The sequence below is a fragment of the Paenibacillus sp. MDMC362 genome, assembly GCF_003269305.1.
In the GTDB taxonomy this organism is placed as follows: domain Bacteria; phylum Bacillota; class Bacilli; order Paenibacillales; family Paenibacillaceae; genus Paenibacillus_AQ.
In genome coordinates, this window is the sequence record NZ_QLYT01000024.1 from 1 (window position 1) to 230,686 (window position 230,686).

Here is a 230,686-nt window from a genome sequence, read left to right on the forward strand (position 1 = left end):
GGCAGCCTGCGGCGGCGCCCGGCAGCAGCACGGCCGCGGGCACGGCTCCCGGCGCCGCCGCGCCCGGAGCCAGTGCAGCCTTGCCAGCATCGGCAGCCGCTTCAACGGCAGCAGGCACGGCTGCCCCGCCTCCTGCTACAGCGCAGCCAACCGCTGCTGCGGCAGCCCAAGCTTCCCTGCCCGCCACTCCTGCCCCCGGCAGCAGTGGCACAGCAGCGAGTATGCCAGAAACCCTCGCTACGCCGGGGAATGCGGCGAACACGGCGAATGCGAACCAGCAAGCTGTTCCGAATGCTCAGGCCGGTGCCGTGAATCAGCAAGGCTTGACGCAGCCGGTAGTGCCATCCGGCCAGCAGAATTCTGTCCAAGGCGTACAACAGGCTGTCATGGCCTCAACGCAAACGGGTGAATCGGCGCTTGCCCTGCAAGACACACTGAAGGGAGTATTGCTACAGGTGCTATCCAGCCAAGAAACGCCGCCTGCGCTAAAGGAAGCGGCACAGCAACTCGTTCAGCATTTGACGGGCCAGCAGCTTTTGCTAAACACGGATCGCACGGCACCGTTTGCGCAGGTCACGATGTTCATACCTCTGCATGGGGTCGATGGGGAACAGACGGCATCCGTACATATTCAATCACGCAGAGGCCGCAAAGGCGAGCTGGATGCAACCAACTGCAGGCTTTTGTTCGACTTGGACATGAAATTTCTGGGCCCGACCTTGATCGATGTGCAGGTTGTTGATCGGATTGTCAGCCTCAGCTTTCGGAATGATCAAAGTTACGCCGCGGAGCTGTTTGAGGGAAAAAAAGAAGAGTTGGCTCAAGCTGTTTCGTCAATCGGCTACCAATTGCTCAGCTTAAAAACAGAACCGCTGCCCCTGGTTGTCCCGCCTGCTTCAGACACGCCCGTGCAGGGAACGGCAGCAGAATACACCCCGCAAACCTATAAAGGGGTGGACATGCGGATATGACCAAGCAGCAAGAGAAAGAGCAAGGGCAAATAACAGCCATGAAAAAGGCAGTCGCCCTGAAATATACGCCCGGTGAGAGCGAGGCGCCGGTTGTAGTTGCCAAAGGGCAAGGGAAATTGGCGGAATCTATATTAGACAAAGCTAAAGAGCATGGCGTCCCTGTCCAGGAAGATGCAGCTTTGGTGGAGATTCTCTCCAAGCTGGATCTGGATCAGCAGATACCCGAGGAGCTGTACCAGCTTGTAGCGGAAGTGCTGACATATGTTTATCGTGCGGATCTTCAAGCGAAAGATGGAGGGATGATGCCATAATGAACTCGCCTTCCGGCAAAAAGGACAGCCGCAAGCAAAAAGGCGCCGCTGCCGAAGAGCTGGCGGCTGCTGCCCTTATTGAAAAAGGATACCGGGTGCTGGACCGGAATTGGCGCTGTCGGTTTGGAGAACTGGACATCGTTGCCGAAAGAGGGGAGACCCTTGTGGTGATTGAGGTCAGAAGCCGAAGCGGTACGGCCAGCTTCGGCACGCCTTCCGAGTCCGTGAACGCCCGCAAAGTGATGCAGGTCCGAAACACAGCCGAGCAGTACGTTCATCAAAAGCGTTATTATGAACGGCCGATCCGGTTTGATGTTATCTCCATTATTCTTCGCCCAGATCTGACGCCCGTCTCGATGGATCATATCGAGAATGCATTTTAGATGGATACGATTCAAAGCATCTATAGGGATTACAATAAAAAAAAGAAGGTGATAGGAGCCGAGCTCCATCACCTTCTTTGCGTAAGACAGATTATTTATTCAATTGGAGCACAGACCGTTGTTATCAGCTCATATCACTCCCCAGCCCCATATCATAAATGAGTGGTTTCATCGGTGGTGATATATTGGCGGTCCAACTGACGGTATTGAATCGCCTCTGCGACATGCTGGCTCTGTATCCTATCGCATGCTTCCAAATCGGCGATGGTTCTGGCCAGCTTCAGGATTCGGTCATAAGCGCGCATGCTCAGGCCCAGCGCATCGATCGTCGCTTGCAGAAGTTCGGCCGAGTCCTTGTCCAGCACCGCATGTTTCCTCAGGAAGCTGCCGAAGAGTTCGCTGTTCCAGCTGAACGGTAGCTTGCTGTAGCGTTCCAATTGAATCCTTTGTGCCGCATAAACTTGATCCCGCATGTGCTTGGAGGATATAGGTGTTGTGCTTCCGGGCCATTCCTTCGGCCGAGGCACGTCTACCTGGAGGTCGATCCGATCCATCAAGGGTCCCGATATTCTAGCACGATATTGAGCAATTCGTGTAACACTGCACGTGCAGCGTTGATGAGGGTGATCACTGCCGTAATAACCGCACGGACAGGGATTCATCGAACAAGCGAGCATGAAGTGCGCAGGGAAGGTAAATACCGCTCGTGCCCGGCTGATGGTTACTTCGCGATCCTCCAGGGGCTGTCGCAGCACCTCCAGCACATGCCTAGAGAACTCAGGTAGCTCATCCAGGAAGAGAATGCCTTTATGGGCCAGACTGACTTCTCCCGGCTTCGGAATGGTACCGCCTCCGATGAGCCCGCCGGCCGATATGGTATGGTGAGGGGACCGAAAGGGACGTCTGGTCATTAACCCATCGGATGGCTTTAGCTTTCCGGCAGCACTGAAGATTTTCGTTGTGGTCAACGCTTCTTGGTCCGCGAGCGGCGGAAGTATGGTGGGGAGGCGCTTCATGAGCATCGTTTTACCCGTACCCGGGAGCCCAATGAGCAGAATATTGTGCATGCCTGCGGCAGCAATGGTCAGGGCGCGTTTGATATGCTGCTGACCGATCACGTCTCTATAGTCTTCCAGCTGCTTGTCCTGCAGGCCGTCCGCGTGTATTCTGCTTGGATGCGTGGCCCGATCATATCTGAGTTTTGCCAGCGAAACGGTAGCGTTGGTTGCTCCTCCAGTTTCACGGTTATCGATAACTCCATCTGATCCATCCTCGACGAGCTCATTCAAGTGCCTGAGCCCATAAACCTCGATCCCCCCGATCAATGCAGCTTCCGGGGCATTTTCGCTCGGAAGAAGGACTCCGGCATATCCTTCCTTTTTCGCTTGCTCCACCATCGGTAACACCCCTGTGATTGGTCTTAGCGTACCATCCAGTGCGAGTTCGCCAAGGATCAATATTTGCCCGGCATTCGAAAAGGTCCATTGTTCGCTTGTCAGCAATATGCCGACAGCGATCGCCAGATCGAAGGAAGAGCCCTCTTTGCGGAGATCTGCCGGTGCTAGATTGACGGTTACCCGTTTTAAGGGATAGGTAAAACCGCAGTTTTTAACCGCTGCCCGAACCCGCTCAATGGATTCGCGAATGGAGGAATCGGGCAGACCGATGATGGAGGTTTGGGGCAGTCCGTTCGCCAAGTCTACCTCGACCTGGATGACAACGCCGTCAATGCCGTGCAAGCAAGCGCTATGAAGTTTTCCGTACATAAATGAAAGCACCTCATTTCTGATATCTGTGGATTGAATCGTAAAAGAACATCCAAGATTCGAAATGGGTGCTTCCTCATTTTCGTTGGGTGACTCTAGTCCGTATTGTAAAAGTTTACCTCTCGGCTGTCAATTCGCACTCCGCTTCAAATTATTCCATCGAAAAGACAAGGACCCAACCGCGGGCGGGATCTGAGCGGTGAATGTACCATAATTCAGAAAGTTGTCACTTCTTCAGAATCGTAGCTTCAGGCAACTACGGGAAGGATTGTGAATAGCCAATGCACGGTTCCGGCAAGTAGAATCAAAATCATAAACGACATGCTGCTGTAAAAAGTAGCTGGCGTTACATCATCATACATAAGGGAGAGGGTTGCGTGAACATTTGGAACCGAAAGCTCGGGTTGGTGGCATTGGCCGCCGTTATAACCGGCACATTATTGAGCGGATGCTCAAAAGAAAACGTTGCAAAAGAGGGGAATCCCGAAAACGCCGCCTTAGGCAAAGAAGTCACACTAGAAATGATGACCTTCTCTCATACGAATTGGCCCTATAAGGAAAACTGGCCGATTTACAAGTATTTAAAAGAAGAGACCGGCATCTCCTTCAAGGTACAACCCGTGATGAGCGATTACACCACAACGATGAACCTGGCGATATCCTCGGGCGAAATACCGGATCTTATGATGGTCAACAGCTTGAACGCCGCCAATACGCACGGGGAGAGCGGAGCGTTTGTCGACTATTTCGAGCATTTGGAACAGATGCCGAACTATAAGAAGTTTCTCGAGGACCATCCGGAAGTGAAGGCGGCTATTCTGTCTCCAGAGGGAAAAAATTATTTTATGCCGTTGTATGGACTTGAGCAGCAATCCAGGCGGTCATGGCTTTACAGAGACGATATATTCAAAAAGCACAATCTGACGCCGCCGACGACATATGACGAACTGTACACCGTCGCGAAAAAATTAAAGGAATTGTACCCGGACAGCTTCCCGATCGCCGTATTTAACGGGTTGAGTCCGCTGGTCAATATGGCACCTGCGTTTAATACCAACAGCAGCTACTATTACGATTTCGAGAAGAATGAATGGCGCTATGGTCCTACAGAGGACAACTATAAGAAAATGGTTGAGTATATGAATAAATTTTACACGGAAGGCTTGGTTGCTCCTGACTTCATGGCACATAAACGCAAGCAATTTAACGATCTGCTGCTTCAGAACAAATCGTTTATCGCCAGCGATTATATCGGCATCATGGATGAACTTCCGTTAATGCTTGGGGATAAGGCAGCCGAGTTCAGTCTCGATTATATGGTTCCTCCTGTTGGAACCCCGGATGGCAAGTCCCACAATGTATTTGCCGGATTGCAGTCCGACGGCTTTGCGGTGGCGGCAAATTCCAAGGAGCGGGATCGGCTGCTGAAGTACCTTGATTTCTTGTTTTCTCCCGAAGGAATTGAGCTGGCAACATGGGGCAGGGAAGGCGAGACGTTCACAACCGAGAACGGGGCTCGCAAATTCAACCCGGATTACAAAGAGTTCGGCGACTTGAGAACCAAGACGGGCATCGCAACGATCGGAGCGCATACGGTATTGGATATGACGGCTTACGAGTCCATGTATTCCCCAAAAATGCGGGAAGCGATGAAAATCGCGCCAGACCATGAAACGAAGCCGCAGCCAAGGCTTGCTTATACGAATGAAGAAAATGAAGTGCTCAGCATGGTCGGCGAAACGGTGAAAAAGTTCCATGAGGAGCAGATCGCCAAGTTCATTCTAGGACAGAAACCGATGGATGATTGGGACGGTTACGTGAGTGAAGTGAACAAGCTTGGCGTGCAGCAGGTGCTGGATGTTCATAAAAGTGCTTATGAGCGGACGCAAAAGTTCTTAAACGAAGCCAAGTAATCGATATTTGCATGGCATTACGGCAAGATGAGCGCACTGCTTTCTTTTCCCGGACCGGCTTTCGGCTACATAATGGCTGTTCCCGGTCCTTATGGGGGAAGCGGCATGGAGTTTGAGTTTTGATATAGCGGCTAAAGGAGGATACGTTTTTGTGCAACCACAGAAGAATCCGAGTTTCTTGACAAAAGTGAAGCGGGACAAATACCTGCTGCTGCTGCTTCTGCCCTGTGCTCTGTATTACATCATCTTTAAGTACGTTCCCATATTCGGCATTTCGATCGCCTTTATGGACTACAACTTATTTAAAGGGATCACGGAGAGTGATTGGGTGGGCTTCAAGTATTTCAGCATGTTTTTTAATACGCCTGATTTCTGGCCTGTTCTCAGAAATACATTCCTGCTGGGGTTATACAAGCTGATCTTCGGCTTTCCGGCACCAATCATCCTTGCTTTGCTCATTAATGAAGTGAGCAAGTCGTTTTTGAAACGGTTTGTCCAGACCGTCAGTTATCTCCCGCACTTCATATCCAATGTGGTTGTAGCGGGGATCGCGGTTATGTTCCTTTCTCCGACAGGCGGGGTAGTCAACCAGCTGCTGAGCGCCGTCGGACTTGAACGAATCAACTTTTTGGTTGAGGCCTCTTGGTTCAGGTCGATCTATGTAACGACCGATGTATGGCAGCATATCGGATGGGGGACCATCATCTATTTGGCTGCTTTGACGGCCATCGATCCGCAGTTATATGAAGCGGCACGGATGGATGGGGCTAACCGGTGGAAGCAGATGCTGAACATTACATTGCCCGGCATTGCGCCTGCGATCGTAATTATCTTGATACTTGATATCGGAAAAATACTGGAGATTGGCTTTGAGAAAGTATACCTGCTTGCAACTCCCGCCACTTATGAGACAGCTGATATTATATCCACCTACGTGTACAGGGTCGGCTTAACGCAAGGCAACTACAGTTATGCCACGGCGATTGATCTGTTTACCGGCATCATCAGCTTTATCTTCATTATCGCGGCGAATTCGTTCAGCCGACGGGTTAGCGGAAGCAGCATTTGGTAAAGGAGGAACGGGATGAAACCGAAATGGAATTGGTTTGACGCGCTCAATGCCTTGATCCTATCCGGGATCGTGCTGGCGTGTCTATATCCGTTTGTTTATATGCTGGCCGTGTCCCTGAGCGATTCCGCAGCGATCGCCTCCGGGGAAGTATGGCTATGGCCGAAGGGCTTCAACCTGGATATGTATCAGTATGTGTTCGAGGACGGTCGGGTGCTGAAAGGATATAAGAACACGCTGATTTACGTAATTTCAGGGACCGCCATTTCTTTGATTGTAACGGCACTTGGGGCATATGCGCTGTCCAAGACCAAGATGGTCATGGGCAAACCGATCCTGATGCTGATCGTCTTTACGATGTTTTTTAACGGCGGGATGATTCCGACGTTTCTGGTCGTGAAGGAGCTGGGCTTTGTCAACACGATATGGGGCATGGTACTGCCCGGAGCGGTAGGTACCTGGAATCTGCTGATCATGCGGACTTTCTTTATGGGCATGCCTCAAGAGCTCGAGGAGTCCGGTAAAATAGATGGATTGTCCGAAATCGGGATATTCTTCCGGATTGTGCTCCCGCTATCCAAGCCGGTGCTGGCCACCATCGGATTGTATTATGCCGTCGGGATGTGGAACAACTTCATGGGGCCGCTGCTGTATCTGCGGGATGCCGATTTGCAGCCCCTCCAGGTCATTTTAAGAAACATCGTGCTGTCGGGGCAATTGACGGGAACGGATGGTCCGGTTGTGGGCGATATCGTGGTGGTGGAGGATGGCTTGAAATTCGCTACCATTATGGTGTCTACCCTGCCGATCCTGCTTGTCTATCCGTTTATCCAGAAGTATTTTGTAAAAGGGGCTTTGATAGGCTCGGTTAAAGGTTAATGTTAAAGGTAAAGCGGTCGGCCGCTCACCTGTGTGTTATCGGATCCAGTTGGTTTTCCGGTAGTCACCCGGAGTTTGGCCGGTTATTTTTTTGAACATGCGGATAAAGGAAGTGACATTACGGTAGCCGATCCGGTTGCCAACTTCCTGAATCGGCATATTTGTCGTCTGCAGCAGTTCTTTTGCTTTTGTTATACGAATCGCATTCAATTGGTCACTGAAGTTGCTCCCCGTCTTCTCTTTAATATACCCGGACAGATAAGTTGACGACATGTTGAGCTTAAAAGCAAGCTGCTCGAGTGATATATCTTCAGCGTAATGGGACTCCAGATAATGAATGACATATTGAATGATATCGTAATGTTCCTCCCGTTTCAGACGGATTGCATGGGCTGCATGGGCGAGCTCGTCGAGCAGGATTTCCCGGTATTGCTCGAGCGTTACGCTATATGCAAGCTTTTGTGCGTAATCCGGAAAGGCGTCGATATTGATTTTCAGCAGCTCAACTGTCCTTCTCATGCGGACCGAGACCGATTTGGCAAAGTGGCTTAGTTGATCGGCCGTGGCCTCCTGCCGCTGCAATCGATCCAGGGCGCGCTCAATGAGCGATTGGCAGCTGCTCTCGTTGCCGGCTTGTAAATTCACGTAAAATTCGTGTTCCTGCTCGGCAGTGAATCCTGTTACATCTTCACGGCTTTCCTTCTCCCAGATGATCTGGGTTTCCTCAATCGGCATGGCTTGCTGCAGGAGCGACATGGCTTCTGCATAAGCCCGGTCAAAATCAGAGGTTTGCTGGAATACGGACGAAACCGCAATATTCACGAGATAGGTACTTTGATCCTGATCAAAAATCTGTTTGAGCTGATTGAGACACTGCTGCAGCATGCCAGATTTTTCTTGTGTATACACAATGGATAAAATCTGCTTGCCCTCCATCTGAAGGGTGTGGGATAAGGGGAATGATTCTTGGATCTGCAGCGTGATCATATCTTTGATCTTGCCGGTTGCCCTTGTCATTAAAGCATCAAGCTGACGCGAAGGGACGTGCCGGTACCTCAACTGATAAACGATAACCATAAATGCACCCTCGCCGACCCAAAGCTCGTTGGAAGCGTTGGTATCAAGGGCAATGTTTTTGAACTGGGCCAAATAATGGTAGCTTGTCAGCAAGGGTTTGGTATGGTCCATCCATTCCTTGATGATCTTACGTTCATGCTGCAAACCTTTCAGATGGTTGGAAATGGCGCTGAATTCGGCAATACTCCCTTGATACAGCTCCATCTCCGCTTGGCCTAGTCCCGTTACCATTCGCTTGAGCGGCTGATTGATTTTGCGGGAAAATACCCAAGATGCCAGAATACCAATAAGCAGGGTAGCTGCAAATAAGAGTACAGCAATCCAGTTCATGCGGCTGATGCTTTGATTGAGTTCCTTATGCGGAATAATAGAAACGTAGGTAAGACCGGAGCGGGCGCCTTTTTCGAAAAAGTAATAGGTTCCCTTCTCCATAATCCATTCCGATTGGCCGTCCCATTCCGGCAGTGGCAGGGATTTAGCATCCGGTGCGGATTCATACAGGGTTGTTCCCTCCGAGTCCACCAGCAGAAAACGGGAATCGGCCATTCCTTTATATGATTCATACCAGCTTTTCATATTTACGAAAGCGATGATCCTCCAGGGACTGCCCTGTACATTGGTAATTAGCGGCATCAGCTGCATTTCACTTTTCTCGGTCCCGATGGTGAACGTGCGGCTGGGAAGCATGTGCAGAAAACCGTTTGCGTGATCTCTCCGTTTCCAGAATTCGTATGAATAGGCGTCGCTTTTGTAGTAATGCTTAAACATGCGGTCATCATCGACGATGCCGTCCCTTTCAAGCAGGAAGGAATGATTTTGGTAGTAAATCATGACATTATTTAAGTGGTAGTAAGGCTGGCTTACCAGGGTCCGAATCTGATCCATCACCGTATCCACCTGCAGATAATTGATGCCTTTCTTTCCCCCGGAATCGGCCTGCCTGCTGATATTGCCGACAAATTCATCATGCTGAAGGTTAAGCAGGAGATTTTTCCATGTGGAGTATTGTTTCTCAAAATGATCGACGGTGTTTCGAATCAGGGTCAGATTATATTTGACAATTTCATTGTTAACATTGCGGGAGTAGAATGTCATCGACCATAAATTATAGGAGGAGAGCAGGAAAATCACGATGAGAAAATACACGAGCATTTTGACAAATAATGAATGCAGCGGAAAAAATGACTTCAACCAACTCATGCTGAATCTCCTTATAATTGCGTTCACTAATCTTTCAATCATTCTACCGGATAGCAGAAAAAGGATAAAGAGTTTTATTTTACGTCATAGCTTAACGCGAATAAAAAGGGAATTAATGGTATAATATCAATCAATATACTAATCATTACGGAGATAGGAGCGGAATTCGGGATGACAATTATATGGGAAAATATCATCATGACATTAATTGCAGGATTGTTTGGCATTGCCGTTGTCATATTGGGGATTGTCGGCTTGATACGATTTGCGCGAAAAAATAAATGAATCGCACATATTTTTCCAATTTATATCTGGAAGGAATCATACCCATGCCAAATCGAGTGGATAAACGGTGAACTTTTTAAGGTAAGCGTTTTAAAAACATGTTACAATAGCTTGGGTTTAATATATAAAGGTTGACAGGGTAATCTTTCATAGATTAGTTCCGTGTCAGCCAGCCTTGTTCCAGTCATGTTGATAGGAGGATTCGAGAATGAATATCCATGAATATCAAGGAAAACAAGTACTGAAGCAATATGGAGTAGCTGTTCCGAACGGCAAGGTAGCGTTTACGGTAGAAGAAGCAGTTGAAGCTGCACAATCTTTGGGCAGTCCCGTAACCGTTGTCAAAGCACAGATCCACGCAGGCGGTCGGGGTAAAGCCGGCGGCGTTAAAGTGGCAAAGAACCTGGATGAGGTTCGTGCTTATGCTGAAGAAATTCTGGGCAAGGTGTTGGTGACTCACCAAACGGGTCCGGAAGGCAAGGAAGTCAAGCGTCTCCTCATTGAAGAGGGCTGCGATATTCGCAAAGAGTATTATATCGGTGTGGTCGTTGACCGTGCTACTGGCCGTGTCGTTTTGATGGCATCGGAAGAAGGCGGTACTGAGATCGAAGAGGTTGCGGCAGCAACTCCCGAGAAGATTTTCAAAGAGGTCGTAGATCCAGCGATCGGACTTCAAACATTCCAAGCACGGAAATTGGCGTATTCCATTAATATTCCGAATGAACTGGTAGGAAAAGCCGTTCAGTTCATGCTTGCTTTGTATAAGGCATTTGTAGAGAAGGATTGCTCTATCGCTGAAATCAATCCGCTTGTCGTAACCGGGGACGGAAACGTCATGGCTCTAGATGCCAAGCTCAACTTTGACTCCAATGCGTTGTTCCGTCATAAAGACATCCTTGAGCTGCGCGACCTGGACGAAGAAGACGAGAAGGAAATCGAAGCATCCAAATACGACTTGAGTTACATAGCTCTGGACGGCAACATCGGCTGTATGGTTAATGGCGCCGGTCTTGCTATGGCTACAATGGACATCATTAAGTACTATGGCGGGGACCCTGCTAACTTCCTTGATGTTGGGGGCGGCGCAACAACGGAGAAGGTAACGGAAGCCTTCAAGATCATTTTATCCGATCCTCAAGTAAAAGGAATCTTTGTCAACATTTTCGGTGGCATCATGCGCTGCGACGTTATCGCTACCGGCGTTGTCGAAGCTGCTAAACAGCTGGGCTTAACTCGTCCGCTTGTTGTACGCTTGGAAGGGACGAACGTAGACCTCGGCAAGCAAATTTTGGCGGAGTCCGGTCTTAATATCGTACCTGCTGATTCCATGGCCGACGGAGCACAGAAGATCGTCTCCCTCGTTCAGTAATATTTCATTCCTGAAGGGGCATGGCACGAAGGGCTTCGAAGCCCTGCCGTGCGGTTGCTTTCATTTTCAAATAACAATAGGGGATGTGAATCAATCGTGAGTATTTTGATCGATAAAAATACAAAAGTTATCACGCAAGGGATTACAGGTAAAACAGCCCTTTTCCATGCAAAAGGCGCCCTGGATTACGGTACACAGATGGTTGGGGGAACTTCACCCGGCAAAGGTGGAACCGAAGTCGAAATTACGCTTGAGAACGGCGAAACCGTCAAATTGCCGGTTTACAACACCGTCGAGGAAGCCAAAGCCAAAACAGGCGCAACCGCTAGCGTAATTTATGTGCCTCCGGCTTTTGCAGCCGATTCCATCCTGGAAGCTGTTGATGCCGAGATGGACCTGGTTATCTGTATTACGGAAGGCATTCCGGTGCTGGATATGGTCAAAGTATCCCGCTATATGGAAGGCAAGAAGACTCGTTTGATCGGACCTAACTGTCCGGGCGTTATTACGCCGGGTGAATGCAAAATCGGCATTATGCCTGGATACATCCACACGCCAGGACATGTCGGAGTTGTATCGCGCAGCGGTACCCTGACATATGAAGCCGTTCATCAGCTGACTGCTCGCGGCATTGGACAATCCTCAGCCGTAGGGATTGGCGGCGACCCGGTTAAAGGGACGGAGTTTATCGATGTATTGAGACTCTTTAACGAAGATCCTAACACCAAAGCGGTTATTATGATCGGTGAGATCGGCGGTACAGCGGAGGAAGAAGCGGCCGAATGGATCAAAGCGAACATGACTAAACCAGTGGTAGGCTTCATTGGCGGCGCAACGGCGCCTCCAGGAAAACGCATGGGCCACGCAGGCGCGATTATTTCTGGCGGTAAAGGAACAGCCAAGGAGAAAATCTCTGTACTTGAAGCGTGCGGTATCAAGGTAGCTCCTACACCTGCTGAAATGGGCTCAACCCTGGTTAGCGTGCTTGAGGAGAAGGGTCTTCTGGAGTCTTGCACGACTCACTAGCCTAGATTGTTATGCAATCCTAACTAAGGCTTAACTTAAGGTAAGCAACCTTTTATTTCCTAAACAGGAAATGAAGGGTTGCTTTTTTGTTTTCGATTTTATATTTTAAGGAGGTCCCGTTATGAAAGTGGACAGCTTACTGCTGATCGCATTGCATGAAAGCGAAGGTGTCGGATGGAAGACCATTAACCGAATCATATTGAATGGTGAGCTGCATGAGGGGCTGCTGTCATATGATGCGAATGATTGGAGGGCCTGTGGCCTGTCCGTCGAAAAAGCGAACAAATTGGCCAAGGACTTCCCTTCCGTTGTCGAAAGAAAGCAGATCGATCTGTCGAATGCGGATGATGTCGGGGATCGGCAACATGAAGCCGGGGTATGGAATTTGACAAACCGTTCAAAAATACGTATTATAACAGCCCTCGACGATATCTACCCGGACACGTTGCGATCTTCGCCACAGGCTCCTTGGGTGTTGTATTGCATCGGCGATCTACATCTGCTGTCGAGGCATGGGATTGCGATGGTAGGTACAAGAATGCCGACGGCATATGGGCGCAGAATTGCTACCATGCTATCGGAGGAGTTGGTACGATCCGGGTTCATGGTTGTCAGCGGCATGGCAAGAGGCATTGATAGCGTAGCCCACGATACGGCTTTGCGAAGCGGGGGGCCGACAGTGGCGGTTCTCGGTGCCGGCATTGACGTTATATATCCGCCGGAGAACCGATCGCTGTATGAAGAGATCGCGGCTAAGGGGCTTATCATGTCCGAATACCCGCAAGGCACCAAGGCGCTACCTGGATTCTTCCCGCAGCGTAACCGAATTATCGCGGGACTCACGTTAGGTACCGTGGTGGTGGAGGCGGATGCACGCAGCGGATCGTTGATTACGGCGGATTTAGCTCTGGAGGCGGGAAGGGACGTGTTCTCCGTTCCGGGACCTGTTACCTCACCCAAGAGCAGAGGGACTTTGGATTTGATCAAGCAAGGAGCCAAGATGGTCACGGAAGCAAGGGATATAATAGAAGAATATGATTCCTTGTTGCCAAAAGCGGCCTCCGGTACATACAATAAGGAGCGGCGGGCCCCTCGTCAGGAGCAGCCGGATGAACTAGCCGGGTTGACAAATGACGAACGACAAATATACCATATGCTCGAACAGGGTCCCGGGTCGCTGGATGATATGATCGAGCGAACCCGGTGGGATTTTGGACATTTGCATTCAGTTCTGTTATCTTTAATCATAAAAAAGCAGATTACCCAATTACCCGGTGCTATATATAAGATCATTTAATGGGAAAGTTTGAATGTTGGAGAGGAGGATGAACCTGTGGCGGATTCACTCGTCATCGTAGAGTCGCCTGCTAAGGCGAAAACGATTGGCAAATATCTCGGCAGCAAGTATATCGTGAAGGCTTCGATGGGTCATGTTCGCGATTTGCCGAAGAGCCAGATCGGGGTTGAAGTAGAAAACGACTTCAATCCGAAATACATTACGATCCGCGGAAAAGGTTCTGTCTTAAAGGAACTTAAGGATGCCAGCAAAAAGGTGAAAAAAGTGTACCTCGCAGCTGACCCCGATCGTGAAGGGGAGGCCATTGCATGGCATCTTGCGCATGCGTTGGAGCTGGATGATACTCAAAGCCTGCGGGTTGTATTTAATGAAATAACGAAAACGGCCGTGAAGGATGCCTTCAAGACGCCGCGCAAAATTAACATGGATCTGGTCAACGCGCAGCAGGCAAGACGTATCCTGGACCGCTTGGTTGGTTATAAGATCAGCCCTATTCTATGGAAGAAAGTGAAAAAGGGTCTCTCTGCCGGACGCGTTCAATCGGTAGCCGTCAAAATCATTCTCGACCGCGAGAATGAGATAAGCGCTTTCGTGCCGGAAGAATATTGGACCATTACGGCCAAGCTGGCTATTAAGGGATCCGCATTCGAAGCCAAATTCACGCAGCTTAACGGCGCGAAGAAGGAACTGACCAATGAACAGGAAGTAAATGAAATTCTCGAAGCGATTCGGGATGCTTCCTTCCAAGTCAGCGAAGTCAAAGAGCGAGAGCGTCAGCGCCATCCGTCTCCACCGTTTACAACGAGTTCCTTGCAGCAGGAAGCTGCACGTAAACTTGGTTTCCGCGCAGCTAAGACCATGTCCGTTGCCCAGCAGCTGTACGAGGGCGTCGAGCTTGGCAAGGAAGGCACCGTCGGTTTGATTACCTACATGCGTACGGACTCCACGCGCATCTCAGGGACGGCTCAAGAAGAAGCAAAGGAATACATCACCGAGAAGTATGGTGATCCGTTCGTTCCGGAGAGCCCGAGACAATACTCGAAAAAAGCCGCCAACGCTCAGGATGCGCATGAAGCGATTCGTCCTACATCGGTGCTGCGGGATCCTGAATCCATGAAGCCGTTTATTAGCCGGGATCAGCTCCGCTTGTACAAACTGGTCTGGGAGCGTTTTGTGGCTAGCCAGATGTCTTCTGCAGTGCTGGATACGCTTTCTGTGGATATTGCTGCGGGCAAGACCGTCTTCCGGGCAACAGGTTCGAAGGTTCGTTTTCCTGGATTCATGAAGGTCTACGTTGAAGGCAACGACGATGGGACGACAGAGGAAGATAAATACCTGCCGGAGCTGCATAGTGGCGACATTCTGGAGAAGCAGGATATTGAGCCGAAGCAGCACTTCACGCAGCCGCCTCCGCGTTATACGGAAGCACGACTTGTCCGGACGCTGGAAGAGCTCGGCATAGGGCGACCTAGTACGTATGCACCGACACTGGAGACGATTCAGAAGAGAGGCTACGTTGCCATCGAAGAGAAGAAATTCATGCCAACCGAGCTCGGTGAACTTGTCATCGAGCAGATGGAGCAGTTCTTCCCGGAAATTCTCAATGTGGAGTTTACGGCTAACATGGAAGAGGACCTCGACCATGTGGAGGAGGGCTCCGAAGATTGGGTCAAAGTATTGGCAGAGTTCTATGAGTCCTTTGAAAAGCGCCTTGAAGTAGCAGAGGAAGAAATGAAGGAAATCGAAATCGAGGATGAGGTTTCCGACGAGATCTGCGAAAAGTGCGGAAAGCCGTTGGTTTATAAGCTGGGCAGGTTTGGCAAGTTTCTTGCATGCTCAGGCTTCCCGGATTGCCGGAATACCAAGCCGATCGTGAAAGATATCGGTGTGGCGTGCCCGAAATGCAAGGAAGGCCATGTCGTGGAACGACGAAGCAAGAAGGGGCGCGTCTTCTTTGGATGTGATCGATATCCCGAATGTGATTTTGTATCATGGGATAAACCGTCAACGAAGCCGTGTCCGAATTGCAGCAGTTTAATGGTGGAGAAGAAAAGCAAGCAAGGCATTAAGCTTCAATGTACTTCTTGTGATTATTCCGAAATGGTCGAGGAACAAGACGACGCAGCAGATTTGTAAGGCATACAGGGGGTAATGACGTTGACAGATTCACAGAGGGTTACGGTTATCGGTGCAGGGCTTGCCGGCAGTGAAGCTGCCTGGCAGATCGCTAGCCGAGGCGTACCCGTTACATTATATGAGATGCGGCCGGTCGTGAAGACGCCGGCTCATCATACGGACAAGTTCGCTGAGCTTGTATGCAGTAATTCGCTTCGGGCGAACGGTTTAACCAACGCAGTAGGGGTATTGAAGGAAGAAATGCGGATGCTGAACTCGCTTGTCATCGGTTCGGCAGACCGCAATTCCGTCCCGGCTGGCGGCGCATTGGCCGTTGACCGTGACGGTTTTTCGGGAGAAATTACGGAGACTCTGCATCAGCATCCTTTAATTGAGGTTGTAAATGAAGAAATTCAGCATATACCTGAAGAAGGCATCGTTGTTATTGCTACAGGGCCGCTGACCTCGCCCGCATTGTCATCCCAGATTCGTGAGCTGATGGGTGAGGACTATTTCTATTTTTACGATGCGGCTGCTCCGATCGTGGAAAAAGATTCGATTGATATGAGCAAGGTCTATCTGGCATCCCGTTACGATAAAGGCGAAGCCGCTTATCTGAATTGTCCCATGACGGAAGAAGAGTTCGACGCTTTCTATGACGCTCTTATCAATGCCGAAGTCGCTCAATTGAAAGAGTTTGAGAAGGAGATTTATTTCGAGGGCTGCATGCCGATCGAGGTCATGATGAAGCGTGGTAAACAAACCGCTTTGTTTGGCCCGATGAAGCCTGTTGGATTGGTGAATCCGCATACAGGCAAGCTGCCGCACGCTGTGGTCCAGCTCCGTCAGGATAATGCGGCAGGTACCCTCTACAATCTTGTTGGTTTCCAGACGCATCTGAAGTGGGGCGAACAGAAGCGGATCATTTCCATGATTCCGGGACTTGAGAACGCCGAAATTGTGCGTTACGGTGTCATGCACCGCAATACGTTTGTCAATTCGCCTAGGCTGCTGGAACCAACCTATCAGGTGAAAACACGGCCTAATCTGTATCTGGCGGGACAAATGACGGGCGTAGAAGGATATGTTGAGTCGGCCGCATCCGGATTGATTGCTGGGATCAATGCAGCAAGAGCCGCTCAGGGGCAGGAGGGGATCGTATTCCCGCAGGAATCAACCATCGGGAGCATGGCCTATTACATAACCCATGCAGATCCAGATAACTTCCAGCCGATGAATGCGAACTTCGGTCTTCTTCCGAGTCTCGAGAAGCGCATCCGCAACAAAAAGGAAAAAAACGAAGCGCTTGCAAGCAGAGCTCTTGACGGAGTACGCGTATTTATTAATGCTAACGAACTAAATACAATCTAATCTTATTTTCTTAGGGAGGTCTTGCCATCATGGAAATGACTTTTCACGCCACTACAATTTGTGCAGTACGGCATAATGGCACAGCAGCTATTGCCGGCGATGGCCAAGTTACATTTGGTGAAAGTGTAGTCATGAAGCAGACCGCCAAGAAAGTGCGCCGTCTTTACCGGGGACAAGTTGTCGCCGGTTTTGCCGGTTCTGTGGCGGATGCAATCACGTTATTTGAGAAATTCGAAGGCAAGCTGGAAGAGCACCACGGAAATCTGCAGCGCGCTGCTGTTGAACTCGCGAAGGATTGGCGTCAAGACCGTGTGCTTCGCAAGCTTGAAGCTTTGATGATTGTTATGGATAAAACCGGGATGCTGCTGATTTCAGGTGGCGGCGAAATCATCGAGCCTGATGATGATGTGCTGGCCATTGGGTCAGGCGGCAATTTTGCCTTGTCGGCAGGACGGGCGCTTAAGCGACATGCCGGACATATGGAAGCGAAGGATATAGCCAGAGAAGCGCTTCAGATCGCTTCTGAGGTGTGTGTCTATACCAACAGCAATATTATTGTCGAAGAGCTGTAAGGATGCCATACAGCAACATATAGCCATATCAGGGGTGGAGGTATTCGCGATGAGTAAAGAATCGATGACGCCAAGACAGATTGTATCCGAGCTGGATAAATACATCGTAGGCCAGAAGGAAGCTAAAAAATCGGTCGCTGTAGCACTTCGGAACCGCTATCGCCGGAGCTTGCTGACGGATGACGAGCGGGATGAAATCGTACCGAAGAATATCCTGATGATCGGTCCCACCGGCGTCGGCAAAACGGAGATAGCAAGAAGGCTTGCCAAGCTGGTTCATGCACCGTTCGTTAAGGTCGAAGCGACAAAGTTTACCGAGGTTGGATATGTCGGCCGTGATGTGGAATCCATGGTACGGGATCTTGTGGAAACTGCGATCCGGATGGTGAAGCTGGAACGCACCGAGAAGGTTAAGGACAAAGCCGAGGAAATGGCGAACGCGCGGATCGTTCAGCTGTTGGCGCCTTCAGCCAAAGGGCAGAAGAGTCAGCGAAATCCCTTTGAGATGCTGTTTGGCGGTGCGAATAACGATGCCCAGACCGAAGATGAGGATGCGGACGATAAGGACGTTAGTCTCAAAGAGAAGCGGAGACAGGTGCGCTTTAACTTGCTGTCCGGTAAGCTTGAAGACGAGACGATTGAGATTGATGTCGAGGATGCTGCTCCGAACATGTTCGATATGTTTGCAGGACAGGGCAATGATCAGATGGGCATGAACATGCAGGAAATGTTCGGCAATCTGATGCCAAAGCGCACAAAGCGCCGCAAGCTGTCAGTGAAAGAAGCCAGGAAAGTGCTGACGCAAGAGGAAGCAGCCAAGCTCATTGATATGGATGATGTCATCCAGGAGTCCATTCGTCGTGCAGAGCAATCCGGCATTATCTTTATCGATGAGATCGACAAGGTTGCCAGCCAAGGCCGCCAATCGGGTCCGGATGTGTCCAGAGAAGGTGTTCAGCGCGATATTCTGCCGATCGTGGAAGGCTCAACGATTATGACAAAATATGGACCGGTAAAAACGGATTTTGTTCTCTTCATTGCGGCAGGTGCCTTTCATATTGCGAAGCCATCAGATTTGATTCCCGAGCTTCAGGGACGTTTTCCGATTCGGGTGGAGCTCAGCAGCTTGTCGCTCGACGATTTTGTATCCATTTTGACCGAGCCAAAAAATGCACTAACCAAGCAATACGTCAATCTGCTGCGCACTGAGGATCTTGAGGTTGAGTTTTCTCCGGAAGCGATACGGGAGATCGCCCAAATTGCGGCGTCGGTTAACCAGAACACGGAGAATATAGGCGCACGTAGACTTCATACGATATTGGAGAAGCTCCTCGAAGACCTGTCATTTGAAGCGCCTGAGTTGACGCTGGACCGCATGGTGATCACGCCGCAGTATGTCCGGGAGAAACTTGCCGGCATTGCCCAGGACCGGGACCTGAGCCAGTACATCCTATAAGTGCGCGCATATAGTTCTATCTGCCGGGTATTCGAAAGGAAATAATTGTCGATATTCATCCCGACCCCAGCAGCAAGTTGTCGAAGCACTTTCGCATGTTGGAAGGGATCGGGACGGATTTCGTAATTTTCTGTGAATTTTATGGTCCCTATCAGGTCCTACTCTTCGGGAAAAATCGCTTAAATTTTACAGATTTAGTGGTACGATTTGCAATAATATAGAAAAAAACCGGATAAAAATGAACACAAAGCCCTTCTTTTTGGTAAAAGATAGGGCTTTTTTCTTATTGTAAAAAGTCCCAATCTTTAAGAAACTTAATTTATGTGACATCATGTTGTCTTTTTCTACTTAAGACCTAGGTTAGTTCATACGGATTATATGTTTTGTCGAAAAAAGAGGATTTAGCTAGGAAGAGTGGAATACCTTTCTGCAAAGTCCAGTCAGGAGGAATGAGCTAGTGAATCTGTTGAATAATAGTTCTTTTCAACGGCTTCAAAGCGGTTTGGATGCAGCTAATCTCAGAAACAATGTGATTGCAAACAACATCGCCAACGTGGATACTCCTCATTTTAAGAGATCCGAGGTATCCTTTGAGAGTCTTCTGAAAAAAGAAATGGATGGGGCCCAGTTGTCATTACAAGGCAAAAGAACAGATCCCAGGCATTTTGTCATTGGTTCAACCGGGGGGATTCCTGAGGCTTCGGTCATGAAGGATGGCAGCAGCTCCATGAATAACAACCAGAATAATGTCGATGCAGACAGAGAAATGTCGCTGCTTGCGGAGAATCAGCTCCGTTATAATTCATACATACAAGCTGTAAATGAGCAGATTCGAATGATGCGTACAGCTATTGAAGGGAGATAGTGTTCATGAATATTAGCAATAGCTTCGGTATTAATGCATCAGCTCTAACAGCACAACGGCTTCGAATGGATGTCATCTCCTCCAACATAGCCAATGCGGAAACCACTCGCGCGCGAATCGAGAACGGCCAAGCCGTTCCGTATCGTCGAAAAACGGTTGTGTTACAACCGCAGCAGGAATCATTTGAAGGGCTTCTTAGAGCTCAAATGGATGGTCAGAATGCGGGACAAGGGGTAAAGGTTGCGCAGGTACGGGAAGATCAAACCCCGCTGAAACAGGTATATAACCCTACACATCCTGATGCGAATGCGGAAGGCTATGTCTTTATGCCTAACGTGGACATTACGAAGGAAATGGTGGATATGTTAGCAGCTACCCGTTCGTACGAAGCTAACGTCACGGCGATCAATGCTTCGAAAGCGATGATTATGAAGGCGTTGGAGATCGGTAGATAACAAGTGAAAAATACATAAGCCCATATTGTAGGAGGAGAGAGAGAAATGATTCAAAATGCAATGTTCAGTGTTCAGGGCGTGCAGCCGCTTCAACTGCAGGAGCAAGTGAAAAATGGTGCGACTCCATCCGAATCGATTCGCGATTTTGGCTCTTACCTGAATGAAGCCCTGAACTCTGTCGCAGCACAGGAACAAAATGCACATGTCATGAGCGATAAATTAATGATTGGACAAGTAAACGTAGATCAGGCGATGATATCCGCCCAACAGGCTCTGTTGAGCATTCAGCTCACAACACAGGTCCGAAACAAAGTGGTAGAAGCCTATCAAGAGATCATGCGCACGCAAATCTAAATGTTTCTAGCAAAGTTTCGGATGGGGTGACAATGTGAACGAGAGAATTACCCAGTATCGGGAGAGAATGACCCAGTATTGGAACCAATTCAGCAACAAACAAAAAATAATGTTAATCGCTACAATAGCATTTGTTTTGATTGCTCTAATCGTACTAACGATGCAGTTCTCCAAGACGAAGTACGAAGTAGCATTCCGGGATCTGAATTCCAGCGACGCCGCAGGAATCATCAGCCACCTGGAGACCCAAGGGATTTCCTACAAGCTGAGCGAGGATGGCAGAAGCATCCTGGTACCGAGTACGAGCGCAGCCAAAGTCCAGATTGACGTAGGGTCGCAAGGACTTGTACAGAATGGTACGATCGGATTCGAAACCTTCGAGAAGAACGCATCAGCCATCGGGATGACAGATAACGAATTCGAAGTGAAGTATGTAAATGCACTGAATGGCGAAGTAGAACGACTGCTTGAGAAGATGCAGGGCGTCCAGGATGCAACGGTATTGTTGAATTTGCCAAAAGAGAGTGTATTTGCAAAGAACGGAAACGAAGATCAAGCCAGCGCTTCCGTAGTTGTGCAATTCAAACCGGGCTATCGGCCTAACCAAGAAGTCATTGACGGGTATTATAACCTCGTGAAGACGGCCATTCCGAACTTACCGGTTGAGAACATTACAATCACCAATGACGAGGTCGAGCTGCTCGCAACAGCTAAAGGCGGCCAAGGCGGATTAATCGGCAAGGTGGAAGAAAACTTCGCGCTTCAGAAAAAATTCGAAAGCGACGTTAGGCAAAATGTTCAGCAGTTTCTCTCGCAATACATGGGATCGAATAAAGTCAATGTTCTGGTCGCTTCCAAACTGAACTTTGACCAGGTGCAGAGCAAGGAAAACATCGTAACCCCTGTTGATGAAGAAGAAATGAAGGGGATTGAGCTCAGTGTTCAGGAGATCCAGAAGAACTATTCGGGAACCAGTAGTCCAACCGGCGGAGTGGCCGGAGTAGGCGAAGAAGCTGTTCCGGGATATCCAAGCGATTCTGGAAGCGGGGAAACGAACTCGGAAGAGCTCTCCAAAACCGTTAACTATGAAGTTAACCGGATTACGAAGGATATCATAGCAAGTCCATATACTGTTAAAGATTTAACCATTAATGTCTCGGTTGAACCACCTGCCGGTCAGCAAACGTTGGATGACACGACAAGAACGGCAATACAAAACATTCTGGTTAATATCGTGCGAGCATCGCTCTCGGATACAGGCTCTACTTATACAGACGCTGATTTGTCCAAAAAAGTTTCGGTTATTTCACAGGTATTTAATGTAAATGCGGATGAAAATCCGAAAACCGTTCTTTCACAGCCTGTATTATGGGGGATTGGCATCGCTGCGCTGGCGTTAATTGCTGGAGGAACCTACTTCATAATCCACAGACGCAGAAAACAGCAGGAAGAATTTGAAGAAGACATTCAGCTTCCGCCAGTTACGGAATTCCCATCGATTAATCTCGAAAGTATAACCAATGAAAGCCAGGTTCGTAAGCAGCTCGAAACCTTGGCGAAGAAGAAGCCAGATGAATTCGTGAATTTACTTCGCACATGGCTAGCTGAGGAATAGAGGTGGAAGCATTGGCTAAGGGAAATAACCAAATGTTAAGCGGACGTCAAAAAGCGGCTATACTGCTCATTACACTTGGCCCGGAAGTGTCTGCTCAAATATTTAAGCATCTTCGAGATGAAGAAATTGAACAATTGACACTGGAGATTGCGAATGTTCGTAAAGTCGACAGTGATGAAAAAGATAGCATTATTCAGGAATTCCATCAAATTTGCCTGGCTCAGGAATACATCTCGCAAGGCGGTATTAATTACGCTAAAGAGATTTTGGAGAAGGCGCTTGGACAGCAAAAAGCGATGGAAGTGATCAACAGACTGACGGCAACGCTTCAAGTAAGACCGTTTGACTTTGCCCGCAAAGCGGACCCAAGCCAAATTCTGAACTTTATCCAGAACGAAAATGCACAGACCATTGCACTCGTCTTGTCGTATCTTCAATACGAGCAGGCATCCGCGATCCTATCTTCGCTTCCGCAAGAGAAGCAGGCCGAAGTAGCGCGTAGGGTTGCGGTCATGGACAGTACTTCACCAGAAGTCATCGCCCAGGTGGAACGCGTGCTGGAACAGAAGCTGTCGGCGACGGTTACCCAGGATTACACGAGTGCGGGCGGCATTGAATCCATCGTTCAAATTCTGAACGGTGTGGATCGCGGTACGGAACGAACGATCCTCGATTCCCTGGAAATTCAGGATCCCGAGCTCGCCGAAGAGATCAAGAAGCGGATGTTCGTATTCGAGGATATCGTCAACGTGGACAACCGTTCGATCCAGCGTATTATCCGCGATGTTGAGAACGCCGATCTTCAGCTTGCACTCAAGGTGGCAAGCGAAGAAGTGCGGGACGTCATTTTCCGCAACATGTCCAAGCGTATGGCCGAAACCTTCCGCGAAGAGATGGAATACATGGGACCGGTGCGGCTGCGTGATGTGGAGGAAGCTCAGACTCGGATTGTAAGCACGATCCGAAGACTCGAAGAAGCGGGCGAGGTCATTATTGCCCGTGGCGGAGGAGATGACATCATTGTCTAACTTGATCAAATCGTCCCACTATAAACCGATGGATGTGTTGAAAGAGTTGGATCTTGCTCGTCGTTACGCTTCGCCAACCGAGGAAACGGTAGCGGAATATACTCCGCCGACTGCCGAGCCGGCTGTCGTACAAACACTGGCTGAAGCCGAACGATTAAAGCATGAGATGCTGAAGGATGCTCAGGAGTTTGCCGAACGACAAATCCGCGAAGCTTCGGAAGAGGCGGAACGGCTGCTGGCCGAAGCGCAGCAGCAGATTGAAGCGTGGTGGACCGACAGAAGGCTTCAGGACGAGGATTTGTCCGAAACGCTGAAGATGGAAGGCTTTAATCAAGGATATGCCGAGGGCTCTGCCAAGGCAGAGCTTGAAATGAAGGAATTGATGGAGCAAGCGACATTACAGGCGAGCGAATTGCTTCAGCTTGCCCATCAAGCCAAGGATGATCTAATTCAGGAAGCGGAGCCTTTTTTGGTGGAGCTCAGCTGCAGCATAGCGGAGAAAGTACTGGATCGTCAGCTTACGATTGAACCTGATTTCACGCTGGAGCTGATTCGAAAGAATCTGGCACGCAAGCGGGAAAAAGGAGTCATTTCCCTCTGCGTAGCTCCTGAACAATTCGAATTTGTATACGCGGCACGGGAAGAGCTCGGATTATCGATCGATTCTCAGGCAGAACTTCAAATTTTGCCGGATTCGACGGTTAAGGATCGCGGCTGCGTGATCAGGTCTTCTTTCGGAAGCGTAGATGCCCGGATCGATACACAGCTATCCGAGATCAAAAAAGAGCTCGTGCGGTTCGCTCTTGATGACGAGGAACGGAGAAATCAAGATGAAGAAGCTGAATAGCGCGCGGTACATGGATCATCTGATACATCTGGACCCCGTACGCATCAACGGCAAGGTCACACAAGTTATCGGATTGATGGTGGAGTCCGAAGGACCGGATGCGAGCATCGGCGATGTTTGCTATATCTATCCCACGAAGCAAACCAAGCCGCTCAAGGCGGAGGTCGTGGGTTTCAGAGACAATAAGGTGCTGCTGATGCCTCTCGGCGAGCTTCACTCCATTGGTCCAGGCTGTGACGTAGTCGGTACAGGCAAACCGCTGAGCGTGCAGGTAGGATCGGAACTGCTTGGCAAAGTGCTTGACGGATTGGGACAACCGCTGGACGGATCTATCATTCCGGCTCGCATGCCGCACTATTCAACCCATAACGTCCCGCAGAACCCGCTTAATAGGCCGAGGGTTCAGGAGCCGATCAGCATCGGCGTCCGCGCGATTGACGGATTGCTCTCCATCGGCAAAGGCCAGCGGGTCGGTATATTCGCCGGATCCGGTGTCGGGAAGAGCACCCTGATGGGAATGATCGCCCGTAACACTTCTGCCGATGTCAATGTCATTGCCTTGATCGGGGAACGTGGACGCGAGGTGCTGGATTTCATAGAACGGGATTTGGGTCCCGAAGGGTTAAAACGGTCTGTCGTCATTGTTGCGACCTCGGATCAACCGGCACTCATTCGCATTAAAGGGGCCTTGATTGCAACAACGATCGCCGAATATTTCAGGGATCGCGGCTTGAATGTGATGCTGATGATGGATTCCGTTACCCGCTATGCGATGGCGCAGCGAGAAGTAGGACTAGCCGTAGGAGAGCCGCCGGCCATGCGCGGTTATACTCCGTCTGTATTTGCCAGTCTGCCGAAACTTCTGGAACGCGCAGGCACTGGACCAACAGGCTCGATTACAGCCTTTTACACGGTGTTGGTAGATGGTGATGATATGAACGAACCGATCGCGGATGCGGTTAGGGGCATACTCGATGGTCACATCGTTCTAAACCGGAATATCGCAAACAAGGGGCATTTTCCGGCAATCGATGTACTGGCCAGCATTAGCCGGGTGATGAAAGATATATCCCCAGAGGAACAAATCGAAGCTTCCGAGAACGTAAAGCGGCTGATGGCGATATATAAGGACTCGGAGGATTTGATCAATATCGGGGCGTATCAACAGGGCTCGAATGCCAATATCGATGAATCGATTGAATATATCGGGCGAATATGGGATTTCACGAAGCAAAAAGTGAATGAGAAGACAACATTGAATGAGGTTCAGGAACGTTTGATTTCCGAGTTTTCAAGGAGATGACTTTGAAGAATGAAATTTCATTATGCATTCCAGAAAATCGTAGACCTGAAAAGCAACGAGAAAACGCAAGCCGAATGGATGCTGTCAAGCGCCATCGGGAAGCTGCAGGCGGAAGAGAAAAGTCTGAATGAGCTGTATGAGATGCGGGATCAAATGTACCACGCTCAGCAGGAAGCGGCATCGCGGTGCGTGCCGGTTGCTGAGATCCGAAACATTCAGGTATATGCAGAGCATTTGGAAGAATGCATTGAACGTAAGAGGGATGACATACGGATCGCTCATGTCAATGTAACGAAGAAACAAAAGGTATTGTCCGACAAGATGCTAGACGAAAAAGTGTGGCTGAAAGCAAGAGATAAATCCCAAGAAAAGTTCCGGCATGAAAGTCTCCTTCGGGAACAAAACGAGCTGGACGAGATGGCGACGGTACGTTTTGCGATCAAAGCCCGATAAGGTTTGCAAACACCGAAGGGTTATGACCGCGAAGGAGGAATGAGAGTGGCACGAAAAGACATGCCGCTTGATAAGGAAGAATCAGGCGGAGGATTTGAACGGATACTGTTGATTTTGGTACCTGCTATATTCACGATTGTACTGCTCGGAGCGCTTGCCGTATTTTTTCGAGCCGATGTGCGAGATGGACTAATCGATGTAGCCAATAAAATTCCGGTCGTCAAGAACTGGGTCCCTGATCCGGTGCTGACCCCGGAAGAGCAGAAACTTAAAGAAGCGAAGCAGCAGGAAGAAAGCGCGGAAGCAACGATTGTTGAACTTAAGAAGCAGCTTGCCGAACGCGAGGAAACATTAAATGAAGTAACGGAGCAAAAAGCAGCGCAGGAAAACAAGGTGAAAGAGCTAGAAACCCAAATTGATTCCATGCAAAGTACATCCACAAGCGGTGAGACCGAAGAGGAAGATGCGTATACCAAGCAAATTCGCGAACTGTCCAAGCTCTACGCCGACATGAGTCCAAGCAAAGCGGCACCGATCATGCAAAACCTTACGCTGGAAGAAATGGTGCTTATGCTTAGTCAGATGAAAAGCAGCAACCGGGTTGCCATTCTACAAAAAATGGATCCGAAAACGGCTGCGGATGCAACTATGATGCTTAAAGATGCCGAGACTTCTGAAGATTTGGCTATCGCGGCTCTGCAATCCAGGCTGAAGAAGAATGAAACGGAGGCGGACCAGAAGAAGACATCCGACAATCTGGATAAAAACCAGTTGAATCAAACCTTTGCCGGAATGACACCCGCCAACGCTGCCGAACTACTGATGCAAACATATAAGATCAGCCCTGCTAAGACCATGACCATTCTAAATACGGTGGACGATGCTACTCGTTCACGGATTTTAAATGCGATGTCCTCGAAAGATGCAGAGCTGGCAGCAAAGATATTGAATCGCCTGATGGGCTCTAAATAAGCTCTGAAATGAATCTCCATCCCTAGGAAAGGAGGTGAAATAAGACGATGACAATAACGGTACAAAACATGTCTTCTTCCGTAAGCAGTCCCTCGGGAAGCGGAAAGGCAAACGCGGCGGGTCAAACGACAGCGGGTGTTTCCTTTGATGCGACACTGGCTAACCAGATGAATAGCAGCGGGAACAACGCCTCCACAACATCGACGGAAGTCGCTGCTAAGCTGGAGTCCTTGCTAACGCAGTATTCTTCGGAAACCGATGCATCGCTTGAAGGCTTGATGGAATTGCTTCAAGGTTTGCTGCAGGAGCTCGACACCATGGACCAGGCATTGATGGAGGATCCTTCCCTATTGCAAGAGCTGCAGAACTGGCTCACGCAAGCGAATGTTATGTTGAGCGGAGCTGCTCCTCAATCACAAGAAAACACGGATGGGTATGAGATGTCTCCATTGGCTTCCAGACCGGAAACCATTCGATTCGCGGTACAGGATACGATCAGCCAGCTGGCATCGATGCTTTCCAAATCAGGTCAGGCGGATTTAAATACTGAAGCTGCTGTAAAACAGCTTGTCCAATCTTTCCATGGTTTGCTTGGTCAAGGTGCTGGGACCGGCGAGAGTAAAGCAAGCGGCAGCTTTGATCATATCCTTGGCCAAAAGCATCCGGATGCCGCTCAGCCTACCGTATCCACGAATACTTCTGGACAGTCGGCTTCATCTCAAACAACGGGACAGGCGAATGCTAAGTGGTCATCGCTGACGACGAGCACCCAAGTAGAGGGTACAGCATCTGAGTTCGTGATGAACGAAGGAGATTCGCTGATGGAGCAAGGAACGGTCACTGCCGGTCAGCTAGCCCTGCGTTCAGGAACGCAAGTTGCAGTAAAACCTGCAGCTCCGCCGGTGCCTGTTGAGAATTTCTCAAATGAAATGACTTCTTTCATTATCAATAAGCTTGAAATCGTGAAACAAACCGGTTTTACGGAAGCGAGAATTTCCTTAAATCCGGAACATTTGGGTCAAGTAGATATCAAACTTACGATGCAGAATGGTCAATTAATCGCGCAGTTCATGACAAGGTCGACAGATGCTAAAGAGCTGATTGACCAGCAAATGGCACAGCTTCGCAGCGCATTGATTGCACAAGGACTGCAGGTCGAGAAAATTGAAGTAACACAGAGCAGCCAGCCTTCCAATGCGAATCTTTATCAAGACGGCCGTCAGCCCGGATCAGGCCAGCAGCAGTCACAGCATCGCTCGAAGGAGAAGGACAGACCATCTGATGATGCCGTGCTGGCAGCAAATCTGACAGAAGAACTAAACGATTGGATTGCTGAGCACCAAGCCGACGATGAACGGGTACAAGCAGGAACATTTACCGCTAAAGCCTAACAGTGAGGAGGTGAACTTGGATGGCAACAAATCCGGTATCTACGAATAATATGTGGCCCAATTACGCTAAAGGGAATGTCGGCAGTAAAAGCGGGAATGGCCAGGAGCTTGGAAAGGATCAGTTCTTGAGCATCCTGATTACGCAATTAAGGCATCAGGATCCGCTTCAGCCAATGCAGGACCGGGAGTTTATTGCCCAAATGGCCCAGTTTACTTCCCTGGAGCAGCTGATGAATATCAATACTCAATTAACGGCAATGAGTCAGTCTTTGGGTGCTGCTTCGAGTTTGATCGGTAAACAGATCAGCTGGATGTTCAAGCCGGAGGATGGTTCGGAGTCCGTCATGAAGGGCGGTATCGTAGATTCTATCATGGTTCGTGAAGGCGTACATTATGCCAAAGTTGGCGACAGTGAAGTATCGCTTGATCAGATCGTGAAAATCGAGAATGCCGTAACCGAGAATGATCCAGAAGCATTGATTTCTGGTCCTGCGGTACCTGACGCAAATAATCGAGGTCCGATTGACCCTGACACAACGAATCCGGGTCCTTCCGTGCCCGACACAAGCAGTTCAGGTCCGACGGATCCCGAAACAACAAATCCCGATCCGACTGCTCCTGAGACCGGAGATCCCGGGCAAGGGGGAGAAGAGCCTGGGGGAACAGGGCCATGAGTGACCGCATGATGATAGGGCATTTATACCCTGGGAAAATACATCCCGCGGCACTTCATAATGAGCGTAAAACGCAAGCTCACACTAATCCGCCCGCCGGGACGTTTCAGGAACTTTTAAATGAGAATCTGCTTAAAATCAGCAATCATGCGGCGAAGAGACTTCAGCAGCGCGGCATTGAATTAAAGGGTGATCAGCTTGCGCAGATCCAGAGCGCGGTGGATAAAGCTGCCGCGAAGGGGAGCAAGGAGTCACTCATTCTGATGAAGGATATGGCTCTCATTGTGAATATTCCCAATCGGACCGTAGTTACTGCAATGGATGGCAACGCGATGAAGGATAACGTATTTACGCAAATTGATAGTGCAGTAATTATTTCATAAATCTGGCTGGCCCGTGAGGAAGCCAGGCGACCGCTGATCGACCGAAGCGGTCCATAACAAAAGGAGGAAAATCGATGTTAAGATCCATGTATTCCGGTATTTCCGGAATGAGAGGTTTCCAAACCAAGCTTGATGTCATTGGTAATAACATTGCCAACGTAAACACGGTTGGGTTTAAAGCGGGACGTGTGATGTTTAAAGATATCCTCAGCCAAACGATGTCCGGTGTTACGCCGGGAACCGATGATCCTACAGGTGGTGTAAACGCGAAGCAGATCGGTCTTGGTGTATCGATCGGTTCGATTGATACATTGCATACACCAGGTAGCGCAATGACAACGAATAATCCGACGGACCTGAGAATTGACGGAGACGGATTTTTCATGGTAAAGCTTAGCGAGGATCAGGACATGGCTTTCTTGACCCGTGCAGGCGATTTTCATGTAGACGTGGCGCGTAACCTGGTTACCTCGGACGGTATGCTTGTTCTCGATTCGAATGGGGATCCTATCCAATTGGACGATGAAGTAACGGCATTCACGATAGCGCAGAATGGCGCTATCATTCAGAAGATGAGTGACGGGACGACGGAAGAGGGAGCCATTATCGGCGTTGCGAAAATTCCGAATCCGGAAGGTCTGGAAAAAATCGGCGGTAATTTGTATCGCGTAACTCTGAATGCAATCCCGGACGGCGACTTGGATGCCGTAAGGTTTGAAGGGAACAACGCTGAGGAAGGCACCGGGGCTATTATTTCTGGACAGCTCGAAATGTCCAACGTTGACTTGACAGGTGAATTTTCGGAAATGATCGTTGCTCAGCGTGGCTTCCAAGCCAACTCTCGGATTATCACAACTTCGGACGAAGTGCTTCAAGAAGTTGTCAATCTGAAACGATAAGGATGGATAGGGAGGGGCAATCCCCTCCCTGATTAAACAAGGAGGCTGTCCATGATATCGGTAACGAGGTTAAATGGTTCGCAGCTGTGGCTTAACGCGCTGTTGATAGAAATGGTTGAGGAGACTCCTGACACCTACATTACTTTGATTAATGGAAAACGCATGATTGTGCTTGAAAGTGCAAATGAAATCATCGCTTCCGTTAAGGCGTATCATCACGAGGTAGGCATTCATCAAGCTACCATTAAAGTGCAGCAATTGGAGGAACCTTCATGAAAAAGATGCTCCCCTGGTTAATTACGATCCTGTTATCCATTACGCTGATTGTTCTGGCGATCTTCCTATTGTCGGATAAATTACTTGGCGATAACGGTAAAAGTCAGGCTTCAGCCAATGCAGCGGCTTTACCCAAGTATTCTGCCGATGAGATCGTGGCGATGACATCGGAAATCGCCGGGATCAAGACGAATTTAGCCGATCCAAACTATATCGCGCAGATGTCCTTTGCATTCCAGCTGAATGACAAAAAAGCAAAGGAAGAATTCGAGAAAATCAAGAATATCAAGATTAAACCGATTATTATCAAGACGTTGGCCGATACGAAGCCCGAATTGCTTAATGATTCGAAGGGGCGCGAACAATTTAACGCTAAGCTGGTGAATCTGGTTAATAAGTCGTTAACGTCTGGACGTTTAATTCAAATTGAAATGACAGATGTTATCGTCACTGAAATCTAGACTGTTCGTTGGACGACCTGTAAGGGGGTGAGTAGATGGTTGATGTTTTATCGCAGAATGAGATCGACGCCTTATTGGCCGCTCTCTCTTCAGGGGAAATGGATGCTGAAGAACTGAAAAAAGAGGAAACGCAAAAGAAAATTCGTTCTTATGATTTTAAGAGGGCACTCCGGTTTTCCAAGGATCATATTCGGAGCTTGACCCGCATTCACGAGAACTTTGCACGATATTTGACCACGTATTTCTCGGCGCAATTACGTACTTTTGTGCAAATCAACGTGGTGCAGGTTGAACAGCTTCCATATGATGAATTCATTCGCTCCATACCCAAAATGACAGTTCTTAATATATTCGAGGCGGAACCGCTTGTCGGGCGCATGGTGCTCGAGGTCCATCCAAACATTGCTTACGCGATGCTGGACCGTTTGCTGGGAGGAACAGGCATTGCTCCTACTTCCATCAGCTCGATGACCGAAATCGAGACGATCATCATGGAACGCATTTTCAGCCGGGCATTCGACAGTCTGCAGGAAGCATGGAAAACGGTGCTGGACATCTCACCGCGGCTTGAAGCATTGGAAACGAATCCGCAATTTATGCAGATCGTTTCTCCAAACGAAACCATTGCGCTAATTTCCCTTAGCACCAAAATCGGAGATACCACGGGGATGATTAATCTGTGTATCCCGCACGTGGTGCTGGAACCGATCATGTCCAAGCTATCGGCGCATCAATGGTTTATCTCGGAGAAAAAAGCGAGTGTTCCAGAGGAAGTCGATGCTCTTAAGCAGCGTGTAAGTAAGGCCAAGCTTCCGATTGTTGCCGAGCTGGGCGTTTCGCAGCTTACGGTGTCCGAATTTTTAGGACTGAGCGTCGGCGACGTCATCTCATTAAACAAGCCGATGCATGATGGTCTTTCCATTAAGGTTGGGGACAGATTAAAGTTTATTGGCAGCCCTGGAACGATAAAAGACCGGGTTGCTGTACAAATCGATGAAATTGTCATCGAAGGAGCTGAAGAATTTGACGAGTAAAGACTATTTATCCCAGGAAGAAATCGACGCTTTGTTAAAACAGTCGGAAATGGCATCACCAGCATCAATTCCTTCGGCGGCGACTGTCGATGATGTATTAACACCTTTAGAGCAGGACGCGCTCGGCGAGATTGGTAACATTACCTTTGGCAGTGCTGCAACCGCTCTGTCTACCTTGCTGGGCAAGAAAGTGGATATCACAACACCCAAAGTGTCGATCATCAAGCGAAGCGAGTTTGAGGAAGAATTTCCGAAGCCGCATGTAGCGGTACATGTTACTTATGTGGATGGATTTGAAGGAATTAACTCTCTGGTCATTAAAACACGCGATGCTCAGGTCATTGCCGATCTGATGTTAGGCGGGGAAGGCAACCCCGTGGAAGAGGAACTAAACGAGATTCATATCAGTGCCGTTCAGGAAGCGATGAACCAGATGATGGGCTCTTCCGCAACGAGCATGTCGACGATTTTTAACCGGTTTGTCAATATATCGCCGCCAGGCATTGACATTCTGAACATGGAAAAAGGAGAAGGGGTTAACAACCTTCCGCCGGACGAAACACTGATTAAGATTTCATTCCGAATAATTATCGGTGACCTTATTGATTCAACCATTATGCAGCTGCTTCCCGTTCATTTTTCCAAGGATATGGTTCACATGCTTATCAACGGAACGGAAGAGCCTCAGCCTGCGGCGAAGCAGGAAGCCGCACCAGCGGTGGAAGCACCTGTCAGTACCCAGGAACCGGCTCAAGCACCTGCTAACCCTGTGAATGGCAATGATATGGGCCAAGGATACGACTACGGGCAAGGCTACAGCCAGCCAATGCAGGGACAGGGAGGGCCGATCCCGCAATCCATGCCATATGGACAGCCGCAGATGCCTTACCAAGCGCAGCCGCAACAGTACGGCGGTATGCCGAATCGCAATGTGAATGTACAGCCCGTACAGTTCGCTAATCTGCAATCTGCGCCGTACACCCAGGTGGATGAAAACAATCTGAACTTACTGATGGACATTCCCCTTAAAGTCACCGTAGAATTAGGGAGGACTCAAAAGCAAATTAAGGATATCCTGGAAATGTCGCAAGGTTCGATCATCGAGCTGGACAAGCTTGCCGGTGAGCCTGTAGACATCCTTGTCAATCACAAACTGATTGCCAAAGGCGAGGTCGTTGTCATCGATGAGAACTTTGGTGTACGCGTGACGGATATCGTGAGCCAATGGGACCGGATTCAAAAATTACAATAGCACAAACATTTTAGGGAGGATTTTTATCAATGGCTAACCGAATTCTGATTGTGGACGATGCTGCATTTATGAGAATGATGATCCGTGACATATTGGTCAAAAACGGATTCGAGGTTGTGGGAGAAGCACAGGACGGTGCGCAAGCAATCGAGAAATTTAAAGAACTTCGTCCAGATCTGATTACGATGGATATTACGATGCCGGAAATGGATGGTATCGCCGCGCTGAAAGAGATTAAAAAAGTCGATGCGAATGCAAAAGTGATTATGTGCTCTGCCATGGGCCAACAAGCGATGGTTATTGATGCGATCCAAGCTGGAGCCAAGGACTTTATCGTAAAACCGTTCCAATCGGACAGAGTCATTGAAGCCATCAATAAGACGCTTGGCGTATAAGGATTCTTCTTATGATGATGGCAGCTTCTGATGGATTAGGCTCAAGTAGTACTACCGGGTATTATTTACAGTTGTTTTATGTCTTTATCGTACTTGCCATCATCGTTGCGTTGATCGTGTTCCTGATTCGCTTTCTCAGCAGAAAGAATCAGAGCTGGATGCAGGGCCGCTCCATTCGTACTTTGGGTGCGGTTGGGATGGGCCCTAACAAATCCCTCCAGCTCGTCGAAATTGGGGGCAGCATCTATGTGATCGGAGTTGGCGAAGACGTCCGGTTGGTGGACAAAATTTCTGATCCAGCTGAAGTTGCGCTTATCCAGGCTGCATTTGAACAGGATTCTGGAATACATAATGGGGCACTGCCGCCTTTTATAACGAAACTGGCGGCAAAACTCCGTAAAGACAAACCACCGGAAGAAATGGAATTGGACGATGCATCTTCTTTCCATGAAGTGTTCGAGTCCAAGCTGCGCAGCGTACCGAACCGGAAAGAAAAGGTCGAAGAATTGCTGCGGGAGGATCATAAAGATTCATGAATAAAAAGATCTCGTACGCTATCGCGATTTTCATATTGTTTGGATTTCTGTTTTCCCATACGGCATTTGCGGATCCGATTCCAAACATCGATATTCAAATCGGCAATGAAGGAGACACACCGGGGACAAGCTCCTTGTCCTTGATACTCCTGATTACCATACTTAGCATTGCACCGGCGATACTGGTGCTGATGACTAGTTTTACAAGGATTGTTATCGTGCTTGGTTTTGTCCGTACTTCACTCGGCACACAGCAAACACCGCCAAACCAAGTGTTGATCGGCCTGGCTCTGTTTCTTACCTTATTCGTAATGGCTCCGACGTTGTCTTCGATGAATGATGTAGCGCTGCAGCCCTATCTGAAAGGTGAGATCACCCAAGCGGAAGCGCTGGATAAGGCTCAAGATCCTATGAAGAAGTTCATGTTCGCGCACACACGAGAAAAGGATCTATTGTTGTTCATGAATTACACAGGCGCAGAGAAACCCGAATCTTACGAGGATATCCCATTAACGGTTTTGGTACCGGCATTTGCCATAAGTGAGCTGAAGACGGGCTTTCAGATGGGCTTTATGATCTTCATTCCGTTTCTGGTCATCGATATCGTGGTTGCCAGCGTGCTGATGGCGATGGGTATGATGATGCTGCCGCCGGTTATGATTTCGCTGCCATTCAAGATTTTGCTCTTCGTTTTGGTAGACGGCTGGTATTTGGTAGTGAAATCCATGCTGATGAGCTTTAACACGTAGCAATAAGCGGCAAGTAATTCGAATACAGGGGGACTCGCCGTGAGCGCTGAATTTATTATCGGTCTGGCAGGACAAGCGGTTTATATTGTGCTCCAGGTGAGCGCACCGATGCTGGTTCTCGCACTGGTTGTCGGACTTATCATCAGTATTTTTCAAGCGACAACACAAATCCAGGAACAGACGCTGGCTTTCGTACCAAAAATTATTATCGTTCTTATATCATTACTGCTGTTTGGCCCTTGGATATTAACGACGTTAGTGGATTTTACCCACGGTATTTTGGACAATCTCTACAAATATATCGGATAGGCTGAGTGTCCATGGAATGGTTGCAGCAAAGTTTACCTGTTTTCATGCTTATTTTTTGTCGAATAACAGCTTTTTTTGTAATAACGCCAGTGTTTACTTCACGCGGCATACCTCCTTCTTACAAAATAGGCCTTTCGGCTATCATTACCCTGATCGTATATTTTTCGTTCGGGCTCGGAGAAGCGGTTCCGCAAGATCTGTCTTACGTCATATTGATTGTCCAGGAAGTATTGGTGGGACTGCTGCTTGGTTTCACTGCTTATCTTATTATGGCCGTCGTCCAAACGGCAGGCGCATTAATTGACATTCAGATCGGCTTTAGCATGGCTAATGTCATCGATCCTTTTACAGGGACGTCTACCCCATTAATCGGTAACTTCAAATATTATCTTGCATTACTGGTATTCCTGAGCATGAATGGCCACCATTATCTGCTGGACGCGATTATGTACAGCTATGATTGGATTCCGATTACGGGTGATGTGTTTGGGAAGATTCATGACGGCAATGTGACGGATTTTCTCGTACGGACATTCTCGCACTCTTTTGTATTGGCACTTCAAATGGCCGCTCCGCTGGTAGCAGCCCTGTTCCTGACCGATGTCGGGCTTGGCTTTCTGGCAAGGACGGCACCGCAGTTCAATGTGTTTGTTATCGGGATTATCATCAAAATCATCTTTGGACTCGTGCTGCTGATGCTGCTCATGCCCATGCTGGTGTCCCTATTTGATCATCTGTTTGCCAAAATGTTTGAAGCACTCCGGCAGCTACTCGGCGTTCTTGGCGACGGGCCGACTTAAGGAGGATGGAGGTGAAGCGGATGTCATACCGGTATCCGGTCGACTTACAGTTGTTCGCTGGCGAAAAGACGGAGAAAGCCACACCGAAGAAACGTCAGGATACACGTAAGAAAGGCCAAGTTGCCAAAAGTATGGAGGTATCGGGTGCATCGGTTTTGCTGGCCGCATTCTTTTGCTTGTTAATTTTCGGCGGGTATATGAGGGACCGCACCGTTCGACTGTTTACCGACATTTATATTAATCGGCTCTCCATGGATGTAACGAAAGACAATGTGATGCATTTATTCGGGGAGTATGGAGTTCAAATCTTGCTTCTGCTGGCTCCGTTGTTTATCTCGGTGTTCGTTGTTGCGCTGATCACCAATTACTTGCAGGTCGGGTTTATGCTGACGGGCGAGACTTTGAAAATGAAGTTCAGTAAAATCGATCCCATCAAGGGGTTCAAGAACATATTCTCGATGCGTTCCTTGGTCGAGTTTTTGAAATCGGTCATTAAACTGACCATCATCGGCTACCTCGTGTACACCACCTTGTGGGCTGCCAGGGAAGGATTATCGTCCTTGTCGACGATGGGCCCCGACACCATTTTTCATTTCGTGGCGGATATCACCATGTCGCTGGGTTTTAAGATTGCCATCGGACTGATCATTCTGGCCGTTTTGGATTACATGTATCAGAAATATGATTACGAAAAGAACATTCGAATGTCCAAACAGGACATCAAAGACGAGTACAAGAAGATGGAGGGCGATCCGCTGATTAAAGGAAAGATCAGGGAACGCCAGCGTCGGATGGCACTGCAGCGGATGATGCAGGAAGTCCCGAATGCCGACGTTATCATCACGAACCCAACCCACTTTGCAGTGGCGATCAAATATGACGGGTCCATGATGGAAGCTCCGCAGATCATTGCGAAGGGTCAGGATTTCATGGCCTTGCGGATTAAAGAAATAGCGAAGGAACACGGAATTATAACGATGGAAAACAAGCCGCTGGCACGCGCTTTGTACCAACGGTCGGAAATCGGGGATTCGATTCCGGGAGACCTGTTCCAGGCCGTAGCGGAAGTGCTGGCCTATGTATATAAACTAAAAGGTAAAGTGAAATAACTTGGGACCGGAGGCGTCATTGCAGTGAAAATAAAAGATCTATCTGTCCTTGCGGGTGTCATTGGCATCGTACTCATGATGATTCTTCCGATCCCGGTATGGCTGCTCGATGTACTCCTGATAATCAATATCTCGCTGGCTCTTATTATCCTGTTGGTGGCAATGAATACGAAGGAAGCCTTGGATTTCTCCATCTTTCCTTCCTTATTGCTCATCACGACACTGTTTCGTGTAGCGCTTAACATTTCGACAACGAAGCTGATCCTGTCGGAAGCTAATGCGGGCGAGGTTGTAGCCACGTTCGGTAAGTGGATAGCGAATGGCGAAATTGCGGTTGGATTCATCGTCTTTTTGATCCTCGTTGTCGTACAGTTCATCGTCATTACCAAAGGCTCGGAGCGGGTAGCAGAGGTTGCGGCAAGATTTACGCTCGATGCGATGCCTGGTAAACAGATGAGTATCGATGCGGATCTGAACGCAGGTTTGATCAATGAGCAGCAAGCCAGGGAGCGGAGAAGAAAAATCGAGCGGGAAGCCGACTTTTACGGGGCTATGGATGGTGCAAGTAAATTCGTAAAAGGTGACGCCATCGCTACGATTGTCATCATGCTGATCAACTTGATCGGCGGATTTATCATCGGGATCTCGATTCACGGAATGTCATTCGGAGACGCGATGAGCACATACTCCATCCTGACGATCGGGGACGGATTGGTCAGTCAGATTCCGGCGCTTTTGATTTCCACTGCAGCGGGGCTGATTGTTACAAGAGCTTCTTCCGAAGGGAATCTGGCGGAGGATCTGACAGGGCAGCTCTTCTCATACCCTCATCTATTGTACATTGTTTCAGGTACCGTTCTGTTGCTAGGTATATTCACACCCATTCACCTGATTACGACTGCGCCGATTGCGCTCATCTTATTTATTGCGGCACGGAGGATGCAGAACAATCTGGATCGCAAGCAGGTCGAGGTGGAGCAGATGGAGGAGGAACAACAAATCGAAGAGGTTCGAAGTCCGGAAAGCGTGATCAACCTGCTTCAGGTTGATCCGATCGAATTCGAATTCGGGTATGGGTTGATTCCGCTAGCGGATGCGCAGCAGGGTGGAGATTTATTGGACCGGATCATTATGATTCGGAGACAATGCGCACTTGAGCTGGGACTTGTCGTACCGGTTATCCGAATTCGCGACAATATTCAACTAAAACCGAATGAATATGTCATAAAAATAAAAGGGAATGCTGTCGGCGGCGGTGAATTATTATTAAATCACTACCTCGCCATGAGCCCTGGGTATGAGGATGAATCCGTAACGGGGATCGAAACGACCGAACCGGCCTTCGGGCTCCCTGCGCTTTGGATAGATGAAGCCATGAAAGAGCGGGCGGATCTTGCCGGATATACCGTAGTCGATCCACCGTCCGTTGTGGCTACCCATTTGACCGAGTTGATCAAGAGACATGCCCATGAGCTGATTGGACGACAGGAGACCAAGGCATTGGTTGATAACATCAGAGAAAGCTATCCGGTCCTTGTGGACGAGCTCATTCCTTCCGTGTTGACCATTGGAGAGGTGCAGAAGGTGTTGGCTAAGCTGCTCCGAGAAAAAATCTCGATCCGGGACATGGTCACGATTCTCGAGACCCTTGCGGATTACGGACATTACTCCAAGGATCCCGATGTCCTTACCGAATATGTAAGACAAGCTCTCTCCCGGCAGATCACCCAGCAATATGCTCAAGAGGGAGAGGCTATGCGGGTCATCACGGTTGGACCACAGCTTGAGAAGAAGATCGCCGAAAGCGTCCAGCAGAGCGACCAAGGAAGCTATCTTGCCATGGACCCGGCATCGACACAGAGCGTGTTTCAGAAGCTCAGTGAACAGGTTAACCGGATCATTCAGATGGGGCAGCAGCCTGTTCTGCTTACCTCGCCGGCCATAAGAATGTATTTAAGGCAGGTTATTGAACGAAGCATGCAGGATATTCCCGTGTTGTCTTATAGTGAGCTGGAGCCGAACGTCGAAATTCAAAGTGTCGGAGTGGTGAACTTATGAGAGTGAAGAGGTATATCGTCGACACGATGCCTGAGGCGATGCAGCACATTCGTACGGATTTGGGTGCGGACGCTGTCATATTGAGTACGAAGGAAACCAAGGTAGGCGGATTCCTGGGTATGTTTACCCGCAAGAAGATCGAGGTGATCGCGGCGGTAGAGCAAGCGGAGAAATCCAAGGGCTCTGCCCCGGTGAAGTCCAAAGTTACGCCTGCCGTACCTTCTGGTGCCGTACCCAAGGCCTATCAACGAACGGCTGAAATTTCGAAGCCTGGTTCACAAGCCTCAACGAGTTCCGTGAATAACACGGTTACAGCCTCCGGCATACAGCAGGAGGATGACTATAGTCGTTTTGCTGAGATTCTTAGCCAGGTTGCTGCTTCAGAGGAGGCCGTTAACAGGCATAAGGTTGAAGTGGGTCATGTGCAACAGCCTGCAGCAGCTGCACAAGCCTCGATGCGAAGCGATCAAGCGGAAACGGCTGCATCTGTTGAACCAGTGAAGTCTGTTACGTCATCTCGTGGAGGACAGCAGGAGCCATTAAGTTCCCGTTTGGGAATTAGCGAGTCCGAACAAAGAGTCCTTGAAGAGCTTAAGGAAATGAAGGAATGGATTGCGCGATTGTCCAGGCAAAACCTCGAAGCGCAGCAGCTTCCCGAGCCGCTGCATTTCATTCGGGACCAGCTGCTTAAGCAGGATCTTTCGGCCAAGCTGACGGAAGAGTGGCTCACTGCCGCTGAAGAAGCCTGGAAAGCCAGTCATATGCAGATGAGCGAGGCCGAGTTCCAGAACGTGATCCACAAGCAAGCCGAGGCGTTCCTTGAGGGGCGTATTGGCGGCGGAGTTCAGCCCGAGACCCGGATTGTATATATTGCCGGACCGACAGGGGTCGGCAAGACAACCACGATCGCGAAGATCGCTGCGGAGCAGCTGTTCCGTAACCAACGCAAGGTAGGTTTTATCACTTCCGATACGTATCGGATTTCTGCTGTTGAACAGCTGCGCACCTACGCATCCATTCTCAATGTGCCGATGGAAGTCGTGCAATCGCCTGGTGATATGCAGCGAGCCCTTCAGAAGCTGCAGGATTGTGATTTGGTGTTGATGGATACAGCAGGCCGGAACTATCGGAACGAGCTGCTCGTTTCCGAGCTTCAAAGCCTGTTCTCCCATTCAGATCAAAGCGAAACCTATCTTGTGCTCAGCCTGACCTCCAAGAGCAGCGATATGATCGAAATCGCGGATCATTTCAGCAAATACGAACTCGATAAGGTCATCTTCACGAAGATGGATGAGACCGGCAGCTACGGCTCCTTATTTAATCTGATTGATGCCCATAACCTTCGCTTGTCCTATATGACCAATGGTCAAAATGTGCCGGATGATCTGTTGATGGCCGACAGCGATCGGTTATGCCATCTGCTGCTGGGAGAGATTCGCACATGACGGATCAAGCTCAATCGCTCCGCCAGCTGGTTTCTTCTCAGCAATCAGGGAACAGCGTTAAACCTACAACCCCAAGAACCGCGAAGATTATTACGGTCAGCAGCGGTAAAGGCGGGGTTGGGAAATCCAATTTCACACTGAATTTTGCGCTGGCTTTACAATCGATGGGCAAAAAGGTATTGGTGTTTGATGCCGACATCGGGATGGCAAACATTGACGTTTTAATGGGCGTGAGCTCTCGGTACAGCTTGTATCATCTCATTCGCCGGGAGAAGAGCATTGAAGAAGTAATTCAACAGGGACCGGACAAGCTTCCTTACATTGCCGGAGGTTCCGGTTTGGCTGACATGATGTCCCTGTCTGAAGAGGAAATGAATTATTTTATTTCACAGATTGAAATTATTTCCTCGGAAATGGACTATATCATTTTTGACACGGGAGCTGGATTGTCCAAGGAAAATATGAGGTTTATTACTTCTGCTGATGAATGCCTAGTCGTCACGACGCCGGAACCGACGTCCATCACAGATGCCTATGCGTTAATCAAGGTGGTGCACGGCACGGAATGCCAGGTTCCGTTCAGCCTGATTGTCAATCGTGTGGGAGATGAAGAGGAGGCGCGGGAAGCAGCGGGCAAAATTATTTTGACGGCCCAGCGTTTCCTGGATATCGACATCAAGCTGCTTGGTTCGATTGCCGATGATACGCATGTTGTCCAGGCGGTTAAGCGGCAGGTCCCCTTTACAACAGCGTATCCGCGATGTGACGCCTCCAGCGATATCAGACGGATCGCGCTTCGCTACATGACCGTCCCTGCTGCCACAGAGCCTGAAGCTCCGAAGGGAATCAAAGGATTTATGCATCGGTGGCTTAAACGTACGAAATGATTCTTTGCTTGGATTAATGGAAACTGAGGTGGACAACTATGAAGCCTTTTCGTGTGCTCGTCGTTGACGATTCCGCATTTATGAGGAAAATCTTTTCCGATTTCATCGAGCGTGACCCATCTTTTCAAGTTGTTGGAACAGCTGACAACGGGCTTGATGCCGTTCGGAAAGTAAAGGAATTGAATCCGGATGTCATTACACTGGATGTAGAAATGCCGGAAATGAATGGTCTTGATGCTCTGAAGCTGATTATGGAATCAGGCCCCCGCCCGGTCATTATGTTGTCGGGCATTAATGAGCAAGGCATGAAAGAGACCATCCTTGCCCTTGAGGCAGGAGCATTTGATTTTATACGAAAGCCTTCCATTTCTAATGCGCTTGATATTGAGCAGGTGCGTTCAGAACTAATGAAGCAACTGAATGCGGCAATGCAGGCTAAACAGCGGAGGGCATTGTGGGAAGAAGAAGAGCAGAGACGACGGAGTGCGGACAAAACGGTTCCTCTTTCGCCAAAGCCTTCTGACAAAACGCTGATCAAGAAGCCGCAGGTGAACGAGAAGAGAACGACGGTCCGCCAGACTGACCAACGGAGCAAACGAAAGGAAGAGCCCCGTATCCCGCCATCTCGAACCGTGGAAAAGAGGGTATCTACTGCGGCGGAAGGAGCAGAGCGCGCTGGATCAGGGCGGATACAAGCAGAACGCAAGCCTGTTGCGGACTTTGTTCCAGCCGCGCCTCCAGAGAACGAGAGTCGTCTGCTCCGTGAAGCGAAAATACCGCAATTAACGGAATTGACGGATTTGGTTGCGGTGGGGTGTTCGACCGGCGGGCCAAGAGCATTAAAGGCTTTTCTCCAGCCCATTCCCGGTAACTTCCGTGCCCCGATTGTCATCGTCCAACATATGCCGCCGAGTTTTACCAAATCGCTTGCACAGCGCCTGAATTCATTCAGCCAGTTGGAGGTCATGGAAGCTGAACAAGGGATGGTATTGGAACCGGGCAAAGCCTACATTGCTCCGGGAGGCAGCCATATGAGGGTTTGCCGCTCGAACAGCGGCGCTTACCAAATCAGGATCAGTGAGGATGAGACACGCAACGGTCACCGTCCATCTGTAGATGTGCTGTTCGAATCCTTGCTGCCATTGACCATGATCAAGCGTCATGCGGTACTGATGACCGGCATGGGAAGCGATGGAGCAAGAATGATGAAGAAGCTTTACGATACAGGGGTGACATCCACCTACGCGGAAAGCGAGCAAACCTGCGTCGTATACGGGATGCCCAGATCAGCGGTTGAGCTCGGATGCGTAAGCCATGTTCTGCCACTACATGATATCGCACCTAGAATGGTTCAAGCTGTAAATAACGGAAAGTGAACTTGAAGAGGAGGTGTCTCTCAATGGACATGAATCAATATTTGACAATGTTTATTGATGAGTCAAATGATCATCTGCAATCATTAAATGAAAACATGCTTCAATTAGAAAGCAACCCGGACGATATCGGGATCGTACAGATTATTTTCCGATCGGCTCATACATTGAAGGGTATGGCAGCAACGATGGGTTACGAAGATCTGGCTTCGCTTACCCACCAGATGGAAAACGTGTTGGATCTTGTCCGGAACGAAAAGTTAAAGATGCAGGATTTTATCTTTGACACGCTCTTCAAAAGCTTGGACGCTCTTGAATCGATGGTGCAGGATATCACCAACGGCGGAGACGGGAAGGCGGATGTTTCCTCTATCGTGGCATCCCTGCAGGCCATTGTACGCGGAGAAGGAGTTGCGCCTGCTGGGGAAGCTGCCGAAGGGGATAACTCCGTTGCGGCCGTCCAGGGAATTGAATTGGATGAGTTTCAATTCTCCGTGCTTGATCAATCTATTTCGGAAGGACATAAAGTTTTATATATACAAGTGACATTGCGAGAGGATTGCCAACTCAAAGCGGTTCGTGCCTACATGGTATTCGAAACGCTGGAAAGATCCGGGGAAATCGTCAAGACATATCCGGACGTTCAAGAGATTGAACAAGGTGAATTCGATCGCGTATTTTCGTTGTATTACATAACGCAAAGAGAAACGCAAGATATTGAAAGCCAGATTCTGGGCGTTTCGGAGATCGAGACTACCACGGTTGTGGCGCTTGATCATGAAACTTTGCAGCAAATGGTTCAGGAGAGCGCGGCTACAGCAGAAGCTGTCAAACCTCAAGCACCAGAAGCATCTCAAGCAGCTGCAGCTTCACCGGAAGCCAAGGGAGCTACAGCGCCTATCAAAGAATCGAAGGCGCCCGCCCGAAATGCTGGGGGAGGTAATCCTTCGAGAACGATCCGGGTTGATATTGAACGGCTCGATGTTCTAATGAATCTGTTCAGCGAGCTTCTGATTGACCGGGTACGCCTTGAGCAGTTGGCCAGCGAGTCCAAGAATCAGGAGCTGACGGACACGGTTGAGCACATGAGCCGCGTAAGCAGTGATTTGCAGAATATCGTCCTGAAACTGCGCATGGTGCCTGTGGATACGGTGTTCAACCGTTTTCCTAGGATGGTGCGGGACCTCGCCAAGACCCTGGACAAAAAAATTGATTTGATTATTACCGGAGCTGAAACGGAGCTGGATCGTACGGTTATTGATGAGATCGGTGATCCGCTGGTCCATTTGCTGCGGAACTCGGCAGATCATGGCGTCGAACCCGTTGCCGACCGTATCGCTGCCGGTAAGCCGGAGATTGGCACCGTGCATTTGCGTGCGTTCCACAGCGGCAACAACGTCTTCATTGAGATTGAGGACGATGGACGCGGTATCTACCGTGACAAAATTCTGAAGAACGCGCTGGCAAAAGGCGTTGTGACGGAGGCCGAAGCAGCGACCATGACCGATGACGAGGTCAATCAACTGCTTTTCGCACCGGGATTCAGCACCGCTGAGAAAATTTCGGATGTATCCGGCCGAGGTGTTGGGCTCGACGTTGTTAAATCCAAAATCGTTGCCCTGGGCGGTAACGTCACCATCTACTCGACGCCGGGAAAAGGCACGAACTTTTCCGTTCAGCTTCCATTAACGTTGTCTATCATAGCAGCTATGCTGATTCGGATGGGATCCGAAAAATACGCGATTCCGCTCTCCTCCATTGTTGAAACGGGCATCATCAAGCGCGGCCAAATCAAACATGTTCACGGCAGCCGCATGATCCAGTTCCGTGAATCGCTGATACCGGTCATCTCGCTTAGCCGTTTGTTTGAAGTTCCAGATTTTGATGAAGAGCTGGAAGAAGAAACAGAGATTGTTGTGATCCGCAAGGGGGATCGTTTGGCGGCACTCACCATCGATGATTTTATCGGTCAGAGTGAAATCGTCATTAAAAATCTGGGTAAATATCTGCCTGCCATTCAGGGGGTATCCGGAGCAACCATCCTGGGGGATGGACAAGTCGCTCTTATCATCGACGCAAATGCATTTATCAAATAATGCGTTGTTACCAAGCACGGCAGGCCACACATTTTGAAGGAGGACTTATTCATGGGAGAAGAAATCAAGGTTATTGTCTTTAAACTTGGCGAGGAAGAATACGGCATCGAGGTAGACAAGGTTCAAACCATTGAGCGAATGATGCCCATTACGCGTGTTCCGAAGACTTATGCTTTTGTAAAAGGGGTTATTAATCTTCGAGGCGTCGTCATTCCTGTAATCAATCTGCGCGGCCGTTTTGGATTGGACGAGGTGGAAGCAACCGATCAAACGCGGGTTATCATCGTAGCGGTCAATGACATGCAGGTAGGCTTTATCGTGGATTCCGCAAGTGATGTCATCGATCTGAACACGGACAGCATAGACTCTCCACCTGAGGTGGTCGGCGGAATTAAAGCGAAATATCTTCGCGGTGTCGCGAAGGTAGGAGAGGAGCGCCTTCTCGTCATGCTGAATTTGTCCGAAGTGTTGAACAAGAGTGAGATTATTCAGCTGGAAGGCCTTGAGGAGTAGACGGTGGAGCTGTTTAAGCATGGCAAAGAAATCAAAATGGATGTTTTGAAGGAAGTAGGAAACATCGGAGCGGGCAATGCGGCAACCGCCCTCTCCCGCTTGCTTAACAAACCTATTGATATGGCTGTACCCAAAGTTCAACTCCTGCCTTTTGAGCAGATCGCCGAAAGTGTAGGAGGAAGCGAACAGCTCGTTCTTGCCGTATTTTTACGGGTGGAAGGCAGTGCGCCCGGCAATCTCTTCTTTATTATGAGTCCGGAAGCCGGGAAGAATTTGCTACATAATTTAGCGGGCTTTGAAGTGTCGGATGAGGAGCAATTCTCCGAGATGGAGCAGTCCGCATTATGCGAGATCGGAAACATATTGTCAGGTTCGTACTTATCGTCGCTCGCTGATTTGACCAATCTGTCCATGACACCTACGGTGCCGGCCCTCGCGATGGATATGGCAGGTGCCATTTTGAGTTATGGACTGCTGCAGTTCGGAGAAATGGGAGACGATGCCCTCTTAATCAACACGACGTTCCTAGAAGGGCAGAACGAGGTGGAAGGCCAGTTCTTCCTGATACCTGATCCACAATCATTTGCTCAAATTTTCGAAGCTTTAGGAGTGCCTTTAGAGCATGATTGAAGAACAAAGCATAGTGAAAGTATCCATGGCGGATCTGAACGTCGCAGGTCCAAACGGTATTTTGCGTACAACGGGACTCGGCTCGTGCGTGGGACTGACGTTGTATGATCCGGTGACGAAGATTGGTGGAATGGCGCATGTAATGCTTCCATCTTCAGCGATTGCCAGAGAAGGGCAGCTAAACCTCGCCAAATACGCCGATACGGCTCTTCCGATCCTATTGAATCAGATGAGGAATTTGGGTGCGTCTCCGGCACGTATGATAGCCAAAATGGCCGGGGGAGCACAAATGTTTGCTTTTGCCGGCTCGGGTGACACCATGCGCATTGGTCCGCGTAATGTAGAGTCTTGCAAGGCTGGACTCGAGCAGATGGGGATTGCGTTAATTGCCGAGGATACCGGGGGGAATTATGGAAGAACCGTTGAGTTGGACTGTGCAACGGGTAAGTTTACAATACGCAGCGTACAAAAGGGCATAAAGGAATTGTAGCTAATGGGAAAACTCCGTTTTTATCTGATGACTGGAATTGCCGGTTTTGTGTTCACGTTTATATTCTCCATACGTAACAATCTGTGGATGACCAGCATGTATCGGGCGCTCCTTGCATGTGCGATTTGGTTTCTTCTGGCATTCCTGCTGAATTGGATGTTTGCTGCCATTACGGGTCCGCGAGCCGCTGTTCAAGGGGACGTCGACACGCCGCGGGAGCAAGACCGAGGGACTGTTCTTGATATATCCACGCCTGATGAGGATCGGGAATTGATGGATTTAATCCATTCCGAATCCAGCAGCAAAGAAAATGGAGACTTTGTACCGCTAAATCCTCCTAAGCTGGTTTCAACGAAAGAACCCGAAGAACTGGCCAAGGCCGTTCGTCACCTTACGGAAAAATAAGGAGGGTGAAGGCAATTGGACGAACGTAAAGCTTCTGTGCTAAACCATGCGGATTTGTGGAGCGCATGGAAGGAAGATGGAGACCATGAAGCGAAGAAGAAACTAATCGAATATCATTTGCACATCGTTGACTATGTTTCAAGCCGCTTGGCTATCGGTCTTCCAAAGAACGTTTCTAAGGGAGATTTGGCCAGCAATGGGGTAATGGGTCTGATTGACGCCATCGAGAAGTTTGATTACAAACGAGGGCTGCAGTTCGAAACCTATGCTTCTTGGCGTGTGCGTGGGGCTATTCTGGACTCGCTGCGCCAAGGGGACTGGGTGCCGCGTTCTGTCCGCGAGAAAGCGAAGAAGATTGAAACTGCATATCAGCAGTTGGAACAGAAGTATTTACGCAGCGTCAGTGATTCCGAGATGAGTGATTACCTTGAAGTGACCGAGAAGGAGTTCCGGCACATGCTGCAAGAAGTAGCGGTCATGACATTAACATCTCTGGAGGATCCGATCCGCGAGGAGGAGTCTGAAACCCGAATGTCGCTACTGGTTGATGAGAAAGCGAAAAATCCGGATCACAAGGTCCATGAATTTTATCTGCGAGAAGCCCTGATGAAGGGTATCGGTAAATTAACCCCGAAAGAGCGGACCGTAGTTTCCTTATTATACTATGAGGATTTATCACTCAGCGAAATTGCTGAGGTGATGTCGCTATCACCTTCACGAATATCTCAGCTTCATTCCAAAGCGATATTGAGACTTCGGGGCGCGCTCGATAAAGATCGGGATTTGCTGATGCAAAACGATTGACGCTTGCCATTTATGAAGGGGGTTCCTGGATTGTCTGTAGATTATGCATTGGATCAGTACTTTAGCGTTACGCTATCGGATGACAAGGTCGTCGCCTATATACAGTTCACCAAGTGGGAGAAGGATTTCTCTTGCTCTGTAGAAGCTCTTGAACAATTTCTGAGAAGTCACCAGGTACGATATGGACTTCAACATGATACGTTGCGGCGAATCGCAGATCATGCTGAGGAATATCAATATAGTAGAACGCCGATTGCCATGGGAACGGAACCTATGCACGGACAGAACGGCAGAATCGAATTTACCGTTAATTTTGGGAATGAGACGAACCTGAAGCCGCTGGAGATCGAAGATGGCAAAGTGGATTATAAAGAAGTGATTCGTTTAAATAATGTAAAGAAGGGACAGCTGCTTGCAACCCGAATCCCGCCAACAACAGGAGTCCCCGGAACTGCGGTGACCGGAGAGGAGATTCCGAGCAAACCGGGAAAGGAAGCTCATTTCAAGGTGGGGAAGAACGTCGTTGTTAATGCCGAAAAAACTGCAATGTACGCTGCCCTTGACGGACTCCTCACCAAGACGGAAAAAGGAAAAATCAATGTGTTTCCGGTATATGAGATTAATGGGGATGTTGACTACAGTATAGGCAATATCGACTTTGTCGGTACCGTGGTCATTCGCGGCAATGTCCTTACCGGATTCAGAATCAAGGCAGCAGGGGATATTCGAGTTACCGGCTTTGTGGAAGGGGCCGAACTGGAGGCTGAAGGTTCGATCGATATATCCGGCGGAATCATCGGGTACAACAAAGGCTACGTAAAGGCTGGCCAGGATGTCAAAAGCTCGTTCATCCAGGATGGAAACGTCATTGCCGGCGCTAGCGTATTCGTCTCGCAGAGCATCATGCATTCCAACATCCGCGCGGTTCAGAATATCGAATGCAACGGCATGAAGGGCCTAGTGGTAGGCGGTGTTTTGCAGGCGGGAGAAAAGGTGGTTGCCCGAACGATCGGAAACAGCATGTCGACGGCTACCGTAGTTGAAGTCGGCGTGCTGCCTGAGCTGCGGAATGAACTGGCAGATCTTAGAGCACAATTGAAGCAATCAATAGAAAGTATGGATAAAACCGATAAAGCGCTTTATCTTCTGAACCAGTTGGCTTCCTCGGGTCAATTGTCGCCAGACAAGCTAGCGCTGCGGATTAAACTGAATGCGACCAAGAAATCAAACATGGCGGAACAAGCCGATATCAAGGACCGTATGCTTGAAATCGAGAAGATGCTGGAGGATACCGGCAAAGCAAGAGTGAATGTGGTAAAGACGATCTACGGCGGAGCCAAAATTGTCATAGGACGGTATACCCGCTTTGTTAAGGATCCCACGCAGCGGGTTTCTTTTTACTATCATGAAGGCGATATCACCATGGTGCCGCTCCTGTAAGTCAAAATATGCGTATTAAATGCTTGTGGGTATGATCCTATATCATGAGGTGATTCCATTGAGTTTGAAATCGGTTGAGATGCAAATTGCGGTTCCCAGAACCAATGAAGCGGGCAAGATGCATAATGAAACTCAGCAGCGACCGATGAATGATCAGACGCTGCTTGCAGGTGAATTAACGAAGAACAGCCGTGCGGAAGCCCAGCGAAGCACGGAAGTGAGTGAGACGGCGGAGACAGCCGTGCGCGATGACGGTAGCCGTCAATCCTCCGGGCAGCAACAAGGCCGGGGAGCGGCAGAATCAAGCGAGACAGTGGAGCAGCCGGCAGAGCATCCCTATAAAGGCAAAAATTTTGATGTTTCGCTCTAGATAATTTATAGGCATAAAGGAGTTAATGGATTTGAAACCATGGATATATATCGTGCTGCTTGGCATTGCCGCCGTGCTGTATGCTTTCATGCTGCCGAAACGCCGTGAAGAGACCGTGTCCAGCGAGCGGGTTGTAAAAGAAGTGGAGAACACGCTTGAAGGATACATGGCGGAAATCCAAAACGAGAACGAACAGTTGGTGGAACTGGTTAGTCAGATGAAAAAAGAACTGGATGCCAAGCAGCAAGCACATCAGGAGCAGGTCAGTGATTTGCGGCACCGCATGCTGGCCATGGAGGAGAAGATGACCGATTCCCAAACGCGTCTTCGACAGGCGGAAGAGAAGCTGGCGCAAGCCGCAGCGGCCGTATCTTTATCTGCGGGAGCAGCTGCAGCGGCCTCCGAAGCGGAACCGGCGCCTCCTGTCCATTCCATCAAATCCAGATACGCAGAGCTGTTTAATCTATATGAGCAAGGAAAGTCCATCGATATGATTGCCAAGACCACGGGTCTTCAGCGAGGCGAAGTTCAACTTATTATCCAGTTGGCCAAACAGGAGGAATCCGTGTGATCAAGAACCGTACATTTATGATGGGCCTGGGGAGCGGTCTCGTAATCGGTGCAGTGCTGCTTCAGCTGATGTGGATCGGTCAAGGCACAACTGCATCACAGACGCAGGAATTAACGAAGAAGCAGCTGGTGGCTGCAGCGGAAGCTTTGGATATGCAGATCGTCGAAGATTCAGACGAGCTGTTGACGGGGGAGCAGTGGAAAGAGAAGGAGCTTGGCGAGGGCGGCGAGTCCGAAGGAGCCGATCCTGCACAGAAGACGGGAACGGAAAAGCCGGAAGCACCGGAGCAGCCGAAGAAGCCTGAGCCGGGCGAGGAGAAGAAACAGGAATCCCCTCGGGTGACAAATCCGGAGCAGCCGAAAACACCGGCCAAAGCGGAAGCGCATATTAAAGTAAACATTCCATCAGGAAACAATCTCAGCGATGTAGCAAACAGCCTTATGGATGCCGGCGTCATTGACAATAAACAGGCATTCATCAATAAAGCTACCGAGAATAAAATCAACACCAAAATCCTGAGCGGTACATACTCGTTTACGGCAGGCGAGAACTACAATTCGATCATCACGAAAATCACGACAAAACCCTCCAACTAGCACACCGGTTGAGAGAGGTTTTTTTCTTTACAGGAACTCTTCAAGCTTCCTGATTGGCCGGACCTGCTTAGGTGCACAAAAGACATTGCAACCTGCCCATGGTTATGTTATAGTAATTGACGGTGTTAAAACACACGCCAGAGTGATTTCGTTGAGGGTGCTTCCAGGATTGGGAGTCTTAATGAAAAATGATCTCGGCGGAGGGACACACAAAAACCAAACTTAGGAGGTGTGTGAAGATGGCAGTAATTTCCATGAAACAGCTTTTGGAAGCTGGCGTTCACTTCGGTCACCAGACTCGTCGCTGGAACCCGAAAATGGATAAATTTATCTTCACTGAAAGAAACGGTATCTACATTATCGACCTGCAAAAAACGGTCAAGAAAGTTGAAGAAGCATTCAACTTCGTAAAAAGCGTAGCTGGAGAGAACGGTACAATCCTGTTCGTCGGCACGAAAAAACAAGCTCAGGATTCCGTGAAGGAAGAAGCAGAGCGTTGCGGTATGTACTACATCAACCAACGTTGGCTCGGCGGAACTTTGACTAACTTCGAAACGATCCAAAAGCGTATCAACCGCTTGAAGCAGCTCGAAACTTGGGAAGAGGACGGCACGTTCCAAGTATTGCCTAAGAAAGAGGTTATCCTTCTCCGCAAAGAGAAAGATCGTCTTGAAAAATTCTTGGGCGGTATCAAGAACATGAAGGGTCTTCCAAGCGCATTGTTCGTTATCGATCCTCGCAAAGAGCGCATCGCAGTAGCGGAAGCTCGCAAATTGGGTATCCCAATCGTTGGTATCGTTGATACGAACTGTGATCCGGATGAAATCGACTATGTAATTCCAGGTAACGATGACGCGATCCGCGCTGTCAAATTGTTGACTGGTAAAATGGCCGATGCCGTTGTTGAAGCTCACCAAGGCGAAGAAACAACTGCTTAATCGGGATTAAACGTATAAACTATGAATTAAATGAAAAGGGTGGTTGGTAGGTGTATAACCTCTCACTGCCCTTTTTTTAAGATGTTAGAACGGATAACGTGCGTTACTGTGGAATCCGGAGCCTGGCATCTCAGGGGAAGAACAACTACTTAATGCGGTCTGGAATCTTGGAGAGAAAAGAATGATGGTTTTTCTTGAGGTCCAAACGCAAAACTTCATCATACCAATTTGGAGGGAATTCTAATGGCAGTAACAGCTAGTGCGGTAAAAGAACTTCGCGAAAGAACAGGCGCGGGCATGCTGGATTGCAAAAAAGCGCTGGATGAAACAAATGGTGATATCGACAAAGCGATCGCAGTACTTCGCGAAAAAGGTTTGTCTGCAGCAGCTAACAAAGCTGGCCGTGTTGCAACTGAAGGCGTTGTAGAGTCTTATATTCACGGCGGCGGACGGATCGGCGTTCTCGTTGAAATCAACTGTGAAACCGACTTCGTAGGTAAAACGGATCAATTTAAAGAGTTTGCTCGCGATATCGCTATGCATATTGCGGCTGCTAACCCAAAATATGTTCGTCGTGAAGAAGTGCCAACTGAAGAGCTTGAAAAAGAAAAAGAGATTTTGAAAAACCAAGCCCTGAACGAAGGCAAGCCTGAAAAAATCGTTGAGAAAATGGTTGAAGGCCGCATCAACAAATACTATGAAGAATATTGCTTGCTTGAGCAATCCTTCATCAAAGATCCTGACAAAACGATCAACACGCTGCTTAACGAAAAAATCAGCACGATCGGTGAGAACATCTCCATCCGTCGTTTTGCACGTTTTGAACTCGGCGAAGGCTTGGAGAAAAAACAAGACAACTTCGTTGAAGAAGTTATGTCCCAGGTGAATAAATAAGCCGAATAGGCTAATATAAGGTATAGAAAAGAGTGGAACACACCTGTGTTCCTTCTTTTTTAAGAGATATAAAGGCATAAGAGAGATAAGATTGTTGTAAATTCGGAGTAAGGCACCCTTATCTCACAAGAAAGAATGGACTTTAGTCTTGATTAGACGACCAGAAGTTTCTACTTGGGACGGATGTTTTTACCCGATTTTTATAAACCGTCAAGCAGTGCCGGTGTGTCTGTCTGTCGTTTTTCAAACGGGCGTCGTATACTTAGGCGCCGTCTTAAAGTGGAGGGTTATCATTTGGAACAGCCAGTATATAAACGAGTGATATTGAAAGTCAGTGGGGAATCCCTTTCAGGGCAGAATGGATATGGTATTGATGCTGAGACGATCTCATCGATCGCTGAGCAGGTTCGCGAGGTGGTTGAGCTTGGTGTGGAGGTCGCCATCGTATGCGGCGGCGGAAACATCTGGCGCGGTATCGCCGGCAGCGCGAACGGAATAGACCGTGCGACAGCAGATTATATGGGAATGCTGGCTACGGTAATGAACTCTTTGGCTCTTCAGGATGCTTTGGAGCAGATCGATGTGCCGACTCGGGTACAAACCTCTATCTCAATGCAGCAAATTGCGGAGCCGTATATTCGCCGCAGAGCCATTCGGCATTTGGAAAAAGGTCGTGTCGTGATTTTTGCGGCAGGAACGGGTAACCCATACTTCTCCACCGATACGACTGCAGCGCTTCGCGCAGCGGAAATCGAAGCAGAAGTGATTCTCATGGCGAAGAACAAGGTGGACGGAGTGTACTCCGCTGATCCATTTAAGGATGAAACTGCCGAGAAGTACGAGCAGCTGACGTATCTAGACGTATTGAACAAAAACCTTGGGGTAATGGACTCTACAGCTTCATCGTTATGTATGGACAACAACATCCCGCTCATCGTCTTCGCTATTACGGAGCAAGGTAATATCAAGCGCGTCGTTCTGGGCGAAAAAATCGGAACGATCGTCAAAGGGAGTGTAGATTAATGCCGCAATCGGTGAAAAAGAATGCAGAAGAACGCATGGAAAAAGCGATCTTGTCTTTGAAGCGTGACCTGGCAACGCTGCGCGCAGGACGGGCAGCGCCAGCGCTACTCGACCGGATCACGGTTGAATACTACGGAGCACCAACCCCGCTGAATCAGCTGGCTAACATCAGCACGCCGGATTCAAGAACGCTCATGATCCAGCCTTGGGACAAGTCGTCCTTGGCCGACATCGAGAAAGCGATCATGAAATCGGATATCGGATTGACGCCGGCGAATGATGGTAATCAAATTCGTCTCGTCGTACCTGCACTGACCGAAGAACGCAGAACCGAACTGGTGAAAATGACGAAGAAATTCGGCGAGGAAGCGAAAGTGGCCATCCGCAACATTCGCCGTGATGCCAACGACGACATCAAAAAATTGGAGAAAACAGATATTTCCGAGGACGAGTCCCGGAGACATCAGGAAGATATCCAAAAAGCGACGGATAAATTTATCGCAGAAGTCGACAAAGTCCTCGTTGCTAAAGAAAAAGAGATTATGGAAGTATAAGAGACTTGTGGCCCCTCCTGTCAATGGTGGGGTTTGTCTCTTTTTTTGCAGAAAGATGCCTGGAGGAAATGGAATGATCAAACGGGTTCGATCGTGGTTGAATCAGGAGGACAGTCAGCAGACGCATCAGCTCTCTCCGGACAACATCCCACATCATGTGGCCATCATCATGGATGGTAATGGACGCTGGGCGAAACGGCGCGGAATGCCGCGAATCGTTGGCCATCAGAATGGCATGAAGGCTGTCAAAAGAGCGGCTATTGCCGCCGATGATTTGGGAATCAAAATATTGACGATGTATGCTTTTTCGACAGAAAATTGGACGCGTCCGAAGGATGAGGTCGATTTTCTGATGAAGCTTCCGCAAGAGTTCCTGGCTATCGAGCTGGAAGAGCTGATCGAAAAAAATGTCCAGGTCCGCATGATGGGGCATCCGGAAGACCTTCCGTCCCATACCGTGTCTGCGATGGAAGAAGCAGTTGCGAAGACAGCCGGCAATGACGGACTTGTGCTTAACTTTGCGCTCAATTACGGAAGCCGGAAAGAGATCACCGAAAGTGTCAAGGCGCTCGGACGAGAAGTGCGAGACGGGATTCTTCGTCCTGAGGATATTACAGAGGAACTGATTGGCCAGCGGCTCCTCACAGGCGAATTGCCGGATCCGGATTTACTGATCCGCACAAGCGGCGAGCTGCGGCTAAGTAATTTTATGCTGTGGCAGCTCGCGTATAGTGAGCTATGGTTTACGGATGCCTATTGGCCGGAATTTACCAAAGACCATTTGGTGGAGGCCGTAGCCGATTATCAACAAAGAACAAGGCGCTACGGTGGACTTTCGTAGCCGATGGAGGATGGAACGTTTTGAAACAGCGATTGATTACCGGAATTATAGCGGGAGCGGTCTTTTTAGGATTATGTTTCATAGGCGGTCTGTGGTACCATCTTCTGATTCTGGCGATGGCGCTAATCGGTTATTATGAGTTTGTGCGCATGACCAATACGGCACCGTTCGGGGGAACGGCGTGGATTGGATATGCGGGGGTACTGTTGCTTGTGTTTCCATGGGGTCCGCTTGATTTGAATTTTCAGATCCCGTGGGAACATGTGCTTTGGCTCCTGCTGCTTTTATTTTTACTGGCGACCGTGACGACGAAGAATATAATTGATATCAAACGGGTTTCTTTATTGTTTATGGCATCAGCGTATATCGGAATCGGATTTTCCTTTATCGCCGAATCACGACATGCTCCTGACGGCCATGGCGTATTCTGGACTTTTCTGCTTCTGGCCTCGATCTGGGCAAGTGATGCGGGAGCATATTTTGTCGGACGCGCCATGGGGCGCCATAAACTGTGGCCTTCCATAAGTCCGAACAAAACGGTTGAGGGTGCGCTCGGCGGTGTGGTCATCGCCGTGTTCACATCTCTGCTCTTTTCATTCTTCTCAGATGGATTCCTGACGGCTGGACAAGCGATTCTGATCGGACTTTCATGCGCTGTTATCGGTCAACTCGGGGATTTGGTGCAATCCGCCTATAAACGGGTGTATGACATCAAAGATTCGGGCAAACTGCTGCCGGGCCATGGAGGGATACTGGATCGATGTGACAGTTGGATCGTCGTATTTCCGTTTGTACATATATTGAGTCTCCTGCCTTACTGATGAAAGGAAAGATGTTGCATGAAAAAGATCAGCGTACTCGGCTCCACTGGCTCCATAGGTACCCAGACTTTGGATGTTGTGAGGAAACACCGGGAACATTTTCAGATTGAGGGCCTCGCTGCAGGGAGTAATAAGGACCTGCTGCTTCAGCAGGTCAAGGAGTTTTCTCCGCGTAAAGTGTCCGTTGCCACCAGAGAGCTTGCTGACAGCATAAGGCATGACCTTCCTGCCGGAACCGAGGTGTTCCATGGTCATGAAGGCTTGATCGAGATTGCGGCAGCAACAGATGCGGAAATGGTGGTTACAGCGGTGGTTGGTAGCATGGGGCTGTCTTCTACGCTTGCAGCGATTGATGAAGGGAAGACTATTGGGCTCGCCAATAAGGAGACGTTGGTAACGGCAGGTCATCTGGTCACGGCCCGAGCGGCTGCCAAAGGGGTAAAACTCTTGCCGATCGATAGCGAGCATTCCGCCATATTCCAATGCCTGAACGGAGAGAGGCATGAAGATATTGAACGGATCACGCTGACGGCTTCAGGAGGCTCATTCCGGGATTACACACGGGAACAGCTGGTCAACGTTACGGTGGAGGATGCGCTTAAACATCCCAACTGGTCCATGGGTGCCAAAATCACGATTGATTCGGCCACGATGGTCAACAAAGGGCTTGAGGTGATCGAGGCCCATTGGTTGTATGGTATTCCTTACGACAATATTTCTGTGCTGCTTCACCCGGAAAGCATCATTCACTCTTTTGTGGAATTCCGCGACTCGAGTATCATTGCCCAGCTCGGCAACCCGGATATGCGGGTTCCGATTCAATATGCGCTGACCTATCCGGAACGGTGGTCTTCGCCTGCGCCAAGGCTATCCTTGGCGGAAGCGGGCAAGCTGCATTTCCGGGAGATGGACCTTGAACGTTTTCCTTGTTTAAGGCTTGCTTATGAATGTGGTAAAATGGGTGGGACGGCGCCAACGGTATTCAACGCCGCTAATGAAATTGCCGTCGCCCGGTTTCTCCGGGCCGAAATCTCTTTTCTGCGAATTGAAGAGATCATTGAGGAAGTGCTGCAAAGCCATCATGTTGAACCGGAACCGGCACTGGAAACGATTGAAGAGAGCGATCGGATTTCACGTGAATTAGCTTCCCGACTATAGGTTTTGAAGTCTTTTTTGAAATCTCCCTTGAAAAAAAGCGGACAGCTTGTGATTCTCTTGTGGACGACAGGAGAATAATGATAATCTATAGGGACATACTGCGTTCTCAGAGGAAAAGGGGGATGTAAAGAATTGGAAATGGTTCGGGTCGTTTTTTTAACGGTGCTCATGTTTTTTGTGATCGTTACCGTGCACGAATGGGGTCACTATTATTTTGCCCGGCGTGCCGGAATCTTGGTACGCGAGTTCGCGATTGGATTTGGTCCAAAGCTGTTCTCATATAAACGCCATGAAACGCAGTTTACGCTTCGTCTTCTTCCATTCGGCGGATATGCCCGTATGGCCGGGGAAGATCCGGAACTTGTCGAGATTCAGCCCGGTCAGACGATTGCGGTTCGATTGAATGCGGAGAATCAAGTGAAAAAGATTTATCTGGATCAACTCGACAACCGTAAAAATGTCATTCGCGGCGAAGTCCAGTTTATGGATATGGTGGACCGTTTGTCGGTTAGGCTAGATGTGGATGGTGAATTCCAGCAATTCGAAATCCATCCGCAAGCCTTGACGGTAGCCAAAGGTGTCGAGACGCAGATCGCACCGAGAGACCGTCAATTCGGCAGTAAAACTGTTGGCCAAAGAGCGCTTGCGATTTTTGCCGGTCCTGTCATGAACTTCATTCTGGCCTTCGTGCTGTTTGCCCTTCACATTCAAATGGCCGGCATACCGGTTGAGAACCCAACCTATGTGCAGATTGGCGAGATTACCAAAGGCATGCCTGCAGATGAAGCCGATCTGAAAGAGGGAGACATCATCGAGAGTATTAACGGCACTGCCATTGGTGCCGATTATCAGAAGATGATCGAATTGATTGCGGCGTCCAAGGACAAGCCGATGGAATGGACGGTGCGCCGGGGTGAGGAATCATTTGATCTGACCTTAACTCCGCGGACGATGGAGGGCCAGGAAGGCGGCAAGGTCGGGATTGTTCCAGAGCTTCCTACCCGATCCGCAGGGATTGGGGAGACAATTGCCGGGTCCGGGACCGCAATGGTAGATACAACGAATATTATCTTCCAGGGCTTCAGACAGTTGATTCAGAAGTTCTCCATGGATGATCTTGGCGGTCCTGTACGGACGTTCGAAGTAACGGGGCAAATCGCCAAGCAGGGTATCGAACAGCTCACCTATTGGGCAGCTATTCTAAGCTTGTATCTGGGCATATTCAATCTGCTGCCGATACCGGCACTCGATGGAAGCCGGCTCGTATTCTTAGGGATCGAAGCTTTAAGGGGCAAGCCAGTTGACCCGAACAGAGAAGGCATGGTTCATTTTGTCGGGTTTGCGATGCTGTTCCTGTTAATGATAGCCGTAACCTATAACGATATTTTGCGTTTGATCAACGGATAAAAAACCTAGGGTACGGCTCGGTGCGCCAGCCGCAACGAAAAGCCGTACCTTTTCTATTCTTAGCAGATTTTCATATTAACGATATTTAGCAAGTGGAGTTACTATAAATACAGGGCGGGCTATACAGCCGCAGCTCGTTCACACATATCGCCAATAACGCAGTCAAGCCGTTTAATCAGGGTTTGGACCGTGCGTTTTACTAATGGGAGGCACACGATTTATATGTCTAAGGAATCGAAGGATAAACAATTCGTGACGGAGATTACGCCGCAAGCGGAAGATTTCTCGCGCTGGTATATCGATGTCATCAAAAAAGCGGACCTGATGGATTATTCTCCAGTCAGAGGCTGCATCGTCTTCAAACCGGACGGTTATGAAATCTGGGAGCATATCCAGGAAGAATTGGATCGCCGCTTTAAGGCAACGGGCCATCGGAATGCGTATTTCCCGCTGTTCATTCCCGAGAGCTTTTTCCAAAAAGAGAAGGAGCATGTCGAAGGATTTAATCCCGAGCTGCCATGGGTCACGGAAGCAGCTGGAGAGAAGCTGGAGGAACGTCTGGCGATCCGTCCGACTTCCGAAACGATGTTCGGGCACATGTATTCCAAATGGATTCAATCCTATCGTGATCTCCCTGTGCTGATTAACCAGTGGGCTAACGTGGTCCGCTGGGAAAAACGCACGCTGCCGTTCCTTCGCACGAGTGAGTTTCTATGGCAAGAAGGCCATACCGCGCACGAAACGGAAGTAGAGGCTAGAGGGGAAACCATGCAAATGCTGGATATCTATCAGCAATTCGTAGAGGACTACCTCGCCATTCCGGTAATCAAAGGGCAGAAGACACCTTCGGAGAAATTCGCTGGCGCCGTGGATACGTTCTCGATCGAAGCGATGATGAAAGACGGACGAGCTGTGCAGGCTGGTACTTCGCATTATATGGGGACCAACTTCTCGCAAGCTTTTGACATCCAATATTTGAATCGTGAAAATACGCTGGAATACGCTCACACGACATCCTGGGGCGTCAGCACACGTCTCATTGGTTCGTTGATTATGGTCCATGGGGATGACCGCGGATTGGTGCTTCCTCCTAAAGTCGCGCCAACGCAAGTGATCATGATTCCAATTGGTCCGCCGAAGACGAGAGACGCGGTTGTGGGCCGTACGGACGAATTGTTCCGTGAACTGAAATCCGCAGGCATCCGCGTACGCGTTGACGACAATCCGGATGTGCGTCCAGGCTGGAAATTCAATGAGTATGAAATGCGCGGAGTACCGGTGCGTCTGGAGATCGGACCGCGTGACATGGAGAATGGCGTGTGCGTGCTTGTCTCCCGTATTACAGGCGAGAAGAAAATCGTAGAGCAAGCGAATCTGACCCAGGAAGTACAGAATATGCTGGAGCAGGTGCACCAGGAAATGTTCGAGCGCGCGAAGCAGTTCCGTGAGGATCATTTCTATTCCGTGGAGACGCTGGATGAAATGAAGGACAGCATGGAGGAAAAACGCGGGTTTACCTTGGCTGGATGGTGCGGTTCGGAAGCTTGCGAAGATACTGTCAAGCAAGAAACCGGTGCTACGAGCAGAAACATTCCGTTCGAACCGGCCGAGAAGAAAACCAAGTGTCTCGTATGCGGTGAAGATGCGAAACATACCGTGCTGTTCGCGAGAGCGTACTAGTAAATCGATAATATGAATGTCCGGCAAGTTTGGGTGAGGGAGGAATCCTTCGTCCAGAACCGGGATTCATCATCTGGAGTAAGCTTCCGGATGGCAGTATGGCGGACGCTCTTGCTTTTTGGGGCAGGACGAATGGGTGCTGCCGGCGGAAGCTTTATTCTATTTTTTACATCCGCTTAACGCGGTCGTGTACGTCGATAGAAGTTTTCCTTATAGCTTTATGTAATGCAGGGGGAGGGAACCATGGGCACAACAGAAGATAAAAGGAAGCGATTTGAACTGCTGATCAAGCAGGGAGAAGTTCCGGCCAATCTGGTGGAACCCTATTTTTTGGATGGTGTGATCGAGCAGGTTGAGACAAGCAAGGCCAGCAAGGACTGGAGAATAACCGTTCTGAAGGAGACCTTGGTTCCAGCTGAGGTCTATCGCACATTTTGTCTGAGAATTCAGGAGAAGATGGGGCACATCGCGAAGATCAAATTTGTGTTCCGGTACGGAAGCAGCGTTCCCGAAGCAGATATCGTGCAAGAATACTGGGGGTTGTTTCTAGAATGGGCACATCGGGAAATCCCTTCGGTTAACGGATGGATGACAAGGGCTAAATACGAGGTGGAAGATGGGCAAGTCCTTCTCTCCATGCCGGATGGCATGTCGCTGGAGCTTGCCCGCAAGAAACAGATCGATTCCGCCATTACCCGCTTTTTCGGGCAATATTTCGATCTGACGCTGCGCGTGAAAATGCAGGTCGGCGATAATGGTCAGGCGGCTTACGAGGAGTTCGAGCAGAGGAAGCGAGAAGAAGAACGCGAGGTCATCGAGCAGATCATGAGCAGCATGGAAGCTGAGCTGGATGCCGAGGATGAGGAAGAGGGCGCGGTTCGGCTGCAGGTTGGGTATGATATCAAGGAACAGCCGGTTCCGCTTCAGGAAATCCAAGACGAAGAGAAGAAAATTACGATTCAGGGGACCATCTTCGGATTGGATCGTAAGGAGCTTCGTAACGGAAGTACGTTATTCACATTCTATCTGACGGATTTCAGCGATTCCTTGCAAATGAAAATGTTTGGTAAGACCAAGGAGGACTTGAAGGTCCTGAGCTTGCTTGAGAACGGCAAATGGGTGAAGGCACGCGGGCGCGTGGAATATGACCGGTTTATGCAGGTGCCGGAGCTGGTGATGATTCCGTCCGATCTCAATGAAGTGCCGGCGCCGCCATCTCGTAAGGATAATGCAGCCGAGAAACGGGTAGAATTCCATCTGCATACAACGATGAGCACGATGGACGCAGTCACGCCGATCGACCGATACATCAAGACCGCGGCTGCTTGGGGCCATAAAGCGATTGCCGTTAGTGATCATGGCGGGGTGCAATGTTACCCTGAAGCAGCCAAGAACGCAAAGAAACACGGGATCAAAATGTTGTACGGCGTCGAGGCCAACGTTGTGAATGATGCCGTCAATATCGTGGAACAGGCACAGCCGATTGAACTGAGCAGTGCGACTTACGTGGTGTTCGATATTGAAACCACAGGTTTGTCCATCACCGCGAACAAGATTATCGAGCTGGCCGCAGTTAAGATGAACGAGGGCAAGGAAATTGGCCGATACGCCACTTTCGTTAACCCGCATGAGCGCATTCCATACCATATTCAGCAATTGACCAATATCAATGATGATATGGTTAAGGATGCTCCTGAACTGGAGCCGGTATTGAAAGAGTTTGTTGAATTCGTCGGGGATGCCGTGCTTGTGGCTCACAACGCTCGATTTGACATGGGATTTATTCAGGCAGCACTCAAGAATGCCGGGATGGATACGCTCGGCAACCCCTATCTGGATACGCTGGAGCTTGCGCGTCTGGTGCATCCGGGACTTAAGAATCATCGTCTCAACACATTGGCGGACAAGTATAAGGTACTGCTCGAAAGCCATCACCGAGCGATTGACGATACGATTGCGCTGGCTGGAATCCTGAACGGGCTCCTTAGCGATGTGGACAAAACCAAAGGCGTCAAGATGCTGGATCGCCTCAATGATTACGTCGGCACGGATTTGTCTAATACCCGTCCTTTCCACTGCGGTATTTATGCTCTGAATATGACGGGCAAGAAAAACCTGTACAAGCTGATCTCCATGTCGCATACCGAATATTTCAAGCGAGTGCCGTGTATTCCTAAATCCAAGCTTCAAGAGATGCGAGACGGGTTACTGGTGCTTTCCGGCTGCGAAAAAGGGGAGTTCTTCGAAACGGTGCTGAACAAAACGGAGGAGGAAGCCGAAGAGATTGCGGACTTCTACGATGTTTTGGAGATTCAGCCGTTGACGATGTATATGCATTTGGTGGACAAAGGCTTGGTAGGCAGTCCCGAAGAGATCAAAACCGCAATTTCCAAAGTCGTGCGCATCGGCGAAAAGCTGAACAAGCCGGTCATCGCCACAGGAAACGTGCACTATCTTGAACCGCGGGATAAGCTGTTCCGGGACATTACCATCCATGGGATTACCGGTTTCAGCCCGCTCAAGGATATGCGCAAGCCTGACGCGCATTTTCGGACTACGGAAGAGATGCTCGAAGAGTTCGAGTTTTTGGGACAGAACAAATGTTATGAGGTAGTTGTGACGAACACCAGCGAGCTGGCCGACCGCTTTGAAGAGTTGGAGTTGTTCCCGGATAAGCTGTTTACGCCGATTCTGGATGGCGCGGATGAAGAAATCCGCAACACCTGCTACGACACGGCCAAGTCCATTTATGGCGAGAACTTGCCGGAAGTCGTAGTGGCCCGGTTGGAAAAAGAGCTGGAGCCGATCATTAAATACGGTTTCTCGGCGAACTATCTGATTTCCGAGAAACTGGTTAAGAAATCGAACCGGGACGGCTATTTGGTTGGTTCACGGGGTTCGGTAGGCTCATCCGTCGTTGCCACATTTCTCGGCATATCCGAGGTTAACCCGCTTCCCGCCCATTACATTTGCTTGAACAGCGACTGCAAGCACAGCGAATGGTTCCTGGACGGCAGCGTGCCGAGTGGATTTGACTTGCCGGACAAAGCTTGTCCGGAATGCGGAAACATGATGAAAGGCGAGGGACAGGATATACCATTCGAAACCTTCCTGGGTTTTAAAGGGGACAAGGTTCCCGATATTGACTTGAACTTCTCCGGTGAATATCAGCCGCATGCCCATAATTTCACCAAAGAGATGTTTGGCGAGGAGAACGTATTCCGTGCCGGTACCATCGGCACCGTGGCAGAGAAGACGGCGTTTGGCTTTGCCAAAAAATATGAGGAACACAACAACAAGCGCTGGCGGGGCGCGGAATTGAATCGGCTGGCATCAGGCTGTACCGGCGTCAAGCGGAGCACAGGCCAGCATCCCGGCGGTATTGTCGTTGTGCCGGATTACATCGAAGTGGAAGAAATTACGCCGGTGCAATTCCCCGCGGACGATGTCAACGCAGAGTGGAAAACGACGCATTTTGATTATCACGCCTTTGAAGCGAATCTGCTCAAGCTGGATATTCTCGGGCATGATGATCCGACGATGATGAGAATGCTCCAGGATTTGACCGGCGTGGATCCAACGACCATTCCGATGAACGATCCGAAAGTGATGAGCATGTTTAACTCAACGGAAGCGCTGGGTGTCAAGCCGGAGCAAATACGCTCGCCGGTGGCCACCTTCGGCGTGCCGGAGATGGGTACCAAATTCGTACGTCAGATGCTGGTGGAGTCGCAGCCGTCGAGTTTTGCCGACTTGTTGCAAATCTCGGGTCTGTCACACGGAACCGGCGTTTGGCTCGGCAACGCGCAAGAACTTATCAAGAATGGGACATGCAACATCAAAACCGTTATTGGTTGCCGCGACGATATCATGTTGTTCCTGATATATAAGGCTGGCATGGACGCAAGCCTCGCGTTTAAGATTACGGAAAGCGTACGTAAAGGCCGGGGATTGTCACAGGAATGGATTGACGAGATGAAGAAATGCAAAGTGCCGCAGTGGTACATTGATTCCTGTCTCAAAATCCAGTATATGTTCCCGAAAGCCCACGCCGCCGCGTATGTTATCTCAGCGGTGCGGACGGCTTACTTCAAGCTTTATTATCCGATCGAATATTATGCAACATACTTCTCGGTGCGTGCCGAGGATTTCGATATCGAATTATGCTGCCAGGGCTATGAGGCGATTTATCGCCGGATTGAAGAAATCGAGCAGCTCGGCTTCGGAGCAAGCCCGAAAGAAAAAGGGATGCTGCCGATTCTGGAGATGGCGCTGGAGATGACGGCGAGGGGCTTCACGTTCAAGAACATCGATCTGTATGAATCGGACGCGCTCCGATTTAAGGTGGATGGAAACTCGCTCATACCGCCGTTCTCTGCGCTTGCGGGAATCGGCGATAACGCCGCCCGCAACATTGCGGCCGCGCGTGAATTTGGAGAATTCCTCTCCATCGAGGATTTCCAGCAAAAATCGAAGGCAAGCAAAACCGCCGTGGAGCTGTTGACCCAAATGGGATGCTTCCGCGGTCTGCCGGAGAGCAACCAGTTGTCATTGTTCTGATTCTTGTCATTCTTTCATGGCCGTGACGCCTTGACAGTCAAGGAGTCATACTTGTCACTATTACCAGACTATGTTATAATTTTTTTGGTAATCATGGAGATAAAACCGTTGTGTAAAGAGTGGGGCAACCCACTCTTTACTCTTTGGTATATAGGAAATCAACTTGGAGGTTATGTTCTTTGAGCACATCAAAGATTAAAACGACTGTGGAAGAAATGGTGCAGCCGTATTTGGACGAACACGGCTTTGAACTGGTAGATGTGGAATACGTTAAGGAAGGAAGCAACTGGTTCTTGCGCGTGTTTGTTGATAAAGACGGCGGCATTGACATTGACGATTGCGGTTTAATCAGTGAATACCTGAGCCAGAAGCTGGACGAGAACGATCCGATCCCGACAGCTTATTTTCTTGAAGTCTCTTCTCCTGGCGCGGAACGTCCCCTGAAGAAAAAAGAGGATGTTGCGAAGTCAGTCGGCAAGAACGTGTTTGTTACGGTATACGAGCCGATTAACGGGTTGAAAGAGTTTGAAGGCAAGCTGGAATCCTTTGATAACGAGGAACTAGTCATTCAAACCGTCAAGAAACAGTACGTGATTCCATATGCAAAAGTAGCCAGTGCCAGATTGGCCATCATTTTTTAAACGGAAGTTTTGAAAGGGGGAACCGATTTTCAATGAGTATGGATTTTATTGAAGCGATGAATGAGTTGGAAAGAGAAAAAGGCATCAGTAAGGATGTGCTGTTTGAAGCCATTGAAGCGGCACTGATCTCGAGTTACAAGCGTAATTTCAACACGGCGCAAAATGTACGGGTAGACATGAATCGCAATACGGGTGTTATCAAGGTGTTCGCGCGGAAGCTGATTGTGGAAGAGGTGCTGGATCCGCGGACTGAAATTTCGCTGCATGCGGCCCGGGAAATCAATCCGCATTTTCAGATTGAAGATATAGCGGAAATCGAAGTTACGCCACGTGATTTTGGACGGATTGCAGCTCAAACGGCAAAGCAAGTTGTTACCCAGCGCATTAGAGAAGCCGAACGCGGCCTGATCTACAGCGCTTTTATTGACAAGGAAGATGATATCGTAACGGGTACGCTGCAGCGTCAAGATTTACGTAACATCTATATCGACCTTGGCAAGATCGAAGCGGCTCTGCCGCTTACCGAGCTTATGCCTAACGAGAAGTTCAAGCATGGCGACCGGATCAAAGCGTACATTACCAAGGTTGAGAACACCACCAAAGGACCGCAGATTATGCTGTCCCGTACGCACCCGGGCCTATTGAAGCGCCTGTTCGAGCTTGAAGTGCCGGAAATCTTTGACGGTGTTGTTGAAATTCGCTCGGTTGCACGCGAAGCTGGATTCCGCTCCAAAATTGCGGTGTTTTCCCGTAACGATGAAGTCGATCCGGTTGGCTCTTGTGTAGGACCTAAGGGTATGCGCGTACAGACGATTGTCAATGAGCTTCGCGGCGAAAAGATTGACATCGTGCGTTATTCCGATCAGGTGGAAGAATACGTGGCCAATGCGCTGAGCCCATCCAAAGTACTTGAAGTTCAAGTATTTGAAGATGAGAAGATGGCGCGTGTAATCGTTCCGGATTATCAACTCTCGCTTGCGATTGGGATCAAAGGCCAGAATGCTCGTCTCGCAGCGAAGCTGACAGGCTGGAAGATCGATATTAAGAGCGAAAGTCAGGCGGAGCAGGAATTTGGCAGACCGAAGTCCCAATCAGGTGAAATGCACCAGGATTCCGTCTCTGTCGATTAATTCCAAATGACAGGGGGTTGTCGTCTTGAAACAGAGAAAGATACCGCTGCGTAAATGTGTAGCGTGTCAGGAAATGATGCCGAAGAAAGAGCTTATCCGGATTGTTAGGACTCCCGAGGATGCTGTCCTGATCGATCTCACCGGCAAAAAGTCGGGACGGGGAGCGTATTTATGCGGTAAAGTTTCCTGCTTCAAGCTGGCACACAAAAATAAAGCACTGGATCGCGCGTTGAAACAACATGTGAAGCCTGAGATCTATGAACAGTTGGCACAGGATTTCATCAAGGTGGAAGATGAATTCCTGGCTGCAAAAGAGAGTGCTGCCGATGATGAATAGGGCGCTTTCTCAGCTCGGCCTGGCCATGAGGGCAGGTAAGGTGGTTACCGGGGATGAGATCGTGCTCAAAGCCATCCGGTCTTCTGAAGCAAAATTGGTTATTCTGGCGGGTGACGCCTCAGTGAATACAACAAAGAAGATCCGCGATAAATGCGGTTCTTACAATATCCCTCTGGTAATCGGATTTGACCGGGAAAGTCTGGGCACAAGTGTAGGTAAACCCGAGCGGGTTGTGCTGGCCGTTACGGATCAAGGATTCGCAGAAATGATCTCCAAGAAACTGGAGACAATGTCGGAGGTGGAGTATATTGAGTAAACAGGAAAACAAAGACAATAAACTTCGAGTATACGAATATGCTAAATCGTTGAACATGAGCAGTAAAGAAATTATCACGATCCTTAAACGTTTGAACGTTCCGGTCAATAACCATATGAGCGTAATGGAAAACGATACGGTGTCCAAGGTCGAGCAGTTCTTTAAAGATATCAAATCGAATGCAGCAGCCAAGCGGGATAGTGGTGACGCTTCCCGAACCGAGAATCGTAAACCAGCGGTTGCCGGAGCCAATGCGGCTGCAACTGTATCCAATGCAAGAACAGAAGGCACTTCCGCTAGCGTAAGTGCAGAAGGCAACCGTAATGGGCAGGACGGTATGCGTAATTCAGGACAGAGAGCAACAGGACAACAAGGTCAAAGCCAGCCCAAAAAACAACAGGAAAAGCAGGTAGGTATGAATAGTAGAACGAATCAAAACACACAGAATGCTTCAGGTTCCCAGCGTCCCCAAGGAGGACAGGATACCCGAAGAAACCCGTCTGGCTCCACACAAGGAAGCCAGCAGAACAATCGTAGCCAAGCATCGAGACCAGGCGGCAGCACGCAGACCGGATCACGTCCTCAGGGCGGCGGTCAAGGCGGAGCACGTCCGCAAGGCAGTAATCAAGGTGGATCGCGTCCGCAGGGCAGCAACAACCAAGGCGGAGCACGTCCACAGAGCAAGCCGGGTGGAACCGGAGGCGGATTCACAAGCTCCAATAACAACAACGGTAACAGCCAGAACCGCGGTTCCAGAAACAACAATAACAACAACAATCGTTCAGACTCCAAGCGTTTTGATGACAACCGTCAAGGTGGATTCCGTGGCAACAATCGCGGCGGAAAGAACAACCGTGGCCGGAATCAACACAATCAGCAGCCGCCTCGTGAGAAAATCGACAACACGCCGAAGAAAATTATCGTCCGTGGCAACATGACCGTCGGTGAAACGGCGAAGCTGCTTCACAAGGACGCTTCCGAAGTCATCAAGAAGCTGATTTTCCTCGGCGTGATGGCCACCATCAACCAGGAGCTGGATATCGATACGATTCTATTGCTCGCTGGCGAATTCGGTGTTGAAGTCGAAGTGAAAATTCCGGTTGAGGAAGATCGTTTTGAGACCGTTGAAGAAAACGATGCTCCGGAAGAACTGAAAGATCGTCCGCCGGTCGTTACCATCATGGGTCACGTCGACCACGGTAAAACGACGCTGCTTGATGCGATCCGTTCCACGAATGTATCGAGTGGAGAAGCTGGCGGTATTACGCAGCATATCGGTGCTTATCAGGTCGAGATCAATAACAAGAAGATTACGTTCCTGGATACGCCAGGCCACGAAGCGTTTACGGCTATGCGTGCCCGTGGTGCGCAAGTAACGGATATGACGATCATCGTGGTTGCGGCTGACGACGGCGTGATGCCACAGACGGTCGAGGCGATTAACCATGCGAAAGCTGCAGGCTTGCCGATCATCGTTGCCGTAAACAAAATCGATAAACCTGATGCTAACCCGGATAAAGTCAAACAAGAATTGACGGAATACGAGTTAGTGCCTGAAGAGTGGGGCGGAGACACCATCTTCGTTAACGTTTCGGCGAAACAGCGGATGGGTCTGGAAGACTTGCTTGAAATGATTCTTCTGGTAGCAGAAGTGAATGAATATAAAGCGAACCCTGACAAACGCGCACGCGGTACTGTTATTGAGGCTGAGCTGGATAAAGGCAGAGGCCCGGTAGCACGCATTCTCGTTCAACATGGTACATTGAAAGTGGGCGACGCCTTCGTAGCGGGTAACTGCTTTGGACGTATTCGTGCGATGGTGAACGATAAAGGCCGTCGATTAAAAGAAGCGGGTCCTTCAACTCCGGTTGAAATTACCGGTTTGACTGAAGTTCCAGGCGCCGGCGATCCGTTTATGGTGTTTGAAGATGAGCGTAAAGCGCGCAATATCGCTGATAAGCGTGCGATTACCCATCGTCAATCCGAGTTGAACACAAATACCCGTGTGACGCTGGATGATCTGTTCCAACACATTAAAGACGGTGAGATTAAAGATCTTAACGTGATTATCAAAGGTGACGTACAAGGTTCTGTTGAGGCGCTGAAAGGTTCCTTGAACAAAATCGAGGTGGAAGGCGTTCGCGTCAAAATTATCCACAGCGGTGCCGGGGCAATCACGGAATCCGATATTATTTTGGCCGCTGCTTCCAACGCGATTGTTATCGGCTTTAACGTTCGTCCGGACGTTCAAGCGAAGCAAACCGCCGAGCAGGAAAAGGTTGATATTCGTCTGCACCGTGTAATATATAATGTAATCGAGGAAATTGAGCAAGCTATGAAGGGGATGCTCGATCCGGAGTACAAAGAAACCGTGATCGGTCATGCGGAAGTCCGCAACACCTTTAAAGTGAGCAAAGTGGGTACGATTGCAGGATGTATGGTGACATCCGGTAAAATTGCGCGTAACGCAGAAGTTCGCTTGATCCGTGACGGCATTGTCGTTCATGAAGGCAAGATCGATTCCCTCAAGCGCTTTAAAGATGACGCTAAAGAAGTGGCACAGGGTTATGAGTGCGGTATTACCTTGGCAAGCTATAGCGACGTCAAAGAAGGAGACGTAATCGAAGCCTTCATCATGGAGACGGTAGAGCGCTAACGAATGAGGTGATCAGACCATGGCAAAAATCAGAACTGGGCGCGTAGGCGAGCAGATTAAAAAAGAGCTCAGCCAACTGATCCAAACGGAGATGAAAGACCCAAGAATCGGTTTCATTACAGTGACCGGTGTTGATGTTACAAATGACCTGTCTCAAGCGAAGGTGTACCTGAGCGTGCTCGGCGACGACGAGCAGAAGGCGGCTTCCTTAAAAGGGTTGGAGAAGGCAAGCGGTTTTCTCCGCTCCGAGCTGGGCAAGCGGATTCGACTCCGGCATGTGCCGGAGCTGATCTTCAAATTCGATGATTCCATTGCGTACGGCAGCCATATTGAGAAGCTGCTGACCGAAATCGTGGATCGCGAAGAGAAATAGAGTAGTTCGTTTTTTATAAAGGAGAGGGCGAATGCAGACCTATGAACAAGAGCTGCAGCAGGTGAAGTCATACCTGCTGGAGCACGATGATTATTTGGTTGTGTCGCATGTTCAGCCCGATGGAGATGCAGTCAGTTCCACCCTAGCGGTGGGCTGGCTTCTCTCATGTCTGGGCAAGAAATTCACGATGATCAATGAGGGGCCCATTCCAAAACGCATGAAAATGTTGTGGCATGCAGAAGACATTCTCAATCTGTCTGAACAGCATCCTGGAAGAACGTTCTCACACGTCATTTGTGTGGATTGTGCGGATTTTGCTAGAGTAGGCTATACGAAACAGGTATTTGCCGATCATGCAAGCATCGTTAATATTGACCATCATCCAACGAATGATCGTTATGGAGCCGTCAACCTGGTCGTGCCGGAAGCGGCAGCAACCGCTGAAATCCTTTATGATTTGCTGAATTTGTTTGAAGTAAACTGGGATGCCGATATTGCAACAGCGATATATACGGGATTGTTAACGGATACCGGCGGTTTTCGTTATTCGAATACATCGCCCAAGGTCATGAGTGTTGCTTCCGATCTGTTGTCCTACGGCGTCAATGGACCCGAAATTGCGGAAACGTTACTGGAGGAAATGACGCTTCCACAGATGAAGGTGCTGGTTCAAGCGTTAAACACGTTAAGCCTGTCGGATGACGGCAAAATAGCCTGGGTATACGTGACGCCTGAGTTTATGGAATTATGCGGCGCCGTTAGCGAGGATCTCGAGGGAATTGTCAATTACCCCCGCAACATTCAGGGAGTTGAAGTCGGCATTCTGTTCAAATCGCTGAAGTCCGGAATAGTCAAGGCGAGTTTGCGTTCAGCCGGAAAAGTGGATGTGGCGGCATTAGCCCAAATATTTGGAGGAGGCGGCCATGTACGGGCAGCCGGTTGCAGCATTGAAGGCTCGCTTCATGATATCATCCCTAGAGTAATAGAGCAGGTGAGATTAAAGCTATGACACAATTAGAAGGCATCTTGGCCGTTCACAAGCCGGCAGGTTGGACATCCCACGATGTGGTCGCGAAAGTTCGGGGAATGGTTCGTTTGAAGCGAATCGGACATACGGGCACGCTGGACCCCGAAGTAACGGGTGTGCTTCCGTTATGTTTGGGTAGAGCCACACGAGTTGTGGAATATCTGCAGGAACTGCCAAAAGAGTATCATGCGGTCCTCCGCCTCGGATATTCGACGGATACCGAAGATATTACCGGGAATGTAGTGGAGACGGCAGAGGATGTTCATGTGACAAGGGAGGAAGCGCTTGAAGCGCTCCAATCTTTTACAGGCCAGATCCCGCAGATCCCGCCCATGTTTTCCGCTGTCAAAATCAATGGTAAACGATTATACGAGCTTGCCAGAGAAGGGAAGACGGTGGAACGCAAGAGCCGGACGGTAACGATTCATGAAATCGAAATGACGGATTTTGATGCTGAAGGGGATTATACGGAAATTTCTTTCCGCGTATTATGCTCCAAAGGTACATACATCCGCACGCTTTGCGTGGATATCGGGAAGAAGCTCGGCGTGCCATCTGTCATGGTTAAGCTGGTACGCACAGTATCAGCGGGAATCACGGAGGAGCAGTGCTTAACCCTGGAGCAAATTGAGCAGTTCATGAAGGACGATATGCTTCACACCCGGCTTATTCCCGTGGATCAAGCGATTGATTATCTGCCGAAACATACGGTTTCTGAAGAAAAAACCGATGCTGCCCTGCAAGGACAGCGCTTGTCCTCAAGAGCGGTGGAGCCGCCGGTTGACAGCTCGGAGCCTATTCGTTTGTATGATATAAAGGAAAACTTTCTGGGAATCTATAAGCGGCAAGAGGAGACAGGGGCTATCGTTCCTGTGAAAGTATTTTCCTAAGCACGACCGGATTTAGTGAGTGGAGGTGAGTAAGCATGAGGGTTGTTTCTTTATCTTATCCTGTATCTTCTGATATTGTACGAGAAGCTGCCGAGCCGAAGGTAGCTGCAATCGGCCAGTTTGACGGTCTTCACCTGGGACATGCCAGTGTGCTTTCGACGGCTGTTAATATTGCGCGGGAGAATGGAGTGCCGGCTGCACTCATTACCTTTTATCCTCATCCGAAAGACGTCATTGGTAAAGGTAGCTATGAGGGATATCTGACGCCTCAGCCTGACAAGCAGCAGCTGCTTGAGGCAATGGGCATCGATATTTTGTACGTTGTCGAGTTCAATAAGGAATTCTCCCAGGTGAGTCCGGAAACGTTTGTTGAAGAAATGCTGTTACCCTTGAATCTGCAAACGGCGGTTGTCGGATTTGATTTTCGGTTCGGCCATAAAGGCGCCGGTGACGCGGTCAAACTTCAGGAACTCGGCGAAGGCAGAATGTCTGTTGTTACGGTTCCGCCGTTCCTGGTCGATGGCGAGAAGGTAGGAAGTTCATCCATACGGATTGCTTTGAAAACAGGACAGCTGTCGGATGCAAACCGCTGGCTCGGACGGAATTACCATATCCGCGGCACGGTCATTCATGGGGAGAAGCGGGGAAGAAAGATCGGGTTTCCTACTGCGAATCTGGAATTGACGGATCCGTTCGTGGCGCCTGCATTAGGCGTCTATGCCGTCCGTGCTCGCACGGATAAGCATCACGATTGGATTCCGGGCGTCATGAACATCGGCGTGAAGCCGACGTTCCACGAAGGGATTACAGAACCGATCTTTGAGGTCCATCTGTTCGATTTTGAAGGGGATCTGTATGATCAGATCATGACGGTGGATATCGTTCAATATATCCGCAAGGAGCATAAATTCGAATCGGTTCAGGAGCTTGTGGAATGGATTCAGCGAGATGCCGTCGAGGCCCGCAAAATATTGAAAGTCAGTGAATAAAGGGCCTGGGACAAATTGTTCGCAAACGGATTTTCTTTTTCAGGTAAAGTATGCTATACTCTTAGAGGTCGCCTGAAGATTTGGCGATTTTAACCTTGGCTTGGATGTTCGATCTCACCGTCGGTACCTGGGCCAATGGCGATTATAATGAGGGAGGTGAACAGGATGGCATTAACTCAAGAGCGTAAACAACAACTGATTGACGAGCACAAAACTCATGAGTCCGATACAGGATCTCCAGAGGTGCAAATCGCTATCCTAACGGAAAACATTACGAACTTGACTGACCACTTGCGTACTCACAAGAAGGATCATCATTCCCGTCGTGGATTGCTGAAAATGGTCGGCCAACGCCGTAAGTTGCTTGCATACTTGAAAAACAAGGATGTTAAACGTTACAGTGCTTTGATCGAGAAGCTTGGATTGCGTCGCTAATCATCCATAAGATGTGCCGAAAACAGCCTGGTTGTCCACTGTCCTTCTTGGAACGACAGCGGCACAGCCGGGCTATTTTCTAAGTATTGTACAATTTACCGTTATCGAGCTTCCCCACAAAGTACTGCGTACGCTTCATAGCCTAAACTCCACTTTGTGGGGTTATCTTAATATAGATCTTTATAGATTGTAGGCGTGGTCTGTTCGCTAAATTTCGCTCAATGGTAACCAGGGGCAATCTATACGGAGAATGTTCTATACGGTTCGGGTTGTTCCTGTACATAGGTTTGCGATTTCGACCGTTTGGATGGCTCTGGTTAGGAAATGTGGACAGTGTTTTGCAAAAGACATGCTGATGGTAGAAGAAGATTTCAAAAAAATTTATCCCCATGAGGAGGGATTACATGGAAACACGTGTTGAAATGCAGCTTGGCGGAAGACCCCTCGTGTTCGAAACAGGGCGCCTTGCGAAGCAGGCAAATGCGGCTGTGATGGTTCGTTACGGCGAAACGGCAGTCCTGTGTACAGTGACAGCTTCCAGTGAACCGAAGGATTTGGATTTCTTTCCATTGACGGTCAACTATGAGGAGCGTTTGTACGCAGTCGGTAAAATTCCGGGTGGATTCATCAAACGCGAAGGCAGACCAAGCGAGAAAGCAATTCTTGCCAGCCGTCTGACAGACCGTCCGATTCGTCCGTTGTTCCCTGAAGGCTTCCGTAATGATGTGCAGGTTCTGAATCTCGTGATGAGCGTAGATCAGGATTGCGAGCCGGAAATCGCGGCAATGATCGGTACTTCCGCTGCCTTGAGCATCTCGGATGTGCCTTTTAACGGCCCGATCGGAGGCGTAGCGGTTGGTCGCGTTGATGGCAAATTCGTGGTGAACCCGAATATTGCCGAGCAGGAAGCAAGTGATATCTATCTGGTCGTCGCTGGCACCAAAGATGCGATCATGATGGTTGAAGCCGAAGCGAACGAAGTTCCTGAGGAAGTCATGCTGGAAGCAATCATGTTCGGGCATGAGGAAATCAAGAAAATCGTAGCCAAGATCGAAGAACTCGTAGCCGCTTGCGGTAAAGAGAAAATGGCGGTTAAACTTCATGCGGTCAATGAAACGGTGAATCGTGAAGTTCGCGATTTCGCCGAAGCTCGTCTTGTTGAAGCGGTTCGCATTGAGGAGAAACATGCTCGCCAGGATGCGATTGACGCTATCAATGATGAAGCCTACACCGTATTTGAAGAGAAGTATATCGAGACGCCTGAGTTGTTGAAGGATGTTAAAGAGGTGCTTCACGATATCGTGAAGGAAGAAGTTCGACGTTTGATCACGCATGACAAGGTTCGTCCGGACGGTCGTGGTCTGTCGGAGATCCGCCCTATCGATTGCGATACCAGCCTGCTGCCTAGAACGCATGGTTCCGGTCTGTTTACACGTGGACAAACCCAGGCTCTTAGCGTATGTACACTAGGTGCTCTAGGTGATGTGCAGATTCTCGATGGAATCGATCTGGAAGAGACCAAGCGTTTCATGCACCATTACAACTTCCCGCCGTTCAGCGTAGGGGAAGCTCGTCCGCTTCGCGCTCCAGGCCGTCGTGAAATTGGTCACGGCGCACTCGGAGAACGTGCACTGTCGAAGGTCATTCCGAATGAAGTGGAATTCCCGTACACGATTCGCCTCGTGTCTGAAGTTATCGAATCGAACGGTTCGACTTCTCAAGCAAGCATTTGTGCAAGCACGCTTGCTATGATGGATGCAGGGGTACCGATCAAAGCACCTGTAGCCGGCGTGGCGATGGGCTTGATCAAAGACGGAGATCATGTTTCCATCTTGACCGATATTCAAGGGATGGAAGACCATCTCGGCGACATGGACTTTAAGGTTGCAGGGACACCTGACGGGGTTACCGCCATTCAGATGGATATCAAGATCGACGGTATTGACCGCGCGATTTTGCAGGAAGCACTGCAGCAGGCCAAAGAAGGACGGATGCATATCCTTGGAAAAATGGCAGAAGCCATTCAAAAGCCAAGAGAAACGTTATCCCAATATGCGCCTAAGATTATTACGATGCAGATCAATCCGGACAAAATTCGTGATGTAATCGGTGCCGGCGGCAAGATCATCAACAAAATCATCGAAGAAACCGGCGTGAAAATCGATATCGAGCAAGACGGCCGCGTGTTTATTGCATCCTCCAACGATGAGATGAACAAGAAAGCTCTTTCGATTATCGAAGGCATTGTGCGTGAGGTAGCTGTTGGCGAAATCTACACAGGTACTGTAAAACGGATTGAGAAATTCGGTGCATTTGTTGAAATCCTGCCTAACAAAGACGGGCTAGTTCATATCTCCCAGCTCTCGACTGAGCGTGTAGCGAAGGTTGAGGACGTGGTTGCTATCGGTGACGTCATTACCGTGAAGGTTACCGAAATCGACCAGCAAGGGCGGATTAACCTGTCTCGCAAAGCGGTTTTGACTGCAGAAACAAACAAGAGCGGGTCTTAATCCGCGCTTTGTTTGTTTAACAGCATATAGATGGAAGGAAAAGAGGCAGAACCTATTATTCTGGCTCTTTTTTTAATCATGACGCCACCACTTTACGGTACATATTTCCACCTGAACCTACATAAAATGGGACAAAGCTTCTCAAGGGGAGGGTGGATATGCCCATGAATGGAAAAAAGATGGTCGTGCTGCTAACCGGTGCCGTAATGGTGTCGGCTGTTGCTGTGTTCAGCGGGGCCTGGGGATATATTTCGGGACTGCAGAATAAACCGGAGGCGCAGTTTGTTGGCGGTTCAGAGAGGGCGGTAGACCTGGATTTATTGAGTCAAATCGAAGCCGCGGCAGCGAAGTCACGAATCGAGCCGGTGGATGCCAGGGTAGACTCCGTGTGGAAAGCGATACCCGGTTATAACGGACTCGAAATCGATATTGAGGCTACATACCAAGCAGCATCGTCAAAAAAGCGAAAAGCCGGGGAAGCCATCCCTTTCGTGTACCGGCAAATTCCGGCCAAAGTAACGCTGAATGATCTTGGAGATCAACCAATCTATCGCGGAAACCCCAACAAGCCGATGGTATCGCTGATGATTAACGTGGCCTGGGGGAATGAATTTCTGGTGCCGATGCTGGACACGCTGGATGCGGAGAAGGTGAAGACGACCTTTTTCCTGGATGGGAGCTGGTTGAAGAAGAACCCGGAGCTTGCCGGTGAAATTCTGAAACGAGGTCATGAGGTGGAGAATCATGCCTATACGCATCCGAACATGAGCCGTCTCAGCAGGGATCGGGCGGAGCTGGAAATTGCGAAGACGCAGGATCTGCTCAAAGAAAGTTTGGGCGTAGAGAACAAATGGTTTGCTCCGCCTTCCGGCGATTTTAATCAGCAGACCGTATCCATCGCCAAGGCAAGGGGATTAAAGACGGTCCTATGGACACTCGATACGGTTGATTGGAAGCATCCTGCACCGGATGCAGTCGTTCAGAAGATCTCCACCAAGGTGGAGCCGGGTTTCCTGATTTTGATGCATCCCACCGATTCCTCGTCCCAGGCGTTAAAGGGAATGATTGACGGAATACGTGCCAAAGGGCTGGAAATAGGAACCGTTAGCCAGACGCTTTCTCCTGAGCGAATCATGCCGAAAGGAAGTTGAGCCGCATGGTAAAGTTTGATAGAATGAATGGATGGCATGAGGCTGGTAATCAGCTAATGTGAGCCTGGATGGAACAGTTAGGGGGGCCCTCGTGAAAAAAATACAATTGTCTAACGGCCTAAGAGTGGTTATGGAGCAAATCCCGACAAGTCGTTCGGTTTCATTCGGTATTTGGGTGAAGACCGGATCCCGCAATGAATCGGAGGACATTAACGGGATTACGCATTTTATAGAGCATATGATGTTCAAAGGGACGGAGCGCTTTGACGCCCGTGCCATTGCTGAGGAATTTGATGCCATCGGCGGCAACGTCAATGCTTTTACGTCTAAGGAATACACGTGTTATTACGCCAAAGTGCTGGATGAGCATTTTCCGATTGCGGTTGACGTACTGTCCGACATGTTCTTCAACTCGAAGCTGGATGCGGGCGAGTTAGCCAAAGAGAAGAACGTCATTCTGGAAGAGATCGCGATGTATGAGGATACGCCGGATGATCTGGTGCATGACCTGATGTCGTTGTCGGCTTACGGCGATCACCCGCTGGCTTATCCGATTCTGGGTACGAAGGAACGGCTTGAATCGATGGATTCACAAGCGCTGAGAGCTTACATGGATAAACACTATACCATTGAGAATACGGTAATCGCTCTGGCAGGCAACATCAATAATGATGTGATTGAATTATTGGAGCGTCATTTTGGCGGTTTTGCCAATCACGGCAGCTCCGAGCCGCTGGCCGTGCCCGCCTTTTTGGACGGTGTTCAGTTCCGTAAGAAGAAAACAGAACAGAATCATATCTGCATGTCGTTTCCCGGCTGCTCCATCGGGGACGAGCTTCAGTATGCAATGGTCCTGTTGAATAACGCCATTGGCGGCGGCATGAGTTCTCGCTTGTTTCAGGAAATCCGGGAGAAGCGCGGACTGGCATACTCGGTATATTCATATCATAGTTCACACGCAGATAACGGGATGTTCACCATTTATGCGGGTACAGCGCCCAAGCAGACCAAGGAAGTCCTTCAGCTGACGACGGAAATGCTGCATGATCTGGCACAGAACGGGATGACGGAGGAAGAGCTGCGCAAAGGGAAGGAACAACTGAAGGGCAGTCTCATTCTAAGCTTGGAAAGCACAAGCAGCCGCATGAATCGCTTGGGTAAGAACGAACTGATGCTGGGCCGTCATTTCAGCCTGGATGAAATCATTAAGCGGATTGAACAGGTGGACATGAAGGATGTCGATGCGGTTCTTGACCGTATGTTTGGGACTCCATATGCACTAGCGATGGTTGGAACTTCAGATAAAGCACTGAATGTACTTAGGAGGAATGAATTTGTTGCACTACGTTCAAATCAATAGATTGCCAGGTAATGAAGATGTCAAACTTCCCGTGAAAATGTCCGAGCTGGCGGCAGGCTTTGACCTGCACGCAGCAGTTGCGGAGCCGGTGGTTTTGAACCCGGGCGAGCGCCAATTAATCCCGACCGGTTTTGCGATTGCCATGCCAGCCGAGCTTGAAGCTCAAATCCGCCCGCGCAGCGGACTGGCTTACAAGCATGGAATTACCTGCCTGAATTCTCCAGGTACGATTGATGCCGATTATCGCGGGGAAGTGAAGGTGCTTCTGGTGAATTTGGGACAAGAGCCCTTTGCGATTGAGCGTAATGAACGCATTGCCCAGATGGTGTTCAAAACCGTTCCGGCAGTAGAATTCATGGAAGTTGACGAGTTGTCCGACACCGTACGGGGTGCAGGCGGATTCGGTCATACCGGCAAGTAAACCCAATCATGGAACAGTTATCGGTATCATCATCGTTTTACAAAAAAACACCGCTCCGGCCAAGCCGGGCGGTGTTTTTTGCGTCAGCGTTCACGCTAAATGGATCCGGATCCGGCTTCGTCCTTCATAGCGGTATTTATTGCGTTAAGGCGGTAGTTTAATTGAAATGCGCTCACCACCCTATAGGCGGCGGCATAAGATGGTTTATACGTTGGTTAGAAGAAAGGAGCGAGGCCTTCCATGCTGACTGGAGTCCGGACCGTCTTTGTTGGAGGAGACGCAAGGCAAATTGAGGTCATACGAAAATGCGCTGAGATGGATGCCTCCGTCATGATCGCCGGGTTTGAGAAATTGCAGGATTCTTTTCAGGGAGTGACTCGCGAGCCGCTCACGCCAGAGCTGTTATCGAATGCCGATGCTCTGATCCTCCCTGTCGTGGGATGTGATGACGAGGGACGTGTCAGCGCGCTGTTCTCAGAAGGGCCATTGCGATTGCAGGAGGAACATATCGCAGCGATGCCCGGACATGGAGTGATCTATACAGGCATGGCGAAACCCTATTTACGCTCGCTATGTGACAAATATAAGATCAAGCTGGTAGAGATTTTGGAGAGGGACGATGTAGCCATCTATAATTCCATTCCGACAGCGGAAGGAGCGCTGATGATGGCGATCCAAAACACGGATTTTACGATTCATGGATCAACCAGCATGGTGCTTGGCATGGGACGGACAGGGTTCACCATGGCTCGCAGCCTGCAAGGGCTTGGTGCCAAAATTCGGATGGGCGTACGCAAATCGGAGCACTATGCCAGAGCGGAGGAAATGGGCTGGAAGCCCTTCCTGGTAAGGGATCTGGGTTCTTATGTGTCGGATATTGACTTGCTTTTTAACACGATTCCAACTATGATAGTCACAGCACAAATCATCTCGAAAATGCCTCGGGAGGCAGTCATCATCGACCTTGCCTCCGCACCTGGCGGATGCGATTTTCGCTATGCTGAAAAACGGGGTATCAAAGCCATGCTCGCACCCGGACTACCCGGAATCGTGGCTCCAAAAACAGCCGGCATCATTATGGCCAACACGCTGGTGGAGCTGATTTCTGAAGAAATCAAGATTCGGGGGGATGCGTAGATGAATTGGAATGGAATAACAGTGGGTTATGCCCTGACAGGATCGCACTGCACGCTTGAAGAAGTGATGCCGCAGATCCAGCGGTTCAAAGATGGAGGAGCAAATGTGGTGCCGATTGTGTCCAGCACCATCATGACAACCGATACCCGATTCGGCACATCGGAGAATTGGCAGAAACAGTTGAAAGATATAACCGGGAATGATATTATTTCTACAATTGTGGAGGCGGAACCGTTAGGTCCATCCAAGCTTCTTGACGTTCTGGTTATCGCCCCATGCACGGGAAACACGACCAGCAAGCTGGCCAATGCAATGACTGACAGCCCTGTTTTAATGGCAGCCAAGGCGCAGATGAGAAATTGCAGACCGCTGGTTCTGGCGATTTCTACGAATGATGGCCTTGGGCTGAATGCGGCGAATATCGCTAAGCTGCTTGTAACGAAAAACATTTATTTTGTTCCTTACGGACAGGATAATCCGCAGCAGAAGCCTAATTCGCTTGTCGCCAAAATGGATTTGATCCCGGAAGCATGTTATGCGGCTCTGGAAGGGAAACAGCTGCAGCCGATGATCGTAGAATATTCGCATTAACCGCGATTTAGCCTTTTGTAAAACAAGGGCAGCATAGAAATGTGCGACAGCCGCGGTTTCATTCATGAAGGGGAGTTTAGCCAGATGAACGAGCATTTTTATAATGTGGCCGTTGTTGGAGCAACCGGCGCAGTCGGGCAACAGATTCTCAAGCTGTTGGAGTCGCGTCATTTTCCGATTGCTCAGTTAAAGCTGTTGTCCTCTGCAAGATCTGCCGGTAAAGCATTGAACTTCAAAGGTCAAGCGATCCTTGTGGAAGAAGCAACCCCCGACAGTTTTGCAGGAATCGATATCGCGCTGTTCAGTGCGGGCGGCGATGTGAGCAAGGCACTTGCGCCACATGCGGTACGCCATGGAGCGGTATGCATCGATAACACCAACGCATTCCGCATGGATCCGGATAAAGTGCTTGTCGTGCCGGAAGTTAACCCTGAGAAGATTGATGAACATAACGGTATTATTGCGAACCCGAATTGCTCAACGATTCAGATGGTAGCAGCGCTGAAGCCGCTTCATGACGAATACGGCATATCCCGCATTATCGTTTCAACCTATCAAGCCGTTTCTGGCGCCGGACATCAAGCCATTGATGAAATGCTGCGCCAGAGCAAAGAGATTCTTGACGGCCAAAAGGTGCAGCCTGATATTTTACCTGTTGGATCGCTGCCTGTGAAGCATCAAATCGCCTTTAACGCGATTCCGCAGATCGATAAATTTACAGAGAATGGTTATACCTTGGAAGAAATGAAGATGGTCCGTGAGACCAAAAAAATTATGGGCGACGAATCCATCGAAGTGACGGCTACCTGTGTTCGTATTCCAGTCGTTAGCGGGCATTCGGAATCCGTGTACGTTGAATTCAAGAATGACTATGATCTGGAAGATGTTCATCGACTTCTGTCGAATGCACCCGGTGTTACGCTGGTTGACGATCCAGCTGCACAATCGTATCCGCTTGCTACGGAAGCCGTGGGGAAACCGGATGTATTCGTAGGAAGGCTTCGCCGCGATCTGGGACATAAGCGTGGACTTAACATGTGGATCGTTTCAGATAATCTCCTGAAGGGTGCAGCATGGAATGCCGTGCAAATCGCAGAAATCATCGTCAACAAACGGAACGGCCAGGCTTAGTAGCCGGCCGTTTCAGTCGGTCAGCCCGAAATTTACGTCTCCTGGGCATATACAAACGGAGGAATATTTTATGCGCATCTTAGTTCAAAAATTCGGCGGCACCTCATTATCCACACCGCAAGCAAGAACCCATGTTATTGGGCACATCCAGCGCGAACTGGCTAGCCACTACCAATTGGTCGTAGTCGTATCGGCTATGGGACGCCGTGGGGAGCCTTACGCAACAGATACTCTTCTGGACTGGATCGATCAGAATGGAAACGCGCTTCCAGACAGAGAGCGGGATTTGCTGCTCTGCTGCGGTGAGATTATCTCAGCTACAACGCTGTGCAGTCTGCTTCAGCATGAAGGGATAACCGCAACGGTGCTGACGGGTGCCCAAGCCGGATTTCTTACAGACGATCACTTCGGAAATGCACGTATTAAGGACGTAAAACCTGAACGGGTTTTGAAAGAGCTGGAGTCTCATCAGGTCGTTATCGTGACAGGTTTCCAAGGACAGACCGATTCGGGCGACTTTACGACGCTGGGGAGAGGCGGAAGCGATACGTCAGCTACCGCGCTTGGAGCCGCGCTTCGCGCCGAAATGGTTGATATCTATACGGATGTCAACGGTATTCTTACGGCGGATCCCCGCATCGTGGAAGATGCGAAACCGCTCAGCTATGTAAGTTATACGGAGATTTGCAATATGGCTCATCAAGGTGCCAAGGTGATTCACCCTCGAGCGGTAGAGATTGCCATGCAATCCCAAATCCCGGTCAGAGTGAGGTCAACCTTCTCGGATAATGAGGGAACACTGGTTACCCAGCCGGAAGGTTTCAGAGATATACAATCCGGAATCGTGGACCGCTTTGTGACGGGAGTTGCTTATGTAAGCAATATTACGCAAATCTCAGTGGAGTGCGATCGAATGGAAGGTCTTCAGCTGAAGGTTTTCAAATCGATGGCGGAACATTCCATCAGCGTGGACTTTATTAATGTTACCCCTGCAGGAGTCCTTTATACGGTATTTGACAGCGATTCGGAGAAGGCGATTGAAGTGCTGCAGAGCTTGAATTTGAAACCAAAGAGCTTGTCCGGCTGTGCGAAGGTATCCGTCATTGGCGGGGGCATTAACGGAGTTCCGGGCATCATGGCCAAAATCGTGGAATCCTTGAGCGAGCACGATATTCCGATTCTCCAATCGGCAGATTCGAACACAACGATCTGGGTGCTTGTGAAGAAAGAAGATATGGCTCAAGCGCTGCGCGCTTTGCATCACAAATTCGAACTTCACCGATAAGACCCGAGATGATCAGTTCGTTAAACGTTTGATAGGAAATACAATATATAAGATTACTTACGAAGGAAGCTCGCCCGTTAGGGACAGCTTTAAGGAGGAATCATTGTGGATTTCGGAAGATTAATTACGGCTATGGTAACCCCATTTGATCAGAACGGCGAGATCAATTGGGACGAGACTGCGAGATTGATTGAGCACCTGATTGTGGAACAGAAGTCGGACTCCCTTGTTATTGCAGGGACAACGGGCGAATCGCCAACGCTTCGCGAAGAAGAAAAGCTAGAATTGTTTAAGTTCGCAGTGAAGCAGGCGGATGGACGGAGCAAGATCATCGCAGGTACCGGGAGCAACGATACGGCACATTCTGCAGAATTGACGAAAAAAGCGGAAAGCTGCGGCGTTGACGGTATTTTGCTTGTCGCTCCGTATTATAATAAGCCGAACCAGGAAGGGCTCTACCAGCACTTTAAGGCGATCGCTGAGGCTACTTCCTTGCCTGTCATGCTGTACAACGTACCGGGACGGACGGGCATCAGCCTAAGCACGGCCACTACCTTGCGTCTGGCTGAAATACCGAACATCGTTGCGACCAAGGAATGTGCTTCGATTGACCAGGTTACGGGCATTGCGGCAGGGGCACCTGACGGGTTTATCGTATATTCAGGCGACGATTCAGCCGCACTGCCTGCCTTGGCCGTTGGTGCTTACGGAATCGTAAGCGTGGCCAGCCATATCGCTGGCGCCCGTATGAAGGATATGATCCAAGCTTATGTGGAAGGAAACGTGAAGGAAGCTGCCAAGCTGCATCAATCCTTGTTTCCGCTGTTCAAAGGCCTGTTTGAATGTCCTGACCCGCTTCCGAACCCGGCGGCGGTTAAATTCGCTCTGAATGAGCGGGGCTATCAGGTTGGCGGCGTCCGCCTGCCGCTCGTTTCTCCTAGCGAGAATGAGGCTGCATTTATCCGTAAGATGCTGTCTTCCCTGTAACCTGCGCACCCGCCATACTCAAGCCACGGCCTTCTACGAAGGCCGTGGCTTTCTTCGTTTTAAACCCTTCTGTTTCTGGGTATCCTATGGCTCACGAAGGTGGTTGACTTGTGTTTTCACTTTTTCATCATGTATAATGAATTCAAGTGACTGGGTGCGGTATTTTTTTGAAAATTAATATAACAATGGTACGACGTCCAAAACTATAGGAGGGTTAGATACATTTGTCTAAGAAAATAAGCAACGATAAACTATCGATTTTTGCCTTGGGCGGCGTCGGTGAGATCGGGAAGAACATGTATGTCATTCAATATGCCAATGACATCGTTGTCGTGGATGCGGGATTGAAGTTCCCAGAAGAAGATATGCTTGGGATTGATATTGTTATTCCTGATATTAGCTATTTAACGGAGAATCGAGACAAAGTGAGAGGGATTTTGCTGACTCACGGTCACGAGGACCATATCGGCGGCCTCCCTTACGTATTGAAACACTTGAATGTTCCTGTATACGGAACGAAATTGACGCTCGGACTCGTGGAAAACAAGCTCAGAGAAGCGAATTTGCTTGGTGAGACGAAACGGATTCTGATCCATGCGGATTCGGAAGTACAACTCGGAAACACATTGAAAGCGACCTTCTTCAAGACCAATCACAGTATTCCGGATTCCGTCGGAATCTGTATCGAAACACCGGAAGGCAATGTTGTGCATACGGGAGACTTTAAGTTCGACCATACTCCGGTAAATGACCAATATGCGGATCTGCAGCGTATGGCTGAGATCGGAAGCAAGGGAGTATTGGCTCTTCTGTCAGACAGTACGAACGCAGAAAGACCAGGCTTCACGCCTTCCGAGAAAAACGTGGGCATCGTGCTGGAAGATATTTTCCGCAAGGCCGAGCAGCGGGTGGTTGTTGCAACGTTTGCATCCAATGTGCACCGCATCCAACAGGTTGTCAACGCAGCCGAATCCACGGGCCGCAAAATAACGGTGATCGGCAGGAGCATGGTCAACGTGGTGTCCATTGCCTCTGAGCTTGGATACTTGTACATTCCGGACGGCATGCTGATCGAACCTGAAGAGGTTAACAAAATGGCGGCCGACAGGGTTGTCGTATTGTGTACAGGCAGTCAAGGAGAGCCGATGTCAGCGCTCACACGCATGGCACGTTCCACTCACCGCAAGGTGGATATTCTGCCAGGGGATACGGTTATCATTGCAGCGACGCCGGTTCCAGGTAATGAAAAATATGTCGGCCGTACGATCGATGAGTTGTTCCGTCTTGGAGCAGACGTGATTTATAGTGGATCCAATTCGGGTGTCCACGTATCGGGTCACGGCAGCCAGGAAGAACTCAAGCTGATGCTGAATTTGATGAAACCGCAATTTTTCATCCCTGTCCATGGCGAATACCGGATGCAGCGCCGTCACGCTCTGCTAGCAGAGTCCGTTGGTGTTGATCCCGATAACATCTTTATTACTGATATCGGTGAAATTGTGGAAATTCAAGGCGGCTCGGCCCGCAAAGCCGGCAAAGTAACGGCTGGCAATGTTCTGATTGACGGACTTGGCGTTGGTGACGTAGGAAACATCGTATTGCGCGATCGCAAGCTTCTGTCCCAGGACGGAATTCTGGTCGTTGTCGTTACCTTGAGCAAGCAAAACGGTTCCATCGTATCCGGTCCTGATATTATTTCGCGTGGATTCGTATACGTACGTGAATCCGAAGGGCTTCTGGATGAAGCCAACCGTATCGTTTCCAGCACGCTTCAGAAGCTGATGAGTGAAAACGTGAATGAATGGGCGTCACTGAAGACCAGCGTAAAAGACGCTTTGGGACGCTTCTTGTATGAACAAACACGTCGCAGACCGATGATCTTGCCGATCATTATGGAAGTCTGATACAAGATAACAACATAAATCAGGCACACAGTCGCCCCTTTTTCGCAGGTAATAATTGGACGGTTCCCGCGAAAAAGGGGCTTTTTATAGGTTACAATCTAACTTCTCCGAGTCTCTCGGTAGAAGTTTTTTTGTGGTTTCTTGCAATGACGACCTTATGCTGAATGCATCGGATGAGCATAAAATAGTCCCGTCATTTGCCATACTAAGGTTTAGCTATGTGTTGGTTGCAGCAGCTAGACATTAAGATAAAGGCAGGGATGCACAGTGGACAACGATCAATGGATGGCCGGCAGCAGAAAAGGAGAATGGACTGGTGAGACGGAGGCTCCACAGGTTATCCCCACCGAGGAAGCCAAGAAAGCGGCCGTGACGGAAACCATACAGCAGCTGGGACAGACGGGGCTTCCGACCGGCGGGGAATCGAACGTATTCTGCATGACGATAATTGGACAAATCGAGGGTCATATCGTGCTGCCGCCGCAAAACAAAACGACCAAATACGAGCATATGATTCCACAGCTCGTGGCAGCTGAACAAAACCCGCGGATCGAAGGCCTCTTGATCATTCTCAATACCGTTGGCGGTGACGTGGAAGCCGGACTTGCCATTGCCGAGATGATTGCATCACTCAGCAAACCGACCGTAACGGTAGTTATTGGAGGCGGGCATAGTATCGGCGTTCCGATCGCTGTAGCAGCAGACCACTCGATCATCGCGGAGAGCGCGACGATGACCATTCACCCGATACGCATGAGCGGATTAGTCATTGGCGTGCCGCAAACCTTTGAATACATGGAGAAAATGCAGGAGCGTGTCGTGCGTTTTGTGACGAGCCATTCGAGGATAACAGAGGAACAGTTTAAGGATCTGATGTTTAAAACCGGTGAATTGAACAGGGATATCGGTACCGCTGTTTCGGGTACAGACGCCGTCAAGTATGGCCTCATGAACGAAGTGGGGGGAATCGGGCAGGCATTAAGCCGGTTGAACAGTATGATTGCCGAACGTAAAACGATAAGCCCTGGGGGGATAACGCAATGATATGGTACAGCGTCATGCCTTTGGATCCGGCCGGTTTGCTGCAAGGAGAGACGGCAGCCGTTACGTCCAGGGAAATTCGGGTTGAAGGAATACTGATGGAAGTTGAACCGATGGCAGAGGATCAGGCGAAAATTGTCCGTTTACTCGACTGCGGGCTTCAAGATTATCTGAATCCACGCTATTCTCCGGGGGCAATGATTCGCTATATTCCGACTGTAGAAAATGAGGCTAAAGGCTGAAAACAGAACATAGGTACGCCACCGAATATTATGCTATAATATGGATTCGGGGGTGACACTTTTGGCAAAACGGAAAAGAAAGAAGAAGGCAGCTTTTGCAGCCATTTTGAAGTATGAAATTTATGGGATTGTATTGATGACACTTTCGGTCATTGCATTATCCGGAGAAGCACCGGTGGGGCGTTCCCTGTCCAAGATGTCGGGATATCTGCTGGGTAAGTATTATTTTATCATCCCCCTAATCGGCATCTATTACGGGTTAATGGTGATGATTCACCGAAAATGGCCCAAACGCTGGAACAGCAGACGCACCGGTGTCCTTCTCTTGGTATTATCGCTCAATTTAATGAGCAGTATTGCGGGTTTGGAGTCGAAGCTGGCCCCGATTGGACAATTGAATGCGTCAAATGCGATGAGCCAGATACATAGTGATTTGCAAGGCGAGCTCCTTCATGCCGGGGCAGATGATGGACATCACCCTGTCATGGGCAGAGACATCAGCGGCGGTTACATTGGAGCGTTGCAGTTTGCCTTTCTGTTAATGCTTTTTGGCAGCATAGGGGCTAAATTGATTGTGATTGTCATGCTGGTTATCAGCTTCATGCTGATCACCAACCTGTCCTATGTTGATTTAATGCGGATGTTCCGCGTGAGGGTTGTAAAGGCCGGGGAACGGATTCAGAAAAAAGTGAACAGCCAGCAGACCAAATCAAGAGCGGCAGCAAAATCAAGCGCAAAGGAACAACGTGTGCAGCTGCCGGAGGATCTGGATGAGGACGATGATCTGGATGATATGGAGGGCATGAGGTTGCCGCGCCGCAAAGCGCCGCAATTCTTCCAGCTGTTCGGCTCCAAAGGGGGCAAACGGGACGAAGCGGTGGAAGAGGCCCCGGATGCTGCGGATGAGGCGTCTCCGGTATTTACGGTTGGTAACGGACGTGGTGCTAAGGAGAAAGAGGAGGTCGTCCTGTTCAACAGACCGGTTCAACCGGAGGAGGAAGTGGACGTGATCTCTCCTGCAGTTGAATCCGTGCCTTCATCGCCGATTATTCGCGATTTCTTCGAGCAAGTGAAACAAGAAGGGCGTCTGGATGACGAGTACGATGATCACGAAGCCGTGATACCTTCGGCACAGGAGGAATCTCCGGGGGACACCGCGCGAAGTCCGGAGCCCATCGTTGGTGGCCTTGAAGCGTCAAATGGCGAGTTGAGTGGAGCTACACCTGCTACTACGGATAAAGGAGGGCAGGAGGGAGCAGCACCGGCAGCGCCGCCGGCTCCCCCGCCCAAGCCGTACAAGCTTCCTCCATTCCGGCTGCTATCCAAACCCAATAACGGCGGTAAGGGTGGAGACCAGAATGATTACATGCAGACAGCGCGCAAGCTCGAAGCGACGCTGGAAAGTTTCGGCGTTCGGGCCAAGGTGTTGGAGGTTGTTCGGGGACCATCGGTAACCCGCTATGAAATTCAACCGGACATCGGGGTTAAGGTCAGTCGGATCGTCAATCTGACCGATGATATTGCACTTGCGCTTGCGGCGAAGGATATTCGGATGGAAGCCCCGATTCCGGGTAAATCAGCCATCGGGATCGAAGTGCCGAACAACGAAGTTTCAATAGTTACGATGCGAGAAGTTATGGAGACGCCGACGTTCCAGGACGCGGAATCAAAGCTTTCGATTGCATTTGGCCGTGATATTTCAGGCCAGACTATTGTCGGTAACCTGGCACGGATGCCCCATCTTCTTGTTGCAGGTGCAACGGGCTCGGGTAAATCCGTATGCATTAACGGCATTATTACCAGCATTCTGTATAAAGCGAAGCCGGATGAGGTTAAATTCCTGATGGTCGATCCGAAGATGGTCGAGCTTAATGTCTACAACGGGATTCCGCATTTGATGGCACCGGTGGTAACCGATCCGAAGCGGGCATCCTTGGCACTTAAGAAAATCGTAGTTGAGATGGAGAAGCGGTATGAGCTGTTCTCCAAATCCGGAACGCGAAATATTGAGGGCTACAACAATCTGATGAAGGATAATTTGCCGGCAGTGTTACCGTATATCGTCGTTATCGTGGACGAGCTGGCCGATTTGATGATGGTTGCAGCCAACGATGTGGAAGACGCGATTACGCGACTGGCCCAAATGGCCCGTGCTGCGGGGATCCACTTGATCATCGCGACGCAGCGTCCGTCAGTCGACGTTATTACCGGGGTCATTAAAGCGAACATTCCGTCGCGTATTGCCTTTGGCGTGTCATCGCAGGTCGATTCCCGAACGATTCTGGATATGGCGGGGGCTGAGAAGCTGCTTGGCCGCGGGGATATGCTGTTTATGCCGATGGGCTCCTCCAAGCCGATCCGCGTCCAGGGAGCTTTCATGAGTGATCATGAAGTCGAGAATATCGTGGATTTTGTCCGGGATCAAGGACAGGCGGAGTATGACGAGTCGTTGGTGCCTGAGATAGAAGAATCCGCCGGCGCGGACGAAGAAGAATTGGATGAGTTGTATGAGCAGGCGGTGACTATCGTATTGGAAGCTAAACAAGCGTCCGTATCCCTGCTGCAGCGGAGAATGCGCGTAGGTTATACCCGTGCAGCGCGTCTCATCGATTCGATGGAGGCACGCGGGGTTATCGGGCCTTATGAGGGAAGCAAACCGCGGGAAGTGCTGATGTCCATGGAGCAATATCAGCAACAGCAGAATCGAATCAGTTAAGGGAGACGATCCCGCAACTTCAAACAAAGGAAGCGAACAACCGGACCGTTGGGTTGTTCGCTTCCTTTTTTGTTGGTTCACGTGATGCTATTCATTTTGCGGTATTTGCTTGCCGTCAGTTTCATGATTTTCTTAAAGGTTCGGTCAAAATGCGTCAGGCTTTCAAAGCCGATGGATTCGGCGATGTCGACGATTTTCAGGTCCGTATCCGTTAGAAGGCGCTGCGCTTCGCGAATACGGGTGAGGTTCAAATAATTGATGATCGTAAAGCCCGTAATTTCTTTGAATATCCGGGAGAGGTAGAACGGGCTGATATAAAAGGTTTCGGCTAATTGCTGCAGCGTGATTTTGTCTGCGTAATGGACGTGAATAAACTTAACGACGTCCGTGATTTTCTGATGGAGCGGATTCATGGAAGTGTGAGCAGGCAGCGAGGCGGAATGGGTTAACCGAGAGATTTTAATAAGTAACTCCGTAAGCAGCACCTGCAGCATGTACTCGTACGAAGCGGAGCTTTCTCGGATTTCATCGGCCATTGTATTCAAAATTTGCATGATGATCGCTTGCTCTGGAACGGTTAAACGCAGCAGTGGTCTATCCTGATTAAACATGCCAAACAATCCGGATGCCAGCAAGGGATGGCCTTTCCCCAGAAAAGAATCGCTAAAATTAATGACGATACGTTCATGTTCCGGATCGCCTTGTCCCGAGGTTTTATGAACGTCGAATTTATTGATGAGAATGAGGTCTCCCGCCTGGATGGTGTACAATTTTTCTTTTATAAAATAATGCCGCTCGCCTGTAACCAAATAGTAGATTTCATAGGTTCCGTGATAATGGTTATTTCGTTCAAAGGGCTTAGTGCGATGAATGCGATGGTAATAAAATTCCCCTTCTTCTTCTCCGTAGGTTACGGTATGGGTATCGCTGGATATCATAATCTGCCCCCGCTTCGTTTCAATTCATTCATGATCAGGTTTATTCTAATCCTTCAGTTATATTGTACCAATTTCTATTAAGCAAAACAAAGCAAGATATGTTGAATATGCCCTCAATTTAGCAATAATAGTGAAGAAATCCAACCGATGATGCTGTAGCATAGAGGTAAATCTACAGAGGACGGTGTTATCATGAGACCTTTTATGGATGAACATTTTTTGCTCAATAACGAGACTGCACGCACCTTATACCATGATTATGCAAAAGACATGCCAATCATCGACTACCACTGTCATCTGAGTCCGCAGATGATCGTTGACAATCACAGGTTTGAGAACTTGACCGAAGCGTGGATTAACGGCGATCACTACAAATGGCGGGCAATGCGAGCCGCTGGAGTAGAAGAGGCCTACATCACGGGCGGCCCGGGTGTGAGTGATTATGATCGCTTCTTGGCTTGGACGCGCACCGTTCCGATGACGATCGGCAATCCGTTGTTCCATTGGTCTCATCTGGAGCTGCAAAGACTATTGGGCATTCAGGATATCATTAATGAACAGAATGCTCCGAAGATATGGGAAGCGGCTAACAAGAGACTGCAAGACAATGATTTGACCACACGGGGACTGATCGTTACAAGCCGCGTAAAAGTGGTCTGCACGACAGATGATCCGACGGATAGCTTGGAATATCATATCAAGCTGGCGGAGGAAGGGGATGCCGGTTTTCAGATGCTCCCGTCATTCCGTCCGGACAAGGGACTGGAGATTAACCGGGAGACGTTCCTTCCGTGGGTGAAATTGTTGGCGGACCGAAGCCGGATGGAGATTACGGAGTATTCCGCATTCCTGAAGGCACTTGAGCAGCGGGCAGAGTTTTTTCATTCGGTTGGCGGTCTTGTATCCGATCATGCGCTGGATTACGTGCCCTATCAAGAGGTCACCGAGACTCAAGCGGCTGACATATTTCTGAAAGCGCTTAATGGCGAGCGGGTTTCCCGTAAGGAAGAGGAACAATTCAAAACGTATACGCTGCTTTTTCTGGGCCAAATCTACGCAAGACTCGGCTGGGTCATGCAATTTCATATTAACGCCCAGCGCAACAATAACACCCGGATGTTCCGACAATTGGGTCCGGATACCGGTTATGATTCCATTCACGATAGTCCAATCGCCGTACCGCTCGTAAAGCTGATGGATCGGCTTGATCAAGAGCGGTCACTTCCAAGAACGATTCTTTATTCGCTTAACCCAAGCGATAACGATATTCTCGCAGCGCTTATCGGCAGTTTTCAAGGCGACGGTATTCCGGGCAAAATCCAGTTCGGTTCCGCGTGGTGGTTCAACGATACCAAAGACGGTATGGTCGACCAGATGAGCAAACTCGGCAATATGGGATTATTAAGCCGATTTGTCGGCATGCTGACCGACTCGAGAAGTTTCTTGTCTTATACCCGTCATGAGTATTTTCGGCGGATTCTTTGCAATCTCCTCGGAGAGTGGGTTACACGGGGAGAAGCACCGGATGATCTGCCATGGCTCGGGGGAATCGTCCAGGATATTTGTTACAACAACGCCGAGAGCTATTTCCGATTTGGCCGGACGGAAGGGAGATAAGAGATGGATGCGAAAACAGACCGCGGCCGGGCATTGAGGTTGGTGGGACGCGATTCTTTACAGATACAACAGCGGCATGACCTGGATATGTTGAACCTTCCCGTTAAAGTGCTGCAAATAGGCGAGGGCAATTTTCTAAGAGGATTCTTCGATTGGATGATATATGAATGCAACCGGCAGGGTCAGTTCCAAGGGAGCGTGGCCGTCAGTCAGCCAAGACCTGGGGGAGCACGCAAGCTGGAGCAGCTTCGAGAGCAGGAAGGGATTTACGGCTTGTTGACCCGTGGCCTGCAGGATGGCAGGAAGATCGAGGAGGCGTTATGGATCCCGGTGTTCTCGGAGATGATTGACCCCTATGCGGATTGGGAGCATTTCTTGAGTGTGGCCGAGTTGGATTCCCTGGATATCGTAGTTTCCAACACAACGGAAGCGGGTCTCGATTATCAGTTTAGTGACTGGAATCCATCGGAAGCGCCGATGTCATTCCCCGCTAAGCTGACCATGCTTTTATATCGGCGTTATGAGCGTTATGAAGGCTCGCCGGACAAGGGGCTGATGATCCTCCCATGCGAGCTGCTGGAACGTAACGGGGATACCTTGCGATCGATTGTGCTGCGGCATGCGGAGGATTGGGGACTTTCGGCGGCTTTTCGAAGCTGGGTTGAGGAATGCAACCTGTTTCTGAACTCGCTTGTGGACCGGATCGTAACCGGATATCCGGAAGAGGCCGAGCGCTATTTTGACCAATGGGGTTATGAAGACCGATTGTTGAACACGGCGGAGCCCTATTATTTCTGGGCTATTGAGGGCGCCCCCTCATTGGAGTCCAGGCTGCCTCTGCAGTCGGCAGGACTTCAGGTAAGCTGGGTGTCCGATCTGACTCCGTACCAGGTAAGAAAGGTAAGAATCTTGAATGGAACGCATACGCTAATGGCTTCCATCGGCTTGCTTCACGGTTTCACTGTAGTGAAAGAAATCGCAGAGAGCATGGAATGGGGAGAAGATATTCGCAGCGCAATGCTGCAAGAAATCGCCCCCTTGGTGCCTCTCCCGCCGGAAGAGGTTACGGCTTATGCCGAAACGGTGTGGGAGCGATTCCGCAATCCTTTTCTTCGGCATAAGCTCCAGGATATTGCCATGAACAGCATCTCCAAATTCAAGGTGAGGCTTTTGCCAAGCTTAAAGGAATATGTCAGTTCGCACAATACCCCCCCAAGCCTCATAACTCGGGGATTGGCCTCTTTGATCCGTCTGTATCATGTCAAACAAGTAGAAGAGCAGTGGTACGGAACGCGTCTTGATGGTGAACAGATGCTGTTAAGAGATGATCCGGACAGTCTGAAGACATTCTATGAAGCGTGGCAAAAGGTAGAGGACGGGGAATGGAGTATACGTCAGCTTGTGGCATCCATTCTTGGCAATCAGGCTTTATGGGGCGAGGATTTGAACCGGATATCCAATCTTCATGAAGCGGTAAGCCGGTATATCGAAGAAATGGAGCTGATCGAGACATGAGCGACATCGTCATACTTCATCACAAGGATGACGTCGGTATCGCGCTTCGTCCGTTGTCGGCAGGAGAACATGCCATCGGGCTTCTGAACGGGAAGGAGCATGCGATCGAGGTAACCGAGAACGTGCCAAAAGGTCACAAGTTGGCTCTTCGATTGATAGAGCCGGGAAGCCATGTTTTGAAATTCGGCTATTCGATCGGATTGGCGAAGGAAGTCATTTTGCCGGGGAGATGGATCCATACCCATAATTTGAAAACCGGACTATCCGGTGAAGTGGAGTATCAGTATAAGCCTGGTGCAGAAGCAGCGGCTCAGGAATCACCGACGGTTATGGAGTCCCCAACGTTCCAGGGGTATATCAGGCCCAGCGGTCAGGTTGGGATCCGCAACGAAATTTGGATCATCAACACCGTCGGCTGCATTAACAAAACCTGCGAGCTGTTAGCGCGCATGGCTGGCCAGCAGTTTCAGGGGAGAGGCATTGATGGGGTTTATCACTTCCCGCATCCCTACGGCTGCTCGCAGCTTGGAGATGATCTAAGCCACACCCAGCGTCTGCTCTCGTCCCTAGCCCAGCATGGCAATGCGGCAGGCGTGCTTATTATCGGGCTCGGCTGCGAGAACAACCAGATCGATCAAATGCAGGCCATGATTGGCGAGCAGGACGGAAAACGGATCCAGTATATGCGTGCTCAGGACATGGAGGATGAATTGGAGGAGGGGTTGTCCCTCATCTCGGAGCTCGTGGATTATGCCGAGACTTTCAAACGGTCTGCGGTTCCTCTGTCCAAGCTGAAGATTGGACTGAAATGCGGCGGGTCGGACGGTCTGTCGGGCATTACAGCCAATCCGCTGGCGGGCCGAATAGCGGACACCATCACCGCTCACGGTGGTACTGCTCTTCTGACCGAGGTGCCGGAGATGTTCGGAGCTGAAACGATCCTGATGGAGCGGGCCGCCGACGAGCAGGTGTTTCAGGATATTACGCTGCTCATTAACAATTTCAAGCAATATTTCGTATCGCACGGACAGGAAATCTATGAAAATCCTTCTCCCGGTAACAAAGACGGCGGCATCACAACCCTGGAGGAGAAATCGCTGGGGTGTACTCAAAAAGGGGGAAATGCCATCGTATCCGATGTACTCCGTTACGGCGTCAGATCAACGAAGCCGGGGCTAAACCTGATCGAAGCGCCAGGCAACGACCTTGTATCGGTTACGGCCCTGGCTGCAGCGGGGGCCCATCTCGTGCTGTTCACGACGGGGAGGGGAACGCCGTTTGGCGGTCCGGTTCCCACCGTCAAAATCGCGACAAATTCCGAACTGGCCGCTCGTAAAAAGCATTGGATTGATTTTAATGCAGGTGCTTTGCTGGAAGGTAAAAGCATGGATGAGCTTCATGAGGAACTTATGCATCGTATTGTCCGACTAGCCTCCGGCGTTGAACAGACGAGAAATGAACGCAATGGCTTCCGGGAAATATCCATTTTTAAGGATGGCGTCATTTTATAGCGTGAGCTGTTGGAACATGAGTTTAAAAAAGAGGAGGAGCCTATATGTCCAATCCCATTCAGCAGCAAGAACAGTTGACCTTGTCACCCCTAGAACTTGGCACCAAGGCTTGCCAATCGATCATGGAAATGTATTCGCCGGAGCAGCTGCCGCCCGCAGGACGGTGGCATTATCACCAGGGTGTATTTCTGGTTGGGATGTCTCAATTATGGAAATCTAGCGGGGAATCAAAGTTTTTGGATTACATTAAGGGTTATGTCGATCATCTGGTGGATTCCAACGGGAATCTGCTGCTGGAGCGGGGGGAGCTGGATTCCGTTCAAGCGGGGCTGCTCCTGATGGAGCTGGATGCTGTATGTCCCGAACATCGGTATCGGGCCGCCGCGGATAAACTGCTCCGTCTGTTGTCTACGTTGAACCGGACCACGGATGGAGGATACTGGCATAAGGATCGCTACCCTTACCAGATGTGGCTGGACGGCTTGTATATGGGTGGCGTGTTCACGATGAAATATGCGCAGCAGTATAATAAACCGGATTTATTTGATGACGTGCTGTTCCAGGAGAGGCTGATGCGCTCCCATACGAAGGATCAGGCAACCGGGTTATTTTATCATGCCTGGGACGAGAGCAGGACGATGCCTTGGGCTGATCCGGTTAGCGGGCAATCCCCGGAATTTTGGGGACGCGCCTTAGGCTGGTATGCGCTGTCGATCGTGGAGTTCCTTGATTTACTGCCTGAGGATCATCCGGCGAGGGAAGAACTGGCTGTTGTGCTCCGTGAATTAAGCGAGGCGTTGGTGCGCTATCAGGATCCGCTTACCGGGCTGTGGTATCAAGTTATAGATAAAGGGGAACGGGAGGACAATTGGCTGGAAACCTCTTGCTCCAGTCTCTTCATATATACCTTGGCCAAAGGGATTCGACTCGGTTATCTGGATTCATCCTTGATTTCCCATGCAAGACATGGATATAACGGCCTGGCTCAAGCCGTATATATGGATGGTCAAGGGCAGCTTGTCATGCCCAAGATCTGCATCGGTACAGGTGTCGGCGATTATAAACATTATGTGGAAAGGCAGCAATGCGAGAATGACCTTCATGGTGTTGGGGCGTTGGTCATGGCGTGCGTAGAGCTTGGCAGGATATATGGATAAATCCGTGGACGAGCGCTAAATCAATTCCGAATAATCAAGAGCTGTTCCTCTGAGGAACAGCTCTCTTTGTGCTGGGCTGGTGTGCTGTCTTCGTTCAGTCCTCTCGGGAACAGGTGCATAGGAAACTGGCAGGCTTGTCATAATAACGGTAGCGAGGCTTGTTAAACCACAAGAGAAAGGTAGAGCGCAGCATGAAAAACTCAAGAATCTGGATTCTAATAAGCATTGCGATTCTGTTGTCTGCCGTTGTCTTCGCTCAGGGAGGCCTGGAAACAGATCATTCGAATCTTCAGGAAGCTTTGCCAACCTTTAGCCAACAGACCATCAAATTTGGTTCTACCGGCGAAGATGTGTATGAGCTGCAAGGCCGTCTGAAACACCTGGGCTTTTATCATGGGAAAATTGACAGCGTATTTGGCTCCAAAACCCAAGGAGCCGTTAAATGGTTCCAATCGGAGTTTGGCATGAAGGTTGACGGTATCGTAGGACCGAAGGTCAAGCTTAAACTGTATAATGCAACCAAGGATTTCCGTCCGACCGCTCCGAAGCTTCATGAAGGTGGAGGCGGTGCAGCGGCCGGTGGTGGTGGCGGAGGTTCAGCAAACAATGAAAGCGGCAATAACAACTTAGCCTCATCTGATTCAATGGGCCTTTCAGAGAACGATTTGAGAATCATGGCGAATGCCGTGTATGGCGAAGCGCGAGGAGAGCCGTTCGAAGGCCAGGTTGCCGTAGCGGCGGTTATTCTCAACCGGGTAAAGTCACCAAGCTTCCCGAATACGCCGCATGGGGTTATATTTGAGCCGAGAGCCTTTACCGCGGTAGCCGACGGTCAAATATGGCTTGAACCGAACGAGCAGGCGAAGAAAGCAGTACAGCAGGCGCTGAGCGGTTGGGATCCGACAGGAGGCTGCCTGTACTATTTCAATCCGAAAACGGCCACCTCGCCATGGATTTGGACTCGCCCTCAAGTCAAAACCATCGGTCAACATATCTTCTGTATGTAAGCCGCAAACAACAGCAACCGGGGCCTGTCTTCGGTTGCTTCTTCACTTTGCAATGAGTTAGAATGAAAGTTATCGATGAAGTAAATTTTGGCAACGACAATCCATGATGTAAGGGGATATGGACCTTGACGAAAACGGAATTTGAACACGGTACAGTCGGAGGAATTCGGATTCACGTATTACCGACTAACCGATTCAAGACATTTGCGATATCGCTTTACGCCGGAAGTCCGTTAGCAGAAGAAACCGTGACCTCGACCGCGCTTACACCTTTTGTGCTGCGCAGAGGGACCGTTTCCTACCCGGAAACGCGAGCTTTCCGAGAACAGCTGGAGCAGCTGTACGGCGCCGGATTTGGATTTGACGTGTATAAACGCGGCGATTATCAGATCGTGCACTTCCGCATGGATACGATCAATGACTCTTTTGTTAAGAGTCCGGAGAGCCTGCTGCGCTCTTCCTTTGCTTTTTTGGGCGAAGCTTTCACCCAGCCCGTGTTAGAGAATGGAGCATTCCGCAAATCTTATGTACAGACCGAGAGAGACACGGTTCGCAAGAAGCTGGAGTCCATCGTCAATGATAAGATTCGTTACGCTGCGGAGCGCTGCATCGAGGTTATGTGCAAGAACGAACCGTATCGGCTGCATCCGTTAGGCGAACGGAAGGATCTTGACGGTATCACGCCGGAAGGCTTGTATGAGTCCTATCAGAACTGGCTTAATGAATCCGTTCTGGATCTGTATGTGGTTGGCGATACGAGTTTGGATGAGGTGAAGAAGCTCGTAGAGGAGCATTTTAAACTGAACAGAACAGCAAGCAAGGATTATGTTCCATCCTCCACGCGAACGGCAGCGAGCGGGACGCAGACGGTCGTGGAGAAGCTGGACATTAATCAAGGCAAACTCAACATGGGTCTGAGAAGTACCATTACTTACGGAGATGATGAGTATGCCGCCGCGCTGTTGTATAACGGGATTTTGGGCGGTTACCCGCATTCAAAGCTGTTCGTTAACGTGAGGGAGAAGGAAAGCCTGGCGTATTACGCGTCGTCCCGTTATGACGGCCATAAAGGAATTGCAACCATCCAGTCCGGCATCGAGGTTCAAAATTTCGAGAAGGCTGTCCAAATTATTCAACAGCAGCTCGATGACATGTCCAAGGGTGCCATTACGGATATCGAAATGACCCAAACGAAAGCCATGATCCGCAACGTCATTAAGGAAATGCAGGATTCGGCCTTTGAGATGATTGCGTATGATTTCAACCGCACGCTGTCGGGCCGGGAACGTACGCCGGATGAGCTGCTGCAGCAGGTGGAAGGCATTACAGTGGATGATGTGAAGCAGGCGGCTTCGGCATTTTCGCTGGATACGATCTATTTCCTGAAAGGTCAAAAGGAGGAATAGCCGGTGGAGAGCATTCATTATGACAACCTGCAGGAAACGCTGTATTACGAAGTGATGGATAACGGTCTGCACGTGTATGTGCTGCCTAAACCCGGCTTCCAGAAAACCTATGCGACCTTTGCAACCAAATATGGTTCGGTGGATAACCATTTTAAGGTTGAAGGCGAGTCTGAAACTCGCGTTCCTGATGGCATTGCGCATTTTCTTGAGCACAAAATGTTTGAGGAGCCGGAAGGCGATATTTTTGCCAAGTTTGCCTCGAACGGCGCCTCGGCGAATGCCTTTACCAGTTTTGACCAAACGGTGTATCTCTTTTCTGCGACGGAGAACATCCATGAAAATTTGGAGACGCTGATCAATTTCGTGCAGAACCCTTACTTTACCGATCAGAACGTGGAGAAGGAAAAAGGGATTATCGGGCAGGAGATCAACATGTACCAGGACAATCCGGACTGGCGCGTATACTTCGGTCTTATCGAAGCGATGTACAAGGTGCACCCGGTGCACATCGATATTGCCGGTACGGTGGAATCCATCGGAACGATTACGAAGGAAGATCTGTACACGTGCTACCATGCGTTTTATCACCCGAGCAACATGCTGCTGTTCGTGGTGGGCGGCGTAGATCCTGTTGAAACGATGAACCTGATCCGTTCGAATCAAGCCGGGAAATCGTATGAGAAGCAAGGCTCCATCGAGCGCATATTCGATCCGGAGCCGCAGGGAGTTGAAGAGAAGCGGCGAGAGAGCCGGCTGGCCGTATCCCTGCCGAAATGCCTGTTCGGCTTCAAGGAGAAGAAGGTCGGTTTAACGGCAGAGGAGCAGCTGCGCCGAGATTTGACGACCAAGCTGATGATGGACCTCCTGTTCGGTTCCAGTACGGAATTGTATCAGCAACTGTATGACGAGGATTTGATATCCGACAGCTTCGGCCATGAATATAACAGTTCACCCCAGTATGCGTTCTCTGCGGTGGGCGGAGACACGAAGGATCCGGACCAACTTCTGGAGCGCATCCGCACTGAGGTGGATAAGCTAAAGGCAACCGGATTCCAGGCATCCGATTTTGAGCGTGCCCGTAAGAAGAAAATGGGCGGATACTTGCGCATGCTCAATTCCCCTGAAAATATTGCTCATGAATTCACTCGCTATCAGTTCCGGGGGGCGGATTTCTTCAAGGTTCTACCGGTTTATGAATCCATTACCATAGATGATGTAAACCGCCGTCTACAGGAGCATATCGACTGGGATCAATTGGCCGTATCGATCGTTGTGAGTCCGTAATGAAGCAAGACATGGGAAGAGAATTGAAACCGATCGGGGAAATGACGGTACTGATCACGGGTGCCAGCAGAGGGATTGGAGCGGCTGTTGCCGAGCGTTTTGCTTCGGTACGCATGAATGTCGTTATCCATTACATGAATTCGCATGAAGCGGCCAATGAAGTTGCCCGCCGCTGTATGGCCTATGGTGCTAAGGTGTTAACCGTATCCGCGGACCTTCGCGACAAAGAGCAAATATTGCGCATGAAAGAGAAGCTTCAGAGTCATGATATGGAGCCGGATATCCTGGTTAACAACGCCGGGGTATCCCATTACGGGCTCCTGTCCGACGTGACGGAGGAGGAGTGGGACACTTTGATGTCCATTAACCTGCGAGGGATGTTTCTGTGTTCCCAGGCGTTCATGGGGCGTATGATCTCCCAGCGATTTGGCAGGATTATCAATGTGTCCTCGATCTGGGGATTATCGGGTGCCTCCTGCGAAGTATTGTATTCAACAAGCAAGGGCGGCGTTAACGCTTTTACGAAGGCCCTTGCAAAGGAGCTTGCCCCATCAGGCGTGACGGTGAACGCCGTTGCGCCCGGCGCGGTGGATACGTCCATGCTGGGGCATCTGGAATCGGATGAGATCCGCATGCTGGAGGATGAAATTCCGGTCGGCAGATTGGCTCAGCCGGATGAGATTTCATCCCTGGTGTATTTTCTGGCGCTGCCCGAGTCGGGCTACATTACCGGGCAAGTGATCAGCCCGAATGGCGGTTGGGTGACCTGATGGACATTCGTGGTGCAATTCACCACTCATAAGGGATTGGTTACGGGGACATATTACTATTGTTACTTTAAATCTGAATTGCCACCACGCAAAAGGAGGATTTAATTCATGTCATCCGTAATCAAAAACTTTGATTCCTGGAAGAAATTTCTGGGCGAGCGCGTCGTTCAAGCCGAGAAAGCGGGTATGAGTGAAGACACCATTTCTCAGCTGGCTTATGAGATCGGTGATTTTCTCGATGAGAAGGTTGACCCGCAAAACTCATCTAACCGGGCACTGAAAGAATTGTGGGATGTAGGTAACGAGGAAGAACGCCACGTTATCGCTCGTCTGATGGTGAAACTGGCCAAGAACAACGCATAACCCTCTTGCAAAAAGCCCCCCGCCAACGGGGGCTTTTTGTCAAGAAAAAAGAATGTAATTATCATGTCATCGTTAATACTTGCCTTTCATTTTTATTTTATATATCATTAACGTGACCCATTTTTCATTTGACCTGTTTTTGCGTGCAATTTTCGCTGGAATTTGTCGAATATTGATGGAAAAGAAGTGCAAAGAGGTGTCTTTGTGGAATCGAATCAATGGTACATGGAATACAAGATACATAAGAACCGGCCTGGTTTGCTCGGCGATATTGCATCCGTGTTAGGCATGCTCGAAGTAAACATACTGACCATTAACGGGGTTGAAGGCCAAACTCGCGGAATGCTGCTGGAAACGGATGATGAAGAAAAAATTATCCTGATGGGCAAAATGTTAAACAAAATGAAAAATATTACGGTAACAGCCTTGAGACCCCCGAAACTGGTCGATATTTTGGCTGTCCGACATGGACGATATATTGACCGGGACTCGGATGATCGTAAAACGTTCCGTTTTACGCGTGATGAGCTCGGTTTACTTGTTGATTTTTTGGGTGAATTGTTCAAAAGGGAAGGTAATCAGGTTATCGGTCTTCGCGGAATGCCCCGCGTCGGCAAAACCGAGTCCATTATCGCCGGCAGCGTCTGCGCGATGAAGCGCTGGACCTTTGTTTCCTCGACGCTACTCCGTCAAACGATACGGAGTCAACTATCCGAGGACGAGATGAATTCGAACAATGTTTTCATCATCGACGGCATTGTGAGCACGATTCGATCCAACGAACGTCACTATCAGCTTCTGCAGGATATCATGGGGATGGAGAGCACGAAGGTGATCGAGCATCCGGATATTTTTGTTCGCGAATCCGAATATTCCTATGAGGATTTCGACATTATAATCGAATTGCGAAACAATCCGGAAGAGGAAATCGTTTATGATACGTTCACGGGCTCTTATAGTGACGATTTATAATATTGTTTTGACTTTGACCACGAATTTCTAAAGTAGGAGGTGATGGCATGTCCGAACTGGGACAGCAATTAAGGGAGGCGCGTCTACAAAAAGGGATGAGCCTTGATGATGTGCAGGAAATGACAAAAATACGCAAGCGATACTTGGAAGCCATCGAGGCAGGGGATTACAAAGTACTTCCCGGCAGTTTTTACGTGCGGGCATTCATCAAAACCTATGCGGAAGCGGTGGGGATTGACCCGGACGAACTGCTTGAAGGCCATAAACAGGATGTGCCTAAATCCGAACCGGAAGCGACGATGGAACCGGTTATTCAAAAACGTGCCGCCAGACCTTCAGCCGAACGGAACATGAAATGGCTGCCTACACTGCTGATGTGGACATTCCCGATTCTGATCGTTGTTGTCATTTATTTGGTGGCAACCAATTCGAATGAACCTAAGGATGCCCCTCCGGTAAGCAATAATGATCAGACGCAGACGGATCAAGCGCAAAAGCCGGAAGACCCGGGCGATACGGGTCCCGCCACGCCAGGTGACGGAGCGCAAGGCGGCGACAACGCCACGGTCGATACCGGTAATGGTAACGAAGGTACAGACGGTGAAGGAACAGATGCGACAGACGAAACAGACGGCACGGACATCGACGAACCGGGAAATACAACGCCTGGAGAAACTACGGTGACGCAGGACCGGACGGAAGGCAAGAACACCGTATTTAAGGTAACAGGTTCGTCTGTTAAGGTTGAGATTGTGGCAACGAGCGACGGAAAGAGCTGGGTAGAAGTGTATCGCGGTTATAACACTTCCGGGGAGAAGCTGGCTTTCCAAATGCTTGAAAATGGTGATTCTCTCAGCTTTGACCTGGATAGCCAGGGACTTTACGTGAAATCAGGGAATTCCGCTGCAACCACCATTACGGTTGGCGGCCAGCCCGTAACGGATGGAAAGTCAACGTCGCGTATCCTGCTGGAGCCTGCTGACGGTTCCGCAAGCACGATGGATAACACGGGTACTACGGATACCACTGGTACAACTACAGATACTACAGGTACATCGGATACCACAGATATCGAATAATTGCCTGTCCTCCAGGCCATCATAACAGCATGCAGCTGCATGCTGTTATTGCACTTCCTGGAAGAGGTGATGCTCTCGTGACGGTCAACTGGATTATATTCGGATTAGGCGTTATCGTCAGCCTCTTGGGCTATTATTTGATTCCAAGTGACTGGGGATATGGCATATTAGGTTTTGGACTGGCGCATATTTTGCTCGGTATACTGAGCATGTTCCGCCGTCCGGTGCATGATGAGAAAGCTAGCAGTTGACGGAGCAGGCTTCGTTTTCGCCGGATGTTGGCGATAAGCGGAGTCTTTTTCGTTCACATTTATCCCGCTGGTTTCGTATAGGATTAGACTTGGCTCATGGTTTTACCTATAATAGAAGCATTATCGCCAAATGAAAGGAAGGATTCACCATGGCTTCAGAAAGCTCATTTGATATCGTATCCAAAATGGATATGCAGGAACTTAGCAATGCGGTTAATCAGGCGGAGCGGGAGATCGAGAACCGTTTTGACTTCAAGGGCAGCAAGAGCAGCTTGAAGCTGGACAAGGACGCACTGGTCATTGCATCCGATGACGAGTACAAACTCAACGCCGTTATTGATATTTTGCAAACCAAGATGGTGAAACGGGGCTTGTCGCTGAAAAATGTGGAGTACGGCAAGATCGAGCCGGCTTCCATGGGTACCGTTCGTCAGCGCCTGACCTTAAAGCAAGGAATCGATCAGGAAAATTCGAAAAAAATCAACATATTGATCCGTGATTCCAAGCTGAAGGTCAAGAGTCAGATTCAAGGTGACCAAATTCGGGTAACCGGAAAAAGCAAGGACGATCTTCAGCAGATCATGCAGCTGCTTCGCAAAGCGGATCTTTCTCTGGACCTGCAATTCACGAATTTTAAATAAACGCCGCCACAGGCTCATATAGGATTGGATGGACAGGTTTGTTTCTTTTGACAGGGCGTGAGCGGAAATATTATACTAAAAAACGATATATAAGGATTAACGTATACATAGATTACTGGGGGATGAATATGACAGACAGCGCTTCACGCTTCGAACCCTTTAGGCTCTTGGGAAGAGCGACCCTATTGAAGTACAGATGGATAACAGTCGCGGGGTCTGCGAAAATTTCAAGACAACCCGTTGCAAGGGAGGTTGCCCCATGAATTTACCCAATCGTATCACGTTGGCCCGCATTTGCTTGATCCCTGTCATGATGATTTTTCTGCTGGTCGATTTTGATTTTTATCCGGCTCCTATTGTGTGGAACGATTTTGTCCTTCCCTACAACCAATTGATTGCAGCATTGATATTCATACTTGCAGCAAGCACGGATGGGATTGACGGGTATTTGGCCCGAAAAAACAATATGGTGACGAACCTGGGTAAACTTCTGGATCCGCTCGCGGACAAACTGCTGGTGGCAGCCATCCTCATATCGCTTGTGGAGATGGGCAAATGCGAATCCTGGATTGCTGTAGTCATCATCAGCAGAGAATTCGCGGTTACTGGCTTGAGACAAATTGCACTCCTGGAAGGTTCCGTCGTTGCTGCAGGTCAATCGGGGAAAATCAAGACGGTCATTCAGATTGTGGCGATTGTCGCGCTTCTGATCAATAATTTCCCGTTTGTATTCTTGGGAATTCCGTTTGATGTCATTGCAATCTGGGCTGCAGCGATGATTACGATCTATTCGGGAATCGAATATTTTGTCCAGAACAGGCACCTTCTCAAAGGTACCGGGGCATAACGGCAATAGGAGCTATCCTATTGCTTTTTTCTTCCGCAGGGTAAGAACATAGTGAAAGCGAGTATTTGTGAAGAGATAGCAGACACAGGAGGATGGACGAATCATGAAAGCAGAAATCATTGCAGTTGGAACCGAACTTCTTCTTGGACAGATTGTGAATACCAATGCACAGTATTTGTCCAGACAGCTTGCTTCAATGGGAATCGATGTATACTATCAAACCGTTGTCGGGGATAACATGGAGAGGCTCAAGGAAGCCTTGCGGCTGTCCAGCAGCAGAGCCGATATCGTTCTTCTGTCCGGCGGTCTGGGCCCCACACAGGATGACCTGACAAAGGATGCGCTCGCATCTTTTCTAAATCGTTCATTGCATATTGATCGGATGGCTATGGATCGAATTGAACGCTTCTTCCATGATCGGGGATCCGTAATGACCGAGAACAATCGGCGCCAGGCCCTGGCCATCGAGGGAGGGACTCCGCTTCCGAACGAAACAGGCCTCGCCGTCGGGAATGCGGTATCCAATGAAGGTACTCATTACATTGTGTTGCCGGGGCCGCCGAAAGAGCTGATGCCGATGTTTGAGCAGGAGGCTAAGCCTTGGCTTCTGCAGCATGTGCTTACGGGAGAGCTTCCCATCTATTCGAAGATGCTCAAATTCGCAGGCATCGGGGAGTCCGCGCTTGATAAGCGCCTGGAGGACCTGATTACGGCCCAGACCGATCCGACGATTGCGTTGTATGCCAAGGAGGGGGAGGTCACCGTCCGAATCTCCACGAAGGCAGCCAGCGAGGCTGAGGCTATGGTGCGGCTGAATGAGCTGGAAGCCCGGATCCAGGAGAGAGGCCCGGAATATATGTATGCTAACGAGGATGTGCCCATTGAGAAGGTCATCGTGGATATGATGGCAGATCATAACTGGACGCTGAGCGCTGCGGAGAGCTGCACGGGAGGCCTTGTAGCGGAGACGCTGACCTCTATCCCCGGGAGCGCGTCCATGTTCCTTGGCGGGATCATCTGTTATACCAACCAGATCAAGGAGAAGCTTGTGCATATCCCGCATGCGCTGCTTGAGGGGGATGATGCGCCGGGAGCGGTCAGTGCGGAGGTTGCCGAAGCGCTTGCTGATCATGTCCGGATGGTAACGGACAGCGACTTTGGTTTATCGGTAACGGGCGTGGCAGGTCCAGGGTATGCTGAACGCAAGCCTATAGGTCTTGTTTACATCGGATTGTCTCAAAGGGGAAAAGAAACGGAAGTGCACGAGCTGCACCTTCAGGGTAACCGCGAAACGATCCGGCTCCGAGCTACGAAGGCGCTTCTCTACCGGCTTTGGCAGCGTCTTGTTGCCTCTAAACAGGTTTAGGGTTGCAGAATAGGGATATCCGCTATTCGAAAAAAGTAAATAATTTACACCTTGCTTGGCAGCTCTTCTTGAATTGCCGAACAGTTCCAAGTATAATGGGAAATACGGAAGAACCGTGGCATATCGTATGATGTTGCCACGGTTCTTGTTGTTTATACATAAGGCATGGAGCATATACGGGAAGGGGTGCTGAATAAAAAAAACGAATGTATGTTCGAAAAAAAGCTTGGCAAACGTGTCAAAACAAGGTATGATATGACTATCAACAGTGAAGGGTTGTGGAACAATTGTCAGATCGTCGTGCTGCGCTGGAAATGGCGCTTCGTCAGATAGAGAAACAGTTCGGAAAAGGTTCCATCATGAAACTGGGTGAATCCACCCACATGCAAGTAGAGATTGTGCCGAGCGGATCGTTGGCATTGGATATAGCTTTAGGAACCGGCGGCTTGCCTAGAGGCCGGATTATTGAAGTATATGGACCGGAATCCTCCGGTAAAACAACAGTAGCCCTCCATGCGATTGCGGAAGTTCAAAAGGCTGGTGGACAGGCTGCATTTATCGATGCCGAGCATGCTCTGGATCCATCGTATGCAAGCAAACTGGGCGTTAATATTGATGAATTGCTGCTCTCCCAACCGGACACGGGTGAGCAGGCGCTGGAAATAGCGGAAGCTTTGGTACGCAGTGGTGCAGTTGATATCATCGTTATTGACTCGGTTGCTGCACTGGTACCAAAAGCTGAAATTGAAGGCGACATGGGTGACTCCCACGTGGGTCTGCAAGCTCGTTTGATGTCCCAGGCTCTTCGTAAATTGTCGGGTGCTATTAATAAATCGAAAACAATTGCCATCTTTATCAACCAGCTTCGTGAGAAGGTTGGTGTTATGTTTGGTAACCCTGAGACGACTCCAGGTGGACGTGCTCTGAAGTTCTACTCGACGGTTCGTTTGGACGTGCGTCGAATTGAGAGCATCAAGATGGGGAACGATGTGGTGGGTAACCGCACACGGATTAAGGTTGTTAAGAACAAGGTAGCCCCTCCTTTCAAACAGGCAGAGCTTGATATTATGTACGGTGAAGGCATCTCTAGAGAGGGAAGCCTGATCGATATCGGAACGGAACTCGATATCGTGGATAAGAGCGGCGCATGGTATTCTTATTCAGGTGACCGTCTTGGCCAAGGACGGGAGAATGCGAAGCAATTCTTGAAAGAGAATCCGGAGATCGCTAGTGTTATCGAGAACAAAATTCGTGAAGCGAGCAATCTGACCACGGCTGTTCCTGAGCCTTCCGAGAAGGATAAGGAACAAGAGGAAATAGAAGAGCAAGAGTTGTTTAAAGTAGAGTAGCACATTGCTGGTTATCGATTACAGTGTTGAGGACCGTCCGGTGTTTGTAACGCCAGACGGTCTTCTTTGCATTTATTCAGACTTCCAGATGCAGTCTTGGTTATTTTACTCAGAAATGGTGCGGTAGTGAGAGGAGCGACATATGGAAGAAGAGAATAAGGAAATGACGGAGCAGGCAGAAGCATCAGGTATAGGGCATTTTCCGGACCATGAGGATTTGGTTGTAACGTCAGTTGAAATGCTGAAAAAGCCCAAGCACCGATACCAAATCGCGTTCGGTCCGTACCTCATGACCGTTCATGAAGATGTGATGCTGAAATACCGGATGTTCAAGGGGAATGTTTTTCACAAGGAAGAGCTTGAAGAAATTATCGTGGCCGATGAACGACAGAGGGCTTACGTAGAGGCACTGAATCATCTGGCCAGGAAACCCAGAACAGCCAAGGAGATCACCCAACGTCTGCAGCAAAAAGGTTTCGAGTCTAGCAGTATAGAGACGACGTTGGAGCGATTGGAGAAGGACAAACTGATTGATGACGCGTTATACGCCAAGATGTGGACAGAGCAGCGAATGACAAGCCATAAGAAGGGGCGGCTGTGGGTCAAACAGGAGCTGAGACAGAAGGGAATCGGCACGGAGCTGATCTCCGAGGCTTTGGGCGAAATCAGTGCAGATGCCGAATTGGAGAGCGCGCTTGCCGTGGGACGGAAAAAATGGCAGCAAACCCATGGAGAGATGCTGGATCGCAAACGTAAAACGGGAGCATATTTAATGCGTAGGGGCTTTGGCGGGGATCAGGTGCGTCAGGTGCTCAAGCGTCTGGTTGACGAGGATCAGGAAAAGGGCGAGTGGGACGACGAGCTGGAAAATTTCGAATAAAAGGCGATTTGGCCACTTTTTCGCGAAAGAAATGGTTTCATTGGATGAAACTGACGTTTACCCATTGCTTTCCCTTGACAATATCTTTTTATAAATACTAAAATAAATATGAATCTTTTTATCATAAATTAGAATCCTTTTTCCTTCCAAAAAAGTGACTACTTTGTGAAAGATTCTTTAATCGCCAATTCATAGTGAAATGTATTCCGCTGGCTAAGGCGGGATTTGCGTACGTGATACGGTGTGCGCAGTATGGACGGCAGCTTCCACTGCCGGAAAATTTTATGTATGAATGAGTAACCTGACAATTGAACATTTCCCAAGGAATGCCTTGGAGGAACCAACGAGGAGGTGATCAGATGGATTCCATTTGGTGGATCATAATCGTTCTCGTTGTAGCCGCTATATTCTTTGGGTTCGGTTATTTTATTCGCAAATCCCTTGCAGAAGCTAAAATTTCCAGTGCCGAGCATGCCGCTTTGCAGATCGTAGAAAGTGCGAAGAAGGAAGCAGAAGCATTGAAGAAAGAAACGGTTCTTGAAGCTAAAGACGAAGTTCATAAAATTAGAGCCGAAGCTGAAAAAGACACTCGTGAGCGCCGGAATGAAATTCAACGGCAGGAGCGCAGATTGTTGCAAAAGGAAGAGTCGCTGGATAAAAAAATAGAATCTTTGGAACGTAAAGAAGAACAAGTGGCGAACAAAGAGAAACGAATAGAAGAGACACAGCAGCAAATCGATGCCATTTACAAGAAACAAACAACAGAACTGGAGCGCATCTCCAACCTGACGATGGAGGATGCCCGCAGCATTATTCTCAGTAATGTTGAGCAGGAAGTTCGTCATGAAACCGCTCAGATGATTAAAGAAATCGAGCAGCAGGCGAAGGAAGAGGCAGATAAGAAATCACGCGAGATCATCACGCTGGCTATTCAACGCTGTGCGGCTGATCACGTCGCGGAGACCACGGTATCTGTTGTCACTTTGCCGAATGAAGAAATGAAGGGCCGGATTATCGGACGTGAAGGCCGGAATATTCGTGCGCTTGAGACCCTTACAGGGATTGACCTTATTATCGATGATACTCCGGAAGCTGTTATTCTCTCCGGTTTTGATCCGATTCGCCGGGAAATTGCCCGTACAGCTTTGGAAAAGCTCGTGGCGGACGGACGGATTCATCCGGCTCGTATCGAAGAAATGGTGGAGAAATCCCGCAAGGAAGTGGACGAACGCATTCGCGAATACGGAGAACAAGCCACGTTCGAGGTTGGCGTTCACGGTTTGCACCCAGATTTGATCAAAATTCTGGGCCGACTGAAATTCCGTACAAGCTATGGACAAAATGTGTTGAAACACTCCATGGAAGTGGCCTATTTGACTGGCCTGATGGCCGGCGAACTGGGCGAAGACATCGTGCTTGCGAAACGGGCAGGACTGTTGCATGACATCGGGAAAGCGCTGGATCATGAAGTGGAAGGATCGCACGTTGAAATCGGCGTGGAGCTGGCGAAGAAGTATAAGGAACATCCGGTGGTTATCAACAGCATTGCCTCTCATCACGGTGATTGTGAAGCAACTTCGGTTATTGCCATGCTGGTTGGCGCAGCTGACGCATTGTCTGCTGCAAGACCGGGAGCACGCAGAGAGACGCTTGAGACGTATATCCGTCGTCTTGAGAAGCTCGAGGAAATTTCCGAATCCTTTGAAGGCGTTGAGAAATCCTACGCCATTCAAGCGGGACGTGAAGTTCGCGTCATGGTACAGCCTGAGAAAATCGACGATGCCGAAGCATTCCGCTTGGCACGTGACATTACTAAAACCATCGAAAATGAACTGGATTATCCGGGTCATATCAAAGTCACCGTCATCCGGGAAACCCGAGCGGTGGATTACGCGAAATAGAGTTTGGACCTTAAAAAGTGGCCGCAATCCGGCCACTTTTTATCTTTCAAATACCGAAAGTTTCGGGCATTTATGAATCGGGAACGGTCCTGCCGGGAATCAGGACAAGCATCCCTGAAGGAGTGATTGACATCAAAGTATTATTCATCGGTGACATTGTCGGCAGTACAGGGCGTAAAGCTTTGAAAGCTTCTCTTCCGGAGCTGAAGTCCAAATATAATCCGCACATCATTATTGCCAATGGGGAGAATGCTGCTTCAGGACGCGGCATTACCTCGGCCATCGCCAATGAATTTTTCAATTGGGGCATTCATGGCATCACCTTAGGTAACCACACCTGGGATAACAAGGACATTTTTGAGTTTATTGATGATGAGCCGCGCATGATTCGTCCGGCAAATTTTCCGCCTGGCACACCGGGACGAGGATACACCATCATCAAAGCGAACGGCAAACAGCTGGCGATCGTGAATTTACAAGGACGAACCTTCCTGCCAGCCATCGATTGCCCGTTTCGCGCAGCCGATGACATTGTGGATGAGCTTCGCCAGAAGACGAAGTGCATTCTGGTGGACTTCCATGCTGAGGCGACGTCGGAGAAGATTGCCATGGGATGGCATCTGGAAGGCCGCGCCTCAATGGTGGTCGGAACGCACACCCACGTGCAAAGCAATGACGATACCATACTGCCGGGAGGAACAGCTTATATTACGGATACCGGCATGGTGGGCTCCAAGGAAGGCATCCTCGGCATGCAGCGTGATGCGGTGATGTATAAGTTCAAGACCCAGCTTCCTGCCCGCTTCCAGGTCGACGAAGGCAAATGGCAGTTCCATGCCGTATGCGTGGATATGGATGAAGACACGGGAAGAGCCCGAAAGATACAGAAAATCCGCATGTACGAAGACGAATGGCGGATGGATTAAAAAAGACGGAATCCGTTTAATTAAATTAGGAACGGATGGTAAAAAGCAGGAATTTTTTCCCCTCTCACGAATAACATCTAGTAAGCGGAAGCAAACCATCACTCAACATTCCCAGGGGAGGTACTTACCATGGAAGTATTAAAAGTTTCAGCAAAATCCAATCCTAATTCAGTTGCAGGGGCGCTCGCTGGAGTTCTTAGGGAGCGGGGCGGAGCGGAACTGCAAGCGATTGGGGCGGGAGCACTGAACCAGGCCATTAAAGCGGTAGCGATTGCCCGGGGATTTGTAGCACCGAGCGGGGTGGATTTGATTTGCATCCCTGCTTTTACGGATATTGTGATTGATGGCGAAGACCGGACGGCAATTAAATTGATCGTAGAACCTAGATAAATTTCGAATGTTGAGGTATTAGCCTGTTTACTCTACTTGGTGTAAACAGGCTTTTTGCTGTGACAAGTTTAGAAGGGAGATGAGCGGCGCGATGAGGACGGTTGATTTTCACTGTGATGTTTTGAGCAAAATGTGGGAAGCTCCCCAAGCCTCCTTTGTGGACGACCCGCATTTGGATGTAACGCTGCAGCGCATGGAGGAGGGCGACCTGGCCCTTCAGGTGTTCGCTGTTTTTTTATCGGAGAAATGGGGGAGACCATCCTTTGAAAGGGTGCTGTCGCAACTCGATACATATCGCAGCCGCATCGTTAAACCGGGATATCTTAAGCCCCTGCTTTGGCGGGAACAGCTCCAAGAGATCAGACAAGGGCAGCATGGACGGTTCGGCGTTCTGTCCTTGGAAGGCGTTGACGGACTGGAGGGGAATTTGTATTACGTCCAGCTCTTGTTTGAGATGGGCGTGCGTTTGATGGGGGTTACCTGGAATTATGCGAACTGGGCTGCGGATGGAGCATTGGAGCAGCGAAATGGGGGATTCACGGAACGGGGAAGGCAGCTGGTCGAGCAATGCCATTCAACGGGCATCATTCTGGATGTGTCTCATTTGTCCCAAGCTGGCTTCTGGGAGCTCGCGGAGCTGACCAAAGGGCCCATCATCGCCTCGCATTCCAATGCATACTCCGTCTGCCAGCATCCCCGGAATTTGAATGATGAGCAGATAAGGGCACTAATCGCGCTAAACGGAATAATTGGCATCACGTTTGTGCCCTGGTTTATCCGCAGCGGAGTGGATCGTGTGAAGCCGGAGGACGTATTGCCGCATATCGAGAAAATTTGTGAGCTGGGCGGTGAAAAGCACATCATGTTCGGTTCGGACTTCGACGGGATTGATCAATGGGTTGCCGGGCTTGAGCATCCGGGCCGGTATCCGGAATTTCAGGAGCTGCTGCTTAAACATTACCCGGAATCGATGGTAAAGGGCTGGATGTCGGAGTATGCTCTCCATTTTCTTGAGCAGAATTTACCTTCATTGTCAGCCCAGGCATAGTAGCCTTTCGCCTAACGACCACGATTCGACGATAACTTTGACAATCCTGTTGCAGATTGCTCGTGAAACGGAAGAAGGCGGCCTGAATCACCCGGGTTGCCTTTTTATTTTTGGGTAATAGAGAGTATAATAGGTGATGGCATGTACAGCATATAGAGAAAAACAAGGAGTGAGACAGATGAGTAAAACTGTACCTGTGGGTGTATCCGCCCGCCATATTCATTTAACCCAAGAGCATATTGAGGCATTGTTCGGCCCTGGATATCAGCTTACAGAGTTCAAACCATTGTCCCAGCCAGGACAATTCGCAGCCAACGAAACGGTAGCGGTCATTGGAACGAAGGGACAATTCGATAAAGTAAGAATTTTGGGACCTGCACGTCCTGCGACCCAGCTGGAGATTTCACGCACGGATTCCTTCGCCATCGGTGTGAAAGCACCTGTACGCGAATCCGGAAACATCGCGGGAACCCCGGGGATCACGATCAAAGGTCCGGCTGGTGAAGTAACGGTGGATGAAGGTGTCATCGTAGCCGCTCGTCACATTCACTTCCATACATCCGATGCGGATCAATGGGGTATTAAAGACAAGGACCTGCTGAAGGTACGCTTAGGCGGCGAACGCGGTCTTGTTCTGGAGAACGTCATTGCCCGCGTATCCGACAATTTTGCGCTCGACATGCACATCGATACCGATGAAGCTAACGCTGCCGGCGCCAAAAACGGAGACACTGCTGAAATTATTGATTAATCTATAGCTTCAGTAAACTTCATGAACATACTGTATGTGTCACGCATGTGCTGCTGTTAAGCGATTTTAGCGTCCACAGCTGGAAGAGCCTGAGTCGATTCATTTCGATTTCAGGCTCTTTTTTGAAATTTTCTTCCGGTTCCATGTTTCCAAAGCTTTTTTTGAGGGAGAGGGCGTTGTTAAGGTTGGACTCATTAATGCCCAAGGTGGTAGCTTAGGCAATAAGATCATGATATAATTTAAAACAGTGCCTAATTAAGATATTTTGTCATGCAAACCAGAGATTTTGCGGATCTAAGGAGTGACCTAGCATGTCCAAAGAAAGTAAGGACTACTCCAAGTATTTTGATTTTTCAGGAGCCAAAGTTCTCTCCGAAGATGAACACGGGAAGAGAATACGCATCAATGGCCGGGAAATCAACATCCTATCGGAGCCTAATCATAGACAGGAAAAACAGCGCGGCAAACAAAGTGTCGAAGTTTTGTACGATACCGAGCTGCCTGAAGCGTTTCGAACCATCGGGGCTGGCAAGCATTATATCGTGTATACGTACGGATGTCAGATGAATGAGCATGATTCCGAAACGATCAAGGGATTGCTGGAGCAGATGGGCTACCAGGCAACCGAGGATCGGAAGCAGGCGGACATCATCTTGCTCAATACGTGCGCCATTCGTGAAAACGCGGAGGACAAAGTGTTTGGCGAACTCGGCCATCTAAAGCATTTGAAGACGGAAAAGCCGGATATGCTGCTTGGCGTTTGCGGCTGCATGTCGCAGGAAGAATCGGTTGTTAATCGAATTCTCCAAAAGCATGGCTTCGTAGATTTGATTTTTGGTACGCATAACGTACATCGTTTGCCTCATCTTATTCAGGGAGCGCTCTTCAGCAAGGAAATGGTGGTTGAAGTGTGGTCTAAAGAGGGCGACATTGTTGAGAATCTACCGAAAAAGAGAGAAGGTCTCCGCGGCTGGGTTAACATTATGTACGGCTGTGATAAATTCTGTACATACTGTATCGTCCCATATACCCGAGGCAAGGAACGCAGCCGGCGTCCGGAGGATGTCATCGCTGAGGTTCGTGAATTAGCCCGGCAAGGGTATAAGGAAATTACGCTGCTCGGTCAGAACGTGAACGCATATGGCAAAGATTTTGAAGATATCGAATACCGTTTCGGCGATCTGATGGATGATATTCACAAGATCGATATCCCGCGTGTTCGCTTCACCACATCCCATCCAAGGGATTTCGATGATCATCTGATTGAGGTGCTGGCGAAGGGTGGTAACCTGGTCGAGCATATTCACCTGCCGGTACAGTCGGGAAGCACGCAAGTGCTCAAAAAAATGAGTCGCAAATATACGCGCGAGACGTATTTGGAGCTTGCGCATAAAATTAAGAAGGCGATTCCCAATGTAGCATTCACCACCGACATCATTGTCGGATTCCCCGGTGAGACCGATGAGCAGTTTGAGGAGACGCTGTCCTTGGTTCGAGAGGTCGGCTACGACTCCGCTTACACGTTCATTTATTCTCCTCGTGAAGGAACGCCAGCGGCGGTAATGGAGGATAATGTACCGATGGAGGTCAAGAGTGAGCGTCTTCAGCGCTTGAACGCCGCCATCAATGAGTACAGCCGCAAGAGCAACGACAAGCTGCTTGGATCTACGGTGGAGGTGCTGGTAGAAGGAGTCAGCAAGAACAATGATTCCATGCTGTCGGGACGCACACGCACGAACAAGCTGGTGCATTTCGAAGGCTCGACGGACCTCATAGGCAGCTTCGTAAATGTCCGGATTACGGATACGAAGACCTGGTATATCAAAGGGGATAGAATCCCGGACACGATTCCTGCCTCGGATGCGGTATAATAGAGGAGCAGGCTGCATTCAAATGCAGCATAGGGCCGCGAACAATAAACCGGCCGGTGCTGCATATTCCCATATAGATGATGAAGAATTGGAGCGATGAACCTTGGCACATGATCATGTTCGTACGAACACATACGGTATGTCAACTTACAACACGCGTGAGTTGATTATACGTGACGATATTTTGGCAAAAGCCGGCGAGCTGGCGGAATTAATATCCACCAGTGAAGAAGTTCAGATGTTTAAGCAGGCCGAAGAGAAGATCCAGAACCACGAACGGGTTCAAAACCTGATTAAAACCATTAAGAAAAAGCAAAAGGAAATCGTGGCTTTTGAAACGTTCCAGAACAAGGATATGGTCGCCAAAATCGAACGGGAGATCGAAGAACTGCAAGAGGAGATTGACGGTATTCCGCTCGTGATGGAGTTCCAGCAAAGTCAAAGCGACATTAATTATCTTCTTCAGCTGGTCGTATCCGTGATTCATGATACGGTTTCGGAAAAAGTGAATGTGGAAACAGGAAAAGATACGCCGCCAAGCAGCTGCGGATAGATGAAACGAGGTGCGGAATGGTTCCGCACCTTTTCTATTCTTGTTATATCATGCACAGAATGAGAATGAACAGGGCATAGTAAACTTATATAAAGGATGGGGTCAGGAAATCCTTGACATCATTTTTAAATATGTCATAATGAAAATATCAAAATAATAGTTATGGTGATGGAAATGACGGATCGCGAACAGGCTCCAAAGAGCAGTGCCAAGAAATACAGAACACCGGATGGTGTGCCCGCTGATATCGTGATGTTTACCCTAACGAAGCGGGAACGGAAAACCTTCACCAAGACATTGCCCATACGTGAGCTTAAGGTGATGCTGATCAGGCGCAGATCATGGCCATGTGCCGGTATGTGGGCACTCCCCGGAGGATTTTGCCGCGAGAGCGAGTCTATTTACGATGCCGCCAAACGGGAGCTGAAAGAAGAGACCGGGGTGGACGGCGGCCATTTGGAGTACTTGGGCGTGTACAGCGCACCGGGACGGGATCCAAGGGGCTGGATTATCAGCCATGCATTCTACGCGCTGGTAGAAGAATGGATGCTGGAGCACCGCCAGGCTGCCGATGATGCGGAAGAGGTTGGTCTGTTTACGGTCGCGGAAGCTTTGGAAGAGCTGGAGCTGGCTTTTGACCACAGAGATATCATAATGGATGCCTATCGCAAGATTCAGCAGCAGATGCTGCAGACGACGATTGCGCGGCAGTTTTTACCGGAGCATTTTACACTGAGCGAGTTATATCAGGTCATCCAGACGGTTGTGCCCGAGTTCAACGAGCCCAATTTTATCCGCAAAATCACGTCGACCCGCAGCAGGCAGGGGATACTGGAAGAAGCGCGGGATGAGAACGGCAAGCCGCTAAACTCCAATCAATATTCCCAGCGGCCGGCTCAATTGTATCGGTTTACGGATCATGCACCGTTGCTATCGATTTATACGTAGGATGGGATTCACAAGCTGTTATTTTATCGATCACATTATTCATGTCGTAGAGGAGTGTGTCTGATGAAAGCCTTGATCGTGATAGATTTCACGAATGATTTCGTGGATGGCAATCTGCCGGTAGGAAAGCCCGCCATTGACATTCAGAAGAACATCGCGGAGTTGACCAAGTTATACAACGATCGTGGTGATTTTGTTGTAATGGCCGTGGACCTGCATGAGAGCCATGACGCTTATCATCCCGAAGCCAAGCTGTTCCCTCCCCATAACATTCGGGGAACCCGGGGGCGGGAATTATACGGTGAACTTCAGCGGGTGTATGAGGAACGAAAAGACGCCATCTATTGGATGGACAAAACGAGATACAGCGCATTTTGCGGTACGGATCTGAACCAGAAGCTGCGGGAACGCGGGATTACCGAAGTTGATCTCATCGGAGTTTGCACCGACATCTGCGTGCTGCATACCGCAGTGGATGCTTATAATTACGGATATCGGATTACCGTTTATGAAGATGCCGTCGCAAGCTTTAATCCGGAAGGACACAACTGGGCTTTAAGTCACTTTCAAGGCAGTCTCGGGGCATCGGTAGTGCGAAGTAAGGAAATTCTTAATCAATAGACAGCTTGAACCACCCGGAAGCCTAGATGAACCGGGTAACAGTGGAGGATGATCGTGATGCTGACAGCAGGATTAGCACTACACACGGACAAATACCAGATTAACATGATGTACGCTCACTGGATTAATGGCTCTCATCGTACGCGTGCGGTGTTTGAGGCGTATTTCCGTAAGCTGCCATTCGGGAACGGATATGCCGTTTTTGCCGGTCTTGAGCGGATTGTACATTATATCGAGTCCTTACGTTTCTCGGATGAGGATATCGCGTATTTGGCCAAACAGGAAGAGAAGTATAAACCTGAATTTCTGGAAGAGCTTCGCCGGTTCCGTTTTCAAGGGAATATTCATTCCATGAAGGAGGGGGCGCTGGTATTCCCGAATGAGCCGCTCATTCGAGTGGAAGGCACCATTTTCGAGACACAGCTGGTTGAAACGGCACTCTTGAACTTTATGAACTTTCAAACCTTGATCGCTACGAAAGCGTCCCGTATCCGACAGGTTGCCAGCGGCGATACCTTGTTGGAGTTTGGTACAAGACGTGCTCAGGAAGCGGATGCGGCGGTTTGGGGAGCGCGTGCTGCGTATCTGGCCGGTTTCCATGCCACGTCGAATATGCTGGCTGGCGAGAAATTCGGTATCCCGACTAAAGGCACGCATGCGCACTCCTGGGTGCAGACCTTCCGGAGCGAGCAGGAGGCCTTTGATATATTTGCTGAGGTTATGCCGGATCAAGTGACGCTGCTGGTGGATACCTTCGATACGTTAAAGAGCGGGATTCCCCATGCCATCGTAACGGCGAAGAAGCTGGAGTCCCAAGGGAAACGGATGAATGCCATTCGTTTGGATAGCGGGGATTTGGCTTACCTGTCGATTCAGGCGCGGAAGATGCTGGATGAGGCCGGTCTTCATTACGTCGGCATCGTGGCATCGAACGATCTGGATGAAGGCACCATTCTGGATCTCAAGGCGCAAGGGGCCAAAGTAGATACTTGGGGCGTCGGTACCCAATTGATTACGGCAGCCGACCAGCCTGCGCTTGGGGGCGTTTATAAGCTGGTGGAGCGGGAGGTTGACGGGAAGATGGTACCGACCATCAAAATTTCGGGCAACCCCGAAAAAGTATCTACCCCGGGCAAAAAAGAGGTATATCGCATCATATCCAAGGGCAGCGGCAAAGCGATCGCCGATTACATCTGCTTCCCGGAAGAAGAGATGCCGCCGGAAAACGGGAAATTAAAGCTGTTTAATCCGCTGCATCCTTACATGCGCAAGAACGTAAAGAACTTTGAAGCGGTGTCCATGCTTGAAACGGTGTTTGTGAATGGCGAACTGGTGTATGAGCTGCCGAAGCTGGAAGAGATTCGCAGCTATCATGATGCTCAGCTGGATCAGTTCTGGCCGGAGTATCTGCGGAAGCTGAATCCGGAAATTTACCGCGTTAATCTGAGTGAAGAGGTCTGGGAAGTGAAACAGCGGATGATGGCCGAGTTCATGGAACAGCATGAAGATTAGGTATAAAATACAGCAATGCAAAAGACGCTTTTTCTAATCTTGCCGCTTGGCAGGAGAAGGGGCGTCTTTTTGTACTCGGCTATAGGTCAAGTCGATCCACTATACTTCCGTTGACGTCATGCGCGGTGAGATGAACCTTGTCCTTGTTCTCTAGCATGTCGGGCTGGCGTTCGTAATACCACATGTACCAATCTTTACTGACATCAGGCCTCAGGTGTTGGTAGGGTATGGTATGTGCCGGCTGACCATTTACATGAATCTGAATGGGTTCTGGGCTTCTATACAGGCCAAATACGAGTGATGAATCCATGCTTGTCTCCGAGAATACGGACGGAGAAGGGGGATTCTCGGGAAAAGGGTATAATGTAGATACGGCGGACATATTCCATCCGAACCATCCTTTGGTATAGGTGGATAATTGCAGTCCCATTCCAGGTGTACCCACGAAGGCATAAACAGTTTCGGAGGTTAATTCGGATTGTATGATTTCAGCATGATCTATGCTGAAAGGTGCTTCAAGAAAAGCATGTTTCTCGTTCATTACCGCCGCTTCAACCGAGCGGTGTGTGTTTGTGTATTCGTAGATCCCAGTCATTAAAATGAAGAGGAGGCCGATTAGCACGTACACTTTGAGACCAGGCCGGGTAAATAAAGGGAAAGCCCTGAAGACTAGTCTAAACAGCGTAAGAATGAGACCCAAACTCAAATAGAAAACGAGAAACGAGCCGGCAATGCCCCCTGATTGTGTATGTATACCAAGGAATCCAAAAACCTGGCTGATCGGTTTATAGATGACCGGTAATAGAAGTAGGGTTACCAGCGTGAGCAAGTACGAGAAGCGGAAGGATCTATGTTTAGATCCATGCTCAAAATGAGTCATAACGTGGATTTCGAACTCCTGCTTTTTATAAAAGTATTCTTTTTCCATAATAACATAATTCTGATTATAAATGACGATACTGGATCATTTCTCGGGAAGCGCATAAGTCGCCATATTCCGAGAGCATGTATAAAGCTTCGACATTTTCAGAGTGCGATCCAGATTGCTTTACACCACCTAAACTAACCCAAGGAGTGATATGTGTGGACAACAAAACCGAATTTCAGGCCTACGTTCTGCGTCAAGATGAGCACGGGGTTCGCGGCAGCGTGGAGAATCTGAGTTTGAAGCACCTGCCAGAAGGGGACGTTATTGTGCGGGTGTTATACAGCGGGGTCAACTATAAAGACGGCCTGGCCAGCATACCGGAAGGGAAAATTGTCCGCCGGTACCCGTTCATTCCGGGCATTGATCTGGCAGGAACAGTCGTGCATTCCGCTCATGCCGATTACAAGGAAGGCGACTCCGTTCTTTGTACCGGTTATGAATTAGGCGTATCTCATGAAGGCGGGTTCAGCCAGTACGCACGGGTTAAGGGGGAATGGCTTGTCCCGTTGCCGCAGGGTTTGTCCCCGCGTGATGCGATGGCTATCGGAACCGCAGGTTTTACAGCTGCATTATCGATAGAGGCCTTGATACGGAATGGACTGCGACAGGAACAGGGGACCGTTCTAGTTACGGGGGCAACAGGGGGCGTGGGCAGCTTCGCGGTCTCCATCCTCAATCAATTAGGCTATAGCGTAACGGCATCCACAGGCAAATCAAGTCAGAGGGACTGGCTCTTGAAGCTGGGAGCCAATGAAGTGATATCCAGGGAAGAGGCTGCGGCATCTTCCAAGGGGGCCATCTCGGCCGAGCGTTGGGCGGCGGTGGTAGATCCGGTCGGAGGAAACCAACTGGGTTCCCTTCTGAAAAGCGTAAAATATGGCGGAAGCGTCGCTGTTTCCGGTATGACGGGTGGCGGTGCTTTTGATTCGACGGTGTTTCCGTTTATCCTTAGAGGCATCAATCTCCTCGGAATCGATTCGGTATACTGTCCTATGACCTACCGCCGATCGGTGTGGTCGAAACTGGCGGAGGAATGGAAGCCGGTATCCGTGCTTCAAGAGGGAATTACGGAATACGGACTATCCGATCTGCCTGTGGTGCTTAACGCCATCCTACAGGGTGAGGCGGTTGGAAGAAGCGTCATTGCTCTAGATTAATTGGTTTGATTTCGCATAATGTTCCTCATCCTCAGGCATTCTAAGGGAAGGCAACCTCTGACACCTAAGGAAGGGTGAGTGAACATGAATTATCGCAGAATCGTTACCGTTTTATTGCTTTGTTCCATTCTTGCCATATCGGTCGGCTGTTCCAGGCAGGTGGCCAGGGACGAGATGCGCCTATATAACATGAGGGCTTACGAGGAAGGTTCCAGGGAGGCCCGAATATCGGGACGGGGGTTGAACGGGAAATTCCTTGAGGAACTCCAAGCCTCGTTTAACCAGGTGGGCATGCCGTTGACCAATGAAACCTATGCGGAGGACAACGTCGGCAATATTACGTATCAATACCGGATCAATTATGATGCAAGCCAGTTTATCACCGTGTACGTCTATCAGGATCAAGCGGCCAGGGAAAAAGGGATCAAGGAGATATACGGCGTTACAGAAGGGGATGCCAATGCGGCCGGCGGGCATAACCTGATCGTGAGCGACAAGGAAACGTCCATCGTATATACGTCAACGGGCGACAAAACGGATAACTATTATGGCCAGGTCAAAAAACTAGCGCCCTCCCTCCTTGCCAAACATCAACGACGAGCCAGCAGTTAGATTGTAGAGAAGGAGCTGTCCCATAAGTAGGTTTGCTCACTTACGGGGGGTTCATCAGATTTAAAAATGTGACAAATGAAGAAATGGCGGTGCTCAGGATGTTATCCTTGCACCGCCATTTCTTGCTTTTCGATCCTTTGTCGCTTAGTTGAGTAGATTCCGGGTAAGCGAAAGCCATCCAACCTCTATGATCTGTGTTTATCCAGCTCATATTTGATGTGCCGCAGCTCAGGCAGCAGAATCCGGTTCATCGCAAGCCTGACGGCTCCGGTCGAACCTGGCATTGAGAAGACGGCCGTGTGGCTTAGCGTGCCGCCGATTGCGCGGCTCAATATGGCCGCAGACCCAATATCCTCCGTAAAGCTTAGGAAGCGGAAGACTTCGCCGAATCCGGGGAGTTCCTTATCAAGCAGTGAGGATACGGCTTCATAGGTCGTATCCCGGCTCGATATGCCTGTTCCGCCTGTTAGCAGGACGACATCAATCTCCGGATTGCTGACCGCGGTATAGATCGTTTCGCGGATCGTTTCGTAGTCGTCCTGAACTATGCTGTAAGATACAACGGCATGCCCGGCTTCTTCAAGCAAGCTGATCATCAGTTTGCCGCTCTTGTCCGTCTCCTTGGTCCGCGTATCCGAGACCGTAATCACCTTACAGTTCACGGAAGCGGGGGATTGCTGTTTATGCTCTTGCGATGAATTCATGTAATTGACATCTCCTGTTAAATAGTTAATGGCGTCGCGCTTGCAGTGGACGGACGAAATGTAGTACACTCGCTAGCATAATCATGATGCACGCAAAGGAGTATGGAACGTGGAGCACGTAACACCCATTTATATTTTATCAGGTTTTCTTGGCAGTGGAAAAACGACATTGCTTAGCCGTCTCATTACCTCCTACAAGCAGCAGGGATTGCGTCCGGCTATTGTCATGAACGAGATCGGCGAGGTCAATATTGAAGGGCTTGTCGCCAGTGAAGAAGTACCGACGGCAGAAATGCTAAGCGGCTGTATTTGTTGTACCATTCGATCCGATTTATCATCTGAAATCGCGATGCTAATTCAGCGGGAGCAGCCGGATGTCATCGTCATTGAAGCGACGGGGATCGCCAATCCGATGGAAATCCTGGACGCGGCTGCGGAAGCATCTTTATACATGAGAATCGATGTGAAAAAACTGATCACTGTCGTCGATGCCGCGCACCTGCTGCATTTGAATATAGAGCAGAAGGGGAAAACCTATCGTTTGATGCAGGAGCAGATTCGTGCAGCCTCGGTGCTTGTTCTCAATAAGATGGACCAAGTGACGGATCAGGACAAAGAGACGGTCCAGCAGTTGGTCGAGCGCTGGAATCCGCATGCTCCGATTATACCTGCGGTGCGCTGCGACATAAGGCTCGAAGATCTGCTGCAGAGCGATCCCCGGGACCGGAATGAGCATTCGTATGTTTATGATCGAGAGGACAGGGTAGCCCATGACGATTCAGTGATGCTCGCCAACAGCCATGACCATGCGCACAACCATGATCATGCCCACGATTCTCATGATCATGTGATGTCGTACACCTACTATTTCAGCCATGCGGTAAACAGTGTGGAATTCGAGCAATTTATAGCCGGGCTGCCGAGGGATGTGTACCGAGCTAAGGGCATCCTCACCTTCAATGATACCAATAGTCGGTTTCTGTTTCAGTACGCCTTCCGGGAATCCGATTTCATGAAAATTATGCCCCAGGGTCAAGTGCCGGATGTGGTGGTGTTTATTGGGGAGCACTTCCAGAAATCACTGCTGCGAGAGCAGCTTGAAACACTGGAAGGGAAGACAAGTCGGGCATAAGTCATAGAATGTCCGGATCATTTGGGCAATTGTACCTTGGGTCTTTCTGGCCTATGTTTGATTCAGCCGGCAGTTCAAAGTTTAATACAAGGCATAGCGTAATAACTACAAGGAGGATCTATCCAATGTTAAATGAACTCAAATATAAAGAATGTATCGAAGCATGTCTCCAATGTATGAACGCTTGCAATGTATGTTATGTATCCTGTCTGAAAGAATACGAACTGGCCATGCTTCGCAATTGTATAACGCTCGACAGAGAGTGTGCCGATATATGTGCGTTTGCGGCTCAAGCCATGTCACGAAAAAGCCCTTACGTGAAGGAGATTTGTGAGCTGTGCATCCAAGCGTGCCTTGCTTGCGCAGAAGAATGCGGGAAGCATGACCACGAGCATTGCAAACAATGCGCCGAGGCATGCCGGAAGTGTGCCGAAGCATGCCGTGAAATGCTGAGTCACATCTAAGTCTACCAGCGCCATCCTGCGATAATAACGAAGCCTGATTTCCGAAGCGGGAGATCAGGCTTTTTAGTTATAAGTCTAATGTTTTCCGGACCGGTGTGCCGTGGTTTCTCCGCGAGACCACCTGGAGGAATTTTACTAACACCGTATTTTCCCCTATGATAGATGTGCGACAAAGGTAGTACAATGAATGGTAAAGAATGAGGTTGTAACATGAACAATTCAGTGGGTAAAAACAATCGGTATGTCCGAAATATGAATCGGATCGGCATCGTCGGACTGCTTCGCGACTATGGCAGTTTAACGAAAGCGGAAATCGCAGCCAAGATGAACTTGACGTTTACGGCGGTTAACAATCTGGTGGAAGAGTTGATGAAGGAGCGAGTGATCATTGAAGCCGGGTTATATGATGATTCCAGCCGCGGCAGGAAGCCCAAGCTCATCTCGTTGAATCCCGCCGATAAGTACACAGTCGGCGTTCATATTAGCTCTTCCTCCGTGCGGGCGGCAGTCATTAATTTACAGGGGAATGTGTTGTTGGAGAAACGTTGCCCCTATGAAGATGGCGCCAATCGCGGCAGCGTAGTGAATATGATCATATCCACGATACAAGCCGTACTGGACGAGTCAGGCCTGGAGTCCGAAATTATCGGCATCGGCGTAGGAGCGCCCGGACCGCTTGATCCGGTTCAAGGCAAAATTCTGTCTCCACCCAACTTACCTGGTCTGCATCAAGTACGATTAAAGGAACTGATCGAGGAGAACACGGAGCTTCCGACCCATGTAGAAAAGGTCGCTAACGTAATGGCACTCGGTGAGGTATGGTATGGGAACGGTCGGCATTTCAACAATCTGGTGTACATGGATGCGGATATCGGGATTGGGTGCGGACTGATCTTCAGCCAGAAAATATATCAGGGTTACCCTTTTGGTGCCGGTGAGATTGGGCACTGTACGATAGATATCAACGGTCCGCGCTGTCATTGCGGTAATGACGGATGCCTTGAAGCGATGGCATCGGGAAATGCCATCGTCCGCAGAGTGTATGAGGAGTTGGGTCGCGGGGCAGCAAGTTCTCTTACTTCTTATACTAATAGCGATGATCAGGGTATGGATGTAGTCGATGTAATCCATGCCGGGCTGGCTGGAGATCCGTTGGCTGCCAATATACTGCATGAATCGGCACGATATGTTGGTATATCCCTGGCCAACATCATGAATCTGCTTACACCGGAGACCATCATCCTTGGCGGAGTACTGGCTAACCGTTACCCGGATTTCTTCAATCATGTTAAAGAAACATCCGTTAACAGAAGCCTATCCAGCCTCCATAATAAAGTGGTGCTGCAGCCCTCCGAGCTGGGAGAAAATGCGGGCATTATTGGTGCAGGGACGATTGTGTTTGAAAAATACTTGAGTGACATAAGCGATTAGAGGGGGAAAGACACCCTCAAACGGGCCGCACGGAATCCGTGAACAGGAGTTGAAGAGATTTGCAGGAGCTGTTGGAATTGATCGGAATAAACAAGCGATTTGGGAAGTTCGCCGTCTTACATAACATCCATTGGAGCATTTCCCGAGCCGAATGCGTTGCTATTACGGGAAGCAATGGTGCGGGAAAGAGCACCCTGCTGCAGGTAATAGCCGGGCTTGCTAACCCATCGGAAGGATCCCGAGTCGAACATGAATCCTCCCTTCGCGTCGGGTATGTCCCGGAGCGGTTTCCTGCGCTTCGTTTTCGTCCTTCCGAATATTTGCGTTATATGGCCAGCATTCAGGGTATGAACAAACAAGAAGCAGGGAAGCGAATTGATGCGATGTTGAATGTGTTTCAGCTGCAGGACATGAAGATGACGCTATGCTCCAAGGGGATGCTGCAAAAAGTCAATATCATGCAGGCCCTGCTTCGTCAGCCCGACCTATTGGTTCTGGATGAACCTCTGTCAGGATTGGACGACTTCTCTCAAATGGAGATGGTCGGCATTTTAAGTGAAATCAAGAGACAAGGAACAGCGATCGTGATGTCCGTTCACGAGCCGCTGCTTATTGCTTCGCTGGCCGACCGGGTAACGCAACTCCGCGAGGGGCGTATCGAACGGGACGGCATGCTGGAAACCGATACGGAGATGGGACGGGTGAAGCTGGAATTCACGCGTGTTACTCAAGACAAAATGCTGGAACTGGAGCGCCGTTCAGGGTTCCATTATTGGATATCGAGAGGTAATCCTGCATCGATGGTAGTGTCGCGGCAGGTCGCGGATGAAATGCTGCTGGATATTTTACAGTCAGGCGGCTCGCTGACACGGCTGGAGCCTTGGAGCGTGGAGAATGCAGAGCAAGTGCAGCCTAACCTTGGTCAATCCATGGAAGGGGAGGGAGCATGATGCGATCATTGATTCATTACATGCTTGCCAGTTATACGAGATCCTATCGGTATTTCGCGCCGATTGCCTTTATGCTGATATCGGTAGTGTTTATCTACTCTTACCGGCCTAACCCGATCATGGACAGCTATGCCGTAACGGCTGCATTTCTGTTTGTCGGCTCCGCTTGGCTTGGTTTAAACTTTCTCAATCATGATCAAGGGCGCCAAACGATGCTCCTAATCGTTCATAGCGGAAAGGCAATACGATATTATGCCGCCCAGTATTTGGCCGTAACGCTTCTATCTATCCTGTTCAGCTTATTTGCTGTCCTTTACCCGATCGTGTTTGGAATGTTTGATAAGCCGATTACTTTATCCCAGTTTGTTTTGGGTTATCTGGGACATGCTGCATTGTCCTTGCTCGGCATTTCAATTTCGGTATTTTTTCAGTTTGGCTTTATGGAGAATCAGGGAAGAGCGGCTGGTTTGCTGTTAATCGTAATCGTTATTTCCTTAGCCGGACAATCCATCGTTCAGGATGATTTGGCTTATTTGAGAATAATTCCTTATGTGCTGCCTCCCGTCTCTGTAATGATTGATATGCTCATTCATGCTGACGAGCGTTCCCGGGCTATGTTATTCATGACCCTTGCATATACGTTCGTATACAGTTTTATTTTGCTGGCTGTTTATCTATGGACGGCCTGCCGCAAGGATGCGGCAACCATGATCCGAAAAGTAGGTTGAAGTAGGAGGTATCTTCCTTTACCATAAGGATATACACAATAGAAACGGTAAAGACAGCCAATACTAGAGGAGGATACCATGAAACAATCTCGACTGATGGACAGCGACCACTCCAAAGAGCTGTTTGCCTATTTCGGATTAGCGGTGTATTATTCACAGGCGCTTGAGCAGCAGCTGGCGAATCTGTTGATGCTGATCAAGCTTTCCCAGGGGAATGTGCCTTCAGAAGAAGATTTCACCCAATTATATCAGCGGAAACTAAGCAGCTCTCTGGGCCAATTGGTACACGAGATCCAGCATTACTTTCCATTCTCCGAAGAAGAAACGCATCAATTAAAAGAGGTCTGGAAGCAGCGCAATTATATCGTTCATGATTATTTCAAAGAGCGGATTCATGAGACATTCAGCCCGGCCGGCCGATCCCGAATGATTCGGGAGCTGACCGCTTTTAAAGACCAAGCCCAAGCGCTGGAGCAGAAACTGCAGGGCTATTCCCGCGAAATGTATGTAAAGCTTGGCCTGGACAGCGAAAAAAGCGTGTAAAAGAAAATAAGGCTGAGATGAAACATATTCCAGCACCTCTGCGTCAGAAAGAATAGGAGGTGTAATTATGAAAAAAACTACGAAATTGTTAACTGCAATGCTTGTTACTTCGTCATTGCTTGGTGCCGGCGCCGCCTCTGCTTTCCAGGATGTTCAAGAGGGGAAGCCTTTGCAAATGGTGAAGGAGCTGCAAGCGAAAGGTATAATCCAAGGGATTAACGCCGACAAATTCGCTCCAGCCAAAACAATAACGACTGCCCAAGCGGTGCAGATGATTGTGAATGTCGCCGACCTGAAGGTACAACCGAACTCTACGGGCCGTTCGTTTGACAGTGTGCCGAAGGATGCCTGGTTTGCTGATGCTGTGAATATAGCGGCTCAGAACGGATTGTCCGTATCCGCAGACATGAAATGGAATGAGCCGATAACGCGTGAAGGGTTCGCGACATTGCTCTCGGAAGCGATTCAGAAGACCGGGAATTATCCCGTGGTGATGATGTATCTGCATGTAGCCGACGAGGATCTGATGAAAGAGAAGAGCCGGGGAGCGGTGCAATTCCTGCTGTTAACCAAGATTGCTGAGCTCGACGCTAACGCCAAGTTCCACCCGACAAAGAATTTAACGCGAATAGAAGCGGCAGAGCTTGCGTACCAATCGATCCGATTCATTGAGGAGCATCAGAAGAACATGATACCCCAGGAGCCGGGACAATCTGAACCGGATGTAAGTACAAAAGTTGTTAAGGTGGATGAAACGCAGAACAAAGTTACGGTAACCAAGGAAGACCTGCCGAATACGGGGTACGGCATTAAAATTACTTCGGTCGACTATGTTAGCGATACCGAAGCCGTGATCTACTACAAAGTTCTTCAACCCGATCCGGACAAAATGTACCCGCAAGTCATCTCGAAATCTTCCGATGACGTGCTCGTGCCTTCCAAGTACACCAAAATCACGGTCAAGGCAGAAGGTACAGAAGGTACTCTCGATTCGACAAAGTAATTCTTGCAATATGCCGCCAGCATGCCATGTTAAAAAGAAGGCTGTTCCCAAGCGAATGTTACATTCGACAGGGGGACAGCCTTCTTGTTTAATCCTACATCTGTATAACGAAGCAGGAACTACACATGACCACCGGCCAGCTTGCTGCTGGAGGTGGCAAGCACCGTTTCCTTAGTCTCTGGAATCGAAGCCGTGCTGCCCTGCTGGAGCTGGTACATTTTAAAGTACCTTCCGCCCAGGGCCATCAACTCGTCATGGGAACCCTGCTCCACAATTTCTCCGCGGTGAAGGACCAAAATCTGATCGGCGCTGCGAATCGTGGATAGGCGGTGAGCGATGATAAAGGTCGTGCGCCCACGCTTCAGTACCTCCAGGGCTTCCTGGATTAAGGCTTCCGTCTCCGTATCGATGTTAGCGGTGGCTTCGTCGAGAATCAGTATGGCCGGGTTGAACGCCAAAGCACGGGCAAAGGAGATTAACTGGCGCTGTCCGGCGGACAGCGTGCTGCCTTTCTCTAGTACCGGCTCATCAAAGCCTTGCGGAAGATGAGCGAGCAGTCGGTCGGCCCCGACGTCGCGAAGCGCCTGCTCCACCTGTTCCCGCGTGATCCCAGGGTCACCGAGGCTGACATTCGAAGCAATCGTGCCGGTGAACAGGTACGGGTCTTGCAGCACGATGCCCATATGCTTGCGGAGCCATTGCTTCGGAATATCGGTAACGGGCTGCCCATCAATGGTAATCGTGCCTTTCTGCGGGTCATAGAAACGGAACAGCAGATTGATGATGGAACTTTTGCCGGAGCCGGTATGACCGACAAGCGCCACGGTTTGGCCCTGCTTCGCTTCAAATGTAATGTCTTTTAGCACATAGTCTTTCTTGTATGCGAAGGAGACATTCTGAAACTCCACATTTCCTAAATATCGCGGCATGCTGCCGTCCGTTACTTTTTCGCCCGTTTCATCCATCAGCTCGAATACCCGTTTGGCGGAGACGATGGAGGTATCGAGCGCGGCCAGCTGGTTGACCATGCCCGTAATCGGCTGGAACATGCGGCCAAGCAGATCAACGAAGGCGTAGAGGACGCCGATCGATACGATGCCGGCACCGTTCAATGATGCCGAACCGAAATACCAAAGAACGACCACAAAGGATACGTTGCGCAGCACATTCACCAGATTGTGCGTGGTGAAGGAGTTCAGATTGAGCATTTTGTTCTGATGGGCCATATAGTCCGCATTCAGGGCTTCGAATTCTTCTTGGGTCGCTTTTTGGCGGCGGAATACACGTATGATGGCCATGCCCTGAATGGATTCATTAATGATGGCGTTGATCTCGCTCAGCCGGGAGCGGATGACCGTATTGTATTTGGTCGCGAATTTACGGTACAGGATGGTCCATACAATCAGCATTGGAATAACAAACAAACTGATTAAGCCCAATCTAACGTCCAGAAGGAACAAGGCGACATAGACACCCGTGATATATACGGCACCAGAGCTGAAGTTGGATAATACCGCAACAAACAGGTCCTTTACCGCTTCGGTATCATTGGTTACCCGGGAAACAACTTTGCCTGCCGGTAAATTATCAAAGAAGTTGACGGGCAGCCGCTGAATATGAGCATAAACATCGGTACGCAGCTTCTGAATGACCCGATTGGCTGCCGATTGCAGCCAGTAGGTTCTGCCGAATACCGTAATCATGGAGATCAGCAGACAGATCAGGAACAGGCCGACGAGCTTGTAAATGCTGGGCAGCTCGGGTTTATAAAATTCAAACAGCTGTTCTTTGGTTAATTTGACGGCCGGATATTGGAATTCTTCCGATGCATAGGAAATCGTCAATACACCGTCCTGGAAGGAACGATTTCCTTCCGTTCGGATTACCGGCTCATCAATGAAATAGAAGCTGCGGCCAGCCTGGACGAGGCGTACTTCCTGTCCTCGCGTTTCTCCTTCTTGAAAGCGATCCTCACGTTTATAATAAGTTCCATTATAGGATGCAGCACCTTGGGCCTTCGTCGTCTCATAATAGGGACGCTCGATGCCCAGGATATGCTCGTCGATCATCGTTTTTGCGATGAAGGGCCCAGCAAGCTCTGCGGCAACACCGATGGCCAGCAGAATCAAGGCGGTAATGAAGGTGCCCTTGGCCGTTAAGGCATAGCGGAACAGCCGTTTGGCAATTCCGGATTCATTCGAGATGGTTGTATCGTTTGGAGTCAATTAAGACACCTCCTCGGAGGTCAGATTGTTTTCTACCTGCTGGCGTTCGAATTGCTCGCGGTACCAGCCGCCGAGCTCCAGCAGTTCATCATGGGTTCCCTGCTCCGTGATTCGACCGTCCTCCAGCACTACGATGATATCGGCATGCTGAACGGCCGAGAGTCGGTGCGTGGAGATCAGCGTCGTTTTGCCGGCGCGTTTGCTCCGGATATTATCGATGATTCTGGCTTCCGTCCGGGCATCCACAGCGGACAAGGAATCGTCCAAAATTAAGATTTCAGGGTCGCCGATAAAAGCTCGGGCCAATGAGACCCTTTGTTTTTGTCCGCCCGATAACGCCACTCCTTTTTCGCCGACAATGGTATCCAGGCCATCGGACAGGGTAACCAGATCGCGGTCGAAGGCGGCAGTTGTAATGGCATCCATAATGAGTTCGTCGCTGGCATCCTTTTTGCCGAATTGGATATTCTGACGCACCGTCTTGGAGAACAAAATCTGCTCCTGGGGAACGTATCCGATCCAGCTGTGAAGCTGGTCGGTAGCCAGCATCTTCATGGGGATGTCGGAAATAAGGATTTCGCCGGTTCCGGTAGGGTACTCATGGAGAAGCTGCTTCAGCAGCGTCGATTTACCGCTGCCCGTGCGTCCTACGACGCCGAGCGTCTGGCCTTTTTCCAGTGTAAAGCTAATATTTTTCAAATTATCTATCGTAGAGGTCGGATAACGGAAAGTGACATCCTTGAATTGAATCGTATCCGGAACCTTCACGTCTACAGGGTTCGCGGCGTCGGTAACATCCGGAGGGGTCTTTAAGGTGTCATTGACCCGATCCAGTGAAGCGTTTCCGCGCTGCATAATGTTAATCAATTCTCCGATGGCGAACATCGGCCAAATCATCATCCCGAGGTACATGTTGAACGATACGAGATCTCCGAGCGTGATTTGATTCTGGAACACGAGGTACACCCCGTAGGTTAGACCGATGACGTAGCTGAGACCGATGGAGAAATTGATGGTCGGCTCGAATAAGGCATCCACTTTGGCAACCGCCAGATTTTTGCGATATACGTCATCCGTAATGTCCTGGAATCGCTGCTGATCGGCGCGTTCTTGTACATATGCGCGGACAACGCGCACGCCGGCTACCGACTCCAGAACCTGATCGTTCATGTCTCCGAAGGCATCCTGCGCCAGTGTGTAGCGCTTATGAATGGCTCTTCCGTAAATGACCATGCCAATGGCAATGATCGGCATGGGCAGAATAGCCGCCAGCGTCAGCTGCCAGCTGACAATGAAGCCCATGGCGAAGAGGACGACAATCAGGTATATGGTAGAGTCGGTCATGACGAGCATCCCGAAGCCGGCAGTTGCTGCCACGGAGCGAAGATCATTCGTGGCTTTTGCCATGAGGTCTCCGGTGCGGTTGCGTTCGAAAAACGGCGGAAGCATCCGCAGCAAATGGTTCATGTACCGGGTACGGAGCAGGCGTTCCACGAGGTTCGCTCCTCCAAATAAACGGTGCATCCATATGTAAGTGGCGCAGTATACGACTGCAACGATGCCGAGAATCATGAGCAGGTATTGAACGAGGGAAGCCCACGTTATGGAACTGCTGACGATATCGTCAATGGCGTTTCCGAGCAGAAGCGGCGGCAGTAGCTCAACCAGTCCGCAAAAGATGAGGAGCGCAAGGCCGATCAAGTAACGCTTTTTTTCTTGCTTGAAAAACCAGCCTAAATTTTTAAGTACGGCAAACACATTATCCCTTCCTTTCGTAGGTCGTTCTGGCATCATATCATCCGCAAAAACCAAAAAAAGCACATCATCCGACGACGGACGATATGCTTCATTAATTTTGAACTTATCATACGCACGGTGATCCTGACTTCCGTGCAACGGTTAGCAGCTTCGTTCAGATCATTCTGGCAACGAATGAACGAGGCTTGATGATGAGACAGCACCATTGGGGAGTCGATCCATATTTAATTGTAGGAAATGATGATCAAGATGATCTTGATCCATCGCAAACAGTTTCAACATGTCACTCACCCTTTCTTCGTAATTTACATTTTATTCAAATCGATCTCGTATGGACTGAATTTTATCACCATGAACTGGAATGTGTCAAACTTATTTTTCAGGATCATTCGCAAGATATTCGAGAGTGGAGGTAGGTTAGAACCTTATGTCACTATTTTATTATCAAAATGATTTGTATCCTAACGTACGTATGCGTTATGATAATATTGCAACTAAATATGGATACCGTCCCTAAGATCTCCGGTCATCTAACAGATAGGGGTCAACATATTATGACGTCTAAGGAGGGTGTACGACACATGCAAATTCAAGTCAGCGATCAGGCGGCACGTTGGTACAAGAAGGAACTTGACCTTCAGGCAGGCACGTTCGTTCGCTTCTTTCCACGATATAGCTCAGGCGGAGGCCTCCATCCCGGCTTTTCGCTCGGTATTTCGGTAGAAGAACCAAGAGAAGCGGGACTGACGGAGCGTTCCGAAGAGGTAACATTTTTTATGGAAGAACAGGATCTGTGGTATTTGAAGGGATATACGCTACGCGTGAAATATGAGGAATCCTTGGATGACATTTCGTATATTTATGAAGAAGAGGGCGCAGTAAATTAACCTGATGAGAGACTGCAGCGCCATCTAGGGAAAGGAGGTTCCCAAGATGAGCGTATATCACCGTGATATTCGCCAATACATCGGCAAACGTTCGGTGGTTCGCGTGAAAGCGGCGGTGCTTGTGCTGAACGATAATGGAGAGATTCTGCTCCTGAAACGGCAGAACAAGGACGAGTGGGGACTTCCCATCGGAACCCTGAAGCCCGGCGAAGCTCTTGAAGACACAGCGTCCAGAGAGCTGTGGGAGGAGAGCGGCCTGACAGCGGATGATATGCGACTCTTGGATCTTGTATCGGGTCCGGAGTATATGAAGAAGCAAATTGGTGGAGATGAAGTGTATTATGTGATAGGTGTGTACGAGGCAACCGGTCTGCACAGTGCCATTCATTTGTCCCCTAATACGGAAGTATCTCTTAAATATTTTGATTTTCAAGCATTGCCCGCAATGGATGCGATCACGGTCCGCTTGCTGGACAAGATTAAAAAGAACAGCTGAGGCCAAGTTAGTGGTGGCAGTTTTATACGCTTTAAATTCCCCGCAAGGGGAATTTTTTCGGTCAACATGAGGAGTCCCTGCCCATTCAAAACCGGGGGAAGGGACTCCTTTTGCCATGCGAAGGTGCGTACATATGATCATTATGGCTGCCCGGACAGCGGGACCTCCAATGCGAAGTCAAAATCATCGATATCATATACCTGAACGGGAAGAGCGCTTTCGACGATACGCTGAATCAATTCGTATTGATCAGTCAGTATGGGGGCCTCCGCTCTTTGGGATGCCAGCAGCAGCTCGGTTTCCACAGGATCAAAGGATTCCCCGTAAGGTGCGGTGTCCATGGTGTTCATGACCGAGACCCGGGTAGTTTCACTAACGGGAATGGTAGGACTCTTGGACCAGGGAACCTGCAGGGCACGTTCAATTTTCTTTTTGTTCAGCGGCTCTTCAAAATAGGAAATCAATTCGCCGATTTTTATCTTGACGTGCTGGTCATCAGCACTGCTATTCATGAGATGTTCTTCGGTGGTATGAAGCTCATATAATTCCAAAATAGTTGTGTACGGAATGATGTACTCGACGGGTTTCGGCGGAACTAACAGCTGACCGTAAATAGCCAGCATGACGGCCTCCGTCACGAAAATTCTGGTCATGACTAAATCCTCCTGCAAGACATGATACAATTCATAAGTTTAGAACTAATAAAGCATTGAAGTTCATAAATGTCAACTGCTCTTCGCCTAACTACCGCGTGGATCTTACTTAACAATAACGTCCTTCGACGTACTTTCACAGAAGACAGTCCGCGGGTTAATGGTATTTTTCTTGCGATTATTGAATGGATTCAGCCTCGCAGAAAACTCGTAAATTCTATAATCTAAGAAAGGGGCTTAAATCACCTTTGAAATCATGGAAAATCTATTATCCGTTTGTTAAGCCATACATGAAGTGGATCATTCTGACCCTTATTATCGGCATGATCAAATTTGCAATCCCGTTATTGCTGCCCATGATCATGAAATATGTCGTGGATGATCTGCTGATCAACCAGCAGATGACGATCGAACAGAAGATTCAGGATCTGATGTGGATTCTTGCCGGGACGCTGGTGCTGTTTGTCGTCGTGCGTGGTCCGGTGGAATACTTGCGGCAGTATTTTGCCCAATTCATTACCAGCCGTATTTTATTCGATATGCGTAACCGGTTATATGCCCATCTGCAGCGGTTATCCCTCCGTTACTATCAGAATACCAAGGTAGGCGAGGCGATATCGCGCTTTATCAATGACGTGGAGCAATCCAAGAACCTGGTGGAAGTCGGTATGATGAACATCTGGCTGGATATGTTTACACTACTGTTCGTATTAATTGTTATGTTCTTCATGAATCCCGTCTTGACGCTGGTTGCCATCTCGATTCTTCCTCTATATGGACTAGCGGTGAATTTGTTGTATAAGCGGCTTAAACGTCTGACTAAGGACCGGTCGCAGGCTCTCGCCGGCATCCAGGCGTATCTGCATGAACGGATTCAGGGGATCTCGGTTATCCGCAGTTTTACTCTGGAGCGTTACGACCAGAAGAAATTCGAAGGGATCAACGGCAATTTCCTGAAAAAAGCGATGGCCCAGACCCGCTGGAATGCGCTCACCTTTTCCATTATCAACACGCTCACCGATATTGCGCCTATTCTGGTTATCGGTTATGGGGGATACCGGGTGATCCAGGGAGATCTGACATTAGGTACGTTTGTTGCCTTCTTTGGTTATCTCGACAGGCTGTATGCGCCCCTTCGCCGTCTGATCAATTCGTCAACGGTGCTAACGCAGGCTTCAGCGTCGCTGGAGCGGGTCAAGGAGCTCATGGACGAGCCGTATGACATTGTGGACCGTCCGGATGCCAAAACGCTTAAAACAGCGGGACAGATCGAATTCGACCGTGTCTCCTTCAAATACAACGACGCTGCCGGTTGGGTGCTTCAAGATATAAACTTAACCATTCGGCAGGGGCAGACGGTTGCGTTTGTCGGCATGAGCGGCGGCGGTAAATCGTCTCTGATCGGACTGATTCCGAGATTCTATGATGTAGAGCAGGGCGCGGTGAAGATTAACGGTCACGACGTCAGAGATTTGACGCTGGACAGCCTGCGCGGATCGGTGGGCATGGTCCTGCAGGACAACTTCCTATTCAGCGGCACTGTCCGTGAGAATATTCTGTTCGGCAATCCGGAGGCGGATGAAGAGAGAATCGTCGCTGCTGCCAAAGCTGCCAATGCGCATGATTTCATTACCCAGCTGCCGCAAGGCTATGAGACGGAAGTGGGTGAACGCGGCGTCAAGCTCTCTGGCGGACAGAAGCAGAGACTGGCGATCGCTCGCGTCTTCCTCAAGGATCCGGACATTCTGGTGCTGGATGAAGCGACGTCGGCGCTGGATTTGGAATCCGAGCATCTGATACAGCAGGCACTGCAATCCCTGTCCAACAATCGCACCACATTGATCGTGGCCCATCGCCTGTCTACGATTACGCACGCCGATCAAATCGTTGTGCTGGAGAATGGCAGAATTACAGAGCAGGGAACGCACGGCGAGCTGATGAATCTGGATGGAAGTTATGCCAGACTGTATAACGTGCAGCATCTGGAGAGTTAATACGAAAGACCCGTCCTTCTGAGGCATGGTACTGGGCCATGCTTCAGGGGACGGGTCTTTATTTTAGGATAAAGGTTTATTTCCCGATATCCTTGAACACCGTGTCATAAGTCATCTGAATATATTCCAGCGTCTGCCCGTGCAATACCATATTGTTCACTATGGTGATCAGCAGGAACAGAATCATAATGCCGGTCAGAGCTTGTCGAATCCGGAGGTTCTTCGTTTTGGCAATAAACAGTGCTGCAAGCACAAACACGGCAAACAGATAATGTCCTGCGTACAAGTACAGATCGTAATTGTAAGTAGCCAAGCCGAACCCAACGATGATGTGCAGCAGAATCGCGAACAGGATATAGATGGCATATGCCCAGGTATCGCGGGAGCGGATGCCCTTCATGAAGGACAGAATCGCAAGAATAAGCATTCCGATCCCGACGATATGGACATGAATCGGATACGGCTTGGCCAAATTCGTCACGAATGCCGCGATCCCCGGATCAATCATGGCAAGCTCCGGCGACAGGATCGGGCTTACAAACAGCATGTAGAAGACCCGGGAATGGTGCTCAAGGGAAAAGGGAGAAACATAGCTGAGCGCACCGTTCTGTACGCTTGAAAACACGTTGGCGATCCATGACTTACCTGAGAACAGTAAGTGTTGAAGCAAGGTTACGATAATCACCATTCCCAGAAAAACCAGCATAATGAGAATGAACCGTTTAAAGGCATCCTTCCAGCGTCGATCGAACAGGCTGATCAGGAGCGCACCTGCGAACGTTGCCACATTCGTAGACGTGATGCCGAAATTAATCAGGGCCAGGGAGGCATTCGGTATGACGGCATATCGATTCGTAAGCCGGCAATAGTGCAAGTAAGCGGCTGATAAGATGATCATGAACTGCGCATAAGCATAGGAATCCGGTATGAACGCCGTGAACAGCGTATAAGAGCTAATACCGAAGAAAGCCGCCGTTACGAAGGACAACAGCCAGCCGGCTCCGCTTCTTCGGACGATATAGTAGACCAGCGCAGCGCTAAAGGCATTCAAGACCGATTGAATCAGAAGATAAGGGAGGTTCGTGCTCCCGATCATCGTCGTTAACGGACTGGTCAGGAAATTAATGAACGGATGGATGATCGAGACATTCTCCGGTCCATATTCCATGGAAGGATCGAAGTTGAACAGATTCAATGTGAAAGGCGCGCCATAGAACGGGCTGTGCGGCATCAACTCGGCTGCATGATCCTTGATATAGGTCACGAACGGAAGGTTCATGAACACATACCACAGAGCAAGACAGATACTTAGGCCGAGCGCCGTGTAATTATCTTTTTTATGTCGGAATAAATAACTGAAAAAAGTCATGTTTTTCGCTCCACCAATCTTTCCATTATATATGTACCGTGAATAGGCTTAAGCTGTGTTCGCTTACCAGATCAGCAGAAGCAATCCGGAAAGAATAAAAGCGACGCCGGCAATCTTGCGGATCCCGATGGTTTCCTTGAATACCCATTTGGCAAACAACAAGGCCCACAGGAACGTCAGTGCATTGGCAGGCATAACCAGCGTATAGGGAAGCTCACCCAGAAGGTAGATGTTTAACAAGGCTCCCAATCCGTAACTAAGAAAACCGATCAGCAGCAGCTTGATTTGTTTGTTTGCGGTGTACCCTTTGAAGAATACACTGCCCAGCGAGCCGAGCAAAGTCATCAGGAGCAGGAGCAAGTACAGGAACCCGTCATTTTTCATAGGACGTTAAGGTCACCCCGATTCCAAGCAGGGCTACGGCTGCCAGTTTTTGCAGGGTTAACGGTTCATCCAGAAAAAAATCACCATAAAACAGAGCCACAATATAGCTGATGCACATTAGGGGATAAGCAACGGACAGCTTCTCCAATGAAAATGATTTGATCATGAGTATGGCCCCGAGGCCGTAACAGATAAAGCCGATTCCCATGTAGAGCAAGTTGGCGTGTCCCCATTTCCAGAACAGCTGGCCGGTAGCCGTCAAAAAAGCCGATAAGACCATGAACAGCTTGCCCAAGTGGCGCGGGGCGCTCCGCGCTTTTATCTGTTCCATGTTAATCCCTCGCATCCCTGAGCGGATTTATGATTGATCAAATATTTATGTTTGACGAGCCCGAACATCGGGAGGTCGGACAAGGAGTCGGAGTAAGCGCAGGAAGCTGCATAGTCAATGGTCAATTGCCGCTCGTTCAAGTACTGCTGAATCCGGTTCACTTTTTCCTCCCCCTTACAATTGTTCCCTTCGATCATCGATGTAAAGCGTCCGTCCCGTACGGAGAGCTTGGTAGCGATTACCTTGTCGACACAAGGAAGCTCTTCAAAGTATCTCATGTAAGCATCGGGGGACGCGGTTACAAGAAGCACATGATAGTCCTCGTTTTTTTTACGCTGCATTTCCTTCAGCGCAGCCGGGAAGATCGCAGGTTTCAATTCCGTTTCGTAAAAATGCTTCAGGTCGGCATCATTCATATGGCGCATCGCATGAAAATAAGCGCTCTTTGCTTTTTCTGCTCCCAGAAGACGGAGCTTGTACAGCACGGAGTGAAGCACGACTTTCAGAATGACGGGGGCCGTGGACGGTTTTTTTCGTATGCCATACTTTAAAAATTGAAACATGGAGTCCGTATGGATGACCGTTTTGTCGATGTCAAAGATTGCGAATTTTTGATTCATATCATTTCCCTCAATTTACCGATTCTGTATTATTCAAAGTATACCAAAATTCCGACAACGCTGATGACATAAAGGATCACGGTGACCAGGATGTGAGCGTCCTCCAGGAGCACACGGTCCGGAGCCCCGCCTTTTTTCTCGATGTGAATCAGATAAAGATAGCGGAACATTCCGTAAATAACGAGCGGTATGGTCCACATGAGATGAACGGTTCTGCCGGACGTAAAGGTAAACAGCGAATAACTGATGATGGTTGCTGTGGTGACAATGCTGCTCATCTGGTCCAACAGATCGAACGAATATTGATCGAGCACCTTGCGGTGAGAGCCTTTGTCATGCTGCAGCAGATGAAGCTCATGTCGTCTCTTGCCGATCGCCAGGAAGAGCGATAACAGCATCGTACAGAGAAGAAACCATGGCGTGAACGGGACGTGTATGACCAGTCCGCCGGCAATGGCGCGCAGCACAAACCCGGCCGCGATAATCATGATGTCTATGATGACAATATGCTTCAGACGGAAGGAATAAGCTACGTTCATGGCAAAATAGAGCACCAATAATACGGTAAACAGCGGATTGAGCAAATAAGATATGACCAGCGAAGCGACCAGCAGCAGCGCGCCGAATCCAATAGCCAGCTTAGGAGGAAGAGCTCCCGAGGCCATCGGTCGGTATTTTTTCACCGGATGATTGCGATCCGCTTCGCGATCGGCATAATCGTTCACAATGTAGACGCAGCCGGACACGAAGGACAACAGAAAAAAACCGATCAGGGTGTCGAAGAGCACGCCGGGATTTACCACTTCAAAAGAGAAGAGGGGGGCTGCAAATATGAGCAGGTTTTTGGTCCATTGCTTTGGCCTCAGCTGCCTGAAGAGCAGCATGGGAAGCTGTTTAAGCGGAGCAGCGACCGATTCGGTATTCGTTGAAGACAATGGTGTTACCTCCTGATACATCATATTTCATAAGGGATTACGGGAAATAGCGCTAAAACACGATAGCTATCATACCATAAAATAGACTATATATGGTAATGATCCGTTTATTGCGTAGCTTACATATAGAACAAATAAACCTCCCCAAGCGTTCACGAACCGACAGGGAGGTTATTGTTCTGCTTATTAACTGTAAAAAAAAGCTGCACTCGGTTCCTCATGATTTGCCGATCAGCAGGGACAGCAGACCGGCCGCAATGAGCGGCCCGACGGGTACGCCTCGGAACAGGGCTACCCCAAGCACCGTGCCCACGAGAAGACCCGCAACCACGGTGGGATTGCTTCCCATCAGCGTGGCCCCCCGGCCGCCCAGATATGCGACAAGCATGCCGACGGCGATGGCCAACAGCGATTTCCAGTTCAGGAATGATTCGCCGATCGTTTGCAGACTCATCTTTCCGCTGGCCAGCGGTGACATGACACCTATGGTGAGAATGATAATGCCGAGTGTCAGTCCGTATTTCTCCAGCCACGGGAATGCTTGCTGAAAGCCGGTTACGCGGATGAGAAGCAGCGCCAGCATCGCAATGGTCACGGCAGAGTTGCTGCTGATAATACCAAGTCCCGCCATAGCCAGCAGGATGAGTGAAGTTACGTCCATGGAAATCACTCCTTATGTTTAAGATATCAGAAAGTTTAGACTACGAAGCGTATACCTTCCTGATATCGTAAGAAAAACATCATAAAAACCGGCCTGTCCTCAGGGAATGCACGGCGTTTATCGTTTAAGCGTTCGAAGCCAGATGCTCGGCAATCAGGCGACCGTGTAATCTGCCTGTCTCAATGAACACCTCATTGGCGTTGCGGCCGGATGCAATGACGCCTGCGACATAGAGCCCCGGAACGTTGGTCTCCATCGTATCCGGATTATAAAGCGGCTTCTCCATGTCTTCATTCAGTTCAACGCCGGAGGAAGCAAGCAGCTTGCGGTCAGGATGGAATCCGGTCAATGCCAAAACAAAATCATTCTCAATGATCGTTTCCTGGCCTTGATTCGAAAGAACGGTAATGGAAGACTCCGCGATTTGTACGACACGCGAGTTCAGGTGAAGCTGGATATGTCCTTTTTGCACCATGCTGTCAAACAGAGGACGTACCCAAGGTTTGATGTTTTGTGAAACTTCCTCACCCCGGTATACCATCGTCACCTCGGCTCCGACACGGATAAGCTCCATGGCAGCATCCACGGCGGAATTACTGCCGCCGATAATCGCGGTTTTCATTCCTGCATATGGATGGGCTTCCCGGAAATAATGGGTTACTTTCTCCAAGTCTTCTCCGGGAATGCCAATATAATTCGGATGATCAAAATAACCCGTAGCAATGACTACGTGTTTAGCTTCTCGTATGGACTCTACACCACCGCGGCGCTGGGTCTTCACCTGAAAGCTCCCGTCGGGCTGCTTGGTTATGGTGAGTGCTTCTTCGTATGGGGAGATTTTCAGATTAAAGTGTCTGGCAACTCTGCGATAATAGGCCAGCGCCTCGTGCCGAAACGGTTTATCATTCGATATGGCGAACGGAACATCTCCGATTTCAAGCATTTCAGCCGTACTGAAAAACTGCATATGTGTTGGATAGAGATAAATGGAATGAACTACATTGTGTTTATCGATGATCTCGCAGCTGAGGCCCTGGTTGCGGCATTCAATGGCAGCTGAGAGACCGCATGGGCCTGCGCCGATAATTAAGACGTCGAGCATGGTGAACCTCCTTATGTATTAACCTAACGTTTAGATCAGCATAATAATCCTACAGCAAATAAGAGGATAAATCCAGATTTGGCGGTGTGGAGCCTGGCTGAATGGCCTTCAAGCATAAAGGATTTGACAAAAACATCTAATTTGATTATCATCTAATTAGATAGTCATTAAATTTAATGCTTGTAATCTTTGGATAGGAGGGAGGAAGAAAAAAGATGGAAACGACTGCTAGCGAAGCCTATAAAACATCCGTTCTCCGAAATTTTCTGACGAAAGAAGGAACGCTGCGTTCCATTCCGGCCCAGTACAAGAAGAAACTCGTCATATTGGAATACCTGGTAGAGCAGCTTGAAGCAGGGAAGGAGTATCCGGAAAAGGATATCAATTCGTTTATCAAGCATTATCATGCGGATTATGCGACCATTCGCCGGGAATTTATCATTCATCAATATATGAGCCGTGATCATGAAATCTATATACGTAACCCGCGCGAGTTATGGACCCAATGGGAAAAGGTTTAAATGGATTATCACAAAAAGCCACCTTTCACTGCCTAAGACAGTTGAGGGTGGCTTTTGTATATAACGTCCAGTGTTATTGTTACGTATAAGTTCGATTAGAAACCGGCAGCTGCCTTTTTAACGAGCTCAAGACCGTTCTGAACGATCATTTCTGCTTCATTAGGGAATTGGTTGTGGCCTTCGATGATCAGGGTTTCGATATCCTGTACGCCCCATTGACGAAGATTGCCCATCACGAAGTTAACGGCCATCTCAGCCGCAGCCATAGGTCCTTCGGAATAGTTACCGCCGCGCGCATTCAGGATGACGACTTTTTTGCCAGTCACGAGACCTACAACGCCTTGAGGGGTATATTTGAACGTTTTGCCTGCTTGGTTCAGGTAGTCGATATAGGTATGGAGAACGGCAGGTACGGTCATGTTCCACAATGGGAAAGCAAGCACGATTTTGTCTGCTGCAAGAAACTGGTCAAGATATTTGCTCACATTCGAAGCAGCCGCCTGCTCTTCCGGCGTAGCTTCCAATCCTTGGGCAGCTTTAAACATGCCGTTGATGGCAGTGCTATCATAATAAGGAAGATTCTCTGCAAAAAGGTCAAGCTCCGTGATTTGGTCTTCCGGATGGCTTGCTTTGAAGGACTCCAAAAACGCATGGTACATTTTTACGCTGACCGATTGTTCGATGGCTCTGTTGTTTGCTTTGATGAATAGTACATTAGACATGTATGGAAACAGCTCCTTGTTGTTAGTTTTACTTTATAAAGTATAGTATATTTCATTTTTATCGTTTGTCAACAACGTCTTAATGTACGATATCGATATTACCGGAGTACGTTTCCACTTGGATGGTATCGGTTGTTTCTTTCAGTGACTCCGGCGCCGAGACGGATCCCGACAGTGTCTTGAGGTCATAGAAACCGCGGAATGACGGGTCAGGCTGCACTTTTACGTTGCCGGATCTGCAGAGGATATTAACCGATGAAACGCCAAGCAATCCTACGTTTACGTTACCTGAGGTGACCTCGATGTCCAAGGGACCTTCCATATTTTTCAGCACGACATTTCCCGAATGATTGACGAGCCGGGTGGATGCCCGAATGTCAGAACCGCGAATACTTCCCGAAACGTTCTCAACGCTTAACTGCTCGGCTTGTATTCCGCTCATGTTAATGTTGCCTGACTTCACGGAGATGTCAACCACCTTGGAGGAAGCTCCGCTTACCTGGATGTTATCGGAGAGCGTCGACAAATCGAGTTCGTCCAGCTGCGTGCTTGATGGAAGCACGATGGTCAGTTTTCCTTTGGGTGAATGTAAGTCCACGCTCATCAACTGGAAAGTCGAAGGTGTAGTCAGATCCAATTCCACCTCAGGGCCTGATGGACTAAAGTTTTTAAGAATATCGACATGCTCCGGTTTTAATTTGCCGTCAAACGCGATATATCCGCTGGAATCGCCGCTGTCCTCAAACGCGAAGCTGATATTCATATTGCTGGCAATCGTTAATTTCTTCAAGTTTACGGCATCCTGCAGATTCCATCGATTCTGATAGCTGACAAGCTCTTCACCGAATTTAAACTTGTTCGCAGCCATGCCGATGATTCCTACCAATATTAATGCGATTGCTAAACTGAACGACCATTTTCTGTTCACTGTGCGTCACGTCCCTTCAACAAACGCGTATTCCATCTGGAGTACCTCAAGGTTAACGATAACAATCCAACCATGGCCGAGCGCGTAGCATATCCGAGGAAGATGCCGATTCCGACCAAAGTAATGGATAAGAATAATTTGGCCGGATAGAACGTTCCGTTTACGATATATTCAAGCAGAACGAGCACCGGGCTCAGCAAGGTTGCCAGGGCTCCGAGAGCAATAGCGACGCCTCCGGACCATAATGCGGCAAGGAAGGGGACTGCCACCAATGCACAGAAAAACAAACCGACTCCTGCCGCATATTTTCCAATAGAAGACGGTCTTCGGATCGCTGCCGGAGCAGGCATTTCCATATCCACATACCGGTCGCCTAACGCTTCCTTAGCCATTTCAAAAGGATCTCCCAGCTCACGTGCGATTTCCTCTTCGGTTCGTCCATTCTGCATGCCAATGACAAAATGGGACGCCACATCATGAATGAATTCCCTCCGCTCGTCGGGAGGAAGCGCAGCAAGACGCGATTCCAAAATTGAAATAAACTGTTTTTTAGTCATACAAATTTCCTTCCTCTATCAGATTGGTCACATTGCCCACAAAAGCTTGCCATTCCTTTACCAAGGCTCTCATATAAATCACTCCGCTGGGCGTCAGCTTATAATATTTACGGGGCGGACCCTCGGTTGATTCCTGGAGGTACGTCGTACAATAGCCTTCATTAACAAGTCGGCGAAGGAGAGGGTACAACGCCCCTTCGGCTACCTCAATATGCCTCGATACCGCTTGGGCTAACTCGTAGCCATACTGGTCCTTGCGATGGATTAACACAAGCACGCAGAGTTCAAGAACGCCTTTTTTGAATTGAATACTGACATTCATACGGCAGATACCTCCTTTCATAAGTTCGTGTTCATGCTGTAAACATGAGGTAGTGAATAATATTCAGTAGTGATCTACAATAAGATATCACTAAGTACTGATTAATGCAAGATACTGATTATAAAATGGGTTTGTTACCAGAACATCGTCGAATCATAAGAAGCTTTGTTGAACGTAAGAAAGTCTCGTTTAATCTTGAAAAGGCACGGTTAATAGAAGTTATCAGAACATAGGGTCGTTTTTCCAAGATAAGAATGGAGGGATGAACAGTATGTCCATCGATCGGTTTATATTAAAAAAATTGGACAGTTGCCAGGAGATTACAACGCGGAGAAATCTCGTAAAACTGTTTCAAATCCGAATTCAGAGAGCGCAGATATCCGAGAATCGGCATTACGGGTTATAATGGAGTTAAACAAAAAAAAGGGCTATCCCTCTTTTTTAAAAGAGAGATAGCGCAAGAGAGTCGTTTTCGCTTTTGCTGTGAAGAATTGCCTCGGATCCCTCGATTTCAATGCTGATCAGGGAGTTGAGGCATTTTTGCAGCGCCTTTTTGCCGGTTTGAATTTTATGGTCAAGCGCGCTGGTTAGCAGTTTTAATACTTTCTGTACCGGCTGCTTGCTATCCGTTGTAAAGTATACGGGAACCGGTTTATTTTGGAACATGATAAGTGTTTTCATATCAATCACCTCACGAAAGATTTTTCATGATATTTGCATTATAAATTGCCAATCTTAAAATAACCTTAAATTCATAGAATTAATCAGCATCATTTTTCAGAGCGTGACATTTTTGTGAACGACGTTATTTTACCGACGATAAACCCGGATTTACCCTATAATTAATATATAAATAGTCCCTCAGGACTAACAAACCAGCACGGAAAATAGGAAATAGGAAATATGACACAAATTGACAGAACTGACCCTGGGGTGATATTATTACAATAATGTAACTATTTTTTGTAACTATTGAAATAGGTGATTGGACTTTGCATATGGAATAAACATAAGGATTACCATGTTTGGGAAGGCAGGTTGGCCAGATGATACTCACCGTGATCAGCGGTCGAAATGAAGATGATTGGTTTGATATCGACGTACCCGATGAATGCTCCATTGAACGGTTGAATGAGCTGCTGGGGCTACGTCTTTTTCGTGAACCCTCGGGTGAAGGGATTCAATATATATTAGAAGCAAAGTTCCCGGAAGGCATGTGGTTTACGGTAGGCGCCCATTCTAACCTCGTTGAAGCGGGACTTAGGGAAGGCTCTTATATACGTTTGCAACGGGCATTCTCAACAACCACCGAGGAAGCTCCTGTCTATGGCAGAAGATCGTTGTTTCAAGAAAGCTGAGATTGGGTAAATAACCCATTGGTTTTGAATGAAACAGCCAAATACATAATTGTACATTTCAGATGCTCTGGATTAGGAGGAAGTGACTTATGAACGTGTTGTACCAACGTTCGCCGCGTATTAGACCGGCTTTACCGAATGAAGACATGGAGATTCTGAGACCGCCGTCCGAGCCGAGCAAACCGTCGTTTTCGATGATTGCCATCATTATCCCGATTATTATGACGGCTGCGACGGTTGGTTTCTACGTTTATATGAACGTGAGCGGAAAAATGGGAAATCCCAATTACATGATGTTCCAGATGCTCTCCGTCTTTATGATGCTGACATCCTACACGCTCCCGTTCTTCATGTATTTAAGCAACAAGAAGACCTATCAGAAGAATCTGGCCGAACGTAATCAGAAGTACCGGGCACAGCTTGATCTGCATCGGGAAGAACTGAAGGAGCGGCAGGAGGATCAGGTACACATTCTGTTTGAAATCCATGGCGATCCGGACGTGTGTTACAACGTCGTCAAGAACCGGAGCAGCAGCTTATGGGAACGCTCCCCGGAAGATAAGGACTTTCTGGAGATTTGCGTGGGCAAGGGAGAGGTTCCGTTTTTCATTAACGTAAAGCCTCCCCGCGCGGATGGGTACGACAAGGACCCTTTGATCGAAGCAGCCGAATTGCTGTCCTCCGAATTTCAGTCCGTCGACGATGCATCGATTGCGCTGCCGTTATTCGAATCCAAAGTCATAGGGATCGTAGGCGGAAGAGAGCGCGTACTAAATATGCTGCGCGTAATGATGGCCCAAACGGCTGTGCGGCACTCACCCGATGAAGTGAAGATCGCCGCGTTCTACGAAGAGAAAGAAGCGAGCGAGTGGCAATGGCTGCGCTGGCTCCCGCATGCTTGGGACGATGATCGATCCAGCCGCTATCTTGCGGATCGACGGAGCAATGCCCATCAGCTTGCCGATGAAATATTTACTCACTTATACCGGCATAAAAATAACCGCGCCGAGCATGGGAAGAAATCGATTGAGACACCGGCATACGTGGTAATTTTATCCGCTACCCAATTGATCGAGGAAGAACCGCTGCTCCCTCTGTTGATGGAAGATGCCGAAGCGACCGATGCGGTTACCATCATCTTGTCCGACCGCAAGGAAAGCTTGCCGATGCACTGCCAGCTTATTGTTGAGGTTGATCGGGAGCAGGCGGCGTATACGATCAAGAAAGCAGATGGCACGGTCTCCATGCAAACTTTCCAATCCCATCATATTAGCAGGGAGCACATGGAAGCCTTGGCCCGATACATGGCCCCGATCCGGCTGAAGCGATCCTCTGCGTCGGATATCCCAAGCGTTTTGGCACTCTTCGAGATGATGGATATTCAAAAAATCAACGATTTGGATGTACACAGACGCTGGCAGCAGAACCGATATCCGGATTCATTACCCGTTCCGATGGGGGTACGGGCGGGCGGAAAGAAGATTAATTTGAACCTTCATGATAAAATAGAGCGTCAAGGTCATGGACCGCACGGTCTGATTGCGGGAACGACCGGTTCCGGGAAAAGTGAGGTTATTCAATCCATTGTTGCCTCCCTGGCATCCGAATTCCATCCGCATGACCTGGCATTTATGCTTATTGATTACAAGGGCGGCGGCATGTCCAACACGTTTGTCAACTTGCCGCACGTTGTAGGAACCATTACGAACCTGGATAACAATCTGATCGAGCGGGCAAAGGTGTCGCTGAAAGCCGAGCTGGTCCGCCGCCAGAAGATATTGAACGATGCGGGAAATCTGCAGCATATCGACGAGTACTACAAGCTGCTGCGCAATCGGCATGGCGAACCGCTTCCGCATCTCGTTATTATCATTGATGAATTTGCGCAGCTGAAGAAAGACCAACCGGAATTCATGGATGAATTGATCAGCATTGCCGCTATTGGACGAACACTCGGAGTCCATCTGATTCTTGCGACTCAGAAACCGGCAGGCGTCGTGGACGATAAAATTTGGAGTAACTCGCGCTTTCGGATCTGTCTTCGGGTGCAAAGCGAGGGCGACAGCCGTGATATGCTGAAGATTCCGAATGCAGCCTGGATTAACAAGCCCGGACGAGGCTATTTCCAGGTGGGCAGTGACGAAGTGTTTGAAGAAATGCAGTTTGCCTGGAGCGGCGCTCCTTACATTGAAGAGAAGGATACGCCTGGCGCAGTGGTTATTCGCGAGGTGCGAATCAACGGGAAGAGCGAGCCTCTTCTTGCATCTAATCCTTCCCTGGGAGCGCATCTGGAGGTGCCCAAGCAGCTCCAGGTGTTTATCGACCATGTAGCTGAAGTTGCCGAACAGCAAGGAATCGAACGGCTCCAAGGGCCATGGCTTCCACCGCTTCCGGAGAGTCTGGATCTCGAGAGCATTCAGTCTGAGTCCGAGCTGCAGAAGCAGGAACTGTTCGGCGATTCGGCACTCGTGTCCTACGTCGGGATGGTTGATGATCTGCCAAACCAATGCCAGAAGCCGTTGATGCTCAATCTTGAGCAAGGTCACTGGGCCGTGTACGGCATGCCCGGACTTGGAAAGACCACCTTTATTCAAACGATGCTGATGTCGTTAGCCAGTCGGTACACTCCGGACTTTTGGCATGGGTATATCGTGGATATGGGCCGAATGATGCGGGACTTTGCAGGACTTCCTCATATCGGAGGAGTCATGACGGCGGAGGAAGAGGATCGCATTAAGCGCCTGTTCCGTTTTCTGACGAAAACGGCGGCGACTCGCAAGGACATGATTGCCGAAGCGGGCGTGAAGACTGTTGCATCCTATCGCCGGGGCAACACAGGGCCCGTTCCGCAACTGGTCGTGGTTATTGACGGTTATCTGAATTTCCGGAACTCCTATCCGGATGAGAATGATATGCTTGAATACCTGCTGCGAGAAGGCGGCAGTCTGGGGATTACGTTTGTCATTACGGCGAACCGGATTTCGGATATGTTCGAGAAGGTCCGGAGCAATATCTCGCAAGCAGTGTCGTACGAACTGGCCGATCCTGCTGATTACTATTATGCGGTGGGGCGTCCAACACGAGCTCCCAGCCAGCTTCCTCCGGGAAGAGGTCTGGTCAAGGGGCAGGTGCCGCCGCTTGAATTTCAGACGGCCTTGCCGGCTTCAGGTCAGGAAGAGGGGGACCGCTCCGCCGCGCTCCGCGATATGATTCGCACTCACCGGGCAGCGTGGCACGGAGAGGAAGCGCCTCGCATAGAGTCACTGCCGGACAAGATTCCGCTTCATGAACTTCTGAAGGTACAAAATCCTTACGAATCAGCAGGCATGGTGAAGTACCGGGTTCCTGTCGGGGTGGCAACGGACGACTTGACACCTTTTGCCATCAATCTGGAGGAGGGGCCTCATTTTATTGTGGCGAGTCCGATGGAAGGCGGTAAAACGTCATTCCTTCTTAGCTGGATGTTATCACTTGCATATCATACGTCGCCGGATGAGCTGGAAATCTATACGGTAGATACGCGATATGGAAGCAGCGGTCTGAGTCGGATGAATCATCTTCCCCATGTCCGTGGACACGCGGAGAATGAGGAAGACCTGGCTCCGCTCATTTCAAGTCTTTATGAACGGGTTCAAACCCGGTCGAAAGACAGTGAAGACCCAACGATCCTGCTTATGATTGATGACGCAGACGTGCTCAGCAAGCAGCTTTCCGATTTCACTTTGAAAGACCAGCTGTCAGCCATCGTCAGACAGGGGAGGGACCGCCGGGTTCATGTTGTCGTTGCCGGTGTGCCGGCCGATTTCCCGACGTATGGCGTCGATTGGTTTACCGATATCAAGGCTGCACAAAACGGATTTTTATTCGGAACATTGGATTCCAACGATTTATCGTTCTTCCGAATTCCTTTTTCCGAATCTGCTAATAGTCCTGGAGGACTAAAAATACTCCCGCCAGGACAGGGGTACTACGTAAAACGCAAATTTTCCAGAATAAAAGGCGCAGTTCCGTTTGATGACGAATGGAACGCCCAAAGATGGGTCACAGAAATTCGCGACCGATGGCATGTTGTAGTTTGAGGGGAGGTGGCTCATAATGTTGACAATTCATGCTTCCAAACAAGAAACGATCACGCTGAATGACAAGGAATTTTTCTTCTTGGCTGGAATTATCGGATCGGACCGATTACTTGGTGTTGAAGATCCTTTTGTAGGATACTTAACGGAAGAAATCGCGGTTGAGTGGGAGAAGACCAAACAATCGCTCCTAAGCAAGCAATATTTGATTCAAGAGGAAGGCGGGGAATTGTCGATTCCACCCGAGGTCTTCTCAAGAGTGGCTATTGCCGGACTTGCGGAACGTGCGTGCTGGTTGAAATATGAAAATCAGGATTCGGCGTTTGAAGGATATCTGCATGTTACTGACGAACGGGTCATACAAGTATGCAGGAGCGGAAAAGACAACCGCTATTACCTGCTAAGCGAACTTGGCACGATCGAACAAACCTGCGATCAACTGGTGCAGGATCTGGCCCTAAGCGACCAAAACTGGGGGGATATTCCGGCACTACTCCTTAGCCGGAAGGAGTTCGGAGATATATACACCTCCGTCTCCGAACAGAACAGCGATGATATCGGTGATCGCTTGGCCAGGTTGACGGATGATGCGGAAGGTTCCATCGCTCTAGCGAAATGTATGAAAAACAAGGTGTCTTCGGGGGAACTCCAGCTGTCGATATGGAACGGAAACAGCTGGGAAAGTCAAAATGCAGCATTTATAGTGAACGAGTCCATGAATTGGCTGCTGCGTATGAGCCTGGAGGGAGACCAGGACTGGTTAACCGCAGCGCCAGCGACCAAAGAGCAGTTTCGTCATATGCTACTTATGTGGCTGAAACAGTAACAGAGCCTGTATGAAAGGTGAGGACCAATGCGTATTTCTGTCGAGCCGGAGTCTCTCCGGACGTTAAGCCGTCAGCTGCAGCATAGTGGCGATGAATATTTAGCGATTACGAGAACGCTCAACCAAGCTATGGAATCACTCGTTTGGGAGACGTCTCTCAAAGCGGCGGTTATTGATGAGTGGCAGTCTGCCCGGAGTCTTGGAGAGCAACTGGGAGCTCTTCTAGCTCAGCTGGGCAAGCATCTTCAAAGCAAAGCCGATCAATTTCAAGAAACGGATCATCAGTACCATACGATTTTGGAGCATGCCATCGTAAGCACAGTATCACCGACAGCTCTGTTTGCGGCTTCCGGCATGGAGGGTCGCTTATCCATATTACCGGAATATGGCAATTCCTCGACGGTTATATCGAACCCGAGTTCGGTAGCCGCTGCCGTGGGCATGACCAGCGGGGACAACGGGGATTCGGCTAAACAAGCCGCGTTAGCCGGGCAAAGCTGGACCTTTACCGATCCTTCTTCGTTTGGCATTGCCAACTAAATCCCTAATTCTTTCGGGAAAATCGGGATGGTAAATGTTTCAAATTGGGACGTATAGGGTAACTGGAAATTAGGTCTGAGGACGCTTTGATAAACAGAGGCTCATGGGCTAAGATGTCAAGTGTCACCAGAAAACGAATTTCTAGGAGGTTACATAAATGGCAGGACGCATTTTAATTACGCCAGAACAAGTTGAGCAAGTAGCAAACCAATTTAAACAGAGCGGTGATCAAAGTCAGCAAATCGTTAACAGCCTGACTCAATCGATCAACGGCATGGAAGGCCAATGGGATGGTATGACGAAGCAGCGCTTTTTCCAGGAATTCCAGGAAGCAAGCCGCTTGATGAACTCTTTCGTTCAAACGCTTGACAGCATCAGCAATGAGCTGAAAGCGATCGCTCAGAAATTCCGTATGGCTGACGAATCCCGTTAATATCCATTCGGAGACTTTTGCTTTATAATAGTTTAATAGGCAGAATAAACCGGGTGGTAGGCAACCCGGTTTTCTTGCAATTTTAGATGTTTAGAATATAACAATGTGGTTAATAGAGTTATATGGTTAGGTAACGGAGTTAAGAGAGGATGACGTTCATGACATTTCAGCCAAACCCGGGCGATGGGATTGTTGTAAATGGAACGGCTTATACAGTAGGGCAGCATCCCGCAGCGCCAGGCGTAGCCTATGCCCAAGCCGGGCGGCAGGGAATCGTCTACCAGTTGATTCCTGTCGATGGGGAGCTGCATGAAGCCAAAGCACTAAAGGTGTTTTTTCCTAAGTTCAGAATTCCGGCTATGGTATATCAATCCGAACATATGGGGAATTATCGCGAGATACCGGGTTTGCAGGTAAGCAGTCGAGAGGTGCTCACTCCCGAAAGAAACGGAGATTTGATAGCGGAATATCCGGATTTGCTCTACGCGGTCATTATGCCATGGATTCATGGATGTACTTGGTTTGACGTTATAAGCGATCAGCGTAATCTGGGACGTTCCGAGAGTCTGATGCTTGCCAAGGCATTGGCAGCCATCGGCTCGAGCATGGAGCAGCGCGGATTAGCCCATTGCGACTTGTCTGCGCCTAATGTCATGCTTCCGTTTTTTTCGGAAGTGAAGCTGCCGGAAGGCGCTGCCGCCGTTGAGCTTGTCGATGTGGAGCAGATGTACAGCCCCAAAATGGATCGACCTGATGTTTTGCTTGCTGGCTCTCCCGGGTATGCGGCTCATCGTACGGTGCACAGCGGGTTATGGAGTTCATATGCCGATCGTTTCGCAGGCGCTGTTATCATTGCGGAAATGCTGGGATGGAGCGATCCCGCTATCGTCAATCGGGCATGGGGCGAAAGCTATTTTGATCAGCATGAAATGCAGACCCCGTGCGAGCGTTATTTTTTATTGAAAAAATCGCTGGGTCAGCGTTGGGGTACACGGATTGCGGATCTGTTCGGCAGAACCTGGGACAGTCAGGATTTGAGCAGCTGCCCTACCTTTGGTGAGTGGCTGATTGCTTTATCATCCTTAAGTGAGGAAGAAGCAGTCGAGGAAGCGCAAGCTCCTGTAGCCGCTGCTGCTGCCCATGACGACGATGCGGACGGAGCCCGTTCGAAAACAGTCCAAGAGGTGCCGGCTGAAATTATGGCATCGCTTGGCATAGAGCCAGGCACCCGAGAGGTCAACGACAATGTGGTTGGACGGTTGTTTCATCAAGCGCGTGATCTGGAGGATGCGGGTAATCTTTCCGGCGCGTTGGAAATATTCCGCTCCGCGTATCATTTCGTGAAGAAGGACAGTCCGCTTGAAGTGGAGCTTGCCGCCGCTATACAGGGGCTCGAAGAGCAGCTGCGTCCGGCTGAAGAATCATCCAACAAAGGCATTAAGGCACTGTTGTTATCCCGTAAATTCATGCTCTCAGCCGCTGCGGCTATCGTCATACTGGCAGGTTCTGCGATTACAGTGAATCAGATTCTGGCGGAGAAGGCCGAGAGCCGCCAGTTGGATGCTCAGCGATTAGCCGAGCAGCAAGCGCAGGAGAAAGAAGAAGCTGCGCGTAAGCAAGAGGAAGAAGCACGTAGGCAGCAGGAAGAGGCTGCCCAGAAAGAGGCAGAGGCTAAGAAAGCGGAAGAGGATCGTAAGAAGGCTGAGGAGGCCAAGAAGGCTCAAGAAGCTGATCAGGCACTGAAGGAACAGGAGAAAGCCGAGCTTCAGGCGAAGTATGAGAAGCAGGCGAAGTATGAAGCTTATCTGGCATCACTTGAAGAGAAGAAAAAGAAGCAGGCATTGCAAGAGAAATATGATAATCAGGTCAAGTATGAGGCGTACTTAGCTCAGCAGGAAGAGAAGAAGAAAAGGCAGGCACAGGAAGAGGCTGCGGCTAAGGAAGCTGCCAAGGCGGAGGCGGAGCGCCAGGCGCGGGCCAGGGCTGCCCAACAAGCCCAAGCCGCGGCGCTTCAGAAACAGCGTTCCCAAAACGTTGTAGAACTGGTTGCCTTATATAATAAGGCGTATAATGCGCAGGTGGCCGGGAACAAAGACCGTGCTAAGAATGCCGCACGTGAATTCATACAGTTATTTAACAAGGATAAGGCCTATTATAAAACGGTTGGTAAAATGAGCAGCCGCCTTAGCAATCTGCAGAAATTCATAAGTGACGACAGCCACTGGATACCAAAACTGTAAGGAAGTAAACATGACGAAAATGCAGGGGTGAATGTTATTCACGATGAACTATACCATTCAAGCATCACAGCGCACGCCAGCGCTCATTATATATCTGATTGATATCAGTGCGTCCATGAACATGCTGATGGAGGACCGGAGGCGGATCGATGTCGTTTACGAGGCCTTGTCTCTGGCCATTCGGCAAATGGTATTTCGGTCCACGAAGGGCAATCGGCTGACACCTAGATACCGGATTGCCCTCCTTGCATACAGCGATGATGTCTATGATTTGTTAAACGGGATTAAGGGCATTGACGAAATAGCGGCGATCGGATCGCTTCCGGATTTAACGCCGAAGCGTTTCTCCGATTCGGCGAAAGCGTTCCTGCAGGCCGAGAAAATCCTGCAGTCGGAGATTCCGAACATGCAGGATTGCCCTGCCCCGCTTGTGTGCCATATGACGGATGGCGTGGCTACGGGAGAGGATCCGGAACCGATTGCCCGCCGCATCATGAACATGAGCGTTCCGGACGGCAATGTGCTCGTGGAAAACATATTCATATCCGATCATCTGATGAACCAGCCGATATCCGAACCGCGACGCTGGAAAGGGATTTTGGCCGATACTTCGCTTGAGGATGAACACGCGCGCAAACTTAAAATGATGTCTTCCGTTCTTCCCGAAAGTTATCGAGAAATGCTGGTTGAGGCGGATTATCAACTGAGCCCGGGAGCTTTGATGATGCTTCCAGGCACTTGTTCTGAGCTGGTGTCCATCGGGTTTCAGATGTCAGCTGCCACGCCGGTAAGGTAAGAGGGCCACAATGATGAAGCGATCATACGCAAGAAGCATGGAATCGTTGGGAATTCGTAAACGGAAGGCTCAAGCAGCATCGTTTTATTACGAGAGCAAGCAGACCGTGGAAGAACCGGTTACGAAGATTAAAGATTTGTTCACATGTCGTTATGCGTATGGCAGAGCGGCAGAATCTGTCATGCTCTCCGAGATGGGTCAGGATTTCATTGCTTTGAAGATGAATGAAGATGTGTGTCATTTCGTATTGTGCGATGGTGTCGGGATGAGTTATCGGGGCGATGTGGCCTCGCGTCTGCTAGGCCAGGGGTTAATGAATTGGCTGGAGACGGTTGAGGAATTGACGACCGCATCTCTTGAACGCAGACTGAAGGAGCTTACGCAGGAAGCTGATCGGGAAATGCGGACTCATTCCTTGAGTTCCGAAACGCCCAAGCTGCTTCGCGAAGTACTGGAAGAGAAGCAGCGCAAGGGAAGCGAAGCGATGTATATTTGCGGCCGCATAGAGCTCTTCTCGGGTTTTCGTCGCAAAGGAAGGTTGTGGCTCGCCTGGCAGGGGGACTCCAGGGTACGCTTGTGGCGCAAGGAAGACGAGATTACCTCGGTATTCGGAGATCGTTTCCGGACGTCCGAACGATGGTCTTCCCGCAGCGGTCCGATCGGAGGCAGTCCTCATGTGTTTTCGTGCAAATTAGACCCGGAGACCGAATATCGGCTTCAGTTATACAGCGATGGGCTCAACGATCTGGATCCTATGAAGGATCCGATTCCTGATGAGCAAGTACAAGTATTAATGAATGCTCGCCATACAGACGGTCTGGAAGATGACGCTTCGTTTTTGGAGATTGTATGGTAGGTTTCTCAGAATGTTAGGTTACGATAAACAATGGTCGGACCCAAAGGGTCCGGCTTTTTTGTGCAAAAAATTAGAAATGATGATTATAAAACAACTCCTTTTGGGTAATCTTGTGACAGATGAATGCATAACGGATTACGATAATAAGGAGCGTGTTGATGATGAATGAAGGACACGGACGTTTTCATGGGAGAACGGCGATCATTACCGGAGCCGGATCAGGCATAGGGAAGGCAGCCGCCATTCAGCTGGCGAAGGAAGGCGCAAATGTTGCTTTATTCGATCTGTTGGATGACCGAACGAATAAAGCGGAATCGGAGATCAACTCTATCCGCGAGGGTTCCGCCAGAGCCTTTGACGTAGATACTACAGATCCTGACCGGGTGGAGAAGGCGGTCCTCGAGACGGTGGAGATTTTTGGCGGTGTCGATATTGTATTCGCCAATGCAGGGATCAATGGCGTGATGACGCCAATTGATGAAATGAAGCTGGAGGAATGGACCAAGACGCTGAACGTAAATTTGAACGGGACGTTTCTGACGGTCAAATATGCGATTCCGCACCTCAAGAAAAGGGGGCAGGGCAGCATTATCATTACCAGCTCCGTCAATGGTACCCGAACCTTCTCCAACTTTGGGATGAGCGCATACAGCACAACCAAAGCGGGACAGGTGGCTTTTGCGAAGATGGCTGCGCTGGAACTGGCGAAATTCAAGATTAGGGTTAATGTCATCTGCCCCGGCGCGATATCCACCAACATTGATCAAAGCACGAAGAAGCAGGGAGATCTGGAAGAGATCGTGATTCCGGTTGAATATCCGGAAGGAAGCCAGCCGCTGTCTGACGGACCGGGTACCCCTGAAGAGGTCGCGGATTTGGTGGCGTTTCTCGCTTCCGATCAATCAAGACATATTACAGGGGCACAAATCTTCATAGATGGTGCCGAATCGCTGTTGTAAATGAGATCAGGAGACCTCTCGAGGGTTCCCTGCATTCAGAACTTGGAATATAAACTGCGCTGCTATATGATGAAGAGGACAAAGGAAAAAAGGAGGACGCTGTGTAATCATGAGCATCTTTTCCAGATTGGCTGAGCAGAAGATCGAGGAAGCGATCCGCAGCGGGGAGCTCGATCATTAATGCGTTCAGCTGTATGACTTGCTCGGAGCTGCCCGCAGCGACGGTGAGCAGGAGCAGCTTCAACGCAAGCTCAATGAAAAGCATCTAAGACTGCAATTGCTGATGGAACAGCGCGGGCTTAGCGGCAATAGCGCGTTTACGCAGTATGAGTCCAAGGTCAGGGAACTTTTAACTCCTGAGGAATAGCAGAACAGCGCCAGCCTTTCTTCTCTTTGCGAGAATGAAGCGCTGGCGCTGCTTGTTTATCTGGATAAGAAGATGTAGTACAATAACGCCTGCGAATTCCTTATTTCGATGAGTTGCACCTAGGATTCAAACAGCTGATTTTTGACATGATCCGTCATTTTGATCGGCACAGAAGATACTTTCGATAAGTCAAACACAGGAATTAAATCCGCAGGTCGAACGGATTCCGGATGATCCAGGAGACCGGCGGTCCAAGCCAGCCAACCGATGATGCGCTCGGGCATAATGCCCTGGCCGCGAAGAAAGGAGAGGCTGAGCCCGCGGGTCCTCTTGGCGAGCCTTCTGCCCTCCGCATCGACCATGAGGGGGGTGTGTGCAAACTGTGGCGGCTGGTAGCCTAACGCATGGTATAAGAGCAGCTGACGTGGCGTGGAGTCCAGTAGATCGGCTCCTCGGAGTACATGGGTGATGCCCATTAAAGCATCATCCACAACCACCGCAAGTTGATATGAGATGATATCGTCCGCCCTGCGAACCACAAAGTCTCCTCCGTCAGATAGTCGATGGGACTGCTCCCCGGCGATGCCGTCGACGAAGGTAACGATGTCTTGCGGTACCTTCATTCGCAGCGAAGGCTTCTTATGAAGCTTTCGAAGCGCCGCTTCCTCTCGAGTCAACTCTCTACAAGTTCCAGGATAACGTAGGCCTTCCGAAGCAATGCCGTGCGGAGCGCTGGCTGCGGCCGTAATATCGGCCCGACTGCAATAGCAGGGATACAGTTTATTGGATTCTTGCAGCTTGGTGATTTCCCGCTCATATAGCGTTTGGCGCGCCGCCTGATGATAGGGTCCGTAGGCTCCGGCAACACCGGGACCTTCATCCCAGTCCAAGCCGAGCCATTCCAGATCTCTCATTATCTCGACGGCAAGCTCCTGCCGGGAACGCTGGACATCGATATCTTCTATACGGAGTATATATTGTCCGTTCATACTCCTCATTTGCAGCCATCCAAGTAAAGCGGTCAACGCATTGCCGATGTGCATCTTTCCTGATGGCGTAGGGGCAAAGCGGCCGCGAAATGTGGCATGCTGCTCCATACATTTCACCTTCCGACTACATGAATCTTGATGTTGACATGGGAATGATATTCCTATTGTATCGTAATTATATCGAGACTTTCCAGCCTTGGCGAACAAGCAGCTCCCCTTGACGTACATCGGCTGTTTTATATAATTAAGGGATTATATTGATATTTGATAGGATAACGGAGATGTATCCATGACTGAATTACCGATTCACCGAGTACTTCCGCAATTGAAAATGGCTTTATCTGCTGGAACCCGTGCGGTTTTAATCGCTGAACCGGGTGCGGGCAAGACGACCCGGGTGCCCTTGGCATTACTGAATGAATCGTGGCTGGAAGACAAGCGGATCATCATGCTGGAACCCAGAAGAATTGCAGCTCGCTCGGCTGCGAGTTATATGGCATCCTCTTTGGGAGAGGCGGTTGGCGAGACGATCGGATATCGCGTCCGAATGGACAGCAAGATCGGTCAGAACACCCGGATCGAAGTTGTGACAGAAGGCATCATGACGCGTATGCTGCAGGATGATCCGGAACTAACCGGCATCGGTATGATTATATTCGACGAATTTCATGAACGAAATTTACAGGCTGATACGGGCCTGGCTTTTGCGATGGAATCCCAGTCGGTGCTGCGGGAAGATTTAAGGCTGCTCGTCATGTCTGCTACCCTAGAGGCTGAGCCAGTCGCGAAGCTTCTTGGCGACGCACCGGTCATCGTTAGCGAAGGTCGTGCTTTTCCAGTGTCTACTCACTATTTGCGTTCATTCTCTCTCGACGAGTTGCATAAAGGTGCGGCGAATGCCATTATGCGGGTGCTCTCCGAACAGGAAGGCGACATCCTTGTATTCTTGCCGGGTGCCCGCGAAATCAGGAGAACCGCTAATGAATTATTAAGAATAGGTTTAAGCCAAGATGTCGTCATTCGGGAGTTGTACAGCGCGCTTCCGGCAGACAGGCAGGACGAAGCGATCAGACGCGATTCGAAAGGCAGGCGCAAAATTGTGCTCTCCACAAGCATCGCTGAGAGCAGTATTACCATTGAAGGGATCAAGACGGTTGTTGACAGCGGTTATATGCGCACGGAGGTGTTCTCGCCCAGAACGGGACTGCCGCAAATGATTACGAGGCGGTTATCCAGGGCATCCGCGGATCAGAGAAGGGGAAGGGCCGGTCGCGTATCGGCTGGTGTATGTTATCGCTTATGGAGCGAGGAAGAGCATCGTCATCTGTCGGAAAGCACCATTCCGGCGATCCGTGAATCCGATTTAACGCCGCTGGCTTTGGAATTGGCGGTATGGGGGACGCGTGACCCGGAGGAGCTTGCCTGGCTTGATGCGCCGCCCCGGCAAGCTCTTGCGCAAGGACAAGCGTTATTGAAGCAGCTGTCGGCTCTGGACGATTCAGGCAGTATTACACAGCATGGCCGAGCGATGGCGCTTTTTGGGCTTCATCCGAGGCTCGCGCACATGCTGCTGAAAGCACAAGAAATAGGTGAAACATCGCTGGCTATCCGAATTGCTGTACTGCTTCAGGAGCGTGATATTATGAGCAGAGGTGAAGCCATCAAGGATCAGGATTTGCGCTCACGTGTGGAGCGGCTTCTCCTGTTTGAAAGACAAGGACAGCGATCGGCTGAACAAGACATGGCAAATGAAGCTGTGCTGCAGCGGATGAAACAAGAGATCAGGAAACTGCATACACAGCTGAATATCGCATATACGACATACGGGGATTTGAATCTCTGCGGCCTTTTGCTGTCGTTCGCCTACCCGGATCGGATCGCGAAGAACAGGGGAGGAACCGGTTTTTTGATGCGCAGCGGCAGAGGCGTGAAATTGGTGTCGGTCCAGCCTATGAGCCGCGCGCCGTATATTGTGGTCGCTGCCGTAGATGATCAAGGCGCGGACGGGAATATTCAGCTTGCTTCTGAAATGGATGAATTATGGCTCGACAAGTATTACCATGACGAGATGGAACAGCATAAAGAGGTCGTATGGGATTCTGCCTCTGGCAGCATCAGGGCGAGACAGAAGCTGATGCTTGGAGCGCTTGTTATCAAGGAACAAGCCTATTCGAATCCGGCAGGAGAGGAAATAGCGGAAGCCATGCTGCAAGGGATCAGGCTGGAGGGACTAGGATTGTTGCAGTGGAGCAAAGCGGCATTGCAGCTGAGAGAACGGCTGGCCTTCATGTTCCGGCATGATCCCGAGGGAAATTGGCCTGATGTCTCGGACGAAGGCTTGCTGAATCAGGCGGAGGAGTGGCTGCTCCCTTATTTGGAAGGGCTGCGGAATCGAAATGATATGAGACGTCTGGCTCCGGGAACGCTCTTGGAGCATATGCTAAGCTGGGAGCAAAAGCAGCAGCTTCAGAAGGAAGCGCCGACTCATATTAGGGTCCCGAGCGGGTCCTTGATCCCAGTTAACTACAATGACCCTGACCAACCGTTTCTGGCCGTTCGACTGCAGGAGGTGTTCGGACTTCAGGATACGCCGCGAATTGCTGGCGGACGGGTTGCGTTGACCTTACATTTGCTGTCGCCGGCACAAAGGCCCGTTCAGGTTACCTCCGATCTATCGAGTTTTTGGCACAACGCTTATTTCGAGGTGAAAAAAGACTTAAAGGGAAGATATCCTAAACATTATTGGCCTGATGATCCCATGGAGGCGACTGCTACCCATCGGACTCGGCCCAAAGCTTAACACAGCAGCGTCACGTTTAATTTCCCCCTCCGTCGGGTAATGTTAGTTATGAACGACCACCGATGAGGAGGGTTTATCATGGAGAAGAAAATTGTTGGAGTATTCCGCTCGGAACAGGAAGCAGCTCAAGCAATCGAGCAGCTTCAGCGGCATGGAATTCCGAACGATGCGATTTCCATTATAGCGAAGGATCAACGCGAAGCAGACATGATTGCCGAGCAGACGGGGACGATGGCGCCTGAAGGGGTAGCTGCAGGCGCAGCAACAGGCGGCATTCTTGGAGGTACGGCAGGTTTGCTGGCAGGACTCGGGGCTTTGGCTATACCCGGCATCGGCCCGATCCTTGCCGCAGGACCTATAGCGGCGACGCTTACCGGCGCAGCAGTCGGTGCGGGAGCCGGGGGGCTGGTCGGTGGCTTTATCGGCCTTGGCATCCCGGAAGATGAGGCAAAAGAATACGAATCCTATATAGAGCAAGGACGGATTCTGGTACTGGTTGATGCTGATCAAGAAAACACAGGCATCTACGATATATTCCGCGATTATGATTACAGAAACGAGGGCCGTGCGGGAGCGGTTGATCTGGAACGGGACGACACGCTTCCGCCGCGTGGCACTACGCTGCTGTAAGGAAAATAAAACCCGGTTCCCATCGGAACCGGGTTTTGTTATAGAGATCAACCGCATTCTGTCTTCTGTAAAGGGACAGGTGTTTTTCTTGATACATAGCCCAATAGAAAGCAATAATATTGCTTATAACATCAGAGTCAGTAAATAATTGGATTACCCGATCAGGGGCAGTGTCCCTTACAATGAGGTGTGCGCACGAAGTCAGACGAAGGGGGGAGCAGTATGCCCAAAGAAAGAATACCGGAAATCGAGCGCTTACGGGGAATTGCTTTTCTAGCCGTGGTCTTACAGCACTCCATCGCACATTATTCGGTCGCGCCGGGTATGACGACAGATGATGGTTTGATGATGGCAGTTCTTCTGATGGCAACGAAATTTGCTGTACCCGTCTTTATTTTTATTACAGGCATGGTGCTGTTTTATAACGATAAAGGTCAGCTGCAATACGGAAGGTTCATCAAGAGGCGTTTTGGCGACATCTACGTTCCGTTTGCTGTATGGACCTTGATTACTTTATTGATCAACCATAGGTTTAATCCTGCTCTCATTGAGGATTGGAAAAATCTTGGGGAAGTATGGCTAACCGGGAAATCGAGCTCGCATTTTTGGTATATTATTATGCTGTTTCAATTCTATCTGCTGTACCCGCTGTTCCGTTCCGCTATACTAGGAATCAAAGAAAGATGGGGTTGGCAGACGCAGCTTACGATATTGATTTTATCCGGACTATTGTACGTGGGTTTGACAGGAATGATTAACGATATTGGCCAATGGATGGGGAGCTTGAGTATCCCGGTCTGGAGTGAGCTGTTCACAACCTACGCAGATCGGAATGCACTTTATTATTTCTTCTATTTTGCGCTGGGGGCGGCAGCCGGTTTATACTATGACTCTTGGAAAAGGTGGCTTCAAAAGGCACGGCCGGTCATATGGCTGGTCTTCGCTTTCTTGTTCGGATGGATGCTTATGCAAGCCGTCCATGAAATCCGTTCTGCTGCGAATGGCGTGATTACGTTCTATTCCTTATCGCTGCTTCGCCCGATGATGGCACTTTTCCTGATTAGCTCTATATGGGTCATGTACGATGTGGCGGGCTGGATATGTCGTCATGCCGGGGCGGGCGCGAATGCGCTTCTGACCTCCATCGGGCTCTATTCGTATGGTGCTTACCTGATGCATCTATTGACACTGCGTATAAGCTATGCAGTCGATGAATCTTTGCTGATCAGCATGCACCCTCTGGTTCGAATCCTCTCTTCATGGATAATCAGCGTGGGCGTAGCTTATGGTGCCGCTCGCATGCTAGCCAAGCTGCCGTTCGGGAAATGGCTTGTCGGAATAGCGGGAGCAAGAAAAAGCCGCGGGGTTCGCCCATACGGCAAATCGCGACCAAGCACAGGCACATCCGCCGAAATGTGAAAAAATTAAACCCACCCTGAAGGGTGGGTTTTTTGTTTAAAACCAATCGAACGAGCCACACCAACAACCCATAAAACATCTGATGAAAAATCATACATAAAATAATTTCATCATATGAAAAATTCACAATAGAATAAAAATTAACATTATTGCTTCACGTTTATTCAACTAACAACCGACCACGTTTCAATCTACGCCTCCATGGTTTAAAAGAGGGGGATGCTTCCTATTGTGCAAACTGGGAAACTGTGGGTTATAATTAGGTATATTATGGGACAAGTAGCTCGTGAAGGAGGAGGCGTCCAGATGGCATTTATGATCGCCCAGCGTGCTTTTATCAAAGTATATCTCATTACCATGGTGGAACAGCAGCGCGGATATGGATATCAGATGCTGGAAGAACTGCGGCAAGAATTCAAGAGCCATGGGTACTCACCGCCGCAAAGCGAAATTTACCGGGCTCTGCATGAGTTGGTGCAGGAGGGTGTGTTATACCGTACCAAGCAGCTGAAAGGGAATGATCCGCGGGTCGATTTTCAAGAAATCGTTCTTTACCATTTTACTGATGGCGGTGCCGAGAAAGCTAAACTCTACAAAAAACAGGTTAAAACAGATTTGGATCGGTGTTTAGGGATCCTTCATAAAGCGGTAAACGATAATTTTTAAAAAATAATCGGAATGGAATGCAGCCAAAGGAGGAATGACCTCGTGAGCAAGAAACTGCGCTTTGGAATTATGAGTACTGCTCGGATTGCAAGAAATTCAATGATACCAGGCATATTGAAATCGGAACGTTGTGAGGTCGGGGCGGTTGCTAGCCGCAATGCAGAAAAAGCAAGTGAACTCGCCGAGCGATATCATATCGGGAAATTCTATGGCTCTTATGACGAGCTTCTGGAGGATCCCGACATTGATGCGGTATATATTCCGTTGCCGAATCACCTTCATAAACCTTGGACCATCAAAGCTGCACAGGCCGGCAAGCATATCTTATGCGAGAAGCCGGCAGCTCTGACCGAAGGGGATGTCCGTGAAATGGCTGAGGCTGCTAAAGCACACAACGTGCTTTTTGCGGAAGCCTTTATGTACCGATATCATCCGAAACACGCGCGGGTGCGCGAAATCATCGAGAGCGGCGAAATCGGGCAGCTTCGCGGGATTCACGGATCGTTCACCTTCAACAATGCGGATGATAAAAGCAATGTCCGTTACAGCAAGGATATGGGCGGAGGCTCAATCTATGACGTGGGATGCTATCCCATCTCGGCGGCGCGAATGATTTATGGGCAGGAGCCCAAGGCAGTAACGGCCCATGCTTTTTTCTCGGAGGAGCATGACGGCGTGGACATGATGGTCCACGGGATGGTGGAATTTGAGGATGGATTGGGGCTTACGTTTGAGTGTGGGATGTGGACCTATTCCAAATGCTCTTTAGAGATTGCTGGTACCGATGGCAGGATTGAGCTTCCTTCAGCTTTTGGATGGGAGAGGATGGAGGACATGGCCCAGATCTGCGTTCATACGGCCAAGGGCTCCCGCGAGGAAAAGGTAGGGATATACAACCACTTTGCACTGCAAGTGGATGCTATGGCAGCGGCCGTAATGGATGGCACGCCGCTGCCCTATGGTCCGGAAGATGCCATCAGCAACATCAGGGCCATTGAAGCATGTCTTCAAGCAGCCAAATCCTCATCGCGTGTAATCATGAAATAAAGAAGCAACGCTATCAAAATATAAGTTAGATCGAATAAATCGCCATGTTGGCGATTTATTTTTTTGCCTATTGCATTCCTCTTCGAAATCATTAAAATAAACTTAACAATAAAAATATTTTAACGTAAATATTATTTTAATGGGTTGAAAAAGTTTAATGTTATTATTCATTTAACGAAGAGGAGAAGGAAACCATGGAAAATGCCGCTGTTTTGAAAAAGCAAGGCTTTGGTCAGCTCTTGAAAATCCGCCCCTACCTGATTTATTTATCTGCCCAGGTCATTACCCGATTCGGGGATTCCCTGGATTCCATCGCTTACAGCTGGATGGTCTATATGCTCACAGGTTCTGAACTATTAATGGGTACGTTGTTCGCTTTTAACTTTCTGCCTGGATTGCTTTTCAGTTTGTTTACCGGAACCTATGTCGATCGCTGGCCGAAGAAACTGGTGCTTGCCTTAACCTATCTCAGCCGCGGCATTGTGGTTTCGCTAACGGCCTTTCTGTATGCTGTGGGGTCTCTTGAAGTCTGGCATTTGTTCCTGTTCACGTTTCTAAATTCCACCCTGGAATGTTTCTCCAGACCCGCCGAGACTTCCATCGTCCCCCGGTTGCTTCCCAAGGATAAACTGCTCGCAGGCAATTCCTTCTCAACTTCCGTAAGTCGGAGTGCTGAATTAATCGGTTTATCGATCGCTGGTGCTCTCATCGCTTTGGTCGGAATTTCGGGGACGATCCTGATCGATGCCGTAACGTTTCTCGTAGCCGCCACCATTATCGCTTTTATGCCGAATCCGGAGGCAGCCGAACAGGCTGAAGCCAAGGAAGCCTCCGCACGTCCTACGACAGAGATGACGAAAACGGTGTTCGGCGATATTAAAGAGGCTCTTCTTTTTGTGAAGCAGCATACGCTGCTCCTCATAACAACGGTGCTCGCCATGATCAATAATTTCTGTTTGGCACCCCTGAATGTACTGCAGCCGGTCTACGTTAAAGAGACCTTGGGTGCCGGAGCCGGAGGTCTGAGCGTACTGGGAACAGCCCTTCTGATCGGCATGATATGCAGCGGTCTATGGATTGGACGTTACGGGAAGAGTTTCAAAAAGAGCACGTTGATCATGTCAGGATCCATCCTGCTCGGAATCGGTTATTTTGCGTTAGGGATTCCAGGACATCTGCCGGCATGGCGCGTAGAGTCCGCAGCGGTCTGCATGTTCGTTGCCGGTTTTGCCGTCTCGATGTTGAATGCCCCCATTTCCACATATCTGATGGAAGTAACGCCGAGGCATATGCTCGGCAGAATAGGGGCCCTTATGACGGTTGCGTGCACGGCTGCCATTCCTGTGGGAAGTTTAATTACTGGAATTGTAGCGGAGCATCACTCCCCTCCCATCCTGTATTCGATCATGGGAATGATCATGATGGTGCCCGTGATATTCCTCATTCGAAAGAAGAGTTTCCGTGCCATTTAAATCCTTCGCGCTTTGTAATTTCGATATTCTCGGCCTATAATGATAAGAAGTGAAAAATAACATGAAGCTGAGGTGTACGGTGTGGAAACGAAGGAACTGACTACACTGGAAGAGATCAAAATATATTCAGATCCATATCGGCTCCAGATTTTGAATGTATTAAACAAGATGGACCGTCCGGCAACGGTAAAGGAAGTCGCGGACAAGATCGGGGATGTACCGGCTAAAGTTCATTATCATATGAAGAAGCTGGAGCGAATCGGACTGGTTAAGATCGTGTCCACGAAGGAGATCAACGGTATCATCGCTAAATATTATGAACCTTTTGTCGGTACGGTAAAGATCAAACGAGGAGCGGATTCTGACGAGCCGGTCATCAAGGAATTAATTCGATCCGAAACGAACAAATTATTATCCGAGTTGTTTGACCAGAATAGAGACCGTTTCTTCAAAAATATGAGTCAAGAGGGCGAAACGACCTCCATGTTGACCAATACAACCTTGTATATGAGCGAAGATGAAGCGCGGCAATTTTTTGTTGAGCTGGATAAAATGCTGACCCCTTATAAAAAGAAACGAGGGGAAGGTTATGACGAATATGAGTTTTTTGCTTCCAATGTTCGGACTCGTAAAGAATCTTGATCACGGAAAACAAGCTGGTACCTAACGTGCAGGTACCAGCTTTCCCTTCTATTTTGCTGGATCAGTTCATACATTCTTCTTATAATCGTCTTGTCCGGGTTTAATGGACATGCCGGGCGAAGTCGACGTTCCGTAGTCTTCAACGGCATCCCACGCGCCTGCGTCATCAAATTTGCCGTCGGCAGCTTGGCGGTTGACGCCAGCTCCGGAGGGGGGCGGTGTCATGATATCCTCCTCTACCGGCCGGTTGTCGTTGATATCTTTCCGCGGCGCATGTTCAAGACAATGGGCCGTATAAGGCAAAGCTTCCAGCCGCTCATACGGAATTTCCAGGCCGCACACGGCACAGGTTCCGTAATCGCCCTGGTCCATTCGCTGCAAGGCAGAATGGATTTGCTCCAGTTCATGCTCCAGCGCTCCCTGGATGGCCAGATCACGCTCGCGTTCGAAAACTTCAGTCCCTACATCTGCAGGATGGTTATCGGCTGCACTCAGCTCACCTGTAGAGTCCCGGAGAGAGTTATCCCTGTTGGTTTCATTGCGGGACTCCAATTGCTCTTCCAATCGTTCTTTATCACTTAGCAACCGCTGTTTAAGTTCGTTGTATTGTTGTTTCGTCATCGTTGTCATAGCAAATTCGCTCCTCTCTGAGTTGAGTACCTAATATAGCTTCTTATGTACAATCAATACCCGAAATGGATTGGTAACAATCACATGAACCATGGGAACGGCAGCCTCTCGTTTTTGGAACATTCTCCAAAAAAGCCCCGGAGTGTTTTAATCCCAGTGCTTAATATGATATAACCAAAGATAGAGAGAGAAAGCTAAACAAGTAGGGCTGTACCAATATTTGGAGGTAAATCATTATGGATGAACACATGAAACGCCGATTGGATAAACAGAAAAAGCTATTTCGGCAACTAGGCATTCAACTGGACGCTTTGTCTATCCATGAAAAGAATTTTTCGAATAAACTACGGGGTTATGATCAGGAGGAAGTGGATTCCTTTCTGGACGAAGTGATTCAAGATTATGAGCGGTTTTATGCCACCATCTCCGATCTTATGGATAAATGGCAGGAGCAGCAGATCACCATTCGCGATCTCAGGGCAGGCGTTAAGCCAGAAGCAGAACGTCCGGCGCTGAACCCGGAAGAGATTGAAGAAACGGTGGCGAAACTGGAAGCCGACCTGCGTACCCTTAAGAAGCAAATCCGCCCTGAACAAAGATTTTATATTGATTGATGTTATACGCTTCGAGCGAAATGATTACATAATAAGCGTCCTATAACAATAACCACACATGGCCGATCACCGGCTGCGTGTGGTTTTGTTGTTTGGATGCCCGGTTATGAGTAGCGGTGGGGCCGGCACAGGCCCGCCTGAAACGTCGCTCTGCGTCTTTTTGTGTAGCGGGACAGGTGTTATAAGCGCCTTCGAATGAGATTTCATGCTGATGCCATTGCATTGCAACGCTTCTGCTTCCATGAGCGTATTAGCCCAGACTGGCGCAATATCCATTTGGTGTGGGCGCTCGGAGTTATAGATCAACAGCAGGATCGTTCCAGGGATTAGCGCAGTTACCCAGTGGCACCAACCAATGGGGGCGTGAACCACTTGACCGGGTATTGCCTGATATACAAGATTCTGACGAGTATCCGGATCAATTAGGGAGTAACTGATTTCTCCGTGAATGACATAACACAATTCGTCCGTGTCCGGGTGGCTATGGGGAGAGAGTCCCTTGCCGCGTTCGAGATGGATTTCGGACATCATCATGCCTTGCAGAAGGGGCAGCTCCAGTGACGACACATTCGCAACTCCGAGGCCCGCTAAACGCTCTGCCTGTTTCCTGGGATGATATACATGCCTCGTCAATGCAGTATCCCCGCTAGCGCTCTTAAGGTCATCATATGAAGCACTCTCCTTTTTTAAGAATGAGAACGAAGGATGTTGTACAAGCGTGGTCCTCTATAATATATGCCTAAACGTTTATAAATCTGACTGCCTACGACTAAAGAATCATTGATGGCTTCAAAACTGGTTTTGCTTGTAAACCATTTTCATAACAATTACTATGAGGATAGGAGCAGACTTAGACTGATAGATGACAAGGGAGGTTAGCCATATGTCTAACAACCTGAAATTCAACATCCGCAGCAAGATCGTAGTCGGATATTTAATGATATTATTATGTCTTGGAGCTTTTCTCTGGATCGTATCAGACCGCATCTCTTCCCTGCAGCAAGAGGCGGATTTTATAGAGAAGCACGATATCGAAGTACATAATCTGACACACGAAATCGAGAAGAATTTACTTGAAATGGAAACCGGTCAGAGGGGGTATGTCATAACGGGGGATGATACCTACCTGGAGCCTTTCAATCAAGCGCTGTCGTCTTGGCAGATTAACTACAACAAGCTGTACAAGCTTGTTAGCGATAATTCGGAGCAAGCCAATCACCTTGAAGATATTAAGGAGAATATCAAGGAGTGGATTACCAACGCCGGTCAGCCTGCTGTCCAATTGAAGCAGCTCGGACAGGATGAGGAGGCTCTTCATTTCTTTATTAACGATCCCGGCCAGCAAGCCATGAACTCGATTCATGAGCTGTTCCTCTCGTTTCGAAGCAAGGAACGAGAATTGACAACCAGCAGAATTGAAGAGATGAAGGATAGCAATACCCATTTATTGTATACGATGTATCTCCTGTGGGCGGGAGCTGCGCTGATTACCATATGTGCAGCTTTGGTGATATCGAAGAGCATCGTAAGGCCGATCAGGCAAGTGACTCATATCATCTCCGATATTGTCAAAGGAGGGAACCTTTCCCAGCGCATTCACGTGCGGTCCAATGATGAGGTCCGCCAGTTGGCGGACACAACCAACGAACTTCTTGCACAGGTCGGCAGGCAGAACTGGGCCAAGGATCATATCTCGGTTATGTCGACGCTTCTCCAATCATCCGATCGCGTGGAGACGGCCGTACAGTTTTTCATTCATAAGCTGGCTTTGATCATGAAGCTGCCGTACGGTGCCGTTTTTATAAACCGGGGCGGAACGGAACTGGTAAAGGCAGCTGCTTTTGCCGATCCGGACGGTGAGCCTTGGAATAAGGTCCGAGATCGTTTTTTGCCAGGAGAAGGTTTGGTGGGACAATGCATGCTGGAGCAGCGCATGATTATTCTCGACGATTTACCGCCTAACTATGTGCGGATTGAATCGGGGCTGGGCGATGCTGAGCCTACCACGCTGCTGCTGGCGCCCGTTATGTTTGAAGGGCAAGTTCTGGGTGTAATTGAATTGGCCAAGTTTAAACCGTTCGATGAGCTGGAAATTCAGCTCATCGAACAACTGAATTTTCAGCTTGGGGTAACATTGAACTCGATTCAAAGCAAGATGGAAATCCAGCAGTTGTATCATGAATCCCAAACGCTGAATGAGGAGCTTCAGAGTCAGACCGAAGAACTGCAGGCGCAGACCGAGGAGCTGCAAACCCATTCTGCGGAAATGTATATGCTGAACGAACGATTAGGAGCACAGAAGGAAGCCGCATTAATCGCAGCCAGCGAATTGGAAAAATACGCGAAGGAGCTTGAGAAGAGCTCGAAGTACAAGTCTCAATTCCTGGCCAATATGTCCCATGAGCTGAGGACACCTCTGAACAGCATGTTGATTCTTTCCCAGATTTTAGCTGAGAACAAGCAAGGGAACCTGACCGAGGAAGAGCAGCATTACGCTTCTGTCATTCATAATTCAGGCAGTGAATTGCTGAATTTAATCAATGATATTCTCGATCTGTCCAAGGTTGAGGCCGGTAAGATGCAGATCGAAATGGACTTGGTAAATTTGACGGAGCTTCCAGAACTGATGGAAGGCTATTTCTCTAAAAGCGCGGAATCCAAAAATCTGGAATTTGAAATTGAGATGGCCGACGACTTGCCTGACATGATATACAGCGATGGAATGCGGCTTCACCAAATTCTGCGTAATCTGCTCTCGAATGCAATTAAGTTTACGGAGAGCGGCAGTGTTAAACTGCGGGTGAAGAAGATGAACTCCATTGTAACCTCGGATTTTGTGATCAGTGGCGACGTCATTGCATTTTCTGTTGAGGATACTGGCATCGGGATTGCTGCAGAGCATCTTCAACCGATCTTCGAAGCGTTCCAGCAAGGCGAAGAGACTACAGCCAGGAGATTTGGGGGGACTGGTCTCGGCTTATCCATATCGCTGCATTTGGCGAAGCTGCTTGGCGGGTATATAACCGTGGAGAGCGAGGAAGGAATCGGGAGCACGTTTGTTTTATATTTACCGCTGCTAACGGAATATGGCACCAATGAAAGTTTGTTTATGCTCCCTGAAGTGGCTGCTACCTCAAGCAACGCCAGTTGGAGTGATCTCCCAATGGAGGCATTCGACATGGAAGTAACCAGCCGATTGGAACACAAAACCGTATTGCTCGTGGATGATGATATTCGGAACGTATACGGTTTGACCAATGTGCTGGAGAAACTCCAGATGACCGTGCATACTGCCCAGAACGGGTTCGAATGCTTGGAGCTGTTATACAAGCATCAAACCATCGATGCGGTGCTGCTGGATATGGTCATGCCGGAAATGGACGGAATCGAAACGATGAAGCGGATACGCGAGAACCCGGAATGGGCGGAACTCCCCATTATCGTGATGAGCTCCAACACCATGAGGGATACGGATCAGTTTATTGCAGACGGTGCGAATGGATATCTGCACAAGCCCATTCATATCCAAGAAGTAATCCATTCGTTACAACAATGGATTGGGGCTTGAGGAGATTTTTTTACCCGTTGCGGTAGCTTAGCATGTTGTCGAAATGTCGTATGTTGACGAATGCAAGCCAATTGTTTTATGATGGATTCATAGCGGAACATAAGACGGCGTGTTACCTTAACAGGGCATGAGCCAAGAAGAGACAGCTTTCACATGGGGTCTTTTCTTGGCTTTTTTAATTTTTGGGGGAATCGGTATACAGCATTTCTTCGTACATGAATCCTTCGCCGTTTCTCTGATTAAACTTAAAGGAAAGGGGGAAGTTAATGAGCGGGATCGAGTTGTTTACAGTCGTACGTGTCATTGGTAACAATGTCGTGATGGTCACAGGCGGCAAGAAAGAATCGGAATACGTCATCCTGGGCAAAGGGATTGGCTTTGGCGCCAAAGCAGGCGGAACGATCACTTCGGACGATAAGCGGATTGAGAAGCTCTTCAGGCTGGAGGATCGGGAGCAGTGGAGTCAAGCTCACCATCTGCTGGAAGAATTTGATCCACTGGTGATGGAGATCACCGATCAGATACTCAATCTCATTGGACAAGAATATCCGGGCACATTAAATGATAAAGTGTACCTGGCGCTTCCAAGCCATATCCAATTTACGATATACAGAATCCGCAAAGGCATGGATATTATTAATCCTTTCCTTGAAGAAACCCGGATCAGCTTCCCAAAAGAATATGATATCGCATCCAAAGCAGCGGAATTGATCGGTAAGACCTTCGATATTGAAGTTCCGGAGGATGAGATCGGCTTCTTGACCTACCATGTATATTCCGCGGTCAGCCATGTACCCGTAGGCCATCTGGTGAAGGCATCGAATGTGGTGGGAAACCTGGTAAGGTATATTGAGGAGGAGCGGCAGGTCGCTTTTGACCGTGGAAGCATGGATTATGTCCGTCTTCTGATGCATTTGAGGTTCTCGGTAGACCGTATGCTGAATCAAGAAATCCAAGTGGATAATCCGTTCGCGGACCAGATCCGCTCCAAGTTCACGAATGAATATGATCTGGCTACGCGTCTCGCAGGCATGATGGAGAAAGAACTCGGCAAGAAAGTACCTGAAGCTGAGGTTTGCTTTCTAGCGATGCATCTATATCGGCTCTTCACAGGCCGGCTACAACAAAAGAATCAACCCAGGGAGGAATCTTAACATGTTTGATCGTTGGAAAAAGAAAAAAACAGCTACTGCTATTCAACTCACAGCACCATTGTCGGGTAAAGCTGTGCCTTTATCGCAAGTACCGGATGAGGCATTTGCTGCGGGTCATATGGGCAAAGGCATAGCCATCGAGCCTGCCGAGGGCAAGTTAATTGCGCCTTTTGACGGGACGGTTGCGCATGTCATCAAATCCAAGCATGCGGTGATGCTGGAGGATCCGGCGACCGGTCTGCAGTATTTGTTCCATATCGGGATTAATACAGTCGGTTTGAAAGGCGAAGGTTTCACAAGCCATGTTCAAGCAGGCGATCAGGTGAAGTCGGGTCAGACGCTCATCGAATTCGACATGGCCGTAATCCAAGCCGCAGGTTATCCGACGATTACCCCGATCATCGTGACCAATGCGGATGAGGTGGCTTCCAAGGTTGACGGTCAGACCGGCAGTGTCGTGGCCGGCCAGGATCCTGTCATGACCATTGAATTGAAATAGTTCAATTCTATAGGCGAATGATTTAAATATTCGTTATTGACAAAACAGGAAGTCGTGAATTAAGATAACAACATCAAATGAATACGTTTTAAGGCGTGTTACCATAGAGATGGGCATGAGCCAAGAAGAATCGGACTATAACTTTTATAGTCACCGTTCTTCTTGGCTTTTTTTGTTGGATATCGAATCATGATGGCATCTATGCCGCCTTAAAATGATGAATATATGTACGACCAAGGAGGAGGATTTTCTGAGGCTTTTTGTTCCTTGATTGTAAGGGAATAAATGGTTGTTCATTCGACGCATTATGTAAACGTTTTCAGTAAAAAGCTAAATTATTGAAGTTGAAAGGATGATTGACATGCTGGCTAAATTGCAAAAGCTGGGTAAGTCCCTTATGCTGCCGGTGGCCACCTTGCCTGCTGCAGGGATCTTGCAGGGGCTTGGAATGATCGACTATCAAAAAGATATACCTTTGGGTGCCCTAGGCACTTTTCTAAATCAATATGTAACGCCGTTCATGACCTCTGGTGCTCTTGCTATATTGGATAATCTGCCGTTTATCTTTGCGATCGGCGTTGCAATCGGGTTCGCCGGAGACGCCGTTGCGGCTCTATCTGCTCTTATTGGGTACATGGTGCTTACAAGAGTGCTGGAACAAGTACCGCTGCAAATGCCGTTTATACCGGATGACGTGAAGCTGAACATGGGCGTTCTTGGCGGTCTCTTTGTCGGTATGTGGTCCGCATATCTGTATAATAAATTTCACAAGATTAAAATGCCGGATTGGCTGGGCTTCTTTGCGGGTAAACGATTCGTTCCGATTATCACGGCAGCTTCCACGATGGTTCTTGCCGTTCTGATCGGTATGATTTGGAGCCCAATCCAAGATGGTATTTCCGTCTTTGGCAACTGGGTTGTCGGCCTTGGAGGCATTGGATCGTTCATATTTGGTACGGCCAACCGCTTGCTGATTCCTCTGGGTCTTCACCACGTATTAAACTCCATCGCATGGTTTCAGATCGGCGATTACACGAATACCGCGGGCGAAGTCGTTCACGGTGACCTATGGCGTTTCTTTGCTGGAGACCCGACGGCTGGTATGTTCATGTCCGGTTTCTTCCCGATCATGATGTTTGCGATGCCGGCTGCGGCGCTGGCCTTTATGCATACCGCCAAGCCGTCCAAACGGAAGCTTGTCGGCTCCATCTTTATCGGTTCGGCAGTAGCATCGTTCCTGACGGGAATCACCGAACCGCTTGAATTCGCGTTCATGTTCATTGCACCTGTATTGTATGTGGTGCATGCGATTTTAACAGGGCTTTCCGGATTGATCATGTATGTCCTGGATGTGCATTTGGGCTTCTCGTTCTCGGCGGGCCTGATCGACTACCTGGTGAATCTGAAGCTGTCTACCAATGCTTGGCTCCTTCTCCCGGTTGGATTGGCTTTCGGTGTCGTTTACTATGTGCTGTTCAGAATCCTCATTGTGAAGCTGAACTTGAAAACGCCTGGACGCGAGGACGATGACGACGTGGATACGATTTCTGACGATGCTGATACAGATGCCTCGTCCCCATCCGGATCAGCATCCAATGAGTCCAAGGCGGCCAAGGTTCTGCAAAACATCGGTGGGGAAAATAACATTGTCAGCGTCGATGCTTGTATCACACGCCTCCGTCTGGTTGTTAAGGACGAGAAGGCCGTGAAGGATTCGGAGCTCAAAAAGTTAGGAGCATCCGGTGTCATGCGTCTGGGTCAAGGCGCGGTTCAGATCGTATTCGGACCGCAGGCGGAATCCATTAAGGACGACATCAAGGAAATTATGAAGAAATAAAGAAACAATAAAAGGAAGCAGGCCGATAAAGGCCTGCTTCTTTTTGTTTTCCACATTTCAGGTACATGTAGCAGTTCTAAGACCCGCGTTCATCGGTTCAAGCTTTTGCGCTGGCCCCAATATCGGAGGTTGACGTCAACTTCAAGCTCAAGAGGCGTTTCATCATTGATTTCCTTTTTCTGTTCCACTAGTTTCTTCCAGAGCTTCGGATCCGTTCGGTACAATTGGAGACATAACTCATACGGATCCGCTTGTATCAATGCTGCTTTATGGAAGGTATTATGCATTTCTTTTCGCAGGGTCTCTTCTGTTAAGCGCTTCATTTCATTAATTCCAATCTTCTTGTAGATTGTCTGTACCGTCCCGGTTACGTTAAGCTTGATTCGATATGAAGCATTATCGGGTCGGCGGATAACTTCAATCGAAGAGTGCGGGTTCTCCAGTCTTATACTCCCGATGGCTTCGCCGTCCGCCTTAACGATGACGGCAGCGTGAGTATTAGCCGATGCTAACCAGCGGGTCCCCAGCAAATCGGAACGTTTGAGCCAGCCCATCAATTCCTTGTTCTTGATCAGAAATCCGCCGTTGACTTCCAGAATCGGATGCTGCTTCAGATTTTCCGACCAGTTCTGCGTTGAAATATGAAGGGAAGGCAGTATAACGGTGGCGGCTTTTTCCCGGTAGAGACGAATAAAGTTCACGAATTGAATGGGACGAATAAACGAGAATTGGACATAGCTTTCCCTGGGTTCATGAAGGAGCGAATGCAGGGGGGAGAGTTGAAAGAACGGAGACACCGTAAAGAGATCCTCCATCTTATCCTTGGTGCCGTAAAGCCATTTCGTATACCGGATTTCCTGCGAACGGTTGGTCAGGTCGAACACTTGGGATAACTGCTTAGGTTGTAATACGGATTCCGTAAGCACCAAGGCCGTGACATGGCCCCAAGAGACCCGCTGCTGACTCGATGTATACAAATCAATAAGGGCCTCAGTCAATGTGGTGCCGGTTCCTCGACCGACCCAAATTGGCGCTTTTTCAGTTGGCTTGCTGCTTTCTTGCTTGGCAATCGTGGCAAAGTCGAGCATCTGCACATAGATGATATACTTATTGTCCTTGTAATCGATACCCAAAGCGGTGATATAGTTGATATCCTGTACTTCTTTGTGATCCCAGCAGCCGGAGAGCAGCAAAGACAGCATACTCAGGAGCATCAATACCCTTTTCATAGCGCGCCACCCTTTTTCCGTTTTCCCGGAAATCGCATGAGGTTTCCAATGATTTTGGAAATGGAGAACGGGGAGAAGGGGGCAAGGTACGGCTGTCCGAAGGGATTATGGTTGGCTGCATACTGAACGATTAAGAAAAGCGATATGAAGAAGCCGAATAACCCGAACATCGAGGAAAGGGTTAGGACAAAAAAACGAAGGATCGTCTGCGTGACAACAAAATCCTGGTTGGAGTGGGTGGAGCCCGCAACAAAGGAAAGGGCACCAATCACCGTCATCGTCGGGGAAAAGAAACCGCCCCGAATGGCTGCGTCGCCGATGATGATACCGGATACAACCGTAATGGTTGACGCGATAGGAGAGGGCATCTGCATGCCGGCTTCCCGCAGCAGGCTGAGCAGAAACAGGATGATGAGCATCTCAAACCCCGTTGGAATAGGAAGCCCGAGCCTGGTGTTTGCCACGGTTGCCAGCAGCGGAAAGGGGATTTGATCCTGATGAAAGGACAACAGCGTTATATAAAATCCTGGAAGGAAAATGGAAATTGTGAAGCCGACCATTCTCAGAATTCTCCAGGGCATGACGAAATAAAACGGCATTTGCGGATCCTCTGCGGCAAACAGGAGCTGCATGAAGCTGGCGGGCGCAATCAATAGTACGGGGCTTCCCTGCATAATAATGATTAGCCGGCCGCGAGTTAAAGAATCGTAAGCTAGATCCGTCCTCCCCGTATAATCGAACATGGGGAGCACCGTGAAGCGATACGGCGATAAATGCTCGGCAAGCTCGCCGATGCCCACGGGAGGGTCCCCGGAGAAATCATTCAGTTTATCTACGACTGCCTTGACAGTTTCCGGAATCACCTTGTCCTTTAAGTACATGATGCCGACAGAGGTTTTACTCTTGTCGCCCAGCTTAAAGGAGGAATAGACAAGGCCGGGAGATTTCAGCCGTTTGCGAATAAGCGATACATTGATATCCAAATTCTCGACAAACCCGTCCCGAGGCCCTTTGACTGAGGTTTCCGTGGCACTTTCTTCCGGCGTCCGGCCGATGGTTTTGCCGGCACTGTACGAATAGAGCTTATTGTCTTTGGGAAAATACAAGGCAACGTAGCCTGAATAAACAATATCATCGATGGACTCCAAATTAGCTTCGGATACATCAAGAGTAAGATAGTATTCAAGGCTGGATGGATCAAAAGGATTCTTTTGAGAAACGGAAGTATTCCATTCCTTGCTGATGACAGGCAAAAAGACCTCGGACATCATATTTGAATCGCACATTAACGGACTGTAAACCAGGATTGCCCATGGCAATAAATCGCCTTCCTCACCCGGATAAGACGTAATGTAGACGTCATCGGAATCGGTATAACGGTCTCGAAGTTGTTGTTCTGTCAAGGTCATGATTGAGGTTCTCCTTTCGCTGAAGTGGATATCTGTTGTTGCTGTTGTTGCTCGGGCTTGCGGATCAGGAAGAACATCAGCAGGCTTAAGATGGTGATATAGATCGCGGACACGGGCAAAAAATAGTCGGCCATCGCATAATACATTTTGAGATTGCTGATCGGGGAAGCGCACAAAATAATGAGCAGCGTGGAAACGGCTAATATGCCGACACTTTGTTTGGACTTGGGAAGCAGGGTTTCGCAGAGCATAAAAATCGAAACCGATATCGAGATGTAAGCACCGCTAAGCCACTGAAAAATGGATAAAAAATCGACATGCTCCACGAATTTGCCTAACTTAACGAGACGCCACTGTTCATAGGCAGGATACCGCTGAAGCTTCATTTCTTCCGGACCAAATTCGGCAAGGCCACCGACGGTGGGTCCGAACGTCAGGAATATGAGGACGATATGGATGAGTAGGATCGTAAGAAAACGAGGCTTCTTCTGAAGATGGGGGCGCAAGAATAATATCAATATAAACTGGGATAGACCTCCGAACATAACGGGGATCCCGCTTATCACCGGCAGGAAGCCGTCCTCCAGCACGGGCAGCAGATAGTTATAGTTTTTTACTTTAACGTTGGATAAGGATACGAAAATACCCAGCAATACAACAAAAGGAAGCAATATGCCGGCGGATACGCCGATGGTCTTAATGCCGTGATTCACAGTGACAAGACATAACACCATGAGTATCAATGCCGTTGCAATGACGGGAGTTTGGATCATAAAGGAGGACTTTGTCCAATCGATAACTTCCTTCAATGTATAGAAGGCAAAGGCGAAAAAATACAAACCTGACATACTCATCATCAGCAAGCGGAACCCTCGGCCGCTGCTTTCGTCTAACGCCTGCTTAATGGAACGATTGCCGATCTTATTGATGATCCCGTAAATTAGCAGAACCCAGGGCAAGAATAATACGGCGGACACCAGAATGGTGATCCAGGCATCCCGTCCGGATTTCTCCAGAAGCACAGGTATGATCATGACGTGATTGGTCAAGCCGGCCGTAAGCATCATAATCATAAACGCCTGATTCGTTGGAATACCGCGAACTCCTGACATGTGTGATCCCCCAATTCAGCTTTCTTCCCGTTTATGGTTCACGGAGAACAACCAAAATATGCGAGAGAACCCAGCAAGAGGTTAGGACATGGCCTTCTGTTTTTCCTAAAAGGTATTTTTAGGTCAGCCGCCTTGTACATAAAGCGCGGACGTTTCCTTCATAATAAGGAAAGTTTTGAACGAACCCATAATAATATTCTGGAGGATTGAGCCGTGAACAAAGGGGCGAAGACGGAGGCAGGGAACTTGAGATGGTGGCAGCTATCGCTGCTGGGGGTTGCATCAACGATCGGCACAGGGTACTTTCTCGGATCTGCATTAGGCATCCGGCTGGGAGGACCGGCTTTTCTTCTATCGATTATATTGGCGGCGACAGCCACCTTCTTCGTATTTGATGTTTTGTCGCGGATGACGGCCGATGACCCGCAGAAGGGCTCGTTCCGAACCTATGCCAAAAAAGCCTACGGCCGATGGGCAGGCTTCTCGACAGGGTGGATGTACTGGTGCTCCGAAGTGTTGATCATGGGGAGTCAGATGACGGCGCTTGCGATTTTCTCGCGATTTTGGTTTCCCGGCGTTCCCATGTGGATTTTTGCGTCAGGTTATGCCGTATTGGGATTGTTTGTCATATGGATCGGGAACAAAGGATTTGATCGGCTGGAGAATGTATTGGCTGTGATAAAGGTCGCCGCGATTGTCATGTTTCTCGTCATTGCTGCCGCCGCCTTGATGGGGTGGTTAAAAGGAGGAACGAAGCTGCACGTTCCTGGCAGCCTGAACGCAGTTTTTCCGGCAGGCGGCATGGGCATGTGGTCGTCCCTGATTTTTGCATTTTATGCCTTTGGCGGAATTGAAGTCATGGGGGTCATGGCGATTCGCTTGAAGAATCCGAAGGAAGCACCCAAAGCGGGTAGAGTGATGATCCTGCTGCTATCCATCGTATACGTTCTTTCTATTGGCATGGCGGTGGTCATGGTGGCCTGGAATCAATTCTCCACGACGAAAAGTCCATTTGTTGTCGCGCTAAGCTCTTACCAGCTTCCATTTATCCCCCATATCTTTAATGCTGTATTGATTATAGCCGGTTTCTCGACCATGGTTGCCTCGCTGTATGCCGTGACCACGATGCTCGTTACGTTATCCGAAGATAAGGACGCTCCCAGGCTTTTTTCCAGGAAAAAGTTTAAACGGGATACGCCCATCTATGCACTATCCCTCACAGCTATCGGATTGATTGTATCCATTGTGTTGTCTTTGCTCATGCCAGGCAAGATTTATGAATATTTAACGACCGGTGCAGGACTTATGCTGCTCTATAATTGGTTCTTCATCCTCATATCCGCTGGCCGGCTCATAGAGCTTACGGTTTGGGGCAAAATCAAACGATATATCGGGATGCTTTTGATTGCGGCTGCCGTCAGTGGAACCGCACTGCACCCCACGAGCCGCCCGGGGCTCTGGATCAGCCTCGGATTTATTCTGGTAATCGGCCTGGTCGTGCTAATCATGCGCTCCGTGTGGAAGAAATCCGGGCAAGGCCGCGCGAGAGAGGCGGACAAGCCCAAGTTCCGCCCCAAGCCGGCCCGTTAGAATATGAGCGGATATAGCAGGGCGAGGGCCCGGATTCCAAAATAAACGCCGAAGACGATCAACGAGAGTCCGGAAATAATGGAGACCAGGGAGAGGGCTCTATTGCTTAAATATCGGCGGAATACACTGCCGAGTGCAGCCATGAACAAATCCCATATCACGACTCCTGCGATCACGGCCACGCTGTAAAGAAACAGATTTCCGGATCCCTCGTCCGCCGCAGTTTTGACGAGAATGGAGCCGTAGATACCGAGCCAGAACAGAATCGTCATCGGATTGGATACGGACATGAGAAATCCGGAGAGCATGCTTCTCCATAATGAATCTTCATTACTCTCTTGGCTGATCGTCACTTTATTAGCGTTCAGGATGCTTTCCAGCCCGGAATAGATAAGAACAAAGGCACCGAACAGCCACAGAAAGGTCTGCATGAATGGCGTACTCAGAAAGTGAACAACGCCCAGGTAGACCAGAATCATATAAAGGATGTCCGCCAGGACCGCACCGACGCCGAATAACCATGCATGCCAAAAACCTTTCTTGATCCCTTTGTCGAGCTGCGCTGCATTGACCGGGCCTACGGGGGCTGATAGAGAAAGTCCCAGAATCATGTAGCTAATAAAAATACTCATTGACTTCCACCTCTCGTAAAGAACATGGATAAGTAAAAAAGCTTGTACTTTCATGCTCATACATTGTATTCAGCACATGGACAAACTAAAACTTGTGATTGGAATTTTTTTCTGTCAGATAACAGACCAACAAACCGCGCAGCTCACTCTGCGCGGTTTTGTTTGGGTTCAATTATTTGGTAGGATATAGATTAGCGTTAGAAAGCAGATATCTCAGCATTACATAACATGAAGAGGGGGGCCATCAGATGAGTCATCCATTTCGGATTACGGTATTGTCAGACACCCATATGCCAAGAAAAGCGAAAGAGCTCCCAGCCTCGCTGCTTGAAGAAATAAGGCATTCGGATCTTATCCTTCATGCCGGTGACTGGTCCAATTGGGAGCTCTATGAACAGCTTAGTCAATATGCCACGGTGGAAGGTGTAGCCGGAAACGTGGACGATGAGCGGATCATAGAACGTTTAGGTTACAAGAAGCTGGTCGAAATCGAAGGGAAACGCATCGGTATTGTGCATGGGCACGGACAAGGAGGAACAACGCCGTCCCGCGCAAGGAAGGCTTTTGCGGACACGGAGGTGGATTGTATCTTGTTCGGTCACTCCCATATCCCGTTTAAAGAACATGTGCATGGGGTGCTGCTCTTCAATCCCGGTTCCGCCACCGATAAAAGGCGGCAGCCCCGGTACTCCTATGGAAGGATGTTCATCGAGAACGGAATGCTGGAGGCGCATCATGTTTTTTACGATCAGAAGTAAGCGAATATGAAGGCATTGGTAATATCACTAAGGGGCTGCCCTGCTTTTGAAATATCCCGTTTGGGGTTAATTAATAGAAGTCCCCGATATGGTAAATCATGTGGATGAGAGGATAGTTATGTTAAAGGAAGAAAAGCATGAGCAAGTGATTCAGGTGGGCCTGTCTGGATGGGGGGATCATGACAAGCTGTATGATGAAGGGGCGAGGCCTTCGGACAGGCTGGAAATGTACAGCCGGCATTTTCCCATCGTGGAGATGGACAATTCGTTTTATGCCATACCGTCTCCGGAACAAATGAATAAGTGGGCAGCAGCCGTCCCGGACCACTTCGGTTTTATTGTAAAAGCCTATCAAGGCATGACAGGTCATGCACGCGACCAGCGCAAGGACAGATATCCTAGCGTCAAAACGATGTTTGATCATTTGCTCACGTCAGTTGAGGAGCTGCGGGCTGCGGACAAATTAAGGACTGTTCTTTTTCAATACCCGCCCTGGTTCGGATGCGAACGCAAACACGTGGACATTCTGAAGCGTACGCGGGAGTGGATGAAGGATGTGCCGGTAGCCCTGGAATTTCGGCATCAGAGCTGGTATGCGCCGGAGTTCCGGGAGAAGACGCTTGAGTTTATGCGAAGCGAGGGCTGGATTCACAGCATTGCCGACGAGCCGCAAGCAGGCATAGGATCCGTACCGGTCGTGCTTGAGACAACGAGTACAGAGGCTGTGATGATCCGGATGCATGGACGTAACGCCGAAGGGTGGCACTCCAGCGGTCAGCCCAATTGGCGCGAGGTGCGGTATTTATACCGTTACAGCTTAGAGGAATTGGAGCAGTGGAAGGTTTGGATCGGGCAATTGCTTGAGAAGTCGAAGCAGTGCTGGATCATATTCAATAACAACTCGGGAGGCGATGCTTCCGATAACGCCAAACAGCTTCTCGGGCTGATGGGGATGAATACCGGACCTGCACCTCTGCGGCAGATGGACTTGCTGGAGGTGGATATTTTTTCTGATTAATGACTTTAATTGGAACCCTATACTAAGAATTGGATGGTTCGTGGACAATTCGTCAATAAATTGACGCAAATTCATCTGTTTCTGAGATCATTATTATATATAAAGGGTATTTTCGGTATTGAGGCCAAGTGTATTATAATGTAATCGTAAGAAAACGTTTATTTAATGTAAAATGCAGCATGTAAAATGTAAAATTAGAAATTCCGTCCTTGAGCAATCAAAATAATCTGACGGAGGGAGTCAGCGATGAAGACCCTTGACAGAATGACAGATGGACCTTGGCAGAAATATCACGGTCCGAACTTGGGGTACATTCAAGATCAGTATGAGAAGTTTTTGCAAGACCCGCAATCTGTGGAGCCAGGATACCGTGAGCTGTTCGCCAGCTGGGGACCACCTCCATCTTTGGAAAACAATGAAAAGAAAGCGGATTCGCAGGGACAAGGTGTTAGCTACGACCCGCAATTACTGAAAAAAGGGGTAGCTGCCGGCAAACTGGTATGGAACATCAGAACCTACGGTCATCTGGCCGCCGACATTGATCCGATTGGAATTGGAAACGAAGCTGATACGCGTCTGCTTCAACCAGAAAGCTACCAACTCAGCCAAGCGGATTTGGCAGCCCTGCCTGCAGAGATCGTCTGGGAGGAGGCTCCTAGCGATATCAAGAATGGCTTAGAGGCAATCCAGCGGCTGTTACAACTATATACAGGCTCCATTGCCTATGAATTTAGCCATGTTCACGATGAAGAAGAACGCAAATGGCTCAACCAGCAGGCCGAATCCGGACGTTATTTGTCCGCCCTGAGCGTAGAAGAGCGCAAGGGGCTTTTGAAAAAGCTGCTTGAGGCCGAGCAATTCGAGGAATTCCTGCACCGCACGTTCGTAGGTGCGAAACGCTTCTCGGTTGAGGGCAACGAAGCACTCGTACCGCTGCTAGACGAGATCGTTCGCCAAATGGCCGAAGTGGATGTCAATTCCATTCTCGTGGGGATGGCACACCGCGGTCGTTTGAACGTCCTCGCTCATGTACTGGGCAAGGATTACAGCAAGATTTTCTCGGAGTTCATGCACTCACCGAATAAACATCTCGTTCCATCCGAAGGCTCCATGGGCATTAACTATGGCTGGACAGGTGACGTGAAGTATCATTTGGGCGCGGACCGTTATCTGAAGAAGGATGAAGCACGGCAGGTTCGGATTACACTTGCAAACAACCCGAGTCACCTGGAATATGTCAATCCGGTGGTAGAGGGCTTTGCTCGTGCTGCTCAGGAGGATCGCAGCGAAGCGGGTTATCCGAAGCAGGATGTAAACAAAGCGCTGAGCATTCAAATTCATGGTGATTCCGCGTTCCCTGGCGAAGGGATTGTGCCGGAAACCTTGAACTTTAATAAACTGCCGGCATTCCGCACGGGCGGATCGATTCACATTATCGTGAATAACCGTATCGGATTTACGACAGAAGGCAAGGATTCCAGATCCACTCATTATGCGAGTGATTTGGCAAAAGGATATGAGATTCCGATTATCCACGTGAACGCTGACGATCCGGAAGCGTGTATCGCGGTTGCTCGTCTAGCTAGCGATTATCGCAACAAATTCAAGAAGAGCATTCTGATTGATCTTGTCGGTTACCGGAAATATGGCCATAACGAAACCGATGATCCGGAAACAACCCAGCCGCTGATCTACCAGAAGGTGAAGAACCACCCAACCGTCAGCACGATTTATATGAAGAAACTGGTGGATGGAAACATTCTGACCCAAGAACAAGTGGACGGTCTGAAGAATAGCGTCCTGGAGGTCCTGAAGAATTCTTACGAGAGCGTGAAGTCGAAGGATCCTGTTGATCAGATCCTGCTAGGACTGAACGCTACTGACGGTAAATCCAAGACGGAAGTAGCTACGAATGTGTCTGCAGAAGTGCTGCGCGGGATTAATCGCGAGCTCCTACAGTGGCCGCAAGGCTTTACGGTATATCCGAAGCTTCAACGTATTCTCGAGCGCCGCAGCAATTCGCTCGACGAGGGCGAGAAGGTGGACTGGGGCCATGCCGAAACGCTGGCTTTCGCTACGATTCTTGCCGACGGCAAGCCGATCCGGATTACGGGACAGGATGCCGAACGTGCAACGTTTGCCCATCGTAACCTCGTGCTTCACGATGCGGTTACTGGGGAGACCTTCTGCCCGCTGCACCGGTTGCCGCAAGCTAAGGCTTCGTTCGCGATCCATAACAGCCCGTTGACCGAAGCGGCCGTCGTTGGATTCGAATATGGCTACAATGTGTACTCTCCTGAGACTTTGGTGATCTGGGAGGCGCAGTATGGTGATTTCGTTAACTGTGCCCAGGTTATCATTGACCAGTTCATCACGGCCGGCCGCTCCAAGTGGAGACAGAAGTCCAGCTTGGTCATGCTGCTCCCTCACGGGTATGAAGGAAATGGTCCTGAGCACTCCAGTGCAAGACTGGAACGCTTCCTCCAGCTGAGTGGAGAAGACAACTGGACGGTTGCGAATCTGACTTCCGCTGCTCAGTATTTCCATCTGCTGCGCAAACAGGCTTCCTTGACCGAAACCGAAGATGCCAGACCGCTGGTGATTATGGCACCGAAGAGCTTGATTCGTAATCCGCGCGTGGCATCGCCTGTGAACGCGTTCAGTGAGGGCGGTTTCCAGAAAGTGATGGAACAGCCGGGTCTTGGCCAATCACCGAAGAAGGTGGAGCGCCTTGTTCTGTGCTCGGGTAAAGTTGCCATCGATTTGGAGGACGCGCTGGATAAGCAGAAGGATCAGGATCAGTCTTGGATTCATATTCTTCGTGTGGAACAGCTGTATCCGTTCCCTAAAGAAGAAATTTCCCGTGTGTTGCAGAAGTATCCGAACCTGAAAGAGATTCTGTGGGTTCAGGAAGAACCTCAGAACATGGGTAGCTGGAGCTTCATGGAACCAAGAATTCGCGAAATTGCACCTAAAGGCACAGAGGTCCGTTACAGCGGACGTCCTGAGCGTTCGAGCCCTGCTAGCGGCTATCAGGATGTTCATGCTTATGAGCAACAGACCATCATTTCTTTTGCCCTTAATCGTAAAACTATAAATCAAGAGATCTCATTGGGGAGGTAGCGGCTGTGAGCGAAATTACTGTACCAGCTATGGGCGAATCCATCACCGAAGGAACGATATTCAAATGGCACGTTAAAGAAGGGGATAGCGTTAACATCGGTGATGTGCTGCTCGAGTTAGAAACGGATAAGGTTAATCTTGAAATTAGCGCGGAGTCTGAAGGCGTTGTGGAAAAAATCCTTCGTCAAGAAGGGGAGAATGTAACGATTGGTGAAGTCATCGGTCAAATTTCTCCACAGGAAGGCGTTACAAGCGCACCGGCAGCGAAGGCGGCTGAAGCTCCTGCATCCGTGCAAACGGAGGCTGCTCCGGCACCCGCAGCAGAAGCACCGAAGCCGCAAGCTCCGGTACCGGCTCAGAACGAGGAAGGAGCGGGTCTGACTGCATCGCCATCCGCACGCAAACTGGCTCGTGAACGCGGGATTGATCTGGACCAGGTACAGGGCCGCGACCCAATCGGTCGGATTTACCATGATGATGTGAAGAATCATAATGAAGCCAAACAGCCTGCTGCACCAAGCAAGCCCGCAGCTTCCACTGCTGCACCGGCAGCACAAGCTCCGACCGCTGAGTATGGCAAGCCGGTAGAACGCACCCGCATGTCCCGTCGTCGTCAAACGATTGCAAATCGTTTGGTTGAAGCGCAGCATACGGCTGCCATGCTGACTACCTTCAATGAAGTGGATATGACAGCGATCCTGGATGTGCGCAAGCGTCGTAAGCAAGCTTTTCAAGAGAAGCATGACGTAGGCCTAGGTTTCATGTCCTTCTTCACCAAAGCGGTTGTAGGTGCGTTGAAGAGGTTCCCGCATCTGAATGCCGAGATCGATGGCGACGATATTGTTGTGAAGAAATTCTACGATATCGGAATCGCGGTGTCCGCGAAAGAAGGACTTGTTGTTCCGGTCGTGCGCGATGCAGATCGTCTTGGCTTTGCCGAGATTGAGAAGGAAATCGGCAATCTGGCTGCGAAAGCTCGTAATAATGCGCTGTCCTTGTCTGAGCTTCAAGGCGGTACATTTACGATTACGAATGGCGGCGTCTTCGGCTCGCTGTTGTCTACGCCGATCCTGAATACGCCTCAGGTGGGTATCCTCGGGATGCACAAAATCCAGCTTCGCCCGGTAGCGATTGATGCTGAGCGTATGGAGAATCGTCCTATGATGTACATCGCATTGTCTTATGATCATCGGATCGTTGATGGTTCCGAAGCGGTTCGCTTCCTGGTAACGGTTAAAGAGCTCCTTGAAGATCCAGAGTCGCTGCTCCTGGAAGGCTAATTATCCAAGCTTTGCGACACAATCATAATAAGAAGGCCGCATGGACATTGCCATGCGGCCTTCTTATATAAGCGATTATGATTTTGATTTATCGTTATCGTTCGGATCGGGGAGATCCCGAGGGTTCCAATTTTCCGCCTGAGGCTCCACATCCTGATGTTTCTTTACCTTGTCTCTTTGCTCCTGAGAGTCATTCTCCGCATTCTGCTGATTGCGTACTTCCTCGCTGTTCGGTTGTTTCATGGGAATACCTCCTTCAAATCGATATAATACATACATACCCGGTACGACAAAAGACAAACAGGCATCAGACCTTAAGTCATTTGATTTTCATTGGGGTTGAAGTTAACATGGTAACTGAAAGTACATTACATAAATCATGATCATTATAGATAATCGAGAGGAGAGATAGGCATTATGACGAATCCATCACAGCGTACGCTGCTGTTTACAGGTGCGTATGCGGAAGATAACCAAAGCGGAGTATGCGTATATGAATTTAACGAGGATAGCGGTAAATTGAAGCTGCTTGATGAGGTGTCCGGCATTAAGAATCCGACCTTCTTGAACGTGGACCCGGAAGCTGGACGTATATATGCCATCGGCGAAATTTCAGGGGATGGCGGTAAGGCTGGCGAGGTCATTAGCTTTGAGATTGACCCTATTGCCGGCAAGCTGACCGAACGCAGCCGTGTTCGCAGTGTGAGCAGCTCTACTTGCCATATCCAGCGTGATGAAGCGGGTAAGTATCTGATTGTTTCGAGTTATCATGGAGGCTTGGTAGGTCTTCATCCGATCGGTAAGGATGGACAAGCCGGTGAACTGTTGGATCAGAAGAGACATGCCGATCTCGTGACTGTGCGGGAAGATCAGCAATCCAGAGCGCATTCGGCGTTTTACAGTCCGGATGGTCAATACGTGTTCGTACAGGACTTGGGACTGGACAAAATTCTTGCTTACACGGTAAATGAGGATGCCCAAGAATTAAGCTTTCATGGCGAAACCCAGCTGGAAGCGGGCGTAGGCCCCCGCCATCTGGCGTTCCACCCAAGCGGGGCTTATGCGTATGTCATCAACGAGCTGAATTCCAGTGTCACGGTGCTGCGCTATATCCAAGACGAAGGTCGTTTGGAGGTGCTGGAGACGATATCGACACTGCCTGCTGATTTTGACGGGGAGAGTTACTGTGCTGAAATCGCCGTATCCGAGGATGGCAAAACGGTATACGGATCTAACCGCGGACATGACAGCATTGTTGTATTCAACGTGCATGAAGATACCGGTCGCTTAAGCCCGGTTCAATATATTTCGACGGAAGGCGGGCACCCGCGTCATTTTACACTCATGCCTGGGGGCAAATTCCTGATTGTTGCTAATAGAGACGGAAATAACCTGGTATTGTTTAACGTGAATCCGGAAGATGGCAAACTTGCCTTTACAGGATATACGGTTTCGCAATCCAAGCCGGTATGCGTAAAACCAGCGGTATTCCAGCTTTAGGTTCGAAAGAACAAGTAATCGCATAGCGAATGAACGTAGAGATCGTTCGTACGGCTCGAGTGGTAAGCTGTTTACCGTAAAGAGCCGGGGAGCGATTTCTTTTTTACGGACTGGAGAGTTTTTAACAGAGAGGGGATTGATACGCACAGGCATCATAACAGCTTGAGGCACCAAGATTCAGACACGGACTCGTTGGTTATCTATAATCAGGAAAACTTAAACGAGGAGGTTGTGGCAATGTCAACAAATCAACGTTTGGATGGTAAGGTAGCCATCGTTACCGGTGCTGGTTCCGGAATCGGCCAGGCCGCAGCCCTTCTTTTGGCGGAGCAAGGAGCTAAACTGCTGTTGATCGATATTGATCGTGAACGCGTGGAGAAGGTTAAACAAACGATTGAACAAGCCGGGGGCGAAGCGCTAACCGGCAACTGCGATATTTCCAAGGCGCAATCGTTGAAGGATTGCTATAGCCAGGCTGCCGAGAAGTGGGGAAAGATTGATATCGTGTTTGCCAACGCCGGGATCAACGGGACCAAGGCCCCGATCGAGATCATGGAGCTGGATGAATGGGATGCTACGATCAATACTAATCTAAGAGGAACGTTTGCCACCGTTAAATATGCGATTCCCTATTTGAAGGAGCATGGAGGCAGTATCATCATTACGAGCTCCATTAACGGTAACCGGGTGTTTACCGGCTTTGGCTTCTCAGCCTACAGCACCACGAAGGCCGGGCAGGTGGCTTTCATGAAGATGGCGGCTCTGGAGCTTGCACGTTATAAAATCCGGGTGAACGCCATTTGCCCCGGCGCGATTGCCACCAACATTGATGAGAGCACCATTGCGAAGCCTGAGCTGGACGAGGTGACGATCCCAATTGAATATCCGGAAGGTGACCAGCCCTTGGCGGATGGACCGGGACAGCCCTCACAGGTTGCCCAGCTTGTAGCATTTCTTGCATCCGATGATGCTTCCCATATTACCGGCACTGAAATCTACATTGATGGGGCGGAATCCCTCATTCATTGACATCTACAAAGACCGATTTGACAAAACCGGACGTTTTCCTCATAATGAATGAACGTATTGTCATATTGAATAGTGGTGATGAAGATGGGGATGGGGATTGTTGTTGTGGAAATATGCGACAGCAACTTGATGAGTGCTTTGGAACTTGAGCATCTTGAGGAATTGTATCCCGAAATCGCTGTCCTGCGGGCTGATTGCATGAATCTTTGCGGTCTATGCAAGCTGCGGCCATATGCACTGGTGAATGGTAAACGTGTATTCGCGGCAACGACGGAAGAATGCGTCGAGAAGATCAAAGCTGCTATCGAAGCTGAACTGGCTGTTTTCCATGATATTTAATACGTCTGAATGTAGACGAGATCGTATAGTAAAAGGGCAAGGTGCGAGTGATTCGCACCTTGCCCTTTCGTTTGGTTATAGCATTTATGGCTGGCTTGGCTCAGGAAGCATTGTGGCTTGCAGCAACAATCTCTTCACACTCCGCAGAGCAGCAGCTATGATGAAGCTCCTCACACTCTTCGCAGCATACATGCTGCAGGTGACAAGCGTCGTTATCGCAATTGATATACCGATCTTCAGGCTTTCCGCAATGGTGGCATTTACCAACGATGACATCCTCGTCCGTTTGATTGATCGGCACGGCAATACGCTCATCAAATACATAACATTTCCCGTCGAACAGACGGCCTTGGACTTCAGGGTCTTTACCGTAGGTGACAATGCCGCCCTCAAGCTGGGCAACGTCTTTGAAGCCTTCCTTAAGCATGAAGCCGGTCAGCTTCTCACAGCGAATGCCCCCTGTGCAGTAAGTCAGGATGGTTTTATCCTTGTGCTCGCTCAGGTTCTCGCGAATCCACTCCGGAAACTCACGGAACGATTGCACCTCTGGACGTATCGCATTGCGGAAGTGGCCGATATCGTATTCGTAGTCATTCCGCCCGTCGATGACGATGACATCATCACGCTGCAAGTGTTCAAAGAATTCCTGAGGCGACAAGCGTTTTCCGCTAATCTCGTTAGGGTCGAGCTCATCCTCCACCCGGAAGGTAACGAGTTCTTCGCGGTGACGGACAAACATCTTTTTGAATGCATGCCCTTCGGAAGGGTCAATCTTAAATACCATGTCCGCAAATAGCGGGTTGGCGTGCATATCCTGCATATATTGCTCAGTTTGTTCAATCGTGCCGGATACCGTGCCATTGATGCCTTCGGAGGCAACCAGAATCCGTCCTTTGAGTCCGAGATCTTTGCAGTATTGCAGATGCTCGTCTTTGAACGCTTCAGGGTCCGGGATTTGAACAAATTTATAATAGAGAAGGATCTGATAGTTCTGTTGCTCTGACATGATTTAATCACCTGTTCTTTTATATATTCAGCCATACGTGTACCTATAGAATTGTAGTGAATTCACTTCACATAGTCAACTTAAATGTATAGAAAGTTTGCCATGATATGTGAATTTAAGGGGTTTCACGATTGCAGGAAAGCGGTTATGATGAAGGGGTGAGCTTGAGAACACTTTCAATTATTGGAGGCGTTGAACAGCATGGTACATATCGAACAGAATGCACTCGTATTGTTTCAGGGCGACAGTATTACCGATTGCGGTCGAAATTACGAGGAGTCGGACAGTTTGGGGAACGGATATGCGCTGATGGCTGCTGCCCGGCTAAGCATGGAGCTGCCTTTGAAAAGGCTGCGATTTGTAAACCGCGGAATCAGCGGTAACAGGGTCGTCGATCTGCGGGGGCGCTGGGAGGAAGATTGCATTGACCTGGATCCGACATGGGTATCCATCCTGGTCGGTATTAATGAGACTGGCAGGAAGTATAACCGTGGTGAAGCAACGTCCGTGGAAGCCTACTATGAAGGGTATCGTGAGCTGCTTATCCAAACCCGCGAGTTAACCGGCGCGAACTTTATTCTCATGGAGCCGTTCTTGCTGCCTGTTACGGAAGCGAAGAAGGAATGGCGGGAGGATCTGGATCCTAAAATTCAGGCCGTTCGCGAATTATCGCGAGAATTTGAGACGCTGTACGTTCCGCTCGACGGCATTTTTGCTGCAGCCAGCTCCAAGATAGAGATGAGTTATTGGGCAGCTGACGGTGTTCATCCTTCACCGGCAGGTCATGCGCTCATGGCCGAAGCGTGGTTAGCGACGATGCATGGCCGATCGATTTTGTAGACATTGATTTTTTTTCTACTATATAAATAATACTTCATTTGGCTGACATCCCCGGAAGCATGTGACATCCGGGGATGTTCTTTATGTAAACCATCATACGCTTTATAAAATCTTGATTGACGAAAACAATTGGGTACATATAAAATGTTCATAATAGACCGTTGTTCAATTGGAACGACCTATTTTTTGACTTTAATGCTTTCGTCGATGAAAGCGGGGAAGCGTTGTCGCTTTATGTAGAAAATTATGGTTTAGAACAAAGCGGTTAACCAATGAGAGGGGAATCATGATGAAGAGAAAAATGTGGTTATCACTAACACTCTCCGCACTGCTGGTTACGGCGGTAGGATGCGGGGACAAGCCGGAAGACGGCGGTACGACTCAAACGGGAAGCGGCGGAGAAGCGGAGAAGAAATCCTATAGCATCGCTATTTCGCAGATCGTAGAACATCCATCTTTGGATGCAACGCGGGAAGGCATTCTGGCAGCTCTGAAGGACGCTGGAATCTCGGAGGATGACGAAACGCTGAAAATTGATTACAACAATGCGCAAGGCGATCCGGCGAACAACCTGTCGATCGGACAGAAGTTGAAGGATACGAAGTCGGATCTGGTGGTCGCTATCGCAACCCCGTCCGCACAGGCCGTGGCTGAGAACGTAAAGGAGAAGCCGGTGCTGTTCGCAGCGGTGACGGATCCGGTTGACGCGAAGCTGGTGAGCGACCTGCAGAAGCCGGGTGGCAACGTGACCGGGGCATCGGATACTAATCCGGAGGCAGCTAAACAGCTGATGGATTTCATCAGCACTAACTTCCCGGACGTGAAGAAAATCGGCCTAGTCATTAATGAAGGGGAAGCCAATGCAGTGGTAATGGCAAAGACGGCTGAAGAGGCGCTTGCCGAGCACGGCATCGAGCTGGTTAAGGCAGCTGTCACAAACACTTCGGAAGTGAAGCAGGCCGCAGAGTCGTTAGTCGGCAAGGTAGATGCTTACTATATCACGTTGGATAATGTCGTAGTCAGCGGCGTTGACGCGATTATTCAAACGGCACAAAAGAATAAAATTCCGTTCTTCTCCAGCGACCGCGATACGGTGGAGAAGGGGGCTTTTGCAACCGTCGGATTTAAGTATTACGACCACGGCTATCAAGTTGGACAAATGGCTGTAGAGATCCTGAAAAACGGCAAGAATCCGGCGGACATGGAAGTGACGAAGCCGGATAAGCTGGATCTGATTCTGAACACGAAGGTTGCGGCTGACTATGGTATTGATGTGACCGACGCCATGAAACAGGAAGTCAAGGACCCGGACAACAACATCATCGAGTAACGGTAAGGCGCGGAGATAACAGCCCGCGCCTTACTTCTTAATCCTTAAGGAGGTCAATGACATGCTGGATTTCGTGATGAGGCTGGATGGTCCGATTGAATTGGGGCTGTTGTATGCGCTGATGGCACTTGGCGTATATATTACGTTCCGGATTCTGGATTTTCCGGATCTGACGGTAGATGGAAGTTTTACGACAGGCGCCGCAATTGCGGCGATTCTGATTACCAACGGTGTGAATCCATGGCTTGCCACGCTAGCGGCATTTGCCGGAGGCATGTTAGCCGGTATCTGCACAGGCCTGCTGCATACCAAGGGTAAAATCAACGGTTTGCTATCGGGTATTATTATGATGATAGCGCTGTATTCGATCAATATGAGGATCATGGGCAAGCCTAATATTTCGTTGAGCCAGGAAGAGAATATCTTCGGATCGATGGATCCGATCTATATAATGTTGGTGATCGTAATTATCGGAAAACTGCTGCTGGATGCATTCTTCCGTACGGATCTTGGTCTTGCGCTGCGCGCGACAGGAGATAACAAGCGGATGATCCGCAGCTTTGGTGCCAACACGGACACCACAACCATTTTGGGGCTTAGCATTTCAAACGGTCTGGTCGCCTTATCCGGGGCCGTGGTTGCTCAGCAGTCCAGTTTTGCCGACATCAGTTCGGGTATCGGAATGATTGTTATCGGTCTGGCATCCGTTATTATTGGCGAAGCCGTGCTGGGGACCGGTTCGGTATTCCGGACGACGCTGGCTGTAGTCTGCGGTTCGATTATTTATCGGATTGTTGTTGCTGCTGCTTATGAGATCCCATGGCTCGAAGCGTCGGATTTAAAATTGATCACAGCGATCATTGTCATTATTGCTCTCGTGGTTCCGACCATCAATCGGGCAATGAAGCAGCGTTCACAGGCACGGAGGCGCTCAACCGAACTGTTAGCTACGCAAGGAAAGACCAAAGGAGGTGCGCTCTGATGCTGGAAATGAACCGTGTGTCCAAGCTGTTCAATCCGGGAACCTTGGACGAGAAGATTGCCTTGATGGATATCAATCTTCACTTGAAGCCGGGGGATTTCGTAACGGTTATCGGAAGTAATGGTGCAGGCAAATCCACGCTGATGAATATTATTTCCGGGGTAATGAAGCCCGATGCGGGCGAAGTACGCATTGACGGCACTTCAATTGGCCATCTGCCGGAATATCGTCGCAGCCGCTGGATCGGCCGGGTATTTCAGGATCCGATGGCGGGGACAGCGCCGCATATGACCATTGAAGAGAATCTTGCGATGGCTCATCGCCGCGGCCAGTCCCGCGGGCTGAGCATCGGCGTCACAGCCTCCAAGCGCGCAGGCTTCCGCAAGCATTTAGAGCGGCTTGGCATTGGTCTCGAGGATCGGCTCCGAGCCAAAGTAGGGATGCTGTCCGGAGGGGAACGTCAAGCGCTAAGCTTGCTGATGGCGACCTTCACGCAGCCGCAAATCCTGCTCCTGGATGAACATACGGCAGCGCTTGATCCGGCGCGTGCGGAGCTGATCACCCGAATAACCGATGACATCGTACGCGACATGAAGCTGACCACGCTCATGGTCACACATAACATGGAGCAAGCCATCCGTCTTGGCAATCGCCTCATCATGATGGACAAAGGGCGTATCATTCTGGATGTGAACGAAGAGCGCAAGAAATCTTTGACGGTGGAGCAGCTGCTCGGGGAATTTGAGCAGATTAGCGGCCATAAGCTGTCCGATGATCGTTTGGTTCTTGGGTAAGCATCTTGCGGGAATCATCGTTACGAATATAACGCTAAGCCTTCAATCTTGACAGGCTTAGCGTTTTTTTTCGTAATTTTTCCCTGGCCAGTTATCTACCGAGGCCGATTAATAATATGACGGGTTTCAGTTCCATCGCTTTTTGCAAGGATTCCTGATAACGTGTTAATGTTGGGAGAGCTACATCTTTAATCGGGAATAACATCAAGAGAGTACTTTGAAAATGCCTGACGACCGCTAAGCTTGAGCTAGCGGACATTTGAAAATAGGAGGCTTATTCCTTCATGGTCGTTCGTAAAGATGATCTGCAGATGATAATATTATTAGTGGAAGATGATAAAACAATTGCGTCCGGGCTGGAATATTCGCTGCAGCAAGATCGCTTTTCTACCGTTCTTTGCTATGATGTTGAATCTGCAAAAAAAGTGCTCACTGAAGATATAGATCAATTCGCTCTATGCTTATTTGATTTATCGCTTCCGGATGGAAGCGGTTATGAATTGTGCAAAATGGTGAAAGACCGACGAGATATTCCGGTCATCTTTTTAACGGCGATCGACGATGAGGTCAATGTCGTGATGGGGCTTGACATGGGAGCGGATGATTATATTACAAAGCCTTTTCGTATTCGCGAGCTTCTCTCGCGGATCAAGTCCGTCCTGCGGAGATACCATAAGTCGCCACAGACCCAAGGGATCATTAACCTGAACCAGGTTCGCATGAATACGCTGGAAGGAAAAGTGTATAAAAACGGCGCCGAAATTTCATTGACCGCTTTGGAGTATCGCTTATTGTTGATTTTTGGTAACCATATTGGGCAGGTTCTATCAAGAAATCAGCTTTTGGAGCAGATTTGGGACGTGGCAGGCGACTTCGTGAACGACAATACGCTAACGGTATATATCAAAAGGCTACGGGAAAAGCTGGAGGATGATCCACAGCATCCCACGATGATCAAAACGGTACGCGGTTTAGGATATAAGGTTGGTGATTAGATGCTGCGTAATCGAGAGATTCGGATTTTATTGTTGATCATGGGTTCCATCAGTTTAGCGGGGGGCGTTGCGGCTGCTTTTATTTCGTCTGTAGCCGCGGCGCTTGTTTTCATCATGTCTATTTTACTTATGGGAAGCAGTCTGCTATTCACGAGATGGAGATACCGCGAACTTGAAAAGCTGTCCGTCTATTTGCGTGAAATTAGCAGCGGTAATTATTCACTTGACGCTCGCGATAATCAAGAAGGTGAGCTTAGCATTTTAAGGAATGATATTTATAAAGTAACGCTTATGCTATCAGAGCAGAGGTCGCTTCTACAGCGAGACAAAACGGGGCTAACGGATGCCATTTCCGATATCTCGCATCAGCTTAAAACGCCGCTTACCTCCATGACGGTGATGGCGGATTTATTAAGCAAACCCGACCTGCCCCCAGCGAAAAGAACGGAGTTCACTCGCAATATCCGTATTCAGCTTGAACGAATCGATTGGCTTGTTTCTTCCTTATTAAAGCTATCGAAAATAGAGGAAAAGACAATCCAGTTCAAAAAAGATCAGGTACTCGTTAATAAGCTTATACAAAAGGCATTAGAACCGGTGTTGATTCCGTTGGAAATCAAGGACCAAACGGTAACCATCAAGGGTGATGACAACGTCTCTTTTGTCGGTGATTTCAAATGGACGGCCGAAGCGCTCATCAATATATTGAAAAACGGCGTCGAGCACACGCATGAAGGCGGACGCATAGCCGTTTCTTTTTCCGAAAATGCGCTATTTACGGAAATTATCATTGCCGATAACGGAAAGGGAATTCCAAGAGAAGATTTACCGTATATATTTAAACGTTTTTATAAAGGGAAAAATGCGAGCGAGGGGAGCATCGGTATTGGTCTTGCGATGGCTTACAGCATCATTGCGAGCCAGAACGGAGTGATCGATGTGACAAGCAGCCGCGACAAGGGTACGCAGTTTCGAATTAAGTTCTATAAACAAGTGATTTAATCGTAAGTGACTGAATTGTCACCTTCATCGTCACTGAAAAGTCATTTTGGACAGATAAAATGATATTCAACAGATGAACGATGGAGGTACGACCATGCATTTGAAGCAACACCGCCAGATTATTTTTGCTATCACGATTTTCTACACCCTGTTTATACTTTATTTTTTGTTTTTCGCCTTCGGCAGAGTAGGTAAGGTTGATCAAATCTCCGAGTCCACCTTTATATTTTTGCCTGACAGTTTTTTTAGGTTGCCAAGACTATTAGATCTTCTACATCCTACGCTGATGGATTTTGTGGGTTTCGGGAACATCGCCGCTTTCATTCCTTTTGGCATATTGTTTCCGTTGTTATATCGGACTAGCTTTGTTCGCTTAATGACCTTGTTCATCCTATCCATTCTCGTGCTGGAGACGATTCAGGCGCTAACATTCCTCGGCAGCTTCGACATGAACGATGTCATACAGAACTCATTGGGGGCAGCCATAGGCTTCGGGGCGTACAAACTTGGCTTTCGCACGAACAATAACTGGAAAAATATTGTTTATGCCGGTTTTTCTGGTTTAATCCTCATGCTCGGGGTGTGGGGTGTCTTCGGGATCGTTGACCAAGTGTTCACCAAAGAGATGGGCCCCTTTGTAGCGATAAACGATTTAAGGAATAGTACGGGGAATCTTTCATCGGGAACCAAAGTGAACACTCTTAAGATAAGCGGTCAAGACGTGGAACCCCAATATAATGTGTACAGCATCGAAGGCAAAAACAAGGAAACGTACACGTATACGTTTGGCAACAAGAAGGAGGTGTACCTCTTTTTGAATTATGGGATTCCCGATCAGGAGGATTCCCGAGGCAGCATTAGGGTTACCGCCGATGGACATGAGTTCTTGACTGTATCTGTAGAAGCCGGACGCCATGAGCCGGATATGAGCTCCATTTATCTCCCTCAGGCTAATGAGCTTACGATAACCATTGAGGGAAATGTAACCCTGTGGGATGTTGGATATAAAGAGATGGTATATAGCTGGAATTGAACATGAAGGAGCGCCCATGCTTCCGAAGTGAGTTTTGTACGAAGTCGGTTCAAGAAGTAACGCCCACAAAACTTTTAGGAGATATGGCAATGGAAATTTTAAAAATCGAGCATTTGTCTAAAATATACGGCATAGGCGAATCTGCGGTAAAGGCGCTTGACGATATTTCATTTTCGGTTCAAAAAGGCGAATTCGTCGCGATTATCGGCCCGTCCGGATCGGGGAAATCGACGCTGCTGCATATGCTGGGCGGTGTGGATCAGCCGACTAGCGGCAAAGTCCTCGTAGAGGGTACGGACATGTATAACTTGGACGAAACGCAGCTGGCCATCTTCAGGCGGAGACAAATCGGACTGATCTACCAGTTTTTTAATCTGATTCCCGTCCTGACGGTGGAAGAGAATATTACGCTCCCGCTCTTGCTTGATAACCAAAAGGTAGATCAGAAGCAGTTGGATGGTCTGGTGAAGACTCTGAATCTGCAGCATCGTTTAAACCATCTGCCCAATCAATTATCAGGCGGACAACAGCAAAGGGTGTCGATCGGAAGAGCGGTCATTAGTAATCCTGCTATTATGCTGGCGGACGAACCCACCGGGAATTTGGACAGCAAGAATAGCAGCGAGATCATCGACTTATTACAAATGTTGAATAAAACCTATCGCCAGACATTGATCGTGATCACGCATGACGAACGAATCGCTTTGCAAGCGGACAGGGTCATTTCGATTGAGGACGGAAGAATGGCCAAAGACGAGGTGATTCGCCCTTGAATATTGTCAGTAAACTCACCGTCAGACATTTGAGGCAAAACAAGAGACGAACGCTTGTAACCATTCTGGGTGTCATGTTGTCAGTTGCCATGGTGACGGCTGTTGCAACGCTTGGTTTTTCTTACTTGGATTTAATGAAAAGGCAAACCATCGCGGATGAAGGGGAATGGCATGTCCTATACCAAGATGTCAACAAGGAACAGCTTGCAGCGATAAAAAACGATGACGCAACCAAGACCCTTGTAATCACCAAGGATATTGGCTATGCCCCATTAGAAGGGGGACAAAATACAAATAAGCCGTATTTGTTCATCAAGGCGTACGATGCACAGGGTTTAGCGCAATTTCCAATTGAATTGAGCAAGGGGCGTCTGCCGCAAACGGACAAGGAAGTTGTGATTTCTGAAGCCGTTGCGACAAACGCCAAGGTGAAATATGAAATTGGGGATCGTCTTACCCTTCGCATCGGCAAACGATTCGAGGTAGGGAACGATCAACCGCTGGATCAAACCGAATCGCTGCGCATGGTAGATAACGAAAAGAACGAAACGCTGCAAAATATAACGACAAGGGATTACACGGTGGTAGGCTTCATCAAGCATCCCGTATGGGAACCGGCGTGGGCCCCGGGGTATACGACCATTAGCTATGTCGATGAAAACCTCATGGGGGCAAACGATCGAGTCCATGCGGCGGTGGTCTTGCAAAAAGTCAATCAGTCCTTGTTCGCACATGCAGAAAACCTGGCAGATAACAACGATATTGAAACGGTCCAATATCATCACGATTTGCTTCATTATTATGGCGTCTCCAAAAGCGAAGCTTCGAACATCACGATGTTCTCATTATCGGTGATCCTGATCGCGGTTATTATGATCGGCTCGGTTTCGCTCATCTATAATGCTTTTGCGATTTCCGTCTCGGAACGTTCCCGCCATTTAGGGATGCTTGCAAGCGTGGGGGCTACAAAAAGGCAGAAGAGAAATTCGGTGTTTTTTGAAGGTGTCATTATTGGCTTGATCAGCATTCCCGTTGGAATCCTATGCGGTCTTGCCGGGATCGGCATTACTTTTCAGTTTATTAACGCTACAATTCAAGGGGCTTTAGGCATTACTGAAAAGCTAACGGTAATCGTCACGCCGTTATCGCTTTTGATTACCTGCGCTGTTTCGATGTTGACGATTTTCATTTCGACGTATTACCCAGCCGTCAAAGCATCCCGGATTTCCGCCATGGATGCGATTCGTCAAACTACCGATGTGAAACTTACGGGCAAAAGCGTGGAAACGCCGAAATGGATTCGAAGGCTCTTCGGAATCGAAGCGGAGATCGGATTGAAAAACTTGAAACGGAACAAGCGGAGATACCATGCCACCGTATTTTCGCTCGTGATCAGCATCGTTTTGTTTTTAACGATATCATTTTTTACCGGTAATCTGAAACAAACCTTGGCTATGTCGCAGGAAGGCGTCAACTATGATATCGAACTATCTTATGGCAATGAAAAAAGAATAGACGATCGGTTGGTTCAATCCATTGCATCCCTTTCGGATGTGTCGGAATACAGCGTAATTCATGAGTTGTACAGGAACGCTTGGATCGAAGAAGCGTCCATCGCCGATGAATTGCATGAGGCGGTCAAGAAGGACAGGAGTATACTGAAGGACGGAAAATATCCTTATGATATTAAAATCGCTGCATTAAACGATTCGAACCTGCGGGCTTATGCCAAAGCAGTCGGCGCAGATTACGAGTCACTGACGGATCCGAATCATCCCGCCGCCATCGTGATCGATACGATCGACTATAAAGATATGGATACGGGAAAATACGTCCAAACGAAGGTAATTCATGCGAGTGTCGGGCAAAGTCTCGATTTGACAACGATCCATGAGGAAACGGAGCAAGAGACGGATGTAAGCAAAGTGTACATTACGGCGTTGACATATCGATCTCCGATGGGAATGAACCTAGTCGGAACGGGCGGGTTAAATATCGTTGTCTCGGAACAGGTCCTGAATCAACTGGCAGTCGAAAAGAGCGGGGAGTTCGTTCAAACCTTTCTCTATCTGAAAAGTACGGACCCGCTGAAAACGCAGCAGGAAATCGAAGAAATGAAAGAGCCTAATTTGCATGTGTACAATGTATACCAATCCAGAAAACAAGAAGAACAGATGATTCTATTGATGTCGGTCTTTTCTTATGGCTTTATCGTATTAATTTCCGTGATTTCGATTGCGAATATTTTTAATACGATCTCAACGAGCATCTCCCTTCGAAAGCGGGAATTTGCGATGCTGAAATCCGTTGGAATGACGCCAAAAGGGTTTGCGAAAATGATGAACTACGAAAGTGTTGTTTATGGGGCCAAATCACTGCTGTTCGGGCTTCCTATCAGCTTCATCGTGATGTATGTGATCTATAGGGCATTTGCGAATAAATTTAACTACGGATTCGTCCTTCCCTGGATGAGTATTCTGTCTGTCATTGCCGCCGTATTTGTCATTGTTGGTTCCGCCATGCTATATTCCAGCGCGAAAGTAAAAAAGGAAAACATTATCGACGCGTTAAAGCAGGAGAGTATATAAGAATGACCGGCTCTGACTTGAAACTGCAAGGAAAGACAGTGTCAACCATCATTAGAATAAAGTCATAAGGGAGACCTCGTCTTGGGGATTGATGCAATCTATACGAATCTACGTATTTTAATGCTGCTGGTCATATTAATTATCGGGATCGAATTCTATGAAAAAGCTTTTTCTTGGTGCCTTGTTCATCGGATATGTTGTATTTGTTCTTGAGCTAACCATGCTCGGGCGCGGCCATTCTCATTTCTTGCAGATGAATCTCCGTCCATTCATCGATTATATCGAAGCGTGGAACAAATATTCCTTACGTGATCTTCAGAACGGCATATTTAATATCATCATGTTTATCCCTATGGGAATATTGCTGCCCTTCATCAGCCGGAAATGTAAAGCGTTTAAGTGGCTTCTTCTAGTCGTGGTAGGTTCTACGCTTTTTATTGAAACCTATCAGACGCTGTCAGGTGCAGGGCTGTTTGAGCTTGCTGATATTATGAACAACACGCTTGGTGGTATTTTTGGATATCAGTTATACAGACTTGCAGCTTCCATTATTGATAACAAGAGAGTAAAAATGAAAAGTCTGCTGGGAAACCTGGCGATACCCCATATACAAGAAAATCACTCAGCGGGATGGTGTAGAAGCCCTGCTGCAGCAGAAGTTAGGATTATCTGTGTTGAAGGTTAAGGATCGAGGCGGCGATCGTGAGGTTCTAATGGAAGACAAATCAGGAACGCCATATACATTCTATCAATCCCAAGAGGGGAACGTCGTTAACCGAGAACAATTATATACCAGAGCAGGCTTCATTCGCTGACATAGAACCGCTGCTCCCCAAAGCCAAAACCATGATGGCCGATCTTGGCTTACTCCCCCAAGAGGCTGATGTTACAGCGTTGGAGGACGGAGAATTTCAATGGTCCCTCCCGGATCAAGCGGGGTTAACCGAAAGTTACTGGACTGGCGAACTGTTACTCGGTCTTAAACAAGATGGCAGTATCTATTCGATAAATAATGGGCTCCAAGGAAACCAATTGATTAAGGAAGTAGATATCCTGTCTCCTGCAGAGGTATATGAGCGTATCAAGGATGGAGAATTTCCTCGTTATATACGACACGAAGGGCTTCTATCAGCCTGTATACAGAGTACATGGTGTATTTAATGGGGATTCGAATTGGTTCACCTTAATTCAGGCAAGAAGGAGCTAGGAGAGTAAATAGTAGGTAACCGGCCCAGGCATGGTTGAAGTCAGGGGCTGTTATGGTGTAGTCCAACTTTCAAAGCGCTTCCGAAAATTTCGGAGCGCTTTTTCTCATCGTAGTGATCCATATGACGATATATAAATAGTAAAGAAAAGTGCTGAATTTGGCATTTTTAAATTGTACTGGGTATTTTTTGTAAAAAAATGACGTAAATAAGTATTGACCACTGGAATATTAATCAAGTATGATTGCTGTATAGAGAAATATACTAATATTTGGGTTCGATCTAAGAGGGTGGTGTTAGATTGCAAAGGACAGCCACGATTCGCGAACAAATGGAAGAGTTTCTACATAAGCACGAAATGACGATTAATCGGTTTGCTGAGATATCGGGGGTCAATAGCGGCACACTCAGCAACATTCTGAATGGGAATCGCCCGATTTCCATGCAGCAGTTGGACCGGATTACGTTAGGTATGGGTCTGGAAGAGGGTTTTTTTTACGAGCTGTATATAGATGAATGCATCTTTCATGCTACGCCGGATTGGCGTCGGCTGGGTCCGTTTCTTCACCGATGCGCGGAGCTGGGGAAGCTGAATTGTCTGGACAAGGCTGTCCGGATGACGATGGATAATATCTCTTATTCCCCCTTACTCTTTGAAACGGCAGAGCTTTTTTTCAAAGAGGGAAAACATGAGGCGGCTGTACTGCTGTATAAAAGTGTGGCGGAGAGTGAACGATTTCAGCATTCGGAGCGGTTGGCCCTTTGTCAGTATCGGTTGTTTGTATTAGAACTCACAGATGATCAGGATGCAAACTTGCAGGCTGCCGTTTATTTTGAGCCGTTTGTGGATCGTTTAGATGAAATGTATCAGTTGGATGCATTAAGACAATTGATCAATATAAATGTATCGCTAAATCGATGGGATAAAGTTGAAGAATTAGCTAAAAAAATGGGTAGTAAAGCAAAGATTCAGTATCAGAATGATGTGAAAATGTATGATCTAGAGGCAGGAGAGGTGAAACCTTTAATATTCTATATTTTGTACGCTCAATTAATTCAAGCAAATGTTTGTCGAGAAAGAGGAAATTATGAGCAAGGATTATACTATGTATCATTATATATGAATCCTGACTGGGTTACGGAGCCTTCTATAGATGAAATTCGGGTTATCAATCAGTTTAAGGACTGGGGAGAGGCTAACAAATATCTCTACCAGCTTATGGTTGGACAAGTTGAGGTTTTAACTGATTACGTAGAATACATTTCGACTAGAGAGAATGAAATTTTCACTGCACTGTGTAATATAATGATCGCTGCCAATCGTTTTGACTTGAACGTAGAACAAATATTGGAACGTTTTGAGGTGTATTTAATACTTAAAGATCAATCAAGTAATATAGGCACCATTAATCGACAAGTTAATACTGAAAGATATACCCGACTTTTGTCTGAATTAGGAATATATTATTTGAATTCAAAAAATTACGACAAAGGTTTACAATTTATATTGGAAAGTTTAGACAGATCTATTACAATAAATAGTAACAGGGGTATGCTAAGATGTATGGGATTATTTGAACAGTTTCGCGATTTTTCTTCGTATGAATGTCAGAAACGCTATAAAACTTTAGTAAGTGAGGTGCAGGATTTAAATGAAAAGAAAATTGGCTTGTCTACTAGCTACATTTAGTATTGTAATGCTAATAACATTACCCGTTATTTCAAACAATGCGGATCTGTTAGATCCGACACATCGGGCAACATTATCACATGATCATGGTGTCGGAAGCTAATAAGTTAGGATACAGTGATAATACTGGTACTAAAGATATCTTAAAGAAGATAGTTCCTGAAAAACGAGGGACTATCTTCTTTTTATTAATGAATTTTTTGAATTATAAAAAAGAGCAATTCATTATCACTATTGACCAAACGAATGTAAAATAATAGCATGTAATTATTTACTATACTAATACTTGGTTTTCCATCTGGGGGTGTTGTTACTTGGAGACGACAGCCACGATTCGCGGAGAAATAGTTAGATATTTGCAGAATCATCATATGACGATCAACCAATTTGCCAGGTTATCGGGCATTAACAGCGGGACACTTAGTAATATCCTGAATGGGAATCGTCCCATGTCCATGCACCAGTTAGACCGGATAACCGAAGGGATGGGTCTGGAAGAGGGGCATTTCTACGAACTTTACATAACGGAAAGCATTTTTCATACGACTCCGGATTGGCGAAGGCTTGGACCTTTTCTTGAGCGATGTGCAGAACTGGATAAATTGGATTGTTTGCATAGAGCTGCACGAATGACGATGGAAAACATTAACTACGCACCGATGCTTTTTGATATGGCGGAGACCTTATTCAACGAGGAGAAGCGTGAAGCCGCAGCTTTGTTATACGAGTGCGTTGCCGAGTGCGAAAAATTTCAGTATTCCGAACGGTTAGCTCTTTGCCAGTATCGACTATTCTTAATCAGGTTAGGTGAGAACCAAGAGGAAAATTTACAAGCAGCTGTATACTTTGAGCCTTATATTGATAGGTTAGATGAAATCTATCAATTGGATGCGTTAGTTAAGCTTATTAATTTAAATATATCTTTGCAGCGAATGGATAAAATCGAAGCTCTAGCCAAAAGAATGGAACATCAAGCCAGAATTCATTATCAGCAAAATAGAGATACGTTTGAATCGCTTGAATTTCCAAAGAGACCTCTTCTTTTTTATTTACTATATTCGTACCTAATTCAGGCATTTGTGTATCAAGAACGAGGTGATTACGATCATGCTCTCCACTATGTATCATTGTATGATAAACCAGATTGGGTAATAAATCCGAGCCAAGAGGAATCTCTGATTTTGGAGCAGTTCAGCGAATGGGCTGAGGCTAATCGATATATGTATGGTTTAATGAGTGGGCAGCCAGGTTCTCTGAATCAGTATGTAGATTATGTTGAATCAAGAAATGATGAGATCTTTCTAGCTCTATGCAATATCATGGTCGCAGCCAATCGTTATCAACTTCAGGTTGATCCAATTTTGGAACGCTTTAAAGAGCATCTGCATTATAGATCGCAGCAAAATCAACTTGGAAAGGTTAGCGATCAGGTCACATTAAACCGATACACCCGCCTCCTCGCCGAGTTAGGGATATACTATTTAAATGCTAAACAGTATGATCGGGGGTTATCCTATATCCTGGACAGCCTCGAGTATTCGATCAGAACCAAAAGTGATAACGGGATGCTGCGGTGCATGGGAATCTTTGAGCAGTTCCGTCAGTACGCATCCGAAGAAATACAGAAACGTTATAATGAATTCATTCGTGATGTCCAAAAATTATCCGTGTACGCTTGGAGCCCGCTTGTGTAGGGCTCTATACGTGCGTCTACAGGTTAATGTACAACGCTGAATAGGCGACAGACTGGCCCTATAAGCTGCCATGAAGCTTCCCGAGGCTATAGCCTAATATCCGGGTTTGTGATAAACTCGGATAAGTTTATTTTTACATATCGCTTGAAAGTAAGGAGTTCATGTCATGACATCAAGAACATCAATAGATCAAAACACAACTTCCGCCGGGCGCACATGGATGATGTTTGCAGGTATTATCCTGATTGCCATTAACCTGAGAGCGGCGATTACATCGGTTGGCCCGCTGATCGGGATCATTCGCGACGATACGGGAATCTCGAACACGTTGGCGGGTATGCTCACTACGCTGCCGCTATTAGCCTTTGCTTTATTGTCGCCAATGGCACCGGCCATGGCTAAAAAATGGGGGCTGGAGACTACTCTTTTACTAAGTATGGTGGTGCTGACATTCGGCATCGGCATCCGCTCGATATCATCCCCTTATACGCTGTTAATCGGTACCGCATTTCTCGGAATGGCTATAGCCGTTGGGAACGTGCTGCTTCCAAGTCTGGTCAAGCGGGATTTCCCGCGGCATATCGGATTGATGACGGGGACGTACTCTGCCTCGATGAACCTGCTCGCCGCGATCGCATCCGGGATCAGCGTTCCGCTGGCTACCCAAGCTGGTCTTGGTTGGCAAGGGTCCCTATTAATCTGGGGTTCGTTATCCGTCTTGGCTCTCATCGTATGGATCATCCAGCGCCGGAGCTCCGGAAGAACCGCTGAGGTCAGTTCGGCTGCTACCAAACATCAGAGTGTGCTGAGGTCACCGCTTGCTTGGTACATTACTTTATTCATGGGTCTTCAATCGTTTACGTTCTACGTGAACATCTCATGGCTGCCCGAGATTCTAAGAAGCCAAGGCATGGATTATAGTGCCGCGGGGTGGATGCTCTCGATTCTTCAATTTGTCAGCCTGCCATTCTCCTTCATTATTCCTGTTCTGGCTGGCAGGAATCCCAATCAGCGCATGCTGGTGACGATCTCTGCCTTGTCTATGCTGACCGGATACGCAGGCTTATTTTCTGGTCTGACTTCATTAAATCTGCTATGGGTGATGCTGGTAGGTATTTCAGGCGGGGCCAATTTCAGTTTATCCTTGATGTTCTTTACCCTTCGTACAAGATCGGCTCAAGAAGCTGCGGCTTTATCCGGTATGGCCCAGTCGCTGGGTTATTTATTGGCTGCAGTAGGTCCGCTGCTCATCGGTTTCCTGCATGATGCGACAGGCGGATGGAAGGTGCCTCTGGCGGTATTATCCGCCATTGTCGTTGTATTGTTCATTTTTGGTTTTGGCGCTGCGAAACCAGGGTATCTCTCCGTGCCGAACAAAACGAAGCCGGAGGCTTAACGTTATACAAGTCACATTATAGTGACTCATACATTGAATAGGAACAGAAAGCGATCCATGGACATAAGTTCAGCTGGGTCGTTCTTTTTTTAGTACATGTACCGGAATTTCACACGATATCACTCAAAAATTCTTTAGATTTTACATAGCGTTTACATAAATGGGTAGATTGATCATGAGAGTTTGGTATACTCTGAAATTTGATAAAGGTGACCTGTATACTTAACGGTTAACGGGTTTACGATTTCTATTACAAGACACCAAGCAAATGGGGAGCGATGAATATTGAATCCGGAGACAGACAAAGAACAAGTTCAAGCTCAAGTTGGCAATAGGCAGCCCTCTGGCAGGTGGCGTGCCCTCGGCGAAACCTGGTGGACCGCGCTGCAGCTGGGGCTCACATCGTTTGGCGGACCGATCGCACATCTTGGATACTTCCACCAGACTTATGTGCGCCGCAAGCAATGGTTGGACGAAAAAAGCTATGCGGATCTGGTGGCCCTGGCCCAATTTCTTCCCGGACCCGCCAGCAGCCAGGTGGGTATTGGTGTTGGGATGATGCGAGCGGGCATCTGGGGCGGCATCGTCGCCTGGCTTGGTTTCACATTGCCGTCCGTGCTCATGCTTATGATCTTCGCCTATTTGATGCAAACCTTCGATCCCGGCTCGGCAGGCTGGATTCAAGGACTTAAAATTGTCGCAGTGGCCATCGTTGCGCAGGCGGTTCTGGGTATGGCAGGAAAGCTGGCCTCAGGCCCTGTAAGGGCGGCTATAGCGTTAATAGCCATGGCAGTCGTTCTGCTGTGGCAGAGTCCCATTTCTCAAGTGACGGTCATCGCTCTTGCCGGCCTATCGGGACTGTGGTTGTTCAAGCGTCAAGCGAACGAAGAGGCAGTACCCGAGATCAAGATGCCGATCGGACGGAGAGCCGGACTCTTTTGCTTGGGCCTGTTTGTTGTGTTATTAGTGGGTCTGCCGCTTCTTAACGGGCTGACCGATAACGGTTGGGTAGCCATGGTGGACAGCTTCTACCGAGCCGGATCGCTAGTATTCGGCGGAGGGCACGTCGTTCTCCCGCTGCTGGAGAATGAGACGGTGCTGAACGGCTGGATGTCTAAAGAGGATTTCCTGACGGGTTACGGAGCCACACAGGCTGTACCCGGTCCGTTATTTACTTTTGCCGCTTACCTCGGGGTCTTGATTCAGGGGATTCCTGGAGGTATCGTGGCTACACTGGCTATCTTTTTGCCTGGATTTCTGCTTATCGTAGGGGCCATGCCTTTCTGGAACAGCATCCGCAGAAACCCTAAGCTGCAAGGTTTGCTGACAGGCATGAATGCGGCAGTGGTCGGGATTCTATTGGCTGCTCTATACCATCCCATATGGACATCCTCCATCCACAGTCCGCTTGAATTTGTGATCGGCGCGGGGCTGTTCGGGATGCTGATGTTCTGGAAGAGCCCTCCGTGGCTTGTTGTGATTGCCGGTGCATTAGCCGGACAGCTTCTCCTGTAATTCATTGATTTGGACCTCGGCGCTGTGTGCCGGGGTCTATTTGATTTTTCAGGAGTAAATCACGGCAGATTGGTTAAATAATTAGGGTGTACCTCTCTTCTTGAAGTATATCTTGAAGCAAAGAGTTCTTGCGCTTAATTCGATATAGAAATGAGTGGATAAACCTACATGTTGGATACCGAAGTGAAGGATTGCATTATCATTGGCGGCGGAATTGCAGGTCTGCAGGCGGCTATACAGCTGGGGCGGTATTCTGCCTATGATGTCCTGGTGATCGACCGGGGAACGGGGCGGTCCACCATCTGCAAGAGTTACCGCAATATCCTTGGATGGCCAGATGGGGTCTCTGGTGAAGAGCTCAGGGGGCGGGGGCGTCAGCAGGCGGAGTCTGTCGGCGTTACGTTTGCAGACGATGATATCCGGAAGGCGGAGCGGGATGAGTCGGAGTATTTTGTGTTAACTGGTAAAGACGGAGTTCGTTACAGGGCCAAAACCCTGCTGCTCGCAACAGGCGTGATGGACCGTTTTCCCCAGCTGCCAGGCCTGATGTCCACGCTGGGCACATCCGTCTTTGTATGCCCTGATTGCGATGGTTATGAAATTCAGGATCGCAAGACCGTCGTGATGGGATCAGGTGATCCCGGTGCCAGTATGGCTGTGCTGCTATCGGAGCGAACCCAGGATATCATCTACATCAATCATGAGGGGGAGCCGGCTTCTTCCGAGCATATGTCCCAATTGGCGGAGCTCGGGATTCCGTATATAGAGAAAAAGGTGTCGGAAATTCATGAGGAAGGCGGCATCCTATCGGCCGTTGTGTTGGAGGATGGGAGCATCGTGCCTGCGGAGCGGGGGTTCCTATCTTTTGGCGGGAATATGATCCATTCCGAATTGGCCGAGCAGTTGGGGGCAGAGCTGGAGCACAACCGTCATGTCAAGACCGATCCAAGGTCCAAAATGACGAGTGTCGAGTCACTTTGGGCCGCGGGTGACCTGGGCGTCCATTCCGAATTAACCACCGTGGCGATGGGGGAAGGCGCAACGGCTGCGATCTGGATTAACAAGACTCTGAAGAAGATGACTAGCGGAGCCGTTACATGAGGATGTTATAGAAATAGATCAGAACAATCCGAAAATCTCGGTACGAACCAGTCGATGCAGTAATATTTAAAAAACCCGCCTGTTCAATTACGGCAAGTAGTGAGAATGGCCGTGGATCAAGGCGGGTTTTGTTGTCTTCTGAGAAAATACGCCGATCGGCGTTTACAGACCGAAGCGGGTGATATGATCTTCGAGGTTATACTTTTGCAGTAATTCGGTTTGCTTGGGACCGATCAGATCAAAATGCGGGTACGGCAGACGGTAATGGATATATTCCGGATTAAGTCCGTTTGATACACACCAGACCTCCAGGCGCTGGATGTTCGAGCAGCCTACTTTGGTTACGGTATGGAACTCCGGAAACCGCTTGTCGTACCAATAATGGGTCAAAAAAGCGATGTCTCCTTGTGCAACCTTCTGCTTCCATTGCTGCAATTCCTGTCTCGAGATGCCGAATGCCATGTTTGTCTCATCCTTATAAGTGTATTCATGCTTCTCATTATATCAGCATATACTTGACTGCACCTACTTGTTTTCCTAGGATGGCGCTGCCATATACAAGCGTTACATTTTACCGTTGATCGGATGGATATCGAAGAGGGGGATACGATATGATACTGGAATCAGCGATACTTTATATCAAACCGGGGCTGGCAAGCGAGTTTGAAAGTGCCTTTCGGGAAGCTTCCGGCGTTCTGTTATCGAAAAAGGGATATGTAAGCCATGAGCTTAACAAGTGCGTGGAGAACCGGGATGAATATATATTCCTTGTCCGCTGGAGCGGCATTAAGGATCACCTGATCGGCTTCCGCGGGCATCCGGACTATAAGCTGTGGAATGCGTCTCTGGAGCCGTTCTATGCCCGGCCGCCTGAGGTTAAGCATTATATCGATATCCGGATCGATCGTCGCGAGCAGGCTGAAGCGGAGTTGACCAAACTATTGATTCCAGAAAGCAGGACGGATTCGACTTCTTCCCAGGAAGAAAGGACGGCAGAATAATCAGACTTCTAAATATCGGATGATCTGTCCATAGGGTGCATTCTCGGAAGCTGTCCTTGGACAGCTTCTTGCCGTATTTGAAAGGACGGGGGAGCCGACTATAAGGCAATTGATCTTATTTTGTCCCGAATAACAGGAATTAGGGGATGACATGACGAACTTTGTTGTAAAGTTAAACTACATAAGGAGTGGTTACAATTACTATAGATTATCATGGCGTTCGCCGTCTTGCCGACGACATTCGAGCAAACGTTTCCAAAGTTATGGTAGGTAAAGAGCAGCTGATTGACAGACTATTCATTGCCATGGTCACTTCTGGTCATGTGCTGTTGGAGGATGTGCCGGGTACAGGCAAGACATTGCTGGCCAAATCCATCTCGAAGTCGATTGATTGCACGTTTAAGAGAGTACAGTTCACGCCGGATTTGCTGCCGTCGGATCTGAGCGGCATCTACTTCTATAATCAACAATCCGCGACGTTTGAATTCCGTCCGGGTCCTCTGTTCACGAATATCCTTCTAGCCGATGAAATCAACCGGGCGACGCCTCGCACGCAGTCCAGTTTATTGGAGTGCATGGAGGAACGCCAGATCAGCATTGACGGAGTAACCCATCAGCTGCAAGAGCCTTTTTTGGTGATCGCGACGCAAAATCCGCTGGAACAGCAAGGAACGTTTCCGCTGCCGGAGGCGCAGCTGGACCGCTTTCTGTTCAAACTGAATATGGGATACCCTACCTCAGAGGAAAGCGTGAATATTCTGAAGCGATTTAAAGATGATCAACCCTTGGAGTCTCTAATGGCGATTGCAACGTCTGAGCGGATCGTACAAGCCAGGCATATCGTCAGCAAAGTACATGTCAGTGATGTGATGTTATCCTATATCGTTGCGCTTTCCGAGCATTCAAGACGGGATGAGGCGGTTGCCTCCGGCGTAAGCCCAAGGGGCTGCCAAGCCTTATTGAAGGCGGTGCAAGTACAAGCCGTCCTGAAGGGCAGGGAGTTTGTCACCCCTGATGATGTGAAGGAATTGGCTGTGCCGACATGGGCGCATCGGCTGAAGCTTCGAGGGACGCTCCACAGCCGCGGCGGTGCGGCCGCAGCGGAAGAAGTGATCGAACGGCTGCTGCAGCAGGTTCCCGTACCGACAGAAGAAGGCATTTCGTCGTAGGGCGGATGGCGATGGGAGCCTATTGGATATTGTTAATCGCCGCAGTGGTCATCGTTGTGCAGGGCAAGATTTTCAAACGGACGGCACTCAAAAAGCTGAACTACAGCCGTTCCTTCAAGGTGTCTACTTGCTATGAGGGAGATTCCGTGGAACTGATCGAAATCATTGAGAACCGCAAAGCGCTGCCTGTACCCTGGTTAAGGGTAGAATCCCAATTCCGCTCGGGCCTGGCATTTGATAATCAATTGAACCTGGATATCAGTGAGGGGCAATTCAATCAGAACCACAAGAGCTTCTTCAGTCTTCTGCCATGGACCAAGATCCTTCGCAGACATCGGATTTCCGCTAAGCGCAGAGGTCTGTACAAGCTGGGTACGGTATCGATGACGACGGGGGATCTGGTCGGAATGGAGTCGATTGTCCAGAGCAAGACGTTGTCCGGTGGCATTATCGTGTACCCGATGCCGATGGATGTGTCGGACATGGCCCTCCCGGTCCAGACCTGGATGGGCGAAATGCTGGTGCGAAGATGGATCTTGGAGGATCCTTTCCTGATATCGGGCGTACGCGAATATCGGGACGGCGATCCGCTGAAGGATATTCAATGGAAAGCGACCGCACGGACGGGCATCTTGCAGGTCCACAGGCGGGATACCACAGCGGACAGCCGACTCTTGATCTATCTGAATATAGAGGATCATGAGCAGATGTGGAGCAAAGCGACGCGGCCCGAGCCGATCGAGTATGGCATCCGACTGGCAGCGGGCATTACAGCTCATTTATTATCGCAGGGCATGGAGATCGGAATGGGAACAAACGGAACGCTTGGCGAGGATTCAACCGATGAAGCATTCGTCCCGGTTGCAGGCGGCATGACACAGCAGCATCTGATATTCGAAATGCTGGCGAGACTGGAGCTGACCCGAAAGGCTTCTTTTCATGATTACCTGGCCTCTGAACTGTCCCGGCATGAAGAGGCTAGAGAAATCCTCATTCTAAGCACTTACGTCAGTCCCAGGCTGGAAGAGATGTTTCAGCGTTTTCGGGACCATGGGCACACGATTCAGGTATTTCCTCTCGGTGAAGCGCCGTCTCCTGCGAAGGAGGTGTCTGCATGACCTCTCGAGACACTGGATTTATTAAAACGTTCTTGCAGGGATTCGTGGAATGCGTGCTCTATTTTCCGGTACTCTTTATTCCGGCGTTCTATCTGCTGCCTGAATCGCACCGATGGGTATGGCCTGCCCTAGTATTAGGCGGGTACTTACTTGGCTACACAGGTGCGCGATGGTTCAAGCTGGATCGACAGTTTAAGGCAACCTTATGGGCGTGCCTGGTTTCCATTACGGCAGCCATCGCCTTTGTAGGCGTAGATATCACCCTTGCTTATTTCATCCCCCTTATATTTATTGCCAGTTATCGCGGCAGCCGAATGGAGCAGGCAAGCTGGAATCTGATGTTTCCCGGGACGTATTTCTTAATAGGATTGATTTTGTTCGGGGTCAGCAGTTTTATATTCAGTTTTATGGATTCATTCCAGGGTGGTATATCCTCTCTGACCTGGATGGGGGCAGCGGCGTTAGGATTAACCCTGTTGCTTGTCAATCGGCAGTTGGTGTTGGATGAAACACTGCCAGGCAACGATCAGCCCGTGTTGGAACGCCGGGTTCTGCGTTACAATCGCTGGTTTATCCTCGTATTGCTGCTTCTGGTTGCGGTGGTCGCCTTCTTGCCGCAGCTGCAGCAATGGGTCTCTGATATGGCCAGAGGGATCGCTGCATGGATTTCCGGATGGTTCGGCTCCGGTGCCGAGCAGACTCCGGAACCGCCTTCGTCGTCGGAGCCTCCTCCCGAAATGTCGTTCCTCGATGAGGAAACCAAGCCGCCGAGCCCATGGATGAAAGTGTTGGAGCAAGTGCTGATCTATGGTGTGTTCACCGTGATCGGGATCGGAATGATATATGTTTTGTTCAGGTTTGGGAAAGTACTGCCTAAGCTGTATAGAAGATTCTCCGCATGGATGAACAGGATGATGAACAGACAGAACGTTCAGCCCTCGCTAGGCTATGAGGATGAAGTGGAGAATATTGAACATGATCCGGCATCCCAACGACTAAAACGGATGTTGTCCGGTATTCGTATCGGCGGAAAGTTTCGGGCGGGGGAAGGATCGGAGCATTTGAATGAAAAAATTCGCCGAATGTATCGGATGATACTTTCCCGAAGTATCAGGGAAGGCTATAATTGGAAAGCATCGCTAACGCCGCGGGAAACCGAAAGCGATCTTAAGGAATGGAACGGACGGAAGGATCGGATTCCACAATCCTTGATTGAGCTTTACGAGGAAGCCCGATATGGTAACCGTACCATTACGGAAGAAGAAGTTGAACGGATACAATTGGATAGGAAGCATACATGAGGAGTGAACATCTTGTCGGTACAAAAAGAAAGCAACGCTGTTATTCACTACGGTGATCCCGCGGTCACCGGGGGAGTCTCCGTCTTTGATAAGGAATTTGACAAGCTATTTTATTATGATGGAACGGATCTGGGTCTAACCTACCAACCTGAAGAGTCCACGTTTCGACTATGGGCACCGACGGCTAGCGAGGCATACGTTCTGCTGTATCCGGATTGGCAGGCAGCAGAAGCCCGGCGTTTCGCGATGACTCGCGATGTGAAGGGAACTTGGCTGCTGAAAGTAGGAGAGAATCTTCAAGGCATGTTCTATACCTACCAGGTCCTTATCGGGGATCAATGGAACGAAGCTGTCGACCCCTATGCAGCTGCCGTAGGCGTCAATGGGGATCGTGCTTACATCTTGGACATGGCCTCGACCGATCCTGAGCACTGGACAGAAGACAAGCCGCCGCTTCATAGTCCTCTTGATGCCGTGATCTATGAACTGCATGTTCGTGATTACACTATTCATCCGGACAGCGGAGTGAAACATAAAGGCAAGTTTAAAGGTCTGGCGGAGGCAGGTACCCGAGGTCCCGGGGGGATTCGTACAGGGCTTGACCATATTGTTGAGCTTGGGGCTACGCATGTAGAGCTGCTCCCGATCTATGATTTTGCGACGGAAAGCGTGGATGAAACCAGGCTTCATGAGCCGCAGTACAATTGGGGATACGACCCGAAGAACTACAATGCTCCCGAGGGCTCGTATTCTACGGATCCATATGTACCGGAGGTTCGGATTCGTGAATTGAAGGAGTTGATTCAGACATTCCACGATCAAGGGCTACGGGTCATCATGGATGTGGTGTATAACCATGTATATGACGGGTATCTGATCAATTTCACGAAGCTGGTCCCCGGATATTACCTGCGTTATACGAAGGACGGCAAATTTTCGAACGGATCCGGGTGCGGTAACGATACGGCATCCGAGCGTCCGATGATGCGGAAATTCATTGTGGAATCCGTTCTGCATTGGGTGAAGGAGTACCGGGTTGACGGTTTCCGATTTGACTTGATGGGATTGCTGGATGTGGAGACGATGAATGAAATCCGGACGCGCTTGGACGCGATTGATCCGTCGATCATCACCATCGGCGAAGGCTGGGTCATGAATACCGAGCTGGATGAGAAGAAGCGGGCGAATCAGCTGCAGGCAGACGTGTTGCCGCGTGTCGCTCACTTTAACGACGGATTCCGCGATGCCGTCAAAGGCGATATTTTTCATTTTGAATATAAAGGCTTTGTGAGCGGCGGCAGTGGATTACTTCATAAAGTGAAGCAAGGCATCGTGGGCGGCATCCCGTATTCCCAAGATATTAAGGCGTTTGCTTCCGAGCCGGATCAGTGCGTGAATTATGTGGAGTGTCACGATAACCATACCCTATGGGACAAAATCATGCTGTCGACCAAAGGGGAAAGTGATGCGACACGTCGCGATATGCACCGGCTGTCATCGGCCATGATCCTAACCAGTCAAGGAATCCCTTTCCTGCACGCCGGTCAAGAGTATTACCGCTCCAAGAACGGAGTGGAGAACAGCTATAATGCTGGTGATGAAGTGAATCGGCTGGACTGGGGTATGGCATCGGAGCACCAGGATGGAGTGAAATACATTCAACGGCTCGTTCAGCTCCGGAAGAATCATCCGGCATTCAGATTGAGGGATGCCGCGTCGATTCGTAAGCATCTTCGGTTTGAACCATGTCCTGAGCATGCTGTCGCTTTCACGCTTCGTGATCATGCGGGCGGCGATCCAGAGAAACATATCTATGTGCTCTATTATGCCGGACGGAAAGAGTCCTCCCTTGCTTTGCCTGAGCTGGGCGAATGGAAGATTCTGCTTGGCGAAGAGCATATTACGCGTTTAACCCGGGATTCCCTTGTTGTAGAAGGGATCGGTGCGGTTATCTTATCCTGTTAAATCTATACCGGCAGCGAATATTACCAAGAAATGAATAATGCCTGATTCTATGATCATCTGATATGCTGATGGTATCAGATGATAGAATAGAATCGAGGCGTCCCTTTGAAGAAATATTTCCTGTCACTTTGTTTGCTGCTGTCATTTTCATCGCTTTTTGGCCATCTACAGGCATCCGCGGCTCAAGCTCCTAGTCCGACCGATTTTCACGATATCTCGGCAAGCTTTGCCAAAGACGCGATCCAGCGTCTGGCCAAGAGAGGTATCGTAAGCGGGGATGGCACAGGAGCTTTTTTGCCGCGAAATCCGGTTACCCGGGCTGAATTTATTGCCATGATTGCCAGAATGCTCAAGATGGAGCCTGTCTCAAATGATTTGTCCGCGTTTCGGGATGTTTCCAAATCCGCATGGTATTATGGCTGGGTTCACGCGGGACTTAATTTATCCATTGTTGAGGGGAACGGTTACCGGTTCTACCCGAATGCTTCCATAACTAGGCAAGAGGCTGCCGTGATGGTGATTCGTGCGATGAAAGAAAATGGATACTATAACGGAAATACGATCAACTACTATAGGGATTCCGCTTCCATCGCGGAATGGGCTTGGAATGCGGTTGGTAAAGCGACGGATACAGGCTGGCTGCAGGGAAGCAAGGGACAGTTCAGACCACAGGACGCAATCACCCGGGAAGAGACGGCAATGCTGCTGGACCGGGTCTTGCAGTCAGGAAATGTGATGACCCAGATTAACCTTCAAACTCCTGCAAATGTTCATATGGGCTGGTTGTATAATGGTACGACTCAGCAATACATCACCTATGCCAAACGGGCCGGCTTGAATGTTCTGGTACCGCGCTGGTACTACATGGAGGCAAGCGGCAAGGTGACGGATCATACCGACAAGGAGCTGTTGAATTGGGCTCATAACAACAGTCGGCAGGTGTGGGCTATGGTGGGGAACCGCGGGAATGCGGAAGGAACTCACCAAGTACTGAGCAGCGCACAGTCCCGGAAGTCTGTCGTTGACCGTATTGCGGCGAATGTATCCCGGTATCGATTGGACGGAATCAATATTGATTTTGAGAACGTCATGCCGCAGGATCGACAGAATCTGACGGCCTTTATCACGCAATTATCCATCGAGATGAGGCGGCTCGGAGCCAAGTTATCCATCGATGTTTCACCTGATCTGAATACGGATTGGACGGCTGCATTCGATTACGCAACCCTTGGCACACAAGTGGACTATATGGTGCTCATGAGTTATGACCAGCACTGGGGCGGTTCACCCAAAGCGGGCTCCGTTTCCTCGCTCCCTTGGAGCGAATCCGGGCTGAGCAAGCTGCTGACCCAAGTTCCGGCGAAGAAGAGCATCATCGCGTATCCGCTATACACGAGAGATTGGAAGATTGCATCGTCGGTATCCTCACAGGACATCAGTTTGGCTGAGCAAGGACATCGCATTCGCCTGAACAAGGCTTCATTCACTTGGAATGAGAGCGTGGCTCAGTATGAAGCAGCTTATAACAGCGGCGGCATTCCGCATCGCATATGGACCGAGGAATCCCGTTCTTTATCCATGAAACATCTCATGGCCGCCAAATATCAGATAGCCGGTTATGCCTACTGGTATCCGGGCGCCGAGACGACGGACGTATGGCAGGCCATTCATAACGCGGAGCGTTATGCATCTTATTCATTCCGGATCTAAACATCAGACATGTTGGATTTAAGACCAGCCTCGAAGCGTGAGGTTGGTCTTTTTTTGCTTGTAAAAGGGTCATTCCGTGATACAATAGTTGAAATTTAGATAGAATATATTTCCTGAAGGAGTGATCACATGACCGTTCATGCCGAGGAACGTTTGAAGCAGCTGGGTATCAGCCTGCCTAAAGCAGGCTCGCCGGCAGCCAAGTATGCCAACTATGTCATCGTTAACGGGATGATGTATGTTTCAGGAAAGGGGCCCTCAGGACAGCCGAGAGGGAAGCTCGGGGAGCATTACACAACAGAGGAGGGGTATGAATATGCCCGTCTGACCGGGATTGAAGTTCTGGCCGTATTAAGGGAAGGGCTGGGATCACTTGATAAAGTGAAGCGCGTGGTCAAGGTGCAAGGCTTCGTTAACGCAACAACCGACTATGAGGAGCATCATAAGGTGCTGAATGGATTCTCGGACTTGATGCTTGAGGTGTTCGGGGATCAAGGAATTCACGCCAGATCCGTATTCGGAGCCGTATCCTTACGGGACCAGCTACCCGTCATTGTGGATTCGATCTTTCAAGTGGAGGAATAGGCATGGGACTCGTATTAAGGGAGCTGCAGGTGCAGGAGGATGGGAGCCTGCTGTTCATGGTCCAGGAAATCGGCCAGGGCGGGAACGGCTTCGTTAATGGCCTAAATAGCGGGAGCATGGAAGAGTTCGCTTCCAAGGTTCAGCGCAATTACGAAATGGCAAGAGGCATCAATCTGCCGGAGCAGCATGTTCCCCAGACGATATATTGGTTATACGTTAACGACAAGCCCATAGGATATGGTAAGCTGAGACATCGCTTGAATGACAATCTGTTAGAGCTAGGGGGACATATCGGGTATGTCATCCGGCCGTCGGAGCGCAGGAAAGGATATGGCAAGCGGCTGCTGGCGGAGTTGGTCAAGAAAGCCAATGAGAAGAACATAAGCCGGGTCCTTCTGACCTGCGATGAAGCCAATCTGGCTTCCCGCAGCATCATTGAATCGAATCACGGTGAGTTAAGCTCAATTACGAACGGGACCTGTAAATACTGGATTGAAACGGCTGCTGGGCACAACTAGGCGGAAGAAATGAATCAACATTGCTTGGAGAGTAAGTAGAAGGAGAGGAGCGCTCCTCAACTTCTACTTATTTCTTCAACCAGTCGAACATTCGGTTGATCGCCGCTGCATGCTGCGGCGGCGGGAAATGATGCCCAAGCCCTTCGTACAGATGGGCTTCCGGCTGGTGCCCCTGTTCTTGGAGCTTGTCCAGCATCCGGTAACTATGCTCCACCAGGACTTGCTCGTCCCGCGTCCCATGGACAAGCAGGACGGGACATCGGATACGGTCCGCATAATGGATCGGTGATCGAAGAAGATACTGCTCAGGTACTTTGGCAGGCGTTCCGCCAATGACGCGTTTCATCATTCTGCGCAGATCTATCCGTTCTTCGTAGGTTTGTGCCAGATCGGAGACGCCGCTCCAGAGAATCATTTTGGATATATGTGGTGACAGAGCGGCTGCGACGGCAGCATTGATCGCACCGCGGGAAAATCCCAACAAATGAATGCGACGGTTATCTATCCAGGAAATGCTCGATAGCCATTCGATTGCGGAGATCACATCCATCGTATCGGCACCGCCAAATTCATCCCTGCCCTCGCTGCCTTCATTCCCGCGATAGGCCGGAGCAAACACGGCATATCCTTGCGCAGCGAATTCTTCAACCCACTTCAACCTTACAGCGCCAACCCGTCCAATGCCGCCGCGGCAATACAGGACCAAAGGAAGCTTAGGCTCAGTTACTGGCTTAGGCGGTTCGTGTGAAACATGATCCGCATTCAAGGAGCACGCGAGCGTACCTGTTATTGTAACGTCGGGCATAGCGTCGACTGCTACAGACATCTCATGGCTGCGCGTGTGGGGCAGTTGCGGCGGCAGACCCAGATATCCCTTCACATGCAATCCTTCTGAGACATAGTCAATATGATAGATCATCGATGTGCTTCCTCCCGTGCTTGTATCATCATGTTGTATCGATTAAGGGCGCTATTTTCTGATAGTTGGAATCAAGTAAGTATAGTATGTTCTTTCCGTTGAAATCAAGAATAGGATGTAAGAAATTACAATTTGCCAAATAGCTAAATATCTGATAAAGTATTATCTCGGGCATATCCATTGCTCATTGTCATGGCGGTCGTGGCGAAGGGGTTAACGCACCGGATTGTGGCTCCGGCATTCGTGGGTTCAAGTCCCATCGATCGCCCTCAAAGTAAGTATACATAATGAGAAGGAGAGCCGTGAGGCTCTCTTTTTTCGTGGTTATAACCAAGCAGATATAGATGCCAGGTCCTTCGTAAGATGATATAATGATGTGGAAATCGAGGTGAATGAACATGGCAAAAAAGAAACGAACGTCTCCCATGCCGCGAACCGAAGCTGCCGATAAACCCGCAACGTTAAAGGATATGCTGGACCCTCAAGTTCTGGCAAAGTTGAAGGCAACAACCGAATCCTTGAAAGCCAATGAAGCCGAGCGGCTTGAGCAGGAAAGGCAGGAACGGGAAGCAGTGCGCAAGGCAGAACAGAAGCGGCGCGACAATGATTTTGAATATTTGCTGGAACACAGCGAGATGGATTGGAAAAAATATAAGTGACAGGCAGCGGTATGCTGTCTGTTTTTTTATTTTTGAAATCAGACAGTAAACGTCGAAGCACGAGCCTTCCTGATATCGGTAACCGCGGTCTGTCTTCTGTGATCGTACGCCGGGACTAGGAGATATTGTTCGTGTAACGCAGGAACTTTCAACTTACTTGGATCGGTTGTATAATAATGGAACCTATACATTGGACATACATACGGAGGAAGATGAAAGGATATGGAGCATAGGCAGACTTTAATGATCGGGATTGGCGGAGGTTCGGGCAGCGGCAAGACAACGCTAAGTCTTAAGCTCAAGGAGAGGTTAAGCGAGTACCGGGTGGCGATCTTCCATATGGATAAATATTATAAGTCCGTTAGACCCTTGGCCAAGGCGCCCTTCACCAATCAAATATTTGAGGATTTTAACCATCCGGATGCCGTCGATATCGAGCGTCTGACCGAGGATTATAATCACGCCGTTCATAATGGCAAGTACGATATAATCATCATTGAAGGCTTTCTATTGTATCAATTCGAATCCCTTAGGAACTCGCTTCATTTGAAGCTGTTCGTAGATTGCCCCGCGGATGAAAGAATGCTTCGCAGAAACCGGTGGTTTATAGAAAAGGGGCATAGCGAGGAAAGTGTGCTTCAGGAATATTTGCAGCTTGTAAGATACAGGCATGATGAATATGTTGAGCCTACCCGCTGGCATGCGGATCTGGTGATCAATAGTTCCCTGAAGGGAAATCAAGGCTTTAAGGTTGTGACGGATTGGGTTCTTGCCAGATTAGAGGAGAACAATCCCGCTTAGATAACCGGCGTGTTTGTACTCGGTACCCTGAACATTCTTGCAGACCTTTCCATATTCATGCGAAGTGTTGATGTCATGCTGAAAGCGGGTTACAATAAGTAAGTTAGCATTAATGCTCGCTAGGAGGCGAAAAGAATGAAAGTGGAAATATGGTCGGATTTTATGTGTCCGTTCTGTTATATTGGTAAACGCCGTTTCGAATCGGCTTTGGAGCAATTCCCTAATAAAGATCAAGTTGAAGTGGTTTACCGCAGCTTTGAGCTTGATCCCGGTGCATCGTATAAAGCCGGGGTTTCCATGGACGAGATATTGGCATCCAAATACGGCATGAGTATCGAACAGGCCAAGGCTGCGAACGCCAACGTGACCCAGCAAGCGGCAAGCGTCGGGCTTACGTATCACATGGATCGCGTCATCCCGGCCAATTCATTTGATGCTCACCGCCTGGTTCATTTTGCATCCGGGCATGGTAAAATGAAAGAAATGACGGAGCGGTTGTTCCGTGCACACTTTACAGACGGCGAGAATCTTGGTGATAAGAATCGGTTGGCCGATCTGGCGGCTGAAGTCGGTCTGGACCGCGATTTGGCTGCGGCCGCGCTCGAGAGTGACGATTTCCAATCCGAGGTAAGGGCAGACGAAGCAGCTGCAGCAAATTTGGGAATTCGGGGAGTGCCATTCTTCGTGCTCGGAGGCAAATACGCCGTGTCCGGTGCGCAGCCACTGGAAGTATTCACGGACGCTTTGGATAAGGCTTATCGTGAAGCGAATCCGCTAGTGATGGTGAATGATTCCGACAGCAGCGACGGCATATGCGCCGACGGATCTTGCGATCTGCCGGGCAGCGCGAAATAAAACATACACAGCAAGTAAGAGCCCGAAGCATCAGTAAGCGATCTTCGGGCTCTATTTATTCAGTTAGAATCACTAGTTATAATACATAGGAGGCAATATGCGGCATCTTCCATCTGAGGAACTTATCCAACGAATTCAAGATTCAGAAAACGATTATATGTTGGATCGAATGAAAGCAATCGAAGGTCGGACCGGAAATCCCGAAGGGGTCGAAATGAAGCGCTTCGGCCATGCGCTGTGCTTGTACAGCAAGACGATGCCTTGGCTTTCTTTTAACACGGTGAAAGGACTGCGTTCAGAGGATCTATATAACTTGGATGATATCATCGACTTTTATCAATCGAGGGAGCGCAAATTCCAGTTCGAAATCGTGCCCGGCTTGGTAAATCAGGAATTCCTGGCAGCGCTTGCCGAACGCGGATTCTATCAATCTGCTTTTCATAATTCCATGTATATGAACCCGCAGGAGCTGAAGGAGGTGCCGGATACCGGAAATGTGATCAGAACAATAGACAAAGATGAATTTGAGGATTATGCTAAAGTTCATTGCCGTGGAACAGGATTGCCTGATCAAGGAATTCCATCTGTAGCCTCGAATAACCGTGTATTGTATTCACGACCGGGATGGAGCTTTTATATGGCTTATGTTGAAGATGAGCCGGCCGCAGCTGGCGTCATGTATGTAAATCAAGCGACAGCGTCACTAACATTTGCGGCGACACTCCCGGAGTACCGCAGACAAGGATTGCAGCTGGAGCTGCTTCGCAGAAGAATACAGGAGGCGAAGCTTGCAGGGTGCGATCTTGTTGTCTCGCAATGCGCTTTCTTATCGCAGAGCCATCGTAACATGGAGTCGGTCGGCATGAGGCTGGGCTATGTTCGGACGACGTGGACCGAGCGCTGACCTGAAAGTTAAGAGGAGTAAGGCAGGTGGAGCAGCCATGCAAGAAAACTTGGATTTTCTTAACTTGGAATACTTACGTCTGGGCTCCGATAAACAGAAGCAAGCAGCCATGGTTATAGACGAGCTTAGACTATGGGATCATCTGAAACCCTATAACCCGATATTGGTGGGCACGATTCCTATCGGGATTGACATCGAATCAAGCGATCTCGATATCATATGCCATGTGACGGATTTTGCCTGCTTTGAACGAGAGCTCAAGACGCGTTATAGCGAAGATGTTACGAAGTTCACGTGCTCATCCCGTACCGTCAACAACGTGGATCGATCGGTAGCGCGATTTCGGTACAAAGGATGGGAATTCGAGGTTTTTGCACAGCCATTACCTTCAACGAGTCAGAATGGTTACCGTCATATGATTGTCGAATACAAGCTGTTGAAGCGGCTCGGTGAAACTGCAAGACAAGGGATTATCGAGCTGAAGAGGTCGGGTTATAAGACGGAGCCTGCCTTTGCGAAGCTGTTGCGTATCACGGGCGATCCTTATGAGGAGCTGCTCCAGATATATCATTGGCCGGAGGATCGACTTGACGCCTATATTAAATCTTATATGGACAAGGAGAATGGATATGAGTGACAAACAGCAGCTGCTGAATGAGTATTCCGCGTGGATCGGCAAAGTGAGAGAGTTTGCGGTACTGGAAGAGGGATTCTGGAGCACTCCGATTGCAGAGGGGAAATGGACCGTACGTGATGTGGTGTGCCATATCATGCGGTGGGATGAGTATTTTTACAATGAAGCCATTTCCAAAATTTCCACAGGGGATGTTTTGACCGTCCGTCATATAGATTATGACACTTTCAATGAAGAGTCGAGGCAATATGCCAAGACGTTATCAACGGAAGCGCTGGTGGATCAGACGATAGCCGCAAGGGAGAAACTGATTCGAGCGATCGAAGCCTTGCCTGAAACGGCATATGAGATGCGGTATACGGACGGGGACGGGCATCCCTTTGAGGTGGCGCAATTTATGCGGGATTTCGTCTGGCACGACAACCACCATCTGGCTCAGCTGAATCAGGTGCTTCAGGTCGGCTAGTCGGCAAACTTAGCAGAAATGGGTGAAGTCATTGATTGGCTACTTGGACATCATGTCTTACTTTACAGAGAGCAACCTGGAATGGTTATTGGAGCAATTTAGAGCATTAGGCCCGCTGCCGGGCATCCTTCTGACGTTCCTGAAATCCTTCATTCCACCGATGCCCACCATCGTGATCGTGGGTGTGAATGCGGCTGTGTATGGGCTTTGGGCAGGGTTTCTTTACTCCTGGATCGGTATGGTGGCAGGGTGTTTAACGACCTTTCTCATCGTGCGCAAAATATCCGGTACGCCCCTGATCGAACGCTGGGCAAAGAAACCTAAAGTTCAGCGTGGTATGCGCTGGATTCAGCGCAACGGTTTCAGTTACGTTTTCCTGCTTGGCATACTTCCCGTTGGGCCGTTTGTCGCCGTCAATGTGGCCGCCGGGCTGGCCAGAATGAACCTGATGTCCTATCTGATGGCTGTCACCTTGGGCAAGGGCATTATGGTGTTCTGTGTCTCTTACATCGGTGCCAACCTGTCCGATTTTATTGCGGAACCTTATAAATTGTTCGGTGTCCTTGCCTTTATCGTGCTGTCCTTATGGGTCAGCCGGAAGCTGGATTCATACTTTATAAAAAAACAATCGGTACACGATCAACAAGCAAAGCTCGAGTCCAGTTGAATAGCATGATTGAAAAGGAGCAAGCGTAATGACCAAATTGGCCTCATCCATTCTCGAAATCATACGTATGATGATCATTATGCTGATCTTTGTCATGGTTCTGGACAGTATAGAACATCAAATACTGAAGAGCTGGATACCTTGGAATGGACTATACTCGCTGTTCCTGTTCGCGGGTAATGTATTGTGGTTTCTTGTACTCTACCGGAATCGCCTGCAGTTCAGCGGCTGGTATCGTTCAGCCGAGACCCAGCACAAGCTGTCTAGAAATACGACGAGGATTGTCATGGCGCTGGGCATGTTCCTAATCGGAGCGCCCATAATGATCACGTGGTTCATTTGAAATAGGTCAATCCATTGGTCATAGGCTAAAACGTTTGGATGTAAAAGGGCAGTTCCACAGGTGTATCGACCTTTGGAACTGCCCTTGTTTGATGATTACAGTCTTTTTCGTTTATACAGCGTCACGAAGAGACAAGAGAGAAGCAGCAGCATGATTGATACGCCGGCGTACAAGGCCTCCTTGGCACTTCCTTGTTCCTCGGCAGCCCCGATTGACCCATCGCCCGGCCGGCCCATTCCCCGGCCTCCCTGCATTTGACCGCCAAACTCGCCGCCGACTCCGTTCCCCATCTCCCCCTGAGGGAAATCCGGCATCTGGCTTTGACCATTCTGGCCGGGGTCCTGAGGCATGGTTGGTTGATTGTCATCGGAAGGGAGCAAATCCGACGATTGTGTTTGATCCTCCTTACTGTCCTCTGCGGTACTTTTCTCCGCATTACTTGTCGGCTCTGTTTTATCGGCTGGAGCAGCATCAATCGCTGTTAATTCGTTGGAACTGCTCGTGCTCGATCCGACAGCCGATACGACGGACAAGGAAGGTTCATCCCCTTCAAGCACGGTGTCACGATCTCCTTCACCTTTACCGGAGGTAACGTCGGCGCTGCTTCCCGACGCTTTGCCAGAAGAATCAGGAGCAGCACTGTCGTTGTTGGCCGGCGTGTTCCCGCCAGAGATGCCTCCGGCCGGGGTATCGTCAGGGGGAGGTGATCCGGCTCCATTCGTCTCGCCGCCAGGTCGCATGCCGCGACCACCGCCGGGACCCATACCGCCTCCGCTGCCGCTTCCATCGCCAGCGGAGGGGAGCGTTCCATCCAGCTGCTGCTGGATGTTATCCATTGTTTCTTGAACGAATGAGGTGAGTGTCGGGATGGATTGCTCGTACTCCTCATAGGAATAGAAAGGTCTTGGGTCTTGTTTTACGTGCTCGGAAATTAAGTCTTGTAATTGCGCAACTCGTTCATTGAATGTTTCCTGCTGCATGTAGCCCTCGAGCATCTCCGACAGGATGGCATGATAGCGTTCCTTATATTCGTCAACCTCGAGCAGCTTGGCAATCAGGGGCCGTTCCGCCAAAGCTCCCTGGGTTGGCTCGTCAATGAGGATGCCGGAGCCTCCAAGTCCCCCGAATGCCATATTATAATCCCAAGGCAGGACAGAGAAAATACCGCTGTTCTCATATAAATAATAGTTCTGTTTGTTCGATCCCAGATAACTGTCCATATTGGAGGCAACCACGTTCAAGGCAACATACTTGAGCACATTATCGACATCCAGTACCTTCTCATAATCGGTGCCGTTATTAAGCTCATCCAGCATGTCGATCAATATATCGTCATTGGATGATTTGGATTTCATGACAAGCCCGGTGTAGGAATCGGGATCATTGCCAAGCCACGTCAGATCGCTGCCTGCCCCGGTCATCTCTGCCTTGTACAGCGCGCCGTAGGAATTATCGAAATGACGCTGCAGATAGGAGTCGCCAATCTGTTCAATCGCGAGGTAGAACCCCCATAATTCATCGTTAACATATACATTGACGTAGGAAAAGCCGGGCGTCGGCAGTCCTACGGAATCCGCCAGCTCGTAGGTCAGAAATTCCCGCATATACGAAGCGTCGCTGTAGTTGTTGTTCAGATTGATTTTGCTGATTCCATTCAAGGTCTGATTCAGGTATTCGTCAAAGGATATTTTGAAGCTGTAGCGGTCGGAGTCCGAATTGACCACGCTGCGCAGGCTCAAGTTGCCTTTGCTGCGAATGCCGACATGATCAAATTGCATGCCGTTGTAATTGACGGATGCTTCTTTATATTCTTCAGCGCTGGCGTTGTCCAGCATATCCTGAAAATCAGCTTCGTCAATCGTGATTTTTACATCAATAACCTTATCCTTCGGAAAAACCGTCGAATCCATTTGCTCCTGCTGAGCATCGCTCTCGGTGCTGCTTACCGTCCCGGCAGCCGTGGGTGTCCATTGGCAGCCTGAGATTAGTAGGATTATGGCCATCACGAGGAACAGTTGGACCGTCATTCTTTTTTTAATCATCTCTGACCACCGCCTGACTTAGGATACATAGTCGCCACTGTAACTGATCAGAACCGCGTTATGAACACCTGGCAGCTGGGACAGCTTGTTCACGAACTGGCCTTCGGCGTCGCGCAGCCTTACTTCCAGTGTCAGCTCGATGCTTCCTGGGGCCACGGTTTTTTGCTTCAGATTATAACGCTTCACGGCTTGACTCATTTGTTCTTTTACGGCCTGCTCACTCTGTTCATTATCGCAATGAATCACGAGCAGATAAGGCGTATCCACCGTTGCTTTTTTAATGAAGAAGAACAGGATCAGACCGACTACGATGGAGCCGATGGCAGCCAGTGTGTAGAAACCGGCTCCGGTTACGATCCCGGCAACAGCGGCCCAGAACAGGAAGATCAGATCGGTTGGGTCCTTGATGGGCGTACGGAAACGGACAATGGAGAGTGCGCCGACCATACCGAGCGACAGCACGAGATTGGAGTTAATGGCTATGATGACAACGGCCGTGATCATGGTCATCCCGATCAGAGATACATTAAAGCTTTTGGAATACAGCACGCCGCTGAAGACCCTTTTATAGAGCAGATAAATGAACAACCCGATCACAAAGGCAACGGCCAGCGTAATCAGAATTTTGGCGATGCTGATATCGGATACGAAGTTTTCCATCACGGATTTTTTGACGATATCCGAAAAATTGGTGGTGTTCGTGTTGCTTGAAGTCGATGCGGTGTTCATGAATTATTGATCCTCCCATGTGTTATATTTCAGAAATTTACGGCACATCACGTATTTGGAGGCCGATTGACGGCTCAGTCCTTCCAGCTGCAGCGCGATTTTGATGTAATCCGGGATGTATTCGTCATATTTGACCTCGAGTATAATCAGATTCTCATCGATCGCCCGGACGGGCAGCAGATTCCGATTGAACAAATCCGTGGAGTGCAGGCCGGTTCGAAGCTCCTTGTCAAACGTAATCCGGACATTTCCGTTGGCGCAGACATACGGCTCGCGGACGTAATCGACAATGACCTTGGGCCGCAGCAGCTTATGCTTCATCTCGTGATACAGCTCCATCATCAATGGCTTGTCCGGCTGATAGAGACATTCGTATTGACCGGCCATGATCTGATCGGCCATCTCCCTTGTGAGGGGCTCCTTCAGCTTGGCAATGTAATCCCGGAATTTGATTTTTTTCTCAAAATGAATGGTGTTGTCGGTTACGTTGTAGATACGGATGCGGTATTTCACCCGGTCCCGAACCCCAGCCAGCTTCTCGTATAAGGCTTTGTTGTTGATATCGTCAAAGTACAAGCTTCGAATGTGATATTCCCCGCCGGGGCCTGCATGCTGATCGTAGGTCACCAGATTTTTTAATCGTTGGCGGATGATTCGGTACTGGTGAATATTCACAAAAAATTTAAGCTCGTTCCGGTATTTCAATTGGGTTGCCATGATTCCACCTCGTTTCTCTCTATCATTCGTGTGCTTGATTGCTTACGAAATCTATCCTATCAATCGTTCCTGATATCTTTCTTAAATGCGGCTGAATGTAAACTGAATGTTTTCGTTATGTAAAAATCGAAGTGTCGAAGCAAGACAAAATTCATGGTTCGCTGGATCCGACTTGTTCGTGGAGGCAAGCTAAGAGGTCCCGCTGCTGTATCAATTGTGGTAGGATGAAACTATATTCGCGAAGAGAATGGACGATGCGTCATGATATATTATGTGGTAGCGCTTTGGAGCGCGGCGGCTGTGCTGCTGTTCAATCAGCCTCGGAGCGAGGTGAACCGCTGGGCGGCTTTCTTTCTGTGGAGCGCGGGAATCGGCGGCTTGACAGATTTGCTTGTGCCTGCGGGTTTTATCGCTGCGCGGTACGAGCCGTGGATTCAATTTCTCAACCATACGTTGACACCGTACGGCGTGTTAATATTTTGCATGGTGTATACCCGCAGGCCCGAGGATCATAAGCGAATGCGCGATTTCAAAATAGGCTTGTTTCTGCCGGTGCTCGCGATGTTG

General features: G+C 49.2%; 218 protein-coding genes, 1 tRNA gene and 1 pseudogene (1 of these 220 cut by a window edge). 186 read left to right on the forward strand and 34 right to left on the reverse strand.

Translation table 11 applies throughout. The features are described 5' to 3' along the window. The 3 genes and pseudogenes from DP091_RS12445 to DP091_RS12455 form a co-directional block, all read left to right on the forward strand. Window positions 1–971 (forward strand): annotated as a pseudogene (locus DP091_RS12445) (hypothetical protein); the annotation flags it as partial. Beyond that, complete coding sequence (locus DP091_RS12450; protein ID WP_113058617.1) at window positions 968–1,282, forward strand: EscU/YscU/HrcU family type III secretion system export apparatus switch protein; 315 nt, start codon at window positions 968–970, stop codon at window positions 1,280–1,282. The pseudogene DP091_RS12445 and the gene DP091_RS12450, both read left to right, overlap by 4 nt. Continuing rightward, window positions 1,282–1,665, forward strand: coding sequence for a YraN family protein (locus DP091_RS12455; protein WP_113058618.1), 384 nt, complete (start codon window positions 1,282–1,284; stop codon window positions 1,663–1,665). Before DP091_RS12450 ends, DP091_RS12455 begins: the two co-directional genes overlap by 1 nt. Before the next feature lie 152 nt (window positions 1,666–1,817). Here DP091_RS12455 and DP091_RS12460 read toward each other — a convergent pair whose 3' ends face one another. Continuing rightward, the gene (locus DP091_RS12460; RefSeq protein WP_113058619.1) at window positions 1,818–3,431 is read right to left on the reverse strand and encodes a YifB family Mg chelatase-like AAA ATPase; all 1,614 of its coding nucleotides are present in this window, start codon (window positions 3,429–3,431) and stop codon (window positions 1,818–1,820) included. A gap of 377 nt (window positions 3,432–3,808) precedes the next feature. On the opposite strand from DP091_RS12460, the gene DP091_RS12465 reads away from it, so the two are divergent. The 3 genes from DP091_RS12465 to DP091_RS12475 all read left to right on the forward strand — a co-directional run bounded on the left by DP091_RS12465 (window position 3,809) and on the right by DP091_RS12475 (window position 7,292). Next, window positions 3,809–5,344 (forward strand): ABC transporter substrate-binding protein, encoded by a 1,536-nt coding sequence (locus DP091_RS12465; protein WP_258394500.1) that lies wholly within the window; start codon window positions 3,809–3,811, stop codon window positions 5,342–5,344. Between the two features lie 151 nt (window positions 5,345–5,495). Next, window positions 5,496–6,416 (forward strand): ABC transporter permease, encoded by a 921-nt coding sequence (locus tag DP091_RS12470; RefSeq protein WP_113058620.1) that lies wholly within the window; start codon window positions 5,496–5,498, stop codon window positions 6,414–6,416. A 12-nt stretch (window positions 6,417–6,428) separates the two neighbouring features. Continuing rightward, complete coding sequence (locus DP091_RS12475; protein ID WP_113058621.1) at window positions 6,429–7,292, forward strand: carbohydrate ABC transporter permease; 864 nt, start codon at window positions 6,429–6,431, stop codon at window positions 7,290–7,292. Between the two features lie 36 nt (window positions 7,293–7,328). On the opposite strand, the gene DP091_RS12480 is transcribed toward DP091_RS12475, so the two are convergent. Next, window positions 7,329–9,569: a helix-turn-helix domain-containing protein gene (locus DP091_RS12480; protein ID WP_113058622.1), complete on the reverse strand. Its 2,241-nt coding sequence runs from the start codon at window positions 9,567–9,569 to the stop codon at window positions 7,329–7,331. 493 nt (window positions 9,570–10,062) lie between these two features. Between DP091_RS12480 and sucC the strand changes: the two genes are divergently transcribed. From sucC to DP091_RS12865, 77 genes are all read left to right on the forward strand, one after another. After that, window positions 10,063–11,223: an ADP-forming succinate--CoA ligase subunit beta gene (sucC, locus tag DP091_RS12485; RefSeq protein WP_006211339.1), complete on the forward strand. Its 1,161-nt coding sequence runs from the start codon at window positions 10,063–10,065 to the stop codon at window positions 11,221–11,223. A gap of 96 nt (window positions 11,224–11,319) precedes the next feature. After that, window positions 11,320–12,249, forward strand: a complete 930-nt coding sequence (sucD, locus tag DP091_RS12490) for a succinate--CoA ligase subunit alpha (protein ID WP_071220478.1) — start codon at window positions 11,320–11,322, stop codon at window positions 12,247–12,249. 121 nt (window positions 12,250–12,370) lie between these two features. Continuing rightward, window positions 12,371–13,546 (forward strand): DNA-processing protein DprA, encoded by a 1,176-nt coding sequence (gene dprA / locus DP091_RS12495; protein WP_113058623.1) that lies wholly within the window; start codon window positions 12,371–12,373, stop codon window positions 13,544–13,546. 36 nt (window positions 13,547–13,582) lie between these two features. Beyond that, window positions 13,583–15,682, forward strand: a complete 2,100-nt coding sequence (topA, locus tag DP091_RS12500) for a type I DNA topoisomerase (protein ID WP_113058624.1) — start codon at window positions 13,583–13,585, stop codon at window positions 15,680–15,682. A gap of 15 nt (window positions 15,683–15,697) precedes the next feature. Next, window positions 15,698–17,032, forward strand: coding sequence for an FADH(2)-oxidizing methylenetetrahydrofolate--tRNA-(uracil(54)-C(5))-methyltransferase TrmFO (gene trmFO, locus DP091_RS12505; protein ID WP_373456921.1), 1,335 nt, complete (start codon window positions 15,698–15,700; stop codon window positions 17,030–17,032). Between the two features lie 29 nt (window positions 17,033–17,061). After that, on the forward strand, window positions 17,062–17,604 hold the full coding sequence (gene hslV, locus DP091_RS12510; protein WP_006211334.1) for an ATP-dependent protease subunit HslV: 543 nt from the start codon (window positions 17,062–17,064) through the stop codon (window positions 17,602–17,604). 49 nt (window positions 17,605–17,653) lie between these two features. Continuing rightward, window positions 17,654–19,060, forward strand: a complete 1,407-nt coding sequence (gene hslU / locus DP091_RS12515; RefSeq protein ID WP_113058626.1) for an ATP-dependent protease ATPase subunit HslU — start codon at window positions 17,654–17,656, stop codon at window positions 19,058–19,060. A 457-nt stretch (window positions 19,061–19,517) separates the two neighbouring features. Further along, window positions 19,518–19,925, forward strand: coding sequence for a flagellar basal body rod protein FlgB (gene flgB / locus DP091_RS12520; RefSeq protein WP_113058627.1), 408 nt, complete (start codon window positions 19,518–19,520; stop codon window positions 19,923–19,925). 5 nt (window positions 19,926–19,930) lie between these two features. Beyond that, on the forward strand, window positions 19,931–20,380 hold the full coding sequence (flgC, locus tag DP091_RS12525) for a flagellar basal body rod protein FlgC (protein WP_113058628.1): 450 nt from the start codon (window positions 19,931–19,933) through the stop codon (window positions 20,378–20,380). A 45-nt stretch (window positions 20,381–20,425) separates the two neighbouring features. Continuing rightward, window positions 20,426–20,734 carry a flagellar hook-basal body complex protein FliE gene (gene fliE, locus DP091_RS12530; RefSeq protein WP_076324995.1) on the forward strand — a complete coding sequence of 103 codons (309 nt, stop codon included), beginning with the start codon at window positions 20,426–20,428 and terminating at the stop codon, window positions 20,732–20,734. Window positions 20,735–20,768: 34 nt separating this feature from the next. Further along, window positions 20,769–22,349 (forward strand): flagellar basal-body MS-ring/collar protein FliF, encoded by a 1,581-nt coding sequence (gene fliF, locus DP091_RS12535; RefSeq protein ID WP_113058629.1) that lies wholly within the window; start codon window positions 20,769–20,771, stop codon window positions 22,347–22,349. Between the two features lie 11 nt (window positions 22,350–22,360). After that, window positions 22,361–23,377 (forward strand): flagellar motor switch protein FliG, encoded by a 1,017-nt coding sequence (gene fliG, locus DP091_RS12540; RefSeq protein ID WP_071220479.1) that lies wholly within the window; start codon window positions 22,361–22,363, stop codon window positions 23,375–23,377. After that, the gene (locus tag DP091_RS12545) at window positions 23,370–24,224 is read left to right on the forward strand and encodes a FliH/SctL family protein (protein ID WP_113058630.1); all 855 of its coding nucleotides are present in this window, start codon (window positions 23,370–23,372) and stop codon (window positions 24,222–24,224) included. Before fliG ends, DP091_RS12545 begins: the two co-directional genes overlap by 8 nt. Beyond that, window positions 24,208–25,527 carry a flagellar protein export ATPase FliI gene (gene fliI, locus DP091_RS12550; RefSeq protein ID WP_113058631.1) on the forward strand — a complete coding sequence of 440 codons (1,320 nt, stop codon included), beginning with the start codon at window positions 24,208–24,210 and terminating at the stop codon, window positions 25,525–25,527. Before DP091_RS12545 ends, fliI begins: the two co-directional genes overlap by 17 nt. Window positions 25,528–25,536: 9 nt before the next feature. After that, window positions 25,537–25,980: a flagellar export protein FliJ gene (gene fliJ, locus DP091_RS12555; RefSeq protein ID WP_100538075.1), complete on the forward strand. Its 444-nt coding sequence runs from the start codon at window positions 25,537–25,539 to the stop codon at window positions 25,978–25,980. Window positions 25,981–26,019: 39 nt separating this feature from the next. Further along, window positions 26,020–26,952, forward strand: coding sequence for a MotE family protein (locus tag DP091_RS12560; protein WP_181469792.1), 933 nt, complete (start codon window positions 26,020–26,022; stop codon window positions 26,950–26,952). Between the two features lie 47 nt (window positions 26,953–26,999). After that, the gene (locus DP091_RS12565; protein ID WP_113058633.1) at window positions 27,000–28,343 is read left to right on the forward strand and encodes a flagellar hook-length control protein FliK; all 1,344 of its coding nucleotides are present in this window, start codon (window positions 27,000–27,002) and stop codon (window positions 28,341–28,343) included. Window positions 28,344–28,363: 20 nt separating this feature from the next. Beyond that, window positions 28,364–29,017, forward strand: coding sequence for a flagellar hook capping FlgD N-terminal domain-containing protein (locus DP091_RS12570; protein WP_113058634.1), 654 nt, complete (start codon window positions 28,364–28,366; stop codon window positions 29,015–29,017). Beyond that, on the forward strand, window positions 29,014–29,400 hold the full coding sequence (locus tag DP091_RS12575) for a TIGR02530 family flagellar biosynthesis protein (protein ID WP_113058635.1): 387 nt from the start codon (window positions 29,014–29,016) through the stop codon (window positions 29,398–29,400). The genes DP091_RS12570 and DP091_RS12575 overlap by 4 nt, the downstream gene beginning before the upstream one ends. 74 nt (window positions 29,401–29,474) lie before the next feature. Beyond that, window positions 29,475–30,299 carry a flagellar basal body rod protein FlgG gene (flgG, locus tag DP091_RS12580; RefSeq protein ID WP_113058636.1) on the forward strand — a complete coding sequence of 275 codons (825 nt, stop codon included), beginning with the start codon at window positions 29,475–29,477 and terminating at the stop codon, window positions 30,297–30,299. Between the two features lie 51 nt (window positions 30,300–30,350). Beyond that, a complete protein-coding gene (locus DP091_RS12585) occupies window positions 30,351–30,575 on the forward strand; it encodes a flagellar FlbD family protein (RefSeq protein WP_009594749.1) in 225 nt (74 codons plus the stop codon). Next, on the forward strand, window positions 30,572–31,036 hold the full coding sequence (locus tag DP091_RS12590) for a flagellar basal body-associated FliL family protein (RefSeq protein ID WP_113058637.1): 465 nt from the start codon (window positions 30,572–30,574) through the stop codon (window positions 31,034–31,036). Before DP091_RS12585 ends, DP091_RS12590 begins: the two co-directional genes overlap by 4 nt. A 35-nt stretch (window positions 31,037–31,071) precedes the next feature. Further along, on the forward strand, window positions 31,072–32,070 hold the full coding sequence (fliM, locus tag DP091_RS12595) for a flagellar motor switch protein FliM (protein ID WP_071220088.1): 999 nt from the start codon (window positions 31,072–31,074) through the stop codon (window positions 32,068–32,070). Continuing rightward, on the forward strand, window positions 32,060–33,322 hold the full coding sequence (gene fliY / locus DP091_RS12600) for a flagellar motor switch phosphatase FliY (protein WP_113058638.1): 1,263 nt from the start codon (window positions 32,060–32,062) through the stop codon (window positions 33,320–33,322). The genes fliM and fliY overlap by 11 nt, the downstream gene beginning before the upstream one ends. A gap of 29 nt (window positions 33,323–33,351) precedes the next feature. Then, window positions 33,352–33,717 carry a response regulator gene (locus tag DP091_RS12605; RefSeq protein WP_006211317.1) on the forward strand — a complete coding sequence of 122 codons (366 nt, stop codon included), beginning with the start codon at window positions 33,352–33,354 and terminating at the stop codon, window positions 33,715–33,717. A gap of 11 nt (window positions 33,718–33,728) precedes the next feature. After that, window positions 33,729–34,253 (forward strand): FliO/MopB family protein, encoded by a 525-nt coding sequence (locus DP091_RS12610; protein ID WP_113058639.1) that lies wholly within the window; start codon window positions 33,729–33,731, stop codon window positions 34,251–34,253. Then, window positions 34,250–35,002: a flagellar type III secretion system pore protein FliP gene (gene fliP / locus DP091_RS12615; RefSeq protein ID WP_076324981.1), complete on the forward strand. Its 753-nt coding sequence runs from the start codon at window positions 34,250–34,252 to the stop codon at window positions 35,000–35,002. Before DP091_RS12610 ends, fliP begins: the two co-directional genes overlap by 4 nt. 39 nt (window positions 35,003–35,041) lie before the next feature. Further along, window positions 35,042–35,311, forward strand: a complete 270-nt coding sequence (fliQ, locus tag DP091_RS12620) for a flagellar biosynthesis protein FliQ (protein ID WP_071220092.1) — start codon at window positions 35,042–35,044, stop codon at window positions 35,309–35,311. An 11-nt stretch (window positions 35,312–35,322) separates the two neighbouring features. Beyond that, complete coding sequence (fliR, locus tag DP091_RS12625; protein ID WP_113058640.1) at window positions 35,323–36,111, forward strand: flagellar biosynthetic protein FliR; 789 nt, start codon at window positions 35,323–35,325, stop codon at window positions 36,109–36,111. A 20-nt stretch (window positions 36,112–36,131) separates the two neighbouring features. Next, window positions 36,132–37,220 carry a flagellar biosynthesis protein FlhB gene (gene flhB / locus DP091_RS12630; protein ID WP_113058641.1) on the forward strand — a complete coding sequence of 363 codons (1,089 nt, stop codon included), beginning with the start codon at window positions 36,132–36,134 and terminating at the stop codon, window positions 37,218–37,220. Window positions 37,221–37,244: 24 nt separating this feature from the next. Further along, on the forward strand, window positions 37,245–39,278 hold the full coding sequence (gene flhA / locus DP091_RS12635) for a flagellar biosynthesis protein FlhA (RefSeq protein WP_113058642.1): 2,034 nt from the start codon (window positions 37,245–37,247) through the stop codon (window positions 39,276–39,278). After that, window positions 39,275–40,723 (forward strand): flagellar biosynthesis GTPase FlhF, encoded by a 1,449-nt coding sequence (flhF, locus tag DP091_RS12640; RefSeq protein WP_113058643.1) that lies wholly within the window; start codon window positions 39,275–39,277, stop codon window positions 40,721–40,723. Before flhA ends, flhF begins: the two co-directional genes overlap by 4 nt. Beyond that, complete coding sequence (locus DP091_RS12645; RefSeq protein ID WP_113058644.1) at window positions 40,720–41,610, forward strand: MinD/ParA family protein; 891 nt, start codon at window positions 40,720–40,722, stop codon at window positions 41,608–41,610. Before flhF ends, DP091_RS12645 begins: the two co-directional genes overlap by 4 nt. Before the next feature lie 38 nt (window positions 41,611–41,648). Then, window positions 41,649–42,986, forward strand: a complete 1,338-nt coding sequence (locus DP091_RS12650) for a protein-glutamate methylesterase/protein-glutamine glutaminase (RefSeq protein ID WP_113058645.1) — start codon at window positions 41,649–41,651, stop codon at window positions 42,984–42,986. A gap of 23 nt (window positions 42,987–43,009) precedes the next feature. Further along, window positions 43,010–45,079 carry a chemotaxis protein CheA gene (locus DP091_RS12655; RefSeq protein WP_113058646.1) on the forward strand — a complete coding sequence of 690 codons (2,070 nt, stop codon included), beginning with the start codon at window positions 43,010–43,012 and terminating at the stop codon, window positions 45,077–45,079. 51 nt (window positions 45,080–45,130) lie between these two features. Continuing rightward, window positions 45,131–45,592 (forward strand): chemotaxis protein CheW, encoded by a 462-nt coding sequence (locus DP091_RS12660; RefSeq protein WP_071220099.1) that lies wholly within the window; start codon window positions 45,131–45,133, stop codon window positions 45,590–45,592. 36 nt (window positions 45,593–45,628) lie between these two features. Then, entirely contained in the window at window positions 45,629–46,222 is a 594-nt protein-coding gene (locus DP091_RS12665; protein WP_253300548.1) for a chemotaxis protein CheC, read from the forward strand. Next, window positions 46,215–46,712, forward strand: coding sequence for a chemotaxis protein CheD (locus DP091_RS12670; protein WP_113058648.1), 498 nt, complete (start codon window positions 46,215–46,217; stop codon window positions 46,710–46,712). Before DP091_RS12665 ends, DP091_RS12670 begins: the two co-directional genes overlap by 8 nt. A gap of 3 nt (window positions 46,713–46,715) precedes the next feature. Next, on the forward strand, window positions 46,716–47,117 hold the full coding sequence (locus DP091_RS12675; protein ID WP_113058649.1) for a hypothetical protein: 402 nt from the start codon (window positions 46,716–46,718) through the stop codon (window positions 47,115–47,117). Between the two features lie 15 nt (window positions 47,118–47,132). Beyond that, a complete protein-coding gene (locus DP091_RS12680) occupies window positions 47,133–47,921 on the forward strand; it encodes a FliA/WhiG family RNA polymerase sigma factor (protein ID WP_113058650.1) in 789 nt (262 codons plus the stop codon). A gap of 30 nt (window positions 47,922–47,951) precedes the next feature. Further along, on the forward strand, window positions 47,952–49,361 hold the full coding sequence (locus tag DP091_RS12685) for a flagellar assembly protein A (protein WP_113058651.1): 1,410 nt from the start codon (window positions 47,952–47,954) through the stop codon (window positions 49,359–49,361). Between the two features lie 58 nt (window positions 49,362–49,419). Next, complete coding sequence (locus DP091_RS12690) at window positions 49,420–49,731, forward strand: hypothetical protein (protein ID WP_113058652.1); 312 nt, start codon at window positions 49,420–49,422, stop codon at window positions 49,729–49,731. Between the two features lie 25 nt (window positions 49,732–49,756). After that, window positions 49,757–50,302 carry a DUF6115 domain-containing protein gene (locus DP091_RS12695; protein ID WP_113058653.1) on the forward strand — a complete coding sequence of 182 codons (546 nt, stop codon included), beginning with the start codon at window positions 49,757–49,759 and terminating at the stop codon, window positions 50,300–50,302. Then, window positions 50,299–50,898, forward strand: a complete 600-nt coding sequence (locus DP091_RS12700; RefSeq protein ID WP_113058654.1) for an endolytic transglycosylase MltG — start codon at window positions 50,299–50,301, stop codon at window positions 50,896–50,898. The genes DP091_RS12695 and DP091_RS12700 overlap by 4 nt, the downstream gene beginning before the upstream one ends. 239 nt (window positions 50,899–51,137) lie before the next feature. Next, complete coding sequence (rpsB, locus tag DP091_RS12705; protein ID WP_071220108.1) at window positions 51,138–51,836, forward strand: 30S ribosomal protein S2; 699 nt, start codon at window positions 51,138–51,140, stop codon at window positions 51,834–51,836. Between the two features lie 243 nt (window positions 51,837–52,079). Continuing rightward, entirely contained in the window at window positions 52,080–52,730 is a 651-nt protein-coding gene (gene tsf / locus DP091_RS12710; RefSeq protein ID WP_113058655.1) for a translation elongation factor Ts, read from the forward strand. A gap of 294 nt (window positions 52,731–53,024) precedes the next feature. Further along, window positions 53,025–53,753: a UMP kinase gene (pyrH, locus tag DP091_RS12715; protein WP_006211297.1), complete on the forward strand. Its 729-nt coding sequence runs from the start codon at window positions 53,025–53,027 to the stop codon at window positions 53,751–53,753. Continuing rightward, window positions 53,753–54,307 (forward strand): ribosome recycling factor, encoded by a 555-nt coding sequence (gene frr / locus DP091_RS12720; protein WP_006211296.1) that lies wholly within the window; start codon window positions 53,753–53,755, stop codon window positions 54,305–54,307. Before pyrH ends, frr begins: the two co-directional genes overlap by 1 nt. A gap of 73 nt (window positions 54,308–54,380) precedes the next feature. Then, window positions 54,381–55,148, forward strand: coding sequence for an undecaprenyl pyrophosphate synthase (locus DP091_RS12725; protein ID WP_071220111.1), 768 nt, complete (start codon window positions 54,381–54,383; stop codon window positions 55,146–55,148). A 20-nt stretch (window positions 55,149–55,168) separates the two neighbouring features. Continuing rightward, window positions 55,169–55,969, forward strand: a complete 801-nt coding sequence (locus DP091_RS12730) for a phosphatidate cytidylyltransferase (protein WP_113058656.1) — start codon at window positions 55,169–55,171, stop codon at window positions 55,967–55,969. An 18-nt stretch (window positions 55,970–55,987) separates the two neighbouring features. Next, the gene (locus DP091_RS12735) at window positions 55,988–57,127 is read left to right on the forward strand and encodes a 1-deoxy-D-xylulose-5-phosphate reductoisomerase (RefSeq protein ID WP_113058657.1); all 1,140 of its coding nucleotides are present in this window, start codon (window positions 55,988–55,990) and stop codon (window positions 57,125–57,127) included. A gap of 138 nt (window positions 57,128–57,265) precedes the next feature. Then, window positions 57,266–58,534: an RIP metalloprotease RseP gene (gene rseP, locus DP091_RS12740; protein WP_373456923.1), complete on the forward strand. Its 1,269-nt coding sequence runs from the start codon at window positions 57,266–57,268 to the stop codon at window positions 58,532–58,534. 222 nt (window positions 58,535–58,756) lie between these two features. Then, window positions 58,757–60,214: a proline--tRNA ligase gene (gene proS, locus DP091_RS12745; protein WP_071220115.1), complete on the forward strand. Its 1,458-nt coding sequence runs from the start codon at window positions 58,757–58,759 to the stop codon at window positions 60,212–60,214. Window positions 60,215–60,457: 243 nt separating this feature from the next. Then, window positions 60,458–64,774, forward strand: coding sequence for a PolC-type DNA polymerase III (locus tag DP091_RS12750; RefSeq protein WP_113058659.1), 4,317 nt, complete (start codon window positions 60,458–60,460; stop codon window positions 64,772–64,774). Between the two features lie 179 nt (window positions 64,775–64,953). After that, window positions 64,954–65,415 carry a ribosome maturation factor RimP gene (rimP, locus tag DP091_RS12755; RefSeq protein ID WP_071220117.1) on the forward strand — a complete coding sequence of 154 codons (462 nt, stop codon included), beginning with the start codon at window positions 64,954–64,956 and terminating at the stop codon, window positions 65,413–65,415. A gap of 32 nt (window positions 65,416–65,447) precedes the next feature. Further along, entirely contained in the window at window positions 65,448–66,545 is a 1,098-nt protein-coding gene (nusA, locus tag DP091_RS12760) for a transcription termination factor NusA (protein WP_071220118.1), read from the forward strand. Between the two features lie 25 nt (window positions 66,546–66,570). Then, window positions 66,571–66,882: an RNase P modulator RnpM gene (rnpM, locus tag DP091_RS12765; RefSeq protein ID WP_053492673.1), complete on the forward strand. Its 312-nt coding sequence runs from the start codon at window positions 66,571–66,573 to the stop codon at window positions 66,880–66,882. Continuing rightward, on the forward strand, window positions 66,875–67,198 hold the full coding sequence (locus DP091_RS12770; protein WP_181469797.1) for a YlxQ family RNA-binding protein: 324 nt from the start codon (window positions 66,875–66,877) through the stop codon (window positions 67,196–67,198). The genes rnpM and DP091_RS12770 overlap by 8 nt, the downstream gene beginning before the upstream one ends. Continuing rightward, the gene (gene infB / locus DP091_RS12775; RefSeq protein WP_113058660.1) at window positions 67,191–69,854 is read left to right on the forward strand and encodes a translation initiation factor IF-2; all 2,664 of its coding nucleotides are present in this window, start codon (window positions 67,191–67,193) and stop codon (window positions 69,852–69,854) included. The genes DP091_RS12770 and infB overlap by 8 nt, the downstream gene beginning before the upstream one ends. A 19-nt stretch (window positions 69,855–69,873) precedes the next feature. Next, the gene (rbfA, locus tag DP091_RS12780; protein WP_071220121.1) at window positions 69,874–70,227 is read left to right on the forward strand and encodes a 30S ribosome-binding factor RbfA; all 354 of its coding nucleotides are present in this window, start codon (window positions 69,874–69,876) and stop codon (window positions 70,225–70,227) included. Window positions 70,228–70,258: 31 nt separating this feature from the next. Next, window positions 70,259–71,236 (forward strand): DHH family phosphoesterase, encoded by a 978-nt coding sequence (locus tag DP091_RS12785; protein ID WP_113058661.1) that lies wholly within the window; start codon window positions 70,259–70,261, stop codon window positions 71,234–71,236. After that, on the forward strand, window positions 71,233–72,144 hold the full coding sequence (gene truB, locus DP091_RS12790) for a tRNA pseudouridine(55) synthase TruB (RefSeq protein WP_113058662.1): 912 nt from the start codon (window positions 71,233–71,235) through the stop codon (window positions 72,142–72,144). Before DP091_RS12785 ends, truB begins: the two co-directional genes overlap by 4 nt. A gap of 35 nt (window positions 72,145–72,179) precedes the next feature. After that, the gene (locus DP091_RS12795; protein ID WP_113058663.1) at window positions 72,180–73,133 is read left to right on the forward strand and encodes a bifunctional riboflavin kinase/FAD synthetase; all 954 of its coding nucleotides are present in this window, start codon (window positions 72,180–72,182) and stop codon (window positions 73,131–73,133) included. A 165-nt stretch (window positions 73,134–73,298) separates the two neighbouring features. Continuing rightward, window positions 73,299–73,568, forward strand: coding sequence for a 30S ribosomal protein S15 (rpsO, locus tag DP091_RS12800; protein ID WP_006211281.1), 270 nt, complete (start codon window positions 73,299–73,301; stop codon window positions 73,566–73,568). A gap of 404 nt (window positions 73,569–73,972) precedes the next feature. Then, the gene (gene pnp / locus DP091_RS12805) at window positions 73,973–76,078 is read left to right on the forward strand and encodes a polyribonucleotide nucleotidyltransferase (protein ID WP_113058664.1); all 2,106 of its coding nucleotides are present in this window, start codon (window positions 73,973–73,975) and stop codon (window positions 76,076–76,078) included. Between the two features lie 158 nt (window positions 76,079–76,236). Then, window positions 76,237–77,229, forward strand: coding sequence for a polysaccharide deacetylase family protein (locus tag DP091_RS12810; protein WP_113058665.1), 993 nt, complete (start codon window positions 76,237–76,239; stop codon window positions 77,227–77,229). 91 nt (window positions 77,230–77,320) lie between these two features. Next, window positions 77,321–78,589: a M16 family metallopeptidase gene (locus DP091_RS12815; RefSeq protein ID WP_113058666.1), complete on the forward strand. Its 1,269-nt coding sequence runs from the start codon at window positions 77,321–77,323 to the stop codon at window positions 78,587–78,589. Next, a complete protein-coding gene (gene dut / locus DP091_RS12820) occupies window positions 78,564–79,010 on the forward strand; it encodes a dUTP diphosphatase (RefSeq protein WP_181469793.1) in 447 nt (148 codons plus the stop codon). The genes DP091_RS12815 and dut overlap by 26 nt, the downstream gene beginning before the upstream one ends. Before the next feature lie 240 nt (window positions 79,011–79,250). Beyond that, window positions 79,251–80,147 carry a dipicolinate synthase subunit DpsA gene (gene dpsA, locus DP091_RS12825; RefSeq protein WP_071220128.1) on the forward strand — a complete coding sequence of 299 codons (897 nt, stop codon included), beginning with the start codon at window positions 79,251–79,253 and terminating at the stop codon, window positions 80,145–80,147. Continuing rightward, a complete protein-coding gene (locus DP091_RS12830; RefSeq protein WP_071220129.1) occupies window positions 80,148–80,738 on the forward strand; it encodes a dipicolinate synthase subunit B in 591 nt (196 codons plus the stop codon). It abuts the gene before it with no gap. 84 nt (window positions 80,739–80,822) lie between these two features. Next, window positions 80,823–81,869, forward strand: a complete 1,047-nt coding sequence (locus tag DP091_RS12835; protein WP_113058667.1) for an aspartate-semialdehyde dehydrogenase — start codon at window positions 80,823–80,825, stop codon at window positions 81,867–81,869. A 70-nt stretch (window positions 81,870–81,939) separates the two neighbouring features. After that, window positions 81,940–83,154 (forward strand): aspartate kinase, encoded by a 1,215-nt coding sequence (dapG, locus tag DP091_RS12840; RefSeq protein ID WP_113058668.1) that lies wholly within the window; start codon window positions 81,940–81,942, stop codon window positions 83,152–83,154. Between the two features lie 105 nt (window positions 83,155–83,259). Further along, window positions 83,260–84,141: a 4-hydroxy-tetrahydrodipicolinate synthase gene (gene dapA, locus DP091_RS12845; protein ID WP_113058669.1), complete on the forward strand. Its 882-nt coding sequence runs from the start codon at window positions 83,260–83,262 to the stop codon at window positions 84,139–84,141. Window positions 84,142–84,365: 224 nt separating this feature from the next. Further along, the gene (locus tag DP091_RS12850) at window positions 84,366–86,045 is read left to right on the forward strand and encodes a ribonuclease J (protein ID WP_113058670.1); all 1,680 of its coding nucleotides are present in this window, start codon (window positions 84,366–84,368) and stop codon (window positions 86,043–86,045) included. 285 nt (window positions 86,046–86,330) lie between these two features. Further along, complete coding sequence (locus tag DP091_RS12855; RefSeq protein ID WP_373456924.1) at window positions 86,331–87,089, forward strand: ClpP family protease; 759 nt, start codon at window positions 86,331–86,333, stop codon at window positions 87,087–87,089. Continuing rightward, the gene (locus DP091_RS12860; protein WP_113058672.1) at window positions 87,086–87,328 is read left to right on the forward strand and encodes a YlzJ-like family protein; all 243 of its coding nucleotides are present in this window, start codon (window positions 87,086–87,088) and stop codon (window positions 87,326–87,328) included. The genes DP091_RS12855 and DP091_RS12860 overlap by 4 nt, the downstream gene beginning before the upstream one ends. 40 nt (window positions 87,329–87,368) lie before the next feature. After that, window positions 87,369–90,044, forward strand: coding sequence for an FtsK/SpoIIIE family DNA translocase (locus DP091_RS12865; RefSeq protein ID WP_181469794.1), 2,676 nt, complete (start codon window positions 87,369–87,371; stop codon window positions 90,042–90,044). Between the two features lie 77 nt (window positions 90,045–90,121). On the opposite strand, the gene DP091_RS12870 is transcribed toward DP091_RS12865, so the two are convergent. After that, window positions 90,122–90,982 (reverse strand): helix-turn-helix transcriptional regulator, encoded by an 861-nt coding sequence (locus DP091_RS12870; RefSeq protein WP_113058674.1) that lies wholly within the window; start codon window positions 90,980–90,982, stop codon window positions 90,122–90,124. Window positions 90,983–91,174: 192 nt separating this feature from the next. Here DP091_RS12870 and uxaC point away from each other — a divergent pair, with 192 nt between their 5' ends. The 27 genes from uxaC (at window position 91,175) to DP091_RS13000 (ending at window position 119,518) form a co-directional block, all read left to right on the forward strand. Then, entirely contained in the window at window positions 91,175–92,599 is a 1,425-nt protein-coding gene (uxaC, locus tag DP091_RS12875) for a glucuronate isomerase (protein ID WP_113058675.1), read from the forward strand. A 3-nt stretch (window positions 92,600–92,602) separates the two neighbouring features. Continuing rightward, complete coding sequence (locus DP091_RS12880; RefSeq protein WP_113058676.1) at window positions 92,603–94,114, forward strand: tagaturonate reductase; 1,512 nt, start codon at window positions 92,603–92,605, stop codon at window positions 94,112–94,114. Next, window positions 94,111–95,625, forward strand: a complete 1,515-nt coding sequence (locus DP091_RS12885; RefSeq protein ID WP_113058677.1) for a UxaA family hydrolase — start codon at window positions 94,111–94,113, stop codon at window positions 95,623–95,625. Before DP091_RS12880 ends, DP091_RS12885 begins: the two co-directional genes overlap by 4 nt. 44 nt (window positions 95,626–95,669) lie before the next feature. Beyond that, complete coding sequence (locus DP091_RS12890; RefSeq protein ID WP_113058678.1) at window positions 95,670–96,782, forward strand: glycoside hydrolase family 88/105 protein; 1,113 nt, start codon at window positions 95,670–95,672, stop codon at window positions 96,780–96,782. 191 nt (window positions 96,783–96,973) lie between these two features. Then, window positions 96,974–97,789, forward strand: a complete 816-nt coding sequence (gene sleB / locus DP091_RS12895; RefSeq protein ID WP_113058679.1) for a spore cortex-lytic enzyme — start codon at window positions 96,974–96,976, stop codon at window positions 97,787–97,789. Between the two features lie 125 nt (window positions 97,790–97,914). Continuing rightward, window positions 97,915–99,195 (forward strand): EF-P 5-aminopentanol modification-associated protein YfmF, encoded by a 1,281-nt coding sequence (yfmF, locus tag DP091_RS12900; RefSeq protein ID WP_113058680.1) that lies wholly within the window; start codon window positions 97,915–97,917, stop codon window positions 99,193–99,195. A 3-nt stretch (window positions 99,196–99,198) separates the two neighbouring features. After that, entirely contained in the window at window positions 99,199–100,479 is a 1,281-nt protein-coding gene (yfmH, locus tag DP091_RS12905; protein ID WP_113058681.1) for an EF-P 5-aminopentanol modification-associated protein YfmH, read from the forward strand. Next, window positions 100,479–101,249 (forward strand): elongation factor P 5-aminopentanone reductase, encoded by a 771-nt coding sequence (gene ymfI, locus DP091_RS12910; protein ID WP_071220144.1) that lies wholly within the window; start codon window positions 100,479–100,481, stop codon window positions 101,247–101,249. Before yfmH ends, ymfI begins: the two co-directional genes overlap by 1 nt. 108 nt (window positions 101,250–101,357) lie before the next feature. Further along, window positions 101,358–101,612 (forward strand): DUF3243 domain-containing protein, encoded by a 255-nt coding sequence (locus DP091_RS12915; protein WP_009589302.1) that lies wholly within the window; start codon window positions 101,358–101,360, stop codon window positions 101,610–101,612. A 204-nt stretch (window positions 101,613–101,816) separates the two neighbouring features. Then, the gene (locus tag DP091_RS12920; protein WP_113058682.1) at window positions 101,817–102,584 is read left to right on the forward strand and encodes a DUF3388 domain-containing protein; all 768 of its coding nucleotides are present in this window, start codon (window positions 101,817–101,819) and stop codon (window positions 102,582–102,584) included. Between the two features lie 47 nt (window positions 102,585–102,631). Continuing rightward, window positions 102,632–103,663 carry a helix-turn-helix domain-containing protein gene (locus tag DP091_RS12925; RefSeq protein ID WP_113058683.1) on the forward strand — a complete coding sequence of 344 codons (1,032 nt, stop codon included), beginning with the start codon at window positions 102,632–102,634 and terminating at the stop codon, window positions 103,661–103,663. Window positions 103,664–103,740: 77 nt separating this feature from the next. Beyond that, on the forward strand, window positions 103,741–103,914 hold the full coding sequence (locus tag DP091_RS31120; RefSeq protein WP_146746999.1) for a DUF4175 domain-containing protein: 174 nt from the start codon (window positions 103,741–103,743) through the stop codon (window positions 103,912–103,914). Between the two features lie 149 nt (window positions 103,915–104,063). Next, window positions 104,064–104,555, forward strand: coding sequence for a YajQ family cyclic di-GMP-binding protein (locus DP091_RS12930; protein WP_113058684.1), 492 nt, complete (start codon window positions 104,064–104,066; stop codon window positions 104,553–104,555). Between the two features lie 259 nt (window positions 104,556–104,814). Further along, window positions 104,815–105,402, forward strand: a complete 588-nt coding sequence (gene pgsA / locus DP091_RS12935; RefSeq protein ID WP_113058685.1) for a CDP-diacylglycerol--glycerol-3-phosphate 3-phosphatidyltransferase — start codon at window positions 104,815–104,817, stop codon at window positions 105,400–105,402. A gap of 103 nt (window positions 105,403–105,505) precedes the next feature. Then, a complete protein-coding gene (locus tag DP091_RS12940) occupies window positions 105,506–106,768 on the forward strand; it encodes a competence/damage-inducible protein A (RefSeq protein ID WP_113058686.1) in 1,263 nt (420 codons plus the stop codon). Between the two features lie 287 nt (window positions 106,769–107,055). Further along, window positions 107,056–108,117, forward strand: a complete 1,062-nt coding sequence (gene recA, locus DP091_RS12945) for a recombinase RecA (protein WP_071220150.1) — start codon at window positions 107,056–107,058, stop codon at window positions 108,115–108,117. Window positions 108,118–108,259: 142 nt separating this feature from the next. Then, a complete protein-coding gene (locus tag DP091_RS12950) occupies window positions 108,260–108,997 on the forward strand; it encodes a regulatory protein RecX (protein ID WP_113058687.1) in 738 nt (245 codons plus the stop codon). Between the two features lie 359 nt (window positions 108,998–109,356). After that, window positions 109,357–110,898 carry a ribonuclease Y gene (rny, locus tag DP091_RS12955; RefSeq protein WP_071220152.1) on the forward strand — a complete coding sequence of 514 codons (1,542 nt, stop codon included), beginning with the start codon at window positions 109,357–109,359 and terminating at the stop codon, window positions 110,896–110,898. Between the two features lie 122 nt (window positions 110,899–111,020). Beyond that, entirely contained in the window at window positions 111,021–111,824 is an 804-nt protein-coding gene (locus tag DP091_RS12960; RefSeq protein WP_113058861.1) for a TIGR00282 family metallophosphoesterase, read from the forward strand. Between the two features lie 129 nt (window positions 111,825–111,953). Further along, window positions 111,954–112,214, forward strand: coding sequence for a stage V sporulation protein S (locus DP091_RS12965; protein ID WP_006211249.1), 261 nt, complete (start codon window positions 111,954–111,956; stop codon window positions 112,212–112,214). 91 nt (window positions 112,215–112,305) lie between these two features. After that, window positions 112,306–113,262, forward strand: a complete 957-nt coding sequence (locus DP091_RS12970) for a dipeptidase (protein ID WP_113058688.1) — start codon at window positions 112,306–112,308, stop codon at window positions 113,260–113,262. A gap of 178 nt (window positions 113,263–113,440) precedes the next feature. After that, window positions 113,441–114,013 carry a phosphate propanoyltransferase gene (gene pduL, locus DP091_RS12975; RefSeq protein ID WP_071220154.1) on the forward strand — a complete coding sequence of 191 codons (573 nt, stop codon included), beginning with the start codon at window positions 113,441–113,443 and terminating at the stop codon, window positions 114,011–114,013. A gap of 311 nt (window positions 114,014–114,324) precedes the next feature. Then, window positions 114,325–115,884: a tRNA (N6-isopentenyl adenosine(37)-C2)-methylthiotransferase MiaB gene (miaB, locus tag DP091_RS12980; RefSeq protein WP_113058689.1), complete on the forward strand. Its 1,560-nt coding sequence runs from the start codon at window positions 114,325–114,327 to the stop codon at window positions 115,882–115,884. Between the two features lie 103 nt (window positions 115,885–115,987). Continuing rightward, complete coding sequence (locus tag DP091_RS12985; RefSeq protein WP_071220156.1) at window positions 115,988–116,437, forward strand: YlbF/YmcA family competence regulator; 450 nt, start codon at window positions 115,988–115,990, stop codon at window positions 116,435–116,437. Window positions 116,438–116,599: 162 nt separating this feature from the next. Beyond that, entirely contained in the window at window positions 116,600–117,385 is a 786-nt protein-coding gene (locus DP091_RS12990; RefSeq protein WP_071220157.1) for an NUDIX hydrolase, read from the forward strand. Window positions 117,386–117,448: 63 nt separating this feature from the next. Next, on the forward strand, window positions 117,449–118,006 hold the full coding sequence (locus DP091_RS12995) for a cysteine hydrolase family protein (protein ID WP_113058690.1): 558 nt from the start codon (window positions 117,449–117,451) through the stop codon (window positions 118,004–118,006). 57 nt (window positions 118,007–118,063) lie between these two features. Then, entirely contained in the window at window positions 118,064–119,518 is a 1,455-nt protein-coding gene (locus DP091_RS13000; protein ID WP_113058691.1) for a nicotinate phosphoribosyltransferase, read from the forward strand. 79 nt (window positions 119,519–119,597) lie between these two features. On the opposite strand, the gene DP091_RS13005 is transcribed toward DP091_RS13000, so the two are convergent. Continuing rightward, complete coding sequence (locus DP091_RS13005; protein WP_258394501.1) at window positions 119,598–120,446, reverse strand: hypothetical protein; 849 nt, start codon at window positions 120,444–120,446, stop codon at window positions 119,598–119,600. A gap of 155 nt (window positions 120,447–120,601) precedes the next feature. Between DP091_RS13005 and DP091_RS13010 the strand changes: the two genes are divergently transcribed. Continuing rightward, window positions 120,602–121,603 (forward strand): NADPH:quinone oxidoreductase family protein, encoded by a 1,002-nt coding sequence (locus DP091_RS13010; protein WP_113058692.1) that lies wholly within the window; start codon window positions 120,602–120,604, stop codon window positions 121,601–121,603. 84 nt (window positions 121,604–121,687) lie between these two features. Then, the gene (locus DP091_RS13015; RefSeq protein WP_113058693.1) at window positions 121,688–122,215 is read left to right on the forward strand and encodes a hypothetical protein; all 528 of its coding nucleotides are present in this window, start codon (window positions 121,688–121,690) and stop codon (window positions 122,213–122,215) included. 185 nt (window positions 122,216–122,400) lie between these two features. Here the strand turns inward: DP091_RS13015 and DP091_RS13020 are convergent, their stop codons facing one another. After that, window positions 122,401–122,919 carry a MogA/MoaB family molybdenum cofactor biosynthesis protein gene (locus DP091_RS13020; RefSeq protein WP_113058694.1) on the reverse strand — a complete coding sequence of 173 codons (519 nt, stop codon included), beginning with the start codon at window positions 122,917–122,919 and terminating at the stop codon, window positions 122,401–122,403. 109 nt (window positions 122,920–123,028) lie between these two features. On the opposite strand from DP091_RS13020, the gene DP091_RS13025 reads away from it, so the two are divergent. The 7 genes from DP091_RS13025 (at window position 123,029) to DP091_RS13055 (ending at window position 129,170) form a co-directional block, all read left to right on the forward strand. Then, the gene (locus DP091_RS13025) at window positions 123,029–124,051 is read left to right on the forward strand and encodes a CobW family GTP-binding protein (RefSeq protein WP_113058695.1); all 1,023 of its coding nucleotides are present in this window, start codon (window positions 123,029–123,031) and stop codon (window positions 124,049–124,051) included. A gap of 125 nt (window positions 124,052–124,176) precedes the next feature. Continuing rightward, complete coding sequence (locus tag DP091_RS13030) at window positions 124,177–124,515, forward strand: four-helix bundle copper-binding protein (RefSeq protein WP_113058696.1); 339 nt, start codon at window positions 124,177–124,179, stop codon at window positions 124,513–124,515. Between the two features lie 210 nt (window positions 124,516–124,725). After that, a complete protein-coding gene (locus tag DP091_RS13035; protein WP_113058697.1) occupies window positions 124,726–125,946 on the forward strand; it encodes an ROK family protein in 1,221 nt (406 codons plus the stop codon). A 59-nt stretch (window positions 125,947–126,005) separates the two neighbouring features. After that, entirely contained in the window at window positions 126,006–126,896 is an 891-nt protein-coding gene (locus tag DP091_RS13040) for an ABC transporter ATP-binding protein (RefSeq protein ID WP_113058698.1), read from the forward strand. After that, complete coding sequence (locus tag DP091_RS13045) at window positions 126,893–127,624, forward strand: hypothetical protein (protein WP_113058699.1); 732 nt, start codon at window positions 126,893–126,895, stop codon at window positions 127,622–127,624. Before DP091_RS13040 ends, DP091_RS13045 begins: the two co-directional genes overlap by 4 nt. A 78-nt stretch (window positions 127,625–127,702) precedes the next feature. Then, the gene (locus DP091_RS13050) at window positions 127,703–128,167 is read left to right on the forward strand and encodes a hypothetical protein (RefSeq protein WP_113058700.1); all 465 of its coding nucleotides are present in this window, start codon (window positions 127,703–127,705) and stop codon (window positions 128,165–128,167) included. 67 nt (window positions 128,168–128,234) lie between these two features. After that, window positions 128,235–129,170 carry a protease complex subunit PrcB family protein gene (locus DP091_RS13055; RefSeq protein WP_113058701.1) on the forward strand — a complete coding sequence of 312 codons (936 nt, stop codon included), beginning with the start codon at window positions 128,235–128,237 and terminating at the stop codon, window positions 129,168–129,170. Window positions 129,171–129,289: 119 nt separating this feature from the next. Here the strand turns inward: DP091_RS13055 and DP091_RS13060 are convergent, their stop codons facing one another. Together DP091_RS13060 and DP091_RS13065 are read right to left on the reverse strand one after the other, a co-directional pair. Further along, entirely contained in the window at window positions 129,290–131,395 is a 2,106-nt protein-coding gene (locus DP091_RS13060) for an ABC transporter ATP-binding protein (RefSeq protein ID WP_113058702.1), read from the reverse strand. After that, on the reverse strand, window positions 131,396–133,153 hold the full coding sequence (locus tag DP091_RS13065; RefSeq protein WP_113058863.1) for an ABC transporter ATP-binding protein: 1,758 nt from the start codon (window positions 133,151–133,153) through the stop codon (window positions 131,396–131,398). It abuts the gene before it with no gap. A 581-nt stretch (window positions 133,154–133,734) separates the two neighbouring features. Between DP091_RS13065 and DP091_RS13070 the strand changes: the two genes are divergently transcribed. Next, a complete protein-coding gene (locus tag DP091_RS13070) occupies window positions 133,735–134,040 on the forward strand; it encodes a HesB/YadR/YfhF family protein (protein WP_100537990.1) in 306 nt (101 codons plus the stop codon). A gap of 46 nt (window positions 134,041–134,086) precedes the next feature. Further along, complete coding sequence (locus DP091_RS13075; protein WP_113058703.1) at window positions 134,087–134,536, forward strand: NUDIX domain-containing protein; 450 nt, start codon at window positions 134,087–134,089, stop codon at window positions 134,534–134,536. A gap of 140 nt (window positions 134,537–134,676) precedes the next feature. On the opposite strand, the gene DP091_RS13080 is transcribed toward DP091_RS13075, so the two are convergent. Next, window positions 134,677–135,189, reverse strand: coding sequence for an ADP-heptose synthase (locus DP091_RS13080; RefSeq protein ID WP_113058704.1), 513 nt, complete (start codon window positions 135,187–135,189; stop codon window positions 134,677–134,679). A gap of 248 nt (window positions 135,190–135,437) precedes the next feature. Between DP091_RS13080 and DP091_RS13085 the strand changes: the two genes are divergently transcribed. Beyond that, a complete protein-coding gene (locus DP091_RS13085; RefSeq protein WP_113058705.1) occupies window positions 135,438–137,183 on the forward strand; it encodes an ABC transporter ATP-binding protein in 1,746 nt (581 codons plus the stop codon). Between the two features lie 76 nt (window positions 137,184–137,259). On the opposite strand, the gene DP091_RS13090 is transcribed toward DP091_RS13085, so the two are convergent. The 7 genes from DP091_RS13090 to DP091_RS13120 all read right to left on the reverse strand — a co-directional run bounded on the left by DP091_RS13090 (window position 137,260) and on the right by DP091_RS13120 (window position 142,585). Beyond that, the gene (locus DP091_RS13090; RefSeq protein WP_113058706.1) at window positions 137,260–138,552 is read right to left on the reverse strand and encodes a DUF6080 domain-containing protein; all 1,293 of its coding nucleotides are present in this window, start codon (window positions 138,550–138,552) and stop codon (window positions 137,260–137,262) included. A 63-nt stretch (window positions 138,553–138,615) separates the two neighbouring features. Continuing rightward, complete coding sequence (locus DP091_RS13095) at window positions 138,616–138,936, reverse strand: EamA family transporter (RefSeq protein ID WP_113058707.1); 321 nt, start codon at window positions 138,934–138,936, stop codon at window positions 138,616–138,618. Continuing rightward, window positions 138,926–139,267 (reverse strand): EamA family transporter, encoded by a 342-nt coding sequence (locus DP091_RS13100; protein WP_113058708.1) that lies wholly within the window; start codon window positions 139,265–139,267, stop codon window positions 138,926–138,928. Before DP091_RS13100 ends, DP091_RS13095 begins: the two co-directional genes overlap by 11 nt. Further along, on the reverse strand, window positions 139,255–139,887 hold the full coding sequence (locus DP091_RS13105; protein WP_113058709.1) for an HAD family hydrolase: 633 nt from the start codon (window positions 139,885–139,887) through the stop codon (window positions 139,255–139,257). Before DP091_RS13105 ends, DP091_RS13100 begins: the two co-directional genes overlap by 13 nt. 29 nt (window positions 139,888–139,916) lie before the next feature. Next, window positions 139,917–140,843 (reverse strand): decaprenyl-phosphate phosphoribosyltransferase, encoded by a 927-nt coding sequence (locus DP091_RS13110; protein ID WP_181469801.1) that lies wholly within the window; start codon window positions 140,841–140,843, stop codon window positions 139,917–139,919. Between the two features lie 196 nt (window positions 140,844–141,039). Further along, window positions 141,040–141,483: a DUF441 domain-containing protein gene (locus tag DP091_RS13115; protein ID WP_015736251.1), complete on the reverse strand. Its 444-nt coding sequence runs from the start codon at window positions 141,481–141,483 to the stop codon at window positions 141,040–141,042. A 124-nt stretch (window positions 141,484–141,607) separates the two neighbouring features. Further along, the gene (locus DP091_RS13120; RefSeq protein ID WP_113058711.1) at window positions 141,608–142,585 is read right to left on the reverse strand and encodes a YpdA family putative bacillithiol disulfide reductase; all 978 of its coding nucleotides are present in this window, start codon (window positions 142,583–142,585) and stop codon (window positions 141,608–141,610) included. A 215-nt stretch (window positions 142,586–142,800) separates the two neighbouring features. Here DP091_RS13120 and DP091_RS13125 point away from each other — a divergent pair, with 215 nt between their 5' ends. Next, window positions 142,801–143,106: a DUF2087 domain-containing protein gene (locus DP091_RS13125; protein WP_113058712.1), complete on the forward strand. Its 306-nt coding sequence runs from the start codon at window positions 142,801–142,803 to the stop codon at window positions 143,104–143,106. Between the two features lie 95 nt (window positions 143,107–143,201). On the opposite strand, the gene DP091_RS13130 is transcribed toward DP091_RS13125, so the two are convergent. From DP091_RS13130 to DP091_RS13150, 5 genes are all read right to left on the reverse strand, one after another. Next, complete coding sequence (locus DP091_RS13130; RefSeq protein ID WP_113058713.1) at window positions 143,202–143,828, reverse strand: FMN-dependent NADH-azoreductase; 627 nt, start codon at window positions 143,826–143,828, stop codon at window positions 143,202–143,204. A 79-nt stretch (window positions 143,829–143,907) separates the two neighbouring features. Then, a complete protein-coding gene (locus tag DP091_RS13135; protein ID WP_181469795.1) occupies window positions 143,908–144,756 on the reverse strand; it encodes a DUF4097 family beta strand repeat-containing protein in 849 nt (282 codons plus the stop codon). After that, a complete protein-coding gene (locus DP091_RS13140; RefSeq protein WP_113058715.1) occupies window positions 144,753–145,313 on the reverse strand; it encodes a DUF1700 domain-containing protein in 561 nt (186 codons plus the stop codon). The genes DP091_RS13135 and DP091_RS13140 overlap by 4 nt, the downstream gene beginning before the upstream one ends. Next, window positions 145,306–145,635 carry a PadR family transcriptional regulator gene (locus tag DP091_RS13145; protein WP_071220202.1) on the reverse strand — a complete coding sequence of 110 codons (330 nt, stop codon included), beginning with the start codon at window positions 145,633–145,635 and terminating at the stop codon, window positions 145,306–145,308. The genes DP091_RS13140 and DP091_RS13145 overlap by 8 nt, the downstream gene beginning before the upstream one ends. Window positions 145,636–146,076: 441 nt before the next feature. Next, on the reverse strand, window positions 146,077–146,316 hold the full coding sequence (locus tag DP091_RS13150) for a hypothetical protein (RefSeq protein WP_006211206.1): 240 nt from the start codon (window positions 146,314–146,316) through the stop codon (window positions 146,077–146,079). A 365-nt stretch (window positions 146,317–146,681) separates the two neighbouring features. On the opposite strand from DP091_RS13150, the gene DP091_RS13155 reads away from it, so the two are divergent. The 10 genes from DP091_RS13155 to DP091_RS13200 all read left to right on the forward strand — a co-directional run bounded on the left by DP091_RS13155 (window position 146,682) and on the right by DP091_RS13200 (window position 158,086). After that, window positions 146,682–146,993: a hypothetical protein gene (locus tag DP091_RS13155; protein ID WP_113058716.1), complete on the forward strand. Its 312-nt coding sequence runs from the start codon at window positions 146,682–146,684 to the stop codon at window positions 146,991–146,993. 89 nt (window positions 146,994–147,082) lie between these two features. After that, a complete protein-coding gene (essC, locus tag DP091_RS13160; RefSeq protein WP_113058717.1) occupies window positions 147,083–151,072 on the forward strand; it encodes a type VII secretion protein EssC in 3,990 nt (1,329 codons plus the stop codon). Between the two features lie 16 nt (window positions 151,073–151,088). Further along, window positions 151,089–151,895, forward strand: coding sequence for a hypothetical protein (locus DP091_RS13165; RefSeq protein WP_113058718.1), 807 nt, complete (start codon window positions 151,089–151,091; stop codon window positions 151,893–151,895). 27 nt (window positions 151,896–151,922) lie between these two features. Beyond that, window positions 151,923–152,435 (forward strand): WXG100 family type VII secretion target, encoded by a 513-nt coding sequence (locus tag DP091_RS13170; RefSeq protein ID WP_113058719.1) that lies wholly within the window; start codon window positions 151,923–151,925, stop codon window positions 152,433–152,435. A gap of 157 nt (window positions 152,436–152,592) precedes the next feature. Then, window positions 152,593–152,868 (forward strand): WXG100 family type VII secretion target, encoded by a 276-nt coding sequence (locus DP091_RS13175; RefSeq protein WP_006211202.1) that lies wholly within the window; start codon window positions 152,593–152,595, stop codon window positions 152,866–152,868. Window positions 152,869–153,026: 158 nt separating this feature from the next. Beyond that, complete coding sequence (locus tag DP091_RS13180) at window positions 153,027–155,108, forward strand: protein kinase family protein (protein WP_113058864.1); 2,082 nt, start codon at window positions 153,027–153,029, stop codon at window positions 155,106–155,108. A gap of 43 nt (window positions 155,109–155,151) precedes the next feature. Then, window positions 155,152–155,904, forward strand: coding sequence for a vWA domain-containing protein (locus tag DP091_RS13185; RefSeq protein ID WP_113058865.1), 753 nt, complete (start codon window positions 155,152–155,154; stop codon window positions 155,902–155,904). Between the two features lie 10 nt (window positions 155,905–155,914). Next, complete coding sequence (locus DP091_RS13190) at window positions 155,915–156,760, forward strand: protein phosphatase 2C domain-containing protein (RefSeq protein ID WP_258394502.1); 846 nt, start codon at window positions 155,915–155,917, stop codon at window positions 156,758–156,760. 161 nt (window positions 156,761–156,921) lie between these two features. After that, window positions 156,922–157,719 carry an SDR family oxidoreductase gene (locus tag DP091_RS13195; RefSeq protein WP_113058720.1) on the forward strand — a complete coding sequence of 266 codons (798 nt, stop codon included), beginning with the start codon at window positions 156,922–156,924 and terminating at the stop codon, window positions 157,717–157,719. 199 nt (window positions 157,720–157,918) lie between these two features. After that, a complete protein-coding gene (locus tag DP091_RS13200) occupies window positions 157,919–158,086 on the forward strand; it encodes a hypothetical protein (protein WP_373456922.1) in 168 nt (55 codons plus the stop codon). A gap of 119 nt (window positions 158,087–158,205) precedes the next feature. On the opposite strand, the gene gluQRS is transcribed toward DP091_RS13200, so the two are convergent. Beyond that, window positions 158,206–159,183 (reverse strand): tRNA glutamyl-Q(34) synthetase GluQRS, encoded by a 978-nt coding sequence (gene gluQRS, locus DP091_RS13205; RefSeq protein ID WP_113058721.1) that lies wholly within the window; start codon window positions 159,181–159,183, stop codon window positions 158,206–158,208. A 181-nt stretch (window positions 159,184–159,364) separates the two neighbouring features. Here gluQRS and hrpB point away from each other — a divergent pair, with 181 nt between their 5' ends. From hrpB to DP091_RS13240, 7 genes are all read left to right on the forward strand, one after another. Continuing rightward, on the forward strand, window positions 159,365–161,875 hold the full coding sequence (gene hrpB / locus DP091_RS13210) for an ATP-dependent helicase HrpB (protein ID WP_113058722.1): 2,511 nt from the start codon (window positions 159,365–159,367) through the stop codon (window positions 161,873–161,875). Between the two features lie 78 nt (window positions 161,876–161,953). After that, the gene (locus DP091_RS13215; protein ID WP_113058723.1) at window positions 161,954–162,505 is read left to right on the forward strand and encodes a general stress protein; all 552 of its coding nucleotides are present in this window, start codon (window positions 161,954–161,956) and stop codon (window positions 162,503–162,505) included. Between the two features lie 222 nt (window positions 162,506–162,727). Continuing rightward, on the forward strand, window positions 162,728–163,924 hold the full coding sequence (locus DP091_RS13220; RefSeq protein ID WP_113058724.1) for an acyltransferase: 1,197 nt from the start codon (window positions 162,728–162,730) through the stop codon (window positions 163,922–163,924). A 306-nt stretch (window positions 163,925–164,230) separates the two neighbouring features. Beyond that, entirely contained in the window at window positions 164,231–164,590 is a 360-nt protein-coding gene (locus tag DP091_RS13225) for a replication termination protein (RefSeq protein WP_113058725.1), read from the forward strand. A 42-nt stretch (window positions 164,591–164,632) separates the two neighbouring features. After that, a complete protein-coding gene (locus DP091_RS13230; protein WP_113058726.1) occupies window positions 164,633–165,637 on the forward strand; it encodes a Gfo/Idh/MocA family protein in 1,005 nt (334 codons plus the stop codon). A 194-nt stretch (window positions 165,638–165,831) separates the two neighbouring features. Next, entirely contained in the window at window positions 165,832–167,109 is a 1,278-nt protein-coding gene (locus DP091_RS13235) for an MFS transporter (protein ID WP_113058727.1), read from the forward strand. Between the two features lie 81 nt (window positions 167,110–167,190). Further along, entirely contained in the window at window positions 167,191–167,751 is a 561-nt protein-coding gene (locus DP091_RS13240; RefSeq protein WP_113058728.1) for a winged helix-turn-helix domain-containing protein, read from the forward strand. Between the two features lie 66 nt (window positions 167,752–167,817). Here DP091_RS13240 and DP091_RS13245 read toward each other — a convergent pair whose 3' ends face one another. Beyond that, window positions 167,818–168,381, reverse strand: a complete 564-nt coding sequence (locus tag DP091_RS13245; RefSeq protein WP_113058729.1) for a TraR/DksA C4-type zinc finger protein — start codon at window positions 168,379–168,381, stop codon at window positions 167,818–167,820. 236 nt (window positions 168,382–168,617) lie between these two features. Here DP091_RS13245 and DP091_RS13250 point away from each other — a divergent pair, with 236 nt between their 5' ends. Further along, window positions 168,618–168,995, forward strand: coding sequence for a DivIVA domain-containing protein (locus DP091_RS13250; RefSeq protein ID WP_071220219.1), 378 nt, complete (start codon window positions 168,618–168,620; stop codon window positions 168,993–168,995). A 66-nt stretch (window positions 168,996–169,061) separates the two neighbouring features. On the opposite strand, the gene DP091_RS13255 is transcribed toward DP091_RS13250, so the two are convergent. After that, window positions 169,062–169,628, reverse strand: coding sequence for a cupin domain-containing protein (locus DP091_RS13255; protein ID WP_258394503.1), 567 nt, complete (start codon window positions 169,626–169,628; stop codon window positions 169,062–169,064). Between the two features lie 250 nt (window positions 169,629–169,878). Here DP091_RS13255 and DP091_RS13260 point away from each other — a divergent pair, with 250 nt between their 5' ends. From DP091_RS13260 to nagE, 4 genes are all read left to right on the forward strand, one after another. Beyond that, window positions 169,879–172,563 (forward strand): CHASE3 domain-containing protein, encoded by a 2,685-nt coding sequence (locus tag DP091_RS13260; protein WP_113058730.1) that lies wholly within the window; start codon window positions 169,879–169,881, stop codon window positions 172,561–172,563. Window positions 172,564–172,829: 266 nt separating this feature from the next. After that, on the forward strand, window positions 172,830–173,717 hold the full coding sequence (locus DP091_RS13265; RefSeq protein WP_113058731.1) for a BglG family transcription antiterminator: 888 nt from the start codon (window positions 172,830–172,832) through the stop codon (window positions 173,715–173,717). 1 nt (window position 173,718) lies between these two features. Then, window positions 173,719–174,216, forward strand: a complete 498-nt coding sequence (locus tag DP091_RS13270; RefSeq protein WP_113058732.1) for a PTS sugar transporter subunit IIA — start codon at window positions 173,719–173,721, stop codon at window positions 174,214–174,216. Window positions 174,217–174,577: 361 nt separating this feature from the next. Next, a complete protein-coding gene (gene nagE, locus DP091_RS13275; protein ID WP_113058733.1) occupies window positions 174,578–176,053 on the forward strand; it encodes an N-acetylglucosamine-specific PTS transporter subunit IIBC in 1,476 nt (491 codons plus the stop codon). Window positions 176,054–176,142: 89 nt separating this feature from the next. Here the strand turns inward: nagE and DP091_RS13280 are convergent, their stop codons facing one another. Genes DP091_RS13280 through DP091_RS13290 form a run of 3 tightly spaced genes read right to left on the reverse strand, consistent with a single transcriptional unit; the run spans window position 176,143 to window position 179,803 of the window. Continuing rightward, window positions 176,143–177,282: a Ger(x)C family spore germination protein gene (locus DP091_RS13280; protein ID WP_113058734.1), complete on the reverse strand. Its 1,140-nt coding sequence runs from the start codon at window positions 177,280–177,282 to the stop codon at window positions 176,143–176,145. Beyond that, window positions 177,279–178,691, reverse strand: a complete 1,413-nt coding sequence (locus DP091_RS13285) for a spore germination protein (RefSeq protein ID WP_113058735.1) — start codon at window positions 178,689–178,691, stop codon at window positions 177,279–177,281. The genes DP091_RS13280 and DP091_RS13285 overlap by 4 nt, the downstream gene beginning before the upstream one ends. Next, the gene (locus DP091_RS13290; protein ID WP_113058736.1) at window positions 178,688–179,803 is read right to left on the reverse strand and encodes a GerAB/ArcD/ProY family transporter; all 1,116 of its coding nucleotides are present in this window, start codon (window positions 179,801–179,803) and stop codon (window positions 178,688–178,690) included. Before DP091_RS13290 ends, DP091_RS13285 begins: the two co-directional genes overlap by 4 nt. Window positions 179,804–180,016: 213 nt before the next feature. Here DP091_RS13290 and DP091_RS13295 point away from each other — a divergent pair, with 213 nt between their 5' ends. Next, window positions 180,017–181,393 (forward strand): amino acid permease, encoded by a 1,377-nt coding sequence (locus DP091_RS13295; RefSeq protein WP_113058737.1) that lies wholly within the window; start codon window positions 180,017–180,019, stop codon window positions 181,391–181,393. Here DP091_RS13295 and DP091_RS13300 read toward each other — a convergent pair. Beyond that, window positions 181,390–182,025 carry a LysE family transporter gene (locus DP091_RS13300; protein ID WP_113058738.1) on the reverse strand — a complete coding sequence of 212 codons (636 nt, stop codon included), beginning with the start codon at window positions 182,023–182,025 and terminating at the stop codon, window positions 181,390–181,392. The two genes, DP091_RS13295 and DP091_RS13300, sit on opposite strands and share 4 nt — an antisense overlap. 248 nt (window positions 182,026–182,273) lie before the next feature. Between DP091_RS13300 and DP091_RS13305 the strand changes: the two genes are divergently transcribed. The 4 genes from DP091_RS13305 (at window position 182,274) to odhB (ending at window position 188,204) form a co-directional block, all read left to right on the forward strand. Continuing rightward, complete coding sequence (locus DP091_RS13305) at window positions 182,274–182,783, forward strand: metallophosphoesterase family protein (RefSeq protein WP_113058739.1); 510 nt, start codon at window positions 182,274–182,276, stop codon at window positions 182,781–182,783. A gap of 118 nt (window positions 182,784–182,901) precedes the next feature. Then, the gene (locus DP091_RS13310) at window positions 182,902–183,801 is read left to right on the forward strand and encodes a DUF72 domain-containing protein (RefSeq protein ID WP_258394504.1); all 900 of its coding nucleotides are present in this window, start codon (window positions 182,902–182,904) and stop codon (window positions 183,799–183,801) included. 246 nt (window positions 183,802–184,047) lie between these two features. Further along, on the forward strand, window positions 184,048–186,924 hold the full coding sequence (locus DP091_RS13315; protein ID WP_113058741.1) for a 2-oxoglutarate dehydrogenase E1 component: 2,877 nt from the start codon (window positions 184,048–184,050) through the stop codon (window positions 186,922–186,924). Window positions 186,925–186,929: 5 nt separating this feature from the next. Then, the gene (gene odhB, locus DP091_RS13320; protein WP_113058742.1) at window positions 186,930–188,204 is read left to right on the forward strand and encodes a 2-oxoglutarate dehydrogenase complex dihydrolipoyllysine-residue succinyltransferase; all 1,275 of its coding nucleotides are present in this window, start codon (window positions 186,930–186,932) and stop codon (window positions 188,202–188,204) included. 75 nt (window positions 188,205–188,279) lie between these two features. Here odhB and DP091_RS31330 read toward each other — a convergent pair whose 3' ends face one another. Further along, window positions 188,280–188,447, reverse strand: coding sequence for a hypothetical protein (locus DP091_RS31330; protein ID WP_181469796.1), 168 nt, complete (start codon window positions 188,445–188,447; stop codon window positions 188,280–188,282). A 174-nt stretch (window positions 188,448–188,621) separates the two neighbouring features. Between DP091_RS31330 and DP091_RS13325 the strand changes: the two genes are divergently transcribed. The 3 genes from DP091_RS13325 to DP091_RS13335 all read left to right on the forward strand — a co-directional run bounded on the left by DP091_RS13325 (window position 188,622) and on the right by DP091_RS13335 (window position 191,072). After that, a complete protein-coding gene (locus DP091_RS13325; RefSeq protein ID WP_113058743.1) occupies window positions 188,622–189,704 on the forward strand; it encodes a lactonase family protein in 1,083 nt (360 codons plus the stop codon). Window positions 189,705–189,941: 237 nt separating this feature from the next. Beyond that, window positions 189,942–190,733 carry an SDR family oxidoreductase gene (locus tag DP091_RS13330; RefSeq protein ID WP_113058744.1) on the forward strand — a complete coding sequence of 264 codons (792 nt, stop codon included), beginning with the start codon at window positions 189,942–189,944 and terminating at the stop codon, window positions 190,731–190,733. A 90-nt stretch (window positions 190,734–190,823) separates the two neighbouring features. Next, the gene (locus DP091_RS13335; RefSeq protein ID WP_015736210.1) at window positions 190,824–191,072 is read left to right on the forward strand and encodes a YuzB family protein; all 249 of its coding nucleotides are present in this window, start codon (window positions 190,824–190,826) and stop codon (window positions 191,070–191,072) included. A 100-nt stretch (window positions 191,073–191,172) separates the two neighbouring features. Here the strand turns inward: DP091_RS13335 and trhO are convergent, their stop codons facing one another. Then, complete coding sequence (gene trhO / locus DP091_RS13340) at window positions 191,173–192,078, reverse strand: oxygen-dependent tRNA uridine(34) hydroxylase TrhO (protein ID WP_113058745.1); 906 nt, start codon at window positions 192,076–192,078, stop codon at window positions 191,173–191,175. Between the two features lie 201 nt (window positions 192,079–192,279). On the opposite strand from trhO, the gene DP091_RS13345 reads away from it, so the two are divergent. The 15 genes from DP091_RS13345 (at window position 192,280) to DP091_RS13415 (ending at window position 211,016) form a co-directional block, all read left to right on the forward strand. Further along, window positions 192,280–192,918, forward strand: a complete 639-nt coding sequence (locus DP091_RS13345) for an SGNH/GDSL hydrolase family protein (RefSeq protein WP_113058746.1) — start codon at window positions 192,280–192,282, stop codon at window positions 192,916–192,918. A gap of 289 nt (window positions 192,919–193,207) precedes the next feature. Then, window positions 193,208–194,248, forward strand: coding sequence for an ABC transporter substrate-binding protein (locus DP091_RS13350; protein WP_113058747.1), 1,041 nt, complete (start codon window positions 193,208–193,210; stop codon window positions 194,246–194,248). A 61-nt stretch (window positions 194,249–194,309) separates the two neighbouring features. Beyond that, the gene (locus DP091_RS13355; RefSeq protein ID WP_113058748.1) at window positions 194,310–195,230 is read left to right on the forward strand and encodes an ABC transporter permease; all 921 of its coding nucleotides are present in this window, start codon (window positions 194,310–194,312) and stop codon (window positions 195,228–195,230) included. After that, complete coding sequence (locus DP091_RS13360; protein ID WP_113058749.1) at window positions 195,230–196,024, forward strand: ABC transporter ATP-binding protein; 795 nt, start codon at window positions 195,230–195,232, stop codon at window positions 196,022–196,024. The genes DP091_RS13355 and DP091_RS13360 overlap by 1 nt, the downstream gene beginning before the upstream one ends. 311 nt (window positions 196,025–196,335) lie before the next feature. Further along, window positions 196,336–197,019 carry a response regulator transcription factor gene (locus DP091_RS13365; RefSeq protein WP_113058868.1) on the forward strand — a complete coding sequence of 228 codons (684 nt, stop codon included), beginning with the start codon at window positions 196,336–196,338 and terminating at the stop codon, window positions 197,017–197,019. Further along, on the forward strand, window positions 197,020–198,021 hold the full coding sequence (locus tag DP091_RS13370; protein WP_113058750.1) for a sensor histidine kinase: 1,002 nt from the start codon (window positions 197,020–197,022) through the stop codon (window positions 198,019–198,021). 94 nt (window positions 198,022–198,115) lie between these two features. Beyond that, window positions 198,116–199,054 carry a VanZ family protein gene (locus tag DP091_RS13375; protein ID WP_113058751.1) on the forward strand — a complete coding sequence of 313 codons (939 nt, stop codon included), beginning with the start codon at window positions 198,116–198,118 and terminating at the stop codon, window positions 199,052–199,054. An 89-nt stretch (window positions 199,055–199,143) separates the two neighbouring features. Then, entirely contained in the window at window positions 199,144–199,827 is a 684-nt protein-coding gene (locus DP091_RS13380; protein WP_113058752.1) for an ABC transporter ATP-binding protein, read from the forward strand. After that, window positions 199,824–202,415: an ABC transporter permease gene (locus DP091_RS13385; RefSeq protein WP_113058753.1), complete on the forward strand. Its 2,592-nt coding sequence runs from the start codon at window positions 199,824–199,826 to the stop codon at window positions 202,413–202,415. Before DP091_RS13380 ends, DP091_RS13385 begins: the two co-directional genes overlap by 4 nt. Before the next feature lie 157 nt (window positions 202,416–202,572). Beyond that, on the forward strand, window positions 202,573–203,100 hold the full coding sequence (locus DP091_RS31875) for a VanZ family protein (protein ID WP_258394505.1): 528 nt from the start codon (window positions 202,573–202,575) through the stop codon (window positions 203,098–203,100). 821 nt (window positions 203,101–203,921) lie between these two features. Next, window positions 203,922–205,310: a helix-turn-helix domain-containing protein gene (locus tag DP091_RS13395; RefSeq protein ID WP_113058754.1), complete on the forward strand. Its 1,389-nt coding sequence runs from the start codon at window positions 203,922–203,924 to the stop codon at window positions 205,308–205,310. A gap of 314 nt (window positions 205,311–205,624) precedes the next feature. Then, window positions 205,625–207,004, forward strand: coding sequence for a helix-turn-helix domain-containing protein (locus DP091_RS13400; RefSeq protein WP_113058755.1), 1,380 nt, complete (start codon window positions 205,625–205,627; stop codon window positions 207,002–207,004). Between the two features lie 166 nt (window positions 207,005–207,170). Beyond that, window positions 207,171–208,400 carry a CynX/NimT family MFS transporter gene (locus DP091_RS13405; protein WP_113058756.1) on the forward strand — a complete coding sequence of 410 codons (1,230 nt, stop codon included), beginning with the start codon at window positions 207,171–207,173 and terminating at the stop codon, window positions 208,398–208,400. Between the two features lie 285 nt (window positions 208,401–208,685). Further along, the gene (locus DP091_RS13410; RefSeq protein ID WP_113058757.1) at window positions 208,686–209,915 is read left to right on the forward strand and encodes a chromate transporter; all 1,230 of its coding nucleotides are present in this window, start codon (window positions 208,686–208,688) and stop codon (window positions 209,913–209,915) included. Between the two features lie 168 nt (window positions 209,916–210,083). Continuing rightward, window positions 210,084–211,016, forward strand: a complete 933-nt coding sequence (locus DP091_RS13415) for an NAD(P)/FAD-dependent oxidoreductase (protein ID WP_113058758.1) — start codon at window positions 210,084–210,086, stop codon at window positions 211,014–211,016. A 162-nt stretch (window positions 211,017–211,178) separates the two neighbouring features. On the opposite strand, the gene DP091_RS13420 is transcribed toward DP091_RS13415, so the two are convergent. Continuing rightward, on the reverse strand, window positions 211,179–211,478 hold the full coding sequence (locus DP091_RS13420) for a hypothetical protein (RefSeq protein WP_113058759.1): 300 nt from the start codon (window positions 211,476–211,478) through the stop codon (window positions 211,179–211,181). Window positions 211,479–211,627: 149 nt separating this feature from the next. Between DP091_RS13420 and DP091_RS13425 the strand changes: the two genes are divergently transcribed. From DP091_RS13425 to DP091_RS13460, 8 genes are all read left to right on the forward strand, one after another. Beyond that, window positions 211,628–212,017 carry an antibiotic biosynthesis monooxygenase family protein gene (locus tag DP091_RS13425; protein ID WP_113058760.1) on the forward strand — a complete coding sequence of 130 codons (390 nt, stop codon included), beginning with the start codon at window positions 211,628–211,630 and terminating at the stop codon, window positions 212,015–212,017. 188 nt (window positions 212,018–212,205) lie between these two features. Further along, window positions 212,206–213,186: an AAA family ATPase gene (locus tag DP091_RS13430; protein WP_113058761.1), complete on the forward strand. Its 981-nt coding sequence runs from the start codon at window positions 212,206–212,208 to the stop codon at window positions 213,184–213,186. A gap of 11 nt (window positions 213,187–213,197) precedes the next feature. Then, complete coding sequence (locus DP091_RS13435; protein ID WP_113058869.1) at window positions 213,198–214,304, forward strand: DUF58 domain-containing protein; 1,107 nt, start codon at window positions 213,198–213,200, stop codon at window positions 214,302–214,304. Beyond that, window positions 214,301–215,605: a DUF4129 domain-containing protein gene (locus DP091_RS13440; RefSeq protein WP_113058762.1), complete on the forward strand. Its 1,305-nt coding sequence runs from the start codon at window positions 214,301–214,303 to the stop codon at window positions 215,603–215,605. The genes DP091_RS13435 and DP091_RS13440 overlap by 4 nt, the downstream gene beginning before the upstream one ends. A gap of 12 nt (window positions 215,606–215,617) precedes the next feature. Continuing rightward, the gene (gene pulA, locus DP091_RS13445) at window positions 215,618–217,570 is read left to right on the forward strand and encodes a type I pullulanase (RefSeq protein ID WP_113058763.1); all 1,953 of its coding nucleotides are present in this window, start codon (window positions 215,618–215,620) and stop codon (window positions 217,568–217,570) included. A gap of 105 nt (window positions 217,571–217,675) precedes the next feature. Further along, window positions 217,676–219,280: an S-layer homology domain-containing protein gene (locus DP091_RS13450; protein WP_113058764.1), complete on the forward strand. Its 1,605-nt coding sequence runs from the start codon at window positions 217,676–217,678 to the stop codon at window positions 219,278–219,280. Between the two features lie 129 nt (window positions 219,281–219,409). Continuing rightward, window positions 219,410–219,865 (forward strand): RidA family protein, encoded by a 456-nt coding sequence (locus DP091_RS13455; RefSeq protein ID WP_113058765.1) that lies wholly within the window; start codon window positions 219,410–219,412, stop codon window positions 219,863–219,865. A 2-nt stretch (window positions 219,866–219,867) separates the two neighbouring features. Further along, the gene (locus DP091_RS13460) at window positions 219,868–220,383 is read left to right on the forward strand and encodes a GNAT family N-acetyltransferase (RefSeq protein ID WP_113058766.1); all 516 of its coding nucleotides are present in this window, start codon (window positions 219,868–219,870) and stop codon (window positions 220,381–220,383) included. Between the two features lie 67 nt (window positions 220,384–220,450). Here DP091_RS13460 and DP091_RS13465 read toward each other — a convergent pair whose 3' ends face one another. Continuing rightward, window positions 220,451–221,302 (reverse strand): alpha/beta hydrolase family protein, encoded by an 852-nt coding sequence (locus DP091_RS13465; RefSeq protein WP_113058767.1) that lies wholly within the window; start codon window positions 221,300–221,302, stop codon window positions 220,451–220,453. 195 nt (window positions 221,303–221,497) lie between these two features. Between DP091_RS13465 and DP091_RS13470 the strand changes: the two genes are divergently transcribed. The 9 genes from DP091_RS13470 to DP091_RS13510 all read left to right on the forward strand — a co-directional run bounded on the left by DP091_RS13470 (window position 221,498) and on the right by DP091_RS13510 (window position 226,631). After that, window positions 221,498–221,570, forward strand: a tRNA-His gene (locus DP091_RS13470). Window positions 221,571–221,700: 130 nt separating this feature from the next. Then, window positions 221,701–221,961: a YqkE family protein gene (locus DP091_RS13475; protein WP_113058768.1), complete on the forward strand. Its 261-nt coding sequence runs from the start codon at window positions 221,701–221,703 to the stop codon at window positions 221,959–221,961. A 222-nt stretch (window positions 221,962–222,183) separates the two neighbouring features. After that, window positions 222,184–222,762 carry a uridine kinase family protein gene (locus tag DP091_RS13480; protein WP_113058769.1) on the forward strand — a complete coding sequence of 193 codons (579 nt, stop codon included), beginning with the start codon at window positions 222,184–222,186 and terminating at the stop codon, window positions 222,760–222,762. 135 nt (window positions 222,763–222,897) lie between these two features. After that, a complete protein-coding gene (locus DP091_RS13485) occupies window positions 222,898–223,617 on the forward strand; it encodes a DsbA family oxidoreductase (RefSeq protein ID WP_113058770.1) in 720 nt (239 codons plus the stop codon). 97 nt (window positions 223,618–223,714) lie between these two features. Next, window positions 223,715–224,521 (forward strand): GNAT family N-acetyltransferase, encoded by an 807-nt coding sequence (locus tag DP091_RS13490; protein ID WP_113058771.1) that lies wholly within the window; start codon window positions 223,715–223,717, stop codon window positions 224,519–224,521. 37 nt (window positions 224,522–224,558) lie between these two features. Continuing rightward, on the forward strand, window positions 224,559–225,158 hold the full coding sequence (locus DP091_RS13495) for a DUF4269 domain-containing protein (RefSeq protein WP_113058772.1): 600 nt from the start codon (window positions 224,559–224,561) through the stop codon (window positions 225,156–225,158). Next, window positions 225,151–225,621, forward strand: coding sequence for a DinB family protein (locus DP091_RS13500; protein WP_113058773.1), 471 nt, complete (start codon window positions 225,151–225,153; stop codon window positions 225,619–225,621). The genes DP091_RS13495 and DP091_RS13500 overlap by 8 nt, the downstream gene beginning before the upstream one ends. Before the next feature lie 22 nt (window positions 225,622–225,643). Beyond that, window positions 225,644–226,288, forward strand: a complete 645-nt coding sequence (locus DP091_RS13505) for a TVP38/TMEM64 family protein (protein ID WP_113058774.1) — start codon at window positions 225,644–225,646, stop codon at window positions 226,286–226,288. Between the two features lie 28 nt (window positions 226,289–226,316). Next, the gene (locus DP091_RS13510; protein ID WP_113058775.1) at window positions 226,317–226,631 is read left to right on the forward strand and encodes a hypothetical protein; all 315 of its coding nucleotides are present in this window, start codon (window positions 226,317–226,319) and stop codon (window positions 226,629–226,631) included. Between the two features lie 95 nt (window positions 226,632–226,726). Here DP091_RS13510 and DP091_RS13515 read toward each other — a convergent pair whose 3' ends face one another. From DP091_RS13515 to DP091_RS13525, 3 genes are read right to left on the reverse strand one after another with little or no spacing between them, the layout of a single operon-like run. Continuing rightward, a complete protein-coding gene (locus DP091_RS13515; protein ID WP_113058776.1) occupies window positions 226,727–228,673 on the reverse strand; it encodes a CotH kinase family protein in 1,947 nt (648 codons plus the stop codon). An 18-nt stretch (window positions 228,674–228,691) separates the two neighbouring features. Beyond that, window positions 228,692–229,402 (reverse strand): DUF4956 domain-containing protein, encoded by a 711-nt coding sequence (locus DP091_RS13520; RefSeq protein WP_113058777.1) that lies wholly within the window; start codon window positions 229,400–229,402, stop codon window positions 228,692–228,694. A 3-nt stretch (window positions 229,403–229,405) separates the two neighbouring features. Beyond that, window positions 229,406–230,119, reverse strand: a complete 714-nt coding sequence (locus DP091_RS13525; RefSeq protein ID WP_113058778.1) for a polyphosphate polymerase domain-containing protein — start codon at window positions 230,117–230,119, stop codon at window positions 229,406–229,408. A gap of 261 nt (window positions 230,120–230,380) precedes the next feature. Here DP091_RS13525 and DP091_RS13530 point away from each other — a divergent pair, with 261 nt between their 5' ends. Beyond that, window positions 230,381–230,686, forward strand: partial view of a sensor histidine kinase gene (locus tag DP091_RS13530; protein WP_113058779.1) — the 5' end (the start) only. Its footprint extends 1,041 nt past the window's final position; 306 of the gene's 1,347 nt are visible here — the first part of the coding sequence; the start codon lies at window positions 230,381–230,383; the stop codon falls past the right edge of the window.

Coding starts and splice junctions, on each gene's coding strand:
- DP091_RS12450 (WP_113058617.1), top strand. CDS start 968: ATGACCAAGCAGCAAGAGAAAGAGCAAGGGCAAATAACAGCCATGAAA.
- DP091_RS12455 (WP_113058618.1), top strand. CDS start 1,282: ATGAACTCGCCTTCCGGCAAAAAGGACAGCCGCAAGCAAAAAGGCGCC.
- DP091_RS12460 (WP_113058619.1), bottom strand. CDS start 3,431: ATGTACGGAAAACTTCATAGCGCTTGCTTGCACGGCATTGACGGCGTT.
- DP091_RS12475 (WP_113058621.1), top strand. CDS start 6,429: ATGAAACCGAAATGGAATTGGTTTGACGCGCTCAATGCCTTGATCCTA.
- DP091_RS12480 (WP_113058622.1), bottom strand. CDS start 9,569: ATGAGTTGGTTGAAGTCATTTTTTCCGCTGCATTCATTATTTGTCAAA.
- sucC (WP_006211339.1), top strand. CDS start 10,063: ATGAATATCCATGAATATCAAGGAAAACAAGTACTGAAGCAATATGGA.
- dprA (WP_113058623.1), top strand. CDS start 12,371: ATGAAAGTGGACAGCTTACTGCTGATCGCATTGCATGAAAGCGAAGGT.
- trmFO (WP_373456921.1), top strand. CDS start 15,698: ATGACGTTGACAGATTCACAGAGGGTTACGGTTATCGGTGCAGGGCTT.
- hslV (WP_006211334.1), top strand. CDS start 17,062: ATGGAAATGACTTTTCACGCCACTACAATTTGTGCAGTACGGCATAAT.
- hslU (WP_113058626.1), top strand. CDS start 17,654: ATGAGTAAAGAATCGATGACGCCAAGACAGATTGTATCCGAGCTGGAT.
- flgC (WP_113058628.1), top strand. CDS start 19,931: ATGAATATTAGCAATAGCTTCGGTATTAATGCATCAGCTCTAACAGCA.
- fliE (WP_076324995.1), top strand. CDS start 20,426: ATGATTCAAAATGCAATGTTCAGTGTTCAGGGCGTGCAGCCGCTTCAA.
- fliI (WP_113058631.1), top strand. CDS start 24,208: ATGAAGAAGCTGAATAGCGCGCGGTACATGGATCATCTGATACATCTG.
- fliJ (WP_100538075.1), top strand. CDS start 25,537: ATGAAATTTCATTATGCATTCCAGAAAATCGTAGACCTGAAAAGCAAC.
- DP091_RS12560 (WP_181469792.1), top strand. CDS start 26,020: ATGAGAGTGGCACGAAAAGACATGCCGCTTGATAAGGAAGAATCAGGC.
- DP091_RS12565 (WP_113058633.1), top strand. CDS start 27,000: ATGACAATAACGGTACAAAACATGTCTTCTTCCGTAAGCAGTCCCTCG.
- DP091_RS12570 (WP_113058634.1), top strand. CDS start 28,364: ATGGCAACAAATCCGGTATCTACGAATAATATGTGGCCCAATTACGCT.
- DP091_RS12575 (WP_113058635.1), top strand. CDS start 29,014: ATGAGTGACCGCATGATGATAGGGCATTTATACCCTGGGAAAATACAT.
- flgG (WP_113058636.1), top strand. CDS start 29,475: ATGTTAAGATCCATGTATTCCGGTATTTCCGGAATGAGAGGTTTCCAA.
- DP091_RS12585 (WP_009594749.1), top strand. CDS start 30,351: ATGATATCGGTAACGAGGTTAAATGGTTCGCAGCTGTGGCTTAACGCG.
- DP091_RS12590 (WP_113058637.1), top strand. CDS start 30,572: ATGAAAAAGATGCTCCCCTGGTTAATTACGATCCTGTTATCCATTACG.
- fliM (WP_071220088.1), top strand. CDS start 31,072: ATGGTTGATGTTTTATCGCAGAATGAGATCGACGCCTTATTGGCCGCT.
- DP091_RS12605 (WP_006211317.1), top strand. CDS start 33,352: ATGGCTAACCGAATTCTGATTGTGGACGATGCTGCATTTATGAGAATG.
- DP091_RS12610 (WP_113058639.1), top strand. CDS start 33,729: ATGATGATGGCAGCTTCTGATGGATTAGGCTCAAGTAGTACTACCGGG.
- fliP (WP_076324981.1), top strand. CDS start 34,250: ATGAATAAAAAGATCTCGTACGCTATCGCGATTTTCATATTGTTTGGA.
- fliR (WP_113058640.1), top strand. CDS start 35,323: ATGGAATGGTTGCAGCAAAGTTTACCTGTTTTCATGCTTATTTTTTGT.
- flhB (WP_113058641.1), top strand. CDS start 36,132: ATGTCATACCGGTATCCGGTCGACTTACAGTTGTTCGCTGGCGAAAAG.
- flhF (WP_113058643.1), top strand. CDS start 39,275: ATGAGAGTGAAGAGGTATATCGTCGACACGATGCCTGAGGCGATGCAG.
- DP091_RS12645 (WP_113058644.1), top strand. CDS start 40,720: ATGACGGATCAAGCTCAATCGCTCCGCCAGCTGGTTTCTTCTCAGCAA.
- DP091_RS12650 (WP_113058645.1), top strand. CDS start 41,649: ATGAAGCCTTTTCGTGTGCTCGTCGTTGACGATTCCGCATTTATGAGG.
- DP091_RS12655 (WP_113058646.1), top strand. CDS start 43,010: ATGGACATGAATCAATATTTGACAATGTTTATTGATGAGTCAAATGAT.
- DP091_RS12660 (WP_071220099.1), top strand. CDS start 45,131: ATGGGAGAAGAAATCAAGGTTATTGTCTTTAAACTTGGCGAGGAAGAA.
- DP091_RS12665 (WP_253300548.1), top strand. CDS start 45,629: ATGGATGTTTTGAAGGAAGTAGGAAACATCGGAGCGGGCAATGCGGCA.
- DP091_RS12670 (WP_113058648.1), top strand. CDS start 46,215: ATGATTGAAGAACAAAGCATAGTGAAAGTATCCATGGCGGATCTGAAC.
- DP091_RS12675 (WP_113058649.1), top strand. CDS start 46,716: ATGGGAAAACTCCGTTTTTATCTGATGACTGGAATTGCCGGTTTTGTG.
- DP091_RS12695 (WP_113058653.1), top strand. CDS start 49,757: ATGGATTTGAAACCATGGATATATATCGTGCTGCTTGGCATTGCCGCC.
- rpsB (WP_071220108.1), top strand. CDS start 51,138: ATGGCAGTAATTTCCATGAAACAGCTTTTGGAAGCTGGCGTTCACTTC.
- tsf (WP_113058655.1), top strand. CDS start 52,080: ATGGCAGTAACAGCTAGTGCGGTAAAAGAACTTCGCGAAAGAACAGGC.
- frr (WP_006211296.1), top strand. CDS start 53,753: ATGCCGCAATCGGTGAAAAAGAATGCAGAAGAACGCATGGAAAAAGCG.
- DP091_RS12725 (WP_071220111.1), top strand. CDS start 54,381: ATGATCAAACGGGTTCGATCGTGGTTGAATCAGGAGGACAGTCAGCAG.
- DP091_RS12735 (WP_113058657.1), top strand. CDS start 55,988: ATGAAAAAGATCAGCGTACTCGGCTCCACTGGCTCCATAGGTACCCAG.
- rseP (WP_373456923.1), top strand. CDS start 57,266: ATGGTTCGGGTCGTTTTTTTAACGGTGCTCATGTTTTTTGTGATCGTT.
- proS (WP_071220115.1), top strand. CDS start 58,757: ATGTCTAAGGAATCGAAGGATAAACAATTCGTGACGGAGATTACGCCG.
- DP091_RS12750 (WP_113058659.1), top strand. CDS start 60,458: ATGGGCACAACAGAAGATAAAAGGAAGCGATTTGAACTGCTGATCAAG.
- nusA (WP_071220118.1), top strand. CDS start 65,448: ATGAGTATGGATTTTATTGAAGCGATGAATGAGTTGGAAAGAGAAAAA.
- DP091_RS12770 (WP_181469797.1), top strand. CDS start 66,875: ATGAATAGGGCGCTTTCTCAGCTCGGCCTGGCCATGAGGGCAGGTAAG.
- rbfA (WP_071220121.1), top strand. CDS start 69,874: ATGGCAAAAATCAGAACTGGGCGCGTAGGCGAGCAGATTAAAAAAGAG.
- DP091_RS12785 (WP_113058661.1), top strand. CDS start 70,259: ATGCAGACCTATGAACAAGAGCTGCAGCAGGTGAAGTCATACCTGCTG.
- truB (WP_113058662.1), top strand. CDS start 71,233: ATGACACAATTAGAAGGCATCTTGGCCGTTCACAAGCCGGCAGGTTGG.
- DP091_RS12795 (WP_113058663.1), top strand. CDS start 72,180: ATGAGGGTTGTTTCTTTATCTTATCCTGTATCTTCTGATATTGTACGA.
- rpsO (WP_006211281.1), top strand. CDS start 73,299: ATGGCATTAACTCAAGAGCGTAAACAACAACTGATTGACGAGCACAAA.
- pnp (WP_113058664.1), top strand. CDS start 73,973: ATGGAAACACGTGTTGAAATGCAGCTTGGCGGAAGACCCCTCGTGTTC.
- DP091_RS12810 (WP_113058665.1), top strand. CDS start 76,237: ATGCCCATGAATGGAAAAAAGATGGTCGTGCTGCTAACCGGTGCCGTA.
- dpsA (WP_071220128.1), top strand. CDS start 79,251: ATGCTGACTGGAGTCCGGACCGTCTTTGTTGGAGGAGACGCAAGGCAA.
- DP091_RS12830 (WP_071220129.1), top strand. CDS start 80,148: ATGAATTGGAATGGAATAACAGTGGGTTATGCCCTGACAGGATCGCAC.
- DP091_RS12835 (WP_113058667.1), top strand. CDS start 80,823: ATGAACGAGCATTTTTATAATGTGGCCGTTGTTGGAGCAACCGGCGCA.
- dapG (WP_113058668.1), top strand. CDS start 81,940: ATGCGCATCTTAGTTCAAAAATTCGGCGGCACCTCATTATCCACACCG.
- DP091_RS12855 (WP_373456924.1), top strand. CDS start 86,331: ATGGCCGGCAGCAGAAAAGGAGAATGGACTGGTGAGACGGAGGCTCCA.
- DP091_RS12860 (WP_113058672.1), top strand. CDS start 87,086: ATGATATGGTACAGCGTCATGCCTTTGGATCCGGCCGGTTTGCTGCAA.
- DP091_RS12865 (WP_181469794.1), top strand. CDS start 87,369: ATGGATTCGGGGGTGACACTTTTGGCAAAACGGAAAAGAAAGAAGAAG.
- DP091_RS12870 (WP_113058674.1), bottom strand. CDS start 90,982: ATGATATCCAGCGATACCCATACCGTAACCTACGGAGAAGAAGAAGGG.
- uxaC (WP_113058675.1), top strand. CDS start 91,175: ATGAGACCTTTTATGGATGAACATTTTTTGCTCAATAACGAGACTGCA.
- DP091_RS12880 (WP_113058676.1), top strand. CDS start 92,603: ATGGATGCGAAAACAGACCGCGGCCGGGCATTGAGGTTGGTGGGACGC.
- DP091_RS12885 (WP_113058677.1), top strand. CDS start 94,111: ATGAGCGACATCGTCATACTTCATCACAAGGATGACGTCGGTATCGCG.
- DP091_RS12890 (WP_113058678.1), top strand. CDS start 95,670: ATGTCCAATCCCATTCAGCAGCAAGAACAGTTGACCTTGTCACCCCTA.
- sleB (WP_113058679.1), top strand. CDS start 96,974: ATGAAAAACTCAAGAATCTGGATTCTAATAAGCATTGCGATTCTGTTG.
- ymfI (WP_071220144.1), top strand. CDS start 100,479: ATGAAGCAAGACATGGGAAGAGAATTGAAACCGATCGGGGAAATGACG.
- DP091_RS12915 (WP_009589302.1), top strand. CDS start 101,358: ATGTCATCCGTAATCAAAAACTTTGATTCCTGGAAGAAATTTCTGGGC.
- DP091_RS12925 (WP_113058683.1), top strand. CDS start 102,632: ATGTCCGAACTGGGACAGCAATTAAGGGAGGCGCGTCTACAAAAAGGG.
- DP091_RS12930 (WP_113058684.1), top strand. CDS start 104,064: ATGGCTTCAGAAAGCTCATTTGATATCGTATCCAAAATGGATATGCAG.
- pgsA (WP_113058685.1), top strand. CDS start 104,815: ATGAATTTACCCAATCGTATCACGTTGGCCCGCATTTGCTTGATCCCT.
- DP091_RS12940 (WP_113058686.1), top strand. CDS start 105,506: ATGAAAGCAGAAATCATTGCAGTTGGAACCGAACTTCTTCTTGGACAG.
- DP091_RS12950 (WP_113058687.1), top strand. CDS start 108,260: ATGGAAGAAGAGAATAAGGAAATGACGGAGCAGGCAGAAGCATCAGGT.
- rny (WP_071220152.1), top strand. CDS start 109,357: ATGGATTCCATTTGGTGGATCATAATCGTTCTCGTTGTAGCCGCTATA.
- DP091_RS12965 (WP_006211249.1), top strand. CDS start 111,954: ATGGAAGTATTAAAAGTTTCAGCAAAATCCAATCCTAATTCAGTTGCA.
- DP091_RS12970 (WP_113058688.1), top strand. CDS start 112,306: ATGAGGACGGTTGATTTTCACTGTGATGTTTTGAGCAAAATGTGGGAA.
- pduL (WP_071220154.1), top strand. CDS start 113,441: ATGAGTAAAACTGTACCTGTGGGTGTATCCGCCCGCCATATTCATTTA.
- miaB (WP_113058689.1), top strand. CDS start 114,325: ATGTCCAAAGAAAGTAAGGACTACTCCAAGTATTTTGATTTTTCAGGA.
- DP091_RS12990 (WP_071220157.1), top strand. CDS start 116,600: ATGGTGATGGAAATGACGGATCGCGAACAGGCTCCAAAGAGCAGTGCC.
- DP091_RS12995 (WP_113058690.1), top strand. CDS start 117,449: ATGAAAGCCTTGATCGTGATAGATTTCACGAATGATTTCGTGGATGGC.
- DP091_RS13000 (WP_113058691.1), top strand. CDS start 118,064: ATGCTGACAGCAGGATTAGCACTACACACGGACAAATACCAGATTAAC.
- DP091_RS13005 (WP_258394501.1), bottom strand. CDS start 120,446: ATGGAAAAAGAATACTTTTATAAAAAGCAGGAGTTCGAAATCCACGTT.
- DP091_RS13015 (WP_113058693.1), top strand. CDS start 121,688: ATGAATTATCGCAGAATCGTTACCGTTTTATTGCTTTGTTCCATTCTT.
- DP091_RS13020 (WP_113058694.1), bottom strand. CDS start 122,919: ATGAATTCATCGCAAGAGCATAAACAGCAATCCCCCGCTTCCGTGAAC.
- DP091_RS13030 (WP_113058696.1), top strand. CDS start 124,177: ATGTTAAATGAACTCAAATATAAAGAATGTATCGAAGCATGTCTCCAA.
- DP091_RS13035 (WP_113058697.1), top strand. CDS start 124,726: ATGAACAATTCAGTGGGTAAAAACAATCGGTATGTCCGAAATATGAAT.
- DP091_RS13045 (WP_113058699.1), top strand. CDS start 126,893: ATGATGCGATCATTGATTCATTACATGCTTGCCAGTTATACGAGATCC.
- DP091_RS13050 (WP_113058700.1), top strand. CDS start 127,703: ATGAAACAATCTCGACTGATGGACAGCGACCACTCCAAAGAGCTGTTT.
- DP091_RS13055 (WP_113058701.1), top strand. CDS start 128,235: ATGAAAAAAACTACGAAATTGTTAACTGCAATGCTTGTTACTTCGTCA.
- DP091_RS13070 (WP_100537990.1), top strand. CDS start 133,735: ATGCAAATTCAAGTCAGCGATCAGGCGGCACGTTGGTACAAGAAGGAA.
- DP091_RS13075 (WP_113058703.1), top strand. CDS start 134,087: ATGAGCGTATATCACCGTGATATTCGCCAATACATCGGCAAACGTTCG.
- DP091_RS13080 (WP_113058704.1), bottom strand. CDS start 135,189: ATGACCAGAATTTTCGTGACGGAGGCCGTCATGCTGGCTATTTACGGT.
- DP091_RS13090 (WP_113058706.1), bottom strand. CDS start 138,552: ATGACTTTTTTCAGTTATTTATTCCGACATAAAAAAGATAATTACACG.
- DP091_RS13095 (WP_113058707.1), bottom strand. CDS start 138,936: ATGAAAAATGACGGGTTCCTGTACTTGCTCCTGCTCCTGATGACTTTG.
- DP091_RS13100 (WP_113058708.1), bottom strand. CDS start 139,267: ATGGAACAGATAAAAGCGCGGAGCGCCCCGCGCCACTTGGGCAAGCTG.
- DP091_RS13105 (WP_113058709.1), bottom strand. CDS start 139,887: ATGAATCAAAAATTCGCAATCTTTGACATCGACAAAACGGTCATCCAT.
- DP091_RS13110 (WP_181469801.1), bottom strand. CDS start 140,843: ATGTATCAGGAGGTAACACCATTGTCTTCAACGAATACCGAATCGGTC.
- DP091_RS13115 (WP_015736251.1), bottom strand. CDS start 141,483: ATGGACGTAACTTCACTCATCCTGCTGGCTATGGCGGGACTTGGTATT.
- DP091_RS13120 (WP_113058711.1), bottom strand. CDS start 142,585: ATGCTCGACGTCTTAATTATCGGCGCAGGCCCATGCGGTCTCTCAGCT.
- DP091_RS13125 (WP_113058712.1), top strand. CDS start 142,801: ATGGAAACGACTGCTAGCGAAGCCTATAAAACATCCGTTCTCCGAAAT.
- DP091_RS13130 (WP_113058713.1), bottom strand. CDS start 143,828: ATGTCTAATGTACTATTCATCAAAGCAAACAACAGAGCCATCGAACAA.
- DP091_RS13140 (WP_113058715.1), bottom strand. CDS start 145,313: ATGACTAAAAAACAGTTTATTTCAATTTTGGAATCGCGTCTTGCTGCG.
- DP091_RS13145 (WP_071220202.1), bottom strand. CDS start 145,635: ATGAATGTCAGTATTCAATTCAAAAAAGGCGTTCTTGAACTCTGCGTG.
- DP091_RS13150 (WP_006211206.1), bottom strand. CDS start 146,316: ATGAAAACACTTATCATGTTCCAAAATAAACCGGTTCCCGTATACTTT.
- DP091_RS13155 (WP_113058716.1), top strand. CDS start 146,682: ATGATACTCACCGTGATCAGCGGTCGAAATGAAGATGATTGGTTTGAT.
- essC (WP_113058717.1), top strand. CDS start 147,083: ATGAACGTGTTGTACCAACGTTCGCCGCGTATTAGACCGGCTTTACCG.
- DP091_RS13165 (WP_113058718.1), top strand. CDS start 151,089: ATGTTGACAATTCATGCTTCCAAACAAGAAACGATCACGCTGAATGAC.
- DP091_RS13170 (WP_113058719.1), top strand. CDS start 151,923: ATGCGTATTTCTGTCGAGCCGGAGTCTCTCCGGACGTTAAGCCGTCAG.
- DP091_RS13175 (WP_006211202.1), top strand. CDS start 152,593: ATGGCAGGACGCATTTTAATTACGCCAGAACAAGTTGAGCAAGTAGCA.
- DP091_RS13180 (WP_113058864.1), top strand. CDS start 153,027: ATGACATTTCAGCCAAACCCGGGCGATGGGATTGTTGTAAATGGAACG.
- DP091_RS13185 (WP_113058865.1), top strand. CDS start 155,152: ATGAACTATACCATTCAAGCATCACAGCGCACGCCAGCGCTCATTATA.
- DP091_RS13190 (WP_258394502.1), top strand. CDS start 155,915: ATGATGAAGCGATCATACGCAAGAAGCATGGAATCGTTGGGAATTCGT.
- DP091_RS13195 (WP_113058720.1), top strand. CDS start 156,922: ATGAATGAAGGACACGGACGTTTTCATGGGAGAACGGCGATCATTACC.
- gluQRS (WP_113058721.1), bottom strand. CDS start 159,183: ATGGAGCAGCATGCCACATTTCGCGGCCGCTTTGCCCCTACGCCATCA.
- hrpB (WP_113058722.1), top strand. CDS start 159,365: ATGACTGAATTACCGATTCACCGAGTACTTCCGCAATTGAAAATGGCT.
- DP091_RS13215 (WP_113058723.1), top strand. CDS start 161,954: ATGGAGAAGAAAATTGTTGGAGTATTCCGCTCGGAACAGGAAGCAGCT.
- DP091_RS13220 (WP_113058724.1), top strand. CDS start 162,728: ATGCCCAAAGAAAGAATACCGGAAATCGAGCGCTTACGGGGAATTGCT.
- DP091_RS13225 (WP_113058725.1), top strand. CDS start 164,231: ATGGCATTTATGATCGCCCAGCGTGCTTTTATCAAAGTATATCTCATT.
- DP091_RS13235 (WP_113058727.1), top strand. CDS start 165,832: ATGGAAAATGCCGCTGTTTTGAAAAAGCAAGGCTTTGGTCAGCTCTTG.
- DP091_RS13245 (WP_113058729.1), bottom strand. CDS start 168,381: ATGACAACGATGACGAAACAACAATACAACGAACTTAAACAGCGGTTG.
- DP091_RS13250 (WP_071220219.1), top strand. CDS start 168,618: ATGGATGAACACATGAAACGCCGATTGGATAAACAGAAAAAGCTATTT.
- DP091_RS13260 (WP_113058730.1), top strand. CDS start 169,879: ATGTCTAACAACCTGAAATTCAACATCCGCAGCAAGATCGTAGTCGGA.
- DP091_RS13265 (WP_113058731.1), top strand. CDS start 172,830: ATGAGCGGGATCGAGTTGTTTACAGTCGTACGTGTCATTGGTAACAAT.
- DP091_RS13270 (WP_113058732.1), top strand. CDS start 173,719: ATGTTTGATCGTTGGAAAAAGAAAAAAACAGCTACTGCTATTCAACTC.
- nagE (WP_113058733.1), top strand. CDS start 174,578: ATGCTGGCTAAATTGCAAAAGCTGGGTAAGTCCCTTATGCTGCCGGTG.
- DP091_RS13280 (WP_113058734.1), bottom strand. CDS start 177,282: ATGAAAAGGGTATTGATGCTCCTGAGTATGCTGTCTTTGCTGCTCTCC.
- DP091_RS13285 (WP_113058735.1), bottom strand. CDS start 178,691: ATGACCTTGACAGAACAACAACTTCGAGACCGTTATACCGATTCCGAT.
- DP091_RS13290 (WP_113058736.1), bottom strand. CDS start 179,803: ATGTCAGGAGTTCGCGGTATTCCAACGAATCAGGCGTTTATGATTATG.
- DP091_RS13300 (WP_113058738.1), bottom strand. CDS start 182,025: ATGAGTATTTTTATTAGCTACATGATTCTGGGACTTTCTCTATCAGCC.
- DP091_RS13305 (WP_113058739.1), top strand. CDS start 182,274: ATGAGTCATCCATTTCGGATTACGGTATTGTCAGACACCCATATGCCA.
- DP091_RS13310 (WP_258394504.1), top strand. CDS start 182,902: ATGTTAAAGGAAGAAAAGCATGAGCAAGTGATTCAGGTGGGCCTGTCT.
- DP091_RS13315 (WP_113058741.1), top strand. CDS start 184,048: ATGAAGACCCTTGACAGAATGACAGATGGACCTTGGCAGAAATATCAC.
- DP091_RS31330 (WP_181469796.1), bottom strand. CDS start 188,447: ATGAAACAACCGAACAGCGAGGAAGTACGCAATCAGCAGAATGCGGAG.
- DP091_RS13325 (WP_113058743.1), top strand. CDS start 188,622: ATGACGAATCCATCACAGCGTACGCTGCTGTTTACAGGTGCGTATGCG.
- DP091_RS13330 (WP_113058744.1), top strand. CDS start 189,942: ATGTCAACAAATCAACGTTTGGATGGTAAGGTAGCCATCGTTACCGGT.
- DP091_RS13335 (WP_015736210.1), top strand. CDS start 190,824: ATGGGGATTGTTGTTGTGGAAATATGCGACAGCAACTTGATGAGTGCT.
- trhO (WP_113058745.1), bottom strand. CDS start 192,078: ATGTCAGAGCAACAGAACTATCAGATCCTTCTCTATTATAAATTTGTT.
- DP091_RS13345 (WP_113058746.1), top strand. CDS start 192,280: ATGGTACATATCGAACAGAATGCACTCGTATTGTTTCAGGGCGACAGT.
- DP091_RS13350 (WP_113058747.1), top strand. CDS start 193,208: ATGAAGAGAAAAATGTGGTTATCACTAACACTCTCCGCACTGCTGGTT.
- DP091_RS13355 (WP_113058748.1), top strand. CDS start 194,310: ATGCTGGATTTCGTGATGAGGCTGGATGGTCCGATTGAATTGGGGCTG.
- DP091_RS13360 (WP_113058749.1), top strand. CDS start 195,230: ATGCTGGAAATGAACCGTGTGTCCAAGCTGTTCAATCCGGGAACCTTG.
- DP091_RS13365 (WP_113058868.1), top strand. CDS start 196,336: ATGATAATATTATTAGTGGAAGATGATAAAACAATTGCGTCCGGGCTG.
- DP091_RS13370 (WP_113058750.1), top strand. CDS start 197,020: ATGCTGCGTAATCGAGAGATTCGGATTTTATTGTTGATCATGGGTTCC.
- DP091_RS13375 (WP_113058751.1), top strand. CDS start 198,116: ATGCATTTGAAGCAACACCGCCAGATTATTTTTGCTATCACGATTTTC.
- DP091_RS13380 (WP_113058752.1), top strand. CDS start 199,144: ATGGAAATTTTAAAAATCGAGCATTTGTCTAAAATATACGGCATAGGC.
- DP091_RS31875 (WP_258394505.1), top strand. CDS start 202,573: ATGAAAAAGCTTTTTCTTGGTGCCTTGTTCATCGGATATGTTGTATTT.
- DP091_RS13405 (WP_113058756.1), top strand. CDS start 207,171: ATGACATCAAGAACATCAATAGATCAAAACACAACTTCCGCCGGGCGC.
- DP091_RS13415 (WP_113058758.1), top strand. CDS start 210,084: ATGTTGGATACCGAAGTGAAGGATTGCATTATCATTGGCGGCGGAATT.
- DP091_RS13420 (WP_113058759.1), bottom strand. CDS start 211,478: ATGGCATTCGGCATCTCGAGACAGGAATTGCAGCAATGGAAGCAGAAG.
- DP091_RS13425 (WP_113058760.1), top strand. CDS start 211,628: ATGATACTGGAATCAGCGATACTTTATATCAAACCGGGGCTGGCAAGC.
- DP091_RS13435 (WP_113058869.1), top strand. CDS start 213,198: ATGGGAGCCTATTGGATATTGTTAATCGCCGCAGTGGTCATCGTTGTG.
- DP091_RS13440 (WP_113058762.1), top strand. CDS start 214,301: ATGACCTCTCGAGACACTGGATTTATTAAAACGTTCTTGCAGGGATTC.
- DP091_RS13455 (WP_113058765.1), top strand. CDS start 219,410: ATGACCGTTCATGCCGAGGAACGTTTGAAGCAGCTGGGTATCAGCCTG.
- DP091_RS13460 (WP_113058766.1), top strand. CDS start 219,868: ATGGGACTCGTATTAAGGGAGCTGCAGGTGCAGGAGGATGGGAGCCTG.
- DP091_RS13465 (WP_113058767.1), bottom strand. CDS start 221,302: ATGATCTATCATATTGACTATGTCTCAGAAGGATTGCATGTGAAGGGA.
- DP091_RS13475 (WP_113058768.1), top strand. CDS start 221,701: ATGGCAAAAAAGAAACGAACGTCTCCCATGCCGCGAACCGAAGCTGCC.
- DP091_RS13480 (WP_113058769.1), top strand. CDS start 222,184: ATGGAGCATAGGCAGACTTTAATGATCGGGATTGGCGGAGGTTCGGGC.
- DP091_RS13485 (WP_113058770.1), top strand. CDS start 222,898: ATGAAAGTGGAAATATGGTCGGATTTTATGTGTCCGTTCTGTTATATT.
- DP091_RS13490 (WP_113058771.1), top strand. CDS start 223,715: ATGCGGCATCTTCCATCTGAGGAACTTATCCAACGAATTCAAGATTCA.
- DP091_RS13495 (WP_113058772.1), top strand. CDS start 224,559: ATGCAAGAAAACTTGGATTTTCTTAACTTGGAATACTTACGTCTGGGC.
- DP091_RS13500 (WP_113058773.1), top strand. CDS start 225,151: ATGAGTGACAAACAGCAGCTGCTGAATGAGTATTCCGCGTGGATCGGC.
- DP091_RS13510 (WP_113058775.1), top strand. CDS start 226,317: ATGACCAAATTGGCCTCATCCATTCTCGAAATCATACGTATGATGATC.
- DP091_RS13515 (WP_113058776.1), bottom strand. CDS start 228,673: ATGATTAAAAAAAGAATGACGGTCCAACTGTTCCTCGTGATGGCCATA.
- DP091_RS13520 (WP_113058777.1), bottom strand. CDS start 229,402: ATGAACACCGCATCGACTTCAAGCAACACGAACACCACCAATTTTTCG.
- DP091_RS13525 (WP_113058778.1), bottom strand. CDS start 230,119: ATGGCAACCCAATTGAAATACCGGAACGAGCTTAAATTTTTTGTGAAT.